This is a genomic window from Saccharothrix sp. NBAS 001 (assembly GCF_056640475.1).
This window is the reverse complement of the sequence record NZ_CM153251.1, coordinates 2,399,801-2,630,486: the sequence shown is the minus strand read 5'-3', so window position 1 is coordinate 2,630,486 and position 230,686 is coordinate 2,399,801. Positions and strand designations below refer to the sequence as shown.

The window sequence follows — 230,686 nt, the reverse complement described above, 5'->3', positions numbered from 1 at the left end:
GGCCAGGTGATCAGGGCCGAGCAGGATCGGATCCGATGTCTCCTCGACGTGGATCGCGACGCCTACGACCGCTTGCACGCCGCGGAGTACCGGTTGTGCAACCCGACCGGCACCGTGTGGACGAAGGCCGAGTACCTGGACCACCTCGCCACCGGGCGGGTCGCCTACCGGGAACTGCGGCTGACCGGCGACGTGGACGCCATCGTCGGCACCGACGTCGTCGTCCTCCGCTACCGGTGCGCTATCGAACTCACCGTCGACGGCGTGGACATCCCGAGGCACGACGCCTGGCACACCGACGTCTACACCAACACCGACGGCACGTGGCGCTGTGCCTGGTCGCAAGCCACCGGCATCCTGGACCTCCCGCCGGCCGCACCCTGACCCGGCCACGGGGAAGGCGCGGACCCGCCGGATTTCGAGCCGCCCCGCACGTGGCAGCCCGCCGTCCGCCGGCATGCCGGCAGGGACGCGCCGGCGGCGTGTGCGGGCCATGCCAGTGGGCCGCCGCAGTCTGCTGTCGAGGACGGAGCCGACAGGCCCCGTCCAGGACGGAAGGACAGCGGCATGAGCGATCCAGTGGTGCACGACGTGGTCGTCGTCGGTGCCGGCCCGGTCGGGCTCTTCCTGGCCGTCGAACTCCGGACGGCGGGGGTGGTGCCGCTCGTCCTGGACCGGCTCGCGCGGCCCGACCTCGGGATCAAGGCCGCCGGGATCGGCGCGGTGGGGGTCGAGGCGCTGGAGCGACGCGGGTTCGCGCGGGCGCTCGACGCGGAACAGGTGACGATGCCCGCGACGGAGGCGGCACGTGCCGGATCCGGGCCGGTGAGGACGCCGGGCGGCCACTTCTCCGCGTTGTTCGTGATCGATCAGGACCTCCAGCGCGACCCGGAGCGCCGCCACCGCATGGTGCCGCAGGAAGCGCTCGAACGGATCCTGGCCGCGCGGGCGGGCGAGTTGGGGATCGAGGTCCGGCGCGGCGTCGCGGCGGAGGGCTTCGAGCAGGACGACGACGGCGTGACCGTGCGGACCACCGCGGGTCCGCTGCGCGCGGCGTACCTGGTCGGCTGCGACGGCGGCCGCAGCGGGGTCCGCAAGCTCGCCGGTTTCGAGTTCCCCGGCACGGATCCGACCATCACCGGCTACCAGGCCCGGGTCGAGTTCGATGCGCCCGAGAAGCTCGCGAAGGGGTGGCGGCGAACGCCGCGCGGCCTCATCACGTCGATCCCGGGACGCGTCTTCACCGCCGAGTTCGACGGCCCGCCGCCACCTCGGGACGCGCCGGTCACGCGGGCCGAGGTGGAGGCGTCGATCCAGCGCGTGAGCGGCACCGACGTGCGGGTCCGGTCGATGGTGGAGGCGACGCGCTGGTCCGACAACGCGCGGCAGGCGACGACGTACCGGAGGGGCCGCGTCCTGCTCGCCGGCGACGCCGCGCACGTCCACTCGCCCTTCGGCGGCCAGGGCTTGAACCTCGGCCTGGTGGATGCCGCGAACCTCGGGTGGAAGCTCGCCACGGCGGTGCGGGGACGTGATCACCTCCTCGACTCCTACACCGCCGAGCGCCATCCGGTCGGGGCGCGGGTCCTGGAGAACACGCGCGCGCAAGTCGCGTTGGTGCGGCCCGATCCGCTCACGACCGCGCTGCGCTCCATCGTGAGCGAGCTGATCACGCTGCCCGAAGGCAACCGGCACGTCGGCGAGATGCTCTCGGGTGTGGCCATCCGCTACGACCTCGGTGACGACGACCCGTGCGTCGGCACGCTCGTGAAGGACCGGCTCCTCACGCTCGCCGACGGTGGCCAGGAGCGGCTCTACGCGCTGGCGGAGAAGGGCGGCGGGTTGTTCGTCTCGCCTTCGGAACGGTCGCTCCCGCAGGGCGTGCACCACGCGCACGTCAAGGAGGGGCCCGCGATGCTCCTCCGACCGGACGGCTGCGTCGCGTGGACGGAGGCGTCGTCCGAGTCGTTGGACGGCGTGCTCGCGCGCTGGTTCTGAACGAGGACTCCGATCCGCGACATGACGACGAGACCCTTTGCACCCCGGAGGTCGGCATCCGTGAACGAACTCGACGACACCACGACGAGCCCTGAGAACCACGAGACCTGGATCGCCACGTGGGGCACGGCGCAGCAACTGGCACGGCCCGCCGAGTCCGGTGGCGGGCCGCGGATGCCGGACCTGCCGGACGAATCGCCTGGTGCGCCGACGAAGGTGGGCGCGCAGACCGTGCGCATGGTGGCACGGGTGACCGTGGGCGGCACGGCCGTGCGCGTCGCGCTGTCGAACTCCTTCGGTCACGCGCCGGTGCGCATCGATGCGGCGTGGATCGCGCGGCACCAGCGCGGAGCGGCGATCCTGCCGGGCAGCGGGCGTGAACTGACCTTCGGCGGGCGCGCCGCGGTGGTGTTGCCGACGGGCGCGCACATCTACAGCGATCCCGTCGACTACGACGTGCCGGCGCGGTCGGACCTGGTCGTCTCGCTGCACGTCCCCGACGAGGACGTTGTTCCCACGGCGCACGAGGTCGGGCTGCGCACAGCGTGGCTCGCGCCCGGCGACCAGACCGCCGCGCGGGACCTGGGCGGTGCCACCGCGTTCCACTCGTACCTGTGGCTCACCGGTGTCGACGTGCGGGCACCGGTGACGGCCGCGACCATCGTGGCCTTCGGCGATTCCATCGTCGACGGGATGGAGACCACGCCCGACGCGGACGCGTCGTGGCCGTCGTCGCTGGCGCGCAGGCTGGCCGCGCGGGAGGACATGCCACCGCGCGCGGTGATCAACATGGGCATCTCGGGCAACCGCGTCCTGCGCGAGACCGAGGGCATGGGCGCCGGCGCGCTGGCGCGGTTCGACCGTGACGTGCTGGCCCGGCCCGGCGTGCGCTGGGTGGTGTTGTCCGAGGGGCTCAACGACATCTTCTTCGGCTCCATGCCCGGCGCACCGCCCGGCGAGCGGGCGACGGCGGAGGACGTCGTCGTCGGCTACCGGATGTTCATCGCCCGCGCGCACCAGCACGGCCTGCGGGTCATCGGCACCACGTTGCCGCCGATCGGCGGCACGTTCCTGTTCACCGAGGAACTGGGGCGCACCCACCGGGAGCTGAACCGCTGGATCCTCGGCAGCGGCGAGTTCGACGCGGTGGTCGACCTGGAGGCGGCCACCCGCGACCCGGAGCGACCGCTGAGGATGCGCGCCGAGTTCGTGTCCGACGACGGCGTCCACCCGAACGACGCGGGCCAGCGGGCCATCGCCGACGCCTTCGACCTGGAGCTGTTCCGGGAGTAGCGGTTCACGCCGGGCGGGCCGGTCCGCGGAGCCCGAGCGCCGCGGCGACCCGTAGCGCGGCCGTCTTCCCGTCCAGCAGCCAGCCCGCCCGGTAGGCCGAGGCGAAGGCGTCCTCGCCCAGCGCCTCGCGACCGCCGGCCGCCAGCGCCTGGACCACCCGGTCGCTGCGGTCGTGGGTGCCGCGCAGCCGGGACGCCGCGCCGAGCAGCAGGGCCACGTCCCGGTGCCGCCCCCGCAGCCCGGCCAGCTCGGCACCGGCCACCGCGACCAGGGCCACGACCGGCAGGTCCGCGCTCTCCAGGGCCGCCGCGCACGCGCGGGCGAGCGCCGCCTCGGCGCCCCCGGCATCGCCCCGCCGCACACACAGCGACGCCCGCACCGAGTCGACGATCGCCCGGCCGTGGTCGCCGCCGATCGGGGACCCTCCGGCCAGCCGCGCCTCGGCCGCCTCGATGCGGGCCTGCGCGCGGTCCGGGTCGCCGAGCCGCAGCCACGCGCCGGCCTCCAGCGCGGTGACGATGGCGGCCAGTTCCGGCGACGCCGACCGCCGCGCCCGCTCGCGCACGGCGTCGAGCGCCTCCTTCGCCGGCCCGTCCTCGCCGCTGCGCAGGTGCAGCTCGATCCGGCGCACGCCGAGGAAGATCTCGTCGGCCGAGCCCGGCGAGCCGAACTCGCGCGCCAGTGCCGTCGCCTCGCCCAGGTCCGCCGACGCCCCGTCGAGGTCGCCGTCGTACTGCCGCAGCAGCGCGCGCATCGGCAGCACGGAGGCCACGCCCCAGCGGTCGCCGGCCCGGCCGAAGGCGTCGAGCGCGCCGGCGACGTCGACGCGCACCTGGTCGAGGTCGCCCGCGCTCTCGGCGAACGACGCCCGGAACATCCGGGCCAGTCCGGACAGCCACACGTCGGGTCCGTCGACCAGGCGGTCGACCACGGCGAACGACGCCTCGTGCTCCTGCAGGAAGTGCAGCGCGATCGCGGCCAGCACCCCGGTGACCCCCGGCAGGGCGGGGTGCCCGAGCAGGCGGCCGGTCAGCGCCCGCAGCGCGGACTCGTTCTCGGACACGCCCTCGACGGTCACCGACGAGCGGTCGTTGATCCGGCTGAGCAGCAGCATCGCCTCGGCGGCGTCGCGGTCCAGCGCGTTGCCCACGGCGGGCAGGGCCAGCGCCTCCCCCTGCCAGTACGCCGTGTCAGCGTGCCTGCCGAGCATCTGCCAGTACCAGGACAGGTCCATGGCGAGCGCGAGGGCGGCGGTGGCGTCGCCGGAGTCGCACAGGTGGCGCAGGGCGGCCAGCGCGTTGTCGTACTCGGTGCCGATCACGCGCAGCGCGACGAGCTGGTCGGGGCCGCGCAGCAGGGGCTCCTCGCGGGCGATCAGGGCGGCCAGGTGGCGGGCGGCCAGATCCCGGACGGCGTCGAGCGCGCCCCGCTCGGCGAGGCGCTCGATGCCGTACTCGCGCAGGGTCTCCAGCATCCGGTGGCGGCCCGCTTCGGGTGCCGGGTGCAGCAACGACTTGTCGACCAGGGCGGCGAGCAGTTCGGGGATCTCGCCCGGGAGCACCTCGGTGCCCGCGCAGAGCGCGGCGGCCGACTCCGCCGTGACGCCACCGGGCAGGACCGAGACGCGCTCGGCCACCGTGCGCTCGTCCGCGCCGAGCAGGTCCCAGCTCCAGGCGATCACCGCGCGCAGCGTGCGGTGCCGGGGTGCGCCGGCGCGGCGGCCGGTGGTGAGCAGCCGGAACCGGTCGGAGAGCCCGGCGGCGAGTTCGGCCGGCGACAGCGTCCTCAGCCGGGCCGCCGCCAGCTCCAGCGCCAGCGGCAGACCGTCGAGGCCGCGCACCAGCCGGACCACGTCCGCGCTGGTCCGCCCGTCGACCTCGAAGCCCGGCCGCACGGCTGCGGCCCGTTCGGCGAACAGGCGGACCGACGCGCTGCGGCGGACGTCCGCGATGTCGTCGCCGGGGTCCGGCAGGGCCAGCGGGCCGAGCGGGACCAGCGCCTCGCCGTCGATCGCGAGCGGTTCGCGGCTGGTCGCCAGCACCCGCAGTCCGGCGCAGCGCGCCAGCAGTGCCGCGATCAGGTGCGCGACGGCGTCGACCAGGTGCTCGCAGTTGTCGACCACGAGCAGGCTCTCCCGGCCGGCGAGCCGGTCGGCGAGCACGTCCAGCTCGCCGGTGCCGGCGTGCGTCCGACCGGACTCGTAGAGCGCGGCACCGCGCAGCCCGATCGCGGCCAGCACCGCCGCGCCCGCCTTGGTGGGCTCGGTGACCGGGGCCAGGTCGACCAGCCACGTGCCGTCGCGGTACTCGTGGCGGCGGGCCGCCTCGACCGCGAGCCGGGTCTTGCCGGCCCCGCCCGGACCGACCACCGTGACCAGGCGCCCCCGGCCGAACAGGGCGTCGATCCGGGCGAGGTCGGCCTCACGCCCGATGAAGCTGGTCAGGGCGGCGGGCAGGTTGCCCACCGGCGACTCGCGCCGCGCCTCGGACGCGGGCGCGCGGAGCAGCCGCAGGTGGCGCTCGCGCAGGGCGGCCCCGGGGTCGGTGCCGAGCCGGTCGGCCAAGGTCTCGCGCACCCGCTCGTACAGGTCGAGGGCGTCGGCCTGGCGGCCCAGGGCGGCGAGCGCGTCCATCCGGAGGGCGGCCACCCGCTCGTCCGCCGGGTGCTCGGCGAGCAGGGCGTCCAGCCGGGTGGCGGCGTCGTCGGGACGGCCCAGCGCCAGTTCGGCCTCGGCCAGGTTCGTGCCCGCCTCGACCGCCGTGCGGGCCAGCCGCGTCGCGACCGCCGGGGCGACCTCGGCGATCACCGACGGTTCGCCGAACAGCGCGACCGCCTCGCCGAGCAGCTCGGCCGCCCGGGGATCGCCGGTGCGGAGCCGGTCGCGGCCGAGCGCGGCCAGCCGCTCGAAGCGCAGCGCGTCGACGTCGTCCTCCGCGACGTCGAGGCGGTAGCCACCCTCGGCCTGGGTGACCGCGGCGGCCTCGCCGAGCACCCGGCGCAGCCGGGAGACCAGCGACTGCAACGCGTTCACCGGGTCGGCCGGGAGTTCCCGCGACCACACCGCGTCGACCAGGGCGGACGGTTCGACCGGTCGGCCGCCGGCCAGCGCCAGCCGGGCGACCAGGCCACGCAGCCGCGCGCCGGGCACGGCCACCACCCCATCGCCGCGGCGCACCTCAAGGGTGCCGAGCAGCCTCACCCGCAGTCGCGTCCGCCCGCCCCCGTGCACCGCCCGATCCTCCCGCGTACCGCCGGCGAGCCCCGCTCCACCCCGGCGCACGGGCCGGGGCAGCCGTGCGTCGCGGTGTCAGAGCCGTCTCGTGGTGAACAGGTTGGCCGCGCGGGCCGCCTCCACCACTTCACGCCCGGCCTCGGTGAACCCGAGCTTGGCCAGCACGCGGCGTGAAGCGGTGTTCCACTCCCAGACCGCGGCCCACAGGCGTTCGTACCCGGACGCCCGCGCCCAGTCCAGGACCGCCCACGACGCCTCGGTCGCGTAGCCCTGACCCCAGACCCGGCGCAGCAGCTCGTACGCCAGTTCCGGTTCTCCTCCCCGGTCGCCCTCGATCAGCCCGCAGTAGCCGATGACGTCGCCGGTGGCCTTCCGCTCGACGGCGAGCAACCCGATCGTGGTGACCCGCTCGGCGCGGATCGACTCCTCGACCTCCGCGACGGTGGGACGTCCCTCCGCGTCGATCCGGCGGTGCGGCGGCACTCGTGGATCACGTTCGGTCCACAGCTCACGCCGGACGGCGGCCTCGGCCGCCCGCCAAGGTCTGAGCAGCAGCCGAGCCGTTTCGAGGACGACCTCGTGGCCCGGCGTCACGTCGGCTGTCACGACCGCAACTGTCCCACCCCGGCGCGGCGGCTCGCAGGGGGCGATCCCGGCCCGCCGGCGTGCGGCGGGCCGGGATCGGCTCAGGACACGACGTCGACGGCCGGGGTGATCTCGCGCTTGAGGATCTTGCCGGTGGGTCCCTTGGGCAGGGCGGCCACGATCTGCACCGCGCGCGGGTACTTGTACGGGGCCACCTGCGACTTGGCGAACTCGCGCAGTTCCTCCGCCGTGGCCCGCGCCCCCTCCTTCAACGCCACCACGGCCACGATCTCCTCGCCGTGCAGCGGGTGCGGCACGCCCACCACGGCGGCTTCGGCCACCGCCGGGTGCTCGTAGAGCAGCTCCTCGATCTCGCGCGGGTAGACGTTGAAGCCGCCCCGGATGATCAGGTCCTTCTTGCGGTCCACCACCCGGAAGTACCCGTCCTCGTCGCGCACGCCCAGGTCGCCGGTGCGCAGCCAGCCGTCCGGGATCGCCTCGGCGGTGGCCTCCGGGTTGCGCCAGTAGCCCTTCATCACGTTGTGGCCGCGCACCACGATCTCGCCGGTGTCGCCGTCGGGCACCTCCCGGCCGTCCTGGTCGACCACGCGCATCTCGACGCCGGCCACGGGCGTGCCGATGCTGCCCGCCTTGCGCGGCCGGTCGGGGTGGTTGAAGCACGCCACCGGAGACGTCTCGGACAGGCCGTAGCCCTCCAGCAGGGTGCAGCCGAACGCGTCCTCGAACGCCCGCAGCACCTCGACCGGCATCGCCGCGCCGCCCGACACGCACACCCGCAGCGACTCGCAGCCGCCGCGCTCGGGCACGGTCAGCATCGCGCTGTACATGGTCGGCACGCCCGCGAACACCGTCACGCCGTCCCGGCGGATGATCTCCACCGCCTTGGCCGGGTCGAACCTCGGCAGCAGGGTCAGGCACGCGCCGGCCGAGATCGCGCAGTTCAGGCCGACGACCTGGCCGAACGAGTGGAACAGCGGCAGCCCGCCGAAGATCACGTCCCGCTCGGTGAGGTGCACCAGCGTGGTCCGGGTGACCTCGGTGTTGCGGACGAGGTTGTCGTGGGTCAGCTCGGCGCCCTTGGGCCGGCCGGTGGTGCCCGAGGTGTAGAGGATGACCGCGGTGTCGGACGGCTCGCGCGGCTCGACCCGCGCCAGGGGCTCCTGCCCGGCCAACGACGCGGCGAACCCGGCGGGGTCGATCGGCACGAACCGCGCACCGGCCGCCGCCGCGCCCTTGGCCGCCTCCTGCTCGAACTGGTGCCACCCCAGCAGCAGCGCCGCGCCCGAGTCGGCCAGGTGGTACTCGATCTCCCGCGACTTGAGCAGCGGGTTCATCGGCACGACCACCGCGCCGGCGCGCAGGATCCCGTAGTAGAGGACCGCGAAGTGCGGCACGTTCGGCAGCAGCAGCCCCACCCGGTCGCCGGGCCGGACGCCGGCCTCGCGCAGCAGCGACGCGGTGCGGGCGCTCGCCGCGTCGAGTTCGGCGTAGGTGGACCCGGTGTCGTCGAGCTTGAGCGCCGGTCGATCGGGGAAGCGGGCCGCCGAGGCCACCAGGATCGAGGCGAGGTTCACGTCCGGACTGCTCATGCGAGGTCTCCTTCGACATCGCCGACACGCGGCTGAAGCGGTGCCAACCGATCGATTGGTTGGCTCATTTTTACGATAACATCCGTGTTCGACGCCACACCGCCGATCGAGCGATCGGTAGGTATCCGACCGAGGAGGACCCCGTGGACGATCCGGGTTGGCAGCCGCGCCGGGTCGCGGCGGTGGCCGTGGAGCTGCCCGAGGGCGTGACCCCGGCGGGCACCCGGGGCCGGATCCTGGAGGCCGCGCTCGCCCTCTACGCCGAGACCGGCTTCCACGGCACGTCGATCCGCCGGCTCGCCGAGCGGGTCGGCATCAACTCCGCCACGCTCTACTCGCACTACCCGTCCAAGGAGCACGTGCTCGCCGAGCTGGTGCTGATCGGCCACCGCGAGCTGCACACCCGGCTGACCGACGCGCTGCGCCGGTCCGAGGCGGGCCCGGCCGCGCAGCTGGCCGCGCTGGTGCGCGCGCACGTCCTGGCCCACGCCCGCTACCCGCTGCTGGCCGTGGTGACCAACAGCGAGCTGCACGCGCTGGCCCCGGCCCAGCTCGCGCCCTCGCTGGAGCTGCGCGAGGCGTGCCGCCGGCTGATGCACGACGTGATGGCGCAGGGCGTGGCCGACGGGACGTTCTCCGTCCCGGACCCCACGCTCGCCGCGATCGCGATCGGCGGCATGGACATGCAGGTCGCCCAGTGGTTCGGCCCGGACCAGCCCTACCCCGCCGACGTGGTCGCCGACCACTACGCGCGGTTCGCGCTGCGCATCGTCGGCCTCGACCGCTGATCCACCACCCGGCAGAAAGGCACCACGATGCGCACCGTCCAGACCAGCCACGGCCTCCTGCGCGGCACGACCACCGACGACGGCATCGCGGTGTTCAAGGGCGTGCCGTACGCCGCGCCGCCGTTCGGCCCGAACCGGTTCCGGCCGCCGCTCCCGGTCCGGCCGTGGGACGGCGTGCGCGACGCGCTCGACTACGGCCCGACCGCGCCGAAGGCCCCGTACACGCCGCCGTTCGACGTGCTCATCCCCGAGGTCGACATCCCCGGCGAGGACTGCCTGAACCTCAACGTGTGGACGCCCGACCCGGACGGCCGGCTGCCGGTCGCGGTGTGGGTGCACGGCGGCGCGTTCACCAACGGCTCGGGCTCGGTGCCGCTCTACGACGGTGCCCGGTTCGCCCGTGACGGCGTGGTCTGCGTGACGGTCAACTACCGGCTCGGCCCGGACGGCTTCCTCCACCTGGGCGGGGACGACCCGGCCAACCTCGGTCTGCTCGACCAGCTCGCCGCGCTCGCCTGGGTCCGGGACGAGGTCGCCGCGTTCGGCGGCGACCCGGACAACGTCACGGTGTTCGGCGAGTCGGCCGGCGCGATGAGCATCGGCGCGCTGCTGGCCGCGCCGCGCGCCGCCGGCCTGTTCCGCCGCGCGGTGCTCCAGAGCGGCGCGGCCCACCACGTGCTGGGCGTGGAGACCGCCCGCAAGGTCGGCCTCCGGCTGGCCGACCTGCTCGGCGTGCCCGCGACCCGGGAGGCGCTGGCCGCCGTGCCGGCGGACCGGCTCGCCGTCGCCGCGCGGGAGTTGCGGGCCGCGGTCACCCCGGACCCCGGGCAGTGGGGCGAGGTGGCGTTCAACGTGATGCCGTTCGAGCCGGTGGTGGACGGCGACCTGCTGCCCGTGCCGCCGATCGAGGCGATCGCGGCCGGCGCGGGCGCGGAGGTGGACGTCCTGGTGGGCACGAACCGCGACGAGTTCCGGTTCTTCACCGTCCCGACCGGCCTGCTGGACGTGATCGGCGAGCCGCTGGTGCGGGCCACCGCCGCCCGCTACGGGCTCGACCCGGACGCGGCCTGGACCGCCTACCGGGCGCAGGACCCGGGCGCCACGCCCGGCGAGGTCATGGCCGACATGTCGACGGACTGGTTCTACCGGGTTCCCGCGATCCGGCTGGCCGAGGCCCGCGCCGGCGGGCGGGCCGGCACGTACGTCTACGAGTTCGCCTGGCGGCCGCCCACGTTCGACGGCCGGCTGGGCGCGTGCCACAGCATCGAGATCCCGTTCGTGTTCGACAACCTCGACGACCCGGCCCTCGCACCGCTGCTGGGCGACCGGCCGCCACAGGACCTGGCCGACGCCGTGCACGCGGCCTGGGTGTCGTTCGTGACCACCGGCAAGCCCGGTTGGCCCGAGTACGACACCGCGCGCCGCGCCACGATGGTCTTCGACACCACGTCCGAGGTCGTGGACGACCCCCGTCCGCACGGCCGTGCGGTCTGGGAGGGCAAGCGCTAGTGCGATGCCGGCCCGTGCCGGCCGGGCTGCGGGTGTTGGCGACGAGGTACCCGGGGGTGGAGTCGATCGGGATCGACACCTGGGCGGTCGACTACGGCCTGCTCGACGCCGACGGCCGGGTGTTGGCCGAGCCGGTCTCCCACCGCGACGATCGCACGGCGGAGGCGGTGCGGCGGGTGCACCGGGTGGCGCACGTCGTGCTGCTGCCCGACCTGCCGGCGTACTGGCTGACCGGCGAGCTGCGCACCGAGGTGACCAGCGCGTCCACGACCGGGTTGCCGGACGTGCGCACGGGCTCGTGGTCCGCGCGGTTGGCGGCCCGGCTGGGCCTGCCGGACCTGCTGCCGCCGTTGCAGCGGCCGGGCCGGGTGCGCGGGCCGTTGCGCGCGGAGGTCGTTGCGGCGACGGGACTTCCGGGACCGCGGTGGTGACCTCGGTGGGGTCGCACGACACCGCGTCGGCGGTGGTGGCGGTGCCGGCGGACCGGCCGTTCGCCTACGTCTCCGGCGGCACGTGGTCGCCGGCCGGGGTGGCGCTGCCCCGGCCGGTGCTCACCGAGGACGCGCGGCGGGCGGGCTTCACCAACGAGGGCGGGGTGGACGTGGACGATCCGGCGTTCGTCCCGCCCGGCGACATGCCGCGCCGGATCGCCGACGCGGTGGCCGCCTCGGGCCGGGAGCGGCCGGTCTCGCGGGCCGCGCTCGCCCGCTGCGTGCTGGATTCGCCGGCCGGCGCGTGCGCGCGGACCGTGCGGCAGGCGGCCGGGCTGACCAGGGTGGACGTCGAGGTGGTGCACGTCGTGGGCGGCGGGTCGCGCAACGACCTGCTGCGCCGGCTTACCGCCGAGCTGTCCGGGCTGCCGGTGACGGCCGGGCCGGTGGAGGCGACCGCGCTGGGCAACGTGCTGGTGCAGGCCCGTGCGCACGGCGCGGTGCACGGTTTGTTGGAGGGCCTCCGCGCCCGGCCGGCCCGGACCGTCCGGCTCCGGCGGTTCCTGCCGTGACCGGCGCGGTTCAGGCCGGGCCCGCGTGCCGCGCCCACTCCCGGTAGAAGCCCTCGACGTGCCGGGTGACGCGTTTGGCCGCCGTGTCGCCGTCTCCGGCACGGATGGCCCGCAGCACTCCCCGGTGCTCGCGGCGCAGCCTTGCGGCGGTGCGGTTCCAGTCCGGGAGCGCGGCGACGGCGTCGAGCACGGTGGTGTGGATGGCGTCGCGCAGGCCGGCCATCACGGCGGTGTTCACCGCGTTGCCCGCCGCCGCGGTGAGCGCCACGTGGAAATCGGCGTCGAGCCGGTGGAACGCGACGGCGTCCAGGCCGGGGTCGTCCATCAGGTCGAGCAGCGCGGCGGCGCGGTCGAGGTCGGCGCGGTCCCGGACGTCGGCGGCGGCGCGCACCGAGTGGCTCTCGATCATCACCCGGGTGCCGACCAGGTCGGCCAGCGGCAGTCGGCGGGTGGCCAGGTGCAGCCGCAGCGCGGTGCCCAGGCCGCCCGCCGGGTCGGCGATCACAATGGTGCCCGCGTCCGGCCCCGAGCCGACGCCGCTGCGCACCACGCCCAGGGCCTGGAGCACCCGGATCGCCTCGCGCACGGTGGGCCGGCTGACCCCGAGTTCCCCGGCGAGCTGCCGTTCGGCGGGCAGCTGCCCGCCGACGCCCAGGCGTCCCGACGCCAGCTGCTCCTCCACGTGCCGCAGCACGGCCGCGTAGCCGTTCACCGACGCCTCCTCCGTGTGGTCCGACCACAGCGCTGGTGTGGTCGGACCACAGAGTCTAGTGTGGACCCGTGAGAGTCGCGCTGTTCGTCACCTGCCTCGTGGACGGCCTGTTCCCCGAGGTCGGCAAGGCCACCGTCGCGCTGCTGGAACGCCTGGGCCACGAGGTGGTCGTCCCGCGCGGGCAGACCTGCTGCGGCCAGATGCACGTCAACACCGGGTACGCCGGGCAGGCGCTGCCGATCGTGCGCAACCACGTCGAGGCGTTCGCGGACGCCGACGTCATCGTCGCGCCGTCCGGCTCCTGCGCCGGCTCGGTCCGCCACCAGCACGCCGAGGTCGCCCGCGCGCACGGCGAGGTCGGGCTGGGCGACGAGGCGGAGCGGGTGGCGGGGCGCACCTACGAGCTGTCGGAGTTCCTGGTCGACGTGCTCGGCGTGACCGACGTCGGCGCGTACTTCCCGCACCGGGTCACCTACCACCCCACCTGCCACTCGCTGCGCGTCCTGGGCGTGGGCGACCGGCCGCTGCGGCTGCTGCGCGAGGTGCGCGGCATCGACCTGGTCGAACTGCCGGCCGCGCAGACGTGCTGCGGGTTCGGCGGCACGTTCGCGATCAAGAACGCGGACACGTCCACCGCGATGCTGGCGGACAAGATGCGGGCCGTGCTCGACACCGGCGCCCGGGTGCTCACGGCGGGCGACTCGTCGTGCCTGATGCACATCGGCGGCGGGCTGAGCCGGCTGCGCGCCGGGGTCCGGCCGCTGCACCTGGCGCAGGTGCTGGCGAGCACCGCCGACCGGCCGGTGGAGGTGGCGCGGTGACGTTCCTCGGGATGCCGACGCTGAGCGGGCCGCCGTTCCCGGTCGCCGCGCGGGCCGGCCTCCAGGACGCGCAGATGCGGCGCAACCTGACCAAGGCCACCGGCACGATCCGCGCCAAGCGGGCCTCCGTCGTCGCGGAGCTGCCCGACTGGGCCGACCTGCGCGCCGCCGGGGCGGCGATCAAGGACTCGGTGCTGGCCGACCTGGGCACCCACCTGCTGCGGCTGGAGGCGAACCTCACCGAGCGCGGCACCACCGTGCACTGGGCGCGGGACGCCGCCGAGGCGAGCCGGATCGTGACCGACCTGGTGCGGGCGACCGGCAGCCGCGAGGTGATCAAGGTCAAGTCCATGGCCACCGCCGAGATCGGGCTCAACGAGACCCTCGCCGAGGCCGGCATCCGGGCGGTCGAGACCGACCTGGCCGAGCTGATCGTCCAGTTGGCCCACGACCGGCCCAGCCACATCCTGGTGCCCGCGATCCACAAGGGCCGCGCCGAGATCCGCGACCTGTTCCGGCGCGAGATGCCGGGCGTGGACCCCGGGCTGACCGACGACCCGCGCGCGCTGGCCGAGGCGGCGCGCAAGTACCTGCGGCACAAGTTCACCACCGTGGACGTGGCGGTGTCCGGCGCGAACTTCGCGGTGGCCGACAGCGGCGCGCTGGTCGTGGTCGAGTCCGAGGGCAACGGCCGGATGTGCCTGACCTTGCCGCGCACCCTGATCAGCGTGGTCGGCATCGAGAAGCTGGTGCCGACCTGGCAGGACCTGGAGGTGTTCCTGCAACTGCTCCCCCGGTCGTCCACGGGCGAGCGGATGAACCCCTACACGTCGGTGTGGACCGGGCCGACCGAGGGCCAGACCGGTCACGTCGTGCTGGTGGACAACGGCCGCGCGGCCACCCTGTCCGACCCGGGCGGCCGGGCGGCGCTGCGCTGCATCCGGTGCTCGGCGTGCCTGAACTCGTGCCCGGTCTACGAGCGGACCGGCGGTCACGCCTACGGGTCGGTCTACCCCGGCCCGATCGGCGCGGTGCTGTCGCCCCAGCTCACCGGCGTGGAGCACAACGCGACGCTGCCGTTCGCGTCGTCGCTGTGCGGTGTCTGCTACGACGTGTGCCCGGTCGCGATCGACATCCCGTCGATGCTGGTGCACCTGCGGGAGAAGGTCGCCGAGTCCAAGGGCGTGACCGCCGAGTCGGCGGCGATGCGCGCGGTGGCGTGGGCGATGTCGGACGCGACGCGGTGGCGGCGGGTGCTGCGCGCGGGCCGGCTCGGTCGGGTGCTGGGCCGCCGCCGCGACCGGATCGGCCGGCTGCCCCCGCCGCTGTCGGCGTGGACCGACGCGCGCGACCTGCCCCGGCCGCCGCGGCAGACGTTCAGCGACTGGTGGGAGTCCCGATGAGCAGCGCCCGCGCCGAGATCCTGGCCCGCGTCTCCCGCGCGCTCGCCGACCGCCCGGCCGTCCCCGTCGTGCCCCGCGGCTACCTGCGGGCCCGGGGGCCGGGCGAGGTCGACCTGTTCGCCGAACGGGTCCGCGACTACCGCGCCGAGGTGCTGGTGGTGCCCGCCGCCGAGGTGCCGGCGACGGTGGTCGCGGCGTTGCGCGCGCGTGGGGCGTCCGCCGTGGTGGCCCCGCCGGGCGTGCCGGGGCAGTGGGTGCCGGTGGAGGTCCGCACGTCGTCGGTGGCGGCGGCGGACGCCGTGGTCACCGGCTGCCACGTGGCGGTGGCCGCGACGGGCACGATCGTGCTGGACCACGACGCGCCCGACCAGGGCCCGCGCGCGCTGACCCTGCTGCCCGACTACCACCTGGTGGTCGTGCCGAGGGACCGGATCGTGGCCGACGTGCCGGGCGCGGTCGGCGTCACGGCCGGCGTGCGCACCCAGACGTGGATCAGCGGTCCGTCGGCCACCAGCGACATCGAGCTGGAACGGGTCGAGGGCGTGCACGGTCCCCGGACGCTGGTGGTCGTCGTCGCGCTGTGAGGCCCGCCGGGTCCGTCAGCCGGTGTAGCGGCAGAACTTGATGCGGTCGCCCCGGAAGTTCGCGGAGAAGCAGTCGGAGCCGACCGGGCGGAGGTCTTCGTAGACGCGGTCGGTGCTGCTCGCCAGGCGGCTCACGGTCAGGGTGTCGCCCTTGACCTTGTAGCGGTACCCGATGTTGACCGGTGCCGGCACGCCGTTGTTCAGGGGGTTGCGGACGCCGATGCCCTGGGGCCAGAAGTTCCAGGTCACGCCGTGCGTGTCGCCGTTGAAGTTCCACAGTTCCTCGCCGCCGCCGGGCTGCGGCGCGCGCCACAGGCCGGGCAGGACGCCGTCCCACGAGGGCGTCGAGCGGGACGAGGACCGGCTGGTCGTCTTCGTGGTCTTCGACGAACTTCGGCTGGACGACGGGGATTCCTCGCGGTCCGTCGTCTTCTTCGACTTCTTGGTGGTGGTCGTGGCCGTGGTCGTCTCGGGGGTCGTGGTCGTCGTCGTGGTGGAGGTCGACGTGGTCGTGGTCTGCGCCACGGCGGCGTCCTGGGTGGCCACCTCGTGACCACAGGCCCCGACGACGACCAACACCGGTAAGAGCAGCAGCACGCGCTTCATGGTCCGGACTTCGGAAACCCGACGACGGGTGTTACAAGGTTCAACGACCCGCCGGGAACCCGCGGCCCGAGGTGCGGACGGCCCGGAGGCGGGTCACCGTAGGACTGTGCTCCCGGCCACCGACCCTCGCGCACGCTTAGTCCGCGTCGTATAGTCCACGCGGAATAATCGAAGTGGGTTGGAAGGGACGGGCGGATGGCGGCCAAGTTGACGCCACTGGGGGTGGCGGTGCTGGAGCTGCTGCACGAAAAGCCCATGCACCCCTACGAGATGGCGCAGCTGATGCGCGAGCGCTACGTGGACACGCGGGTCAAGGTGCGCGCCGGCTCGCTCTACCACACCGTCGAACGGCTCCAGGCCAACGGCCACATCGAGGTGGTCGACACCCGCCGCGACGGCCGCCGGCCCGAGCGCACGGTGTACGCGATGACCGACAGCGGGCGGGACGCGTTCGAGCAGCGCGGCCGGGAACTGCTCGGCGACGTCGCGCAGGAGTTCCCGCTCTACCTGAGCGGACTGGCCGTCGTGGAAGAACTCGGCCGCGACATCGCGCTGGTCGAACTGGAGCACCGGGTGCTCAAGCTGCGCGCGATGCAGGCGTCCGACCAGACCGTCCTGGCCGGCCTGGAGAACGACGGCACGCCCCCGGTCTACTGGCTGGACTGGCGGTTCGCCACCGCGCAGCGCGCGTTCGAGCTCGCGTGGACCGAGCAGCTGATCGACGACCTGCGCACCGGCCGGATCCCGTTCCAGGAATGCAAGCCCACGCTCAGCCTCATCGCCAAGGAAAACCATGAACGCAAGACAAGCTAACCCGTGGGCCGCGCTCGGAGCGCTCTGCCTGGGCTTCTTCATGATCCTGCTGGACACCACCATCGTGTCCATCGCGGTCCCCGACATGCTGCGCGAGCTGAACACCGGGCTGAACTCCGTGGTGTGGGTGATCAGCGTCTACCTGCTGACCTACGCCGTGCCGATGCTGTTCACCAGTCGACTGGGCGACCGGTTCGGCCCCAAACGGGTGTTCCTGGCGGGTCTGGTCGTGTTCACCGCGTCGTCGCTGTGGTGCGGCCTGTCCGGTGACGTCGAGATGCTCATCGCCGCCCGCGCGGTGCAGGGCCTCGGCGCCGCGCTGATGACGCCGCAGACGCTGGCGTTCATCACGCACCTGTTCCCGCCCGCCAAGCGCGGCGCGGCGATGGGCATGTGGGGCGGCGTCGCGGGTCTGGCCACCATCACCGGCCCGCTGCTCGGCGGCGTGCTGGTGGACCACTTCGGCTGGGAGTGGATCTTCTTCGTCAACGTGCCGATCGGCGTGGTCGCGATCGTGCTGACCCTGCTGCTGGTGCCCGACTGGCAGCCGCGCCACTCGCACTCGTTCGACGTGCTGGGCATCGTGCTGTCGGCGGCGGGGCTGTTCTGCGTGGTGTTCGGGGTGCAGAACGGCGAGCACTACGACTGGGGCACGGTCTCCGGCGGGATCACCATCTTCGAGATCATCGGCGCGGGCGTGGTCCTGCTGGTGGCGTTCGTGCTGTGGCAGCGCTTCAACAAGCGCGAGCCGCTGATGCCGCTCGCGGTGTTCGGCAACCGGAACTTCTCCGCCGGCACCCTGACCGCGGCCACCGTCGGCTTCACCATGACCGGCATGTTCCTGCCGCTGATCATCTACATCCAGACCGTGCTCGGGCTCAGCCCGACCATGGCCGGCCTGCTCACCGCGCCGATGTCGCTGCTGTCCGGCGTGATCGCGCCGTTCGTCGGGCGGGCCTCGGACCGGGTGGACGGCCGGTACCTGGTGATGGGCGGCCTGGCGCTGCTCGCGGTGGGCATGGGGATCATCGCGTTGCAGGCCCGGCCGGACAGCAACCCGTGGACGTTCATCCCGGCGCTGCTGGTGTGCGGCGCGGGCATCGGCTGCATCTTCTCGCCGATGAGCAACCTGACGATGAACGGCGTGCAGCCGAAGCTGGCGGGCACCGCGTCCGGCATCTTCAACACCTCCCGGCAGGTCGGCGGCGTGCTGGGCAGCGCGGCGATCGGCGTGCTGCTCCAGGCCCGGATCAGCACGTCGATCGGCGACGAGGCGGCGACGGCGGCGGCGCAGCTGCCCGAGCAGTACCGGGCGCCGTTCGTCGAGGCGATCGCGAACGCGGCGGCGGGCGCGGGCGAGTTCGGCTCCGGCAGCGGGCAGGCCGCGATCCCCGGCCTGCCGCCGGACGTGGCGGCGCTGGCCGGGCGGCTCGCGTCGGGTGCCGTGCAGGCGGGGCTGACCGACGCCGCGCGGACCACGCTCATCCTGCCGATCGCGGTGCTGCTGCTGGGCATCGTCTCGGCGGCGATGCTGCGCCGGGTGACGCCCCGGGCCGAGGTCGAGGCCCGGACGTAGCCCCCGGGCGGGGTCCGGGGTCCCGTCGCGTCGCGGCGGGACCCCGGCTTGACCCCGCACGGGTGCGCACGTCGATCATGGGGGCATGACTTCGTCGTTCGACCCCCGCGCACTGCTCGCCGAGAGCCGTCTCGGCGTCCTCGCCACGATCAAGTCCGACGGCCGTCCGCAACTGTCACCCGTCACGCCCCACTACGACCGGGAGGCGGGCACCGTCCTGGTCTCGACCAGGGAGGGTCTGGCCAAGACGGCGAACCTGCGCCGCGACCCGCGCACGGCGCTGGAGGTCACCAGCGCCGACGGCCGCAGGTGGGCCACCGCCGAGGGCACCGCCACCCTGACCGGCCCGGCCACCGACCCGCACGGCCCCGAGGTCGAGGCCCTGGTCGCCTACTACCGCGCGGCCGGCGGCGAGCACCCGGACTGGGACGAGTACCGCGCGGTGATGGTCTCCGACCGCCGGGTGCTGATCACGATCGCCGTCGAGCACGTGTACGGCGCGGACATCGGCTGACCGGGGGCGGGCCGGCGCGCGGACGGCCCCTCAGGCGTACGCCCGCGCGCGGTCCGTGACCAGCACCACCCGGTCCCCCACCGAGACCCGCCCCGGCACCACCACCGTGCAGTACACGCCCAGGGTCATGTCGTGCTGGGTGGCGATCGCCCGCAGCACGGCGGGATCGCGCCGACCGGTGTCCGGGTCGACCGAGACCACGCCGCAGCGCCGGTCCTTCCGGTCCACCCGCAGCACGACCTCGCCGATCGCGACCGACCCGCCGACCCACGCGTCCTCGGGGAACTCCCCTTCGGCGTCGACCAGCACGTTCGGCCGGAACCTGCGCTCGTCGGCCGCGCCGACCGCCGCCGCGCTGCGCGCCGTGATCAGCGACACCGGGGCGGAGTCGAACGCGCCCCGGTCCAGCTTCATCGGCCGGCCGCCCAGCTCCTCGGCCAGCGCCGGGTCGGCCACGTCGTACTCGACGCCCGACGGCGTGCGCACGACCACCGTCCGGTCGGCCAGGCGCGGCCGGTAGCGCACGAGGTCCGGGCGTTGCCGCAGGGTCAGCCACGGGAAGCCGTTGCGGACCTGCCCGTCCCGGACGAACCCCCAGCGCCGGTCCTCCGCGAGCCCGTGCCACGCCACGTCGGCGTGCTCCAGCGGCTCGCCCGCCATCGACTTGACCGGGTACCGGTGCAGTGCCGCGACCCGGCCCACCACAGTGGACATGCGCGCCTCCTGTCGAACGGAGGCGCCCTTCACAGCCGGTGGTCGAGGTCGAGCGTGGCGGACCCCGGTCCGTCGCAGCGCCTCTCGACCCCTGGTCCGGATGCTGGCACAGGCCGGCGAAGCCGGTCAACCGCCATAGCACACAGCGTGGCCGGCCGACTCCGCTGCGAGGCGGTAATGTCGCACCCCGACACTCCACTGTGGATGATCCGCGTGGGCGAATTCCGCGCGGACAGCGAAAAATGAGGCGGCCTCCGTCACATTTCCCAACTACTGGGAGAAGGTCCGAACCAATGCCGAGCGACCTAAGGTGATCGGCACTCACCCGTTCCCGAAGTCAGGTTCACGTGCCCGAATCCCCCTCCGCCCCGGCGGTCCGCTCGTCCTGGTCCGCCGTCCGCTCGATGCTGCGCCGGGACCGCTGGGCGCTGGCCGGCGCGGTCACCATCGCGCTGCTGGCGCTGCTCGCCATCGGCGCGGACCTGTGGACCGCCATCGAGGGCCAGGACGCCTACACGTACCGCACCGAGGCGCTGGACCCCGCGACCGGCGCGCCCGCCGGCCCGCTGGGCGGCGTCAGCGCCGACCACTGGTTCGGCGTCGAGCCGCTGACCGGCCGCGACCTGTTCGCGATCGTCGCGCACGGCGCCCGCACGTCGTTCCTGATCGGCCTGGCCGCGACCGCGCTGTCGCTGCTGCTCGGCGTGCTGCTCGGCGCGACGGCCGGCTACCTCGGCGGCGCGCTGGACCGGGTGGTGATGTGGACCGCGGACGTCATCCTCGGCTTCCCCTACCTGGTCTTCATGATCGCGCTGGCCGCCGTGGTGCCCGGCGACGTGCCGCGCCCGCTGCTGCTGGTCGTGGTCATCGGGTTCTTCGGGTGGCCCTCGATCGCCCGGATCGTGCGCTCCCAGACGCTCACCCTGCGCACCCGCGGCTTCGTCTCGGCCGCGCGGTCGCTGGGCGCGGGACCGGCGCACGTGTTCCGGCACGAGCTGCTGCCCAACCTGTGGGGCCCGATCATCGTGATCTCCACGCTGTCCATCCCCGGCAAGATCGGCCTGGAGGCGGCGCTGTCGTTCCTCGGGCTCGGCATCCCGCCGCCCACGCCGAGCTGGGGCCGCGCGATCGCCGCCGCGATCGACTGGGTGGCCACCGACCCGATGTTCCTGGTCTTCCCCGGCGCGGCCCTGTTCCTGGCCACCTGGTCGTTCAACGTGCTGGGCGACGGCCTGCGCGACGCCCTCGACCCGCGGACGGCGGTGCTGCGCTGATGAGCACGGCGAAGTTCGTCGGATCCCGGCTGGCCGGGGCCGTGCTGGTGCTGTTCCTGGTGGCGCTGAGCACGTACGCGGTGTTCTACCTGGTGCCCGCCGACCCGGCGCTGCAAGCGTGCGGCCGGCCGTGCACGGACCAGAACCTGGCGCTGGCCCGCGAGTTCATGGGCTACGGCGACCCGTGGTGGCGGCAGTTCCTGGACTTCGTCGGCGGCCTGTTCACCGGCCGCACGTTCGGCACCGGGCCGACCGCGATCCGCTGCGACGCGCCGTGCTTCGGCTACTCGTTCGCGCAGAACACCGAGGTGCTGACGCTGATCGGCGAACGCCTGCCGGTGACCGTCTCGCTGGCGGTCGGCGCGGCGGTGCTGTGGCTGGTCACCGGGGTCGGCGCGGGTGTGGTCGCGGCGCTGCGCCGGGGCACCGCGTGGGACCGGATCGCGCTGGCGTCCTCGGTGACGGGCGTGTCCGCGCCGGTCTACCTGGTCGGCCTGCTGGGCATCCTGCTGTTCGGGTTCACCCTCGACGTGGTGCCGGTGGGCGGGTACGTGCCGTTCACCACCAGCCCGGTCGACTGGGCGTGGCGGCTCGCGCTGCCGTGGGCGGTGCTCGCGTTCTCGCACGCCGCCGTCTACACCCGGCTGACCCGCGCGCAGATGCTGGACACGCTCGGCGAGGACTACATCCGCACCGCGCGGGCCAAGGGCCTCACCGAGACCAAGGTGATCGGCAAGCACGCGCTGCGCAACGTCCTGCTGCCGGTCGTCACGGTGTTCGGCGTCGACCTCGGCGCGCTGCTCGGCGGCGCGGTGGTCACCGAGCGGGTGTTCGGCCTGCCGGGCCTGGGCGGGCTGCTGATCGACGCGGTCGGCCAGCGGGACCTGCCGCTGCTGCTGGGCTGCACGCTGTTCGCCGCCTTCCTCATCGTCACGGCCAACGTCGTGGTCGACCTCTGCTACGGCGCGCTCGACCCCCGGGCCCGCCTGTCCTGAACGACCCCGGCTCCACGAGAACCGGTGCGAAGAACACCCCGAGGAGAGACCAGAATGACCAGAAGTCGCCTGGCCGTGGCCGCCGCGTTGGCGGGGGCCCTGGCCGTGACCGCCTGCGGTGCCAACGAGCAGCCGCAGGGAGCCGGGCAGGCGGCCGCGACCCGCGGCGGCACCCTGCGCATCCTGTCCGAGGGGCAGACGGTCAACTTCGACCCCGCCAAGAGCGCGAACCTCGCGGTCACCTCGCTGGCCCTGGTGCACCGCCGGCTGACCGCGTGGCACAACAAGCCGGGCGAGCAGGCCAAGGTCGTGCCCGACCTGGCCGACGTCGGCAAGACCGAGGACGGCGGCAAGACCTGGACGTTCACCCTCCAGGAGGGCCTGAAGTTCAGCGACGGCACGCCGATCACCTCGGCGGACGTCAAGTGGGGCGTCGAGCGGTCGTTCTCGCCCTCGGTCTCCGGCGGCCTGGGCTACCACAAGCAGCTGCTCGAAGGCGGCGCGGACTACCGCGGCCCGTTCGAGGGCGCGGAGCTCAAGGGCGTCGAGACCCCGGACGCCAAGACCATCCGGTTCCACCTGGTCCGGCCGTACGGCGACTGGCCGTGGGTGGTCAGCACGCCCGCGTTCGCCCCGGTGCCCAAGGGCAAGGGCGCGGAGCCGGACTACGCCGAGCACCCGGTGGCCTCCGGGCCGTACCAGCTCGCCAAGTACCAGAAGGGCGTCGAGGCGAGGCTGACCCGCAACCCGAACTGGGACCAGAAGACCGACCAGGTGCGCGCGGGCCTGCCCGACGAGGTGGTGTTCCAGCTCGGCCAGGACGCGTCCGTGGTCTCCCAGCGGCTCACCGCCGACTCCGGCGACGACAAGTTCGCCTTCGGCGCGTCGTTCGTCTCCGCCGCCCAGCTCGCCCAGCTGACCGCCAACCCCTCCGCGAAGGACCGGGTGGTCACCTCGAAGTCCGGCGCACTGGCCTACCTGGCGCTGAACACCGAGAAGGCTCCGCTGGACAACCCGAAGGTGCGCGAGGCGTTCCAGTACGCGGTCGACAAGACCTCGTTCCAGATCGCGTCCTCGGGCAACGCCCAGCTCGCCGGTGACATCGCCACCACGCTGATCACCGAGGGCATCACCGGCCGGGAGAAGTTCGACCTGTTCCCGGCCCCGCCCGCCGGCGACCCGGAGAAGGCCAAGAAGCTGCTGGCCGAAGCGGGCTTCCCCAACGGCCTGCAGAACCTCGACTTCCTGGTGACCAAGACCAACAACGGCGCGGAGAAGGCGCAGGCGCTCCAGGCGTCGCTGGCCCGCGCGGGCATCCAGAGCAACATCCGCACCCTCGACGGCGACGCCTACACCGAGGAGACCAGCGTCTCGGCGACCCCGAAGTACGACCTGACGCTGGCCTCCTGGCAGCCCGACTTCCCCAGCGCCAACGCCAACCTCCAGCCGCTGTTCGCGTCCTCGGAGATCGGCAGCGGCGGGTACAACACGGCCCGCTACCGCAACGCCGAGGTCGACAAGCTGATCGACGCCGCGCAGGCCACCGTCGACCCGGTCGAGGCCGGCCGCAAGTGGGCCGCCATCGACAAGCGGGTGCTCCAGGACTCGCCGGTCGTGCCGCTGATCTACACCCGCAACTCGTTCCTGCGCGGGTCGAAGGTCACCAACCTCTACATCGCGGACTTCCCGGCCTACCCGAACTACCTCCAGGTCGGTCTGACCTCGTGAGCGAACCGCTGCTGGCTCTGCGCGACGTCACGGTGGAGTTCGGCGGCGGGAACCGGCCGGCGGTCAAGGGCGTCACGCTGTCCCTGACCGCCGGCGAGGTCCTCGCCGTGGTGGGCGAATCCGGCTCCGGCAAGACCGTGACGGCGATGTCGCTGCTGCGACTGCTGCCCGACACCGCCGTGCTGTCCGGGAGCGCCCTGCTGGCCGGGCAGGACCTCTACCGGATGAGCCCGGCCGAGCTGCGCGCCGTGCGCGGCGGCCGGGTCGGCGTGGTGTTCCAGGAACCCATGAGCGCGCTCAACCCGGTGTTCACCATCGGCGACCAGTTGGTGGAGGCGGTGCGCGCGCACCGGCCGTGGACCCGTTCGCGCGCCCGGCGACGCGCGGTGGAGCTGCTGGAGATGGTCGGCTTGCCCGACCCGGACAAGCGGCTGCGCGCCTACCCGCACGAACTGTCCGGCGGCCAGCTCCAGCGGGTGGTCATCGCGATGGCCGTGGCGTGCGAGCCCGCGCTGCTGATCGCCGACGAGCCGACCACCGCGCTGGACGTCACGGTGCAGGCCGAGATCATCGACCTGCTGCGCGACCTGCGCGACCGGCTGGACGTGGCGATCCTGCTGATCACCCACGACATGGGCGTGGTGGCGGGGCTGGCCGACCGGGTGGCCGTGATGAAGGACGGCGAGGTGGTCGAGCAGGGCGACGTGCTCGACCTGTTCGCCCGGCCGCAACACCCGTACACCAGGCAGTTGCTGTCCTCGGTGCTGTCGCTCACGCCGCAGGACGAGGCCGTGGTGTCCACGCTGCCCCCGGCCGTGCCCTCGGCGCGGGCCGCGCTGGTGGTGGACGACGTGACGGTGGTGTACGGCGGGCGCTTCGGGCTGTCCGAGGTGCGCGCGGTGGACCGGGTGAGCCTGCACATCGAGCCCGGCGAGGTGCTGGGGCTGGTCGGCGAGTCCGGCTCGGGCAAGAGCACGCTGGCGTCGGTGATCACCGGGCTGCGCTCCCCCACGTCCGGCCGCGTGGTCGTGGCGGGGCGGGACCTGTCGAAGTCGCGGCGCGCCGAGCGCCGGGCCGCGCGAGGCCGGGTCGGCGTGGTGTTCCAGGACCCGACGTCGTCGCTCAACCCCAGGGCGACGGTCGCCCGCACCATCGCCGAGCCGCTGCTGCTGCACCCCCGGGACGTGGACGCGGACCGGCGGGTGGACGAGCTGCTGGAACTGGTGCAGCTGGACGTGTCGCTGCGGTCGCGCTACCCGCACGAGCTGTCCGGCGGCCAGCGGCAACGGGTGGGTATCGCCCGCGCGCTGGTGCTGGAACCGGCGCTGCTGATCGCCGACGAGCCGACCAGCGCGCTGGACGTGTCGGTGCAGGCGCGGGTGCTGGACCTGTTCCGCTCGTTGCAGGAGCGGTTGGGGTTCGCGTGCCTGTTCATCAGCCACGACCTGGCGGTGGTGGAACGCCTCGCCGACCGCGTGGCGGTGCTGCGCGGCGGCGAGGTGGTGGAGCAGGGCCCGGCGGCCGACGTCCTCACCAGGCCACAACACCCTTACACGGCAAGGCTGATCGCCGCCGCACCGGTCGCCGACCCGGTCGTGCAACGGCAACGCCACGCCCGCTGGCGGGAGATCGCGGGCTGACGCCCGTCCGCACGGCGCACGTGGGGTGTTCGGTGCGGTCTTGTCGTGCCGACCGGTGCACAGCCGGTCCACAAAGGACAAGACCGCCCGAACCACCTCGACGCCGACCGCCACCGGACCGGGCGGGCCCGACGTCCGCCGCCCGGCCGGACGGTGTGGCGTCCTGGGATCCTCTTCGAGATCGCTTTCTGCTTCCGCTGCCCCGGCGCGCTCGTCCTGTCGGCGGTCGGGCAGGAGTGGAGAGGCGGGTTCGACCCCGGATCCCGGCCGGCGCGGTAACTGCTCGCCGAGTTCCGCTCGTTCGAGGCAGGTGCGGGGCTCAGCGGCGACCGGGCCTGACCGGCGGCACGTCGAGACGTCGTCAGCTCGCACGTGCCCGTCGAAAGAGGTCGGCGACCTCGGCGGTCACCCAGTAGCGCACGTTCTCGCCCTCGGGGTACTCCCAAGCCCACAGCCACGCGCGCCCGACCGCCTGGCAGTGCCGGCCCGGCCACCCGAGAATCCCGGCTACGCCGTGCTTGCCGTTGGGCAGGTCGAGCAGCAGGCCCAGTTCGTCGCCGCTGAACCTGGCCCCGGGCTCGTCGATCAGGATCGAGAACAGGGCCTTGGCCTTCTCGCTGAGCCTCCCCCAGACCACCTCGGCGAGTTCGCCGTCCGAGGGACTCCAGGCCGCCGGCCCGTCCGCCGACGAGCCGGCCGGCATCGCCGGTTCGGCCAGCCAGCGACCGTACATCGAGTAGAACTCGGCAACGCGGTCGTCGGGGACCTTGACCGTGATGTCGATCATGGGTGGCTCCTCGCCGGGTGAACGAAGTCGCGAGTCCGTCGACACGAAACCTAGCCATCTTGGAGATGTCCCACAAGGCTCTGGAGATATCTCAACGGCCTGTGAGAGGCCCCAGCGTCCGGTCAGACTTCCGGATAGTGCTCGACGTAGAGCGCCCGGGTGAACTCGACGCCGTCGTCCTGGCGGTGCGACCGGTAGTACGTGTGGTACCGCCCGTACGGGGCGGTGCGGACGCCTGCCGGATAGGGCTTCTTGTACTCCTCCACGACGTAAGGGGTCAGCGCTGCCGACCTGGTCCGGAGGTAGAACTCGGGTGGCGTGACGTGGTCCCACTCGGTGCCGACGTCCTCGGGCTCGGGGGCGCGCAGGCTCAGACCGCCCTCGTCGGCCAGTACCACGACGAACATCGCCATCGTCTCGGCGGCGAGCGGGCGACAGGCGACCACGAGTTCGTCGAACAGCCGGAACCCGACCTCCACGGCGGTCGACTCGCCGTAGTCCCCCACCAGGTCGTCCAGGTGCACCGAGTCGAACCCGAACTCCCGGTAGTGACGGCCCACGAGCGCGCGCTCGGCCCACTTCCCGATCACAGCGCCCACCCCGTCCGACTCGGCGACTTCCGTCCCGCGCCCCGGGGCGCGAGACATCTTCGCACCCCCACCGCTCCCGGAACGGGAATGCGGAGCCCGCCAGACCGGTTGCACTCGATCATGAGGGCTGTTGGCGTCCACGACTACGGTGGGCCGGAAGTGTTGCGCCTGCTGGACTTGCCGGAACCCCAGGCAGGTCCCGGCGAGGTCCGGATCCGGGTTCGAGCGGCGGCGGTGAACCCGACCGACGTCATGTTGCGCAACGGTGGTCACGCCGTGCGCATGGCCGACCGGCCACCTCCGTTCGTGCCCGGCATGGACGCCGCGGGGGTGATCGACCAGGTCGGGCCCGGCGTCGACGACCGGCTGGCACCGGGGCAGCGGGTGATCGCCATGGTGCGGTTCACCGACGCGCACGGCGGCGCGTACGCGGAGCAGGTCGTGGTCCCGGCGGCCTCGGTCGTGCCGGCGCCGGAGGGCGTGGACTTCGCCGCCGCGTCGACCCTGTTGATGAACGCCATGACCGCGCGGCTGGCCCTGGACGTGCTGGCCGTCCCGCCCGGCGGGGTCGTCGCGGTCACCGGGGCCGCAGGGGCGGTCGGCGGCTACGCGGTCGAGCTGGCCAAGGCGGACGGGCTGACCGTGATCGCGGACGCCGCACCGCACGACGTCGAACGGGTGCGCCGGTTCGGGGCCGACCACGTCGTCGAGCGCGGTGACGACGTCGCCGCGCGCATCCGCGCGCTGGTGCCCGCCGGTGTTCCCGGCCTCGTGGACGGCTCGGTGCAGACCACCGCGGTGGTGCCCGCCGTCGCGGACGGCGGGACGGTGGCCGAGTTGCGGGGGTGGCCCGGCCCGGCCGAGCGCGGTGTCCGCGTGCGCCCGGTGATGGTGAGCGACCGCATCACCGACACCGACCGGTTGGACGCGCTGCGCCGCCAGGTCGAGGAGGGCACGCTGACGTTGCACGTCGCGCGCGTGCTGCCGGCCGCCGATGCGGCCGAGGCGCACCGCCTGCTGGAGGCCGGCGGACTGCGCGGCCGGCTGGTGCTGGACTTCTCCTGACCCCGCCCGCGCAGGGCGGGCGGCCCCGGGGTGTCGCCCGGGACCGCCCGCCCTGCGCGGTCACCCGCCGGCGCTGCTCAGATGCACAGCGGCGTCGTCGGGCTCGACTCGTGGGCGGTCGCGTTGTAGACGACCCCCCGGTTGCAACCGCCACCCACCCACGTCGGCCACGTGTGGTAGTAGGTGTTGCCCGCCGACATCGTGATGTCCGGCGACCTGAACGTCTGGCCGGCCGGGTTCACCCACTCCAGGTGCCCGTAGAACGACCCACCCGACTTCTTCTGGTAGGTCACCCGCACGGAACCCTGCTGGTTCACCGGCGTGGTCGTGATGCACAGCCGCCCGTTCGCCAACGTCACGCAACCCGGGACTTCCTGCACGCCGACCTGGCCGGTCCCGGCCGCCTGCGCCATCCCGCCCGTGATCGCCATCATCACCAACGAGAACACCACCACCAGACTCTTCCTGCCCATCACCGCTACCCCCGCAGCCGCTTTGCCGTTTCCGGTCGACACCGTCGCGTCCCCCTCCTGGTCGAACCTCGCCCTAACGGGCAGCGACCATGCTGCTCGGGCGCGACCGCCCGGAACAGGTCGCGGACCGGCCATCGGTGACCGGTCCGGACTGGTACGAATGTCCCCATGGGGGAACAACTGGCCGGCACCCTGCGGCACTACCGCCGGCGCGCCGGGCTCACCCAGGAGCGGCTCGCCGAGCGGTCCGGGGTCTCGATCAGGACGATCCGGGGCATCGAGACCGGCGAGCGCGACAACCCGCAACTGGTCTCGGTCCGGCAGCTGGCCGCCGCGCTCGGCCTGGCACCCGACGAGCGGCACGCGCTGCTGTCCGCCGCGGCGGGCGCGTCGTCCGAGCCGTCGGCGGGTCCGCTGCCCCGCCAACTGCCTCCCGACCTCGTCGGCTTCGTCGGGCGCGCCGACGAGTCGGCCCGGCTCGACGCGCTGCTGTCCGGGGCCGGCGACGAGCCGTTCGCGGTGGTGGTCTCGGCGGTCTCCGGCACGGCGGGGGTCGGCAAGACCGCGTTGGCGGTGCACTGGGCGCACCAGGTGGCGCACCACTTCCCGGACGGGCAGCTCTACGCCGACCTGCGCGGTTTCGACGCGGGCGGCTCGGTGGTGGCGCCCGACGAGGCGCTGCGCGGTTTCCTCGACGCGCTCGGCGCGGCACCGCAGCGCATCCCGACCGGTCTCGACGCCCAGGTCGGCCTCTACCGCAGCCTGGTGGCGGGGCGGCGGCTGCTGGTCGTGCTGGACAACGCGCGCGACGCCGACCAGGTGCGCCCGCTGCTGCCCGGGACCGCCGGCTGCCTGGTGCTGGTCACCAGCCGCAACCAGCTGACGAGCCTGGTGGCCGGCAACAACGCCCACTCGCTCACGCTGGACCTGCTCGGCGCGGCCGAGGCGGAACAGCTGCTGGCCGCCCGGTTGGGCCGGGAGCGGACGGCGGACGAGCCGGCGGAGGTAGCCGAGATCATCGCCCGCTGCGCCGGCCTGCCGCTGGCGTTGGCGGTGGTGGCCGCGCGCGCCGCCACCAGGCCCGCGTTGCCGCTGCGCGCGGTGGTCGCGGAACTGCGCGAGGCCGACGGCGACCTGGACGGCCTGGCCGGCACGGAACCCGGCACCGACGTCCGCTCGGTGCTGTCGTGGTCCTACCGGGCGCTCGACCCTGACGCGGCCCGAGCGTTCGTCCGGCTGGGTCTGGCCCCGGCCGCCGACATCGGTCTCTCCGCCGCCGCGTGCCTCATCGGCGTGCCGGCGGCCGGAGCCCGCGCGCTGCTGCGGAAGCTGGAGGACGGGCACCTGGTCGAGCAGCACCGGCCCGACCGCTTCCGCATGCACGACCTCGTGCACGCCTACGCGGCCGAACTGGCCCGGGACGTCGCGGAAGCCTCCCGCCGCGCCGCGCTGCGCCGGCTGGTCGACATGTACCTGGTCGTCACCGGCCGGGCGCGTGACCTGGTGATGCACAGCCCCCGCATCGCGGAGGTCGTGGACCCGAACTCCGGCGACCCGGATTGGCCCGCCTTCGCCGACGAGACCGCCGCGCTCGACTGGGTGGAGGCCGAGCGCGGCCACCTGGTCGAGACCGTGCGGTGGCTCGCCGCGCACGGCTGGGACGACGACGTCTGGCGGTTGTCCTGGTTGCTCTACGGGTTCTTCCGGACCCGGCAGCGCAAGGCGGACTGGCTGGAGGTCGGCCGGCTCGGCGTGTCCTGCGCGCAGCGGCTCGGCGACCCGGTGGCCCGGTTCCACGCCGCGAACTGCCTGGGCGGTGCGTACCTGGCGGTCGACGACCTGGACCGGGCCCTGACCTCCTACCAGGACGCCCTGGCGGTCTGCCGCCCCGACCAGGACCCGGCCAAGGCGGCGGTGTGCCTGAACAACATCGGCCTCACGTTGGTCAACGGCGGCAACGCCGAGCAGGCGATCCCCTACCTGCGCCGGGCGCTGGCGCACGCCCGCACCGCCGGGAGCGCGGTCGACGTGGCCATGTACTCGCTCAACCTCGGCGACTGCTACCGGATGGCGGGCCGGCACCGGGAAGCCCTCACCCACGGCCGGGTCGCGCGCGAGCTGTTCCACTCGCTGGGCCGGCGCTACCACTGGGCGGTCGCGGTGGGCAACCTCGCCGAAGCCCGGTTCGGCCTGGGCGACCTGGCCGAGGCCGCGGGTCACGCCGAGGAGTCGCAGGCGGAGTTGCGCTCCGTGGACGCCCGGTTCGACGTCGCCAAGAACCTGCTGTTCCTGGGGCAGGTCCGCGCCGCCCAGCACCGGCCCGACCTCGCGCGCCGGGCGTGGGAGGAAGCCCTGGACACCTTCCGGGAACTGGACGACCCCCGGGCCGCCGTCGTGGAGGACCTGCTGCGGCGAGCGCCTGAGCGGTAGTCCGGCCACCGCGCGGCCGCGGGTGCCCGGTCAGCTCTCGGCGAGGCGGTGCAGCAGTTCGAGCACGGTCGCGTCCGACTGGCCGAGCAGGTCGCGCTCGACCTCCGCCACCTTCACCGCCAGCCGCTTGTGCTGCGCCCGGCCGCGCGGGCTCAGGTAGACGCGCACCCGACGCCGGTCCTCCGGGTCGACCTCGCGGTAGACCGCCGCGGTGCTGACCAGCTTGTCCACCACCCTGGTCACGGTGGGGCCGCTGGCCGGGGTGCGCGCGGTCAGCTCCGTCATGGTCAGGTTGGGCTCCTCGGCCAGCGCCGCGAGCACCAGCCACTGGTCGAGGGTGAGGCCCTCGGGGCGCAGCACCTGCTCGACGTGGCCGGTCACCGTGCGGACCGCCCTGGTGAGCGCTCTGGTCAGCGGCTCGCCCACGGACCCTCCCTCTTGCGGAACTTGCCACCGATTGTAAGACTTCCAGGTGAAAGTAATAGCCCAGGGTCGAGAGTTGTCCGGATGGCAGGAGTCGCCTCGCGAGCCCGCGCCGACTGGCGCGTCGCCCTGGTGATCCCCCTCCAGGGTCCGGCCGGTCTGTTCGGACCGTCCTGCGAGGCGATCGCCGACCTGGCCGCGCGCGAACTCAACGCCGAGGGCGGCCTGCTCGGCCGCGAGGTCTCGGTCGAGGTGGTCGACGGCGGCGACGCGCCCGATCGGGTGGCCTCGCGGGTGCGGGACCTCGTCGGCACCGGCCGGGTGGACGCGGTCAGCGGCTGGCACATCTCCTCGGTGCGCAACGCGGTCGCGCCGGTCGTGGCGGGGCGGGTGCCCTACATCTACACCTCGCTCTACGAGGGCGGCGAACGCCGGCCGGGCATCTTCTGCTGCGGCGAGACGCCCCGGCTGCAACTCGCGCCGGCGCTGGAGTGGTTGCGGGACAACGTGGGCGCGCGGAACTGGTTCGTGGTCGGCGACGACTACGTGTGGCCGCACACCTCCGCCGCGGCGGTGCGCCGGTACGCGCACGAACTCGACCTGCGGATCGCGGGCGAGGCGTTCGTGCGGCTGGGCACCGGCGACATGAGCCGGGTGATCGCGCAGGTGGAGCGGTCGCCGTGCGACGGCGTGCTGATGCTGCTGGTGGGCCAGGACGCGGTCGAGTTCAACCGGCGCTTCGCCGCGCGCGGCCTGCACGAGCGGCTGGTCCGGTTCAGCCCGCTGATGGAGGAGAACATGCTGCTGGCCAGCGGGTGCGACGCGACGCGCAACCTGTTCGTGTCGGCGGCGTACTTCCGGTCCATGGTGAACGCCGACGCGATGGACCTGCTCGGCCGCTACGTCGGCCTGCACGGCCCGACCGCGCCGGCCCTGAACAACGCGGCGGAGTCCTGCTACGAGGGGCTGCGCACGCTGGCGAGCCTGGTGCGGCGGGCGGGCACGGCCGGCCTGCCGGAGTTGAACGCCGCGATCGACGGCGTCGCCTACCACGGTCCACGCGGGACGGTCGAGTTCCACGGGCCGCAGGCCGAGCAGTACGTGCACCTGGCCGTCGCGGACGGCTACGACTTCGACGTGATCACCCGGCTGCACCCCGGCCGCTGAAACCCGAGGGCCCCTTGACGGGCTTCGCACGGCCATTTACCTTCACTTGAAAATATTACAAGTGGTGCTAATAGGGAGGCGCGATGGGCGACGTCGGCCTGCTCTACGTCGGTGCCGTGCTGCTGCTCAACGGTCTGGTGCTGCTCGGCCGGGTGCCCGCCCGCGCCGCCGCGCCGCTGAACCTGTTCGTCGGCGCGCTGCAGTGCGTCACCCCGACCGTGCTGATCATCCAGGCGGGCGGGAACGCGGACGCGGTGCTCGCCGCGTCCGGGCTCTACCTGTTCGGCTTCACCTACCTCTACGTGGGCATCGGCACCCTGGCCGGTCTCGAACCCGAGGGCATCGGCTGGTTCTCGCTGTTCGTGGCGGGCGCGGCGGTGGTGTACGCCGGGATCTCCCTGCTGCGCAACGGGGATCCGGTGTTCGCCGTCATCTGGCTGGCGTGGGCCCTGCTGTGGGCGTTGTTCTTCCTGGTGTTCGGTCTCGGCCGGGAGCGGCTGACCCGGTTCACCGGGTGGGTGGTGGTGCTGCTGAGCCAGCCGACCTGCACGCTGCCCGCGTTCCTCGCGATGACCGGTTCGCTGCGCTCGGACACCGGCACCGGAGTGCTCGCGGCCGTGCTCGCCGCGGCGCTGGTGGCGCTGGCCGCCGTGCTCGCGTCGCGCGCGTCGATCCTCCCCCAACCCGTTCTAGCCAAGGAGAGCTGATGCGACACGGTGACATCTCCGCCAGTCCCGACACCGTCGGCGTCGCGGTGGTGAACTACAAGATGCCCCGGCTGCACACCAGGGCCGAGGTGCTGGACAACGCGCGCAAGATCGCGGACATGGTGGTGGGCATGAAGACCGGCCTGCCCGGCATGGACCTGGTGGTGTTCCCGGAGTACTCGACCCAGGGCATCATGTACGACCCGGGCGAGATGTTCGAGACCGCCGCGTCCGTGCCCGGCGAGGAGACCGACATCTTCGCCGAGGCGTGCCGCCGAGCCGACACCTGGGGCGTCTTCTCCATCACCGGCGAGCGCCACGAGGACCACCCGCACAAGCCGCCGTACAACACCCTGGTGCTGATCAACAGCGCGGGCGAGATCGTGCAGAAGTACCGCAAGATCCTGCCGTGGTGCCCGATCGAAGGCTGGTACCCCGGCGACACCACCTACGTCACGGACGGCCCGAAGGGGCTCAAGGTCTCGCTGATCATCTGCGACGACGGGAACTACCCGGAGATCTGGCGGGACTGCGCGATGAAGGGCGCGGAACTCGTCGTGCGCTGCCAGGGCTACATGTACCCGGCCAAGGACCAGCAGGTGCTGATGGCCAAGGCCATGGCGTGGGCCAACAACTGCTACGTGGCGGTGGCCAACGCCGCCGGGTTCGACGGCGTGTACTCGTACTTCGGCCACTCGGCGATCATCGGCTTCGACGGCCGCACCCTCGGTGAGACCGGCGAGGAGGAGTACGGTATCCAGTACGCCCAGCTGTCGGTGTCCGCGATCCGCGACGCGCGCCACTTCGACCAGTCGCAGAACCACCTGTTCAAGCTCCTGCACCGGGGCTACACCGGCGTGCACGCCGCGGGCGACGGAGACAAGGGCGTCGCGGACTGCCCGTTCGACTTCTACAAGACCTGGGTCAACGACGCCACCAAGGCCCAGGAGAACGTCGAGGCGATCACCCGCGACACCGTGGGCGTGACCGACTGCCCGGTCGGCGACCTGCCCACCGCGACCACCTGACCCCTGTCCGCGCCGGGCCCGGCCGTCCACTTCGGACCGCCGGGCCCGCCGCGTCGGCCCCGTCCCCCGCAGGCCCCGTCCCCGCCGCCCGGTCACGCCAGGTCCCCGGCGGTGCGCCACATCGCGGCCCGCCAGTCCTCGGCGCGCCACGGCCGGGCACGCCCGCGCCCCGCCTTGCGGTGCAGCCACATCACCACGGCGGTCCACTGCGCCAGCGGCGCACCCGGCAGGCCCACCGCGTCCAGCGCCAGTTCCAGCACGTCGACCAGTGCCAGGCGCTCCCACCAGGACCGCTCGCCGCGCACCGGCCACAGCGCCACCACCACCGCGCGCACCAGAAGGCACACCACACCGAACTGCGCCAGCAGCAACTGCCAGCACACCACCGCGCACAGGTCCCACCGCCGCAGTACCCAGAGGTCGCACACCCACGCCGCCAGGTGTGCCGACCGACCAGAGTTCGCCATGATCACGACGGTGCCGCCGAGCGGCCCCGGCCAGTAGGTCACGTGACGCACAACGAGCGCATTCACCCGGACACCGATGCAACCACCCGGGGCACATCGGCGTAGAAGGTCCGACCGGACTGAGGGGACGAGGGGATGCGACGGGACGACGAGTTCTCCCGGTTCTTCGCGAGCCGCTTCGACCAGACCCGTCGCACGGCGAACGCCCTGTGCGGCGACTGGGTCGAGGCAGAGGAGATCGCGCAGCTGGCGTTCGTGCGGGTGTACGCGCGCTGGCCGGGGATCAGGCAGGACAGCGCCGACGCCTACCTGCGGACCGTGCTGACGAGGGTGTTCCTGGACTCCCGGCGGCGCGGTCGGCGCAGGGAGGAGGTCGTGGCGGCACCACCGGAGGGCTCCGTGCCACCGGACACCTCGTCGGCGGAGGACCGCCCGCCGCTGCTGGCCGCGCTCCAGCGGGTGCCGGCGCGGCAACGGGCCGTGCTGGTGCTGCGGTACCTGCACGACCTGTCGGTCGAGCAGGTGGCCGAGGCGATGAACTGCTCGACCGGCACCGTCAAGAGCCAGGCGGCGCGCGGGCTGGAGACGCTGCGCAACGCCTACCACGGGGCCACGACCCCAGGAGGTGCGTGATGTGGGACGACGAGGAGAGCCTGGGCAGGGCACTGCGGGCCGAGGTCGACGGCCCCGCACCCGGCGTGCGCACCGACCTGGCCGACGTGCTGCGCCGGGGTCGGCGTCGGGTGCTCGTGCGCCGCGCGGGGACGGTGGCGGGGGTGCTCGCCGTGGTCGGGGTGGTGGGCGGCACGGTGGCGCTGGGCGGTCTGGCCGCGCGGCCCGCCGAACCGGGCGGCGGCGGTCCGGCCGTGACCACGACCGGCCCGCCGCCGCCGTGGACGACGCTGGACGTGCCCGCGCGGCAGCCGTACGGCACGTTCAGCCCGGCGAACAGCGCCTCGCCGCCACCGGACCGGCAGGTCCGGCCGGTGCCGCTGTGCGGGATCGACCGGCCGGAGACGGAGGTCGCGTGGCAGTACCCCGCGCCGGTGCCGGCCGTGCAGACCGCCTGGTCGGCCGCCGTGGGCGAGGCCGCCGCGCCCGGCCGGGCGAGCGCGGTGCGCGCGCACGTGTTCCCGGCGAACCAGGCGAAGGTCCCCCCGACGGCGGAGGGCCACAACCGGTGGATCGACGTGACCGACGACCTCGGCACCGGCAGCGTGTGGCTGGACCGGGCCACGGCGACCGTCGCACCGCGGGCCGCCGCCGACGCCGACCTGTGGTCGGAGGGCAACTGCGCGCCGCCGCGCCGGATGGTCCGGCCGAACGGGGTGGTGCTCCAACTGTTCCCGCTGCGACCGGCCGAGCCGTTCCAGACGCTGGTGCAGGTGCTGCGGGTGTACGGGCCGTCCGGCGAGGTGTACTCGATCAAGCAGTACAACTTCGGGAGCGACGACTTCCGCGTGAGCGAGGACGGCCGGGCCTTCGACCGGACCGGCGCGGGCCGCGAGACCCTGCCGCTGTCGGAGGACGGGCTGACCGCGATCGGCGTGGCGGTGGCCGACGCGTTGTGACCGGCCACCCGGTCCGGGCACGGCCGGGACGACACCTGCGACAGAGCGTGTCCGCGCTGGGCCAAGTCGGGCAACCCGATGCCGGAACGCACTGACGTGCGCGCGGGTGCGGCACGATCACCGCGTGTCCACAGTCGATGCGCACGAGCCCGACGGGGTGCCGTCGGGCGGGCAGCACGCGTCCGGGTCCGGGACGGTCGTCCAGGCCGGGCGGGACGTGGTGCTGACCGTCGAGCAGCACGTCCACCCGGCGGGCTGGTCGGCGTCGACGTCGCGGCGTCGGCGGCGGGCGCGGCAGGCGTTCCTGGTCACGTCCGCGTTCCACCAGAAGTACTGGCTGGCGGAGTTGGTGCGGCGGCTGCACCGCACGCTCGACCGCGCCGGCATCGACCTGGTGCTCAAGCTGCCCGACCGGGACTTCGACGCGGCCGCCCAGGCGCACCTGCTGCGCCGGGTCCTGGCGGCGCGCGCGGACTACGTCGGCGGGTTCGTGGTGGCCACCGAAATCGACCGGCCGGGGACGGGCCTGGCCGAGTTCTGCGCGGAGCTGGGGCGGCCGGTGGTGTTCACCGACGTCGAGCCGTTCGGCTCGGACCACCACTACCCCGCCAACGCGGTGTTCGTCGGCTACTCCAGCGCCGAACTCGGCGCGCTCGCGGGCCACCGGCTCGCCGCCCACCTCGCGCGCGTCCGGCGGCCGCGCGTGCTGGTCGCCGCCGGCCGGGCGCACCCGGACCGGCAGGACCGCTGCGCGCTGGTGCTGCGGGAGTCGCTGCCGGACGTGGAGATCACCGTCGAGGACGGTTGCGCGTTCGACCGACTCCGCGCGTACGAGACCGTGCGCGCCCACCTCCGCACCGGACCCCGGTTCGACGCGGTGTTCTGCACCAACGACGAAATGGCGCTCGGCGCGGTCGACGCGCTGCGCACCGCCGACGCCGCCGACACGGTGGTGGTGGGCGTGGACGGGACGCCGGAGGCGCGGGCCCTGATCGACAGCGGCACCGGTCCGTTGCGCGCCACCGTGGTCCAGGACGCCCACCACCTCGCCGAATCCACCGTCCACGCCCTCGAACGCATGCGGGAGAGGCGCGACACCCCCAAGCGCACCTTCCTGCGGGCCGAGGTGTACCCGACCGTCAGGCCCTGAGCAGGTCCGCGACCTCGTCGTCACCGCACCACTGCACGGCCGTCCGGTGGCGCACGGGATCGCGCAGGTCCGGGTCCGCGCCGTGCCGCAGGAGCCGGCGCACGCTCGCCAGGCGGCGGTTCCCGGCGGCCACGTGCAGCGGCAGGCGTCCCCACCGGGCGTCCGGTTCGTTCACCGGCGTCCCGGCGGCGACCAGCGCGTCCAGCACGTCGAGCCGCTCGTGGTCGGCGGCGAACACCAGCGCCCGCAGCCTGCTCTGCCGGTCGGCCCGCACCGGGTCCCACCCGGCCAGGTCGCCCGCGGCGGCGGCCATCTCCAGGCTGTCCGGCCGCGCTCCGGCGGCCACCAGCACGTCCACCACCTCGGTCATGCCGAACACGGCGGCGTGCTCCAGCGCCGTGCCGCCGGGCACCCCGCCGGAGTCCGGCGCGGACACCGCGTCCACGTCGGCCCCGGCGTCGAGCAGCACGCGGGCCACCTCGGCGTCGCCGTAGCTCGCGGCGGTGATCAGCGGGGTCTCCGGGTCGCCGGGGTGGCCGTCGACGGGCGCGCCGGCGGCGATCAGCGCCCGCGCGAGCGCGCCCACCCCGGTCAGGTCGGGTCTGCCCCGGTCGAACCGGAGCATGGCCAGGTAGCCGAGCGGGTCCGCGCCCAGCCGGTGGTCACGCCACCGGCTCAGCCGCGTGGTGGCGGCCTCGGGGTGCTCGGCGAGCAGCGCGGACAGCCTGGCCACGTCGAGGCTGTCGAGCACCACGCGCCGCTCGACCTCGGCCTTGAGCGCGGCCCAGCCGGGGAAACCGTGCTCACGCGCCAGCGCGAGGTGGGCGGTGGCCAGGGTGACCCGGTCGGAGACCGCGCGCAGCCGTGCGGTCGCCGCCGGGTCGCCGGCGCGGGCGGCGCGCAGCAGGTCCTTGGCCTGGCGGCGCAACTGGTCGAGGTCCGGGTACGGCGGCAGGTCTGCCATGACGCCTCCTGCACGGCCTCGGGGTCCGCGTCCGGGCCGATGGGAGCGTCGGCGGGCCGGTCGGTGCGTGCGGAGGTGGACTCCGTCCTGCCCGCGGACCCGGCGGCACCCTCCAGCGCCGGGTCCGAGCCTAAACCCCCGGGCCGCCCGGCGGTCAGTCCACCCAGTGGCACGCCACCCGGTGCCCCGGCCGGACCTCGCGGACCACCGGGACCTCGGTGGCGCAGCGGGTCTCCCGGCGGACCGGGCACCGGGTGTGGAACGGGCAGCCCGGCGGCGGCGCGGTCGGGCTGGGCAGGTCGCCGGTCAGGATGATCCGCTCCCGGCGGGCCTCGGCCGCCGGGTCGGGCAGCGGCACGGCGGACATCAGCGACCGGGTGTAGGGGTGCAGCGGTTCGCGGTACAGCCGCGTCGACTCCGCCTCCTCCACCAGCCGGCCCAGGTACATCACGCCGACCGTGTCGCTCAGGTGCCGCACCACGGCCAGGTCGTGCGCGATGACCAGGGTGGTCAGCGACAGCGACCGCTTCACGTCCTCCAGCAGGTTCACGATCTGCGCCTGCACCGAGACGTCCAGCGCGGACACCGGCTCGTCGGCGATCACCAGGTCCGGTTCGAGGATGATGGCCCGCGCGATGCCCACCCGCTGCCGCTGCCCGCCGGAGAACTCGTGCGGGTAGCGGTGTTCGGCCGAGCGCGGCAGGCCGACCCGGTCGAGCGCGAGCAACACCTTGTCGTGCCACGCTTTGCGCCCGCCGGGGACCCGGTGCGCCCGCAGCGGCTGTTCGAGGATGCCGCCGACGGTCTGCCGCGCGTTCAGGCTCGCCATCGGGTCCTGGAAGACCATCTGCATCCGCCGCCGCAGCGGGCGCAGCGCGCGCTCCCCCACCGCCGCCAGGTCGGTCCCGTCGAACACCACCCGGCCGCCCGCGACCGGTTCCAGCCGCAGCACCGCGCGGCCCAGGCTGGACTTGCCGCAGCCCGATTCGCCGACCAGCCCGTAGGTCCCGCCGCGCGGCAGGTCGAGGCTGACCCCGTCGACCGCGCGCACGTACTCGGCCGGCCGGTTGGTGATCGCGGTCCGCCGCGCCGGGTAGCGCACCTGGAGGTCCTCGATGCGCACCAGCACCTCGGCCGCGGCCGGCACCGGGTCGGCCGCCGGGCGGTCCACCGGGTGCGTCAGGACCGCCGGCCGGTCGCCGGGGTGCACGCACCGCGCGCCGTGGCCGACCTCGTCCACGACCAGGGGCAGGTCGGCGACCAGGCACGCGGCGTCGGCGAACGCGCAGCGCGACGCGAACGAGCAGCCCTCGTCCCACGGCAGCCGGTCGAACGGCGAGCCGTCGACCGGGGTCAGCCGGGTGCCGCGCGGGGTGTCCAGGGTCGGGATGGACGCGAGCAGCCCCCGGGTGTAGCGGTGGCGCGGCCGGGCGAACAGCTCGGCGGTGGGCGCGGTCTCCACGACCCGCCCGCCGTACATCACCTCGACCCGGTCGGCGAGACCGGCGACCACGCCCAGGTCGTGCGTGATCATCAGCAGCGCCGCGCCCCGGCCGCGCGCGACCCGGGCCAGCAGGTCGAGCACCTGGGCCTGGATGGTGACGTCCAGCGCGGTGGTCGGCTCGTCGGCGATCAGCAGCCTGGGCTCGCAGGCCAGCGCGATCGCGATCATCACCCGCTGCCGCATCCCGCCGGAGAGCTGGTGCGGGTACTGGCGCAGCCGGCGCGCCGCGTCCGGGATGCCGACCTCGTCCAGCAGCCCGGCGGCCCGCTCCCGCGCGGCGGCCTTGGTCAGGTCGGTGTGCCGCAGCAGCACCTCGGTGATCTGCACGCCGATCGGCACGACGGGGTTCAGCGAGGTCATCGGGTCCTGGAACACCATGGCGATGTCCCGGCCGCGCCGCTGCTCCAGTTCGCGCCCGGTCAGCGGCACGCCGTCGAACCGGATGCTCCCGGCCACCGTCGCGGTGCGCGGCAGCAGGCCGAGCACAGCCAGCGCGGTGGCGGACTTGCCGCAGCCGGACTCGCCGACCACCGCGACCACCTCCCCCGCGCCGACGTCGAAGCCGACGCCGTCCACGGCGGGCGGACCGGTCGGGCCGAACCGCACCCGCAGGTCCCGGATCTCCAACAAGTTCGGCACGGTCACCTCGTCGTGTTCTTGGGGTCGAGGACCTCGCGCAGCGCCTCGCCGATCAGCGTGAATCCCAGCGCGGTCACGGCGATGCACACGCCGGGCAGCAGCGCCAGGTGCGGCGCGGTCTCCAGCCGCGCCTGGGCCTTGACCAGCATCCGGCCCCACTCGGCCACGGTCGGGTCGGCCTGGCCCAGGCCGAGGAAGGACAGCGCGGCCACCTCGATGGTCGCGGTCGCCAGCACCAGCGTGGCCTGCACGATCACCGGCCCGACCGAGTTGGGCAGCATCTCGGCGAGCACGATCCGGCGGCGGGACAGGCCCACCGACCGGGCCGCGAGCACGTAGTCCCGCCCGCGCTGGGCGAGCATCGAGCCGCGCAGCAGCCGGGCGAAGACGGGCACCTGCGCCGCCGCGATGGCGATCATCACGGCGAGCGGGCTGCGGCCCATCACCGCCGCCACGCTCACCGCGAGCAGCAGCGCCGGGATGGACAGCAGCACGTCGGTCACCCGCATCGCGACGGTGTCCACCCAGCCGCCCAGCCCGCCCGCGAGCAGGCCGAGCGCCGAACCGACCAGCAGGCCGAGCGCGGTCGCCGTGACGCCGATGGTCAGCGACTGCCGCGCGCCGTGGACGAGCTGGGTGAACAGGTCGGAGCCGAAGCTGTCCAGGCCCAGCAGGTGGTCGGGCCCGGGGCCGGGCACCGACGACGGCGTGATCAGCCCGGCCCACTCGGCGCTGCCCGGCTGGTAGGGGGTGAGCAGCGGGGCGAGCACGGCGACCGCGACGAACAGCGCCACGATCACCGCCCCGACCACCGCCGCCTTGTTCCGGACCAGCCGGCGCAGCGCGCTGCGGGCGGTGCCCGCCGAGGTGCCCGCCGACGCGGTCGAGGACGCGGTCATTGCAGCCTCGCTCTGGGGTCGATGATCGAGTACGAGACGTCGACCAGCAGGTTGACCACCGCGTAGATGACCGCGATGAACAGGATGAAGCCCTGGAGCACGGGGTAGTCGAGGTGGTTGATCGCGGTGAACAGGAATTCGCCGATCCCGTTGAGCGCGAACACCGTCTCGGTCAGCACCGCGCCCGCGAGCAGCGCCCCGGCCTGCAGGCCGATGGTGGTGGACACCGGCAGCATCGCGTTGCGCAGCACGTGCCGCCGCCGGATCACCCCCCGGGCCAGCCCCTTCGCCCGTGCGGTGCGGATGAAGTCCTCGTCGAGCACCTCCAGCACGGCCGCCCGGGTGATCCGGACGATGATCGCCAGCGGGATCGCGCCCAGCGCGAGCGCGGGCAGCACCAGGTGCAGCACCGCGTCCCAGGCCGCGTCCCACTCCCCCGTCAGCACGCCGTCGAGCACGAACAGGCCGGTCGGGTGGGTGGCGTCGAGCCGGACGTCCTGCCGCCCGGCGCTGGGCAGCCACCCGAGCTTGATGGCGAACACCCACTTGAGCAGGTAGGCCAGGAAGAACACCGGGACCACGACGCCGAGCAGCGAGGTGCCGACCGAGAGGTGGTCGAGCACGCTGCCCCGCCGGCGCGCGGCCAGGTAGCCCAGCGGGATGCCGAGCGCGATCGCGAACCCCAGCCCGGCGACCGCCAGCTCGACGGTCGCCGGGAACCGCTCCAGGAACCCGGCGGCCACGTCCTGGCCGGTGCGGATGGACGCGCCGAAGTCGCCGCGCACCAACCGGCCGAGGAACAGCGCGTACTGCCGGGGGATCGACTGGTCGAACCCGTAGAGCCGGTTGACCTGGTCGATGCCCTCCTGGGTGGCCCGCTCGCCGAGCAGTGCCCGCGCCGGGTCGCCGGGCAGCAGCCGCACCCAGACGAACAGCAGGACGCTCAGGCCGAACAGCACCGGCACGACCAGGGCGAGCCGCCGGGCGATGAACGCGATCACGTCGTCAGCCGCTCACCTGGACGGTGTTCCACACCTCGGCGGCCAGCGGGCTGGTCACGTAGCCCGAGACCTTCGGCGCGACCGCGAGCGAGGGCACCGGGTGCGCGACCGGGATGCCCGGCAGCAGCGCCATCACGTCCCGGTTGACCTGCGCGTAGGCGGTGCCCTGCTCGGTGAGGTTGCGCGCGCCGCGCGCGGCGGCGACCGAGGCGAACAGCTTCGCGTCGTCGAAGCCCCACTCGACGGTCTTGCGGCCGAAGAAGATGCCCAGGAACGTGTCGGCGCTGTTCATGATCCCGGTGCCGCCCAACAGGTACAGGCCGTGGCCGGGGTCGGACTTGATCCGCTGGAGGTACTCCGGGCTCCACTTCTCCGGCACGCCCTCGACCTTGAGCCCGACCGCCTCCAGCTGGGACCGGATGGCCACGAACGTGTCCTCCGGGCTGGGCATGTACGGCCGGGAGGTGCCGGTCGGGTAGTTGAACTTCACGGTCTTGCCGGTCGCGCCCGCCTCGGCCAGCAGCGCCTTGGCCTTGGCCGGGTCGTGGTCGTAGGCGGGCACGCCGTCGGCCGCGTGGCCGTTGACGGCGGGCGGGATGAACTGGTTCGCGACCTTGGTGCCGGCGGGCAGGGTCTGGGTGGTGATCGCCTGCTTGTCCAGCGCGTAGGCGATGGCCTGGCGCACCTTGAGGTCGGCCAGCAGCGGGTCGGCCTGGTTGAGGCCCAGGTACAGCACGTTGAACGGCTCGCGCGGCAGGACCTGGAACTTCGCCTCCGCCAGCTTGCCGACGTCGCCGGGCGCGACCAGGTCGTAGCCGTCGATCTCGCCGCTCTGCAACGCCTGCAGCCGCGCGGTGCCGTCCGGGATGATCCGCAGGATCACCTTGTCGACCTTGGCCTTCTCGCCCCAGTAGCCGGGGTTGGCCTTGAGGGTGACCCGCTGGCCCTTCTCCCAGGACTCGAACACGAACGGACCGGTGCCGGTCGGGTGCGCGGTGGAGTACTCGTTGCGCCGCACGTCGCCGCCCTGGCCGGGCTCGTCGGCCTTGAACCGGTTGAGCGCGGCGGGGCTCTGCATGGCGAACGAGGAAATGGCCAGCGCCGGGATGAAGCTGCCGTAGGGCCGGGTCAGGGTGATGGTGGCGGAGTCCTGGCCGGTCTGGCAGCCCCGGTAGAGGCCGTTGGTCAGCGACGGGTTGTCGCTGGTCTTGAACCCGGCGAAGACCAGTTGGTAGAGGTTGCTGATGTTCTCCGCCTGGAGCGGGCCGGTCCAGTTGTGCCAGCGCTCGAAGTTGAAGCACACCGCGTCGGCGTCGAACGGGGTCCCGTCGGAGAACTGGACGCCCTTGCGCAGCTGGAAGGTGTAGGTCAGGCCGTCGTCGCTCTGGGTCCACGAGGTGGCCAGGCCGGGCGCGGGTTCGGCGGTGCCCGGCTTGACCGTGACCAGGCCCTCGAAGATCTGGTTGGCGACCCGCGTGCTCTCGCCGTCGCTGATGAACGCCGGGTCGAGCGCGACGGGGTCGGACGCGGCGGCGAACACGAACGTGCCGGACGGTCCGCCGCCGGCGGCGCCCTTGTCGCGTTCGCTGGCGCACGACGTGACCGCCAGCGCGGCCACGGCGGCCACGGCGATCAGTCTTCGGGTGGTGGTTGGGCTCACGGGTCGTGCCTTTCTCCGGAAGGGTGGATCCCCTGGTCGTCCCCCAGTGGTGTGGTCAGCCGACGGCGGGTTGGCCGTCGAGCTGACCGACGGTGAGTTCGTCCGGGTTCTGCGGGAGGTCCGCGACGGCGGCCCGGATGCCGTCGGTGCCGACGCGGGCGAGCAGGTCGAGCGCACCGAGGTTGGCCTGGAGCTGGGCGGTGCTGCTCGTGCCGAACAGGACCGACGCGGTGCGCGGGTGGCTGAGCACGAACGCGATGGCCAGCTGCGCGGCGGTCGCCCCCAGCGATTCGGCGCGCTCGGCGAACAGCTCGCCGACGTGCTCGGCGTGCCGGGTCATGCCCGACGGTCCGAGCGGGCGTTCGCTGCGCTCGGCGCGGCGTCCGGCGAGCACGCCGACCGCGAGCACGTTGGTCGGCTGGAACACCAGGTCCCAGCGTCGCACGACCTCGGCGAGGACCGGGTCCTCGGCCATCTTGCGGGCGATCGCCGAGTAGGGCAGCTGGAGCACGCTGGGCCGGGGCAGGCCCTCGGCGTCGGCGTAGGCGCACGCCTGGTCGACCTCGGCCGGGGTGGCGTGGTTGATGCCCCAGTACCGGGTGAGGCCCGCCTCGACCAGGTCGGCCATCTCCCGCACGATCGCGGGCATGTCGACCGGGGTGTCGAAGTAGTAGGCGGTGTCGGGGTTGTAGATGACGCAGTCCGCGGCGTCCACACCGGACCGGGGCAGCGAGGCGGCGAGCTGGTCGCGGAAGGACGGTCGCGGGCCGCCGTACCAGAGCTTCTGGGTGTGGAAGTAGTCGTCGCGGGCGATGCCGGCGTCCTCCCGCGCGGCGGCGAACCGCAGGTCGGTCTCGGACACCGGGGCGTCCGGGCGGGCGGCGGAGGTGTAGTGGCCGACGTCGAACCAGGTGATGCCCGCGGCGCGGGCGGCGCGCAGGAGTTCGACGATCTCGTCGTGCGGCATCCGGTCGTAGGTGTGGTACGAGCCGATGCTCAGGGCGGACACCTTCGGGCCGTTGGTGCCCAGGGAGTGGTACCTCATCATGCGGCGGATCTCCGTGCTCTCGCGGTGGTGGCAACCGACGCGTCGACGGCTCTCGGGTCGACGGGGTGTGTCGCAACAGGCTCCGAGGCCGGTCCAGATTTGTCAATATGTTGACGGTCAATTTGTTGACGTTTACGGTGGTGGTTGAATGCCACCACCCCGTCCCGGTGCCGCACGGCGTCGGGCGCCCCTCCGACACGAGCTGGGTCGAGCCATTGCCGAGTGACGAACTGCCGAACGCGCGGGCCGTGCGGGACACCACGATGTGGTCGCTGATCGACGAGGCCGTCTCGGTCGTGCCCGCCCGCGTCGACGGCATCGACGACGAGGCCATGCGACTGTGCATGACCTTGCGCTGCGCCACGGACGTGGTCTTCTACGACCTGTACCGGACGCTGCGACAGGTCGACTCGGTCGCCGCCCCGTCGCTCAAGCTGCTGCTGATCCTGTTCATGTACGGCGAACTGGAGACCCGCGACCTGACCCGGCTGGCCGGGATGAGCCGCGCGGCGACCTCGGCGCTGCTGGACAAGATGGCCACCCAGGACCTGATCGACCGGGTGGAGTCCACCCGCGACCGGCGGACCCAGGTGGTGACCCTGTCGGAGACGGGCCGCGCGGAGTTCGTCGACGCGTTCACCGTCTACAACGAACGCGAGCGCTACTGGGCGGAGACGCTCACCGCCGACGAACGCCACCAACTCGTCGGCCTGCTCGGCAAGCTCGTCAACGCCCGCCTGGACGACGGCAACCTCCGCCGCCGCCAGTGACGGTCGGAGGGGGTCCGGCGCGCTGACGGTCTCCGGTCTGGAACCGTCCACACCGCCCGTCGAGCACACGCCGGACCGCGTCCACCACGATCGCCGTCCCGCGCCCGAACGTCCGAAAAGGACACCAGCGAGCACCGGACCGGGGGTGGACGTCACGGCGGCGGACGGAAGTCCGCGACACCGCCGACGTCATCGACGGCGGTACGGCCAGGCGATCGACGCGGGGTCCTCGGCGACGAGCGCGCACCGGACGCGGGCCGCGTCCTCGATCCGCTGCTGCGCCCGGTACAGCGCCAACGCCTCCTGCCACGCCTCGCGCGCTTCGGCCGGCCGCCCGAGGGCGGTCAGCACGTGGGCGGTGCGGTCGAGCGTGTCGGGGTCGTGGAAGACGTCGCCGAGTTCCCGGTACCCGGTCAGCGCGAGGCGGAAGTAGTGCAGGGCTTCACCCTGCCGGCCGGTGTGGTGGGCGATGTAGCCCAACGTGTCCAGCGCGTCCGCCGCGCCCGGCGGGTGCCGGCGCGTCAGCACCGGGAACGCCTCGACGCAGTGCCGGCGGGCTTCCTCGTAGTGGCCGAGCAGCGCGGCGCACCAGCCGACCGTGACCAGGGTGTCGGCTTCCCAGACCTGGTCGCCGGCCGCGCGGAAGCACTCCAGCGCCCAGGTCGCGTGGGCGTGCGCCGACGCGTTGTCGCCTTCTTGTTCGTGCAGCACCGAGAAGATCCGGTGGGTGCGTCCGCGCGCGCCGGGGTCGGGGGTCGCGTCCAGCGCCCGGCCGAGGTGGACCCGCGCCTCGCCGCACCGCCCGACGCGGACCAGCGCGTTCGCCAGGTGCCGGTGGACCAGGGCGCGCACGGCGGGATCGTCGCCGCAGGCGCGTTCGGCGACCGACCACGCCCGCAGGTCGTCGCGGAGCAGCCCGCGTAATCGGTGGAACGCCGTCGACGCCCATGCCAGCAGCCACGGCGGCCGCTCGGTGCCGACGGCGGCCAGCAGGCACGCGTGCTCGGCGGTGAACCAGTCCAACGCCTCGGCGTGACCGGCCAGGTGCAGCGGCCGGTGGTCCGACGCGGGCAGGTCGACGCGGGCGTCGTGCGGTTCGAGCAGGAGGTGGGCGGCGTGCGCGGTGTGGGCGTAGAACCCGATCACGCGGGACAGCGCCGACGTCCGGTCGCGCGGTGCGAGGTCGCGCTCGGCGTGCTCCCGCGCGCAGGCGCGGACCAGGTCGTGCATCCGGTACCGGGTGCCGTCGCGGACGAGCAGCGACGCCTGTTCCAGGGCGTTGAGCGCGGCCCGGGTGTCGCGGACCGGCAGCGCCGCGAGGCGGGACGCGGCCTCCACGCCGATGTCCGGGCCGGGTGCGACGCCCAGCAGCGCGAAGATCTCGGCGTGACGCGGCGGCAGCGCCCGGTAGGACCAGGAGAGCACGACCGGCACGCTCGCGGCGGGTTCGCCGTCGTCCAGGCCGTCGAGCCCGGCCTCGCGCAACTCGGCGGCCACGGCAGCCAGCGGCAACCCGGGGTGGGCGGCGGCCCGGCCGGCGACGATGCTGAGCGCGAGCGGGAATCCACCGCAGTCGGCGACCAGCCGGGCCACCGCACCGGGTTCGCGGGAGGTGCGGGCCGGGCCGAGCCGCCGGTCCAGCAGGGCCCGGGCGTCGCTCTCCGGCAGCACGTCCAGGGGCACCTGCCGCGCGCCGAACGCGCTGGTCAGACCCAGCAGCCTGCGGCGGCTGGTGACCAGCACGACGCACGTGGCCGAACCGGGCAGCAGCGGTTCGACCTGCGCGGAGTCGGCCGCGTTGTCCAGCAGGAGCAGCATCCGCCGGCCGCTGACCAGGGTCCGGAACAGCGCGGCCTGGGCGTGCTCGGCCACCGGGACGGCCGCCGGCGGCACGCCCAGCGCCCCGAGGAACCCGCGCACCGCGACGGCCGCGGGCACCGGCTCGTCGTCGGGGCTGAACCCGCGCAGGTCGACGTGCAGCACGCCGTCGGGGAACCGGTCGGCGTTGCGGTGCGCCCAGTGCAGCGCGAGCCACGTCTTGCCGATCCCGCCCGCGCCCGCGACGGCCGAGATCACCACCGTGCCGGTGGCCTCCCCGCCCAGCGCGAGGTCGAGGCGGGCCAGGTCGTCGTCACGTCCGGTGAAGTGCGCGGGCGGTGCCGGGAGTTGGCGCGGCACGGGGTGTTCGCCGGGTGTGGACAGGTGCAGGCCACCGTGCAGCACACCGACCTGGACGGCCGTGTCGACCGAGTCGGACGTCAGCTCGTTGCGGTGCCCTGCCGCGTGGTCCGCGTCCCGCCACCCCACCGGATCGATGTCCACGGGGTTCACCGTGGCGTGCTCCGGTGGGTGTGACAAGCGCGGTCGACGGGAATCCCGCCGGGTCACTCCGGGCCGAGCACGCCGTCCCACAGGACCCGTTCCGCTCCTCGCGGGTCCGGCACGACCCCGGACCCGGCTCCCTCCGGGTGGAAGACCATCACCGGCCGGTCGTCGTCGTACGCGCCCCACCCGGACAGCTCGCCCGTGCCCGCGAACTCGACCCACCGGCCGTGCACCTCGTCGGCCAGCTCGGCGGGCCCGTCCTCGACCAGCTCGGCGACGCCCGGCGCGTCGAGGGTGTGCCACACGAACGGCAGCTCCACCACGTGGCACGCGCCCAGCGGGCCGCCGTCGAGGGACGGTTTCGGGGTGCGCCAACCGAACTCGTAGACGTAGGTGGGCGCGTGCCCCTTGCGGGCCTCGGCCACCCGGAGGCTGGGGATCCGGAACAGCCGGTCGGTCATCACCGCCGAGAACACCTCCGCCGGGGTGTCGCGCTGGTAGTGCGCGGTGGTGCCCTCGGCGTAGCGGTCGTAGAGCCGGCCCGGGTCGGGGACGCCGTACACGGCGAGCCGCTCCACCCACGCCTCGGGCGGCGTGCCCTCCCAGTCCTGGGTCAGCACGAAGTACCGGTGCTCCTCGGTGGTGGTGCCGATGAGCAGCGGGACGTCCTGCCCGGCGCCGGCCGCGATGGCGTCGATCGGCCGGGCGCGCACCAGCTCGCCGTCGACCACCGGCACCAGCGACATGCCGCAGGTCTGGATGGTGCTCTCGCCGTACCGGGCGGCGTCGGCGGTGCCGACGACCAGGTTGTGCACGGTGGTCTGCGCCGCGATCAGGTCGGCGATGTCCACTCCGGACAGTCCGGCGGCCGTCGGCTCGACGCCGAGCTGCGCGGCGACCGCCCCGGTCACCAGGGCGGCGTCGGCGACGGTCTCCACCACGTGCGCGGTGCCGCTCTGCGCGATGGCCTTGTGGAACAGCCCCCGGTCGAGCGACAGCAGGGTCAGGATGCTCATCGCGCCGGCCGACTCGCCGAACACGGTCACGTTGCCCTGGTCGCCGCCGAACCGCGCGATGTTGTCGCGCACCCACTCCAGGGCCGCGACCTGGTCGAGCAGGCCGCGGTTGGCCGGGGTGGGCGCGTCGGCGATGTAGCCGAAGCCCTCGACGCCGAGCCGGTAGTTGAACGACACCAGGACCACGCCGGCCTTCGCGAACGCCGCGCCGTCGTACATCGTGCCGCCGGACGAGCCGCGCAGGAACGCGCCGCCGTGGATCCACACCAGGACCGGGGCCCGCCCGTGCACGTCCGGCGTCCACACGTTGAGGTTGAGCCACCCGTCCCCCGGCAGGGGGTCGCGGCCGCTGAGCATCTCGTCGAACGGTCCGCCGACGGGCCGGGGCGCGGGCGGGCCGAACCCGTGCGCCGGCAGCACGTCGGTCCACGGGCGCGGCGGGACGGGCGCGGCGAACCGGTTCTCCCCGGTCGGCGGCGCGGCGTACGGGATCCCCCGGAAGTGCGCGAAATCCGCCTCCACGAGTCCGGAAACCGGGCCGTGGGCGGTCTGGACCGTGATCGTCTCGTTGGGCACGACAGCCATCCTGGTGGGCGGCGCGGGGGTGTGTCTCTAGCTCAACCGGGTGTTCCGTCGGCCCGACCGGCCCGTGCCCCGAGGGGGCTGCGGGGCCACCCGGTGGCGCCGGGCGCGGAGTGGGAGCCCGGTGGACCGGATCCGCCGAACCCGGCTCGTGGAGGTCTGCTCACGTTCCTGCCGGGCGGGTGGCGGTGTCCGGGCGACCCGGGCGCGTGACCGCCGGTTCACGGTGAGTGCCGAACCCCTTGGCGCACAGGCGGATCGACCTCGGGCGGTCGATCCGCCGTGCCCGCCGCCGGATGCGACTAGTGTCGGCGGTGACACTCGACTGCGGGGAAAGGCACGATCATGACCACCCTGGACAAGCGGCCCAACACCGCGCTCGTCGTCATCGACGTGCAGAACGGCGTCATGGCGGGATCGCACGAGCGCGACTCGGTGGTGGGCAACATCGGGAGCCTGGTGGCGAAGGCGCGCCAGGAGGACGTTCCGGTGGTGTGGGTCCAGCACTCGTCCGACGAACTCCCGCAGGGCAGCGACCAGTGGCGGATCGTGCCGGAGCTGGAGCCCGACGCGGCCGAGCCGCTGGTGGCCAAGCGGTACGGCGACTCGTTCGAGGAGACCGCGCTGGAAGAGGTGCTGTCGGGACTCGCGGTCGGCCGGCTGGTCGTGGTCGGCGCGCAGACCGACGCGTGCGTGCGGTCCACTTTGCACGGTGCGTTCGTCCGGGGCTACGACGCCACCCTGGTCTCCGACGCGCACACCACCGAAGACCTGTCCGCGTGGGGCGCGCCGGCCCCTGACCAGGTCATCGCCCACACCAACCTGTACTGGTCGTTCCAGACCGCGCCGGGTCGCACGGCGGCCACCGTGAAGACCGGCGAGGTCGACTTCGCCGGCTGACCGGCCCCGGTGGTCACCGGGTCGTCGCCGCCGGCCGCGACCCGGTGACACCGCGTAGCGTCACGGGCATGACCAGCACCGTGCGCGCAGCCGTCGTCCAGGCCGGGGCCCGGCTGTTCGACACCGCCGACAACCTCGACCGGGCGCAGGAGTTCGTCCGCCGCGCGGCGGAGGACGGGGCCGAGGTGGTGGTCCTGCCGGAGGCGTTCCTCGGCGGCTACCCCAAGGGCCTGGACTTCGGCGTGACGGTCGGGGCCCGCACGGCCGAGGGCCGCGACCTGTTCCGCCGCTACCACGACTCGGCGATCGCCGTGCCCGGTCCCGAGACGCACCGGCTGGCCGCGCTCACCCGGGAGCTGGGCTGCCACGTCGTGGTCGGCGCGATCGAACGCCGGCGCGGCACGCTGTACTGCGTGGCGCTGTTCTTCGGCCCGGACGGCTACCTGGGCCTGCACCGCAAACTCGTGCCCACGGCCGCCGAGCGGTTCCTCTGGGGCCAGGGCGACGGCTCCACCCTCCCGGTCCTCGACACCGGCCGGGCACGGCTGGGCGCGGCGATCTGCTGGGAGAACTACATGCCGCTGCTGCGCACCGCGATGTACGCCAAGGGCGTCGACCTGTGGTGCGCACCGACCGTGGACGACCGCGACGAGTGGGGCGTCACCATGCGCCACGTGGCCCGCGAGGGTCGCTGCTTCGTGTTGAGCGCCAACCAGTACGTCACGCGGGCCGACCAGCCGGCCGACGTGCGCCCGGTGCAGGGCGACGACCCGGCGACCGTGCTGATCGCGGGCGGCAGCATGATCGTCTCGCCGCTGGGCGCGGTCCTGGCCGGGCCGCTGCGCGGCGGCGAGGGCGTGCTGACCGCCGACCTCGACCTCGACGACCTCGCCCGCGCCCGGTTCGACTTCGACCCGGTCGGCCACTACGCACGGCCGGACGTGTTCACGCTCGCCGTCGACGAGACACCCCGGCTGGTGTGACGTCGGCGCAGCGTGGTCCGGCGTGCCCTGGGAGGTCCGCATCTCGGGTCCGCCGACGTCGGTCCGGTGGACGCCTCACGCGCCGGTCGTCGCCATGATCGGTGTCTACAGTGCACGGTGTCCGGCACGGCACTCGACGCGACGGGGGCGACAGGTGATCAGCGTCCACCAGGTGACCACGCAGCGGCAGGTCGACGCACTGCACCGCGCCGACGTGCTCGGGTTCTGCCTGACCCGGACGGCGACGCCGGGCGGGTACGCGATCACCGTCGAGCAGTGGGAGGCGCTGGACGTCCCGGCGCACCAACGAGTCGCGCTGGCGTTCGACCGGACCTCGGCCTACGGGCCGGACGAGGTGCGGGCGCTGGTGGCGCGCACCGGGCCGGACTTCGTGGAACTCCCGCTCGGTCCGGACGACCGGGACGCCCGCCCGGACCTGCTGCCCGTCGCCGGTCGGCCGGTGATCGCGCACGGCCTGTTCGTACTGCCCGACGACCGCCACCTGCTCTCCCGGGAGGACCACCTGGCGGCGCTCGCCGCCGACGGGGTGGCCCTGTTCCGGGTGGAGATCGACTCGTGGCCGGACTTCCCGGCGGCCGGGCGGTCGGCGCTGGACGCGTTCCTCGGCCGCCACCCGTGCCTGGTCGTGGACCGCTTCACCGCGCTCGCCGACTACCCGGCCCGCAACGCGCGCGGGCTGAGCCTGACCCTCGCATCCGCCGAGGGCACCTACGACCGCTCGGACCACACCGTCGCGCTGTCCCGGGCGGCGCGGCTGCTCCGTGCATGATCAGGCCCCCGAGGTCGCCGGGAACCGCTCGAACCGGAACGGTGCCAGCGCGTCGCCCCGGTCCTCGCCCAGCACCTCGGCGGCGACCAGGTCGCCCGCGTGCACGCTCAGCGTCGCGCCGCTGTGCGAGACCGCGAAGTGGAAGTTCGGCAGCCCGACCACGCGGCCCAGCACCGGCAGGCCGTCACCGGGGATGGGCCGCTCCCCCACCCGGACGCTCTCCACGGTCGCCGACCGCAGGCCGGGGTACAGGGCGCGCCCGGCCGCCATCACGGCGTCGACGGCCGCCCGGTCGACGCGGGTGTCCCCGTTCGCCGAGACGCGCGCGGCACCGTCGATCTCGTGGCTGTGCAGCAGCAGCCGCCCGGCCCCGTCCGGGCGGAGGTGGACGTCCGGCGCGTGCACCACGCGGGACACCGCGACCGCGACCGGCGAGGTGTAGACGAGCACGCCGTGCGTGTTGCGCATCGGCAGCGTGAGCCCGGCCAGTTCGGCGATCCGGGCGGCCTGCGGGCCCGCGCAGTCGACCACCGCGTCCGCCGCCAGCCGCCGCCCGGACGCCAGCCGGACCGAGCGCACGGACCCGTCGGCCACGTCCAGGTCGGTGACGGCGTCGTCGCGCACGAGTTCCGCGCCCCGGCCGGCGGCCCGGGACAGCAGGTGGCCGATCAGCCGGGCCGGCTCGACCCAGCCCTCGCGCGGGAAGTAGGCGATGCCGTCGTCGGGCACGGACGCCGGGTCCAGGTCGGGTTCCAGGGCGAGCGCACCGGCCCGGTCCAGCCACCGCGCCTCGTACCCGTAGTCCTGCACGGCGGCCACCTTGCGGCGCAGCACCGCGCGGCCCGCCTCGTCGTCGGCCCACTCCAGGTTGCCGCCCTCGTGGTACCAGTCGCCCTCGACCCCGAGCCTGCGGTGCGCCTCCATGCCGGCCACGCTCAGGTCGTGGTAGGACCGGGGCTGCTTGCCGCAGGAGTTGGTCCACGAGAACGTCGCGCCGGACGTGCCGCCGGCGGGAGCGCCCGCGTCCACGACGGTCACCCGTGCGCCCCGGTCCGCCAACGACGCGGCCACCGCCGCGCCGTAGACGCCCGCGCCGACGACCACCACCTGTCCGACCACCATCACGGCCCACCCTTCTCGGCGTTCTCCGGTCCCCCCAGCCTCGCACCGGGGACCAGTGGCCGGGTCGCGGTCGGCGCGGTGTCCTGCCGGGGCGGTGCGGGCACGGCCAGCGCGCCCGCACCGCGGGCCCGACGCGGTTCGGACCCGCTCTCCGGCGGAGCCGGCCGTTCGGCGAAAGCCATTCGGCCGAACCCGTCGCGGAAACCGGTGAACCGATCCGGTGGACACCCGCCGGATCGGCGGCAATACCGAACCGAGGTCGATTTCGAGAACCCCCTCGACTCGTTCGGAGCAACCGCGAACAGAGCACTGGAATACGACAGTCGGCCAATTCGGACCGCAATCGGCGGTCTGGAATCGCTCCCGTCGTGAAGTTACTTGACCTGCAAAGACTCCCTCTGGACCGGATCATGCGGCCAGCCGTCCCAACTGGCCGCGAACATCCGCAGGCGACCTCGTCACCACTTCGGGTGAGGCAATTCCGCCGGCCGTTCGACCATTCAACCCCAAGACCGAAGGACCGCCCCCGAATTCGGTAACGGGCACTCCGGCCGAGCCGATTCCCGACGTGTGACCAGGGCCGTCAGGGCCCCGAGGGGAGAAACACATGTCATTGCCCGGTACCCGACACAGACCCGGCTGGGCGCGGCTGCTCGCGGCGGCGGTGTTCGCCGCCGTCGTGCCCGTCGTGACCATCACGCCGGCGGCGCAGGCCGCCCCGTCGATCGCGATCACCGACACACCGGCCGGAGCCACGGTCGGCACGCCTTACACGTTCGGCGGCACGGTGTCCGACGACGCCGGCATCGCCGGGGTCGAGGTGTCGTCGGACAACGGCGCCCACTGGCAGAACGCCACGTGGACGGTCGGCCAGACCACGTGGAGCGCCTCCTACACCCCTAAGGCGTCCGGCACCGCGCAGCTGTCCGCGCGCACGGTGGACGCCACGCACACCCAGACCAGCATCACCACCGCCGGTCCGACGGTCGCGCCGCGCGCGTGCCCGTGCAGCCTGTGGAACGACTCCGACGTCCCGGCCAACCCCGACGTCGCCGACTCCTCGGCGCTGGAGCTGGGCGTGAAGTGGCGTTCCGGCGCGGCCGGCTACGTGCGCGGCGTCAAGTTCTACAAGGGCTCGGGCAACACCGGCACCCACACCGGCTCGCTGTGGAACACCGCCGGGCAGCGGCTGGCGACCGGCACGTTCGCCAACGAGACCGCGACCGGCTGGCAGACGCTGATCTTCTCGTCCCCGGTGGCGGTCGCGGCGAACACCACCTACGTCGTCTCCTACCTGTCCCCGACCGGGCACTTCGCGCTCAACTCCGGCTACTTCGGCACGTCGGCGCGCTACCTGGAGCCGCTGACCGGCCTCCAGTCCGGCACCGAGGGCTTCAACGGCGTGTTCCGCGGCGGCGCGGGCTACCCGGACCTGAGCGCCAACGACGCCAACTACTGGGTCGACGTCGTGTGGGCGACCGAGGCGGGTCCCGACACCCACGCGCCCGACCAGCTGTCCACCGCTCCCCTGGCGGGCGCGGGCAGCGTGGGCCTGAGCCCGTCGATCACCGCCGCCTACGACGAGGTGCTCGACCCGACGGCGGTCGAGTTCACGCTGACCGGCCCGGGTGGCGCGGTCGCCGCGCAGACCTCGGTGGTCGGCAGCGGCACCACGGCGAAGCTGACCCCGAACGCCGCGCTCGCCGCCGGCACCACCTACACCGCGTCGGTGCGGGTGAAGGACGTGGCGGGCAACCAGACCACGGCGTACACGTGGACGTTCACCACGGGTGCGCAGCGCCCGGCGGACTGCCCGTGCACGATCTGGGACGACTTCGCCACGCCGACCCAGTCCAGCGCCAACGACTCCGGGGCCGTCGAACTCGGCACGAGGGTCCGCTTCACCGGCCGCGGCGAGGTGCTGGGCGTCCGCTTCTACAAGGGCGTCGGCAACACCGGCACCCACACGGGCACGTTGTGGTCGTCTTCCGGCACGCAGCTCGCGACCGGCACGTTCACCGGTGAGAGCACCGTCGGCTGGCAGACGTTGACGTTCTCCAGCCCCGTGGTGGTGCAGGCCAACACCGACTACGTCGTGTCGTACTACGCGCCCAACGGGCACTACGCGGCCGACCAGGGTGCCTTCAGCTCCACCACGCCGATCGGCTACGGCCAGATCCAGGCCGCGATCGACTCGATCGCGGTGCCCAACGGCGTGTACAAGTACGGCGGCGGGTTCCCGTCCACCGGTCACCTCGCGTCGAACTACTGGGTCGACGTCGTCTACCGCAACGGCACCAACGGCGACCACGTCCGCCCGACGCTGGACACCCGCGCGCCCGCGCCCAACGCCACCGACGTGGCCTTGGACGCCTCGGTCACCGCGGGCTTCAGCGAGGCGATCGACACGACCACGGCGCAGATCCGGGTGACCGACGACGGCGGCGCGTCGCTGTCGGGCACGACCGCGTGGTCCGGCGACCTGAAGTCGGCGACGTGGACGGCGAACGGCGCGTTCACGCCCGGCACGCACTACAACGTCTCGGTGAACGTGGCCGACGTCAACGGCAACGTGATCGCGGCCCCCGTGACGTGGTCGTTCACCACGCAGGCCGTGGAGCTGACCACGGCGTCGTTGTTCAGCACGGCGATCGTGCCGGAGGTGCAGTCCGGCAGCGTCCGCAACGCCCGCGAGCTGGGTGTGCGGTTCGGTTCGCCGTACAACGGCGTGGTGAGCGCGATCAAGTTCTACAAGGGTCCGGGCAACACCGGCACCCACACGGGCTCGATCTGGAACGACTCCGGCACCAAGCTGGCGACCGGGACGTTCACGAACGAGACCGCGACCGGCTGGCAGACGCTGACGCTCGACCCGCCGCTGGTGGTCAAGGCGAACACGATCTACGTCGCCTCCTACACCACGCCCGACGGCGTGTACTCCTACGACCCGGGCTACTTCGACCGGCGCAGCCCGGTCGTGTCGGGTCCGCTGTACACGGCGTCCGGCGCGTACGCGAACGGCCGGTACTCGACGACCACGGGTGCGTTCCCGACCGACTTCTACAGCGGCAACTTCTGGGTCGACGTGAACTTCACGCCCTACGCCGACCAGACGGCCCCGGTGAACACCGGCTACACGCCGTCGAACGACGCGACCGGCGTGGGGGTCGGCAGCACGGTCACCGCGACGTTCAACGAGGCGGTCAGCCTGACCGGCACGAAGTTCCGCGTCGAGACCCGTTGGGGTGTCCCGCTGCGCGGCAACCTGACGCTGGCCAACGACGACAAGACCCTCGTCTGGACGCCGGTAGCGCCCTTGTCCCGCAACAACAACTACCGCGTGTCGGTGGAGGCGTGGGACCCGAGCGCGAACACCGCGGCGACGTTGAACTGGTCGTTCACCACGGGTGACGCGGCGTGTCCGTGTTCGGTGTTCAGCACCGCGGAGACGCCGCAGATCTCGGAGACGGCGGACGGCAACCCGTACGAGCTGGGTCTGCGGTTCACGCCGGCGGTCGACGGCCAGGTGACCGGTGTGCGGTTCTACAAGGGTGCGGGCAACACCGGCACCCACACCGGTTCGCTGTGGACCACGACCGGCACGCAGCTCGCCACCGGCACGTTCTCCGGTGAATCGGCGAGCGGCTGGCAGACGTTGACGTTCGCCACGCCGATCTCGGTCACGGCGGGCACGAGCTACGTCGTGTCGTACTTCGCGCCCAACGGCCACTACTCGCACGACCCGTCGCTCTCCAGCCGCTGGCTGTTCCCGGTGAACACCCCGCAGTTGGGCGGTGTCGGGTCCGTGTACGGCAACGGCACGGGCTTCCCGACGATCGCGACCAACGGCAACTACGGCCCGAACTACTGGGTCGACGTCGTCTTCACCAACTAGGTCACGCCGGAACCCCGGCCGGGCACCGCGCCCGGCCGGGGTTCCGCCGCGTCGGCCGGAGGGGTGCCGACGCGGCGGACCGGTGCGGCCTCGCCGGGTCCGGTGCCCGGCGGTGCCGCCGTGACGGTGGGCCTGGTGCCGTTCGCCCAGTGGACGGGGAGCGCACCGGTCGGTCAGGACCGTTGTCCGGCAACGGGTTCCGGGGCGGTGGGCGTTGTCGGAGGTGGCGCGGTTGCCCGGCGCGGGCGACGACCCGTGGCGACGACTGTTTAAAGCAGTCGCTTGACTTAGCTCCGGTCCGCCGATTCACTGGGTGCCACGTGCACGTCCGACGCGGAGGAGTACGCCCGTGGGGTCCGACGAGGTGCTGAGCTACCCGATTCCCAACCCGACCGCGCTGGAGCCGCCCGAGATCTGGGCCGAGCTGCGGCGGGAGCGCCCGGCGGCTCCGGTGGCGCTGCCCAGCGGCGACCGCGCGGTGCTGATCACCCGCTACGACGACGTCAAGCAGGTGCTGGCCGATCCCCGGTTCTCCCGGCAGCTCACCGCGCCGGGGGCGGCGCGGATCACCGACAGCGCGAGCGGCGTGTTCAACAACGACTCGGGCTCGTCGATCCCGGCCACCGGGGAGGGGCACCGCCGCTGGCGGCAGGCGGTCGGCCGGTGGTTCACCGCCAAGCGGATGTCCGCGCTGCGCCCGGAGATCGAGGCCATGGGCGACCGGCTGGTGGACCGGATGGTGGCGGGCGGGCAGCCTGCCGACCTGAAGGCGGCGTTCGGCTTCCCGCTGCCGGTCTGGGTGATCTGCCGGCTGCTGGGCGTGCCGGACGCCGACCGGGACCGGTTCTCGCACTGGTCGGACGCGATGCTCAACCTCAGCCGCTACTCCGAGGCCGAGCTGGGCGCCGCGCGGGCCGAGTTCGTGCGGTACATGGGCGCGCACGTCGCGGCCAAGCGCGAGCGCCCGCGCGACGACCTGCTCAGCGCGTTGATCACCGAGGGCGCGATGACGGACGCGCAGCTCGTGGCGACCGGGCAGGGCCTGCTGGTGGCCGGGCACGAGACCACGGCGAACATGATCGGCAAGATGATCGGGATGCTGCTGTCCGACCGGTCCCGCTGGGAGCGGCTGCTGGCCGACCCGGCGCTGGTGCGCACGGCGGTCGAGGAGGCGCTGCGGTTCGACGCCAACCCCGGGATCGGCCTGCCGCGCTACCTCACCGAGGACACCGAGCTGTCCTCGGGCACGCTCCCGGCGGGCACGACCGTGATGTGCAGCATGGCCGCGGCCAACCGGGACGACGCGGCGTTCGACCGCTCGGGCGAGATGGACCTGGCGCGCACGCCCAACGCGCACCTGGCGTTCGGCGCGGGCGCGCACTCGTGCCTCGGGCAGGCGTTGGCGCGCACCGAGTTGCAGGTGGCGCTGGAGGTCCTGCTGCGCCGGCTGCCCGGTCTGGCGCTGGCCGTCGAGCCGGCCGAGCTGGCCCCGGTGGTGGGCCTGGTGGTCGGGGGGCTGAGCACCGTGCCGGTACGGTGGTGACCGTGGCGACCGACGTCGACAGGACACCGCGGGCGGAACAGGTCGACGCGACCCGCCGGCAGATCCTGGACACCGCCGAGCGGCTGTTCGCCGAGCAGGGCCTCTACGCGGTGTCCAACCGCCAGATCAGCACCGCCGCCGGGCAGGGCAACAACGCCGCCGTCGGCTACCACTTCGGCACGAAGGCCGACCTGGTGCGCGCGATCGTGCGGCGGCACGCGCTGCGCGTGGAGCAGCTGCGCGCGGCCCTCGTCGCGGACGCCGAGGTGTCGGCGGACCTGCGGACGTGGGTGGGCTGCCTGGTCCGGCCGGTCACCACGCACCTGGCGTCGCTGGGCGACCCGACGTGGTTCGCCCGGTTCGGCGCGCAGGTGGTGACCGATCCGGCGTTCCGGGACATCATGACCGAGGAGGCGCTGTCCACACCGGGCCTGCGCCGCGTGGTGGACCGGATGCACGGCTGCCTGCCGGGCCTGCCGGACGAGGTGCGCCGGGAGCGCGGCGAGATGGTGAGCGCGCTGATGGTGCACGTCTGCGCCGAGCGGGAACGGGCGCTCGCGGACGGCGGCATCACGCCCCGCCCGTCGTGGGAGGAGACGGCCACCGGGCTGGTCGACGCCATCACCGGGTTGCTGACCGCCCCGGTCGTCGGCCTGCCGTGACCGGTCCGCACTGACCGGCGGTCGCGTCCGTTTCGTCACCCGTGGGAACTGCGCGGTCACGCGCTGCCGACAAATCCTAAGTCAGTTGCTTGACTCAATTTCGGACTATCGGTTAGCTGGATCCACGGCACCGACTCCAGGAGGACGCAGTGGCACGCGTGGTGGACACCGGATCCGGCGGCCGGACACCGGGCGCCGGCTTACCCGGGCCGGTCGGCGGGCCGGTGCGCTGATGGCGACGGGGGTCGGGCGGGCGCCGGGGACCCGCGAGTCGATCCTGGTCGCGGCGGAGCGGCTGCTGGCCGAGCGCGGCCCGGCCGCCGTGCCCGCGCCGGCGGACCTGGTCCGCGCGATCGTGGGCCGGCACGAGGAGTCGGTGGAACCGGCCCGGCTGCGGATGCTGGCCGGGATCGGCGAGAGCCGCGAGGTGCGCGACTGGGTGGCGTGCCTGGTGCGGCCGTTCACCGAACACCTCGCCCACCTGGGCAGACCGGCCTGGTACGCGCGGTTCACCGCGCGCGTGCTGGCCGACCCGGACCTGCGGCGGGTGGTGCTGGAACGCGCGGTGGTCGCCGGATCGGTGCAGCGGGTGCTGGACGGCCTGAGCCGGTGCGTGCCCGCCTTGCCGCTGCCGGTGCACCTGGAGCGCGGCGCGATGACGCGCATACTGCTGGCGGAGACCTGCGCGCGGCGCGAGCGCGCGCTCGCCGAGGACGGCCTGCGCGGCAAGACCTGGGAGGACGTGGCCGGCGGCCTGGTGGACACGATCACCGGGCTGTGGCTGGCACCGGTCGCCGGTCGGTGACCGGGGGAAGCGAGGGGAATCCGTGAAGATCAGCGTGGACGAGGACAAGTGCTGCGGGGCCGGGTCGTGCGTGCTGCTCGCGCCGGAGGTGTTCGACCAGCGCGACGAGGACGGCGTGGTGGTGCTGCTGGAGCCGGAACCGGGTGAGCACCTGCACGCCGCCGTCCGCGAGGCCGCCAACGTGTGCCCGGCGTCGGCGATCGCGCTGGGGCGGGCGTGAGCCCGGGGTCGGTGCTGGTGGTCGGGTCGGGGGCGGCCGGCCTGGCGACGGTGGAGGCGTTGCGCCACCAGGGCTTCACCGGCGGGCTGACGGTGCTCGGCGACGAGTCGCACCCGCCCTACGACCGGCCCCCGCTGTCCAAGCAGGTGCTGTCGGGGGCGTGGCCGGTCGAGCGCGCCCACCTGCGCACGGCCGACGCGCTCGACGCGTTGGACGCGCGGTTCGTCGCCGGTGACGCCGCGGTCTCGCTGCACGTGCCGACACGCGCGGTGCGCACGGCGTCCGGGCTGACGTGGACGGCCGACGCCGTGGTGGTGGCGACCGGCGCGCGGCCCCGGCGGCTGCCGGGCGAGGACGGGCCGTGCCGGGTGCACGTGCTGCGCACGATCGCCGACGCGGTGGCGTTGCGCGCGGATCTGCTGGTGGCGCGGCGACTGGTCGTGGTCGGTGACGGCGTGCTGGGCGCGGAGGTGGCGGCGACGGCGCGCGGGCTGGGCGTGGACGTCACGCTCGTCGGTCCGCAGCCCGCTCCCCTGGCGCTGCAACTGGGTCCGCTCGCCGCCGGGGCGTTGGCGGAGCTGCACACGGGGCACGGGGTGCGGTTGCGGCTCGGGGTCGGGGTGGACCGGCTGGTCGGCGACGGCGTGCGGCTCGCGGACGGCGAAGTGCTGGCGGCGGACGTGGTCGTGGTCGCCGTGGGCGCGGTCCCGAACACGGAGTGGTTGTCCGACAGCGGTCTCACGCTCGGTGACGGCGTGGTGTGCGACGCGGGGTGCCGCGCCGCGCCGGGGGTCTACGCGGTCGGGGACGTGGCGCGGTGGGCGCACCCCGCGCTGGGCCCGCTGCGCCTGGAGAACCGGACGAACGCCACCGGGCAAGCCGTCGTGGTCGCGGACAACATCCTTGGCGGACAACGATCTTACGCACCGGTCCCGTACTTCTGGACCGACCAGTTCGACGCGCGGGTCCACGTGCACGGGCTCCCGGCGGCGGCCACCCGGGTGACCGTGGTGGAAGGCGATGTCGAGGCGCGCCGGTTCGTGGCACTGTACGAGAGGGACGGCGCGCCGGTCGCCGTCCTGGGCTGGAACATGCCGAAGCAGGCCCGTCAGCACCGCCGGCAACACCTGGAGGAACAGCCTGTCGCCGCCGGTCCGTAGCCGATCCGGAGGGAAGACATGACGAGCACGTCCGGAGTCCCGCCGTTCCCGATGCCCCGCGCGCAAGGCCGCCCGTTCGACCCGCCGCCCGCGCTGCGCGGCCTCCAGCAGGAGGCTCCGCTGGCGAAGGTGGAGCTGTGGGACGGCAGCACCCCTTGGCTGGTGACCCGTTACGCCGACCAGCGCGCGGTGCTCGGCGACGGGCGGGTCAGCGCCGACATGGCCGACCCGCGCTACCCGAGGCAGGGCCCCGGGATCGGCTCGGCGTTGAGCTTCGTCGGGATCGACGACCCCGAGCACTCCCGGCTGCGGCGGATGATCGGGGCGGTGTTCACCGTGCGCAACGTCGAGGCGATGCGGCCCGCCGTGCAGCGGATCGTCGACGACGCGGTGGACGCGCTGCTCGCCGGCCCGCGCCCGGTCGACCTGGTCGCGGAGTTCGCGCTGCCGGTGCCGTCGCTGGTGATCTGCGCCCTGCTCGACGTGCCGTACGCCGACCACGACCACTTCCAGCGCAACAGCCGCACGGTGGTGAACCGGGGTTCCACCGGCGAGCAGCGCGGCACGGCGATGCGCGCCCTGGCCGAGTACCTGGGCGGGCTGGTGGCCGCGAAGGTCGACGCCCCCGGCGACGACCTGCTGTCCCGGCTGGCGGTGCGGATCCGGGCCGGTGAGCTGACCGTGCGCCAGGCCACGGACATGGCGGTGCTGCTGCTGGTCGCGGGCCACGAGACGACCGCCAACATGATCGGCCTGAGCACCTTGTTACTGCTGCGCAACCCGGAGCAGTTGGCGTTGCTGCGCGACTCCGCCGACCCGGCGGTGGCGACCCGCGCGGTCGAGGAGATGTTGCGGTACCTCAACATCACCCACAGCGGGCGGCGGCGGTTCGCGACGCGCGACATCGAGGTGGCGGGCCAGGTGGTGCGCGCGGGCGAAGGACTGGTGATGCCCAACGACATCGCCAACCGCGACCCCGCCGCGTTCCCGGACCCGGACCGGCTCGACATCACCCGCGACGCCCGGCACCACATCGCGTTCGGGTTCGGCGTGCACCAGTGCCTGGGCCAGCCGCTGGCCCGCCTCGAACTGGAGGTCGTCTACCGGACGCTGTACCGGCGCGTGCCGGATCTGCGGCTGGCGGTGGATTTCGAGTCGATCCCGTTCAAGCACGACGGTCTGGTCTACGGGGTGTACGAGCTGCCGGTGACCTGGTGACCGGCGCGGACCGACCGTCGCCGCGCGTTCACCCGTCGTGACTTCGGGCACGCAAAGCGACCGCCCGATCACGCCTTCCGCGCCGCGCAGTCCACTGGGGAGCCACGGTGGAGTGATCAGAGTAGTTCTACCGAGGGCACGCCGCTCCCGCCGCCTCTAGCCTTCTGGCAAGGGAGGTGGCCCGAGTGGGGACACAACTTGCCGGAGTGGCGGTTCATCTGCCCGAGCAGCAGGTCAGCACGACCGAGGTGGAACGGCGGCTCGCCCCGTTCACGCCGCCGGCGGGACTCATCCACCGGTTGACCGGGGTCGAGTCGCGGCACGTCATGGGCGACCACGAGCAGGCGTCGGACCTGGCGGTCGCGGCGGCGCGGAAGTTGTTGGCGGAGACCGGGACCGCGGCGGGCGAGGTCGACCTGCTGCTGTTCGCCTCGGCCAGCCAGGACATGGTGGAGCCGGCGACGGCGCACATCGTGGCGGCGAAGCTGGAGCTGCGCTGCCCGGTGATGGACGTGAAGAACGCCTGCAACAGCGTGCTGAACGGGATCGAGGTCGCCGACGCGCTGATCGCCTCGGGCCGCTACGCGACGGTGCTGATCGCCAGCGGCGAAGCCCCGTCGCGGGCCGTGCGGTGGGAGGTCGGCGGGCTCACCGAGTTCCTGCGCGCCTTCCCCGGCTACACGCTGTCCGACGCGGGCGCGGCGCTGCTGCTGACACGAGGCGAAGAAGGCGTGCTGGGGTGCGGGTTCACCGCCGACTCGACGCAGTGGGACGTGGGCACCCTGCCCGGCGGCGGCTCGCGCTACCCGCGCGACCCCGAGCGCACCTACTTCGACATGGACGGGGCGCGCCTCAAGGACGCGTTCCTCGGCCTCGGCCGGGGAGTCCTGGACCGCACGCTGGACCGGCTGGGCCTGGGCTGGGACGATTTCGCGATGATCGGCGTGCACCAGGTCTCGCTGCCCTACCTGGACATCTTCGCCCGGCAGGTCGGCGTGCCGACCGACCGCCTGGTCGTCACGCTGCCCCGGCACGGCAACGTCGCCTCGGCGAGCCTGCCGCTGCAACTGGTCACCGCCCGGGAGCTGGGCCGGTGCGGGCCCGGCGACCTGGTGGCGCTGGTCGGGCTGGCCGGCGGCGTCAGCCTCGGCCTGGTGGTGATCCGGCTGTGAGCGCGCTCTGGGTCGTGGTGCCCGCCTACAACGAGGAACGCGGCATCACCGCCACGCTGGACGCCCTGGCCGCGCAGACCGACCGGGACTTCACGCTCGTCGTGGTGGACAACGCCTCCACCGATTCCACAGTGGACGTCGTCCGCGCCCACGCCGCCACCCACCCGGGGCTGCGGGTCGAGCTGGTGCGCGAGGAGCAGAAGGGCACCGGGGCGGCGGCCGACACCGGGATGCGGTACGCGATCGGGCGCGGCGCGCGGTGGCTGGCCCGCACCGACGCCGACTGCCTGCCCGCGCCGGACTGGACCGCGCGGGTCAAGGCCGCGTTCGACTCCGGCCTGCGCCTGGTGTCGGGGCAGTTGTTGCCGCGCCGGGACGAGGGCCTGTCCGCCGGCACCCGCTGGCTGCTGGTGGCGGCCGTCGAGGTAGCCGCGCTGTTCGGGAAGTTCCGGGCCGGCAACCGCGATCCGCGCTACCGCGGCCCGTACGTCATGGCGGCGGGGTGCAACATGGCGATCACCGCCGAGCTGTACACCCTGTCCGGCGGGTTCCCGCGCTCGAAGATCGAGGACCTGCACGAGGACCGCGCACTGGTCAACGCGGTGCGCCTGCACACCTACCGCTACGGGCTGCGCCGGGACGTGGTCGTGCGCGGCTCGTCGCGGCGCGCGCGGGCGTGGGGTCTGCGCCGCACGCTGGCCTGGTACGCCGACCACCGGTACCGGCCCGCCGTGGTGGACATCCGATGAACTGGGAGCGCAGGGTCCAGCTGGCCGCGCACCCCGTGGCGTACCCGCTGGTGCGCGGCGTGGGCCGGATCCGGCCGGTGGTGCGCGTCCCCGGGCTCGGTGTCGTGGTCAGCGATGCCGCCCTGGCCAAGGAAGTCCTCACCGACCCGCACCGGTTCACCAAGACCGGCCCCGGCTCGCCGGCGGACCTGTGGACGCCCGTGGTCGGCCCGACGGTGCTGTTGAACATGGAGGGCGACGCGCACACTACGTTGCGCCGCAAGCTTTCCGGGCTGTTCACCCCGCGCAGCGTGGCCGAGTTGTGCGCGCGGGTCGCACGGGAGCCGATGAAACGGCTGCGCGACGACCTGGCCGCCGGAAGACCGGTCGACCTCGTCGCGGTCGTGCGCCATCTGGTGGGCGCGGTGATCTGCGAGCTGGTCGGCCTCGACCCGGCCGAAGCGGCGCACGCGCACGAAGCCGGCGCGGCGATCACCTCGATGGTCCGCCTCGGCCGCCGCACGCTGACCCCGGGCCAGGTCCGGCACAGCCGAGCCGCCCTGGCCCGGCTGACCGGGCCGGCCGCCGCCGCGTACGCCGCCGGCGACCCGACCACCGTGCCGGGACGGATGCGCGAACTGGGCCTGACCGAGCGGGAAGCGCTCGGCGCGGTCGCGGCGTTCGTGCTGACCGGCACCGAGACGCTGGTCTCCTACGTGCCCCGGCTGGTCGCGCTGCTGCACGACACCGGGTGGCTGGACCGGCTCGCGGCGGACCGCGACCGGGCGGACGAGGTGGTCGCGGAGGCGCTGCGGGTCACCGTCCCCTCGCCGGTCATGCTGCGCAGCGCCGCCGCCGACGCGACCGTGGGCGGCCTGCGGGTGCGGGCCGGCGACCGGGTCGTGATCGCCACGATCTCCGCGGCCAGGGCCCACGGCCCGTTCGACCCCGACCGCCCGCACTCCCCCGCCGTGAGCCGGATCTGGTTCGGCGCGGGCCCCCACTTCTGCCTCGGGATGCCGTTGGCGAACGCGGAGATCCGCGCCGTGCTCGACGCCGTCCTCGACGCCACCCCGCTGTCCGTCGTGGACCGGAAAGCGGCCCGGCGGGTGCTGATCCCCGGTTACGAGAGGCTGGTGCTGCGCCGTGGCTGACGACCTGCTGCTCGAAGTCCTGCGCGCCGCGCGGGAGCACGGCCCGTCACCCGCGCTCACCGACGCGCGCGGTCGCACGCTGACCTACCGGCAACTGTCCGACAAAGTCCTGGGCACCGCGCACCGGCTGCGCGCCGAGGGCTTGCGCCCCGGCACCCGGATGCTGTTCTCGGTGCGCCCCGGCCCGGACGCGATCGTGCTGGCGCTGGGCACCGTGGCGGCCGGCGGCACCGTCGTGTTCATCGACCCCGGCGTCGGACCGGAACTGTTCGCCGGCCGGCTCGACCTGGCCGGACCGGGCTGGGCAGCGGCCGAATCGCTGCTGTACGCGGCCAGCGCGCCGGGCCCGCTGCGCGCACTGGCCCGCCGGCGTGGCGTGCTCCTGCCCGACTACGCCGCGCTCCCGTTGCGGCACATCAGGTCCGGGCCGTGGCTGCCCGGCGTCCCCCTGCGCGCGATCTCCACCCGACGCCTGTCCCGACCGGTACCGGGCACGACGCCACCGGACCCCGACCCCGACCAGGACGCGGTCGTGGTGTTCACCTCCGGCACGACCGCAGCGCCCAAAGCCGTCGTGCACACCAGGGGATCGCTCGGCGCGGCCCTGCGCACCCTGGCCACGCGCTGCGAACTGGGCCCGGACACCCGCGTGCACACCGACCAGATGATGCTCGGCCTGCCCGCCCTGGTCGCCGGCGCGCACTGGACCATGCCGCCCTACGGGTTCGCGCCCTCAGCCGACCCGGCCGCGCTCGCCGCCGGACTGGCGGGCGCGACGCACACGTTCCTGATCCCCGCCGACCTGGCGACCATCCTGGACAGCGGTGTCACGCTGCCCGGCTCGCTGCGGCAGGTGCTGCTCGGGTCCGCCCCGGTGCTGCCACCGCTGCTCAAGCGAGCGCAACGGGCCCTGCCGGACGTGGAGTTCCTGGCCGTGTACGGGATGACCGAGATCCTGCCCGTGGCGATCGCCACCGCCGACGAGAAGATCGTGCACGGCGGCGACCTGCTCGGCCGGCCCCTGCCGGGCGTGTCGGCGCGGATCGCACCCGACGGCGAACTGCTCGTCTCGGGCCCGAACCTGTGCCGGGGCTACCTCGGCCGGCCGCCGCTGACCGAGCACGCGACCGGCGACCTGGCCCGGTTCGACGGCGACCGCCTGGTGCTCACCGGCCGCAAGAAGGACATGATCATCCGGGGCAAGACCAACGTCTACCCCGGCCTCTACGAACCCGCGATCGCCGACCTGCCCGGCGTGGCGGCGGCGGTCCTGGTCGGCGTGCCCGACGAGATCGGCGACGAGCGGATCGTGCTCGCCCTGACCGCGCGCGCCGACGCCGGCCCCGACCTCGCCCACCGCGTGCGCACCGCGCTGCCGGGCCTGATCGACGCGAGCGCGCTGCCCGACGAAGTCGTCGTCGTGGACGAGATCCCGGTGTCCGGGCGGCTGCGCAAGGTGGACCGGTCCGCACTGCGCGAACGACTGGCCCGCTGATGCGCCTCGCGGTCACCGGCGCGACCGGGTTCGTCGGCGGCGCGGTCGCCCGCGCGGCACGCGCGCTGGGCTGGCAGGTGCACGGCTACGGGTCCCGCGACTGGGACATCGCCGTCGGCCCGCTGCCCGACCCGCCCGACGTCGACGCCGTGGTGCACGCCGCCGCCGCGGTCACCGACTGGGGCGACGGCGAACGGATCCGCCGCGTGTGCGTCGACGGCACCCGGCACGTCGCCGAGACCTTCCCCACCGCACGACTGGTGCACATCTCGTCCGCGAGCGTCTACGACCCGTTCGTGCCGACCGTCGACGCACCCGAATCCGCCGCACCCGTCACCCGCTACCTCACCGACTACGCCGCCGCCAAAGCCGACGCCGAACGCGTCCTCGCCGGCCGCCCGGACACCGTCGTGCTGCGACCGCACGCCGTCTACGGACCGGGCGACCCGACCCTGCTGCCCCGGGTGCTCGGCGCGATCCGGGGCCGCAGCCTGGTCGTCGTCGGCGACGGGCAGGCGTTGCAGTCCTTGACCTCCATCGACAACCTGGTCACCGCGACCCTCTCGGCGTGCACCGGCGAACCCGGCGTGTACAACATCGCCGACGCACAACCCGTTGTCCTGCAAGACGCCCTGCACGACCTGTTACGCGAGCGCGGGCTCGACGTCCGCGTCCGACACCTCCCGCTGCGCGCCGCCTGGCACGCCGCCGGACTGGCCGAACGCCTCTGGCGGCTCGCCGGGGCGAGCACCCCGCCCCGCCTGACCCGGTACGCGATCAGCCACCTGGCCCACGAACGCACCCTGGACATCACCGCGGCCCGCGCGGCGCTGGACTACTCCCCCACCGCCACGTCCTTCGCGGGCGCGGCGGACTGGTGACCGGCCAGCGCGTCGCAGATCCACCCCATCGCCGTGCCGATCGGCTCCCGGATCACCGCCGCCGCCACGTCGTCGTACGGCGTCGGGTCCCGGTTGACGACCACCAGGTCCGCACCCGCCCGCACCGCGATCGCGCACAGCGACGCGACCGGTTCGACCTGGAGCGACGTGCCGACCGCCAGGAACACCTCCGACGCCCCGGCGACGACCTGAGCCTGCCCGAGCACGTGCTCGTCGAGGTACTGGCCGAACAGCACCACGTCGGGCTTGAGGATGCCGCCGCACCGAGGACACGACGGCACGCCCTCGCCCCGGGCCAGCACCTGTTCGGTCGACGCGGCCTCACCGCACGCGGTGCACGTGGTGCCCCGCATCGACCCGTGCAGTTCGAGCACCTTCCCCGCCGGCACGCCCGCCCGCTGGTGCAACCCGTCGACGTTCTGGGTGAGCACCCGCAGCGCCACACCCGACCGGCTCAGCCGCGCCAGCGCGTGGTGGGCCGCGTTCGGCTCCGCCCGCCACGCCGCGTGCCCCCGGTAGGACGCCCACAACCCGGCCCGCGCCCGCGCCGACGACAGGAACCGATCGAGCGTGAACGCACCGACGGCCTCGGGGTTCTGCGTCCACACCCCGTTCGCGCCCCGGTAGTCGGGGATGCCGGAGTCCGTCGAGATCCCGGCTCCGGTGAGCACCGCGACGCGCTTGACCTTCCGGCTCCAGTCCACGCCCGGAGCCTAGGCAAGCGCCCCACCAGACCGCGAGCCGATTCCGGCGCGGTCGGCGTCACGGCCGAACCGCGCGACGCCAACGGGTCCGGCCGGGCAGCGCGGGCGTGACGCAGGTCGGCGGACGACGACGACCCCCGGCGGACGGCAGGTCCCGGACGGCGAGCGTCACCAAGTCGTTCGCGGGAGACCGTCCTCGCCTGGTCGGCCCCGACGGCATCGCGTTCGTCGTGGCGACGGCCAGGCCCCGCCCCGACCGGTCGCCGGCGACCCACCGACGACCGCACGGCATCCGCCACCTCCACGGCCGCCACCCCGACACCCTCACCGCCCAACACCGCGAACGAGCACGCACCCGCAGCGAACGCCACCAACGCCGGAGCCGACCCCATGCAGCCCGACCACCCCGACGAACCTGGGGGGTCAGCGCACTAGCCGGCCTGCGGCGCGGCCAGGAGGTCCGCGTGATCGGCCACGAACTGCTCGAACGTGCGGGGTTCGCGGCCGGTCACGTCCCGCACGGCGGTCGTCGTCTCGGCCTGCGCGCCCCGCCCCACCTCCGCGAACAACTCGGCGACGTCGACGGCGAACCCCTCGGGCACGCCCTGGGAGGTGAGCCGGGCCGCGAACTCCTCCGGCGGCAGGTCGACGTAGCGGACCGTCCGGCCGCGCGCGGCCGACAGCAGGCGCGCGATGTGGTGGTGGTCGATCGCCTCCGGCCCGGTCAGCACGAACGTCTCCCCCCACCGGGAGCCGGTGAGCAGTTCGGCGGCCACGGCGGCGATGTCGCGGCAGTCGACGTACGCCACGGGCGCGTCGCCGTAGGAGCCCAGGATGTCGCCGTCCTCGGTGGCCAACGCGGTACCGGTGACGAAGTTCTGCATGAACCCGCCCGGCTGGAGCACCGCCCAGTCCAGCCCGGAGGCCTTCAGGTGCCGTTCGGCCTCCCAGTGCGCGCCCTGCGCAAGCCTGCCGCCCTCGCGCGCCCCGATCACCGACACCTTCACCACGGCCGAGACCCCGGCCCGCACCGCCGCGTCGACCACCGCGCGCTGGTGCCGGGCGATCGGCTGCTCCGCCGGACCCGGCGTGGCACCCGTGCTGTTGAGCAGCAGCCGGTCCACGCCGGCCAGCGCGGCGGCGATCGAGTCCGGGTCGTCGAAGTCGCCCACCGCGTAGTCGCAGCCCAACGCCTCGCCCTTGGCCTCGCTGCGCACCAGGGCCTTGAACGCCACGCCGCGCCGCGCCAGCCCGCGCACCAGCGGCCGGCCGATCGAACCCGTGGCACCGGTTACCAGGATCATCCCCACCCACTCCAGCTAATATCGAGGCTGCCTCGACCTACTACATCGAGGGTGCCTCAACTTGGAGGGGACGTCAATGGCCGACAAGCGCCGCGCCGACGCGCGCCGCAACCGCGAACTGCTGCTGGCCGCCGCCGACGCGGCGTTCGACGAGCACGGCACCACGGCGTCGCTGGAGGCCGTCGCCCGCCGCGCCGGGGTCGCGATCGGCACCCTCTACAGCCACTTCCCCACCCGCCGGGCGCTGATCGGCGCGCTCCTGCACGACCGGCACGAAGCGTTGTTCGCCCTGGCCGGGCGGCTGCGCGAGACCACCCCGCCGACCGAGGCGCTGGAGCACTGGATCGGCGCGGTCGTCGCGCACGCCGCCACCTACCGGGGGCTGGCGACCGTCCTGGCGGGCGGCACCGACGACCCGGCCTCGGAACTCACCGAGGCGTGCCACCGGATGACCGACGCCGGCGACGCCTTCGTGGCGGCGGCCCGCGAGGCGGGGGCGATCCGCCCGGACGTGACCGGCGAGGATGTGTTCGCCCTGATCAATGCGGCGGCATGGCTGCGCGAGCACACGTCGGTCGAGCAGTCCGAGCGGCTGGTCCGCTTCGCGGTGGACGGCCTGGGGACCGGGACCACCGCTGATCTTTGATTCCAGTCAGCACTGACATTATTATGATCACCGCCGCCGACCGGCTCCGGACCGCGCATTCCGGAGTCGGCGGCGCGGACCCGGGTCAGCGGTCGAGGACCACGATCGGGATCAGGCGGTCGGTCTTCTTCTCGTAGTCGGCGAAGCCCGGCGCGTGCGCGACCATGCCCGCGTAGAGCCGGTCGCGCTCGGCGCGGTCCTGGACCACCGAGGCGGTGGCGTCGAACTTCTCCTCCCCCACCTCCACGGTCACCTTCGGGTCGCCGAGCAGGTTGTGGTACCAGCCCGGGTTCTTCGGCGCGCCGCCGTACGAGGCCGCGACCACCAGTCGGTCCCCGTCGCGGGTGTAGACCAGCGGGGTCACCCGCACCGCGCCGGACTTCGCGCCCACGGTGGTGAGCAGCAGCAGGTCACGCCCTTCGAACGGGCCGCCGACGACGCCCTTGTTGGCGCGGAACTCGGCGGCGATCTGGTCGTTGAAGTTGCGGCGTTCCTCGGTCATGCGGAGTTGTCCTCTCGTGGTGGTGTCGTGTGGCGCAGGCCGTCGCGGACGACGTCGATCAGTGGCTCCAGCGGCCCGTCCTCGCGCGCCATGCAGCCGCTCAGCAACGCCTTCACGTCGGCGTAGCAGACGTCCGGCCGGACCGCCCCGGCCTGCTGCGCACGGGCCAGCAGCGCGCGGGTCCGCCCTTGGACGTCGCCGTGCGCGGCGCACCCGTCCGCCAGTTCCCGCGCCAGCCCGCGGTGTGCCGCGCCCGCCCGCACCACGGCCCCGAGGAACGCGAAGAACGCGTCACCCGGGGCCTCGGTCGCGGCCAGGGCGTCGGCCTCGGCCACCAGGTCCGCCGTGAGGGTCAGCAGCACGGCGGCGACCAGGTCGTCCTTCGTGGGGAAGTGCCGGCTGACGGTCCCGGTGCCGACTCCCGCGCGGCGCGCGATCTCGTGCACCGGCACCGACAGGCCCTCGGTCGCGAACACGTGCGCCGCGACCTCCAGCACCCGAGCCCGGTTGCGCCGCGCGTCGGCGCGCAACGGTCGTTCCACCACGCCCTCCGACGGCTAACCGGGACACTCATCCCGATTATACCGAGGGATCCACACCTCTCCCCTGCCGGTCACCCGACCGGGTAGTGCTCGTCCAGCCACTCCGCGAACGACTCGCCGGCGATCACCGCGTCCGGCCCCGGCAGCAGCGCGCCGGAGGCCAGCAGCGCCCGGTCCGGGTCGTCGCCGGCGGGCGCCTGCTCGACCCGCACCGGCACGCCCCGCCGCCCGGCGTACACCCGCACCGCCTCGACCAGCCGGAACTCCTCCGGCCCGGCGATGTCCACCAGCGCCGGCGCGTCCTCGACCAGCGCCAGCTCCACCACCTTGGCGGCCACCGCACGCGCGGAGACCAGCTGCGTGCGCACGTCCGGCACGCGGGCCACCTCGCCGTCGGTGGTCCACTCCAGCACCATCCCGGGGAACTCGTGGAACTGCGCCGCGCGCACCACCCGCACCGGCACCGGCCCCTCGGCCAGCGCGCGCTCCTGCGCCACCTTCCCGGCGTAGTGGCCCGAGGTGAACGGGTCGATGCCGATGATCGAGACCACCACGATCCGCCGCACCCCGGCCACCGCGCCCTCCCGCTGGAGGTTGCGCGCCGACGTGCCGAAGAAGTCCACCAGCACGTCGGTGTCCTGCGAGGGCGCGTTCACCGCGTCCACCACGACCTCCACGCCCACCAGCGCGTCGGCGAGCCCTTCGCCGGTGTAGACGTCCACCCCGGCCGACCGCGTGATCCGCACGACGTCGTGGCCCCGGCCCTCCAGGACACCGACCACGACGCCGCCGATCCGCCCGTTCGCTCCCACAACCGCGACCCTCACCGCCACACCTCCGGATCTCGAAGCTCCCGGAACACGACGAAGCCGGCGGCCGCGGTGTGACAGCGGACCGGGGTGATCACGGTCACGCGCGGCGTGCGGGGACGACCGGCGGCGACGATTGCCCACAACCGAGAACGATCTGCTCGCCGAACGATGCCGACCCCGCCGGGACCTGTCAGCCTGGGCAGGTTCGTTTCCCTCCTCGTGCCCTGGAGGCCGCAGATGCGCGCAGGCGTCGTAGTCGCCGCGCGGCCGGGTGTGGAGGATCTCGCAGTACAGGCCGAGGGGTTGGGCCTGCACAGCTTCTGGCTCAACGACACCCCGATGGTCCACGGCGATCCCTTCATCGCCTTGAGCCTGTGCGCGAAGGCGACCCGTCGCATCAAGCTCGGCATCGGCGTGACCTCGCCGGCGCTGCGCTCGGCCCCGGCCGCCGCGAGCGGGTTCGCCGGACTCAACGCCTTGGCACCGGGCCGGATCATCTGCGGGGTCGGCACCGGGAACACCGCCCGACGCGCCCTGGGCATGCGGCCGACGACGGTGGCCGCGCTGGAGGAGTTCACCGGCGCGCTGCAAGACCTGTGCGCCGGACGCCCGACCGAGTACCGCGAAGGCGACCGGGTCCGCGACATCCGGTTCCTGCACGCCGGGGCGCACGTGAACACCACCGACCCGATCGAGTTCGTCGTGGCCGCGCTCGGGTCGGGAGCCGCCGCCGTCGCCGGTCGGCGCGGCACCGGCCTCATCTCGTTCGGCCTGCTGGATCCCACGGCCTGGCAAGCACTGCACCACGCTCGCCGGCACGCCGCCCGACGCACGCCCCACGACCCCGACTCCCGCACGGACTCCTACGTTGTCACCGCGCTGCACGTCCTCGGCGAGGGCGAAGACCCCCACGGCGACGCGGCCCGGGACGCGACCGGCCACCTCGCCCTGTCGCTGCTGACCTTCGCCGCCGACACCGCCGCCGACGCACCCGCTTTCGCCGACCGTCTCGGTTCCCGGGAACGCGAAGCGGTGCGCGAACTCCTCGACCGGCGCGGCACCACGGCCACCGCGCCGGACCGGCACACCAAGCTCTACCCCGGCTACCTCGGGCGCATCGCACCGCAGGACCGCGACCTGGTCCTGCCCTCGCTGATGGACGCGCTCGCCCTGGTCGGCACCCGTGCCGACCTCCGCGCCCGCATCGCCACCCTGGAACAGGCCGGCGTCCACGAACTCCTCGTCCAACCGGTGGTGGACCCACCCGCCGAGATGGCCCGGCTCGCCGAACTCCTGGCCTGACCGGGCCCGCCGAACAGCACGCACCCGGCCCCCGGGACGAAGGCGCGTGCACCCCCGCTAGAGTGACGAGGTCGGCACGCACCGGATCTGCCCGGTGACCGATCCCGACCGCGGTGTTCCCACCCGCATCCGCACCACCTCCCGGACACGTCGTCCGACCCTCGGAACCACCAGCGTCGAACCGCGGCCTTGCGCCGCCCACGCCCCTCGGACGTGGGCGCGCACAGGCTCGTCCGCCACACCGAGAAACGGAGCGAAAGCCCATGAGCACCACCAGAATCACCAACGGCACCGAACGAGCGCTGATCGAGAACGTGCTCGACCGCAACCGCGAAGCCCTGGTCGAGACCGTGCGCGGCCTCTCCGAAGCCGACGCCCGCCGTCGGCTCGTCGCTTCGCTGACCACACCGATCTCGGTGATCAAGCACGCCGCCGCCGAACGGATCTGGTTCCAACGGTTCTGGGCGGGCCTCGACCGATCCGAGTGCGACGGGTACTCCGAACGCGACGAGGGCACGTTCACCGTCACCGACGACGAGACCCTGGCCGACGTGATCGCCGAGTTCGAGCGCGCCGGCCGCCGGTCGCGCGAGATCGCCGCCCGCTTCGACCTGGACGACACCAAGGACAACCCCCGCGAAGGCACGGTCAGCATGCGGTGGACCCTGCTCGCCATGATCGAGGAGTTCGCGCGGCACGCGGGCCACTGCGACATCCTGCGCGAGCAGATCGACCAGGCCCCGCACCGGAAGGCGAACCCGTGAGCCCGCGCGCCGGGTTCCGGGCCGCCGGCGCGCCGCAACCAGTTCGCACTCCGATAGGTCACCCATTTGCAGGTTGACGCCGATCGGCCTGCCCGTGGGAATATCGTCCGGACGCAACAGCTCGGTATCCGATCCAATCCGGGTAAATCCGCGGGCGTGCGTGGGATCTTCGCCCGAACGCCCCTCCGCAAATGGGTGTGCGCGAAGTCCGGTAGGCACGCCATCGGCCTCCGAAACCATTCGTTCGTGGAGATCCAGTGAGCCATGAGAACTGAGGAGTTCGATTTCGACCCGACGTCCGGGACCATGCCGTCCGATCCCGCCGAATTGCGCGGCAGGAGTCGCGAGAGCGGCCGGATGGTCGTACTGGAACGCGCCACGGCGACGATCGGGCACACCGTGTTCGCGAAGATCTGCGACTACTTCCGGCCGGGTGACCTGCTGGTGCTGAACGACAGCTACATCCTGTCGAACACCTTGTCCTTCCAAGACGACCGGGACGACGGAGAGCACTTCGACCTCACCGTGCACGGCCACGAGCCCGACGGGACGAGCATCGTCCGGCTGGACGACCCCGGACGGCCGACGCCGGGTCGCACCGTGGCCGCGACCGACGACGGCGGACTCTCCTGCACCTTCGTGGAAATGCAGCCCGACGGGCTGTGGCGGGTCGAGTTCGACCCCGTGGACCGGCTCGTGCGCACGCTGGACGAGCACGGCCGCCGGGTGGACGAGACCCTCCACCTGGATCCGACGCACTGGCGAATCGCGCCGCACGCCTACCGCTCGGTCTACGCCACCAGGCCCGGCTCCCTGGAGATCCCGTCGGCAGGTCTGCACTTCTCCGGCGAGTCGCTGGCCCGCCTCGCCGACCTGGGCGTCGAATTCGCTTTCATCACGCTGCACGTGGGGGCCACCGAAACCCTGGCAGTGCGCCACATCAGCGCGGAGGAGATCGAACAGCACGAAGTGCGGTCCGAATTCTTCGAGGTCGGCACCACGGCCGCCGAGCAGGTCAACCGCGCGATGGCGGAAGGTCGGCGGGTCGTCGCCGTCGGCACGACGGTAATGCGCACGCTGGAGACGCTGGCGGTCCACAACGAACCCAAGGCCCCCATCGGTCCGCAACAGGCGTGGACCGACCTCTACATCTACCCCGGCTTCCGGTTCAAGGTGGTGGACGCGCTGTTGACGAACCTGCACCGGCCCCGGTCCAGCCACCTCGTGCTCACCGCCGCGTTCGCCGGCAAAGACCTCGTGATGAATTCCTACGCGGAAATCCTCGAACAGGGCTTCTACGAATTCGACATGTTCGGCGACAGCATGCTCATACTGTGAGGCGTGGACGAGGGAATGGAGGCGTCGACCCAGGTGGAACAGATCGACACCGTGGTGATCGGGGCCGGTCACGCGGGGCTGTGCATGAGTCACGTCCTCCAGCGCGAGGGCCGTGAGCACGTCGTGCTGGAAAAGGCGCGCGCCCTGGAGCAGTGGCGGTCCGCGCGCTGGGACTCGTTCATGATCAACACCCCGGCGGCCTACGCGCGGATGGCGGGGCAGGTCGACGGCCTGCCCGACACCGAGCGCGGCATCCCCCTGGGCGAGATGATCCGCGCCTGGGACGACTGCGTCGCGCGACAGCGCTTCCCGGTCCGGGAGCGCAGCGAAGTGCGGTCGGTCTCGCGGACCGGGGACGGGCGTTTCCTGGTCGAGGTCGGAGGTGTCGACGGCACGCGGCACTACGACGCGCTCAACGTCGTGGCCGCGCCGGGAAATCACCAGTTCCCCCGCATTCCGCGCTGCGCCGCGAATCTCGACCCCGGAGTTCTCCAGCTGCGCGTCGGCACGTACACCAACCCCGCAGCGATCCCGGCCGGCGCGATCCTGGTGGTGGGCGGCGGGCAGACCGGGATGCAGCTCGCCGAAGAACTGGCCGACGCCGGCCGCGACGTGCACCTGGCCACGTCCCGGGTCAAGGGGACGCCGCGCGACCACCGGGGCGAGGACGTCATGTTCTGGCTCGACCGGATCGGCCTGCTGGCGGCGGCGCGGGAGGAGTGCGGGTACCCCGACGAGCGCGACGGCCGGATGCCCATCGTCGGCCACGACCACGCGATCTCCCACCACTCGCTGGCCCGGCTCGGGGTGCGCCTGTGCGGCAGGCTCGCCGACATCGCCGACGACGGGGACACCGCGACCTTCCACGACGACCTCCACGCCAACATCGCTTTCGCCGAACAGGGCTACCGGCAGGTGATCCGCCGGATCGAGGAGTGGATCGCGAGCCGCACGCCCGCCGAGCGCTCCGCGTACCCGCCGCCGACCACCGAGACGACGTGGGAGCCCCACCTCCCGCTCCGGGAATCGACCGCACCCGGCACCCTGTCGCTGCGGGCGCACGGCATCCGCACCGTCGTGTGGGCCACCGGCTGGTCCACCGACCTCGGCTGGCTCAAGATCGACGGGGTCGGCGCGCCGGACGCCTGCGAGACCGCCGTCGACGGCTTCTTCTGGCTGGGTTTCGACGGACTCCGGACCTGCGCCTCGGGCACGGTCTCCGGCTTCCACTCCGACGCGACCCACATCGCCGCGAGGTTGCGCCGCCGCCAGGTGCCGGTCCACGAAGGACCGTCCGGAGTGGACGCCGGATCGGGACGCGGCGGCGGCGCTGCCCGTCCCCACTTCAACGTATAGCCGACCGGGGGCCTTGCGGCAAGCCCCGGTGGGTGCCCCAGAATAGCCCGCCTGAAGCCACGACCTGGGGAAATGGGGATTCGGACGTGCGTTTTCTGTTGACGACGTGGGGATCGCGCGGGGACGTCGAACCGCTGGCGGGGCTCGCCGCGGCGTTGCGCGGGCTCGGTGCGGAGGCGCTGGTCTGCGCGCCTCCGGACGACGATTTCGCGGAGCTGCTGGAACGGGCCGGCGTACCGCTGGTGCCGCTGGGCCCGAGCGTGCGCCCGGTGGTCGCCGGGCCGAAGCCGCCGAACGCCGAGGACGCGTTCCGGCTCGCCCCGGAGCTGGTGGCCGCGCGGTTCGCCGCGCTGGGCGCGGCCGTCGAGGGGTGCGCCGCGGTGTTGGCCACCGGCCTGATGCCGGCCGGTGCGCGGGAGGTGGCGGAGCAGGCGGGCATCCCGTACGTGTACGCGTGCTGCCACATCTTCGGGCTGCCGTCGCGGCTGTTCCCGCCGGGGGCGCGGCCGGGTGCGCCGTCCGCGCCGGACGAGACCGACCACCGGGTGCTGTGGCGGCAGGACGCCCAGCGCGTGAACGACCTGTACGGCCCGGCGCTCGACACCCACCGGGCGGCGATCGGCCTGCCGCCCGTGGACGACGTCCGGGGCCACGTCTTCACCGACCGGCCGTGGCTGGCGGCGGACCCGGCGCTGTGCCCGTCACGGGGCATGACGGACTTCGACCTGGTGCAGACCGGGGCGTGGGTGCTGCCCGACGACCGCCCGCTCCCGGCCGGGCTGGAGGCGTTCCTGGACGCCGGCGCGCCGCCGGTCCACGTGGGCTTCGGCAGCATGGCCGCGCACGCCCCGGAAGGCATCGTCCGGGTCGCCACCGAGGCGATCCGCGCGCTCGGCCGGCGGATCGTGCTGAGCCGGGGCTGGGCCGGCCTGTCCCCGCTCGACGACGCCGACGACTGCTTCGCGGTCGGCGAGGTCAACCAGCAGGCGCTGTTCGGCCGGGTGGCGGCGGTCGTGCACCACGGCGGCGCGGGCACCACGACGACGGCCGCCCGCGCCGGCGCGCCTCAGGTGGTGGTGCCCCGGATCGCGGACCAGCCGTACTGGGCGGCGCGGGTCGCCGAACTCGGCATCGGCGCGGCGCACGAGGCCACGACGCCGACCGTCGATTCGCTGACCGCCGCGCTCACCACGGCCCTGGCCCCCGGTACCCGCACCCGCGCCCAAGCCGTCGCCGGCACGATCGGGGCGGACGGGGCGGCGGTCGCCGCGAAGCTGCTGCTCGACCTGGTCGGGTCCGGGAAAGACCCGGCCTGACCCCGGCCGGCGGTCAGCGCGGCGGCACGTCGAACGCGCATTCCGGCCGTTCCCAGGTGACCTTCGGCGGGCGGGCCGGGACCACGCCGACCCGGCGGGCGCCCATCCGGAGGTAGAAGCGCTCGGCCGGCGGGTGCGACACGACCTTGATCGAGGCGATCCCCCTGGCACGGGCCTGGTCCAGCAGGTGGCCGACCAGCCGCGCGCCCAGGCCCGTGCCCTGCGCCCGGTCCGCGACGAACAGCAGGTCGAGTTCCGGCGGGTCGGTGAACAGGCTGTAGAACCCGAGCACCTCGTCCCCCGCCGCCGCCAGGAACGTCGGGTTCGCCTCGACGTACTCGGCGGTGACCGCGTACTCCCGCAGGATCGACGCGTACTCGCCCCGGTAGGCCGAGCTGTCGCGCATCAGCGCGGTCAGCGTCGCGGCGTGCTCCGGACCGGCCGGCACGATCTGGACGGTGCTCACGCGGCCAGCCTAGCCACGCACCCGACGGGGCCGAGGTCGTGCCGGCCACACCCCGGCCGCTTGCGTTGGACACCCGGGAATCGCCTGGTTAACCTGGCGAACCTGGGTTTCGAGAGACAGGCGAGCACGGTTTTGGGCGGGGAGAACGCGCGGGACGACCTGTCGGGTCGCATGCGGCATCGCCTGGGCGACGCGATCCGCGCGTGCGGCTACCTCCTGGTCGGTTTCGGCACCGCCGTGCTGTCGCTGTTCACCGTGACGCTGCTGCCCGCGCTGGCCATCGTGCTGAGCCTGCTGCTGGTCGGCGTGTTCGCGCTCCCCCGCCTGGCCGTCGCGCTGCGCCTGCTGGTGGGCTTCGAGCGCCGCCGGGTGGCGCGGTACCTCGGGGTCGACCTGCCCCCGCCGTACCGGCCGTTCGAGGGTGCCGCGTCGGTCCGGTTCGCGACGGTGCTCTCCGACCCGGCCAACCGCCGCGACCTCGCCTGGCTGGCGTGCCACGCGGTGCTCGGGATCCCGCTGGGCCTGATCGGGCTGACGCTCTCGCTGGGCGCGGTGATGGGGCTCACGATCCCGCTGTGGTGGTACCTGCTCCCGCCGGAGCTGCCGGTCAGCATGGTCTACCGGATCACGTCGTGGCCCACCGCGTTGAGCGCGTTCGGCCAGGGGATCGGGTACGTGGTGATCGCCGTGCTGATCGCGCCGCCGCTGGCGCGGTGGCACGCCGGGATCGGCCGGCGGCTGCTCTCGCCCGGACGGGGCGGCAAGGCCCGGCTCGCCGAGCAGGTCGCGCGGCTGTCGGTGAGCCGGGCCGCCGCGCTCGACGCGCACGGCATGGAGCTGCGGCGGATCGAGGGCGCGCTGCACGACGACACCCAGAACCGGATCGTCGCGGTGTCGATGCACCTGGGCATGGTCGAGCACGCGTTGCGCCGCGACCCGGCCGGCGCGCTGCCGCTCGTGCTGCGCGCGCAGAACGCCGCGACCGACGCGCTGGCCGGGCTGCGCGAGGTGGTGCGCGGCATCTACCCGCCGATCCTGGCCGACCGCGGGCTGTCCGGGGCGTTGACGTCGCTCGCGTCGCACTCGGGCGTGCCGTGCGAACTGGACGCGGTGGCCGTGCCGCGCGCGCCGATGGCGGTCGAGGCGGCGGCGTACTACGTGGTGTCCGAGGCGCTGACCAACGTGGCCAAGCACAGCGGCGCGAAATCGGTGCGGGTGCGGGTCGCGGGCGAGAAGGGGAACCTGCTGATCACCGTGACCGACGACGGCCTGGGCGGCGCGACCGAGGGCGGCGGCCGGGGCCTGACCGGCATGCGCCGCCGGGTCGAGGCGTTCTCCGGGACGATGTCGCTCACCAGCCCGACCGGCGGGCCGACCGTGCTGGACGTGGTGCTGCCGTACGCGTCCTGACGTCGAGGACGCGCACGTGCCCGGCGAGGCCGCCGGCACCCGGACCGGCCGGCGGCTCCTGCCTCGAAAGCCGTGGGACGTCAGCCCCGGGTCTTGCGCACCACGTCGGCCAGCGGCGTCGCGGGGTGGCCGGTGAGGCGTTCGACGTCGCCGGTCACCTCGGCCAGTTCGCCCTTGGCGATGGCGGTGTAGGTGGACACCCACGCGTCGAGCATCCAGTCCGGGGCCTTGTAGACCTCGCGCGACCGGTACGCCTCGTCGACGGTCTCCCGCTCGTAGACGGCCGGGCGCCCGGTCACCTCGGTGAGGATCGCGGTCACCTCGTCCAGGGTCAGCGCCTCGGGGCCGGTGAGGTTGTAGACCGCGCCCGCGTGCTCCGGCGCGGCCCGCAGCACGGCGACGGCGGCTTCGGCGATGTCGTCCAGCGCCACCACGGAGACCCGGCCGTCCTCGGCGGGACCCCGGATCACGCCGTCCTGGCCCGCCATCGACGGCATCAGGTCGGCGTACATGTTGTCCCGCAGGAAGGTGAAGCCCAGCCCGCTCGCCCGGATGTGCTGCTCGGTCGCGTAGTGGTCGCGCGCCAACGTGAACGTGGCGTCGGGCGACGCGCCGAAGAACGAGATGTAGACCAGGTGCCGCACACCGGCCTCGGCCGCCGCGTCCACGAACGCCCGGTGCAGGTCCACGCGGTCTTCGGTCTCCGGTGCCGACACCATCAGGACCCGCTCGACGCCCTCCAGCGCCGCGCGCACCGCAGCGCGGTCGCCGTAGTCGCCGGCGACGGCCGTCGCGCCCGGCAGTTCCGGCGCGCGGGAGGGGTCGCGCAGCACGAGCCGTTGCGGCACACCGGCATCGGCGAGCCGGCGGGCGACGCGGCCGCCCAGTCGTCCGGTCGCGCCGGTGACCGCGATGGTGGCGTCGGAACGGGTGGGCTGCTCGGTCATGCGGGCTCCCTACGGGTCGTGCGCGGCGGTGTGCCCGACCCGGCGGGCACACCGTGCAGGCTAGCCGCACCGCCCCGTTCCGGCAGGTCCGGTCCACGTGCCGCCATTCCGGCGTTGTGCGGGCCGTCCCGGGTGGAGAACGCTGGAGTGCTCCCCCTCGAACCCGCCGAGAGGAGCCGACGCCATGTCCCGATCAAGGCAGTCGACCGGAGCACTGCTGCTGACCGCCCTGCTCGCGCTGGGCGTGTCGGCGGGACCGGCCGCAGCCGAGAGCAGCGACCCGCCCGACACGTCCAGACCCGTGCCGACCGACACCGCCACCCCCGAACCGCCGACCCCGGAACCGCCCGCCCCCGAACCGGTTCCCGAGCCGCCCGCCCCGGAACCGACGCCCGCTCCCCCGGAACCGGCCCCGACCGCGCCCACCCCGCCCGGCCCCGTCGAGCCGCCGACGCCGGCGGCCCCGCAAGCGGGTGTCGACCTGCGGATCGCGGTGGTGTTCGACAAGCCCGCCTACTACGCCCACGAGCAGATCATCGCGCGGGCGACGGTCACCAACGTCGGCACGGCCACCGCGACCGGTGTGGTCGTCTCGTCGTCGGGCAACCTCGACAACGACTACTGGATCGGCCTGACCCCGCCCGGCGTCACCCTGGCACCCGGCGAATCCGCGGAGGGCCGGGTGGAGGGTTTCGCGAGGACGCCGCGCGGCGACGTGATCCGGCTCGTGGTGTCCACCACGTCGAACGAGCCCGAAGCCACCCCTGAGGACAACGGCCGCACCCTGAGCGCGCCCCTGAGCGTGCTGCGCGGCGACTACTCGGGCGTCGTCTACGGCGACCGCGACGGCAGCGGCGCGTTCGAGCCCGGCGAGGCGCTGGCCGGCTTGGAGATCACGCTGAGCGGCGGCGAGCCGTACAGCACGTACACCGTGACCACCGACCGGAACGGTCGCTTCGAGGCCCGCGGGCTGCCCGCCGGTTTCTACGCGGCGGATTTCGGCAGCGATGACTGGTGGTTCCCGCCCACCGGCTTCCGGATCGACGTGACGCCGCTCCCGGAGGTGCTGATCCGGGCCGCGCACAAGATCGCCGGGCAGCTGACCGCCACCGCCGTGTTCACCAGGCCCGCGTACGCCGTCGACGACGCCGCCGTCATGGCGGTGACGTTGACCAACAGCGGGGAGGCCGCGATCCCCGGGATCCGGGCGTACTGCGAGTCCCCGATGGGCGTGCCGGCCGGCACCGGCGAGCTGGGCGACGAGCCCGGGGCGACGCTGCCCGCCCGCACGACGCGGGTCTACGACATCGCCTACCGGGTGACCGCCTACGCCGAGCGGGCCGGGTACATGGAGGTCCGGTGCACGATCGGCGCGCCGCCGGTGGTCAACGGGTCGGTCCTGGCGCAGGCGGTGGCCCGGGTGCCCGGTGCGCACGCCGACCGCGCGGCCGGACTCCTGGTGCGGCTGCTGCCCCGCGACGACCAGTGCGGCCGGTGCCCGCCGCGGCGGGCACCGGTGCCCGGCGTGAAGGTGTACCTGCGCAGCCAGCTCACCGGACAGGTCGTGGCCCGCTCGGTGAGCGCGGCGGACGGCTACTTCGAGTTCCTGGACCTGCCCGCCGACCTGTACGACTTCGGTGTCGTGGGCCCGTGGAAGGCCCCGGCGACGTTCGGGGTGAGCGCGGGCGACAACGGCGCGTCCCCGGCCTACGTCCACGTCGAGGCCGGTCCGGACCAGCCCGATCCGGACGGCGGGTCCCCGCCGGGCGGTGCGCCCGCGCCGCCCGGTGACGGTCCGGGCACCTCGGGCGCGGCGGACGCGCTGGCCAGGACCGGGGTCGGGGTCGGCCGGCTCGCGCTGTCCGGGCTGCTCAGCCTGGTCGCGGGCGTCGCGCTGGTGATCCGGGCGGGCCGGCGCGCCTGACCGCGTCCCCACCCGGCCGACCGGGTCGGCCGGGCGGGGCGGTCAGCGCTGTGCGGCCAGGTCGGGTTCGGCCGGGGAATCCGCGCGGGGCAGCAGGAACGGGGTGGCCAGCAGGAGGATCCCGGCCAGGGCGATCGCCGGGCGCAGACCCACGACCGCCGCGAGCACGCCCCACAGCGCGGTCAGCGCCGCGATGGCCGCGCTGCTGGTCACGGTCCACGCGGTCAGCGTGCGGGCGACCCGGTCCGCGCCGGTCCGCTCCAGGCGACGGGTGGCCAGCACCGGGTTGAACACGCCCACGCAGGTGACCAGTCCGAACTGGACCACCAGGACGAGCACCAGCCCGGCCCAGCCCGGCCCGACGAACGCCAGGCCGAGCGACCAGCACGCGCGCAACGTCCCGGCGACCCGCAGCACGCGGTCCGCGCCGAACCGCGCCACCAGCGGCCGGGCCAGCCGGGCGCCGACCAGCCCGCCGACGCACGGCAGCCCGAACGCCAGCCCGTACTGCCACGCCGGGAACCCGAGCGGGCCGAGCATGAGCAGCGCGGTCGGCGGCGCGATGGCCATGATCAACCCGTTGACCAGCACGGTGTTGGCGAACAGCGGCCGCAGCTCCCGGTGCCGCAGGACGTGCCGCCAGCCTTCGAGCACGTCGCCCGCCCTCAGCCGGCCGCCGGGCCGCGCCGGGGGTGGCTCGTCGCCGCCGATCGCCCGGATGCCGAACGCCGAGAGCAGGTAGCTCACGGCGTTCGCGGCGACCGCGGCCACCGGCCCGAACACGCCGACGGCCAGCCCGCCCAGCGGCGGCCCGAGCGCGGTCGCCGTCCACGTGGTGGCCTCGAACCGGCCGTTCGCGGTGAGCAGGTCCGGGCCGCGCACCAACGCCTTGAGGTACGCGCCGCTCGCCGCCCGGAACGCGATGTCCGCCGCCGCGACCACCACGGACACCACCACCAACTGCCAGAAACCCAGCCACCCCAGCACGAACGCCACCGGCACGCTGGCCACCGCCGCGAACCGGACCAGGTCGGTGGCCACCATCACCGGCCGCTTGCGGCGGAACTCGACCCACGGGCCGAGCGGCACCGCCACGACCGCGCCCACCGCGCGCCCGACCGCTGCCAGCGCCGCGACCTCGGCCGGCCCGGAGTGCAGCGCGAGGACCGCGACCAGCGTGAACGCGTCGAACGCCAGTCCCGTGCCGATCGCGCTCACCGCGTAGGCCGCCCACAGCCACCCGAACCGCCGGTCCATCCCCCACCTCCGGGAGGGATCCAAGCGGCTCGGGCGGCCGGGGATCAAACAACCGGTCGGACACCCGGCCACAACCGGCGGTTGTGCGGCTAGGGTCCTGCGGCGTGGATCTCGATGCGGTGCGCACCTTCGTCGCCGTCACGGACGCGGGCCGGTTCCAGCAGGCCGCCGAGGACTTGTCGATCACCCAGCAGGCGGTGTCCAAGCGGATCGCGGCGCTGGAGAAGGACCTGGCCGTGCGGCTGTTCACCCGGACCGCGCAGGGCGCGCGGCTGACCGTGGACGGCGAGGCGTTCCTGCCGCACGCCCGCGACCTGCTCGACGCCGCGCGCCGGGCGGCGGCGTCGGTGCGGCCGGGCAGCCGGGCGCTGCGGGTCGACGTGATCGGCCGCAAGCTCGCCCCGGCCGACCTGCTGCGCGACTTCCACCGCGCGCACCCGGAGGTCGAGTTGCACGCGGTGACCCTCTTCGACGCCGACGCGGCGATCGCCGCCATCCGCGCCGGCACGGTCGACGTGTCCTTCCGCGCGGTGACCGCGCTGCCGCCGGGCGTCGAGGCGGTGCGGGTGCTCGACGAGCCGATCCAGCTGCTCACCGGCCCGCACCACCCGTTCGCCGAGGCCGGCGCGGTGACGCCGGCGGACCTCGCCGGGCACCGGATCTGGATGCCGGGCGTCGTCGCGGGCACCGAGTGGGGCGTGTTCTACGAGGAACTATCCGCCGCGTTCGGCTTCGCGCTCGACCCGATCGGCCCGCACTACGGCACCGAGCCGCTGCTGGACGTGATCGCGCGCTCGGCGGAGGTGGCCTCCTTCGTGGGCGACCAGACCCGGATGCTCTGGCCCGCCGAGTACGGCCTGCGGCGGGTCCACCTGCACCACCCGACGCCGGTCTACCCGCACTCGGTGCTGTGGCGGACCGACAACCCGCACCCGGCGCTCGCCGCGCTGCGCGGCTACCTGGGCTCCCGGCCCGCCCTGCCGGACACCTGGACGCCCGCCCGGCTCACCGGCGGCCGGCCGGGCCTGCCGCGCTGAGCCGCTCGCGGTGGGCGGCGACCGCCGCCCGGGTCTGCTCGCCGACCAGGTCGGCGTTGATCTGGGCGCCGGCCGCCGCACCCGCCGCGGCGGCCGCGCCGACCTGCGCGACCAGGTCCGTGGAGTTGCCCGCGACCCACACGCCGGGCACCTCGGTCCGGCCGGTCGGGTCGGCGGGCAGGTGCTCGCCCACCCCGGCCGGGTGCTCGACCGGGCGCAGCCCGATCCCGGCCAGGAAGTCGAGCCGGGCGACCAGGCGCGGCGCGACGGCCAGGGCGTCGCGGGCGACCACCGTGCCGTCGGCGAGCCGCACGCCGACGAGCTGGTCGTCCTTGGACTCCACGGCGGTCACCGCGTCGGCCACCACGCGGATCCCGCTCGCGGTCAGCTGCTCGGCGTCGTCGGCAGCGGGCTCCACCCCGTCGGCGAAGAACGTCACGTCGTCGCTGAGCTGCCGGAACATCAGCGCCTGGTGCACCGACACCGGCCCGCCCGCGAGCACGCCGATCGCCCGGTCGCGGACCTCGTAGCCGTGGCAGTACGGGCAGTGCAGCACGTCGCGCCCCCACCGCTCGCGCAGCCCCGGCACCTCCGGCAGTTCGTCGACCAGGCCGGTGGCCACCAGCAGTCGCCGCGCGCGGACCGCGCGCCCGTCCGCCAAGGTCGCCACGAACCCCCGCTCCGGCCGCCCGTCCTCGGCGAACGCCACCGCCTCGACCCGGCCGGGCACGACGTGGCCGCCGTAGGACCGGACCTCCTCGCGGCCACGCGCCAGCAGCTCGGCCGGCGGCGTCCCCTCCCGGCCCAGCAGCCCGTGCACGCCGTCGGCCGGGGCGTTGCGCGGCTCGCCCGCGTCGACCACCACCACCGAACGCCGTGACCGGGCCAGCATCAGTGCCCCGTTCAGACCGGCGGCCCCGCCGCCGACCACCACCACGTCGTAGCTGTCTCCCAGCTGATCGGTCATCACGACCACCTCCGCGACCACCATGCGGCGGCTTCTCGCGGACCCGCAAACTTTGTTGCCGATCCGGCAAGGCCGGGCGCGCGCTCAGAGGTCGGGCCAGCCCCGCCGGAGGTGGGCGAAGGCGGTGTCCAGCGCGGCCTTCGGGTCGGGTTCCAGGCCCGCGAGGTCCGGCACCTCCAGCACGTACCGGGCGAGCAGGCGCAGGGACAGCTCCGCCGCGTCGCGGCCGGTCTCCTCCGCGATCGCCCCGGCCAGCACCGCCTCGTTGTCGGTCCACAGCCGGCGGGCGTAGGCGCGCAGCGCGGGGGTGCCGACCACGAGCAGCGTGCGCTGCCGGTACTCGGCGGTCTGGTCGGACGCGAACGGCCCGCGAGTGGCCAGGAAATCGCGCAACGCCTCCAGCACCGACGTGCCCGGCGGCCGGTCGCGCACGGCCGCCGTCAACGCCGCCGCGCGCTCGCCGCCGTCACCGAGGACGAGGGCCTCCTTGCCGCCGGGGAAGTGCGCGAACAGCGTCGACACGGCGGTGTCCGCGGCGTCGGCGATCTCGGCGACGGTGACCTGGTCGAACCCGCGTTCCAGGAACAGCCGCAGCGCCGCGTCGGCCAGCGCCTGCCTGGTCGCCGCCTTCTTCCGCTCACGCCGGCCCGGGGCCGAGTTCTCCGCCACGCCGACCAGCCTAACAAAACCCCAAGCGAGTCTGAAGTCATCGTCATTGCGAAATCAGAATGACTCCGACTATCGTTCGTGGGGTGACCAGAGCAGACCCCCCGTGGGACGTCCACCGACTGCCCGCCGCGCCCGGCCGGACCTTCCTGGTGACCGGCGGCAACGCGGGCATCGGGTACTTCGTCGCCGAGCAGCTGGCCGGGACCGGGGCCGAGGTCGTGCTGGGCAGCCGGGACGCGGCCAAGGCCCGGGACGCGATGTCGGCGATCCGCTCGCAGGTCCCCGACGCGCGGCTGCGGCACCTCCCGCTCGACCTCGCCGACCTCCCGTCCGTCGCCGCCTCGGTGGCGGGCGGACCGGACCGGCTCGACGCGGTCGTGCTCAACGCCGGCGTGCTGTTCGACGACCCGCAGCGGCGCGAGACGCCCGACGGCCGCGAACTGATGTTCGCCACCAACCACCTCGGGCACTTCGCGCTGACCGCGCTGCTGGCCCCCGTGCTCGCGCCGGACGCGCGGATCGTCACCACCGGCAGCTTCACCGCGAAAACCGCCCACCTCGACCTCGCCGACCTCCAGAGCACGCGGGACTACCGCCCCAAGCCCGCCTACGCGCGCTCGAAGCTCGCGCAGATGCTCACCGGCTTCGAGCTGGACCGCCGGTTGCGCGCCGCCGGGTCCGCCGTGCGCAGCGTCGTGACCCACCCCGGCGGCGCGCTCGACGGGCTCACCCCGGCCCGGCCGCCCGTCCACGCGGGCCGCTCGCTGCGCACCCTGCCCGCCGGGGTGTTGTTGCACGGCAAGCACTCCGCCGCGTGGACCGCCGTCCGGGCCGTGCTGGACCCGACCGTCGACGGCGGCCAGCTCTGGGGTCCGGCGCTGGCGGGGCTGCGCGGCCGGCCCCGCCGCGAACCGGTGCGCGGCCCGTTCGCCGACCTCGACACCGCCGCCCGCCTGTGGGCCGTCAGCGCCGAGCTGACCGGCACCGACCCCGACTTCCCCGCTCGCACAGGAGAACCCCGATGACCCACCACACCGTCGCGATCGTCGGCGCCGGGCTCAGCGGCCTCACGCTCGCCCGCGTCCTGCACCGGCACGGCGTCGACGCCGTCGTCTGCGAACGGGAACCGTCGCGACACGCCCGAGTCCAAGGCGGGATGCTCGACATCCACGACGACGCCGGGGCCCTCGCCCTGCACGCCGCCGGCCTGCACGACGAGTTCCGCGCCCGGGTGCTGCCCGGCGGACAGGAAACCCGCGTGCTGGACCGGCACGGCGTGGTGCACCTCGCGGAGGAGGACGACGGCAGCGGCGGCCGTCCGGAGATCGACCGGGGGCACCTGCGCGACATCCTGCTGGACGCGCTGCCCGAGGGCGCGATCCGCTGGGGCGCGAAGGTCGCCGCCGCGCACCGCGTCGGCGACCGCCACGAGGTGACCCTGGCGGAGGGCACCCGGTTCACCGCGGACCTGCTGGTCGGCGCGGACGGCGCGTGGTCCCGGACCCGTCGGCTCGTCTCCCCCGCGACGCCCGCCTACACGGGCGTGTCGTTCGTCGAACTCGACCTGCCCGACGCCGACCGCCGCCACCCCGCCGCGGCGGCCCTGGTCGGCGGCGGCATGATGTTCGCGCTCGGCGCGGGCAAGGGCTTCCTGGCGCACCGCGAGTCCGACGGCAGCGTGCACGTCTACGCCGCGCTCACCGTCCCCGAGCACTGGACGGCCGGCGTCGACTTCACCGACGCGGACGCCGTCAAGGCCGTGCTGCTGGACTCGTTCGCCGACTGGGGCGCGGGTCTGCGCGCGCTGATCACCGACGCCGAGGGCGACCTGGTCCCCCGGCCGATCCACGCCCTGCCGGTCGGCCACCGCTGGGACCGCGTGCCCGGCGTGACGCTGCTCGGCGACGCCGCGCACCTGATGTCGCCGTTCGCGGGCGAGGGCGCGAACCTGGCGATGCTCGACGGCGCCGAACTCGGCCTCGCCCTCGCCGCCCACCCGCACGACGTGGAGCAGGCCGTCACCGCGTACGAGGAGGCGATGTTCCCGCGCGCCGAAGCGGCCGCCGCGGAGTCGGCCGCCAGTCTCGTCACCTGCTTCCGCGACGACGCCCCGCAGGGCCTGCTCGACCTGTTCAGCGCGCACCGCTGACCGCGGGCAGGTCGACCGCACCGTGAAAGCCGTGCGGCAGCACGGCGATCGCACCGTCCACATCGGCCCGCCACGCGGCGGGGTCGCGGCCGGGGTCAGACGCTGTCGTCCACGTGGCGCTCCAGCAGCGCGGCGAACCCCGGCGCTTCCTCGTGCACGCCACCGAACTCGTGGTCGTGCAGCCGCACCCGGCCGTCGGGGTCGATGGTGATCGGGTTGCCCGACAGGTCCATCGAGAACACCAGCGAGCGCTCGATCCCCTCGTGCCCGCCCTCGCGGAAACCCAGCGTCAGCTCGGTCACCGTCGTGTTGCCCAGCAACGAGGAGTTGCGGATCCCGTAGACCGACACGCCGACGTAGCAGCCCCCGAACCGGCCGACGAAATCCGCGTAGTCCGGGTCGACCACCAGGCCCAGCCGCGCACCCACCTCGGCCAGCTCGGCAGCGGTCACGGGCACCCCGCGCCCGTACCGCGCCACGGCCCGTTCGAGCCGTCGCACCAGCCCAGGTCCCAACGCCACGGAGCGAGTTTACGGCCCACCCGACCGGGTCGGCCGATCAGCCTTCCGATATCTGGCACCGCCGCCGATCGGGTGGCAGGTTCTCGCCATGGCACCTGGGAAAGCACTGCGCGAGGCCGTCGCGACCCCCGGCACGACTCCGGTGATCGGCGTGTTCGACCTGCTGTCCGCCTCGATCGCGGCCCGGCACTACGACGCGCTGTTCGTGTCGGGCTTCGGTTTCGCCGCGTCGCACTACGGCCTGCCGGACATCGGGTTCATCGCCTGGCCGGACGTGGTGGCGTTCGTGCAGCGGCTGCGCCTGGCCTTCCCGGACCACCACCTGCTGGTCGACATCGACGACGGGTACGTGGACGTCGCCGTGGCGCGGCACGTGGTGCGCGCGCTGGAGCAGGTCGGCGCGTCCGGTGTCGTGCTGGAGGACCAGCGGCGGCCCCGGCGCTGCGGGCACGTGGCGGGCAAGCAGGTGCTGCCGCTGCCCGACTACCTGGCGAAGCTGGAGGCGGTGCTGGAGACCCGGACCGACCTGGTCGTGGTGGCCCGCACCGACGCCACCGACGAACCGGAGATGGTCCGGCGGGCCACCGCGTTCGCCGCGACGGACGCGGACGCGGTGCTCGCCGACGGCATCCCGTCGACCGCCGCGATCCGCCGGGTCGCCGCCGCGGCCGGGCCCAAACCGCTGGTGTTCAACCAGATCGCCGGCGGCAAGTCGCCCGCGCTGTCGCTGTCCGACCTCACCGCGCTGGGCGTCGGCGTGGCGATCTACAGCACGCCGTGCCTGTTCGCCGCCCACCGGGCGGTGGACGAGGCGCTGACCCGGCTGCGCGCCGAGGACGGCCGGCTGCCCGTCGGCTCGATCGGCGTCGCGGAGTCGCAGGGACTGCTGGAGCGGAACCTGGGCCGGCGGCCGGCGCCCGTGCCCGTGCCACGCGGCGGGATCCGACTGTCCACACCTGATCGCGAGGTGCGCCGCAGCGCCACCTAACATCCGTGAGGTGACCTCGGAAACCTCGCCTGACCTGTCCGCCTTGTTCGCCGACCCGGCCGCCGCCCGGCCGTTGTCGACCCCGTTGCCGCCGGGCCGGCTCGTGACCGCCGACGAGGACGGCCAACCCGACCGGCCGCTGCTCTGGCTCAGCGACGACGCGCCCGCGTTCGGCCTGTGGGACAAGCTGCGCGCCGAGCACGCCGACACCGGGCTGTGGCCGCTGCTGCTGGAGCCGCTGGGCAGCGACGAGGACCGTCCCTGGGCGGCCGGCGAGCTGACGCCCAACGACCTCTCCTCGCCCGACGACCACGACGCGGAGGCCGTGCTGGCCGAGTGGTGGAGCTGGGACGAGGAGGACGACGACCACTTCCTCAAGCTGGTCGCGCCGTTCGGCCGCGAGTGGCCGGGTACCTCCCCGCACCTGCCCGCCAAGACCACCCCGGAGCAGGCGGCCCGCGAACTCGCCGACGTCCTGGCGTCGTTCAAGGACAACCTGCGCCTGGGCCTGGTGGCCAGCGGGCGCGGTGCGGACGCGCTGACGGCGGTCGGCTGGACCGGCCCGTTGAACCACGTCAACGACACCGCCGTGATCTCCGCCGTGCTGCGCGGCTGGGAGGACCGGTTCGGCGCTCGGGTCGTCGCGGTCGGTTTCGACACGCTGTACGTGAGCGTCGCGAACCCGCCGACCACCCTGGAGCAGGCGCAGCGGGTCGCCGCCGAGCACTACGCGTTCTGCCCGGACAACATCGACCAGGGCGAGGTCTCCACGCTGGACGAGTACGCGCAGCGGCTCGTCGACGCCGAGGTGTGGTCGTTCTGGTGGGACTAGGTCCCTTGTCGGACAACGGAAGGGGACGCGGGTGACGCGGGCCCGGTGGGACGAGGCGCGGACGGCCGGGGTGATGGCCGGGCTGCGGGCCGACCTCGCCCGCCGCAAGTCCAACCCCAAGGCGGCGTTCGAGCCGCCCGCGTCCCCGTTCGGGTCCACCCCGGACGGTCTGCTCGACTACCGGGGCCTGCGGCTGACCGAGCCGATCCGGCACGCGCGGGTCGCGGACGTGGACTTCGCGGCCGTGACGGTGGCCGAGGGCGGGCAGTTGGACGCCGATTTCACGTCCTGCGGGTTCGACCGAGCCGTGCTGCGCGGCACGTACGTGGGCCGGTCGTTCACGCGGTGTTCGTTCCGCAGGGCGAAGTTGGACCGCTGCCGGCTGCCCGCGACGTTCACCGACTGCACGTTCGCCGGGGCCCGGCTGCGCGGCGTCGTGGCGTCCGGCCGGACCTTCACCCGGTGCGACTTCACCGGAGCGGACCTCAACGGCAGCCACTTCGACCACTGCACGTTCGTGGACTGCGCGTTCGACGGGATCACGACCGGTTTCGCCTCGATGGCCGGCAGCACGTTCGTGGGGCGCGTCGACTTGGCCGTGTTCGCCGACACGGTCCTGGACCACGTCACCGTCCGGGAAGCCTGACGGCCCGGCCGCGCTTCCTCACCGCACCCTCTTCACGGCGCCCGGTCCACCACGGCCCGGTACGCGGCCTCCATCCGCGCCCGGACGGTCGGACCGTCCGGCGCGGGTGCGAGCCGGCTGCCCAGGTGGTCTTCCCGGAGTTCGTCCATGAAGACCTCCCACAGCGGCGGCCCGCCGGCCACGAGCACGCCCGTGCGCGCGGCGTACTCCTCGGCCGCCGGGAGGTGCTGCGCCCCCCAGGCGCTGAGCTGGGCGAAGACCGGCACCAGCTGGATCGCCCGCTCGGTCAGGGCGTAGACGACCTTCTGCCGGTGCGACGGGTCGCCGGACCTGGTCAGCAGGCCGTGCCCGACCAGCACGCCGAGCCGGTCGGCGAGGATGTTGGACGAGATCCGCTCGGGCCCGCCGAGCAGTTCGCGGAAGTGCCGCGCGCCGCCGAAGATCACGTCCCGGAGCACCAGCAGGGTCCAGCGGTCGCCGAAGACCTCCAGCGACAGGTTGACCGGGCACCCCGACCGCACGTCCGTCCGCACCGCTCCCGCCTCCGCACTGGTTGCGTTCCCGAACCAGTCTCCCCTACCGTGAGACCACTTGCAAAACGAGACCAGTTCGAGGAGGACCGATGTCCCTGCCCGACGTGGTGTCCCGGGACGAGTGGCTCGCCGCCCGCAAGGAGCTGCTGGCCCGGGAGAAGGAACTCACCAGGGCGCGCGACCGGCTCAGCGCCGACCGCCGCCGGTTGCCCATGGTCCGGGTCGACAAGCCCTACCGGTTCGTCGGCCCGGACGGCGAGGTCGGCCTGCCCGACCTGTTCGAGGGCCGCTCCCAGCTCGTGCTGCACCACTTCATGTGGACCTACGACATCGACGCCGACGGCCGCGAGCACCCGCGTGACGTCGCCTGCTCCAGCTGCTCCTCGGCCGCCGACGCCATCGCGGGCCTGACCCAGCTGCACGTCCGCGACACCACGCTGGTCGCGGTGTCACGCGGGCCCTACGACAAGATCGCCGCGTTCCGAGCGCGGATGGGGTGGACGTTCCCGTGGTACTCCTCGGCGGGCAGCGACTTCAACTACGACTTCCACGCCACGCTGGACGACCGGGTCGCGCCGGTCCTGGTCAACTACCGCGACGAAGCCGAGCTGGCGGCGGCCGGGCGGCCGTGGCAGCAGGCGTGGCGCGGCGACAACCCCGGCCTGAGCACCTTCCTGCGCGAGGGCGACACCGTCTACCACACGTACTCGACCTTCGCCCGGGGCATCGAGTGGTGCAGCAGCACGACCGGCTACCTCGACCTGACCGCGCTCGGCCGCCAGGAGTCGTGGGAGGAGCCGAAGGGACGCGCCGCCGACCTCGGCCTCCAGGCGGGCGGCCCGCAGATCCGGCTGCCCGACGAGTACGGCGCCTGAGCGGTCAGACGCGCTCGGCGGCCAGCAGCGCCGCCGACCAAGGCGTGGGCACGAACCCGCGCTTCAACGTCAGCAGCTGCACGTTCGCCGTCCACGCCTGGACGCCCTCCAGCCCGGCCAGCGTCTCGGTGGTGAAGCGCAGGACGTCCTCGTTGGTCTCCAGGATCACCTCGCACATCAGCGACTCCTGCCCCAGCATCGCCGTCACGTACCGGACGCCCCGGTGCGCGGCCAGCTCCTCGGCCACCGCCAGCAGCCGGGACGGGGTCACCGACAGCCAGTAGATGATCTCCGCCTCGAACCCCAGCGCCGCCGCCGGGACCAGCGTGATCACCTGCACGCAGCCGCGCTGGTAGGCCGCCTCGAACCGGCGGCGCACGGTGCTCTCGCTGACCCCCAGGCCACCGGCCACGGTCTGGAACGCGGCCCGCCCGTCGTCGCTGAGCGCGGCCAGGATCCGGTGGTCCAGCTCGTCGAGGTCGTCGGCCGCGCACACGTGCGGCTCGGGGCGCGGGAAATCGCCCTTGCCGAGCACGCCCCGGCTCCACTCGTGGTTGGACTTGTAGGTGTGCAGCTCCAGGTCGGCGACGCTGCGCTGGATGCCCGGCACGTTCTGCAGGCCGTTGACCAGCAGCGCCTGCAACGCCGTGCCCTTGGGCACCAAGACCTCGGCCATCAGGTCGTGCGAGCCGGTCACCAGGGCGACGAACCGCACCTCGGGCCGGGCCGCGATCGCCCGCGCCACCTGGATCTGGGTGCCCGCCGCGCACTGCAACCGCACGATCAGCAGGTCGGTCGCGCCGGACTGCTGCGGCACGACGGCGACCCGGACCAGGCCCCGGGCGAACATCTGCTGCGCGCGCCGGGCCACCGTGGTCACCGAGGTGTCCACCAGCGCGGCGATCTCCGTCCAGCTGGCCCGCCCGTTGACCTGCAACGCGGCCACGATCCGGCGGTCCAGCGAATCGAGTTCTTCCATGTCGCCGGACATCATGCCGCAGGCTTGCCCGCCCGCGACAGGAATCCCCGCACCACGGCCTGGAACTCGGCCGCCTGCTCGACCTGGGGCGAGTGGCCGGACTCCTCGAACACCACCAGTTCGGCGTCGGGCACCAGCTCGGCGATGGTCTCCGAGCACGCCGGCGGGGTGATCCAGTCGTGCCGGCCGACGGTGACCAGGGTGGGCGCGGTGATCGTCGGCAGCAGCGGCTTGATGTCGTAGCCCGGCTGGTTCACCGCGAACGCGTAGTTGTGCGTCCGGTACCGGTACGGGGTGCGCGCGACGATCGCGTCCACCTTCGCCCAGTCCAGCTCGTGGTCGTAGAGCGGCAGGATCTCCCGCCAGCAGTCCCGCAGGTCGTCGTCGTCGCGCACGGTCCCGGACATGATCCGGGCCAGCTTGTCTCGGTCGACCTCGACCCGCGAGGACTCCAGGGCGTTGCGGTTGGCGGCCTCCTGGTTCGCGCTGTCGGCCGAGGTGTCGCGCAGGACCAGCGCGGCGACCCGGTCCGGGTAGCGGATGGCGTACTCCATGGCGATGAACCCGCCGTACGAGCCGCCCGCCACCACCACGGTCTCCACGCCCAGCCACGCGCGCAGCCCGTCGACGTCGGCGGCCCACTGCTCGTGGGTGAACGGCGGGTTGCCCTCGCTCGCGCCCGACCCGCGCGCGTCGAACACCACCACGCGGTACTCGTCGGCGAACGGCCCGAACGACCCGCGCGGCTCGGCGAGCGACCCGAGGCCGGGCGCGCCGTGGTGCACGATCATGGTGGGCTTGCCGGGCCCGTCGCCGAGCACCTCGACGTTGAGCCGGTTGCCGTTGATCTCGACCAGCATGTCAGCGTCCAATCGTGATGTCGTCGATGTCGCGCGGGAACCCGGTGAGCCGGCGCGGACCGTCCTCGGTGACCAGCACGGTGTCGGAGATCCGGTAGCCGGCGTGGCCGGGCACGTAGACGCCGGGCTCGCTGGAGAGCACCATGCCCGGCTCCAGCACGGTGGCGTCGCCCTCGGACACCCACGGCGGCTCGTGGAAGCCCAGGCCGATGCCGTGGCCCTGCCGGTGCCGCAGGAACCCGCCCAGCCCGGCGGCCCGGATCACGTCCAGGCACCGGGTGTTCGCGTCCTCGCACCGCACGCCGGGCCGCAGCGCCTCGGTGCCGACGTGCTGCGCCTCGCGCACCACCTCGTAGTAGCGGCGCTGCTCGGGCGTCGGGTCGCCGAGCAGGAAGGTGCGCTCGCTCTCCACGAACCGGCCGCCGACCGCGCAGCCCAGCGACAGCATGAACGGCTCGCCGGCGCGCAGCCGGTCGCCGCCGGGCATCCGGTGCGGCTGCGCCGAGTTCGGCCCGCCGTAGACCAGGCCGCCGGTCAGCATCGGCACGACCACGACGTCCTCGTGCTCGGCGTACATCTTCGCCGCGCCGAACCGGGTCACGTGCCCGGCCAGCTCGGTCTCGGTCGGCAGCTCCCCGCTCTCGGCGACCAGCCGCGCCCCCTCGGCCAGCATCGCGTCGGCGATCCGCGCGGCCTCCTCGTGCAGGGCGACCTCCTCGGTCGTCTTCACCCGGCGCAACCGGTCCACGACGTCGGTCGCCGTCCACTGCGCACTGTCGAAGGTGGACGACAGCTCGGCCGCGCGGGCGACCGAGGTGGACGGCGCGTACCCGGCCCGGCGCAGCGGCCCGACCAGGTCGAGCAGGGCGGCGAACGGGGACCGCCGGCCGGGGAACTCCGGGTAGGCCACGATCTCCGCGCGCACGTCCTGGGCGTGCGCGTACTCCCGTTCCAGGTCCGGCACGAGCAGCAGCACCCCGCCCTCGCGCGGCACGTACGCGGCCACCGGGCGTTCGTTGGGGAAGTGCGAGAACCCGGTGACGTAGGCGACGTCGAGGGCGTCGTCCAGGATCACCGCGTCCAGGCCCGCGGCGTCGAGCCGCGCGCCGATCCGGTCGCGCAGGTCGGTGTGGAAACTCGCGGGCAGCCGTTGGGTGAAAGCCACCGGGTCACCTCGTCTTCGGGTTGCGGGCGTCGTTGTACGCGACCGAGAGCAGGGTTGTGGACACGACCAGCAGCAGGATCGCCAGGGACGGGAACAACGTGGTCCACCAGGCGGTGGTCAGCGAGCCGGACTGCTGGGCGTTGTGCAGGATCGCGCCCCACGACCAGCTGTTCGGGTCGCCCAGGCCGAGGAAGGACAGCCCCGCCTCGGACAGCACCGCGCGCGAGGTCGTCATCACCACCGACACCACGACCACCGGGGCCACGCCGGGCAGCACGTGCTTGCGGATGATCCAGCGGTGCGACCCGCCGATCACGTTGGCCGCCGCGATGAACTGCTGCGGCATCACGGTCATCGCCTGCGACCGGACCACCCGCGCCACCTCGGGCCAGCCGAACGCGGCGATCACGATCACCAGCGTGGTGGCGCTGGGGCCGACCAGGGCGGCGATCAGGATCATCAGCGGCAGCACGGGCAGCGACAGCGACAGGTCGACCAGCACGCCCAGCGCGGTGTCGAGCTTGCGGAAGTACGCCGCCGCGACACCGATCGCGGTGCCCGCCAGGATGGCCAGCACGCTGGCCGCGAAGCCGACCGTGATGCTCATCCGGGTGCCCCACACGACCTGGCCGAACACGTCCCGGCCGAGGTCGTCGGTGCCCAGCGGGTGCCCGCCGGAGGGCCCCAGCAGCACGTCGTCGCTGCTGCCGCTGGGGTACTCGGCGATCAGCGGCGCGGCGATCGCCACCAGCACCAGCACGAGCAGCACCAGCCCGCCCGCGACGCCCAGCGGGTTGCGCCGGAACGCCCGCCAGGTCTGCGCCGCCGTGCTCTCCGACGGCGGCAGCCCCGTCGCGGTCGCCGTCACGGTCCCCGTCGCGGTCTCGGCGGTCATGACGTCCTCACCCTCGGGTCCAGCACGCCGTAGGCGATGTCGGTGAGCAGGTTGGCGACGATCACGGTGCCGGCCAGCACCAGGAACGCCCCTTGGAGCACCGGGAAGTCCAGCCGGCCGACCGCCTCGAAGATGGCCCGGCCGACGCCCGGGTAGGCGTAGATGGTCTCGGTGAGCACCGCGCCGCCGACCAGCAGGCTGAACTGGAGGCCCATCAGCGTGGTGGTGGGCAGCAGCGCGTTGCGCAGGGCGTGCTTCCACACGACCTTGCGCGCCGGCACGCCCTTCGCCCGCGCCAGGGTCACGTAGTCCTCCCCCAGCGTCTCGATCAGCGTGGTCCGCAGGGTCAGCACGTAGGACCCGAGCTGGATGAGCACCAGCGACAGGCACGGCAGCACCAGGTGCGCGGCCACGCTGCCCACCGCGGCGAGCCCGGTGACGTCCTCGTCGATCGCGCCGCCGATGGGCAGCCAGCCCAGCGTGACGCCGAAGACGTAGAGCAGCAGCACGCCGACGCTGGGCACGAACATGGACTGCGCGGTGACGCCGCCCACCTGCACCGCGCGGTCCACCCACGTCCGGGCCCGGGTCGCGGCCAGCACCCCGAGCGGGATGCCGACCACGACCGTGACCACGACCGCGGACAGCGCCAGCAGCAGCGTCCACGGCAGTCGTTCCAGCAGCACGGTGGTCACCGGCTGGTTCTGCCGGAACGAGACGCCCAGGTCGCCCTGGACCAGGTGCACCAGGTACTCCCAGTACTGCACCAGGATCGGCCGGTCCAGGCCGTAGCCCGCGATCAGGTTGGCCCGCAGCTCCTCGGTCATGCCGGGGTCGGCGATGGCCAGCGCCGGGTCGCCGGGCAGCAGCCGGAGCAGGAAGAAGGTGACCGTCACCGCGAACCACATGGTGAGCAGCCCGCGCAGCACCCTGCGGGCGGCGAATCCGACTGCGGCAGTGGACATGGCGCTAGTTCGCCTTCGCCTTGGCCAGCGACTCGGGGTTGACGATCGAGAGCAGCTCGCTGGGCCGCTGCACGAACCCGGACCACTCGGCGCGGTGCGCGAAGGTGAACTTCTCCACGTACAGCACGTTGTCGTAGACCTTGTCGGAGATGATCCGGGCGGCCTGCTGGATCGGGGCCTTGGCCGCGGCCGGGTCGGTCTGCTCCTGGGCCTGCGAGATGAGCTTGTCCAGCTCGGGGTCGCACACGTTGGCGTAGTTGATGAACCCGCCGCACTTGAACGCCAGGCCGAGGTTCGCGGGCGGGTTGTCCATGATCGCCCACGAGCCCGCGTAGATGTCGAAGTCGCGGTTGGTGCCCTTGGCCACGTAGGTGTTGCGCTCCAGGCCCTCCAGCTTGATCTCGATGCCGGCCTCCTTCGCGCCGTCGCGGACCAGCTGCGCCCACTTGGCGATGTTCGGGTCGGCCTGGTCGTAGATCATGCTCAGCGACAGGCCGTTCGCGTGGCCCGCCTTGGCCAGCAGGTCCTTGGCCTTGGCGACGTCGTGCTTGTACTCCTGCGCCGAGGAGTCGGTCCACTGCTTGAGGGTGGGCGTGAGCACCGAGGAGTTGGACGACACGGCCGCGCCCTGCAAGGCGGACTTGCGGATGGCCTCGTAGTCGACGGCCGCCGCGAGCGCCTGGCGCACCTCGACCTTGTCCAGCGGCGCGCGCTGCACGTTGTACTGCATGTGCGCCCAGCCCAGCGACGGGATCTCCACGGTCTTGAGCTTGCCGTCGCCCTGCACGGACTTGGCCAGGGTCGGCGGCAGCGCGTTGGCCACCAGGTCGATCTCGCCGTTGCGCAGCGCCAGGACCTCGGTGTTGACGTCGCCGAAGACCCGGAAGACGACCTGCTCCAGGTTCGGGGTGTTGTTGTCCGCCAACGGGTACGGCGTGACGCGGTCGAGCACGTACCGCTGGCCGCGTTCCACCTTCGACAGCTTGTACGGCCCGGCGGAGACCCAGTCGGCGTCGTTGGCGAACTTCGCCACGCTGGGGGCCTTGCCGAACACGTGCGCGGGCACGACGGCCATCCAGAAGCCGACGTTGTCCAGGAACGTGCCGTCGGGGCGGGTCAGGGTGAACTCGACCTCGGTGGGCGAGACCGCCTTGGCCGAGCCGAACGAGGAGATCAGGCCGGCCACGACGCCGATCTTCTCCTTGGCCACCGCGTTGATGGTGAACACGACGTCGTCGGCGGAGACCGGCTTGCCGTCGGTCCACTTCATGTCGTCGCGCAGGGTGACCTTCGCGGTGGTGCCGCCGGGGCCGTACTCCCAGGAGGTGGCCAGGTGCGGCGTCCGCCTGCCCTCCATGTCCATCGACATGAGCTTGGGGTACATCAGGTTGGTCACCCACGAGTCGGTGCGGCTGTTGCCCACCAGCGGGTTGTAGTTCACCACGTCGGCGGTCGTGCCGATGACGATCCGGGTGGAGCCGGCCTTGCCGGCCGACCCGCCGCCCGACCCGCACGCCGCGGCCGTCACGACCAGGGCGAGCGCGCCGACTCCGGCGATGAGCTTGCGGAGCATCAGTACCAGACCTCCTCTAGGACCCGCATGATGTTGCCCCCCAGGACCTTGGTGATGTCGTCGTCGGAGTAGTCGTGCCGGACCAGCCAGGCGACGATGTTCCAGAAGCACTCCGCCGGGTTCTCCAGCCCCGCCACGTAGTCCACCCGGGGGTGGTCGACGTGCCCGTGCGCCTGCGCGATCGACAGGTGCTGCGCGAACGCGTCGTGCAGGCCGACGTGGTCGCCGAACAGGGTGTCCGGGCCGAAGGCCACGTGGTCGATGCCCACCAGGTCGACGCAGTAGGCGAAGTGGTCCATGACCGACTCGATGGAGTGGCTCGGGTGGTCCGGCGACAGCGTGGTGTGCGGCGCGGCCTCGATGCCGATGACCCCGCCCCGCTCGGCGCACGCGCGGATGACCTCGTCGGGCTTCATCCGGTTGGTCGGCCACACGCCGCGCGCGCCGGCGTGCGTGATGAAGATCGGCTTGGTGGAGTGCGCGATGACGTCCAGCGAGGTCTGGTCGCCGGAGTGGGACACGTCGATGGCGATGCCGAGCTTGTTCATCCGGCGCACGGCCTTCTCGCCGAAGTAGGTCAGGCCGCCGTCGCGCTTCTCCTTCAGGCCGCTGCCCAGCGTGTTGGACTCGCTGTAGGCGATGCCCATCTGCCGCACGCCGAAGCCGTAGAGGATGTCGAGCCGGTCCACCTCGTTCTCGATCATGGTGGCGGCCTCGGTGGAGACCACGAGCGCCATCCGGCCCTCGGCGTGCGCGGTGCGGATGTCGGCGACGTCGCGGGCCACCACCACGTAGTCCTGGTGCGCGAGGTCGGAGAGCCGGGTGCCGATGTCGGCGATGACGTCGGTCCACTTCCAGCCCATCTGGCTGGTGACGCAGCAGGTGCCGTCCATGAAGTTGTCGAACACCGCGGTCATGCCGGAGCGGGCCAGGCCCTCGAACCCGGTGTGCTGGCGGCCGGTGCGGTTGTAGTCGATGGTCTCGCCGATGTCCTCGGGGAAGACCGTCGGGTGGTCGTGCAGCGACACCACGATGTTGTCGGTGAGCAGGCGGGTCACCCGTTCGCGCTGCGCGTCGGACAGGTCGAGGCCGGCGTAGGCGGGCACCCGGTCCAGTTCCGGCGCGAACTTGAACTCGCGGTAGTCCACCCCCGCTTCCAGGTAGTCGTAGGACTGGTAGCCGGTGTAGCGCTGCGCTCGGTCGAGCACGGGATCACCCCTTCGCATCCCCTGGCGCACGGATCCGGCGGGATCGGGCGGCGGGGTGACTGTTGTCGGCAGGATTGACGGGAGATTGTCAAAATCCAGCGCAAGTGTCAACATGTGCCTACAACTTCGGCGCAGATCATCAATTCAGCGCACGAATCCGTCGCACCGAGGAGAGCCGTGTCCGTTCCAGATGCGTCCGCCCTGCGGGTCCGCGGGCTGAAGGTGACCTTCTCCACGCCGCGCGGCACCGTGCCCGCCGTCGCGGGGGTCGACCTCGACGTCGCGCCGGGCGAGGTGGTGGCCCTGCTCGGCGAGTCCGGCTCGGGCAAGTCGGTGACCGCGCGGGCGGTGATGGGCCTGCTCGGCCCGGCCGCCGAGGTCTCCGCCGACGAGCTGTCGCTCGCGGGCGCGGACCTGCTGACGATGCCCGCCGAACAGCTGCGCGCGCGGCGCGGCAAAGACCTGACCCTGGTGTTCCAGGACGCGCTGTCCGCGCTGAACCCCGTGCTGTCCATCGAGGACCAGCTCGGCGAGCTGTTCCGGGTGCACCGGGGGGCGTCCCGGCGGGCGGCCCGCGCCGAGTCCGTCGAGCTGCTCCGGCTGGTCGGCATCCCCGCGCCGGACAAGCGGGTCAAGGACTACCCGCACCAGTTCTCCGGCGGGATGCGGCAGCGCATCCTGATCGCCATGGCGGTCGCGCTCGGCCCCCGGCTGCTCATCGCCGACGAGCCGACCACCGCGCTGGACGTGACCGTGCAGGCCCAGATCCTGCGCCTGCTCGACCGGCTGCGCACCGAGCTGGGCATGGGCGTCCTGCTGATCACGCACGACCTGGGCGTGGCCGCCGAGATCGCCGACCGGATCGCGGTGATGTACGCCGGGCGGGTCGTGGAGACCGGCACCGCCGCCGACGTGCTCGACGCGCCGAACCACCCGTACACCGAGGCGCTGCTGGCCTCCGTCCCGGACGCCGAGGCCGTGGGCGGCGAGCTGCGGGCGATCCCCGGCGCGCCGCCCAACCTGCTCGCGCTGCCCTCCGGGTGCGCGTTCCACCCGCGCTGCGCCCGCGCCACCGACACCTGCCGGTCCGCGCGACCGCTGCCCCGGTCGTTCGCCGAGGGCCGCACCGCCGCCTGCCACCACGCCGAGGAGCTGCGCCGTGTCCGCCTCTGACGAGCCGATCCTGACCGCCACCGGGCTGCGCAAGACCTACCGGGCGGGCCGCGCGCGGGTCAGCGCCGTGGACGACGTCGCGCTGACCCTCGCGCGCGGCGAGACGCTCGGCGTGGTCGGCGAGTCCGGCTGCGGCAAGTCCACCCTGGCCCGGCTGCTGGTCGGGCTGGAACGCCCGGACAGCGGCGAGGTGCGGTTCGCGGGCCGGCCGCTGACCGGGCTGCGCGGCGCGGCCCGCCGGGCGCAGCGCCGCCAGGTGCAGATGGTCTTCCAGGACCCGCTGACCTCGCTGAACCCGAGGCTGCCAGTGCTCGACCTGGTCGCCGAACCGCTCGACGTGCACCGGCTGGCCAGGGGCGCGGCCCGCCGCGACCGCGTGGCCGAACTGCTCGACCTGGTCGGGCTGGCCCCGGAGATGATGAACCGGTACCCGCACGAGTTCTCCGGCGGGCAGCGGCAGCGCATCGGCATCGCGCGGGCGCTGGCCACCGAGCCGTCCGTGATCGTGTGCGACGAGCCGGTCTCGGCGCTGGACGTGTCGGTGCAGGCGCAGGTGGTGAACCTGTTGGCGGGCTTGCAGAAGCGGCTCGGCATCGGCCTGGTGTTCATCGCCCACGACCTGGCCGTGGTGCGGCACGTCTCGCACCGGGTCGCGGTGATGTACCTGGGCCGGCTGGCCGAGATGGGCGAGGTGTCGACGGTCTACGACCACCCGGCGCACCCGTACACCCGCGCCCTGCTGTCCGCCGCCCCGATCCGCCACCCGCGCGACCGCGACCGGGACCGCGAGGTGCTGGGCGGCGACCCGCCGAGCCCGGTCTCCCCGCCGTCGGGCTGCCGCTTCCACACCCGCTGCCCGCTCGCCCGGCCGTCGTGCGGGACGGACCTGCCGGTGCTGCGCGACCTCGGTGCCGACCGCGTGGCGGCGTGCCACTTCGCCGAACAGGTGCTCGCCGGCTGACCGCCCGCCCCCGCACCCGCCAGGGCCCGTCCTCGACAGCCGGATGGTGGGGGGTGGCGAGGTCGACGGTGCGGTCGAAGACCGGCGGGCGTCCGCCGTCGCGGCCCGTGCGCGAGCGGTCGGCCTTCCGGTCCCCGTGCAGGCCGTCACCCACGACCCGCACCGCTCCGGCAGATCCCGCCACGCCACAACGGTCTCCGTCTTGAACGGCATCCCGTCGACCACCCGACGGTCGTCCACCCCGAGGACTGCTTTCACCCCTGGGGACGGGAAGAAGCGACTCGACTAGCGCGGCGGCAGTTCGACCTCGGTCTCCTCGGGGCTCGCGGGATCCGGGCGGTAGGTGCACCGCAAGCCGTCGGTGAACACGTTGTAGGAACCCGCCACGGACGGCGCGGCGGTCGGGCCGCGGCCGGCGCACTCGTCGGCCGCGACGCGCCCCAGCGCGTACCAGGCCAGGAACCCGCTCACCAGCACGCCCACGAGCAGCGCGACCGCCGCCGCCCGGTACACCCGCGCCCACAGCACGGCGATCAGCACGGACAACGCCGCCACGAGCACCCACGCCCCGGCCATGACCAGTCGGAGCCCGGATTCCCGGTGCAGCACGGCGTAGAGGACGAACGCGGCCAACGCGTTCAACAACACCACGACCGCCACGATGTGCAGCGCCCTCGCCCGTCCGGTCAGCACGGCACGCAGGCTAACAGCGGACCGGTCGCGCTCCCCCGGCTTCGCGGACGTTGCGGGACCGCGACCACGCCGGATATACATGCAGACATAGCCATGTGTTGATGGGATTGGGGTCGGCGGGTGCGCACGATCGAACAGCGGGCAGCGGAATTCGAGCGGGTGTGCGGGCGCGGCGAGGTCGCCGGCGTCCGGTACTACACCGCCGGGCACGGGGACGCCGTCCTGCTGCTGCCCGGCGGCGCGGGGATCGGCATCGGCTGGCTCGACCTGCTCCCGGCGCTGAGCGGGGACCACCGGGTCGTCACCGTCGACTACCCCGGCACCCACACCACGCTGGGCGGGCTGGCCGACGCCGTCCGGGCCGTGCTGGACGCCGAGGGCGTCGACCGGGCGCACGTCGTCGGGCAGTCGGCGGGCGGGATGCTCGCCGAGGTGTTCACCCGGCGCGCGCCGGACCGGGTCGCCTCGCTGGTGTTCACCGGCACCGGGCTCTACGGCGCGCAGGACGTCGACCGGCTGGCCGGCAAGCTCGCCGCCATCCGGGACACCCCGTGGGAGCAGACCCTCGACGCCGCGCGCACCGCCCTGCGGTCGGCGTGGCGGGACTCCCCCGAGGCCGATTTCTGGACCGGGCGGGTGGAGGCCGCCTACCGCCGGGTCGGCCGCGACGGCCTGGCCAACTCCTACGCGATGCTGCTCGACCTCGCCCGGCACTCCGCCGCGCTGCGCCCCGGCTGGACCGGCCCGACGCTCGTGCTCGCCGCCGAGGACGATCCGCTGATCACCCCGGCCCACCGGCAGCGGCTACTCGACCTGCACCCCGGCGCACGGCTGCGCGTCTTCCCGGACGGCGGCCACTCGCTGCTGCTCACCCGACCGGACGAGTACCTCGCCGAGGTGACCCGGCACCTCCGTGACGCGCACTGAGCCTTACGGGTCAGCGGCACTGGGCCGGGCGGGGGACAACACCGTGGCATACGATGCGATCATCATCGGGCCGGACTCGCCGCCGGTGTGGCTCACACCGGCCCGCAGCAGCGACGCGGGGAGGTCGTCACGGCAGCCGTCGAGGCCCTGGAGGCGCCGCGCGCGCACCCGGCCCGCCACGCCCTGATCCGCTACCGCCGGTCGCTGAGCAGTGTCGGACTGGTGTTCGCCCTGGTGTTCTTCGCCTGGTCGATGACGCCGTCGCTGCTGCCCCGCGCGTGGTACCTCCAGGGCGTGGCCACCGGCATCTGCTCGGCCACCGGCTACCTGATCGGGGTGGGCGTGGCGAAGCTGGTCCGCCGGATCGGCTACCACCCGGACTGGTCGCCCCTGGTGCGGTACCGGGGCAACGTCGCGCTCGGCGCGGTGACCTGCGTCTACGTCCCGGTAGCGCTCGGCCTGGGCGCGCACTGGCAGGAGCAGGTCCGCGTGCTGGTCGACGTGCGGGCCGACGAGGACTACTACTACGGCCTCGTGCTGGCGATCGCGCTCCTGGTGGCGATGGCGCTGCGCGAGGTCGGCCGGTCGCTGCTGTTCGCGTCCCGGCGGGTCGGCGCGTGGGGCGCGCGGTACGTGCCGGTGCGCATCGCCCGGCTGGCCGGTGTCGTGGTGGTGGCCGTGATGACGGTGCTGGTCGTCAACGGCGGTCTGGTCAACGGCTTCCTCGCCGTGGTCAACACCATCGCCGCCCAGTCCGACCGGGGCGACTTCCCCGGCGTGGTCCAGCCGGTCGAGGCCGAGCGCTCGGGCGGACCGGGCTCGCTGGTGCGGTGGGAGACGCTGGGCAAGGAAGGCCGCGCGTTCGCCGCCGGCGGCCCTCGCGCGCAGCAGCTCGCGGCGTTCACCGGACGTCCCGCGCGCACGCCGGTCCGGGTGTACGGCGGGCTGTCGTCGGCCGGGTCGCTGCGCGAGGTCGCGACGCTGGTCGTGGCCGAGCTGGAGCGCACCGGGGCGTTCGACCGCGCGGTGCTGGCCGTGGCCACGACCACCGGCACCGGCTGGGTCGACCCGGCGATCGCCGAGGCGCTGGAGTACGTCGAGGGCGGCGACACCGCGATCGCCGCTCTCCAGTACTCGTACCTGCCCAGCTGGGCGGCGTTCGTGGCCGACCGCAACAGCCCGCGCGCGGCGGGCATGGAGCTGTTCGACCAGGTCTACGCGGCGTGGCAGCGCCGGCCCGCGGACCACCGGCCCCGGCTGGTGGCGTTCGGCGAGAGCCTGGGCTCCTTCGGCGGGCAGGCCGCGTTCAGCGGGTTGCAGGACATGATCACCCGGACGTCCGGCGCGCTGTGGGTGGGCACCCCGAACTCCACCGACGTGTGGCAGCAGCTCACCGAGGGGCGCACGCCGCCCTCGACCGAGCGGCTGCCCGTGGTGGACGGCGGGGCCGCCGTGCGGTTCGCCGCCCGGCCCGAGGACCTGGACCTGGGCACGCCGTGGGGTCCGAGCCGGGTGGTGTACCTGCAACACGCCACCGACCCGGTCGTCTGGTGGTCGACCGACCTGCTGACCAGGCCGCCGGACTGGCTGGAGGAGCCGCCCGGTCCCGACGTCAGCCCGGAGATGACCTGGCTGCCCGCCGTCACGTTCTGGCAGCTCACCATCGACATGGTGTTCGCGGCCGACGTGCCGCCGGGGTACGGCCACCACTACGGCCCGGCCGAGGTGGTCGGGGCGTGGGCGCAGATCCTCACCCCGGCGGACTGGACCACCGACGACACCGCCCGGTACCGGCACCTGGTCGAGGCCCGCTAGCTGTACTGCCCTGGGAGGTTGGGAACGCGGGTGGCGGGTGGTCGGCCGCCGAGTGCGGTGTGGCCGCGGTGGTGATCGTAGGTGTGCAGCCATCGTGGCAGTGCCTCGCGGCGTTGGGCTTCGGAGGTGTAGGGGCGGGTGCGTTCGTGGGTGATGCCGGCGGCGGCGAGGATGTCGCGCCACAGGTGCGAGCGGTAGCAGGAGCCGTCGTCGGTCAGTACCCGTTTGACGGTGGTCCCGTTGGCGTGGAAGAAGGTCTGCGCCCTGGTCCGGAACGCGACGGCGGATTCCCTGCTCTCGTCCGGGAGGATTTCGGTGTAGGCCGGGCGGGGTCGCGGTGGGCGGAGCTGTTGCGCCCGCCCGCCGCGCGTCCGCGCGTCCTGTGGCCGCCACCGTCGGGGATGTTGCCCGGCTTCTTGATGTCGACGTGGACCAGGTCGCCGGGCGCGGCGTGCTCGTAGCGGCGCACGACCCGGCCCGAGCAGCCCGGCGATGCGGGCGGGTCCCCACCGGCGCGGCACCCGCACCTTCACGATCCGTCGTTCGGTGCGGGTCGGGGTCCGGCCGGGACTGGTGCGCGGACGCGAGGACAGGTCGGCCATGCCCGCCGCCCTCTCACGGCGGTAGCGGTCGGCCCAGCGTTTCGCCGTGGACACCGAGACCTACCGCTCCGGCAGGTCCTACCAGGCGACGCCGGTCTTCGCCGTGAACAGCCCTTTCACGCGAACGGTTGTCCCGGGGATCCCTCATCAGGGGCGGGCTGCGGGGTCAGGGGCTGAAGCGGAGGATCGCGGCGACCTCGCCGCCGCCCGGGACGTCCTCCCGGCGCACGGCGAGCACGCGGCCGTCGGTGAGCCAGACCCGGCGGGCGATCTCGTCCAGCACGCCGTAGTCGGCGGCGTTCGACGTCTCCCGGAACTCGACCGCGCCGGTCTCCTCGTCCACGAAACCCGGGACCGTGGTGTCGATGTCCACGAACAGCGTGTCGACCGCGCCCATGGTCGCCAGCCGGGCCACGTCCGACACGTCGGTGGCGGTGCGGCCCTGCGACGTGCGCCGCTCGAACAGCTGTCGCAGCTCGTCGAGCTGCCCGGCGTGCAGGCCGTCCAGCACGGCCCGCGCGGCGGCCACCAGCTCGGTGTCGGCGGACGCCGTGCCGGGGTCGCCGACGCCGGCCGGGATGCCGGTCGGCGCGAGCGCCGGGTAGCTGCACACCGAGCGGAAGATGCTGTCCAGCGGTTCGGCCGAGGCGAGGATCAGGGGCACGTCCCGGCCCGCGAGCACCGGCCGCAGCGCGCGGTCGACCTGCCGGGCGTACTGCCGCATCCGGACCTTCTGCCCCTCGCCGCCCTGCACCCGGCCGACCGGCGCGCGGTCGGCGATGGAGGACTTGCCGACCGCGCTCGCCACGTCCGAGGGCATCCCGGGCACGGCGATCTCGGCGGGCAGCACGTCGGGCACCACCTCCAGCAGCCGCACCGACCCCTGGGTGAGCACCAGCAGGAACGCGGTCTGGGCGAACGTGATCGAGCGCAGCAGCGGCTTGACGTGGAAGCGGTCGGACACCTCCGCCGCCGGCGTCAGGTGGTTGGGCAGCCGGAAGGTCGTCAGCGACTCGGGCGTGACGAACACCGCCAGGCTGCGGGCCTGGTAGCGCCAGAACTCGTCGTCGTCCACCAGGTCGGCGAGCTGCTCCTCGACGGCGGCCAGCGCCCCCCGCTCCACACCGCTCGCGCGCAGCTGGTCGGCGGCCTCGCCGGCGAGGTTCTTCAGCTCGATCCGCTCGGCGTCGCCGGACGACTCGGGCCGGGTCGGCAGGTAGAGCGACACCCCGGCCGGCGTTCTGGTCGTGAGCAGGCGTTGCACCTGGGCGCGAGTCGGGATGTCGGTGTGCAGGCCGGTCACGTGACCTCCTCGGGAAGGGTCCGCAGTGGAGGCTAGCGGCGGTTTCGCGGCCCCGCCGTGCGGCGTTCGCCGGGCCGCGCGACCGCCCGGACCGGCGGGCCGGCCGCCGTGCGGGGCCGGACCAACCGTGGTACACCCCTTCGGAGCAGCGATGTGCGCCGAGCCCCCTCCGGGTCCGCACACCGGGGGTCGCGCGCACCTCCCGTTCGCCGGAAGTTCGCCGTCCGACCCCGTCCCGAAAGCTCGCCGATGTTGACATTTCGGCCGGCCGGGTAAGTCATTCGGGCGAAATTCGGGGTGTCGTGGTCGCGCTCCCGCGGAATCCGAGCGTTGCTCCGGCACTATTGAGGGCTGCCGCCGCCGGGAACCGGGCCGGGCGCGCCGTGCCATGACGGGCACCGCGCCGCCGCTCGCCGGGACCGCCGGCGGAGCACCGGGCGAGGAAGGGACTGGGACATGTCAGCGGGCGGGTACAGCGCGGTGCCGGAGGCGCTGCGGGCGCACGGGAGCCATCTGGACGGCTTGTCGGACCGGTTGGCGACCGCGGCGGACGCGGCGCGGATCGCCGGCATGTCGGGTGATTCCTACGGGCTGCTGTGCGCGTTCATGCCGCTGATCGTGAACCCGATGGAGGAGAAGGCGGCCGACGCGCTGGGCGCGGCGGTCGAGGGCGTTTCCGACATCGCGTCGAGCGTCCGCGACACCGCGACGGCCTACGACGACCAGGAGTCGGCGCACCGCGAGACGATGACCGCGCTGCGCACCCGGTCGCTGGGCGGTGCCTCGTGAACGCGCCGACCGGGTTCGGGGAGCCGACGCGCGACGCCGACGAGGCGGAGGCCCGGATGGCCACGTGGGCCCAGGGGTTCGCCGACAAGGCGGCCCGCTACCAGGAGGTCGGCCGGCGCACCGAGGAGCTGCGGCTGACCGCGTCCAGCCCGGACGGCGCGGTCCGGGTCACCGTCCGCGCCGACGGCGGGCTGGAGGACCTGGAGTTCGGCGACCGGGCGCGGACCGTCCCGCTGGAACGGCTGTCCGGGCTGGTGATGGCGACCGTCCGGCAGGCGCAGGCGGGCATCGCCGACCGGGTCGCCGAGGTGATGACCGAGGGCCTGGGCGACGAGGACGCGCAGACCCGCGCGCTGGTCCTGGACAACCTGCGCTCGCGCTTCCCCGACCCGCAGGCCGAGGACGACGAGGTCGAGGACGCCCTGCCCGCCCGGGGCACCGCGCCGCCGGCCGACGACGAGGAGGACCGGCCGTGGTGAACCCGCTGGTCGTCCAGACCCAGGACTCGACCAAGTCCTACACCGGCGCGACCATGGTCGAGTCCGCGATCGGCCTGCGCGAGGCCATCGAGCAGGGCGATTGGGCCTCGATCGCGATGGGCGCGGTGGACGTCGGGCTGACCGCGCTGGGCGCGGTGATGGACCCGGTCGGCGCGGTGTTCGCGGCCGGCGTGGGCTGGCTGATCGAGCACGTCGGCCCGCTGAAGGAGGGGCTCGACCAGCTCGCGGGCAACCCGGACGAGGTCAAGGCGCACGCCGACACGTGGAAGAACGTCGCCACCGAGCTGGCCGCGATCTCCGGCGACCTGACCGCGGCGGTCGCCGCCGACACCTCGGGCTGGGAGGGCGCGGCGGCCGACGCGTACCGCGGGCGCGCGGGCGACACGGCGAACCTGCTCACCGCCGCGAAGGAGGGCGCGGAGGGCGCGTCCAGCGGCGTGAAGACGGCGGGCGAGGTGGTCGGCGCGGTGCGCGGGCTGGTCCGCGACATCATCGCCGAGCTGGTCGGCCACCTGATCAGCTGGGCGTTGCAGGTCGTGGCGACGCTGGGCATCGGGCTGGCCTGGGTGGTGCCGCAGGTGGTCGCGGAGGTCGCCAAGGTCGCTTCGCTGATCGCCCGCTACACCACGCGGCTGGTGCGCGCGCTCAAGGCGTTGTCCCCGCTGCTCAAGCGCGCGGGCGACCTGTTCGACGACGCCGCGAAGTCGTTGCGCAACATCAAGTCCCCCTCGGGCTCCGCGCCGCCGCCGCCGACCAGGGGCGGTCCGCCGCCCGCGCACCACTCCGACGGCCCGTCCGGCGGCGGCAACACCACGACCTCCGGCGGCGACGGTCCTCCCCCACCGCCGAAGACCGACCCGCCGCCGCAGCCCAAGGGCGACGGCGGCAACACCTCCACGTCCGGTTCGGACGCCCCGCCACCGCCGCCGAAGGCCGATCCGCCCCCACCGCCCAAGGGTGACGGGGGTGGTGGCGGCACCACGACCTCCGGCGGCCCGCCGCCGCCCAAGGCCGAAGCGCCACCGCCCCCGAAGGGCAACGGCGGCAACACCTCCACCTCCGGGGCGGACGGTCCGCCACCGCCACCCAAGACCGAGGCCCCGCCGCCCCCGAAGGGCAACGGCGGCAACACCTCCACCTCCGGGGCGGACGGTCCGCCACCGCCACCCAAGACCGAGGCGCCACCGCCGCCGAAGACGGAAGCCCCGCCACCGCCCAAGACCGAGGGCCCGCCGCCCCCGAAGACCGAAGCTCCCCCGCCGCCCAAGACCGAGGGCCCGCCGAAGAACGACCGGGGCATCCGGGAGGACGCGACCCCGAAGGGCGCGCACGACAACCCGGTGGACAACCGGCCCACCTGCGGCGACCCGATCGACGTCGGCACCGGCTGGATGATCCTGCCGCAGACCGACGTCCACCTGGACTCGACGCTCCCGCTCGTGCTGTCCCGCACCCACCTGTCGAACTACCGGCTGGGCCGCTCGTTCGGCCGCTCCTGGGCGTCCACGGTGGACCAGCGGTTGGAGGTGGACGACGCCGGCGTGGCGTTCGCCGCCGAGGACGGCACGCTCCTGCTCTACCCGCACCCGGCCGAGGGGCAGGAGGTGCTGCCCGAGAACGGGCCGCGGTGGCCGCTCACCCGGACCGGGGCCGGCGGCTACGCGGTGCTGGTGACCGAGCAGGACCGGATCCTGCACTTCGCCGCGACCACCGGCCGGGAACGGCTGCTCAGCGCCGTCTCCGACGCGAACGGCCGGCGTGTCGAGTTCGGCCGCGACGGGCACGGCACCCTGGTCGAGGTGGTCCACTCCGGCGGCTACCGGGTGCGGGCGGACTCCCGGGCCGGCCTGATCACCGCGTTCTGGTTGGTGCGGCCGGAGAACGACGTGCTGCTGGCCGAGTTCCGGTACGACGACCGCCGGCTCACCGAGGTGGTCAACTCCAGCGGCACGCCGCTGAAGTTCGAGTACGACGAGCAGGAGCGGATCGTCCGCTGCGAGGACCGCAACGGCATGTGGTACCGCTACGACTACGACTCGGCGAACCGCTGCGTGCGCGCCGAGGGTGCCGGCGGCTACCTGGACTACGCGATGGAGTACGAGCCGGGCCTCACCCGGGCGACGAACTCCCTGGGCCACACCACCGCCTACCACCTGGACGAGCGCTTCCGGGTGGTGCGCGAGACCGACCCGCTGGGCAACGCGCACCTCACCGCGTGGAACGAGCACCACCAGCCCGTCTCCCGCACGGACCCGTTGGGCCGCAAGACTTCCTACGACTACGACGAGCGCGGCAACCTGGTCGCGGTGACCTACCCGGACGGCACCCGGTCGTTGGGCGAGTACAACGCGTTCGGCCGCCTGGTGTCGGCGGTGGACCCGGACGGCGCGGTGTGGCGGCGCGAGTACAGCGCGGCCGGCGCGCTGACCGCCCTGGTCGACCCGATGGGCGGGCGGACGGAGTACGGCTACGACGAGCTGGGCAACCTGCGCGCGGTCACCGACGCGGCCGGCGGCGTCACCACCTACGAGGTGAACCTGCTGGGCCTGGTGGTGTCGGCGACCGACCCGTCCGGCGCGACCACCCGCTACGCCTACGACGAGCTGGGCCGCAAGGCGCAGGTCGTGGACCGGCTGGGCGCGCGGACGCGGTTCACCTGGACGCCGGAGGGCAAGCCGGCGGGCCGGGTGGACCCGGACGGCGCGCACGTCGTGCTGCGGCACGACGGCGAGGGCAACCTGCGCGAGTCGCTGGACGCACTGGGCTCGGCGACCCGCGTCGAGATCGGCGTGTTCGACCTGCCGGTGGCCGAGGTGCGGCCGGACGGCTCGCGGCTGGAGTTCGCCTACGACACCGAGTTGCGGCCGACGTCGGTCACCAACGAGCACGGCCGGGTGTGGCGCTACACCTACGACCCGGCCGGGAACCTGCTGTCCGAACAGGACTTCGACGGGCGGCTGGTGCGCTACGCCTACGACGCCGCCGGGCAGGTCGTCGCGCGCACCAACGCGGCCGGCCAGACGGTCCGGTACACCCGGGACGCGCGCGGGCGCGTGGTGGCCCGCAACCACGCGGACGGCTCGGCCCGCCTCGCCTACGACGGCGTGGGCCGGGTCGTGCGCGCGACGACGGCGGACGCCGACCTCGTGATCACCTACGACGCCGCCGGGCGGGTGCTGGCGGAGGCGACCGGCGGGCGCGTGCTCTCCTCCCGCTACGACGCGCTGGGCCGCCGGGTCGGCAGGCGCACGCCGTCCGGCGCGCTGAGCGCGTGGGAGCACGACCCGGCGGGCCGGCCGACCGCGCTGCACACCGCCGGCCGCACCATCACCTTCGGCTACGACGCGGCCGGCCGCGAGGTCGAACGGCGGGTCGGCGGCCTGCTGGTGGCGCAGCGGTGGGACGCGGCGGACCGGCTCAGCGCGCAGACCGTGGTCGCGGGCCCGGCGACGCTGCAACGCCGGTCCTACCACTACCGGCCGGACGGCCGGTTGGTCGCGGTGGACGACCAGCTCACCGGCGGGCGGGCGTTCGACCTCGACCCGGCGGGCCGGGTGACCGCCGTGCGCGGCGCGCACGGCACCGAGTCCTACGGCTACGACCCGGCGGGCAACCTGGTGCACGCCCAGTCGCACCGGGGCGCGGACGGCCACGGGCCGCGTGAGTACCGGGGCACGCTGGTGCTGCGCGCCGGCAACGTCCGCTACGGCTACGACGCCGAGGGCCGGATGGTGCTGCGCGAGGTCGCCCGCCCCGGCGGGTGGGTCGAGACGTGGCGGTTCGGCTGGGACGCCGAGGACCGACTGGTGTGGACCGACACGCCCGGCGGCCGGTGGCGCTACGGCTACGACGCGCTGGGCCGGCGGGTGTGGAAGCACCGGGTGGCCCCGGACGGCTCGGTGCTGGAGCGCACCGACTTCACCTGGGACGGCACGGCGGTCGCCGAGCAGGTCCACGACGGCGTGGCGGCGCTGGTGTGGGACTGGACGCCGGGCAGCCACCGCGCGGTCGGCCAGACCCACCGCACGGCGACCGGCGCGCAGTGGGTGGACCAGCGGTTCCAGGCGATCGTCACGGACCTGGTCGGCACGCCGACGGAGCTGCTCGACCCGGACGGCGGGCTCGACTGGCACCAGGACACCACGCTGTGGGGCGGCGCGCCGAACCCGGCCGGGACGCCGCTGCGGTTCCCCGGCCAGTACCACGACGACGAGACCGGGCTGTACTACAACGTGCACCGGTACTACGACCCGCTGGTGGGCCGGTACGCCACGCACGACCCGCTGGGTCTGGCCCCGTCGGCCAACACGCGCGCCTACGCGGGCAACCCGACCTCCGCCGCGGACCCGCTGGGCCTGATGCCCACGCCGTGCCAGACGCTCAACAACCAGGGCCACTACCCGGGCGACAAGACCAACGCGTTCACCGGCTACAACCAGTACCAGAGCGGCTGGACGTCCCCGCCCGGCCGGTTCGACTCGGTGCCGCCGCAGACGATCATGAACAACTCGAACACGCCGTTCTCGCCGCACAACTTCGACGGCGGGGTGAACGGCCAGTACAACGCCTCGCACGCCGAGTTGCAGGCGTGGAACGGCCAACCGGGCAACCCGATCGTGGTGACCCGGCCGATGTGCACGTCGTGCCAGCCGCAGTTCCAGGGCATCGCCAACGCCCACGGGTCCAACGTCTACGTCGGCTCGCCGGACGGCATCCACACCTTCACGCCGGGCGGCACGCCGCAGACCAGCCTCGGGCACAACCCGGTGCAGGGCGTCGACGCGCAGGGCAACCCGTGGACGATGACCCACAACCAGGCGGACGGCTCCACCACGCTGGTCACCAACCGGCCCAACGGCCAGGTGACGGAGTCGGTGGTGCACGGGAACTACTCGGGCTCGCAGTGGTACCACGACCCCAACGGCAGCAGTTCCTACGCCGAGTACTACCCGAACCGCAACACCGAGGTGCTGACCGAGGACGCCAACCTCAACACGATCGGCGAGACGCACATCGGGCCGTCCAACGGCACGTACGACGTGATCGGCGGCAACCGCACGAACGTCCCGCCGGGCCAGCGCATGTAGTCCCGCAGGCCGCCCGCGCCCGACCCCCGCACCGGGGCCGGGCGCGGGCGGCCCACGTCGGCGAAGCCCAACGCCGGCAACGGTTCACGGGCTTGCGGCGGGCGCGGCCCGGAGGTCGGGGTCCCGCGCGAGTCCCGGGGCGTCGTGGGTCACGTTGCGCCCGTCGTCGAAGCGCGCTATGGTGTGGTTGTCCTGAAGTGGATGTTGGCCAACGCCTCCCACCGGGACTTCCTCCAAGGGTCCGGGTCCGGCCTCTCGCCGTACCGCCCCCTTCTCCTGCACGTTCCGCGTGGTCGCGGGGCGCTCCGGTCCGGAAAGGACACCCACACCATGACTGCCACCCTGCAACGGGAAACCACCACCACCACGACGACGCGCACCCCGGTCACCGGGATCCTCGACGTCGTCGGCGGCACCGCCTTCATCCGCACGTCGAGCTACCTGCCCGGCCCGAACGACGTCTTCGTCCCCCAGTCCACCCTCACCCGCCACGGCCTGCGGCGCGGCGACCTGGTGTCCGGCTCCGCCGGGCCCGGCACCGGCCGCCACCAGCGCCCGCAGCTGGTCGAGGTCGCGCGGGTCAACGGGCAGGAGGCCGGGAAAGCCCGGCACCGCCCCGAGTTCGCCGACCTGGTGCCGGTGCACCCGACCGAGCGGCTGCGGCTGGAGACCCGGCCCGAGGAGCTGACCACCCGGGTCGTGGACCTGGTGATGCCGGTCGGCAAGGGGCAGCGGGCGCTGATCGTCGCCCCGCCCAAGGCCGGCAAGACCTCCGTGCTCTGCTCGATCGCGCAGGGCATCAGCCGCAACAACCCCGAGTGCCACCTGATCGTCGTGCTGGTCGGCGAACGCCCCGAGGAGGTCACCGACCTGCGCCGGACGGTGCCCGGCGAGGTGGTCGCCTCCACCTTCGACCGCTCCCCCGCCGACCACATCGCGCTGGCCGAACTGGCCGTCGAACGCGCGAAGCGGCTGGTCGAGCAGGGCCGCGACGTCGTCGTGCTGCTCGACTCGCTGACCCGCCTCGGCCGGGCCTACAACCTGGCCGCGCCGGCGTCCGGCCGGACGCTGTCCGGCGGCGTCGACTCCGGCGCGCTGCTGCCGCCCAAGCGGTTCCTCGGCGCGGCGCGCAACATCGAGGACGGCGGCTCGCTGACCATCTTCGCCACCGCGCTGGTCGAGACCGGTTCCACCGGCGACACCCTGATCTTCGAGGAGTACAAGGCGACCGGCAACGCCGAACTCAAGCTGGACCGCAAGGTCGCCGCCAAGCGGGTGTTCCCGGCGGTGGACCTGGAGCAGTCCGGCACGCGGCGCGACGACCTGCTGCTCTCGCCCGAGGAACTGGCCGTCACCCAGACGTTGCGGCGCGCGCTCGAAGGCCGTGAGGTCGACGTGCTGCTGGACGGTTTGCGCAAGACCCGCACCAACTACGAGTTCCTCAGCCAGTTGACCCGCCCCGCGGCGGCGTGAGCCGGGCTCACGGGCCCGCTTGCGACCAGGCGACCAGGAACAGCACGACGGTGGCGATCACGCCGACGACTCCGAGCACGCCGCCGAGCACCAGCCCGAACCCGAACGACCGCCACCGCGCGTTCGGCAGGGCGCCGAGCACCGCGCCGACGACGACACCGGCCAGTGCGACACCGATGAACGCGTAGGCGTACTCGCCGCCACGCCAACCGATGCCCGCGAACGCGCCGGTGGCGAACGCGGCCACGACCGCCGCCAGCACGGCGACCGGCACCAGGACGCCCGCGAACACGACACCAGGCCGCCTGCCCCCGCTCATGCCGACGAGCCTGCCCGACGGCCGCCTGCCGGCGCATGAGTAGGACTACGCCTTCGCGTGCGGGTGCCAGGCGAACGGCGCGAGCTGCTCGTCCAGCGGTGCGCGGACGAGCCGGTTGGCCAAAGTGGACATCGTGTACGCGCCGATGCCCAGCACGACTTCCAGCGCGTTCTGCGCGGTGAACCCGTGCGACAGGAACGCCCGCAGCGCGTCGTCGTCCACCGCGCCGTTGGTGGCGAGGACTTCCAGGGTGAACGTCCGCACGGCCGCCAGCCGTTCGTCGGCCAAGGGTCGCTGCGCGCGCAGTGCCTCGATCAGGGCGCTGTCCGCGCCGAGTCGGGCCAGGGCGGAGGTGTGCATGGCCACGCACACCTCGCACCCGTTCCGGGTGGCGACGACCATGATGACGGTCTCGCGGGCGAGGCCGTCCAGCGTGGACGCCTCGAACAGGCCGCTGACCTTCAGGAACCCGTCGAGCAGGTGCGGTGAGCCGGCCAGCCGGGCGACCGGGGCGGGCAGGTATCCCAACCGGTCGGCGACGGCCGCCATCGTGCGGCGGGCGGCGGGTGGGGCGGTCTGCGGGGTGTGGTCGGGGAAGACGGAGGTGGGCACGGCGCTCCTCGGCGGGCAGGACGCCCGAACTAGTCAACTTGGTTGTCGAGAAGGTAAACTACGTTGTCCACTTTCGGCAAGCGGTTCGCCGCGCCACACCGTGAACATCTGCCCTGACCTGCGGCGACACGCCCGCCGGACATTGCCCGGCACGCGGTGTCGAAATAGCGTGCGGCCGTTCGACGCGGAGATGAAGGGCCGGCGATCGCCGCCGGCACCGGACGACACAGGGAGCAAGTCATGCGGTTTCTGCTGATGCACCGGCTCGACGAGAGCGCCCCCGAGGCGTGGAACCCCAGCCCGGAGTTCATCGAGCGGATGGGCGGGTTCGTCCAGGACTGGCTCGACCGGGGCGTCCTGATCACCGCCGAGGGCGTGCACCCGTCGGCGAAGGGCGCGCGGGTCCGCAAGGAGCGCGGCGCGGCGGTCTCCTCGACCGACGGGCCGTTCACCGAGGCCAAGGAGGTCATCGGCGGGTTCGCGCTGATCAACGCGGCGGACCGGGCCGAGGCCGTGGCCTACGCCGCGCAGTACGCGGACCTGTTCGACGAGGTCGAGGTGGAGGTGCGGCAGGTCGTCGAGTTCGAGGACCTGCCGTCCTGAGCGACCCGCCGGCCCGAGCGCGCACCGGAGCCGCCGGAACGACCCGTTCCGGCGGCGGCCGGTTGCTAGAGTCCCGGCGTGGCCGTGGAGATCTCCGACCTGGTGGTGGAGTGGGACGCGGCCACCGGTGACCGCGTGCCGGTCCGCCTGGCCGACGTGGTCGACCGGCTGCGCGCGGCCGGGGACGAGCGGGCCGTGCGGATCGTGCGGCGGCTGCCGGTGGTGGACGGGGTGCTCGACCCGGACGCGGTCGACCGGCTGCTGGTCCGGGCGCACACCGAGTTGCAGCGGCTCAACGAGGAACTGCACATGGCGCGCCGGTTCGCCGAACTCCTGGGGCCGGTGCTGGCCGCCGTCCGCGCGGACGGGACCCGGCCGCGCGTGGTCGACATCGGCTGCGGGCTCGGCTACCTGGTGCGCAGCCTCGCCACGACCGGCGAGCTGGGCGAGGTCGACCTGGTCGGCGTGGACTTCAACGGCGCGCTGGTGGCCGAGGCGGCCCGGTTGGCCCGGGACGAGGGGCTGCCCTGCCGGTTCGTGCGCGGGGACGCGTTCGCGCTCGCCGAGGACGCCACCGTCTACCTGTCCAGCGGGGTCCTGCACCACATCGCGGCCGACCGGCTGGCCGAGTTCTTCCGCGCCCAGGACCGGCCCGGCACGCGGGCGTTCGTGCACTACGACATCGCGGCGACCCCGTTGGCCCCGGCCGGGGCGTGGCTGTTCCACCGGGCCCGGATGCGCGAACCGCTCGGCCGCCACGACGGCGTCGCCTCCGCCCGGCGCGCCCACGGCGACCGGGTGCTGCTCGACGCCGCACGGCACGCGGGCATGGACACCTTCCTGTACGAACCGGTCCGGCACGCCAACCCGTTCTGCGCGGCGATGCGCCCGGTCGTGGGGCTGCGCGCCGACCTGACCGCCGACGTGCGCCGCGCGCTGGGCCGCCGGTCGCGCGGCCTGGTCGGGTCCGCCTGATGGCCGTGCTCGTCCCGGTGCTGCTGGTGGCGCTCGCGCTGCTGGACGCGTCGATGGCCGGGTTCCGCGCGTCGACCGGCCGCAACGCCCGCATCGGCAAGCGCGCCTACTACCGGCGGGCGGCGGGTCGGGGCGTGCTCGGCGGGCTGCTCGTGCTCCTTCCGGTCGCGCTGGTCGCGGCGGTGGGGCTGGGGTCGGCGGCCGATCCGGGCGCGCGCTACGCCGGGCTGCTCGACGCCGGCGCGCGGATGCTCCAGGTGCTCTCGCCGTTCGCCGCGCTGGTGCTGATCTCGCTGCCCGCGTACTGGCTGCTGCCGATGCGCGAGAGCACGTTCGTGATCCTGGTCGGGCTCGGGCCGTTCACCCTGGTCCGGCCGCTGGTCGTGCTCGCCGCGACGGCCTGGGCGGTGGCCGGGTCGGGTGACTGGCTGGTCTGGGTGGTGGCGGTCGGGGCCGCAGCCGGGGTGCTGGCCGTCGAACCCGCCGTGCACCGCCGCTGGTACCCGGAGCCGGTCTGAACCGTGCGCGCGGGGCACAGCAGCCGTCGCGCACGGACAATGACCGCCCGCCCCGCCGAACCTAGGTTCGACCACTACGCGGAGGGAAGGACGGACATGGCCGACGAGGGTGCCCGGACGCTGTCGGACTGGTCGGACCTCGCACCCGCCGAGCGCGACCGCCGGCGGGCCGAGGCGGTCGCGCGGGCCGCCGCCTCCACGCACGGCGACTGGATCGGCCCGGTCCGCGACGGGTCGCCGGGCGCGGGCGCGCTGGCCGGGGTGCCGTTCTCGGTCAAGGACAACGTCGACGTCCGGGGCGTGCCGACCACGGCCGGCAGCCCGCTGCTGGGCGACGCCCCCGCCGACGCCGACGCGAGCGTGGTCGGCGTGCTGCGCGACGCCGGGGCGGTCGTGATCGGCAAGACCAACCTGCACGAACTCGCGTTCGGGATCACCAGCAACAACAAGGCTTTCGGGCCGGTGCGCAACCCCGTGGACCCGGCCCGCAGCGCCGGCGGGTCCAGCGGCGGCAGCGCGGTGGGCGTCGCGCTCGGCGTGGTGCCGTTCGCGCTGGGCACGGACACCGGGGGCTCGGTCACCGTGCCCGCGTCGTTCTGCGGCGTGGTCGGGTTCCGCCCGTCCACCGGCCGCTACCCGGGCGACGGCGTGGTGAACCTGTCCACCAGCCGCGACACGATCGGCGTCCACGCCCGCGCGGTGCGCGACGTGCGGACCGTCGACCGGGTGGTCACCGGGGAGCCGGACGCGCCGCCGGTCCCGCTCGCCGGCCTGCGCGTCGGGTTGCCGCGCAGCCGTTTCCGGCACCTGGACGCCGAGGTCGCGGCCGTGGTCGACGAGGTGCTGTCCGCGCTGGAGCAGGCCGGTGCGCAGCTGGTCGAGGTGGACCTGGGCGACGACGTGCTGGTGGCCGAGGGCCCCGGCAACGACCTGGTGTTCCGCGAAGCACCCCGGCTGCTGGCCCGGCGGGTCGCGTCGCCGGTCGAGGACTGGCCGGACCGGATCGCCTCGCCCGACGTGCGCGCGCTCATCGGGCTGATCGCCGCCACCCCGGTCGACGCCGACGCCTACCAGGACGCGCGGGCCGCCCGGTGGCGGCTGCGCCGGACCTACGCCGAGGTGTTCGGGCGGGTCGACGTCGTGCTGGGGCCGACCGCGCCCGTCCTGCCGCCGCTGCTCGGCGAGGACGAGGTGATCACCCACAACGGGCGGGAGGTACCGGTGTTCCCGACCGTCACCCGCAACGTCGGGCCGGGCACGGTCGCCGGGGTGCCGATGATCTCGCTGCCGGCGGGGCACTCCCGCGACGGGCTGCCGGTCGGGGTGTGCCTGGAGGCGCACCCGTTCGGCGACACCCGGCTGCTGCGCGTCGCCGAGGCCGTGCAGGACGTGCTCGCGCCGCGCTGAACCGCGTCCCCCGACCGGGCGCGGGAGCACGTCCGGGATCGTGCGGAGCGTTGCGCACGTCGTGAGAAGACATCGGCGCGCCACCGGGGCATCGTCGGACTGGACAACCGCCTGCGGACTCCGCGTGGCCGGTGCGCTCCGGCCGGGTCCGAACGCATCCGGGCAAACTCGACCAGAGGACGTGCGCATGGACGTGATCACGGCGCTCCGGACCACCGGCGACGACTTCGACCGGATGGTCCTCACCCTCGACCACGCGAAGTGGTCGCTGCCCACGCCCGCACCGGGCTGGACGGTCAAACACCAGGTCGCGCACCTGACGTCGATCTTCGGCATGGCCGGCACGGCCGCCGCCGACCCCGACCGGTTCCGGGCGCTGCTGTCGACCCTGTCCGACGACTTCGACGCGAACGTCGACGCCGCCATGGCACCGCACCTCGCGCTGGAGACCGACGAACTCGTGCGGCGGTGGCAGCACACCAAGGCCGCCGCGATCGACGCGCTGGCCGCCGTGCCGGCCGACAGCGCGGTGCCGTGGCTGGTGAACCCGCTGCCGCCCGAGGTGCTGGCCAGTGCCGGGATGATGGAGCTGTTCGGGCACGGCCAGGACGTCGCGGACGCGCTGGGCGTGACCCGCGAGTGGGACGACCGGCTCGGCTTCCTGGTCGGGTTCGCGGTGCGCACCAAGGACTTCGGCTACCTGGCGCGCGGCGAGGCGCCGCCCGCCGACGAGTTCCGGTTCGAGATCACCGCGCCGTCCGGGCGGCGCTGGGACCACGGGCCGGCCGACGCCGCGCAGCGGGTGACCGGTTCGGCGGAGGACTTCTGCCTGCTGGTGACCCGTCGCCGGCACCCGGCGGACCTCGACCTGCGGGCCGAGGGCGAGGTGGCCGCGCGCTGGCTGGACCTCGCGCAGGCGTACCGGGGTCCGGCCGGGCCGGGCCGCGAACCCGCCGGGTCGGCGCTGTCCGCCGGACGCTGACCCCGTTGCCCGCCACCGGTCGCGCCGGGACGCCCCGGTGAGCCCGCGCCGCGCCGCCCCGCAGGCCCGGTCCGCCCTGGTGGACATCGCGGCCCGCCTGCTCGCCGAGGAAGGCCCGCCCGCGCTGTCCACCAGGCGGCTGGCCGCCGAGGCGGGCTCCTCGACGATGGCGGTCTACACCCACTTCGGCGGGATGAGCGGGCTCGTCCGGGAGATGGTGCACGAGGGTTTCGCGCGCCTGCACCACTTCCTGACCAGCGTCGCGGAGACCGCCGACCCGGTGGCCGACATGGCGCTGCTGGGCCGGGCGTACCGGGGCAACGCGCTGGCCAACACCCACCTGTACCCGGTGATGTTCGGCGGACTCTCGCTGGCCGGGTTCACGTTGAGCGACGAGGACCGCCACCACGGCCGCTACACGCTGGCCAACGTCGCCCGGTGCGCCGGCCGCTGCATCGAGGCGGGCCGGTTCGCGCCGGGCGACCCGGAGCTGGTGGCCCACCACATGTGGATCGCCACCCACGGCCTGGTGACGCTGGAGCTGGGCGAGTACCTGGTCGAGCCGTTCACCGCCGACGGCGTCTTCGAGTCGCAGCTGGTCGGCATGATGGTCAGCGCGGGCGACGACCCGGCGGCGGCGGAGCGCTCGGTCGCGGACTCGGCCGGGCGGCTGGCCGAGGTGGCCTGATCCTCCGGTCGCTGCCGCGGGTCCGAGATCCCCCTGCCGGCTACGCGCCCGCGAGGCCCGCCTGCCGGCGCGTGACGACGCCCGTTTCGGCCAGCCGGCGCACCGTTTCGGTGACGGTGTCGGCGAACGGACGGGGGCGCAGGCCCAGGGTGCTCGCCGCCGGGTCGACCCGGGTGGCCGCGCGGGCGGTCGCGATCGCGCCGTGCTCGGCCGGGATGTGCCAGGGCCAGCGCGGTTGCACCAGGTCGGCCAGCCGGCCCACCGGCAGCACCGCCCCGGCGGGCAGGAACACCGCGGGCAGCGCGCGGCCGGTCGCCTCCCGGACCGCCCGCACGTACTCGGCGGTGGTGAGGTAGCGGCCGGGTCCGAAGTGGCTCCCGGTCACGCCCGGCGCGAGCAGCGCGGCGTGCAGCGCCGCGGTGTCGCGGACGTCGCCCAGTTGCAGGCCGCCGGTCGGCCACAGCGGCATCAGGCCGCGCAGCAGGTCCCGCAGCCGGGCCGTCTGGTCGCCGATCTTCGGGTCGTGCGGCCCGAGCAGGACGGGCGGGTAGCTGATCACCACCGGGGCACCCCGCTCCCGGTGCCGCCGGGCGACCGCGTCGGACCCGGACTTCGTCGCGGCGTAGGGTTCGCGGCTGGTGCCGACCGGCGAGTCCGCTCCGATCACCCGGACGCCGGGGCCGAACAGCGCGGCGATGCTCGACACGTGCACCGCCCGCCCGACGCCCAGCCTGGCCGCGGCGTCGAGCACCACCTCGGTGCCCCGGACGTTGGTGCGCACCATCTCCGCGCGCCGCCGCCGGTCGAACGAGTACACCGAGGCGCAGTGCACCACGGCGTCCGCGCCGCGCACCGCCGCCGCCACGGCCCGTTCGTCGGTGACGTCCCCGACCGCCACGTCCACCGCCGGCGCCCCCAGCGGGCGCAGGGCAGCGTCCACTGCGGACGCCGAGCGGGCGAGCACGCGCACCCGGTGCCCGGCGCGGACGAGTTCCGCGACCGTGTGCGCGCCGACGAAACCGCTGCCTCCGGTGACCGTGACCAGCATGGCGTGCCCCTCCGGACGTCAGATCTGGTGGAAACCGCTGTCGTAGAACAACAACGCCCCGGTGTCGGGCCCGCGCCGGCAGCCGAGCACCCGGCCGAGGAAGATGGTGTGGTCGCCGCCCTCGTACCACCGCACCAGCTCGCACTCCAGCCACGCCAGCGCGCCGGACAGCAGCGGCGCGCCGGTGTGCGGTCCGGGCTGCCAGTCGACCACGTCGAACTGGGCCTGGCCGCGCGGGCGGCGCTTGTCGGCGAAGTACTTGGCGGTCCGCTCCTGGTCGCCGCCCATCACCGAGACCGCGAACCGCCCGGTGCTGCCGATGGCCGCGTGCATGGTCGCCCGGCGCGCCACGCAGCACAGCACCAGCGGCGGCTCCAGCGACACCGACGTGAACGCGTTCGCGGTCATGCCGTGCGCGTGCTCGCCGCCGACCGTGACCACGGCGACGCCGGTCGCGAACCGGGCCATGGCGTCGCGCAGCGTGGTCTCCTCCATCGTGGGGGCCGCCTCGTGCACGGTCATCACCCCAGCCCGGCCCGCACGAGTTCGGCGGTCTCGGTGTAGGGCGCCAGCGCCAGCCGCAACTCCTCCGGGACGCGCGCGGGAACCGTGTCGGTGTTGGGCCCGCGCATGCACGCCACGCGCTGCCTGCCCCGGGCCACCAGCACTTCCGGGCCGTCGTCGATCTTGACGTAGTCGAAGCTGAACTGGATCTGGGTCTGCGTCAGCTCGTCGAGCCGCATCCGCACCGACAGCTCGTCGAACGCGGTGATCTCGGCGAAGAACTCGCAGTCCACCTTGAGCGTGAACAGCTTCAGGTCCGCGCGGACCTCCGCCAGCACGCCGGGGGCCTTGTCGCGCAGGAACAGCTCCCGGCAGCGGCCCTGCCAGCGCAGGTAGTTCACGTAGTAGACGTTGCCGACGAGGTTGGTCTCCTCGAAGCCGACGGTGTGGCGGATCTCGTAGTACTCCGGCATGGTCAGTCCTCCTTCCCGACGAGCACCGCGAACACCACGGGTTCGGGGCGTCCGGTCACGGTGGTGGCCCAGGTGGCGACCTTCGCGTCACCGGCCGACAGCACGGCCCAGCCGTCGGGGCGCACCCGGTCGACGGTGAGCGCCCTGGTGGTGGACCCGTTCTTGCGCAGGCACTCCAGCGCGCTCCAGACCCGCGTGCCGGACACGTCCGCCGACTCGTCGGCCTCGGCCCGCAGCAGGTCCCGCACGGGCAGCAGGTCCGCGCCCAGCAGCCCGGCCCAGTCCGGCTCGGCGCGCGGCGCGGCGGGCTCCACGTCGCAGCCGGTGCGGCCGGGGCCCGCCACGGCCAGGGTGAGCCCCGCGCCGTGCGACGCGGACACCTCCGCGCCGTCGACCTCGGGCTTGCCGTCCGGCCGGTACCGCACCTCGACCCGCCGGTCCAGCGCCCGGCTCAGCGCCAGCGCCGTGCGCGCCCGCCGGTCGGTCGGGCCGTCGGCCGGGTCGGGTTCCACGACGACCGCGCCCGCGCCGCCCAGCACGCGCTCCAGCGAGCGCTCCAGGTACGGGCCGAGCATGGTCGGCGTCCACGGTCCCGCGCCGTCGCGCTTGTGCACCGCCCGCAGCACCAGGCCCTCCCAGCGCTCGACCAGCTTCCCGGCCGGGTCGCGGACGTCGACGTCGTAGGTGTAGCTGTCGCCGTCCTGCGCGCGTTCACGGGCGTCCACCACGACGAACTCGGCGGACTCGGCGGCGGGGTCGGCCGGGTGGAGCCGGGCCACGCGCTGCGGCAGCAGGGTCGCGTCCGGCACGCAGCACTGGATGGCGTGCATCACCACGTCCCGCGTGCCGGGGTCGGCGAGCACCCGCTCCTGCGGCAGGAAGGGCGCGAACCAGGACGCCACGGGCGTGGCCGCGACCTCCGCCACGGCGTGCCGGGCGGCGACCCGCCGGTAGCCCAGCAGCCGCTGGAACCTCTTGCCCTGGAACAGCACCCCGCCGTACAGCTCGCCCACCGGGTCGACCGGGACCGGCGGCAGGCCGGGGTCCTCGACCGGGTCGGCGGCGGGTACGGGGCGCGGGAAGCGCAGCCGGGCGCGGAAGTGGTCCGCGCCGAACCCGGTGTCCTCGGCCCGGATCACCACGTCGACCACACCGGGCGCGCGCACCTGGGCGGCCGTCCGCACGGTCAGCGCGCCGTCCGGCCGGACCACGATCGGTCGCGGGAACTCCAGGTCCTCCAGCAGCGGCGGTGCGACGGACCCGGTCAGCGCGCAGGCCACCTGGGTCATCGCCTCCATCCCGAGCACGGCCGGGAACAGCAGGTCGTCGGCCAGCCGGTGGTCGGCCAGGTACGGGTCGCCGCCCACCGACAGCTCGGCCTCGGTGACCAGCTCCACCCCCGGGTAGTGCACCAGGACGCGGTCCACGAACCGGGTCAGCGGCAGGTCGGGGCGGTCGAACTCCAGCGTGGGCAGCCCGGCCGCGCGCCCGCCGACCACCAGCACCGGGCCGGCGGCGGGGTCGGCCAGCACCTCGCGCAGCACGGCGACGCCCTCGTCCGCGGAGACGGGCGTGATGCCGTCGCGCACCAGGGCCTCGACCACGCCGAGGCGTTCGCCCATGCCCGCGCCGGACCACACCGACCACTCCAGGGCGAGCACGCGGGCCCCCGGGTGGTCGCGGCCGAACTCGACGGTCAGCTCGCTGAGCCAGTCGTTCGCGGTGGCGTAGTGGGCTTCGCCGCGCAGCCCGGCGCGGCCGATGATGCTGCCGAAGGTGACCAGCAGCTTGATCCGGTCGGGGTCGACCGCGCCGAGCACCGTCCGCATGCCCGCGACCTTGGGCGCGAGGGTCGCGGTGAAGTCGTCGTCGGTCAGGCCGGTCAGCGCGCGGGGTTCGTTGCGGCCCGCGCCGTGCAGCACGGCGGTGATCTCGCCGAGTTCGGCGCGGAACCGGCCGACCGCGTCGGCGACCCGCCGCGGCGAGGTCACGTCGGCGCGTTCGTAGTGGAACCGGACGCCGGCGGCGGTCATCCGCGCCAGGTTGGCCGACAGCTCGGCGTCCTCGGCCGGGTCGGCGCGGCCGAGCAGGGCCAGCGCCGCGCCGGAGTCCCGCGCCACGACCAGCGCGCACTCCGCCGTGATGCCCTTGCCGCCGCCGGTCACCAGCAGCACGTCCGACGCGTCGAGGGCGGGGCCGCCGGGCGTGCCGGTGACGGCGCGCAGCACCGGGGCGGTGCGGACGCCGCCGGTGTAGCGGACCTGGGTGAACCCGGTGGTGGCGGCGACGTCGGCGACGACGTCCTCGACGCGCGGATCGCCGTCGACCACGGTCACCGGCACGTGCGGGGCTTCCAGGTGCAGCGTGCGGGCCAGCCCGGACGCGCCCAGCCGCCCTTGCACGACGACGAACCGCGTCCCGGGGGGAGCCGCCAGCACGGCGCGGGCGGCGGCGAGGAACCGGCTCGGGTCGCCTTCCTCGGGCAGCAGCAGGACGCCGTCGCCGGGCAGCGCGGCGCGCAGCGGCTCGGCCAGCGGGTGGTCCGGGCGCGCGAAGACGGTCCACTCCCCCGGTTCGGCCGGTGCCACGTCGGCGCGCGGGCGCGGCACGTGCACGACCTCGAACGGCCGGACCCACGGCGCGACACCGGCCGGTTCGCCGGGGCGCTCCTCGTCGTGCGCGGTGGCGGCCAGCTCGTCGATCAGGTCGGCCAGCTCGCCCAGCCGCACGGTGGCGAAGTTGGGCGTGGCGGTCAGCGCGGGCCGGCCCAGGCCGCTGGTGACCCCGTTGACCAGCTGCCCCACCGTGATGGAACTCAGGTGCAGGTCGTCCAGCGGGTGGGTGTCCGGCCCGATCGCGTCCAGCGGCAGCTCGGCCCGTTCGGCGGCGAGCCGGCGCAGCAGGTCCAGGGTCGACCCGCCGGCCGAGGTCGGCACGGCGGCGGCGGCCGCTTCGGCGTCGGCCACGTCCACCTCCAGCGCGGGCGCGGTCTCACACGGGCTGGCCAGGAACGTCATCGCGCCGTCCAGCGGCAGCCCGCGCAGCGCGCGGCCGGTGAACAGCGCGTCCACCAGGACCGGCGCGCCGAGCGCGAAGGCCGCGCCGACGGCGGTCAGCAGCGGGGCCAGCGAGGCGTGGTCGGTGTCCAGCGCCAGGGCGGGCGTGCCCGGCGCGATCCCGGCCACCAGCCCGGTCAGCACCCGGCCGGGCCCGACCTCCAGCAGCAGGTCGGCGTCGGCCGCCGCCCCGGCCGCCGCCTCGTGGAAGCGCACCGGCTCCAGCACCTGGTCGCGCAGCAGGCGGCGCAGGTCCGTGCCGGGGTCGAGCAGGCCGCCGGTGACGGTGGAGCGCACCGGCCGGGTCGGCCGGGCGAAGTCGTAGTGCGCCAGCCGCTCGCCCATCGCCGCGGCGGCCGGCTCGACCAGCGCCGAGTGGAAGGCGTGGGAGACGTTGATCCGCGAGGCGTGCACGCCGGCCGCCTGCGCCGCAGCGCACACCCGGTCGACGGCCTCGGCCGGTCCGGACACGACGGTCTGCGCCGGGCCGTTGTACCCGGCGATCACCACGTCCTGCCCGGCGGCCAGCTCGCGGGCGCGCTGCGGCCCGGTCGCCAGCCCGGCCATCGCGCCGCCGCCCCGGCTCGCGGACGCCATCACCCGGCCGCGCTCGGCGGCGAGGTCGAGCACCCGGTCCGCGCTCAGCGCGCCGGCCCAGTGCACGGCGGTCAGCTCGCCCAGGCTGTGCCCCACGGCGGTGGTGGCGTCGATCCCCAGCCTGCGCAGCACCTCCAGCGCGGCCAGCGCGCCCGCGACGATCCGGGGCTGCGCGACCTCGGTGGCCACCTGGTCGCCGTCGGCCGGCAGGTCGAGCTTGGCGAACACCGCCTCGGCGGCGGCGAACCGGTGCCGGATCGCGCCGACCGCGCCGCGCCCGGAACCCTGGCCCGGGAACAGGAACGCGATGCGCGGCGGCACCGCCCGGTCGGCCCGGAAGATCCCGTCCGCCGGGTCGACCACCTCGCCCGCGCCGTCGCCGTCGAGCAGCCGGGCGAGCTTGCGCGCGGCCTCCTCCGGGTCGCGCGCGACGACCGCCGCCCGCACCCGCCCGCCGGTCAGCCGGCCCGCCAGCGCGCCCGCCAGGTCGGCGAGTTCGGCGTAGGCGAGCTTGGGCACCAGCGCGGCGGCCTCGGCCAGCCGCTGCCGCACCTCGGCCGCGTCCGCGCCGTCGAACAGCAGCAGCTCGGCGTCCTGGCGGCCGGTGACCAGCGCCCGGGTGCTCTCCTCCAGCGCCGTGCGGCGGGCCGTGCCGGGCGCCTGCTCCACGGTGATGTGGGTGTTGATGCCGCCGAACCCCATCGCCGAGACGCCGGCGCGCACCGGCCGGTCGGCGGGCCACAGCTGCGCCTCGCGCGGCACGTACACCGCCGCGTCGTCGGCGGTCAGCTTCGGGTGCGGGTCGTAGTGGCCGGTGGCGGGCGGGATGACCTGGTGGTGCACGGCGAGGGTCGCCTTGATCAGCCCGGCCACCCCCGCCGCCGCCTTGGTGTGCCCGAAGTTGCCCTTGACGCTGCTCAGCGCGGCCGGGCGGGCGGTCGGGTCGGCGTCGCGGCGGGCCGAGGACAGCGCGTCGATCTCGGTGGCGTCGCCCAGCGCGGTGCCGGTGCCGTGGCCCTCGAAGTAGGAGACGGACTCGACGCCGTAGCCGGCGCGCCGGTAGGCCCGCGTGATGGCCAGCCGGTGGCCGCTCGCCTCGGGCCGGGTGATGCCGCCCTTGCCGTCCGACGAGACGCCCCAGCCGGCGATCGTCGCGTACACGTCCAGGCCGCGCTCGGCGGCGTCGGCGGCGCGCATCAGCACCAGCGCGCCCGCGCCCTCGCCGGGCCAGAAACCGTTGGAGTCGCGGTCGTAGACCTTCATCACGCCGGTCGACAGCGCGCCGGTCTTGGCGAACCCGATGACCTCGAACGGGTCGATGGACAGGTCCACGCCGCCCGCGACGGCCACGTCCCACTCGCCGTCGGCCAGCGATTTCGCGGCGGTCGCGACGGACAGCAGCGAGGACGAGCAGGCACCGTCCACGGTGTACCCGCCGCCGCCGAGGTCGAAGTGGTTGCAGATGCGGCCGGCGATGGTGTTCGACAGGCCGCCCGCGAGCGAGTCCTCGTCGATGGCCGGGAACGGCGCTTTGTACTGCACCTCCAGGTCGCGCAGGAATCCCGCGGTCTCGTCGTCCGGCCAGCCCTTGGCGGTCAGCGCGGCGGCCACCGTGCGGCGCACGTACGGCCAGCGCAGCCGCAGCACGTTGGCGCGGGAGAACTCGCCGGTGAGGCTGTTGCCCAGCACGACGCCCGTGGTGCCGCGGGGCAGGCCCGCGCCGTCCGGGAAGCCCGCGTCGGCCAGGGCGTGCGCCGTGACGTCCAGGGCCAGCCAGTGCGTCAGGTCGGTCGAGCGGTACGTGCTGCCCGCGACCCGGTACCGGACCCGGTCGAACTCGAAGTCCCGCAGCACGGCGGCCTTGGCCGCGTAGAAGCGGTCCGGCGCGGCCGGGTCGGGCGAGTGGTAGTCGGCGTGGTTCATCCGCTCGTCCGGCAGCCGCCGGAACGCCCGGCGGCCCGCCAGCACGCTTTCCCACAGTTCTCCGGCAGAACCGGCATCGGGGTAGCGCAGCCCGATGCCGACAATCGCGATCCGTTCACTGCTCATGCTTTCACCGTCTCCGCGACTCGGTTCGGACCTCGACGGGAACGCCGCACCCGGATAATCGGCACGACACATCGAAGAATGCGAGCAACACCTATCGTGACCGAGCCGCGCGGCTGATCGCTACTCCGATCATGCCTTCCGACCTGGGCCTTTCCATAACGGCGTGATATTCGAAATCCCGGTGCCGCGCGGACACCTCCGGCCGCACCGCCGTGCGCCACCCGGAGCAGTCGGACCGCATCCTCGGAGAAGATTTCCCGCACGGACCGGGCGGATGCTGGGAACGCACCGGCGAGCCACCGGTCCGGCGCACGTCCAGGCGTCCGACGGCAATTCCGACGAGGAGGACCAGATGACGCGCACCGAGGCCGAGGTCCGGGAGAGCGCGGCCGGCGCACCGCCGCGCGGGCGGTGGCGGGTCGTCGCGCTCTCCGCGCTGGCCGGCTTCCTGCTCACGGTCGTGTGGTCGGCCGCGTTCGTGGATTCGACCATCGGCGACAACGTGGCCGACACGCTGCTCGGCCACGACGCCAAGGCCACGCCCATCACGGGCGTCGCGGCGGGCGTCGTGTTCGCGTTCGTCAGCGGGCTCGCCGGCACGTTCACCGCGTGCAACATCGCGGCGTTCGGGGCGGTCGCGCCGATGCTGGGCACGGCGGGCGGGCGGTGGGCGCGGCTGCGCGCGGCGCTGTCGCCGCTGGGCCTGCTGGCCGCCGGGATGATCCCGGTCGCCGCGCTCTACGGCGCGCTGGTCGGCGTGGTCGGCACCCGGATGCCGCAGTTCGACACCGCCCAGGCGCAGGCCGGCGCGCTCAACGGGCGCGCGGTCCAGTCGCTGGTGGTGTTCGGCGTCATCGGGTTGACCATGCTCTACCTCGGGCTCGCCGCGCTCGACCTGGTGCCCGACCCGGTGCGCCGCCGCCCCGCCGCCCGGATGGTGCTGCTGGGCGTGCTGATCGGCGGCTTCCTGATCGGCCGGCCGTTCCCGCTGTTCCGGCAGATGTTCCGGAACGCGGCGGAGAGCGGGAACCCGCTCTACGGCGCGACCGCGTTCGTCCTGCAGTCGGTGGGCAACATCGCGGTGATGGCCGTGCTGTTCCTGCTGCTGGGCACGCTCGCCGGCGGCCCGCTGCGCCGGTGGCTGGCCGCCAAGCCCTCGCGCACGGCCGTGCTCACCGCCGCCACGCTGATCGCGGCGGGCGTGTTCACCTTCCTGTACTGGGACGTCCGGCTGCTCGCGGGCCGCGGCGTGATCCCGTGGTACCCGATCGCCCCGTGGGTGGGCTGACCCGCGGCGCCGAACCCCCTGGGGGTGCTTCACATGTCGACCACGCTCGGCTCGCTGCGCCGGCTGGTGCTGGCCCCGTCGCTGGAGGAGGTCGCGTTCCGCGCGCGCGGCTTCCCCGGCGCGTCCTCGGTGTACGCCGACCGGCTGGAAGCCGTCCCGCAGTCCGTGGTCTGCGGCTTCGAGTGGGGCATCGACTCCCACGACCAGGAGGAGGTGGCGCGCCGACTGGGGTTCGTGGAGCCCGGCCTGCGCGGGTTCGCGCACGAGGGCGCGGTCATGGCCTTCACCATCCGGGACGTGATGGGGCGCGGCACGCGGGTGCGCGACCTGCTCGAAGGCGACGGCGCGGACCACCTCTTCGTGGCCTACATCGGCATCGGGTTCGCGATGGCCCGCCTGCCGCGCGGCCTGTGGCGCAAGGTGATGCCGGACCTGTCCGGCTCGCCGTACCACCCCACCGTGAGCTGGCTGGCCGTCGACGGCTACGGCTTCGACCTCGCCTACTTCCACACCCGCACGTGGGTGGACCGGCAGCGCGTGCCCGCGCCGTACCCGTGGCAGGGCGACGCCGAGTACTTCCCGCGCGCGGTCGACCAGGGCATCGGCCGGGCCTTGTGGTTCATCCACGGCGCGCGGTGCGCGGAGGTCGCGGCGGCCGTGCGGCGGTTCGCCCCGGCGCGGCAGGCGGACCTGTGGAGCGGCGTCGGCCTGGCCGCCACGTTCGCCGGCGGCGGCACGCCCGAAGAACTCGCCGGGCTGCCCCGCGCCGCCGGGGAGCACCGCGCCGAACTCGCCGTCGGCGCGGTTTTCGCGGCGAAGGCGCGAATTCACGCGGGATTCGTGCCGGAACACAGCACGATCGCGCTCGACGCGTTTACCGGGAACACCCCGGAAGCCGCCGCGGAACTCGTCGACGCGACCGCCGTCGAGCCCGACCGGAGCGGACCCGTGCCGCCGTACGAGAGCTGGCGCAGCGGGATCCGTGCGCATTTCGCGGCGACCCGGCGGAATGTGCTCTCCTGATGCGCATTCGAGCATAACCGGAGCGCACGCCAGGAGTAGACCCGACGTCCGGAGCACTGCGACGATTTCCCCAATCTGCTGTCCGGTCACCGGTTTTCCGGACAATGGGAGGGGACCGAGGTGAGTGCTCTGCGCGCCTTGCGGCGCCGAATGCTGACTCCCGACATCGCCGAGACCACGCTGGCCGTGCGCGGGTTCCGGGTGAAGGACGAGGCGTCCAGGGAACTGCTGGAGACGGTCGGTCGGATGTTCCTGACCGGGTACGCGTACGCCGTCGAGGCGCGCCGCCCGCAGGACGCCGAGGACCGGCTCGAAGGACTACCGGCCCGGTACCGGGGTTTCGCCTACGAGGGCGCCGGGATGGGCTTCGCGGTGCTCGACGGCCTGCCGTTCGGCCACGGCAGGCACGTCGAGGAGTTCCTCCGGGGACGCGCCGCCGACCACGTCTACATGGTCTACGTGGGGATCGGCTGGGGCATGGCCCGGCTGCCCCGCTTCCGCTGGCCCGCCGACGCGCGGACCGACCCGCTGCTGCGCTGGCTGGTGCTCGACGGCTACGGCTTCCACCAGGCGTACTTCAAGACCGAGCAGTACGTGCACCGGCAGTACGTCGACCCCCGGTTCCCGTGGCCGGCGGCCGGGCCGCGCGAGTACGCCGATCGAGCGCTCGACCAGGGCATCGGGCGGGCCATGTGGTTCGTCGGCGGCACGGACGCCCAGCACGTCGCCGACCTGATCGACCGGTTCCCCGAGCACCGCCACGAAGACCTCTACGCGGGCGCGGGCCTGGCCGCCACGTACGCGGGCGGGGTGTCGGAGGACGAACTGGTGCTGTTCCGGCACCGGGCGGGCCGGCACGCGCCGATGGTCGCCCAGGCGAGCGCGTTCGCCGCCGAGGCCCGGGTCAAGGCGGGCCTGCTGGTGCCGCACACGGGGCTCGCGACGCAGGTGTTCTGCGGGACCACGCCGGAGCGGGCGGCCCGGGTGACCCAGGAGGTCCGGCCCGAACCGCCCGTCGCGGACGGCGCGGTGCCCGCGTTCGAGACCTGGCGGCAGCGCACCGCCCGCCAGTTCGTCCACCAGGAAGGGGTCGGCACATGAGCACCGCCTCGGGCCGGCTGCGCCGCCAACTGCCGGGCATCATCGCGCTGGTGCTGGTCGCCGCCACGTTCCTGGTGGCCCGGCTGCCCCAGTCCTCGGCCGCCGAGAAGCGCGACATGGCCGCGCACTTCGGGTTCGCCGCCGAGTCGATCGCGCTGCCCGGCGGCTACACCCAGCAGTCCATCCGCAAGGTCAACCAGGACTACCGGCACATCGACGCGTGGATCTCGTCGGTCGGCTCGGCCATCGCGCTCAACGACCTCGACGGAGACGGGCTCTCGAACGACATCTGCTTCGTGGACGTCCGGATCGACCAGGTGATCGTCACGCCCGCGCCGGAGGCCGGCAAGAAGCCGCGCTACGAGCCGTTCGCGCTCAGCGCCGGTCCCCTGCCCACCAACGAGGTGATGGCCCCGATGGGGTGCGTGCCCGGCGACTTCAACGAGGACGGCCGGATGGACCTGCTGGTCTACCTGTGGGGCCGCACGCCGATCCTGCACCTGGCCAAGGAGGGCGCCAAGGGCCTCGCCGCCGACTCCTACACCCCCACCGAACTCGTGCCGGGCGCGACCGGCGGCCGGTACTCCGGTCCGCAGTGGAACACCAACTCGGCCACCGTGGCGGACTTCGACGGCGACGGCCACGACGACATCTACATCGGCAACTACTTCCCGCACGGCCCGGTCCTCGACCCCACCAAGGACGACGGCGTGCAGATGAACCACTCGATGTCGATGGCGCTCAACGGCGGCGAGGACTACGTGTTCCGCTGGACCGGCGCCACGTCCGGGGCGAACCCGTCCGCGAAGTTCGAGTGCGACGAGAAGGCGATCCCGGAGGACGCGTCCAAGGGCTGGGCGCTCGCGTCGAGTTCCAACGACGTCGACGGCGACCTGCTGCCGGAGCTGTACCTGGCGCACGACTTCGGCCCGGACCGGATGCTGCACAACCTGTCCACGCCCGGCCACTTCAAGTTCGCGCTCGTCGAAGGCGTGCGCGGGGCGATGGAACCCAAGTCCAAGAACGTCGGCAAGGACTCGTTCAAGGGCATGGGCGTCGACTTCGGCGACCTCAACGGCGACGGCGTCTACGACATGTACGTCAGCAACATCACCACGTCGTTCGGCATCGAGGAGAGCCACTTCGCGTGGATGAGCACGACCGGCGACCCCAAGGCGGTCAAGGAGGAGATGGACCAGGGCGTCGCGCCGTGGGAGGACCGCAGCGCGCCGCTGCAACTGGCGTGGTCGGGGTGGGGCTGGGACGTGAAGCTCGCCGACTTCGACAACAGCGGCGAACTGGAGGTCGCGCAGGCCACCGGGTTCGTCAAGGGCGACGTGAACCGCTGGCCGCAGCTCCAGGAACTGGCCACCGCCAACGACTCCCTGCTGTCCAACCCGCTGTGGTGGCCGTACATGACCGCCGGCGACGACGTGGCGGGCAACCAGCGGTTCCACTTCTTCGTGAAGAACCCGCAGGAGCGCTACACCGACCTCGCGCCGTCGCTGGGGCTCGACATCCCGGTGCCCACCCGGGGCATCGCGACCGGCGACGTGGACGGCGACGGCCGGCTGGACATGGCGGTCTCCCGGCAGTGGGCGGACCCGGTGTTCTACCACAACACCGGGGGCTCCGACCGGGGCTTCCTGGGCCTACGGCTGACCCACCCGGGCAGCGGGGACCGGCCCGGCTCGCCCGTGATCGGCGCGCAGGTGACCGTGACCACGCCGGACGGGCACCGCCAGGTCAACCGGGTCGACGGCGGCAGCGGCCACTCCGGCAAGCGCAGCCACGAAGTCCACTTCGGACTCGGCGACGCGACCGGGCCGGTCGACGTGCACGTCAAGTGGCGCGACCGCGACGGGACCGTGCACGAGCAGGACCAGACACTGTCCGCGGGCTGGCACGACATCCAGCTCGGCGACCACGCCGAGGAGAAGTGACATGGCCGAGACGAAACCGAGCCCGCCGCGCCACGACCCGAAGGTCGTCACCGCGCTCCGGCGGTTCGCGATGTCGATCACCGTCTTCAACGTCCTGGGCTACACCGTCCTCGGGTTCGAGCAGCCGTGGCTGTGGCCGTTCATCGCGCTCGCCACCGGCTACGCCGTGGAGATCTTCCTGGAGGTGGTCGCCGCGCGGCAGGAGGGCAGGCCGCCGAGGTTCGCGGGCAACGGGCCGCGCGGGGTGATGGAGTTCCTGTACCCGGCGCACATCACCAGCCTGGCCATGAACATGCTCATCTACGTCAACGACAACGTGTGGGCGATGATCTTCGGCGTCACCGTCGCGGTCGGCGCGAAGTGGGTGCTGCGGGCCCCGGTGCGCGGCCGGCTGCGGCACTTCATGAACCCGTCGAACTTCGGCATCACGGTGATCCTGCTGGTGTTCCCGTGGGCGTCGATCGCGCCGCCCTACCACTTCACCGAGCACGTGGGCACGTTCGTGGACTGGCTGATCCCGGTGATCATCGTCGCCGCGGGCACCATGCTCAACGGGATGCTGACCGGCCGGCTGTGGCTGATCATGGCGTGGCTGGTCGGGTTCGCGATCCAGGCGGTGGTCCGCGGCGTGCTGCTGGACGTGTCGATCCCGGCGGGGCTGGGCATGATGACCGGCGTCGCGTTCGTGCTGTTCACCAACTACATGGTGACCGACCCCGGCACCAGCCCGTCGCGCCCGGTGTCCCAGATCGCGTTCGGCGGCGGCGTGGCCACCGTGTACGGCGTGCTGATGGGCATGAGCATCCCGTACGGGATCTTCTTCGCCACGGCGATCGTGTGCCTGATCCGCGGCGGTTTCCTGTGGGCGCTGCACATCGTGGAACGCGCCCGCCTCGAACGCGAGGAGCAGCAGGAGGCGCGGGCCGCCGAGGCGCCGGTCACCGAAACGTCCACTGTGGACGTCTCGCGCAACGGGCTGCCGAAGGGGAGCGAGGTCGTGCGGACATGACGCGCAGCGCGACCTACGTCCGGCGGACGCCTCCCGGGCCCCCGCGCAGTGCCACGCTCGGCCTGCTCAAGCAGCTCGCCGGCGACCGGCTGACGTTGATGTCCTCCGCCGCGCGGCAGTACGGCGACGCCGTGCGGATGGCCATCGGGCCCAAGACGCTGTACTTCTTCAACCACCCCGAGCACGCCAAGCACGTGCTCGCCGACAACGCGGCCAACTACCACAAGGGGATCGGCCTGGTGCACGCCCGCCGCGCGATCGGCGACGGGCTGCTCACCAGCGAGGGCGAGCTGTGGCGCAAGCAGCGCCGGGCGACCCAGCCCGCGTTCGGGCACAAGCGGATCGCCCGGCAGGCCGGTGCGGTGGCCGAGTCGGCGGGCCGGCTGGTCGACCGGCTGCGGGCCGGGATCGGCGGGCCGCCGGTCAACCTGACCGAGGAGATGACCGGGCTCACCCTCGACGTGCTGGGGCGGACCCTGCTGTCGGAGGACCTGTCCCGGTTCGAGCACATCGGCCACTCGTTCGAGGCCGTGCAGGACCAGGCGATGTTCGAGATGGTCACGATGAGCGCGGTGCCGATGTGGGTGCCGCTGCCCCACCAGCTCCGCTTCCGCCGGGCCCGCCGGGAGCTGCGCCGCGTCGTGGAGGACCTGGCGGCGCGGCGGGTCGAGCACGGCGGGGCGGACGGCGACGACGTGCTGTCCCGGGTGCTCGCCTCGGTCGCCGAGGAGCAGGACGAGGCGGTCGGCGACCGGCGGCTGCACGACGAGCTGGTGACGCTGATGCTGGCCGGGCACGAGACCACGGCCAGCACGCTGGGGTGGGCGTTCCACCTGCTCGACCGGCACCCCGAGGTCGCGCAGCGGGTCCGGGCCGAGGCGCGGGCCGTGCTGGGCGACCGCGCGCCGACCTTCGAGGACCTGTCGGCGCTGCGCTACACCGCGATGGTGGTGGACGAGGTGGTGCGGCTGTTCCCGCCGGTCTGGATCCTGCCCCGGGCGGCGCAGGACGACGACCGGGTGGGCGACTGGTTCGTGCCGGCCGGTGCGGACGTGCTGATCTGCCCGTACACCCTGCACCGGCACCCGGAGTTCTGGGACCGGCCGGACCGGTTCGACCCGGACCGGTTCGACCCGGCGGCCGCGCCCGGCCGGCCCCGGTACGCGTACCTGCCGTTCGGGGCGGGCCCGAGGTTCTGCGTGGGCAGCCACCTCGGGATCATGGAGGCGGTGTTCACCCTGGCGATGGCCGTCCGGGAGCTGGACCTGCGGTCCGTGCCGGGGCGGCCGGTGGTGCCCGAGCCGATGCTGTCGCTGCGGATCCGCGGCGGCCTGTCGGTGACCGTGCACCCGGCACCCTGACACCGCGCCGGTTCGACGCGAATGGGGTTGTCCTCCCGTCTCCGGAGGACAACCCCATTCACGTCCGGTGGCCGCCGGCCGGTCAGCCACCCGCGTTCGCGCTCACGCCGAGCGCGTGCGTGCGCACGTCCAGCAGCGCCAGCAGGACCGGCGGGTCGAGGTTGCAGATCGGGCGCAGGGTGAGGTCCGCGTGCTCGACCGGGCGGCCCGGCCGGATGGTGACCGGGCCGTAGGACGCCACCGACAGCGCCAGGTCGTGCGCGAACGGACCGTCGCCCAGCATGGATTCGCGGCCCAGCGCCACGGATTGGGCCAGCAGGTGCCACGTGCCCGGCGGCACGCGGCTGAGCAGGTAGGCGCCGGGCCGGCGGAGCACGGCGCAGCGGATCGGCGCACCCTGCGGGATGCCGTCGGGGAACAGGCCGATGAACAGCAGCCCGGGAGGGCCCGCCGGCGCGGAGATCTCGCCCTGCACGACGGCCGTGCGCGCGTCCACGGCGCGCCGGGCCATCGGGATGTGCCGGGCGAAGCCCCCGGACTGCCGGAACGTCGTCGGCGACACCCCGACGCTGCTTCTGAAGCGGGAGCTGAAAGTGCCCACGCTGGTGTAGCCGACGCGGTGGCTGATATCCGTCACGGTCAGTGAGGTGGACACCAGCAGCCGCTTCGCCTCCTGCAACCGGATCGCCGCCAGGAACCGCCCCGGCGACACCCCGGTGACCCGCTGGAACGCGCGGGAGAAGTGGAACTTGCTGTAGTTGGCGGTACGCGCCATGTCGTCTATGGTGAATTGTTCACCGATGTTCTCGTGCATAAAATCGATCACTTGCCCTACGGCACGTTCGATAACCTGCACCACAAGTCGAACCCCAATTCCCAGTGTCTTCGAAGAGTTGTACCCGGAAAACCGACAGACCGATCCGCGCCACCCTGGGGCAGGCGCCCCGGCCACTGCCGCCGGCGCGATTTCGCGCACTCGGACCCGGTACTGCCCCCAGTTCCGTGAATCGCACTTCTTCGGAAGCTACCAGGGCCTTTCTACCTGCGCAAGCTGTGTGAACAGGCCTCGAACACGGCTCCCAAGATCACCTCGGAGCGGTGTACAGGATCTTCCAGAAGATGTTTAGGACGATCCGCGGCGGTCAATATAGAGGACCCCTCCGGGCCATTACCCGATCTCCCGCCGGCCGCTCCGGCACCATTCGACCGAGCACCCGCCTTACCGCCGTCGGCCGGAGTCGAATGCTGCATCCAGCGGCGTCCGAGGTGCCCCCGGCAGACCTTCGGGGGCCCGAACCCGGCCCGGCCCGCACATCACGGCACCCTCGGAGAAGCGCCGGACCGGCCGTCGGCGGGACGATGGGATGAACGCTCGGGCGATCATCACGAGTTATTTCGAAGACGCGCCGGACGAGATCTCCGGCGATCCCCGTGAGCATTCTCGCCCGCAGAAGGGAGCTGCCGTGAAATCGGACACCCCGCCGGACCGCGCCATCCGCACGATGACGCTGGAAGCGTTCGCGGACACCATCGTGCCGGGTGCGAAGAGGTCGCCGGAGGATCGCAGCGTGGCCGGGGCCGCGCCCGGCGGCGGTGCCGTGGCCGCGGGCGCGATCGCCTTGTTGGAAACACCGGCCGCCGGTCTGGTGGACGGGTTGGACAGCCTGGCCGCGATGCTCGACGGCCACGCGCGCGAGTACGCCGACCGGGCCGGGGTCGCGCTGGACGGGGACGTCCCGCCGTTCGTCGCGCTGCCGTTCGCGCTGCGCACCGGGCTCGTCGCGGAACTGGTCGCGCCGGGCCACCCGGAGAAGGACGGCTGGGTCGCCCTCGCGCTGTTCAGCAACATGGCCTTCGACACCGGGGCGCACCTGCACACCGCCGAGGCGATGGCGGCGGGCCACCCCGGGCTGCGCGCGATGCGGTTCGCCGAGCCGGACGCCGACCGCCTGTGGCGGTTCCCCGCCTTCTCCTACGGCAGGCCGCTGGCCCGGACCCACCCCGGCACGACGCCGGCCGGCGACCCGGCCTGACGATGGGAGTTTCGATGACGAGCACCGAGAGCACCGACGTGCTGATCGTCGGCAGCGGGTTCGGCGGCGCGATCGCCGCCTACCACCTCGCCGCCGGCGGCGCGAAGGTCGTCGTGCTGGAACGCGGGCCGTGGCTGGAGGGCGAGGACTTCGAGCACGACTTCCTGCTCGGCTCCTCCTACACCCGGATCTTCGACTTCGTGGTGGGCGACGGCATGAGCCTGCTCGGCGGCAACTGCGTGGGCGGTGGCAGCGTGGTCTACTTCGCCGCGATGCCGCGCGCGCCCCGGTTCGTGTTCGAGCGGCAGGGCGGCCTGGGCCGCCGGATGTGGCCCGAGGCGGTCACCCGCGACACCCTGGACCCCTGGTACGACAAGGTGTGCGAGGCCCTGCCGGTGACCCCGCAGACCTGGGACGACGTGACCTACGCGGGCGGGCTGTTCGCCGCCGCGTGCGACCACGCGGGCCGCACCGCCAACCCGGTGCCGGTCGCCATCGACGGCGACCGGTGCACCAACTGCAACTGGATGATGTCCGGCTGCCGGTTCGACGCCAAGCGGTCGCTGCTGCTCAACTACCTGCCGGCCGCCGTCGCGCACGGCGCGCGGATCCGGCCGCTGCACGAGGTGCAGCGGCTCTCGCGCACCGACGACGGCGGCTACCGGGTGGACTACAACGTCGTCCACGACGTCGACTACCGGATGAGCGTGGGCAGCGGCTCGATCGACGCCAAGGTGGTGGTGCTGGCGGCGGGCGCGGGCGCGACCCCGGTCATCCTCCAGCGCTCCGAGGAGACCCTGGGCCGGTTGCCGCACGCGGTCGGCCGGTACTTCTCCGGCAACGGCGAACGGCTCAACACCGCGATCATCGACGAGGACAAGGCCCGCGACCTGCTCGGCCTGCGCCGCGAGGACGGCCTGGCGTACGCGGCCAACCAGATCGGCAAGGGCCCGTGCGTGGCGAGCTGGGACGACCTCGACCCGTCGCGGCCGGAGTTCTCCCGGTTCTGCCTGGAGCAGCTGTACTTCCCGCCCGGCTTCGGCACCATCCTGGCGCAGGTCCCGGACGCGACCGGGCCGACGTGGTTCGGCCCGGAGAAGAAGCGGCTCGTCGAGCAGTGGCAGTCGTGGCTGACCATCTTCGCGATGACCGAGGACGACAACGAAGGTGTCTTCGGCCCGCCGCCGCCCACCGGCAACGCGGTGCGGATCTCGCAGCAGATGCTCGGGCGCGGGTCGATCTCCTACCGGCCCACCGAGAACACGCTGTCCGGGTGGCGGCGGTCGGACGCGGCGGTCAAGGACGTCCTGGAGCGCGACGGCCTGGCCAAGGTCATGCCGTGGACCAACGACGTGGTGGGCGCGTACACCGTGCACCCGCTGGCGTCGTGCCGCATCGGCGACGACCCGGAGACCTCCGCGCTGGACGACCGGCACGAGTTGCGCGGCCACCCGGGCATCTTCGTCACCGACGGCTCGGCCGTGCCGGGCGCGGTCACGGTGAACCCCGCGCTCACCATCGCCGCGCTGGCCGAGCGCGCGATCCCCGGCATCGTCCGGGCGCTGCGCGACCGGGGCGTGGACGTCACCTACGGCGCGCCGTCCCCGGACGGCGAGACCGCCGGGCGCCGCGCCGTGGCGCACCTGGTGCGGGACTGACGCCGGGCCGCCGCGCACCGGCCGTCGCCCAGGATTTTCCCGAGAAGAGCGACAGAGGAGAGGCATGACGACGTCCCACCGGACCACGACTGTCCACACCGGACCGACGAAGGCCGACCAGGCGGCGATCGCCGCGCTCCCGCAGCGCATGGTCGCGGGCTGGGCGGTGCACGACGCGGGGTCCATCGCCGACCTGTTCACCGACGACGGCGTGATGATCCTGCCGGGCCTGTACCGCAAGGGCCGCAACGAGATCCGCGAGTTCTTCGCGAGCGCGTTCGAGGGGCCGTTCCGCGGCACGAAGGTGACCGGTGCGCCGGTCGACCTGCGGCTGTTCGGCGCGGACTTCGCCGTCCTGGTGACGCAGGGCGGCGTGCTCGCGCCGAACGACACCGAGGTCGCCGACGAGCGCGCGATCCGCGCGTCCTGGGTGGCCGTCAAGCAGGACGGCGAGTGGCGGCTGGCCACCTACCAGAACAGTCCCGTCAACGCCTGAGACCGGGGACCGACCCGGCGCGGAAAGGCCGCCCACCGCTCCGGTGGGCGGCCTTTCCGCTGTGCGCAAGGCAGAGGATGCCGGCGGCCCCGGGCGGGTGTGACGATGGTCTCCGGGCGCGGCAACGGCCCGAGGAACGCCGACCGCAGAGGAGGCGCGGCACCGTGGACGAGCCGGGACGTGGTGGCGAATCGTGACGGCGACCATCGACGGCGCACCGGGAATCGGCCTGCCGGAAGCCGGCGCGGCGGAGGTGACGGCGCTGCGCGCGCACGCCGCCGCCGTGGTGCGGGCCGAGTTGCTGCGCCTGCGCGGGAAACTGCCCGCCGTGGACGGCGCGTTGCGCGCGGAGCTGGAGGTGACCGTGCTGCGGGTCGTGGACCACCTGCTGACCACACCGGAACAACGGGTGCGCGTGCCCGGCCGCACGGACCTCTCCGAGGCGCTGCGCGAACTGTTCGCCCTCGCGTGAAACCGGTCGTCTCCTGGGTTGCCGCAACGGGCGCAACGTCGGAGGTGCACGGCCGATCGCGCGGGTGTCAGGCTGGAACGGTCCGCCCGCGCGCCCGGCGGCTCCGCGACCGAAGTGGAGTTCCTGATGACCCTCGTCCCCGCCACCGGCCGCTCCGCGACGCGATCGGGCCGCGCCCCCGACACCGCCGAGCCCGACCCGGTGCAGCTGCTCACCCCCGCCGGCGAACGCGTCGAGCACCCGGACTTCCCCTTGGACATCACCGATTCCGCGATCGCCGACCTGTACCGGGACCTGGTGGTGGTGCGCCGGGTCGACACCCAGGCGCTGGCCCTGGCCCGCCAGGGCGAACTGGCGGTGTGGGCCTCGCTCGCCGGGCAGGAGGCGGCGCAGGTCGGTTCCGGCCGGGCGCTGGCACCGGGCGACATGGCCTTCCCGACCTACCGCGAGCACGGTGTGGCGTGGTGCCGCGGCGTCGACCTGGCCGAGGTGCTCGGCCACTTCCGCGGCGTCTACCACATGGGCTGGGACCCGCGTCGGCACAACTTCCACCTCTACACGATCGTCATCGGCGCACATGCCCTGCACGCCACCGGGTACGCGATGGGCGTGAACCGGGACAGCGGCCGGGACGCGGTGATCGCCTACTTCGGCGACGGCGCGATGAGCCAGGGTGACGTGAACGAGGCGTTCGTGTGGGCGAGCGCGCAGCACGCGCCGGTCGTGTTCTTCTGCCAGAACAACCAGTACGCGATCTCCGAGCACGTGCGCACGCAGTCCACGATCCCGTTGCGCCGCAGGGCGGACGGCTTCGGCTTCCCCGGCGTCCGGGTCGACGGCAACGACGTGCTGGCCTGCCTCGCGGTGACCCGGCAGGCGATGGACCGGGCGCGCGCGGGCGGCGGGCCGTCGCTGGTGGAGGCGTTCACCTACCGGATGGGCGGCCACACCACGACCGACGACCCGACCCGCTACCGGCCGTCGGCGGAAGTCGAGCAGTGGCGGCGGAAAGACCCGGTCGCACGGGTCCGCGCGTACCTGGTGGGCAACGACGCCGTCGACCGGGCGTTCCTCGACGCGGTCGACGCGGAGGCCGCCGACATCGCGGCCGACCTGCGCCGGCGGGTGCTCGCGATGCCGGACCCGGCCGTGGAGTCCATCTGGGACAACACCTACGCCGCCGGGCACCCGGGCGTCGCCGCCGAACGCGCCGGCCACCTGGCCTACCTGGACTCGTTCGAGGACGAGCGGTGACCGCCCTCGCGTTGGGCCGGGCCATCAACGAGGGGCTGCGCCGGGCGCTGGCCGACGACCCCTCGGTGCTGGTGATGGGCGAGGACGTGGGCGCGCTCGGCGGGGTCTTCCGGGTGACCGACGGGCTGCAACGCGAGTTCGGCCCGGACCGGGTGGTGGACACGCCGTTGGGCGAGTCCGGGATCGTCGGCACCGCGATCGGGTTGGCGCTGCGGGGTTTCCGGCCGGTGTGCGAGATCCAGTTCGACGGCTTCGTGTTCCCGGCGTTCAGCCAGATCACCTCCCAGCTGGCCAGGATGCGGTCGCGCTCGCGCGGGCGGCTGGAGCTGCCGGTGGTGATCCGCATCCCCTACGGCGGGGGCATCGGCGCCGCCGAGCACCACGGCGAATCGCCGGAGGCGTACTTCACGCACACCGGCGGGCTGCGGGTGGTGACGTGCGCCAACCCGGCCGACGCGTACGCCATGGTCCGGCGGGCCGTGCAGTGCCCGGACCCGGTGGTCTTCTTCGAGCCCAAGCGGCGGTACTGGGAGAAGGGTCCGGTCGCGCTGGACGAGCCGGTGGACGCCCGGATCGACCGGGCGGTCGTGGTGCGCGAGGGCACCGACGTGACCTTGTTGACCTACGGGCCGAGCGTGGCGACGTGCCTGCTGGCCGCCGAGGCGGACGACGAGCGGTCCGTCCAGGTGGTGGACCTGCGGTCGTTGAACCCGCTGGACGAGGAGACCGTGGTCGCGGCGGTGCGGTCCACCGGGCGTTGCGTGGTCGTGCACGAGGCCCCGGTGTTCGGCGGGTACGGGGCCGAGTTGGCGGCCCGCGTCACGGAGCGGTGCTTCGGCGTGCTGGCCGCCCCGGTGCTGCGGGTGGGCGGCTTCTCGGTGCCCTATCCCCCGTCCCGGTTGGAGGAGCACTACCTGCCCGATCTCGACCGGGTCCTGGACGCGGTCGACCGAACTTACCGGTGGTGACAGGTGGGCGAGCACAGGCAGTTCCGGCTCCCGGACGTCGGCGAGGGCCTCACCGAGGCCGTGGTGGTGGCGTGGCGGGTGAAACCGGGCGACGTGGTCGCGGTCGACCAGGTGGTGGTCGAGGTCGAGACGGCGAAGGCCCTGGTGGAACTGCCGTCGCCGTTCGAGGGCACGGTGGTGGACGTGCTGCACGAGGAGGGCGTCACCGTCGACGTCGGCGCGCCGCTGGTGACCGTCGACGTGGGCGGCGACCCGCTGCTGGTGGGGTACGGGGTGAAGCGGTCCCGGCCCGCGCGGCGTCGGCGCAAGGCCGTGGTGGACCCGGTCGCGGATGCCGGGGTGGACGCCGGGGTGGACGCCGGGGTGGACGAGGAGCGGGTGCGTGCGGGCGGGGTCCGGGCCCGGACGGCGGCGGCGATGGTGCGGTCGGCGTTCACCGCTCCGCACGTGACCACGTGGTTGCAGGTCGACGTGACACCGACCGTCGAGCGGGTGCGGGAGTTGCGGCAGCGGCCCGAGTACGCCGACGTCCGGGTGTCGCCGCTGCTGCTGGTGGCACGGGCCGTGGTGCGGGCCGTGGCGCAACACCGCGAGGTGAACGCGTCCTGGGACGACGAGACCGGCGAGATCGTGCTGAAACGCCGGGTGAACCTCGGGGTGGGCGTGGCGACCGGGCGCGGCCTGCTGGTGCCCAACGTGAAGGACGCGCACACCCTCTCGCTCCCCGAGCTGGCGGGTGCGCTGTCGGGTCTGGTGGAACGTGCGCGGGCGGGCGTCACGGAGCCGCACGAACTCGTCGGCGGCACGCTGACCATCAGCAACCCCGGCGTGTTCGGCACGGACGCCGGCACGCCGATCCTGGTGCCGGGCGAAACGGTGATCCTCGCGGTGGGCCGGATCGCGCAGCGCCCGTGGGCGCACGAAGGCCGGTTGGCACTGCGGCAGGTGGTCACGCTGGCCCTGTCGTTCGACCACCGGGTGATCGACGGCGAGACCGCGTCCCGGTTCCTCTCCGCTGTCGGCGCCGACCTGGAATCCCCGGCGGACCTGGGCTGATCCCGCGTCCCCCGACTGCTCCGAAACGGTGGCGATCCGTTTGTCAAACCACACGATCGCGTACGCCGACCCGGTGGGTGCTGCCATAGCGTTGATCGGCAACACCGTTCGTCCGGGGGGAGGAGCGAGGAGGAGACGCCCTGTGAAGGCTCCGGACCAGGCCACCTGCCCGATCCGCGACTACACGACCTTGCGCCCGCCGGCGCCCGCCATGACCGCTTTCGAGGAGATGGACGAGCACCGGGCGCACGCGCGTCCCGCCCTGCGCACCGAGGACGCGCAGGGCTACCGGGTGTTCACCGACCACGACGCCGTGACCGAGGGGCTGCGCCAGGCCGACCTGTGGTCCAGCGCGGTGGTGTTCCCGTTCGAGCCCGACCCGGACCGGGTGATGGTGCCCATCCAGCTCGACGGCGAGCGGCACACCACCTGGCGGCGGCTGCTGGCCGCGTGGTTCACGCCCGGCCGGGTGCGGGCCCTGCGCGAGGACCAGCGCCGCCTCGCCCGGTCCGTCGTGGACGGTGTGCGGCCGCGCGGCGAGTGCGATTTCGTCGCCGACGTGGCGAAGGTGTTCACCTCGGCGGCGTTCCTGCCGATCATGGGCGTGGCACCGCAGGACGCCGGCCGGTTCCTGGAGTGGACCGACGGCCTGCACTTCCGGGGCGACGACCCCGAGGAAGCCCTGCGGATGCAGCGGAAGGCCGCCGCCGAGATGACCGCCTACCTCGGCGAACTGCTCGACCGCAGCCGCCGGCACCCGGACCCGTCGCGGACCGACATCGTCGCCGCCGCCGCGGGGTGGCGGGTCGACGGCACGCCGCCCTCGACCGAGGACCTGGTGAACTGCCTGATGACGGTGCTGGGCGCGGCGCTGGAGACGACCGCCAGCCAGCTCACCTGGACGGTGTTCCACCTGGCGACCCACCCCGAGGACCGGCGCCGGCTGGTGCGGGACCCGTCGTCGGTGCCGGGGATGGTCGAGGAGAGCATGCGGGTCTACCCCATCGCCACACCGACCCGGCGGGCGACCCGGGACGCCGAGTTCCACGGCTGCCCGGTGCGCGCCGGCGACGTCGCGGTGTTCTCGCTGGCCGCCGCCGGGCGGGACGAACGGGCCTACCCCAAGGCCACCGAGGTCGACCTCGACCGCCGAGGCGCGCGGCACGTGTCGTTCGGCGCGGGCCGGCACACGTGCCTGGGCGCGCACCTGGCCCGGCAGGAGATGGCGCTGCTGCTCCAGGAGTGGCACCGGCTGATCCCCGACTACGAGCCGGCCGAAGCGCCGCGCGAGCGGGCCACGATGATCTGGTCGATCGACGAGTTGCGGCTGCGCTGGGGGTGAAACCCGTTGCGGGGAGCCGATCCCCGCACGCAGCGAGATGCGCGGGCGGCGGCGCGGGTGGGAAGGTCGGGAGGTCCTTCGGGCGGCTCGCGCCGGACCGGCCGCGGTCCCCCGTCTTGGCTCCCTGGGAGGAAATGGTGTTGACCAGCGAGATTCCGACGAAGGAGGACCTCGTCGGCCGTGCGGCGGACCTGGCCCCGCTGCTGCGGGCGAACGCCGCGTGGTCGGAGGAGAACCGGAGGCTGCACGACAAGTCGGTGGACGCCTTGGCCGACGCCGGCGTCTTCCGGCTGCGGGTGCCCCGGCGCTACGGCGGCTACGAGGCCGACACCCGCACCCTGGTCGACGTGGCCACCGAACTCGGCCGCGCGGACGGCTCGGCCGCGTGGACCGCGTCGGTGTACTGGATCCCCACGTGGATGACGTGCCTGTTCCCGGACGCGGTGCAGGACGAGGTGTTCGCCACCCCGGACGCGCGGGTCTGCGGCACGTTGAGCCCGACCGCGACGGCGACCCCGGCCGACGGCGGCGTGGTGGTCAGCGGCAAGTGGGGCTTCATCACCGGGGCGTGGCACAGCCAGTGGCAGGAGGTCATCGCGATCCTGCTGGACCCGGACGGCGAACCGGTTCCGATCATGGCGCTGGTGCCGATGTCGGACCTGACGATCGTGGACGACTGGCACACCGCCGGACTGAAGGGCACGGGCAGCGTCAGCACCGTCGCGGACAACGTCTTCGTGCCGCGCGAACGCGTCCTGCCGCTGGGCGCGGTGGTGCAGGGCGGCCACGCGTCCGCGACCAACGCGGACTCCCCCGTCTACCGCGCTCCCCTGCTGCCCGTCGCGGCCGCGTCGTCGGTCGGGACGGTCGTGGGGTTGGCGAAGGCCGCGCGGGACGCGTTCTTCGAGCGCCTGCCGGGCCGCAAGATCACCTACACCGACTACGACAACCAGAGCGACGCGCCCTTGACCCACCTCCAGGTCGCGGAGGCGACGATGAAGGTGGACGAGGCGCAGTTCCACGCGCACCGGCTCGCGGACCTGGTCGACGCCAAGGGTGTCGACGGGTCGCCGTGGTCGATCGAGGAACGCGCGCTGGCGCGCGCCGACCTGGGCGCGGTGTGCAAGCGCGCCAAGGAGGCGGTGGACATCTTCGCCACGGCCAGCGGCGGTTCGTCGATCTACCGCGACGTGCCGATCCAGCGCATCCACCGGGACGTCGAGGCGGTCAACCTGCACGCCCTGATGCACCCGGACACGAATTCCGAGCTGTACGGCCGCGTGCTGTGCGGTCTGCCGCCGAACACGCTCTACATCTGAGGTGGTCGCGGCGCGGTCCGGGCGGGTTCGCCGTCCGGACCGCGCCGCCGCCCGCTCCCGGGACGACGGGTCGCCCGCCCCGACGTGCGCGGCGGGCGACCCGGTGACGCGGGGTCAGCGCAGGGTGATCACCGTGGGCATCTTGCGGAAGCCCCGGACGGTGCTGCGGTGCACGCGCACCAGGCCGTCCGGGTCGAGGTCGTAGTCCGCCACCCGGTGCACCAGCTCCTCCAGCACGATCCGGCCCACCCGGCGGCCCATCAGGTTGCCCAGGCACAGGTGCGCGCCCCGGCTGAAGCTGAGCAGCTGGCTCGCGTCGCGGGTCAGGTCGAACTCGTCGGCGGCCGGGAACACCTCCGGGTCCCGGTTGGCCGCGCCCATCAGCATCAGCACCTGCGAACCGGCCGGGATCCCCACGCCGTGCAACTCCAGGTCCACTTTGGACTTGCGGATCACCATCTGCACCGGCGAGTCGTAGCGCAGGGTCTCCTCGACCCAGCCGTTGACGTCGCCGGCGAGGGCCGCCTGCTGCTGGTCGGGGTTGCGCCACGCCCAGTACCAGGCGTTGCCGACCAGGTCGACGGTGGTGACCGTGCTGGCCCCGCCGAGCAGGTGCAGGAACGCCAGGATGTCCTGGGTCTCCAGCGGCGCGCCGTCGATCTCGGCGGCGAGCAGGTCGGAGACGAGGTCTTCGGCGGGGTGCCGGCGGCGCTGCTCGACCAGCTCGGCGTAGTACCCGCTCAGCTCCTGGAACGCCTGCATCTGGGCCGGTCCGATGGTGGTGGCGCCGTCGTCGCGGTGCACGGTGCCCTCCAGCAGGCGCTGCACCAGCGGCCGGTCGGCCTTGGGCACGCCGACGATGATGCCCAGCGCGTCCATCGGGATCGGGTAGATCACGTCCTGCATGACGTCGAAGGTGCCGCGCTCGGCGGCGGCCGCCACGGCCTGCCGGGTGAGGTCGCGGACCTGCTCCTCCAGCCGGCCGATCGCGCGCGGCGAGAAGCTGCCGGAGATCAGCCGCCGCCACGGCGCGTGGTCGGGCGGGTCCATCGCGACGATGGAGTGGTGCCGGGCCGAGTCGGGCTTCCAGTACTCGCGCTCCATCAGCGGACCGTTCTCGTTGGAGAACCGGTCGGAGTCGCGCAGCGCGGCCGCGACGTCGGCGTGCCGGGACAGCGCGAAGAAGTCCAGCTTCTCGTTGTAGTACACCGGCGCTTCCGCCCGCAGCCGGGCGTAGTACGGGTAGGGGTCCTCCTGCACGTCATAGTCCAGGGGGTTGTACTCCAGGTCCATCGGGACTCCTTCGGTGCGTCTCGGATCCGCGCGACGTGGTTCCCTCCCGCCACCTTTCCGCGTCGCGCGCCGCGCGGCACCTCCGTGGTTGCGGTCCTGGGCCGGATTCCGCGCACGCTGGAAGATGCGCGGGGCACCGCGCCGCCGGCAGCATTCCGGAGGTGCGACGACACCCGGCAGGAGCAGCCGCCGCGGACCGCTGGGTCCGCAGTGGACGGTGCGACGCGGTCCGGGCGGGGCGCGGCGGGGAGCGGACATGAGCGAGCCGATCGCGGTGGTCGGTGTCGGGTGCCGCTTCCCGGGCGGCGCGGACACCCCCGAGGCGTTCTGGGACCTCGTCGTCGCGGGCCGGGACACGTCCGGACCCGCGCCCGCGCAGCGCTGGGACTGGTACCGGGATTTGAGCCCGGCGCACGAGTCGGCGGTGCGGCGCACCACCGCGCGCGGCAGCTTCCTGGACGACGTGGCCGGGTTCGACGCGGCGTTCTTCGGCCTGTCGGGCCGCGAAGCCGAGCTGATGGACCCGCAGCAGCGGTTGCTGCTGGAGACGGCCTGGGAGGCGCTGGAGCACGCGGGCGTCCCGCCGCACTCGCTGGCGGGCACCGACACCGGCGTCTACGTGGGGTTCTGCACCGCCGACTACGGCCGCCGGCTGCTGGAGGACCTGCCCGGCATCGAGGCGTGGACCGGGATCGGCGCGGCGGGCTGCGCGCTGGCCGACCGGATCGCGCACGCGCTGGACCTGCGCGGCCCGAGCCTGGCCGTGGACACCGCGTGCTCGGCGTCGCTGGTCTCGCTGCACCTGGCGTGCCAGGGTTTGCGGGCGGGCGACTGCTCGACCGCCTTGGCGGGCGGGGTGAACCTGGTGGTGTCGCCGGGCGAGACGCTGTCGTTGGACGCGGCGGGCGCGCTGTCCCCGGACGGCCGCAGCAAGCCGTTCGACGTCGACGCGGACGGCTACGGGCGCGGCGAGGGCTGCGGGGTGCTGGTGCTGCGGCGGCTGTCGGACGCGCGGCGCGCGGGTGACCGGGTGCTCGCGGTGGTCCGGGGCAGCGCGGTCCGCCAGGACGGCCGGACCGAGGGCATCATGGCCCCGTCCGGCGCGGCGCAGGAGCAGGTGATGCGGCGGGCGTGCGCGAACGCGGGCGTCGACCCGCTGACGGTGGGGTTCGTCGAGGCGCACGGCACCGGCACGCGACTGGGCGATCCCGCCGAGGTGGCGGCGTTGAGCGCGGTGTACGGCCGGGACGAGCCGTGCCCGATCGGTTCGGTGAAGGGCAACATCGGCCACCTGGAGGGCGCGGCCGGGGTGGCGAGCGTGGTCAAGGCGGTGCTCGCGCTGCGACGCGCGGTGGTGCCGCCGGGGCGGGTGCGGCGGCTCGACCCCGACATCGCCTGGGGCGCCAACGGGTTGCGCGTGGCGACGCGGGCCGAGCCGTGGACCGGAGGCCCGCGCCGCGCGGCGGTGTCGGGTTTCGGGTACGGCGGGGCGATCGCGCACGTGGTCCTGGAGCAGGCCCCCGACCGGGAGCCGGTCGTGGTCGATCCGGACGTGCCAGGGGTGTACCCGCTGTCGGCGAACTCGCCCGAAGCGCTCGCGGAGGCGGCGGGCCGGTTGGAACGGCGGCTGGCCGACGACGTGCCGCTGGCGTCGGTGGGGCACACGCTGGCGCTGCGCCGCTCGCACCTGGCGCACCGGGCGGTCGTGCCCGCGACCGGGCGGGAGGACCTGCGTGCGCGGCTGCGGGTGCTGGCCAACGGGCAGGCCGTGGACGGCGTGGTGACCGGACGTCCGGTGGACGGCCCCGGTCCGGTGTTCGTGTTCTCCGGCCACGGGGCGCAGTGGTCCGGGATGGGGCGCGGGCTGCTCGACGGCGAGCCCGCGTTCGGTGCGGCGCTGGACGAGATCGAGCCGGTGTACCGGCGGGAGATGGGGTTCTCGCCCCGGGAGGCGTTGCGGGACGGGGATCTCGGCGACGTGGCGCGCACCCAGGCGTTGATCTTCGCGGTGCAGCTGGGTCTCACGGCGGTGTGGCGGTCCTACGGCGTCACGCCCGCCGCGGTGATCGGGCATTCGGTCGGCGAGGTCGCGGCGGCGGTCGCGTGCGGCGGCCTGGACCCGGTCGACGCGGCCCGGCTGATCTGCCGCCGGTCGCAGTTGTTGCGGCGGGTCGCGGGCCGGGGCGCGATGGCGTTGGTGGGGTTGGATTCCGCCGAGGTCACGCGCCGGCTGGCGGGCCGTGGTGACGTGGTGGTCGCGATCATCCCGTCGCCGTCGTCCACGGTGGTGTCCGGCGAGCCGGCGGCCGTGGCGGAGTTCGTGGCGGGGTGCGGTGACGCCGTGGTGCGCGAGGTCGCGTCGGACGTGGCGTTCCACAGCCCGCACATGGAGCCCTTGTCGGCGGATCTCAGGGCGGTGGACGTGCTCCCCCGCGAGCCGGTGATCCCGTTGTACCGCACGGCGATCGCCGATCCGCGTTCGCGGGTGGCGTTGGACTCGGACTACTGGGCGCGGAACCTGCGCGACCCGGTGCGGTTGGGTTCGGCGGTGGTGGCTGCGGCAGAGGACGGGTACCGGGTCTTCCTGGAGGTCTCCGCGCACCCGGTCGTCGCGCATTCGGTCACCGAGTGCCTGGCCGGGGTGGACGAGGACACGGCGGTCGGCTGGACGTTGCGCCGCGACCGCCCGGACCACCGCGAGTTCTTGTCGGCGCTGGGCCAGGCGCACTGCCACGGCGTTGCGGTCGACTGGGCCCGGGTGCACCCGGCGGGCGAACTGGTGACGCTGCCGCCCGTGGCGTGGCAGCACCGGTCGCATTGGCGCACACCGGAACCCGTCACGGGGACGCGTGGCCACGACGTCGCCGCGCACACGTTGTTGGGTTCGCGGACCGCGGTGGCGGGCAGCGACGTGACGACGTGGCGGACCTGGCTCGACGACGCCAACCGGCCCTATCCCGGCAGTCACGCCGTGGGCGGCACGGAGGTGGTGCCGGCGGCGGTGCTGGCTCAGACCTTCCTGGACGCCTGCGGTGGCACCGCCCTCGCCGACGTGGTGCTGCGGCAGCCGTTGCTGACCGCGCAACGCCGTGAGCTGCAAGTGGTGCGCGACGGGCGGCGGCTGCGGCTGGCGTCCCGGACGGACGCGGACTGGACCGTGCACGCCGAAGCCGACGTGCCGACCGCACCGCCGGTACGACCGCTGCGGCCGGTGCCCTCCGGTTCGGGGCCGGCACCCGTGGACGTCGATCTCGTGCGGCGCAGGCTGGCCGCTGTCGGCGTGCCGTCCACCGGCTTCGACTGGACGATCGAGCGTTTGGCGGCGGGCGCGGGGCGGCTGCGCGCCGACGTGCGCACCGCTGCCGGTTCGACGTGGGCCCCGGTGTTGGACGCGGTGACGACCGTCGCGCCGGCGGCGTTCGAGGGTGAGCCCGAGTTGCGGATGGTGGTGCGCGCGGACCGCCTGGAGGTGGTCGGCGCGCCGCCGGAAGCGTTCACCGTGGAGGTGACGCCGGCCGGGCCGGACACCGTCGACGCGGTGGTGTCGGCGGACGGCGTGGTCGTGGCGGTGGCCGACGGGTTGCGCTACCCCGTGATCGGACGGGCGGGCCGGTCGGCGCACCGCCTGGTCTGGCAGCCGCTGGACCTGCCCGCACCTCGGGACGGCCACCGGGTCGTGCTGGTCGGGCCGCACTCGGACACCGTGCGGATCGGTCTGGACGCGGCCGGAATCCCGTGGCACGCCGTGGAAAGCCCGGCCGATCCGGGCACGCTCGACGGCGTCACGGATGTCGTGGTGGTACCCGACCCGGAGCGGCCCGCGCACACCGTCCTGGCCGATGTCGCGGCGGCGGCCAAGGGTGTCGCGCGGGTGTGGTGCGTGACGGAGGGCGTGCGGGAGTGCGCCGACGAGGCCCGCCTGGCGCAGACCCCGTTGTGGGGCTTGGCTCGCGCGCTGCGCGCCGAGCAGCCCGTGACGGTCCTCGACGTCGACCCGCACGGCCTGTGGACGGCGCTGTTGCCGTCGTTGCTGGGTGCCGACCTGCCGGAGCCCGTGGTGGCGCTTCGCGACGCGTCCGCCGCCGCGCCCCGGCTGGTTCCCGCGCCCGCCCGCGCGTCGACGCCGTGCCGGCCGGACGGCACGTACCTGGTCACGGGCGGTCTCGGCGACGTGGGCCTGGCCGCGACGCGGGAACTGGTGACGCGCGGCGCGCGGCGGATCGTGCTGGTGGACGACGACATCCTCCCGCCACGCCGGGAGTGGGACGACGTGGCGGGCGCCGCCGGCAAGCGGCCGGTCGACGTGATCCGGTGGTGCGAGGAGCGCGGCGTCACCGTTCGAGTGGCGGAAACCCCTGCGCCCGTTGACGATCTGCCGCCCGTTCGCGGTGTCGTCCACGTCGACGGGGACGCGCTGGGCCTGCACTCCCTGTTCCCGCCCGGTAGTCTGGACTTCCTGGTCCTGTGCACGCCCGGCAACGCGGTGCTCGCGCCCGGCCCGGTCGAGGCGGCCGTGACCGGTGCGGAGCACGAAGGGCTGGCGGCGCTCCGCGCGGGCGACACCACCGTGCTGACGTGGTCCGGTGTCACCGCCGAGGAGGCGCTGTCCGCCTGGGACGGGCCGGGTTTCACCGCCGTCGTGCCCGACGCGGAGGACGTTCCCGAGTGCTACCGCACGCCGGACGCCGCGGCGGACCGGGACGACCGGCACGCCGAGGTGGTGCCGGAGGAGTTGCGGGAGCACGTGCTCCGCGAGGTCGGCGTCCAGGTCGCCGCCGAGATGAGGCTCGCGGAGGACCGCCTCGACCACCGCAGACCGTTGGTGGAGCAGGGTCTGGACTCGGTGATGGGCGTGCTGGTCCGCCGCCGGCTGGAGCGGCGGTTCGGGCACGACCTGCCGGCGGTCCTGCTGTGGCGGCGGCCGACCGTCGCGGCCATCGCCGACCACCTGGTGGGCCTGTTGCGCACGGGTGGCGACGCGCCGCCGGACACCGCGGCGGGCGCGGCCTGACGCCGGTCCACCCTCGACCACGACACCCCGGGCGGGATCGATGAGACTGGAACTGACCATGACGGAGGCGTTGCACGACTACGTCACCGCGATATCGCCGCCGGAGCCCGAGCCGCTGCGCGCGGTGCGCGAGGAGGCCGGCTACCTCGGTGCCGGGATGATGCAGGTCCCGCCGCAGGAAGCCCGGTTCCTGACCACCCTGGTCAAGGCGGTGGGCGCGCGCCGGACGCTGGAGGTCGGCGTGTTCACCGGCTACAGCCTGCTGGCCACGGTGCTCGCGCTGCCGCCGGAGGGCCGGGTGGTCGCGCTGGACATCAGCGAGGAGTGGACGTCCCTGGCGATGGCGCACTGCCGGCGCGCGGGCGTGGCCCACCAGGTGGACCTGCGCATCGGCGACGCCCGCGAGACGTTGGCGGCGCTGGTCGCCGAGGACGGCGCGGCCGGGTCGTTCGACTTCGCGTTCATCGACGCGAACAAGGAAGGCTACGCCGACTACTTCGACGGCGCGCTGGCCCTGCTGCGGCCCGGTGGCGTGATCGTGGTCGACAACGTGCTGTGGCACGGCGCGGTGGCCGATCCGGGCGCGACGGACTCCGAGACGGTGGCCGTGCGGGACTTCAACGACCGGGTCCGGCGGGACGACCGCGTCGACTACGCCGTGCTGCCGGTGGCCGACGGGATGACCGTGGCGGTCAAGCGGTGAGCGCGCGACAGCGAGGAGAGGAGAGGGCATGACGTCGATCAAGGCGGTGACCCGCGAGGAGTGGGCCGCCGCGCGCAAGGAGCTGTACGACCGCGAGGCCGAGCTGATCCGGGTGCGGGACGAGGTGAGCGAGCAGCGCCGCGCCCTGCCCGGGGTGCTGGTGGAGCGGGACTACGCGTTCGCCTCCGAGGACGGGGAGCGGCGGCTGACCGATCTGTTCGACGGCCGCCGGCAGCTGATCGTCTACCACTACATGGTCCCGATGGAGACCGGGAAGTTCTGCACGTCCTGCGCGTTCTGGATCGACAACGTCGGCCACCTGGCGCACCTGTGGGCCCGCGACACCAGCTTCGTGGTGGACTGCCCGGTGCCGTTGGCGGAGGGCGTGGCGTTCAAGGACCGGATGGGCTGGCAGGTGCCGTGGGTGTCGTCCCACAGCACGTCGTTCTACCAGGACCACTTCGTGGACTTCGCGGACGGCGAGCGGATCCAGCCCGGCGTGAGCGTGTACGTCCGCGACGACGACGGCCGCGTGTACCGCACCTACTCGACGTTGATCACCGGCGGCGAGATGTTGAACTCCACCTACCACTACCTCGACCTGACCCCGTTGGGGCGGCAGGAGGAGGGCCTGGGGTTCAAGCACGACTGGGTGCGCTACCACGACGAGTACGACCGCTGAGCACCGCCACTGGGCACGCCAACTGTGCACAACCCACTGGCACACCCACTGGGCAAGCCAAGTGGGTACCACCGCCGGGCCTGGCCCGCGAGCCGGTGCCTCCCGGGGAAGGGATCGAGAGCTGTGGCCGAGCGACCAACGCGGCAGACCCGCCCGCTGACCGGCGAGGAGTACCTGGCCGGTCTGCGCGACGGCCGGGAGATCTACCTGTACGGCGACCGCGTCAAGGACGTCACCGAGCACGCGGCGTTCCGCAACCCGGCGCGGATGACCGCCCGGCTCTACGACGCCCTGCACGACCCGGCGCTCAAGGGCGTGCTGACCCGGCCCACCGACACCGGCAGCGACGGCTACACCCACCCGTTCTTCACCACCCCGCGCAGCGTGGACGACCTGGTCGCCGACCAGCGGGCGATCGCCGAGTGGGCCAGGATGAGCTACGGGTGGATGGGCCGCAGCCCGGACTACAAGGCGTCCTTCCTGGGCACGCTCGGCGCGAACGCCGAGTTCTACGCGCCGTTCGAGGACAACGCCCGGCGCTGGTACCGGGAGTCGCAGGAGAAGGTGCTGTTCTGGAACCACGCCATCGTGCACCCGCCGGTGGACCGCGACCGGCCCGCCGACGAGGTGTCGGACGTGTTCGTGCACGTCGAGCGGGAGACCGACGCCGGGCTGGTGGTCAGCGGCGCGAAGGTGGTCGCGACCGGGTCGGCGCTGACCCACTACAACTTCGTGGCGCACTGGGGCCTGCCGATCAAGGACAAGCGGTTCGCGCTGGTGGCCACGGTGCCGATGAACGCGCCGGGCGTGAAGCTGATCTGCCGCACCTCCTACAGCGCGAACGCGGCGGTGACCGGGCGGCCGTTCGACTACCCGCTGTCGTCCCGGCTGGACGAGAACGACACGATCCTGGTGCTGGACAAGGCGTTGATCCCGTGGGAGAACGTGTTCATCTACGGCAGCATCGGCAAGGTCCAGGCGTTCACCGGGCAGTCCGGGTTCAACGAGCGCACCACGTTCCACGGCTGCGTGCGGCTCGCGGTGAAGCTGGAGTTCATCGCCGGGCTGCTGGCGCGGGCGCTGGAGATCACCGGGGCGCGCGACTTCCGCGGCATCGAGACCCGGCTGGGCGAGGTGCTGGCGTGGCGCAACCTGTTCTGGGGGCTGTCCGACGCGTCCGCGCGCAACCCGTTGCCGTGGCGCGACGGCGCGTTGCTGCCCAACCCGGACTACGGCATGGCCTACCGGTGGTTCATGCAGCTCGGGTACTCGCGGGTGCGGGAGATCGTGCTCCAGGACGTGGCGAGCGGGCTGATCTACGTCAACTCCAGCGCGGACGACTTCAAGAACGAAGACCTGCGGCCGTACCTGGACAAGTACCTGCGCGGGTCCAACGGCGTCGAGGCCGTGGACCGCGCCAAGGTGATGAAGCTGTTGTGGGACACGGTCGGCACGGAGTTCGCCGGGCGGCACGAACTCTACGAGCGCAACTACTCCGGCAACCACGAGAACGTCCGGATCGAACTGCTCAACGCCCAGGTGTCGTCCGGGAAGCTGGCCGGCTACCAGGAGTTCGTCGACCAGTGCCTGTCCGAGTACGACCTGGACGGCTGGACGGTGCCGGACCTGACCTCGGTCGCCGACCTCTCCCACATCCGCGACGACATGGTCGACGGCTGACCACACACGACACGGGAGTGCCCCATGCACACAGTCACCTCCAAGGACGGGACGCCGATCAGCGTCGACCGGTTCGGCGAAGGGCCGCCGCTGGTCCTGATCGAGGGCGCGCTGAACGACCTGGCGACCACGCTGCCGGTCGGCGAGCTGCTCTCCTCGCGGTTCACCGTCTTCGCCTACGACCGGCGCGGGCGCGGCGCGAGCGGCGACGGCCGGCCGTACTCGGTGGACCGGGAGGTCGAGGACCTGGACGCGGTCCTCGCCGAGACCGGCGAACCGCCGTTCGTGTTCGGCAACTGCTCCGGCGGCGCGCTGGTGCTGGAAGCCGCGGCGCGCGGGCGTGAGTTCGCCGCGCTGGCCCTGTACGAGCCGCCCTACTCGCTGCCCGAGGACCGCACCCTGCCGGCGCGGTACTCGGCGCGGCTGGAGGCGTACATCGCCGAAGGGAGGCGGGGCGACGCGCTGGAGCTGTTCATGAAGGGGTGCGCGGACCTGACCGACGAGGCGGTCGCGCAGGTCCGGAGTTCGCCGATGTGGGCGGGTCTGGAAACGCTGGCCCCGACGCTGCGCTACGACGACGCGTTGATGGGCGACTGCTCGTTGCCGGTGGAGCGGCTGTCGGCGGTGCGGACGCCGACGCTGGTGATCGACGGCGGGGACAGCCTGCCGTGGGCGCGCAACGGCGTGCAGGCGCTGGCGGACGTGCTGCCCAACGGGCGTCGGCACTCCATGCCGGGGCACACCCACCTGCTGGTGCCCGACGCCGTCGCTCCCGTGCTGGTCGACTTCTTCACCGGCACGCGGGTTTAGCGATCGGTCCAGAACTAGTTGGCAGTCGGCATGCCGGTGGCACATGGTGTTCGATAGCGGTCGTGACAGAGTGATCAACGTCGTTCGCCGGCTGTGTCCGTTGTAGATCATGTGCGGTCGTGAGGAGAGGTGAGTCGCCGGGTCGGAAGCGGGTGCCCGATCGGCAGGTGCAGTGCGGGATCCTGTTCGTGCCGCACACCGGGACCAAGTGGGAGTCCCCGCCTCAGGGACTGGGCTCCGGCTCCGGAACGACCTGCCGGCGGCGGCTGTGCGACTGGAACGAGGCCGGTGTGGTCCCGACCGCACGAGGTGCTGCTCGTGGAACTGCGCTCGGCGGGCCAGCTGGACCGAGACCGCGCCGTCGTCGATTCCTCGCACGTCCAAGCCGCGCGACGCGGCCGAAAAGCGGTCCGAACCGTGCCCTGGGACGCGGGCGGACCACCGGGGCCGGTGGTCCGCCCGCGTGCCGGGTCAGCTGCGGAAGTCCGGTGCGGGCGGGCGCGGGTTCGGGGTCCGGTCGGCGGGTTCCTCCCAGTCCTCCTGACGGCCCAGGGCGGTCAGGTCGAGGAAGGCGTACGCGCCCAGGTTCATCTCGGTGCCCCGGCCGAACGCCGAGTAGGTGTGGAAGACCTCGTCGCCCACGCGCAGGAAGCAGCTCAGGCCGGGTTGCTCGGACGGTTGTGCGCCGACGAAGTAGTACCCGCTGCCCGCCGCGCGGTGCTCCGGGATGGTCCGGTAGTTGTACTCGGCGGGCAGCACCGAGTCGTCCATGGTGACGTGGAAGTCGTAGTTGAAATCGCTGCCGTAGGACGAGTACCACGGGAATTCCCAGCCCTTGCGGGCTTTGTACGCCTCCAGCTTCGCCAGTGGCGCGCGCGAGACGTAGGCGAAGGCCGTGTCGCGGACGCGCAGGTGCCGCAGCCTGCCGGGGGACATCTCGTCGGCCCCGGCCGAGCAGCTGGGGCAGCCCTCGTCCCAGTCCGGGTTGAACATGAAGTGGCCGACGATGAGTTGGCGGCTGCCGTCGAACAGGTCGAGCAGGGTGGCTTTCCCCTGCGGCCCTTGGAAGAGGTATTCCTCGTCGATCCGCACCATGGGCAGCCCGCGACGTTCGGCGTTGAGCGCGTCGTGGGCCTTGGTCAGCTCTTTCTCCTTGCGCAGCAACTCCTTGCGCGCGTCCACCCACTCCTCGCGGGACACCACGGGTGGGAGCACCATCACGTCACCTCCGTTGTCTCGAACTCCTGGCTGGATCCGACCCCGGTCCGGGTCGCGGCGCAACTCCCCGAATGCGCAGGCGACGCACGCCCGGAGATGCCCGCCGGTGCGCCCGCGCGGGAACGTGGCGGGAAGACGGCTACCCACCCGGTGATCCAGATTGGACCCACGTCATGGACTCCCCTTCCCTCCAGGCACGGTTCACCGCCCAGGCCGCCCGCACCCCGGACGCGCCGGCGCTGTCGCTCGACGGCGTGCGGACGAGCTACCGGGAGCTGGACGAGCGCTCCGACCGGTTGGCCCGCCGCCTGGTCGCGCTGGGCGCGGGCCCGGAACGGCCCGTGGTCGTCCTCGTGGAGCGGTCGCCGGACCTGGTGGTGGCGACGCTCGCGGTGGTGAAGGCGGGTTCGTTCTACGTGCCGCTGCACCACGCCTACCCGGCGCTCCGCCGACAGCAGGTGGTCGACCGGTTCGACCGCCCGCTGCTGCTGGTGGACGGGCCGTCGGCGCGCGGTGGTGTGCCGCAGCGCTGCCGGGTGGTCGTGGTGGGCGATCCCGCCCCCGACGATCCCGTCCCAGACGAGCGGGCCCCACACGGGCAGGCCCCGGACGAGCGGGCCGAGGCGGACCGGGTCGAACTGCCGGCGGGCGACCCGGACCGGGCCGCGTACGTGATGTTCACGTCCGGGTCGACCGGCGAGCCCAAGGGCGTCACCGTCACGCACCGGGGCGTGCTGGGGCTGGTGTCGGACCCGTTGTGGGACTCGGAGGTCTACCGGCGCACGCTCATGGTGTCGCCGTACGCGTTCAGCATGTCGACCTTCGAGCTGTGGGTGCCGCTGCTGCACGGCGGGGAGATCGTGCTCTACCCCGGTGCCGATCTCGACCTGGCCGCGCTGGGCGAGGTGATCGCCCGCGAGCGGGTCACCGCCGCGCACGTCACCGCCGGGCTGTTCCGGGTGCTGGCCGAAGAGTCGCCGCACCTGGTCGCGCCGCTGCGCGAGGTGATGACCGGTGGCGACGTGGTGTCGCCGACGGCCGTCGCCCGGGTGTTGGCGGCGTGCCCCGACCTGACCGTGCGGGTGATGTACGGGGCGACCGAGACGAGCCTGTTCGTGGCGAGCGCGCCGATCTCCGCGCCGTACGAGCCGGGCGCGGTCGTGCCGATCGGGTTTCCGTTGCGGGACAAGCGGGTGCACCTGCTCGACGAGGGGCTGCGGCCGGTCCAGCCCGGCGAGGTGGGCGAGATGTACGTGGCCGGCGGGCTGGCCCGGGGCTACCAGGGGCGGCCGGGCCTGACCGCGCGACGGTTCGTGCCGGACCCGTTCGCGGGCGACGGCGGGCGGCTGTACCGGACCGGCGACCTGGCGCGGCGCGCGCCCGACGGGCGGCTGGAGCTGCTCGGCCGCGCGGACGACCAGGTCAAGGTGCGCGGGTTCCGGGTCGAGCCGGGCGAGGTGGAGGCGCTGCTGGCGGCGCACCCGGCGGTCCGGCACGCGGCGGTCGTGGCCCGGCCGGTGGCCGACGACAAGCAGCTCGTCGCCTACGTCGTGCCGGTCGACGGGCTCGGCGAGGAGCCGACCGCCGCGCGGTTGCGCGCCCACGTGGCGGAACGCGCGCCGGACTACCTGGTGCCGGCGGCGGTCGTGCTGGTGCCGGAACTCCCGTTGAGCCCCAACGGGAAGCTCGACCGGGCCGCGCTGCCGGAACCGGCGGCGGCGGGCGGCGGGGACACCGCGGGCTCGGAGACCGAGGAGTACCTGCGGGCGGTGTTCGCGGAGACCCTCGGCCTGCGGGCGGTCGGCCTGGACGACGACTTCTTCGACCTGTCCGGGCAGTCCATGCAGGCCATCCGGCTGATCGCGCGCATCGAGCGCCGGACCGGGGTGTCGGTGACCATCGCGACCTTCTACGACAACCCGACCCCCGCGATGCTCGCCGAGCGGATCGACGAGGAGCGCGCCGCCGGTGTCCCGGTGTCCTGACCCGGGGTCCGCCGGTCGGTGGCCACCCGGAGAACCTTCGGCACAAGCCCGTCCAGCACAGGGAGGAGGGCCGGCATGAGCGCCTCGCCGGTCGAGCAGGAGACCGCCGCGCCGCTGTCGTTCACGCAGGACTTCCTGCGCATGTTCGGCACGGACGAGACCACCGGGCCGTTCGGGCCCCGCTACCACGCGGTGCGCGGCTGGCGGGTGCGCGGACGTCTCGACGTCGACGTGCTGCGCGCCGCGCTCCTCGACGTCGTGACCCGGCACGAGGCGCTGCGCACGGTGCTCGTCGCGGAAGACCCGCCACACCAGCGGATCCACCAGCCGACGCCGCCCGAGGTGCGCGTGGACGAACTCGGCGACGCGCCGGGGCCGGCCCGTGACGGGCTGGCCGAGGAGTTCCTCAACCGGCTGGAGGGCGAGGAGCTGCCGGTCCGTCGACTGCCGCACCTGCGGGTGGTGCTGGGCCGCTTCGACGGCGCGGACTGGGTGGTCGGGCTGATCGCCCACCACGTGGCCGTCGACGGCTGGTCCATGGAACTGCTGATGCGGGACGTGGTGGCGTGCTACCCGGCACGGGCTTCGGGCCGGGAGCCCGACCTGCCGCCGGTCCCGCAGTACCGCGAGCACGCGGCGTGGCACCGCGCGCACCTCACGCCCGCCGCGCTGGCGCGGGCGCGGGCCTACTGGCGCGCCAAGCTCGCCGGCGCGCGGATGCTGGGGCTGCCCTCGGACCGGCCCCGGCTGCCGGGCGCGAAGCGGGTCACCGCCGCGCACCGGTTCCACGTCGAGCCGGGGCTGGTGGCCGACGCGCTCGCCTTCGCCCGGACGAACCGCGCGTCGGCGTTCATCGTGACGATGACCGCGCAGAACCTGTTGGCGCACCGGCTGACCGGGCGCACCGACGTCGTGGTCCCGACCATCACCTTCGGCCGCGACCACCCCGACTACGAGCGCACGGTGGGGCCGTTCTTCAACTTCGTGCCCCTGCGCACGGACCTCGCCGGGTGCCGGACGCTGCGGGAGGTGTTCGACGCGACCCGGCGGACGTGCCTGGAGGCGCAGAGCCACGAGGTGCCGTTCGCCTTCGTGCTGGGCGAGGCGCCGGAGCTGATGGCGACCTTCGCCGACCCGGCCGTCTCGGTGTGCGCGTTCCAGGTCTTCCAGTACCCGCAGGCGAACGTCGGGCGGGCGGGCGACCTCGACTACGCCGAGATCCGGCACCGCACCCGTTCGCACGAGGTCGGCTCGGACATCCCGGACGGCACGCTCGCGACCGTGGAGATCGACCAGGAGGCGGGCGCGTTCGGCAACGTCCGCTACGACCCGGCGGAGTTCGACCCGGACACCCCGGAGCGGTGGGCGCAGCAGTGGCGCAGGCTGCTGCGGCTGGTGGTCACCGCCCCGGACACGGCGGTCGCCGAGGCGCTGCGGCAGGTGTGAGCACGGCGGTGCCCCCGACCGGCCGGTCGGGGGCACCGCCGTGTCGCGGGTCAGGCGTCGAACGGCGGGCCGGACTTGGCCACGTCGTGCTTGTACATGGACCCGTCGTTGATCTCCACCGAGGACTTGGGCGGCGGTGCGACGGACCGCCAGGCGTCCAGCTTCTCGGCCGACTCCCAGTGCTCGAAGATGTTCACCCGACCGGGGTCGAGCGGGTCCGGGGAGATCGACAGGTCCACGCAGCCGGGCGCCTTGCGGGACTCCTCCACGATGTGGCGGTGCCCCTCCAGGAAATCGTCCCGGTCTTCCGGGGCCATGGTCAGATGTCCAGCGACGATCACGGTCAAGGCGTTGTCCTCTCTGTTCCCCGGCGCGGTGCGGGCACCCCGCCGGTTCGTTCGCCGGAGGTTTCGCGACCTGGCGGATCGCATTCGACCGTACCAGTGGCGACCACCCCGCACAGGTCACGCGGCTGCGTATTCAACCGCGCCATTCACCGGTTTCCCGGTCCTTTTCCCGCCGAAACGGCTATTCGGCGCGACGGTCCGCGAGTTCGCGCTCCGACGGCTGTCCGGCGGGCCGTCCGCGCAGGAACGCCAGCGCCACGCCGGCCAGCACGACGAAGGTCGCGCCACCCACCGCCGCACCGACGTGGAGGGCGCTCATGAACGCCTGGTGCGCGGCGCGCAGCACCTCCTCGGCGACCCCGCCGGACAGGTCGTGCGCGACGGCGGTCGCCCCGGCCAGGCTCTCCCCCGCCGCCTCGCGCGCCTCGCCGGTCAGGTCTCCGGGCACGACCACCGCGCCGCGGTAGGCCGCCGTGCCGATCGCGCCGAACGCCGCGATGCCCAGCGCCACGCCGAGCTGGTTGCCCGTCTCCGACACCGACGCGGCGGCACCGGCCTTCTCCGGCGGCACCGACCCCACGACGGCGTTGGTGCCCAGCGCGATGGCCGGGCCGGCGCCGACGTAGAGGATCACGATGCCCGCGAGCAGCACCGGCAGCCCGGAGGACTCGCCGATCAGCACCAGCAGCACGAACCCGACGACCGACACCAGCAGACCGGCCGCGATGGCCACCCCCGGCCCGAACCGCTGCCCCAGCTTCGGTCCGACCATCGTGCCGACCGCGATGGACAGGCCGACCGGCATCAGCCACAGGCCCGCCTCGGCCGGCGACAGCGTCTCCACCAGCTGCACGTACTGGCTGACCAGCAGGAAGATGCCGCCGAGCGTGGCACCGGCGACCAGCAGCACGGCCAGCGCGGCGCTGAACGACCGGCTCGCGAACAGCCCGAGGTCGAGCAGCGGGTGCTCCAGGCGGCGCTGCCGCAGCCCGAACAGCCACCCGAACGCCACCCCGACCACCACCGCGACCAGCGGCACCACCTGCGGGCCGACCCGGGCGACCTCCTTGACGCCCCAGATCACCGGCAGGATCGCGGCCAGCGACAGCGCCACGCTGACCAGGTCGAGCCCGCCCGGCTCGGGGTTGCGGAACTCCGGCAGCACGAACGGCCCGGCGATCAGCAGCACGGCCAGCACCGGCACCGCCATCAGGAACACCGCGCCCCAGCCGAAGCCCTGCAACAGCAGCCCGCCGACCACCGGGCCCAGCGCGCCGCCCGCCATCATGCAGCTGGCCCACATCGCGATGGCCGAGCCGCGCTGCTTCGGGTCGTGGAACATGTTGCTGATCAGCGCCAGCGTGGACGGCATCAGCGTCGCCCCGGTGACGCCCATCAGCGCCCGGGTCGCGATCAGCATCTCCGCGCTGGTCGAGCACGCCGCGACGACCGAGGCCGCGGCGAACACCCCGGCGCCGATCAGCAGCAGCCTGCGCCGGCCGACCCGGTCCCCGAGGTTGCCCATGGTGACCAGGAACCCGGCGAGCAGGAACGAGTAGATGTCCAGGATCCACAGCTGCTGGGTGGCGCTCGCGCCCAGGTCCGCGCTCAGGTGCGGCAGGGCCAGGTACAGGACGCTGATGTCCATCGACAGCAGCAGGGTGGGCATCGCGAGCACCGCTAAACCGGCCCACTCCCGGCGCCCTGCCCGATTCGTTTCGTGCATGGGTGGTCCTCTCCAGTTGGACGGGCATCGCCATACCGACCACGCCCGCGCCGAAAAGTCGTCGCCGGACCGGGAGCTTTTTCCGACCGGCCCGGTCCTGCCTGGTCACCGGCTGCGGTGGCGGTGCGTGTCCGACCGCTGACACCCCGTCGGACTAGACTCGACGCGGGCGACGCAGGAGGGCCGCGATGACCACGGTGCACGGCGGCGCGACGGACGAGGACTTCTTCCGGCTCGCCGACCCGTACCGCCGGGAGCTGTTCACGCACTGCTACCGGATGCTGGGCTCGGTGCAGGACGCCGAAGACCTGGTGCAGGAGACCCTGCTGCGCGCGTGGCGGGCCTACGGGCGGTTCGAGCACCTGTCGTCGCTGCGCACCTGGCTCTACCGGATCGCCACCCGCACCTGCCTGACCGCCCTGCACACCCGCGCCCGCCGGCCGCTGCCGGTCGACCTCGGCGGCCCGGCCGCCGACCACGCCGACCCCGGCCCCGCCCGGCTCGACGTGCCGTGGCTGCACCCCCTGCCGGACGCGCCCGGCGGCACGGGCGACCCGGCCGGCATCGTGACCGCGCGCGAGGGCGTCCGGCTGGCGTTCGTGGCCGCCCTCCAGCACCTGCCGCCGCGCCCGCGCGCCGTGCTGATCCTGCGCGACGTCCTGGGCTGGCGCGCGGCCGAGGTCGCCGACGCCCTGGACACCACGCCCACCGCCGTCAACAGCTCGCTGCGCCGGGCCCGCGCCCAGGTCGCCGAGGTCGCGCCGCGCCGCGAGCAGACCGCCGAGCCGCCCGCCGCCGAGCAGCGCGAACTGCTCGACCGGTACGTCACCGCGTTCGAGAACCACGACGTCACCACCCTCGTGGAGCTGTTCACCGCGGACACCACCTGGCAGATGCCGCCGCAGCCCACCTGGTACCGGGGCGCGCGGGCCATCGGCGGCCACCTCGCCCGGTGGGCGGCGGCCGCGCCGGGCGACGTCCGGCTGGTGCCCACCCGGGCCAACGGCCAGCCCGCGTTCGCCACCTACCGCCGCACCGCGCCCGACGACCGGCACCGCATCACCTGCCTCCAGGTGCTGACCCTGTCCTCGACGCACATCACCCAGGTCGTCACGTTCGCCGACCCGTGCCTCTACGCGCCGTTCGGCCTGCCGGAGACCCTCCCGGAGACCGGACCCGCCTAACACCCGGGCGGGCAAACGCCCCCGACGGTAATCACCGATACGCCCGCGCCCACGTCCGCGCATCTCCGTCCGTGCTATTCCGCCCATTTTTCTCCGAATGTGCGCTGCGCCGCCGTGATCGCGTCCAGCGCACTCCGGGAGATGCGCCGGCCGTTTCCGCCGGCCGATGCTCGCCGTGCCGGGAATTCGCCGGAATCGCCGGGCCGCCGGACAGCGAGGATGCGATGAGGCCATTCAAGATCGACGTACCGCAGGAGGACCTGGACGACCTGCGCGACCGGCTCGCGCGCACCCGCTGGCCGGACCCGCCCGCCGACACCGGGTGGGCGCGCGGCGTGCCCCCGGCCGAGCTGCGCGCGCTGGCCGAGCACTGGCGCACCGGGTTCGACTGGCGGGCCGAGGAGGACCGGCTCAACGCCCTGCCCCAGTTCGTCACCGACCTCGACGGCGCGCCCGTGCACTTCCTGCACGTGCGCTCACCGCGCCCGGACGCGCTGCCGCTGCTGATCACCCACGGCTGGCCCGGCTCGGTGCGCGAGTTCACCGGCGTGGCCGGCCCCCTGGCCGACCCCGGCGCGCACGGCGGCGACCCGGCCGACGCCTTCCACCTGGTGATCCCGTCCATCCCCGGCTACGGCTTCTCCCGCCCGCTCACCGACACCGGCTGGGACGTGCCGCGCATCGCCCGCGCCTGGCACGACCTGATGACCCGCCTGGGCTACCGGCACTACGGCGTGCAGGGCGGCGACGCCGGCTCCCCGATCTCCCTCGCCCTCGGCGCCGGGTACCCCGACCACGTGGTCGGCGTGCACGTCAACATGCTGATGGCCTTCCCCTCCGGCGACCCCGCCGAACTCGCCGCGCTCGACGACGAGGACCGCCGCCGGCTCGGCCTGCTCCAGCGGTTCGACCTCGACCGCTCCGCCTACATGAAGCTCATGGCGACCCGCCCGCAGACCCTCGCCTACGCCCTCACCGACTCCCCCGTCGGCCAACTCGCCTGGATCGCCGAGAAGTTCCACGAGTGGACCGACACGCCGGTCGACCGCGACACCCTGCTGGCCGTCGTCTCCATCTACTGGCTGACCGGCACCGCGGGCTCCTCGGCCCAGTTCTACTACGAGGGCGCGGCGGCCGTGCGCGCCGCCGCCTCCGGCGCGCCGGCACCGCGCGTGCCCGTCCCGATCGGGGTCGCGGTGTTCCCGCACGACCTGTTCGTGCCGGTGCGCGCCTTCGCCGAGCGCGACCACCCGTCCATCACCCGGTGGACCGAGTTCGACCGCGGCGGCCACTTCGCCGCCCTGGAACAGCCCGACCTGTTCACCGACGACGTCCGCGCGTTCTTCCGGGAGGTCCGATGAAGATCACCGACGAGCAGACCGCCGGGGCCCGCCCCGCCCGCGCACCCGCCGCCACCGGCTGCCCCGTGCTCGACCCGACCGGCCGCGACCTGCACGGCTCCACCGACGAACTGCGCGCGCGAGGCCCCGCCGTCCGGGTCCTGCTGCCCGGCGGCGTCCACGCCTGGGCCGTCAACGAGCACCGCACCATCCGCCGGATCCTCACCGACCCCCGCGTCACCAAGAGCGCCCGCCACCACTGGCCCGACTTCATCGACGGGCGGATCCCGCCCGACTGGGAGATGATCAGCTGGATCGCCATGGACAACATGGTGACCGCGCACGGCCGGGAACACGTCCGGCTGCGCCGCCTGGTCGGCAAGGCGTTCACCGCCCGCCGCACCGAGGCCATCCGGCCGAGGATCGTCGCGCTCACCGACGAACTCGTCGACGCCCTCGACCGCACCCCGCCCGGCGACGTCGTGGACCTGCGCGAGCGCTTCGCCTACCCGCTGCCCGCCCGGCTCGTCGCCGACCTCGTCGGCATGTCCGAGCACGCCCGCGCCAAGACCGCCGAGGTCATCGACCTCATGGTGGACACCACCGTCACCCCCGAACAGGCGCAACGCGTGCTCAGCGGCTGGCGCGGCGCGATGGCCGACCTCATCGCCGAGAAGCGCCGCACCCCCGGCGAGGACATCACCAGCGACCTGGTGGCCGCCCGCGACGAGGACGGCTCGCGACTGTCCGAAGAGGAACTCACCGACACCATCTTCGCGATCCTCGGCGCCGGCTCGGAAACCACCATCAACTTCTTCGACAACGCCATCACCGCCCTGCTCACCCACCCCGACCAGCGCGCGCTGGTCGCCTCCGGCCAGGCGGGCTGGGACGACGTCATCGACGAGACCCTGCGCGTGCAGTCCCCGCTGGCGAACCTGCCGCTGCGCTACGCCGTCGAGGACGTCGAACTCGACGGCGTCACCATCCCCCGGGGCGACCCGATCCTGGTCAACTACAGCGCCTACGGCCGCGACCCCGGCCTGCACGGCGACCACGCCGACGAGTTCGACCTGACCCGCACCGACAAGGAGCACCTCTCCTTCGGCCTGGGCCCGCACTACTGCCTCGGCGCGGGCGTCGCCCGCTCGGTCGCCGGCATCGGCCTGTCCACCCTGTTCGACCGGTTCCCGCAGATGGCACTCGCCGTCGAACCGGCCGAACTCGCACCCCTGCCCACGTTCATCATGAACGGCCACCAGGCCCTGCCCGTCCGCCTGCGCCCGGCCCGGAACTGAGGAGACGCCGTGGTTCCCGCCAACCCGCGACGGGCGGTGGTGCTCGGCGGCAGCATGGCCGGCCTGCTCGCCGCCCGCGTCCTCGCCGACCACCACGACGAAGTCCTGGTGGTCGACCGCGACCACCTCACCGGGGTGACCACCGCCCGCCGGGGCGTCCCCCAGGGCCGCCACGTCCACGGCCTGCTCGCCCGGGGCCAGCAGATCCTCGACGAGCTGTTCCCCGGCTTCACCGCCGACGCCGTCGCCTCCGGCGTGCCCACCGGCGACCTCGGCGAGCTGCGCTGGTTCTTCGACGGCCGCCGACTCGCACCCGGCGCCACCGGCCTCACCTGCGTCTCCGCCGCCCGACCGGTGCTGGAGGACCTGGTGCGCCGACGACTCCTGGCCACCCCCAACGTCGTGCTCGCCGAAGACCACGACATCCTCGGCCTGACCACCACCCCCGACCGCGCCACCGTCGTCGGCGTGCGCATCGCCCCACGCCCACCGGCCGCCCCGGTGGAACGCGTCGTCGACGCCGCCCTCGTCGTGGACGCCACCGGACGCGGCACCCGCACCCCGCTGTGGCTGACCGAACTCGGCTACCGCCGCCCGCCCGAGGACCGCATCCGCATCGACCTCACCTACACCACCCGCCGCTACCGGCTGCCCGACGAGACCGTCCTCGACGGCGACCTGTCCATCAACCCGGTCGCCACCCCCGGCCACCCGCGCGGCGCGTTCTTCTCCCGCGTCGAGAACGGCGACAGCATGCTGTCGCTCACCGGGGTCCTCGGCGACAGCGCGCCCACCGACTCCGAGGGCTACCTGGCGTTCGTCCGCTCCCTCCCGGTCCCGGACATCCACGACGTCATCAAGGACGCCCGACCGCTGGACGACCCGGTGGCCTTCCGCTACCCCGCCAGCGTGCGCCGCCGCTTCGAAGCGCTCGACCGGCTGCCCCGGCACCTCGTCGTCCTCGGCGACGCCGCGTGCAGCTTCAACCCCGTCTACGGCCAGGGCATGACCGTCGCCGCCCTCGAAGCGCTGACCCTGCGCGAGCACCTCGCGCGCGGCGACACCCCCGACCCCCTCGCCTTCCAGCACGACATCGCCTCGGTGATCGACGTGCCCTGGGACATCTCCGCCGGCGGCGACCTCGGCTTCCCCGGCGTCGACGGCAAGCGCACCCTCGCCACCCGCCTCGGCAACGCCTACACCAGCCGGATGCAGGCCGCCGCCGTCCACGACAGCGAAGTCACCCGCACGTTCATGCGCGTCGCCGGACTCGTCGACCCCCCTGGCGCGCTCCTGCGCCCCAGGATGCTCCTGCGCGTCCTGGGCCGCTCCCGGCGCACCGCACCGGCCCGCGAACCCGCCGACCACCGGGTGGCCTGACCCCCACCGGTCCCGCACTCGCGGCCGGTCCGACGACCAGGCCGGACTCGTACCATGAGCCGGTGCGCAACCTCCTCCGCCCGGTGTGGCGGGAGCCCCGACCCGCCCCCGCACCGCCACTGCGGTGGTGGGACTGGGCGCTCGTGGGCGGGTTCGCCCTGGCCGCCGTGATCGAGGCGGCGAGCAGGCCACTGGCCGACCCGGTGCTGTCCGCCGCCGTCACCGCCGGGCTCACCCCCGTCCTGCTCTGGCGGCGGTCCAGGCCGCTGCCCGCCACCGCCGTCGCGTTCGGGCTCTGCGCCGCGCTGACCGTCGCACTGGGCCGGGAGTTCCCCGACCAGGGCGCGCTGGTCTACCTGCTCCTGCTGCCCTTCGCCCTGCTCCGCTGGGGCTCCGGCCGCGACGCCGTCCTCGGCACCGCCCTCGTGCTCGGCAAGGTCGGCCTCTCCGCCGCACTCGGCCACCTGCCGCCGGCCGACGCCCTCGCAGGCGTCGTCGTGCTCGCCCTCGCCCTCACCCTCGGCGCCGCCGTCCGCTACCGGTCCCGCGAACGCACCCGCGAACTCGACCAGGTCAAACTCCTCGAACGCGAACGGCTCGCCCGCGACCTGCACGACACCGTCGCCCACCACGTCTCCGCCATGGCCATCCGCGCCCAAGCCGGCATCGCCCTGGCCCCCACCGACCCGGGCGCCGCCGTCGACGCCCTGCGGGTCATCGACGCCGAAGCCGCCCGCGCCCTGGACGAGATGCGCGGCATGGTCCGGCTCCTGCGCCGCGAACGACCCGACCTCGCCCCCGGCCCGCGCGCCGCCGACCTCCACCGGCTCGCCTCCCGCACCCGGCCCCCGGTCGACGTGCACGTCGACGGCGACACCGACGACCTCCCCTCGCCGGTCGGCGCGGCGGTCTACCGGCTCGCCCAGGAAGCCGTCACCAACGCCCGGCGGCACGCCCGGCACGCCACCCGGATCGACGTCCGGGTCGAGATCGACGCCACCGCCGTCCGCCTGCGGGTCCACGACGACGGGCAGGCCCGCTCGGCCGGACCGCCGGGCTACGGCCTGACCGGCATGATCGAACGCGCCGACCTGCTCGGCGGCACCTGCGAAGCCGGCCCCGACGCCGAGCGCGGCTGGACGGTCACCGCCGTGCTGCCCCGGACGGCCGGGCCGCGATGACCACCCGGGTGCTGGTCGCCGACGACCAGGAGATCGTCCGCACCGGACTGGCCATGATCCTCGACGCCCAACCCGGCATCACCGTCGTCGGCACCGCCGAGGACGGGCGGCGCGCCGTCGACCTCGCCCGCCGGCTGCGCCCCGACGTGTGCCTGTTCGACATCCGGATGCCCGTCCTCGACGGCATCGAGGCCACCCGCCTGCTCGCCGGACCGGCCGTCGAGGACCCCCTGGCCGTCGTCGTGATCACCACCTTCGACCACGACGAGTACGTCTACGCCGCCCTGCGCGCCGGAGCCCGGGGGTTCCTGCTCAAGAACGCCGGGGCGCACCTGCTCGCCCAGGCCGTGCACGCCGCCGCCGACGGCGACGCCCTCATCGCCCCCAGCGTGACCGCCCGGCTGCTCGCGGACTTCGCCCAGCACGCCGCCGCGACGCCCCCGGTCCACCCCGTCGACCCGCTCACCGACCGCGAGGAACAGGTCCTGGTGGCCGTGGCGCGCGGGCGCACCAACAACGAGATCGCCGCCGAGTTCCACATCTCGCTGAGCACGGTCAAGTCCCACATCGCCAACCTGATGACCAAGCTCGGCGCGCGCAACCGGGTCGAGATCGCCATGTGGGCCTACGAGACCCGGCGGGTGCGCGCGGGCTCGCGCCCGGCCGGAAGTACGAGACCGGGACCGGACTTCCGGCCGGGGCGGTCGCGGCCCGAGGACCGATGACCGGCGTCGCGCCGGGCAGCACGATCGGTGCATGACAAGACGAACCCGGCAGTGGCCGGTGCCCGCCGGGCTGATCGCGCTGAGCCTCGTGCCCTCGGTGGCGGGCGGGGTCCGGCTCGCCGACCTGTCCGGCGGCGGGCCGGTCCACGCCGACAACGCCCGGTTCTTCGCGATGCCCGTGCCGGTGGTGCTGCACGTCGTGGGTGCCACGGTGTTCTGCGTGCTGGGCGCGTTCCAGTTCGTGCCGAGCCTGCGCCGGCGCAGGTGGCACCGGATCGCCGGGCGGGTGCTGGTCCCGTGTGGACTCGTCGCGGCGTTGTCCGGGCTGTGGATGACGGTGACCTACGCGCTGCCGCCGAGCGACGGCCCGTTGCTCTACGCGTTCCGGCTGCTGTTCGGCACGCTGATGGTGGTCTCGTTGGTGCTGGGTCTCCGCGCGGTCCGGCGGCGGGAGTTCGCCGCGCACAGCGCGTGGGTGATGCGGGCGTACGCGATCGGGATCGGCGCGGGCACGCAGGCCGTGGTGACGGCGGCGTGGTACCTCCCGTTCGGCGCGCCCGACGTGACCACCCGCGCCCTGCTGCTGGGTGCGGCGTGGGTGATCAACCTCGGGGTGGTCGAGTGGCGGATCCGCCGGACGCCCGCCCGCACCCCGGTCCGGAGTGCTGATCCTCAGTTTGCACTGAAGCAATAGGGGTCATTGCAGATTGCAATCCGGCGGATCCTCCGGGCGTGGTCGCGACGGGCTCAGGTCTGGGGCCACATGGAGTAGACGACGTCCGCCCCGTCCGTGCAGACGACCTGCGGCAGCGCCGGTTCCGGCACCTGGTTGCAGGTCATCCCGGCGACCACGAGCGGCGGCCGGCCGGCGGTCGGGTCGTGCCGCTCCGCGTAGTAGTCCACCAGCACCGCGCCGGCCTGGTCGCAGTTCAGCCGGCCGGACGGGGTCTCCACCACGGCGGCCAGCATCGGCTTGCCGAGCGCCCCGGTGAACGGCCGGTCGCAGAAGCGGGTGGGCGCCGACTCGTCGATCGGGGGCAGCGGCAACGGGCTGCCGGTGGTCTCCTCGGGGACCGACTCGGTCGTGGTGGGCCGGGCGGCCGTGGTCGCGGCGGTGGTGCCGGCGGTGGTGGTGGAGCCGCTGCTGCCGGAGACCGTGACGGAACAACCGGCGATCAGGACCAGTGCGGCGAAGAGGACGATTCTCACGCAGGTGGACTCGTTTCCGGCGGGTGATCCGTTAGCAGCGGCAGCCGGGCCACCAGCCGGGCGCCGGGCCCGCCGTCGGCGACCCGCAGCGTCCCGCCGTGCCGCTGCGCGATCTCCCGCGCGATGGCCAGCCCCAGCCCGGAACCGCCGGTGTCGCGGGCGCGGGCGTCGTCCAGCCTGGTGAACCGCTCGAAGACCCGTTCGCGGTCCTCCTCCGGGATGCCCGGACCGTCGTCCCGCACCTCCACCACGACCTCGGCGTCCTCGGTCGAGACCCGCACGGCCACCTCCGACCGCGCGTGCCGCTCGGCGTTGTCCAGGAGGTTGCGCAGCATCCGGTCGAGCCGGCCCGGACGTCCGCGCACGAACGCCGGTCCCCCGCCGGCGAACCGGACCAGCGCGCCGCGCCCGGCGGCCTGCTCGCGGGCCAGCGCCGCGAGGTCGACCGCGACCGGCGGCGACGGGTCGGCGGCCTCGGTCTCGGCCAGCAGCAACAGGTCCGCGGTGAGGTCCTGGAGGCGCTGGACGTCCGCCAGCGCCCGGCTCGCGGTGCGCGGCCAGTCGGCGCGGTCGGCGTGCACCAGCGCCACTTCGAGGCCGGCGCGCAGGTTGGCCAGCGGGCTGCGCAGCTCGTGGCCGGCATCGGCGACGAACCGCTGCTGGCGGCGCAGCGAACGCTCCAGCCGGTCGAGCGTGGCGTTGGTGGTGTCCGCCAAGCCGGACACCTCGTCCCGCGACTGCGGCACGGGCACCCGGCGGGCCAGGTCGTGCTCGCCGATCTCGGCCATCTCCCGCCGGATCGCCTCCACCGGCCGCAACGCCCGGCCGGTCGCCAGCCACGCGACCACCGCCACGAACAGCACCGCCAACGGGATCGCGTGCAGCAGCACCTGCCCGACCCCCCTGGTCGCCGACACCGCGCCCCACGGCAGCACGAACAGGTACGCGGTCAGCCGGTAGCGGTGGGTGCCGTCGGCGCCCGCGAGGTCCGCCCACGGGGTCGACCCGGACCGGCCCAGCGGCTCGACGGCGGCGGCGGGCACGTCCTGGGCCACCGCGCCCAGCACGGTGTAGGTCCGGTACTCCCGCCAGTCCGGGTGCTCGCCGGGCCGCAGGGTGTCGGTGGTGCGCGCCGTCCAGTCGGCCGGCGCGCCGGCGGGCGCCGGGGGCAGCGCGGCCCGGGCCGGGTCCAGCCGCTCCAGGTTGCCGCTGCGCACGACGACCTCGCCGGAGTCGGTGACGATCTCGAACATCGCGTCGCCGCTCAGCACGCCGTCGGCCGGTGTGCTCCGGGTGCCCGCCCGCAGCGAGTCGACCACCCGGTTGAGTTCGGCGCGGGTGGTGCTCTCCGCCGCCTGGAGCTGACCGTTGTAGACCACGGCCCGCATCGCCAGGCCGCCCAGGCCGAACACCCCGGCGCACGCCAGCCCGGCGGCCAGCGCCGCGCTCGCGCGCAGCGACACCGGCCACCACCTAGGCATCGGCGACCAGTCGGTAGCCCACGCCGCGCACGGTGCCGATCGTGCGGCGACCGAACGGCGCGTCCACCTTGCGGCGCAACGCGCTCACGTAGACCTCCACGATGTTCGGGTCGCCTTCGTAGGCCATGTCCCAGACCTGGTCGAGCACGTCGGTCTTGGACACCACCTGCCCGGACCGCCGCGCCAGGCACTCCAGCACGGCGAACTCCTTGGCGGTCAACGCGATCTCCGTCCCGGCCCGCCGGCAGGTCCGCCCGCCCGGGTCGACCACCAGGTCCCCGACCCGGATGACCGGCTCGCGCCCGGCGGGCCCCCGGCGCATCAGCGCGCGCAGCCGCGCGGTGAGCACCGGGTAGGAGAAGGGCTTGGCCAGGAAGTCGTCGGCCCCGGTGTCCAGCGCCTCGACCTCGTCGTACTCGCCGTTCTTGGCGGTGAGCACGAGGATCGGCGTGCTCACGCCGCGCCGCCGCAGTTCGGCGCACACCCGGTAGCCGTTGAGCACCGGGAGCATGATGTCCAGGACGATCGCCTGGTACGGGTGCTGCTCGGCGAGCAGCAGGCCCTCGCCGCCGTCGTGCGCGAGGTCCACGGCGTAGCCGTCCGCCTCCAGTCCCCATTGGAGCGTCTCGGCCAGCCGCCGCTCGTCCTCGACCACCAGTACCCGCACGCCCGCCATCCTCGCAGACCCGCGCGACCGGACCTGAAGCGATCTTCAGGTCGCTTCAGCGGGCGCTCAGCCGGTTGCTGCCACGGTGGGCGCGGGCCGGTGCCGCCGGCCCTCGGCGCACGCGTGGAGGAGCAGCACATGGTGGAACTGGTGTCGACACCCCGGCCGGCGGGCGTGCCCGCCGCCGTGGCCGCCCGGGACCTGGTGAAGGTGTACGGGAAGGGCGATGCCGAGGTCCGCGCGCTGGACGGGGTCGACGTGTCGTTCGCGGCCGGCCGGTTCACCGCGATCATGGGGCCGTCCGGCTCCGGCAAGTCCACCCTGATGCACTGCCTGGCCGGGCTGGACTCGGCCGACTCCGGTTCGGTCCACATCGGACGGACCGGGCTCGCCGGGCTGTCCGACCGGGAGCTGACCAGGCTGCGCCGCGACCGGGTCGGGTTCGTGTTCCAGTCGTTCAACCTGCTGCCCGCGCTGACCGCCGGGCAGAACATCGTGCTGGGCCTGGAACTGGCCGGGAGCGAGCCGGACCGGGCGTGGTTCGACACCGTGGTGGACGCGCTCGGCCTGCGCGACCGGTTGCGGCACAAGCCGGGCGAGCTGTCCGGCGGCCAGCAGCAGCGGGTGGCGTGCGCGCGGGCGCTGGTGGCCAGGCCGGACGTGGTCTTCGCCGACGAGCCGACCGGCAACCTCGACTCCCGCGCGGGCGCGGAGGTGCTGGCGTTCCTGCGCACGTCGGTGCGCGACCTCGGGCAGACGGTGATCATGGTGACCCACGACCCGGTGGCCGCCGCCTACGCCGACCACGTCGTCCTGCTCGCGGACGGCCGGCTCGCGGGCCGGGTCGACCGCCCGACCGCCGACTCCGTGCTGGACGCGCTCAAGCACCTCGGGGGTGCCTGATGCTGCGCACCGTCCTGGCCGGGCTGCGCGCCCGCGCCGCGCGCCTGCTGCTGTCCTCCACCGCGATCGTGCTGGGCGTCGCGTTCGTCACCGGCTCCCTGGTGCTGGCCGACGCGTCCCGGGCCGGGCTGCGCGACGCCTACGCGCGGATGGCCCGCAACGTCGACGTCTCGGTGACCGGCGCGCCCGGCGCGCACCGCCCGCTCGACCAAGCCGCGCTGGACGCGGTCCGGGCGGTGCCCGGCGTGGCGGCGGTCGAGGGGCGCGGATCGGCGGCCGTGCCGCTGGTCGACCCGAAGGGCAAGGCGGTCACGGCCCTGGTCTCGGCGCTGCCCTCGGACGAGCCGCTGCGGCCGTTCGACCGGGCCGAAGGGCGTTACCCGGCCACCGACGACGAGGTCGCGATGGACACCGGCACCGCCGCCGGGTACGCGCTCGGGCAGCGGGTCACGCTGCTCGGCGAAGCCGACCGGGAGCGGGCGTTCACCCTGGTCGGCACCTTCCGGCCGGCGGTGACCGGCGGCGAACTGGCCGGCGGCACCGAACTGGTCGTGCTGCCCGGCGCGCTGCGCGAGGTCGCGCCGGACCGGGGGTTCACCGAGATCGTGGCCCGCGCCGAGCCGGGCGTGGCGCAGGGCGCGCTCGCCGCCGCGGTCTCCGCCGCGCTCGACCGCCCGGACGTCACCGCGGTCACCGGGGACGAGGCCGTCGCGGCGCTGGTCCGGCAGACCGCGCCCGAGTCCGGGAGCTTCACCCGGTTCCTGACCACGTTCTCGGTGATCGCGCTGCTGGTGGCGGCGATGGTCATCGCCAACACGTTCACCATCCTGGTCTCCCAGCGGACCCGGGAGTCGGCGCTGCTGCGCTGCGTGGGCGCGGGGCGCGGGCAGGTGTTCGGCGGCGTGCTGGTCGAGGCCGGGGCGGTGGGGGTGGTCGGGTCCGCGCTCGGCCTGCTCGCCGGGCTGGGTGTCTCGGCGCTGCTCCAGGTCGCCATCGGCGCGCACGGTGCGGACGTCGCGATCTACACGCCGCTGTCGCTTCGCACGGTGGTCGTCGCGTTCGCGGTGGGCGTGCTGGTCACGCTGCTGGCGGCGGTGCTGCCAGCGCGCAGGGCGACCCGCGTGCCGCCGGTCGCGGCCCTGCGGGCGGCACCGGACGGAGTGGCGGCCCGGGTCGGCCGGGCCCGGGTCGTGATCGCGGCGGTGACGGCGGTGGCCGGCGTGGTCGCGGCGGTGGTCGGGGTGCGGACCGGCGAGGGCGCGGGCGCGGTGGCCGTCACGGTCGGCTCGGCCCTGCTGCTCGGCGCGGTGCTCGTGCTCGGGCCGCTGCTGGTCGGGCCGGCGACCGGGGCGCTCGGCGCGGTCCCGCGCGCCCTGTTCGGCGTGCCGGCGAAGCTCGCCGCGGCCAACGCGCGCCGCAACCCCCGGCGGACCGCCGCCACCACCGCCGCGCTGGTGGTCGGGGTGGCCGTGGTGACCCTGGTGACCAGCGTCGTGGCCGGTGCCGAAGCGAGCGCGAACCGCGTGCTGGACGACCGGTTCCCGGCCGACTACACGATCTCCACGGCCGTGCACGGCCGGCCGCTGACCGATCCGCTGGTCGACCGGCTGGCCGGGCTGCCGGAGGTGGCGGTGGCCGCGCCGCGCGACGTGCTCGGCGCCGACGTCGGCGGCACGCCCGCCCAGCTCACCGCCGTGCGCGGCGACGCGATCGGCACCGTGGTCCGGCCCGCCGTGCTCAGCGGGTCGCTCGACCGGCTGGCTCCCGGCGAACTCGCGCTGAGCCGGGGGCTCGCCGAGCAGACCGGGCTCGCGGTCGGCGACACCGCGCCGACCACCTCCTACGGCGACGAACGGGTCAAGCGCGACCTGAAGGTGGTCGCGGTGTACGAGGAGACCGACGCGCTCGACCTCGGGCTGGTCGAGCTGGACACCTGGCGGCAGCTGCGGCCCGGGGCCACCGGGTACGCCGACGTCCTGGTCAAGCTCAAGCCCGGGGTGTCCGCCGCCGAGGGCCGCGAGGCCGTGGACCGGGCCACCGCGTCGTCGCCGCTGGCGCAGGTGGAGAGTTCCGCCGAGGCCCGGGAGCGCAGCGGCGCGGCCACCCGGCGGATGTTGGGGTTCCTCTGGGCACTGGTGGGTTTGGCCGTGCTGATCGCGGTGTCCGGCATCGCCAACACGCTCTCGCTGTCCGTGCTGGAGCGCACCAGGGAGTCCGCGCTGCTGCGCGCGCTGGGGCTGACCAGGGGGCAGTTGCGGGGGATGCTCGTGGTCGAGTCGCTGCTGATGGCGTCGACGGCCGTGGTGGTCGGGCTGGTGGCCGGGGTCGGCTCGGCGTGGCTGCTCACCCTGGCGGTGTCCACGCCGACCCAGCCGCTGGACTTCACCGTGCCGGTCGGGCAGGTCGGCGCGGTGGTGCTCGCGGCCGTGGCGGCGGCGGTGCTCGCGGCGCTGGTGCCGGCCCGGCGGGCGGCGCGCACGGCGGTCGTCGCCGGGATGCGGGAGGTCTGACCCGGGCCGGGGGGTGCTTTGCCCAGGTGGTTGCCCGTCCGGACGTCGACCTGCGTCGTCGCGTCGGTCACGCTCGGGGGGACGCGGTGTCGGGGACGCGGTAGCGGAGGTGGCCCGTGCACGACCGACCGATCGACCGGACGCCGACCGCCCCGGCGCGCCCCGCGCAGCCCGCCCGGCCACGGGCGGGCGGCTCCAACCGGGTCCTCGACCTGCAACGCAGCGCCGGGAACCGGGCCGTCGCGGCGGTCGTCGCGCAGCGCGCGATCGTCCCCGAAGACCTGGCCGGCGGGCTGACCGGCACCAGGCTCTCGCTCACCCAGGACGTCACCGCCGGGTCGGCGACGCTGACGGCGGGCCAGCGGGTCGTGGTCGTCACCTGGGACAACGCCGCCGCGACGGTCCGCGTCCGGGTGCCCACCCCGTACGCCAACGCCGGTACGCAGGCGGACGTGCCGAAGAAGCTGCTGCGCTCGGCGAACGCGGCGGTGGCGGGCGTGGACCAGTACGGGGCCGGGGTCGACTCGGTCGTGCAGGACTTCGAGCGCGGCGAGCGGGCGCTGGCCGCTGAACGGGCCCGGGCGGACGGCGGGCGGGCCAAGGAGATCGCCCGCCTGGAGCTGTTGCAGGCCAACCGGCAGCGCCTGCTCAACCGGCGGCTGATCCAGAGCACCATGCTCAACCGCTTCGACCAGTCGATCAAGACCTGGGTGGACCACTACAACACGACGTTCAAGTTCACCGACGCGAAGGGGCCGCACCAGGCGCTGGACCCCAACCTGGTCAAGGCGATGATGTACCAGGAATCGCGGATGGGCACGGCCGGCGTGCACCTGGAGGACCCGGCCGAGTCCGCGCCGAAGGTCAAGACCCGGCAGAACATCGGCCAGATGATCGACTCGTCCGGCGCGGCGCTGCTGCTGGTCATCGGCGAGGAGAAGCCCGCGCTGCTGGCCAAGCACAAGATCGAGAAGCTGGCGGCCGACGCCAACCAGCCGGGCCGGGGCGAGAGCTTCATCTGGGGTACGCCGGGCTTCACCGCGGCCCTCACCGAGTACTTCGCCGACGTGGCACCGGGCGCGCCGGAGAAGAACGTCGACTACGACTTCTGGGTGCACGCCGCCGTGCGCTGGCTGTTCCACAAGCGCAAGTCGGTCAAGTCGTGGGAGGCCGCCGTACGCGCCTACAACGGGGGCGGGCCGCGCGCCGACCACTACCGCGACGCGGTGGTCAAGCGGGCCGGAGCGGCTGCGGGCAGCCGCTCCGGGACCCCGTTCGTGCCCGATTCCCTGTAGCCCGGGACCGGGCGGGCCGGGTCAGGACCGCTCGTGGGGGATCTTCTCCCCCGCCACGACGTCGAACGGCAGCCGGTTGCCCTCCGGCGGGAGCGGGCACGTCGCGTAGTCGGTGAACGCGCACGGCAGGTTCACCGCGCGGTTGAAGTCGAGCACGACCGTGCCGTCCGCGTCGGGCTCGGCCACGGCCAGCGACCGGTTCGCGGCGTAGGTGGTGACGCCGCTGGTGCCGTCGGTGAACAGGATGCTCAGCCCGCCGCCGGTCCCGTTGAACGCGGTCAGCACGTGCTCGTCCGCCCCGTGCCGGAACCGCACCACGCCGGGCGCGGTGTAGACGTGGCTGAGGCCCTCGACCACCGCGCCGACCGTCGTCGGGCGCGGTTCGTCGAACGGCTCGTAGGTGCCGGTGAGCACCCAGTCCGGCTGCGGCTCGTAGCTCGGCACGCCCCGGAACGCGTCCAGCACGGGTGCCGCCGGGTCGTGCACCCGGATCAGGTAGCCGCCCCGGCGGGCCACCTCGATCTCCACCTCCCCGGCCACGACCCGCGTCCCGGGACCGCTCTTGACCAGCTCGAACCGCAGCGGTCCGGTGACCGGCGCGCCCTCGTGCAGGACGTCCGCGCCCTGCGGGTCGAAGTGCGCCGCGTCCGCGTCCTGCCACCACACGCCGGGCAGGCCGGGGTACGCGCGGGGGGTGTCCGCCAACCAGTCCAGCGACACCAGCGCCAACCAGCCGTGCGGCTCGGCCAGCCGCTGCTCGCGCTCCGCCTTCCACTCCCGCCACTGCTCCGCGAACCCCTGAGCCTGTTCCTGGACCACGCCGCTCATCGCGCACCTCATTTCCGAAAAGGCCGTCACCGGTGCCAACAAGGGTGCCTCAGGACTATTCCGCGTCCCACCTGGCGGGATTCCCGGGGCACGCCGCGGTGCGGGATCGCCGAGGCCGCGATCCCGCACCGGGTTTCGTTGGGCGGGCTGCTTCGCAGAAGTGTCGGGGACCGCCGAATCAGACCGGGATGTCCCCGCCGACGCCCCACGTGGTGGTGAGGATGTTGCGGGCGTACCAGGTGCCGTTGCTCGGCCGCCACACCGTGTAGTCGGTCCGGTTGTCGCCGTTGAAATCACCGGAAACGGGGATGTCGCCGCCGACACCCCAACCCACCGTGGCGATGTTGCGCACGTACCAGGTGCCGTTGCTCGGCCGCCACACGGTGAAATCGGAGGTGTTGTCGCCGTTGAAATCGCCGGTCACCGGGATGTCGCCGCCCACGCCCCACGCCACGGTGGCGATGTTGCGCACGTACCAGGTCCCGTTGCTCGGCCGCCACACCGTGTAATCGGTCCGGTTGTCGCCGTTGTAGTCGCCCACGACCGGGATGTCCTCGCCGCTCCCCCACGCGACCGTGTCGATGCCACGCACGTACCAGGTGCCGTTGCTTGGCCGCCACACCGCGTAGTCGGCGCGGTTGTCGCCGTTGTAGTCGCCGACCACGGGGACGTCGCCACCGACGCCCCACGCCACGGTGGCGATGTTGCGCACGTACCAGGTGCCGTTGCTCGGTCGGTAGACCGCGATGTCGGTGACGTTGTCGCCGTTGTAATCGGCGGCCACCGGGATGTCGCCGCCGACACCCCATTGCACGGTGAACAAGCCCAGCACGTACCAGGTGCCGTTGCTCGGTCGCCAGACCGCGACATCATCCGTTCCGTCACCGTTGAAGTCACCCGCCACTCTTTGGGGTGACGAGTCGGCCGCGGTCGAGTAGTTCTGGATCTCGTCGTCTTGCGCGGCGGTCGCTTGTCCGGCGGGCAGGCCCAGGACAAGGGACGCGACGGCGGCAGCGGTGACCACGAGCTTTTTCGGTAAATTGGGCATGGCGACAGTCTGCAACCGCACAACAACCCCGAAAATCACCTGTTCCGCTCAGTGGACCGGAATGGAACTTCCGGTTGAATGGCGACCCGAGGGGGTGCGAAAGGACATGGGCGGGACGGAGTCGGAACGCGGTGTGCTCGGCCGGGCATTCACCCTTTTGGACGCACTGGTGATCCGTTCGGATGGCGTCGGGCTGACCTGGATCGCACATTATTGCGGAATACCCAAAGCGACCGCGCACCGGCTGCTGCACCAGCTCGAAGCGCTGGGCGTGGTGGAGCGCTCGGCCGGCCGGTACCGGCTGGGCTCGCAGGTGTTCCGGCTCGGCCAGGCGTGGGAGCCCTACCCGCACCTGCTGACCGCCGCGCGCCGCCCGCTGCACGACCTGGCCACCGCCACCAGGTCCAGCGCCGTGCTCACCGTCCGCTGCCGGCGGGAGGACCTGATCGCGGCGACCAGCCTGGCCAGGCCCGAGGACGTGCTGCTGCTGAGACCGGGCTGCACCGTGCCGCACGACCTGGACTTCATCACCACCCCGGTGTTCACGCCGACCGGGCAGCAGGTCGGCGCGGTCGGGGCCGCCGCGCCCGAACTCCGCCGGCGCGGTTTCTTCGGCGACGCCGTCCGGCACGCCGCGCGCGCCGTGAGCGCCGCGCTGGGCCGTTCCCGCGACCCCGTGGCCTGACCGACCGGGGGGGACCTCGTCGGCCCGGTCCCTCGACGGCGGACGACCACGCCCCCGGCACCGAACCCCGGCTACGGGCGTCGCCCGACAAGCTTTCCGCGCCCGGACCGCTTCCGACGCCGGTCGGCCGGCACGCCACGGCCACGCGCCCTACCCCGCGCTCGCCGGCACGGGCGTCCTGCCGCCGGCCTTACGCACTCCGAGCGGGGTGTGATCCGGCCGCTCCGCCGCAACACGACCAGCCGCCGCCGAGATCGAGCGGACACCCGACACCCGCCCTGCCGGAGATCGGCAACGCCTCGGGTTTCACGCCCTGCGGACATGCCGACAGCGACCCGCTCACCCGCAGCTTTGGCAGCGGCAAGGCGAGCATCGCCCGACCCGCCTCTCCCGACACCGCCGTGCCGTCCGGCCCGAACCCGCGCCGGCACCGACAACCACCGACACCTCCGCGCTACAGCTCGTCCAGCCGCACCAAGCCGTCCTGGATCGCGCGGGCGACCAGCGCGGCCTTCGTCGGCGCGGGACGGCCGGCGGTGGCGTACCGGATCCGGACGCGGTCGATGTAGCTGTTCACCGTCCGCACCGAGAGGCCGAGCTTGCGGGCGACCATCTCCTTGGACTCGCAGGCGAACCAGTTGACCAGCACGTCGGTCTCGCGCGGCGTCAGCCGGGGCCGGTCGGGGCGGTTGTCGGTGCTGATCGCCCGAGCCAGGGCGGGCGGCGTGTACGGCTGGTCGCGCCCGGCGGCCTGGATCGCCGGCACCAGGTGGCCGGGCCCCTCGGTCTTGGCCAGGTAGGCGAACGCGCCGAGGTCCAGGCACGCCAGGATGGTGTCGCGGTCCTCCCGCATGGTGTAGACGACCACCCGCCGCCCGGCGTCGACCAGCCGCCGCAGGTCCGCGTACGCCGGGACCTGCCCGGTCAGGTGCAGGTCGAACACGACCACGTCGGCGGACAGCCCCGGGTCGGTCCACGCGGCGGCCGGGGTCGCGCCGGAGTCGAGCACCCGGACCGGCGGGTCGGCGGCGGCGCACCACGCCTCCAGGCCGGACACGATGGCGGGGTGGTCGTCCACGACCACCACCGTGGTCAGTCCCGGATTCGCCACGTGGCCTCCACCCAGACTCCCGAACCGTCCACCAGCCGCGTCACGGTCACCCCGGCCGCGCCGGCCTCGTCCACCTCGACGCCGGGCGCGTCGGCCAGCACGCTCACCGCGACCCCGGTCGGCGACCCGAGCACGGTCACCCGGGCCCGCGACGCGGTCGCCATGATCCGCAGCGCGGGCTCGGTCAGCGCCCGGCGCGCCTCCACCGGCGGCGTCGGCCGCTCCCCGCACGTGCCCAGGTACACCGCGACCCCTTGGCGCTCGGCCAGCTCCACGCACGCCCGCAGCTCGTGCAGCAGCGGGTCGACGACGTCGTCGTACTCGGCGAACAGCCTCCGGTGCCGGGCCGCCGCCACGGCGTAGGCGGCGCGCACCCGCTCGTCGGCCAGGTCCGCCGCCCCGGTGGTCAGGTCGGTCAGCAGCGGCACGGTCGTGCCCGCGAGGTCGGCGTAGCGGGCCCGCCGGTCGGCGTGCAGGTGTTCGGCGATGGCGTCGGCGGTCCGCTCCCGCTCGGCACTGGCGGAAGCCGCCGCCGCCGTGGCCGCGAGGCCGCGCAACGCGAGCACCACCGCCAGCACCGGCAGCTGGCACCCGAGCACGACCGTCGTGACCACGACCAGGTCGGCCGCCTCGCCCGCCTGGCCGACCAGCAGGAGCTGCCCGAAGCTCACCGCCGTGTGGACGCCCAGGAACACCGCCGCCACCACCGCGCGGTCGATCAGCAGCACCAGCACGAACCAGCCGATCACACCGTAGGACCACTCGGCCTCCCACATCAGCCGCTCGGCCGGGATGCCGGTGGTGGCCAGCGCGGACGCCGTGAACACCACGGCCACCAGGACCCACCGGGACCGGCCGGGGAACCGGCGGCGCAGCACGTGCCACCCGGCCACCGGCAGGACGGCGGCCAGCAGCGCGAAGGCGACCACCTCCTGCGTCAGGCTGCGGTAGACCCCCGGGTTGGTCGCCAGCAGCGGCAGGGCGAAGCCGCCCATCGTGGCGACCGTGATGGCCAGCACCGCCGCCCGCAGCCCGTTCAGCAGCCGGTCGAACACGAGTTCGCGGTCACCCACGCGGCCACTCCAGGCGGACTCGCGTGCCGGTGCCGGGTCGGCTGGTCACGGTCGCCCGCCCGCCGATCCGGTCCATCCGCTGCCCGATGGAGCGCGCCAGCCCGTGCCGGTGCCCCGGCACCGCGTCCGGCGCGAACCCCCGCCCCCGGTCGACCACGTCCACGACCACCACCCCGTCGGTCCGGCGCAGCACCACTTCGGCCCGGTCCACCCCGGCGTGCCGCGCCACGTTCGTCAACGCCTCCCGCACCGCCGCGCTCACCGCGGCGGCGGGCAGCGCGGCCATCGGCACGGAGCCCGACGAGCGCGTGCGCACCGCCAGCGGCGCGTGCCGCGCCACCTGCTCCACCAGCCGCGCCAGGTCCACCTCGCCGTCCGGGAAGCCCGGTTGCGACGCGAGCACCTCCAGGTCCCGCACGGCCTGGTCGGCCAGCCACGGCTCGGCCGCGCCGACCATGCGCGACCCGACCGCCAGCAGCGTCGCCGCCGCCGTGTCGTGCAGCAGCGCGAGGTGTTCGCGCTCGTCGTCGCGCCGGGCCGCCGCGACCGCCGCGTCCCGGCGGACCCGCCCGCTCGCCGCGACCGCCTGGTCCGCCCGCCGGGAACCCTTGAGCACCAGCCTGAACAGCAGCCGGGACAGGCCCGCCTCGCCGAACGACCACAGCCCGATCGGCACGGAGTCGGCCCAGTCGTCCGGCGCGGCCAGGTAGTTCCCGGCCAGGTGCGCCACCACCACGACCGCCGTCAGCACCGCGCCCTCGACCTCGGAGGTCAGCCACTGCTGCGCGACGACCGTGCACGACACCACCGCGAACACCCAGTTCGTGCTGTCGGCCAACGAGTCCGGCGGCACGAGCCACCGCTGCGCGAAGCACAGGGCCACGACCACGGCCGTGTCCGCCACCAGCAGCCGCCGGCCGCCCGTCCGCACGTACAGCGCGCTCCACGCGCAGAGCCCGGCGACCACCGCCGCCACCGGGAGCCGCTGCGCGGGACCGGCCTGGAAGACCGCGGCGCCGCCGGCGCACAACAGCACGGCGGTCCGCATGAGCACGGCGTACCGGCGGCCTGCCCGGTGCAGTTCGGCCTCGGTCGCGGCGACTGGAGGTTCCATCGCTCCCCTCGGCCGGCTGCGGATCGCGGCGCCGAGTGTTGCTCACTTCCGCACCGCGCGTCGGGCCCTGCGGGTACGCCACCCGGACAGAGCAACGACACCTTGCCGGCACTCGGAGCAGCGCGACCCCGAAATGTGCGGGATCACGTCGGGAACCCGGAAGTTTCCACTGGTCCGAATGGTTGTCGCGGTCGCGAACCGCGCTCCGCGAGGGCCGGCGCTGCCTAATCTGCCACGGATGACCGCCCAGCAGCACCCACCGCCGCGCACCGGCCGGGAACCGTGGCGGGTCCGGATCCGCCGGGGCCGGTCGGGGCCGGTCCTGGGCGCGGGCGTGCTGGTCGACCGGACCCACGTGCTCACCTGCGCGCACGTCGTGACCGGGCACGAGGACCTGGTGGCCGACCTGGTCGAGGCCCCCGGCGCGCCGAGTTCGCCCGCGCACGTGATCAAGGGCCTGTTCGTGCCGCCGGGCGAGGACGGGCGCGGGGACGTCGCGCTGCTGCGCCTGGAGGTCCCGCAGCCGCCGGAGCACGTGGCCACGCTGCGCCGGGTCGCGTTGACCTTCGACCGGCAGGTGCACGTGTTCGGCCACCCCCGGGGCGTCGACGTGGGCGTGTGGACGAGGTTGACGCTGTTCGGGCACTCCGGCGCGGAGTGGCTCCAGATGAACCCGCGCTCGCCGACCGAGCAGCCGGTGCGGGTCGGGTTCAGCGGCGCGGGCGTCGCGGACTCGGCGACCGGCGACGTGCTGGGCATCGTGGTCGCCCGCTACGGCGGCGACGCGGCGGGCCTGTCCTGGATGATCCCGGTCGACGTGGTCGCCGGGCACCTGCCGCCGGTCGCCCGGTGGATCGTCGGCGACAGCGGGATCGACCCGCTGTTCACCGGGGTCCGGGGCGAACCCGCCGGCACCGTCGCGGAGCTGGCCCAGTGGCTGGGCCGGCGGCACCGGGGCGCGGCGGTGCTGGTCGTGCTGGGCGACGAGCTGGACGCGGTGCGGCAGGCGGTCGCGGTGTCCAGCGCGCGGACCGAGGCCGGTGACGCGCCGGGCGTCGACCTGGCGCTGGACGTCGGCGGGCGCACGGTGGACGAGGTGTCGGCGCGCATCGTGGGCCGCGCCGGGCTGGCCGTGCGGGCGGCGCAGAGCCCGGCCGAGCGGCTGCGCGCCGGGGCGCCGCCGATGACCATCGTGCTGGACGGCGTGGACGAGGCCGAGGAGCCCGAGGCGCTGGTGGACGAGGTGATCCGGCCGATCCTGCGGGCCGGCGGCCGGCTGGTGCTGGGGTTCCGGCGGGACGGCCCGGAGGGGCTCGCGGCGGCCCGGGGGCTGGTCGCGGAGTCCGTGGCGGCGGTGGTGGAGACCTTCGCCGACCGGGTCGCGGCGCTGCGCGACAACGCGGGCTGGCTGCTGCGGCTGGCCGCCCTGCGGCAGGCCGCCGCGCTCGACCCGGCGCTGGTCGCCGGGCGGCTGGGCGACTTCGAGCGCCGGCTGGCGCGGGCGGAGCTGCGGGAGCGGCGGGAGCGGGCGATCGCCGACGACCGGGGGCTGCTCGGCGTGCTGCTGACGATGGCGAACGAACACGGGCTGGCCGAGGACCTCGCACTCGGCGAGGCGTACCGGCGGGCCGAGGAGGCGCTCGACGGGTCGGCGGCGTCGGCGCACGCCGCCGTCCTGGCCTACGGGGACGCCGTGCGCCGGGCGATCAAGCAGGAGGGGACCACGTGACACGCTGCGCCAGGACCGGGTGCGCCGGCTCGATCGACGAGACCGGGTACTGCGACACCTGCGATCTGCCGCCGGAGGGCGCCACGCCGGGCGTGGCGGTGTCCACCACGACGTCGGTGTCCGCGCCGGGCCCCGGCGCCTCCCGGCCGAGCCGGGCGAGCGACCCGTTCGCGCTGCCGGTGTTCGACTTCCCGGACCCGTCCAGCCGGATCCTCACCGACTTCCGGGTGCCGGAGCGCAAACGGCGGTGCGCCAACGAGAAGTGCCCCGACCGCAACCGGCTGCCCGCCTCCGGCGCGGGCTACTGCCTGGCGTGCGGCAAGCCGTTCTCGTTCCTGCCGAGCCTGGAGCCGGGCGCGGTCGTGGAGCAGCGCTACGAGGTGCTCGGCTGCATCGACCGCGGCGGCCTGGGCTGGGTGTACCTGGCTCGGGACCGCAGGCTCAACGGCCGGTTGTGCGTCCTCAAAGGACTGATCGACACCGCGGACACCGCGCTGAGCCAGTCCGAGCTGTGGGCGCTGACCCAGATCGACCACCCGAACATCGTCGGGGTCTACAACTTCGTCGCGCACCCGGACGCGCACACCCGCGAGACGCGCGACTACATCGTGATGGAGTACGTGAGCGGCCTGCCGCTGAGCACGGTGGCGGCGCACGCGCAGCACGGGCAGGGCGTGCTCAGCGAACCGCTGCTGACCGAGCACGTGATCACCTGCGTGCTCCAGGTCCTGGCCGCGCTGGAGCACCTGCACGAGCGCGGCCTGCTGTACTGCGACCTCAAGCCGGACAACGTGATCATGCGGCCGGACGGCCAGGGCAGCCGCGCCAACCGGATCAAGCTGATCGACCTCGGCGGGGTGCGCCGGGCGGACGACCAGACCAGCCAGATCGTCGGCACCCCGCCGTTCCAGGTGCCCAAGGCCGAGATCCTCGACCGGGGGCTGACCGTCGGCTCGGAGATCCACACCGTCGGCGAGACCCTGCACCAGCTCTACCGGTCGACCTCCGACCACACCGGGCAGCACGTGCCCGCCGAACGGCACCTGCACGACCAGCAGCGGATCGCGGCGGGCATCGAGTCGTTCCGGCGGGTGTGCGCGCGGGCCAAGCACCCCGACCCGGACCGCCGGTTCGCCGGTGCCGCCGAGATGGCCGACCAGCTGCGCGGCGTGCAGCGGGAGATCGCCGCGCTGCGGGACGGCCGGGCGCGCCCGGAGCCCTCGGAGGTGTTCGACTCCAACGCGGTGCCGCTGGACGCCGGGCTGGGCGCGGTGCCGCCGCTGACCCGCTGGACCCGCCGGCCCGCCACCACCCCGCTCGCGGACCTGCCGCTGGACGTCGGCACGCCGTCGCCGCGCGCCGTCGCGACCGGGCTGCCCGCGCCCAGGGTGCCCGCCGACGACCCGGTCGCGGCGCTGCTCGCCGGGGCGGACGACGACGACGCGGTCCGGCTGCTCGCCCGGCTGGTGGAGGCCGACCTGCCGGCCGCCGAGGCCGCGTTCGCGCACTGCCGGGCCGCACTGGCCGCCGGCGACCTCGCCTCGGCCCGGACCGGCCTGGCCACGGCGCGCGAGCGGGTGGCGGGCGCGCCGGACTGGCGGCTGTGGTGGCACGAGGGGCTGCTGCTGCTCGCCGAGGCCGGCGACGACCCGGAGCCCGACCTCGCCTCGGCGCGCGCCCTGTTCGACGACGTCTACGGGGCGCTGCCGGGCGAGATCGTGCCGAGGCTGGCCCTGGCCTACTGCGCCGAGCGCGCCGGCGACCTGGCCGAGGCGGAGTCGCACTACCTCGCGGTGTGGCGGCGGGACCGCTCGGTGGCGGGCGCGGTGTTCGGGCTCGCCCGCGCGCGCCTGGCCCGGGGCGACCGCGCGGGCGCGGTGGAACTGCTGGACGAGACGCCCGCGATCTCCCGGCACCACGACGCGGCGCGGATCGCCGCGGTGCGGGTGCTCAGCGGGACGCTGCCGGACGGCGCCCGCCCCGACGCCGACGACCTGGCCGCCGCGACCACCCGGCTGGCCGCGCTGTACCTGGACGGCGGCGCGCCGGCCGGCGAGTCGCGCACCCGGCTGGAGGCGGTGGTGCACGAGGCCGAGTTCGGCCTGCGCCCGGCGCCCGGCGGGCCGGAGAACGCCCTGCGCGCCCTGCTGGAGAAGTGCTACCGGGCGCTGGCCCGGCAGGCCGAGGCGCGCGCCGACCGCTCGGACCTGGTCGACCTGGCCAACCAGCACCGCCCGTTCACGTTCAGCTGACCCGAGGAGGAGCCATGCCGGGCCGTCCCCAGTTCGACCTGCTCGTCAGCCAGAACCCCTACCTGGCCACCGCGGACGCCGAGATGCACGCCGCGCTGGTGGTGAAGTCCCGGACGCCGGCCGCGCCGGGTGCGCTGCCCGAGGTGGCGCAAGTGATCGCGATCGACTGCTCGGGCTCGATGTCCTACCCGGTGACCAAGATCGGCGCGGCCCGGCAGGCGACCCGGGCCGCGATCGACGCGCTGCGCGACGGCGCGCTGTTCGCCGTGGTCGCCGGGACCGAGCGCGCGCGGCAGGTCTACCCGGCGCGCGGCCTGGCCGTGGCGGGCGCGAAGACCCGCAAGGAAGCCAAGTCCGCGGTGAAGAACCTGTCCGCGTCGGGCGGCACGGCCATCGGCGCGTGGCTGACCATGGCGGGCCGGCTGCTGCGCGAGCACCCGACCGCCGTGCGGCACGTGATCCTGCTGACCGACGGGCAGAACGGCGAGTCGGCCGGCGAGCTGGACCGGGTGCTGGCCGAGTTCCGCGCGGACTTCTCCTGCGACGCCAGGGGGATCGGCACCGACTGGCTGCCCACCGAGCTGCTGCGCATCGCCGAGGCCCTGCACGGCACGGCCGACGCGATCCGCAAGCCCGAGGACCTCGCCGAGGACTTCGCCGCGATGACCCGCACCGCGATGGCGAAGTTCGTGCCGGAGCTGCGGATCGTGGTCCGCGCCGCAGCCGGGGCGCGGCTGGACTTCCTGCGCCAGACCCACCCGGTCGAGGCGGACCTGCCGGGCGTCGCGCTGGACGAGCACACCACCGCGTTCGGCACGGGTTCGTGGGGCGCGGAGACCCGCGAGTACCACCTGCGGCTCACCGTCGACCCGACCGGCCGGCCGCTGGGCACGAACTTCCGGGTGGCCCGGGTCGACCTGGAGATGCGCCCGCCCGAGCACACCGAGCACGTCAGAGCGGGCGAACCGCAGTCGGTGATCGCGCACTACACCGACGACCTGGCGGCCTCCAGCGTGATCGACCCGCGCATCGACCACTACGCCTTGCAGGCCGAGCTGAGCCTGGCGGTGCAGGACGGCGGCGCGGCCTACGGGCGCGGCGACCGGGCGGGCGCGGCGGTGGCGTGGGGCCGGGCCGTGGCGCTGGCCACCCGCCTGCGCAACGAGGAACTGCTGGACCGGCTGCTGCGGCTGGTCGACGTGGTCGGCGATCCCGCGGACGGCCGGGTCCGGGTCCGGGACGCCATCTCCACCGAGGACCTGCTGCGCCTGGCGGTGGGTTCCACGATGTCCAGCATGAGCCCGGACGGGTCGTCGGTGCTGGACGAACCGCAGGTCGCGCCGGCCGTGCCGCAGGGTCCGAAGGTGCGCTGCGGTTCGTGCGGCCGGGAGTGGGACGCGGGCTCGACGTTCTGCGGCGGGTGCGGCAACCCCCTCGGCGGCTGAACCCCCGGGCGACGCCCGCGCCCGAGCGGTCCGGTTGCCCTCGCGGACGGCCGGCGCTGCCCGCGCGGACGGCTGTTCGAACGGGCCCGTCCCGCGCTGCGGCCTTTACTTTGGGCAGCGTGAAGGCCGTGGGGGACGACCGGACCGCGGAGCCGCCGGTCGACCGCCGCGCGGCGTTACCGGTGGAGCAGGTCGCCGCGCCGGCCCGCGCAGGCCGGCCGTTGACCTCGGGCAGCGTGCAGCGGCTCCAGCGGACCGCCGGGAACCGGGCCGCGGCAGGGGTGTTGGGTGCCCGACGAGCCGTGAACGCGGTGCCCGTGCAGCGGCCGGCCACCGCCGCGCCGGAGGCTCCCGCGCGGGGCGGGGCGGAGTCCGACCCGAAGTTCGCCGCCCTCAAGTCCGACGTCGCCGGCAAGCGCAAGGCGCTCGGCAAGCACCCGCTCGCCGCCGCCGAGGCGTCGGCGGCGGCGAGCGCGGCCAGGCCCCCGCAGGACGACAAGTCGGCCCAGGGCAAGGCCGCCAACGCCGAGAAGATGAACGCCGCCGAGCCGGGCGGGTTCGACAAGGCGGCGTTCGTGCGCGCGGTCGAGGACGCGATCGCCGCACAGGCCCCGAAGAACCTCGACGAGGCCACGAAGTTCGGCGGCTCCGGGAAGGCCGACGCGGTCAAAGGGCAGGTGCAGGGCCAGGTCTCGGCCGGCCGGAAGGCGTCCGCCGGGCCGATCGAGACCACGGCGGCGGCCCCGCCGGACACCGCCGCCGCCAGGGAGAAGCCGGTCACGCCGTTGCGGCCGGACACCCCGCCGCCGACCCCGGCCGCGCCGGCCGCCGCGAACGCCGTGCCGGACAGGGCTCCCTCGGCGGCCACCGACTTCTCCGCCGGGCCCGCGCGGGTCGACCAGCAACTGGCCGACGCGCAGGTGACCGAGGAGCAGCTCGCGACGTCCAACGAACCGGAGTTCACCGGGGCGTTGCAGGAGAAGAAGGCCGCCGAGCAGCACGCCGCGACCGCGCCGGGCCGGGTGCGCGCCGCCGAGGCCGCGACGTTGGCCGGCGCACGCGGGCAGGCCGCGCGGGCGGGCACGGCGGCCATGGCGGCGATGGCGACCGACCGCCGGCAGGCCGGCGCGTCCGTGGCGGCGGGCAAGGAAGGCGCGAAGGGGCGGGACGAGGCGCAGCGGGCGCAGGTCACCGCCACGGTGCAGAAAGTCTTCGACGCCACCAAGAAGGACGTCGAGGACGTCCTGACCGGCCTGGACAAGAAGGTGGACGAGAAGTTCACCGCCGGGGAGAAGGCCGCGCGGGACGCGTTCACCGCCGAGCACACCCGCAGGATGGACGCCTACAAGGACGCGCGGTACTCCGGGATCACCGGGAAGCTGCGGTGGGTCAAGGACAAGTTCGCCGGGCTCCCGGAGGAGGCGAACCAGATCTTCGTGCAGGCGCGGCAGGGGTACGTGACCGGGATGCGGCGGGTGATCTCCGAGGTCGCCGACGTGATCGGCGGCGAACTCGCCCGCGCCAAGAAGCGCATCGCCACCGGGCGCGACGAGTTGCGGGCGGCGGTGGCCTCGCTCGCGCCGCAACTGCGCGCGATCGGCCGGGAGGCGGCGGGCGGGTTCGCCGGGAGGTTCGACGAGCTGACCGAGTCGGTCGACGCCAAGGGCAAGGAACTGGTCGACACCCTCGCCTCGAAGTACAACGAGGCGCTGCGGGCCGTGGACACCGAGATCGAGGCCGAGCAGCAGCAGAACAAGGGGTTCGTGGCCAAGGCCGTGGACGCGGTCAAGGGCGCGGTCGACACCATCCTCAAGCTCAAGGACCTGCTGCTCGGCGTGCTGGCCAAAGCCGCCTCGGCGGTGGCCGCGATCATCCGGGACCCGATCGGGTTCCTGGGCAGGCTCGTCTCGGCGGTCGGCGCGGGGCTGCGGGCGTTCCTGGCCGGCATCGGCGCGCACCTGAGGAAGGGCCTGATCGGGTGGCTCACCGGCGCGATGGCCGGGGCCGGGCTGGAGCTGCCCGCGAAGTTCGACCTGCGCGGCGTCCTGGGCGTGATCGGGTCCCTGCTCGGCCTGACCTGGTCGGCGATCCGGGGCCGGATCGTCGCGCGCGGTGTGCCGGAACCGGCGATGGGCGCGGTGGAGCGGTCCGTGCCGATCGCGCGCCGGCTGCGCGACGAGGGCGTCGGCGGGATCTGGGAGACGATCAAGGAGAAGGTCGGCGACCTCAAGGCGACGCTGTTCGCCAAGATCACCGAGTACCTGGTGCCGACGGTGCTGATCGCGGGCATCACCTGGATCATCAGCCTGCTCAACCCGGCGTCGGCGTTCGTCAAGGCCGTGAAGATGATCATCGACCTGGTCGCGTTCGTCGTCGAGCGCGGCGCGCAGATCATGGCCTTCGTCAACGCCGTGCTGGACGCGGTGATCAGCATCGCGACCGGCGGCACGGGCGGGGTGCCCGCGCTGATCGAGGCCGCCCTGGCCTCCGGCGTCCCGGTGCTGATCGGCGCGCTGGCCGCGATCCTCGGCATCGGCGGCATCGCGGAGAAGGTGAAGAAGATCTTCCAGTCGCTGGCCAAGCCGGTGCTCAAGGCCGTGGACCGGGTGGTCGACAAGATCGTCGCGTTCGGCCGGAAGATCTGGGGCAGGCTCAAGTCGGCCGGACAACGCGCCGAGGACCGGCTCGGCGGGCGCGGTCGGGGCGGCGAGCCCGGCGGTGCGGGCACCACCGGCAAGCAGGCCGCGCTGGACGCCGCGCTCGCCGAGTCGCAGGCTTTGCTGACCCGGGGCCGCAAGCGCGCCGAGATCGAGTCCGCGCTGCCCGCGATCCGGCAGCGGCACGGTCTGACCCACCTGGAACTCGTGGTCAAGCCGCACGGCGAGGTGAGCGACGCCTACGTCGAGGGCCGGATCAACCCCAAGGGCCGCACCCTGATCTTCCGGGTCGACCCCGACGACGGCGAGCCCGTCCAGCACCGGCACGTGAAGAACAAGCACGAGCAGTTGCTGATCCTGGTCGACGCGTCCCTCAAGGCGGCGCGGCAGCTGCCGGAGGCCGCGTCCGCGATCCCGAAGCTCACCGCCGTCCACCGGGCCGTGGACGACATCACCCCGCACACGCTGCGCACCGTGCCGGAGTTCAGGAACGCCTTCTCCCTGCTCAAACAACAGGAAGCCCGGTTGGCGGTGATCGGCCGCCAGTACGGCTTCTGGCCGTTGCACCAGCTCGCCGCCCACAAGTCGAAGGACGTCGCGGCCGGCGAGATCATGCAGCAGTTCCGAGGCTCGGGGCCGATCCGCGCGCGGTACTACAGGGGGTTCGACAGCTCGGTCCGCACCACGTGGAAACCCGCGCAGATGGCCCGGCTCAAGGTCGCCGCCGGCGCGCCCTCGCGCGCGGGCGACCCGCTGGTCGTCTCGTTCACCCGGCAGGGCAAGAGCCTCGCCGGTCTCTACCTGTGCGTGCACAAGGACCACGTGGTGGACGAGGCCGACCCCCTCACCGCGCCCGAGATCGACCACCGGGTGCCGGTGTCCCAGCACTGGAACACCGGCCACCACGGGAGCACCGGCAGCAACTGCGACCAGCGCACCAGGGTCGACTGGTATAGCCTGCTCGGCAACCTCCAGGTCCTCTGCGCCAGGTGCAACCAGGAGAAGAGCGGCGTCAGCTACACCGTCCGCGTCGGGCCCGACTTCCGCGGCCCGCTGGACTGACCCGGGCCGGCGAAAGGGGCAGGGCAGATGTCGGAGCGCGCCGTGCAGTACGCGTTGTGGCACCCGCGTTACGAGCTGGCCGACGACCGGCTGACGTGCCTGGTGGACGTCGCGCCGCTGACCGACGCCCTGCTGCACGACGGCGACGACGAGCTGTTCGGCCACTTCGCCGAGCAGCTCGGCCTCGGGTCCGACCGGGTGGTCGAGTGGTCGCTGGAGGCGTTCAACACGCCGTTCTACTCCTTCGACATCGACGCCGACGAGTTCGCCGACTGGATGACCCCCGCCTGGCGGCTGCGGCTCGTCGTGGACGGCTGGTCCCGGCCCGCTCCGCCCGAGCCGACCAGCCCCGTCCCGGCTTGGGGCTACGACAAGTCGTGGTTCCCGGACCGGCCGCCGTGGGACTGGAACGCGCACGACACGGTGGTGATCGCGGTCAACGGCCCGCAGCCGGACCTCGACTTCCTCAAGGAACTCGACCGCGCGCCCGACGTCGAGGTGGCGCTGTACCCGCGCCCGGAATTCGCCGTGGGCCAGGTGCGCATCGGGCTCGGCCGGCTGACCCTGCCCGAGCAGGGCGACGCCGTGTTCGACGTCGTCACCGCGTGCTTCCAGCAGGCGATGGCCGTGCACGCGGACGCGGCCCTCGGCCTCTTCGAGCAGTAGAACGTCCACAGTGGACCACCGGGGGGCGCGGACGTGGCGCGCCCGCCGGGTTCAGCCCGACTCGGCGGCGGCCCGGGCGGCGCGCGCCGCCCGCGCCCGCCGTTTGCGCAGGTACACCACCAGTCCCAGGACCAGGCCCGCGCCGGCCGCGATGGTGATCGGCAGGCCGATGGTGCCGAACGCGTCCGGGTCGCGCAGGTCCGGGGAACCGGCGACCTCGGCCGGCGGGACGCCCAGCGGGGGCGAGGAGGTCCGGGTCGAGGTCGGCTCGGCCGAGGGTGCGCGGTCCACCAGGCGCCCGACCGGTGGGGCCGAGGGCAGGGCGAAGCCGTAGTCCAGCAGCAGCGCGGCCTGTTCGGCGAGCCGCAACGGCTGGGGTTCGCCGCGCAGGAGCACCACGACCAGCCTGCGGGTGCCGCGCTGGGCCGCGCCGACGAAGGTGTGCCGGGCGTCGTCGGTGAAGCCGGTCTTGCCGCCCAGCGCGCCCTCGTAGTTGGCGAGCAGCCGGTTGTCGCTGCCCAGGGCCACCGTGCCGGAGCCGTCGGCGGCCGGGAAGTCGACGGTCTGGGTGGTCATCGCCTTCGCGATCCGGGGTCGCTTGAGCGCCGCCCGGAAGATCAGCGCCATGTCGTAGGCCGACGTGCTCATGCCGGGCGCGTCCAGGCCCGAGGGCGACGCCGCGCGGGTGTCCAGCGCGCCGATCCCGGCGGCCAGCGCGTTCATCTTGGCCAGCGCGGCGGGCACGCCGCCGAGCTTGCGCGCCAGCGCGTGGGCGACGTCGTTGCCGGAGACCATCACCAGCACCTGGAGCAGCTGGTCGACGGTGTACTCCGCGCCTTCGCGCAGGCCGACGCACGTGCACTCCTGCGCCAGGTCCTCGGCGGTCGCGACGACCTTGGCGTCGGCCGCCAGCTCCTCGACCACCACGGTCGCCAGCAGGACCTTGATCACCGACGCCGGGCGCTGCCGGCCGTGCGGGTCCTGCGCGGCGAGCACCGCGCCGGAGTCCAGGTCGGCCAGCACCCACCCGGCGGCGTTGAGGCCGTCGGGCAGCTTCGGCGCGTCGGCGGGCAGCACCGGGCCGCACCCGCCGAGCTTGGCCCCGCCGACCGGGTCGGAGGGCACCGCCAACGCGGTGGGCGGCGTGCCGCCGGGCGGTACCTGCTCGGAGGTGTCCACCGCCGGCGGCGGCGACACCCGGTCGCCGCAGGCGGGCTGGGCGAGCGCCGCCGCGACACCGGGGACGGCGGCGGCAGCCGGTGCACCGAGGGCGAACGCCAGGGCGAGGACCAGGGCGACGGGTCGACGGGACGCGGGGAAACGCACGCGCCACAGGCTAACGGCACCTCCCCCGCGACCGAAGGCGGCCGGTGGCCTGCGCCGGCGCGGCGGACCACGTGGCCGCGACGCCGCCGAGGGACAGCACCGCCGGCGGCGGCGTGCCGGTGGCAGGCACGACTCACGTGACCGCCGCCGCGACGAAGGCGAGGATCCCGCAGGTTGCCCGCCGTGCGGGGTCGCGAGCCGGGAGTGCAACCGCAGCAGGGTGCCGTGACGCAATCCCCACTCCGGCAGAGCACGACGCCGAGTCGGCCACGGGCGACGACGCCTGCGACGAACTCGTCGCGCACCTCAAGAAACGCCGCCGCTGACCACGAATCCCCCATCTGTCCACTGTGGACGGTCGAGAGGGGATCGCGGGACAGACTGCTCGGCGAAACGCGTTTTGTCGGAGTTCAAACCCCACTTCTGTCGCTTGTCGGGCGGTGCGCGACAGCGCTAGACATGGCCTGGGCGCAGGCCAATCCGAGGGGAATCGCACCATGCGCTTGACAGCGTTGACGGTCGCCGTGCTGCTCATGACGAGCGCGGCCACGCCGACCGGGGCCGCGCCACCGACCGCCGGACCGCCGCCTCCGGGGTGGGCGTTCGCCGGGACGGGACTGGTGTGGACCGCGCCCGGACCGGTCCCGGCCGGGGACGCGGCGATCGAGTTCTGGGACGGCGACCGGCTGCTCGGCCGGCCGCGCCCGTCCGCCGACCTGCGCACGTACACCTTGGACGCGACCTCGGTGCGGGACGTGCGGCAGCTCCAGGTCAAGGCTTCGGGGCGGCGGCTGGACGTCGCCGAACCGGTGCGCCCGACGGCCGCGCCGCCGCCCGCTCCCGCGCCGCGGCCGGCCGCACTGGTCGACCCCGGCACGCCCGGCCCGCACCCGACGCTCACCGGCGAGTACACCCTGGACCCGATCACCGTCCCGGGGTACCCGACGCCGATCGAGGTGCAGGCCGTGGTCGTGGCGCCGAAGGACCTGCCCGGCAGGCACCCGCTGGCGCTCTTCCTGCACGGCAGGCACTTCACCTGCTACGACCCGGCCCAACCGGGCCGGATCCTGCTCTCCTGGCCGTGCCCGGCGGGCGCGAAACCGGTGCCCAGCCACCGGGGCTACCTGCAGGCGCAGCAACTGCTCGCCTCGCAGGGCTACGTCACCGTGTCCGTCTCCGCCAACGGCATCAACGCCCAGGACGCGCTGGACCCCGAGTCCGGCGCGGGCGCGCGGTCGGCGCTGGTCCGGACGCACCTGGCGAAGTGGGCCGACTGGGCGGGCACCGGCCGCGACACGGCACCGGAGGTCGTGCGCGCGGCACCCGTCGCCGACCTGGCGAACGTGGTGCTGGTCGGGCACTCCCGGGGCGGCGAGGGCGTCAACCGCGCGGCCCTCGACAGCGCCACGCCGCCACCGCCGGGCAGCGGCCACGACGGGCCGGCGCGCTGGACCATCAAGGGAGACCTGCTGATCGGGCCGACGATCTTCGGGCACAACCCCGCGCCGGACGTGCCGTCGGTGACCGTCCTGCCCGGCTGCGACGGCGACATGAACGACCTGCAGGGACAGCTCTACCTGGACGCCACGCGCGGCGTCGGCCGGGGCACCGCCCTGCACAGCGCGCTGTACGTGGTCGGCGCGAACCACAACTTCTTCAACACCGAGTGGACGCCCGGCCAGGCGGAAGGCCCGGCCGACGACGACTTCTCGTCGCCGCCCGCCGACGCGGTGTGCTCGCCCGGCACGGCGACCCGGCTCACCCCGGCCCAGCAGCAGACGGCCGGCGCGACCTACGTCGCGGCGGCCGCCCGCCTGTTCGTCACCGGCGACCAGCGGGTGCTGCCCCTGCTCGACGGCTCGGGCGTGCGCGCCCCGTCCGCCGACCCGGCGCGCGTGCTCAGCCACGCGGTCGGCGGCGCGCGCACCCCGTTCGTGGTCCCCGACGACACGACCACGGCCACCGGCGGCGCGCGGCGGTGCGACCAGGTGACCAAGGACGCGACCACCTCGTGCCTCGACCCGGCCGACGGGCGCGGGTCGCCGCACTTCGGCCGGTTCCGGGGGATCGAGCCGGAGCCCGGCCGCTACGCCGTCGCGCTGGCGTGGTCGGCCGCCGGGCAGGCGGCGCTGGTGCGCCCGGGGCGGGACGTGTCGCTCGCCGGGTCGGCGGAGCTGGCGCTGCGGCTGATCGTGCCGCCGAACACCACCGGCACCCGGTTCGACGTGGCCGTCACCGACACCGCCGGCCGCCGCGCGGACCTGGGCCGGGTGTCGCTGGACGGACTGCCCGCCACCGCGCGGATGTCCGCCCGCTGGGCGCAGGAGGTCCGCGTCCCGCTGGTCGCGCACGGCGTCGACCTGCACCACGTGGCCGCGCTGGAACTCGTCCCCGGCACCGACGCCGGCCAGGCGTGGCTGGTGGACGCGCACGGCTGGGACCACGGCCTGCCCGCCCCCGGGACGGGCGCGCTGCCGAGGATCGACGTCGGCACGGTGTCGGTCGACGAGGGCGACTCCGGCACCCGGACCGTCCAGGTGCCGGTCACGGTCACCGGCGACGGCCCCGGCGCGGTGCGGCTGTTCGCCTACGACGAGGCGGCCCGCGCGTTCACCCAGCGGCTGGTCCCCGTCGAGCCGGGCCACCACCTGATCGAGGTGCCGATGCGGGTCACCGGCAACACCCGGTGGAGCCCGGACGCCCAGTACCCGCTGCTGGTGAAGGTGGTCCGGGGCGCGGTGGCCGGCCGGTACGCGGGCGGCCTGGCGGTGCGGGAGGACGACCCGGAGCCGACGCTCACCGTCACCCCGGTGGCGGACGAGGTCGCCGAGGGCGGCGTGCTGGCCTGGCGGGCGCGGCTGTCCGCGCCGGCCGACGTGGGCATCCTGTGGCAGGGCGTGCCGACCGCCCCGACCGGGGCGCCCGAGCTGTCCAGCACCGACGTCGACGCCGAGTGGTTCCGCCGGCAGTCGTACCTGGAGGACCCGCTGCCGTCCCGGCCGTTGTCGGCCACCGGGCTGCACGTGTCGCTGTACTTCCCGCCGGGCGAGGTGACGGCGGAGTTCACCGTCCCGACCGTGATCGACGCCGAGGCCGAACCGGACGAGCGGATCCGGCTGGCCTTCACCACCTACACGGCGGGCAGCCGGGAGGTGGTCGTCACCGGCACGGTCACCGGTCCGGCGCGCTGATCGGGCCGCCGACCCCGGAGGCGGGTGCCCGCGCCGCGTCCGACGCGGGCACCCGCCGGGACCTCGGTCAGACTCCCGAAGTGGACCGGATCCACGCCCGGACCGCCGGCACGCTGCTGTACTGCTGCGTCGAGGTGCCGTCCGCCGTGGAGGCGACGCCGACCTGGAGGCCGTTGTACATCTGCGGGCCGCCCGAGTCGCCGGACCACGCGTTGCCGTTGATCCGGCTGCTGCACAGCCCCTGGCCGCCGTAGTAGTCGCGGCAGATCGAGGTCAGCCGGACGTCGGCGGTCTTGAGCTGCGGCGACACCGGGCCGTTGCGGCTGGTGTAGCCCCACCCGTAGATCTGGTTGGTGCTGCCGGTGGGCGGGTTGGCGTCGGCCAGCTTCGAGTACTGGCTGGTCTGGATCGGCGTGGCCAGCTGGAGCAGGGACTGGTCGGCCTGCGCGTGGCTGACGTACCGGGTCACCGAGCTGGGGGTGCCCGAGGCCCGCTGGACGTTGCCGACCCGGACCGTCAGGCCCGTGCCGACGCAGTGCTTCGCGGTGAGCACCCACTGCGCCGAGATGATCGTGCCGGAGCAGGTGAAGGAGCCGTTGCGGTAGACCGCCGCCGACCACGGGGCCGACGACACCAGCGTGCCGCCGATGATCATCGGTGAGACCTCGCCGCTCGGCGCGGCGTTCGCCGGTACGGCGGTCACCGCGCACAGCAGAGCGCAGGCAAGGATGAAGGGACGCATGTAGATCTCCTCGTCCACTAGGCAGGGGGGACAAGCGAGGATCAGGATGATTGTCCGATTCCCCGGTCGGAAAGGGGGAATTCCCGCTCCCCGCGCAACCGGGCGGCCAACTGGGTGCGGTTGCGCACGTCGAGCTTGCGGTAGATCCGGGTCAGCGCGCCCTCGACCGTCTTGACGCTGATGTTGAGCCGGCCCGCCACCTCGGGGTTGCTCGCCCCCTCGATGACCTGGCGGGCGATCCGGGCCTCGAACCCGGCCAGCGCGGTGCCGTCCGGGGTGTCGCCGAGCAGCACCGCCGCCCGGCCGGCCCACCTGGGCGCGCCGCTGTCGGTGAACACCTCGCGGGCCTGCTCCAGCAGCCGGCGGGACGCGCCCCGGCGTTTGCGCCGGCGTTCGGCGATGCCGGCCGCGAGCAGGCTGCGGCCCAGCTGCAACGGCTGGCCCAGGTCCCGGTGCGCCTCGACGGCGGCCGCGAGCGACCGCTCGGCCGCGGCGTGGTCCCGGACCGCCAACCGGAGCAGGCCGTCGGCCCGGTCCAGGGAGGCGACCACGCCGCGCCTGCCCAGCCGCACCGCGTCCGCCCGCGCGCAGCCGACCACCCCGGCCGCCTCCTCCAGCCGGCCCACCGAGATCAGCGACTCGGCCAGGTCCGAGCGGCTCGCGAACACCGCCGGGTCGCCGAAACCCATGTCCAGCTCCAGCCGCACCGCGCGGCGCAGCGGACCGACCGCCGCCTCCGGGTTGCCCGCGCTCAACGCCGCCAGCCCCTGCGCGTGCAGGTTGCGCACCAGGAACGAGAGGTCGCCGTCCGCCTCGGCGCGCGCGGCACCGCGCCGGGCCAGGGCGTCGGCCACCGCCGGATCGCCGCCGTAGGCCTCCGCGAGCGCCGCCCCGTAGCAGGCCAGGGCGAGGTCGTAGCCCATGTCCTCGGCCAGGCGCAGGCACTCGGTGGCCCGGCGCAGCGCGCTGCCGCAGCGCCCCATCGCCACCCACACCTCGATCGCGGCCCAGGTCATGCCGATCACCTCGGACAGCACGCCGCGCTCGCCGGCGTGGTCGAGCAGGGCGGTGAGGTGGTCCGACGCCGCCTGGAGGCGGTCGGCGAACAGGTCCAGCCGGGCGGCGGCCCACCGCGTGCCGTCGTGGGTGACCACCATGCCCTCGGGCACGATCCGGCGGGCCAGGTCGAGCGTGCCGACGGCGGTGGCGTCGCCCAGCGCCATCTGGCACAGCGCGAGCGAGCACAGCGACCGGACCTCGGTGGGCACGTCCTTGGCGGTGCGGGCGAGCAGCACCGCGTCGGCCAGGTGCCGGGCCGCGCCGCGCAGGTCGCCGCCCACCGCCGAGTGCACCGCGAACCGGTACTCGGCGGGCGCCTCCAGCGCGGCGTCGCCCTTCGCGCCGGTCAACGCCTCCCCCACCATGCCGCCGGCCGCCGTGCGGGCGTAGCCCACCGCGTCGACCAGCACCAGCTGGGCGCGGACCCGCTGCCCCCTGGGCACGCCGGGCGAGCGCAGCACGGCGCGGGCCAGCGCGCTCGCCAGCTCGTGGCGGCCCGCGCCCAGCGCGTCGCCGGCGGCCCGCAGCCGGCGGGCGGCGGCACGTGCCGGGCTGTCCGGCGGGGTGCGTTCGGCGGCGAGCCCGCCCAGCTCGGCGGCCCGGTCGAGGGTGCCCCGGCGGCGTGCGGCAGCGGCGGCCTTGAGCAGCGCCACGGCCGTGGGCTCGTCGAACCCGGTCACCGCGTGGGCCAGGTGCCGGGCCCGCTGCACCGGGTCGGCCGCGACCCCGGCCAGCCGGGAGTGCGCCGCCCGGACCTCGTCGGGCGGCAGGACCAGCGGGATGGCGGCGGCCACCAGCGGGTCGCGGAACCGCACCTCGCCGTCCGGGCCGACCCGGACCAGCGGGCAGTCGCGCAGCTCGGCGGCGGCCCGCTCGCGTCCGCAGTGCACGATCAGGCGCAGGCTCGGCCGGTCCACCAGGCAGGCCACCAGCAGGGCGGCGCGGGTGCCGGCGGGCTGCGCGGCCAGCAGGTCCCGCACCACCTCGCGCAGCCGGGCCGGGATCGCACCGGCCGACCGGGCCAGCTCCACCGCGTAAAGCGGGTTCCCGCCGGTCAGCCGGACGTCGACGTGGCCGTGCCGGGCCATCAGCTCGGCGGTCGCCGCGACCGGCAGCGGCGGCACCTCGACCGCCGCGCCGCACCACCAGGCCAGCGGCCCCCGGGCCGCGACGACCGCCCTCGGCTCGGCCCTGGCCAGCGCGAACGCCAGCACGTCGGCCGTCGCGCCGTCCACCCACTGCGCGTTGTCGACCACGATCACCGGCTCGACCTCGCGCACCACCGCCAGCACGGCGTGCCGCAGCGCCAGCGGGTCCGGCTGCCCGGCCCGGCGGCGCAGCGCGCGGTCGAGCGCCTCCCGCTGCGGCGCGGGCAGGTCCACCCGGACGTCGGCGAGCAGGTCGGCCAGCACCAGGTGCGGGATGTCCCGGTCGGTCCGCGCCGGGCTGCTGCGCAGCACCACTCCGGCGGGCGGCACCACGTGCTCCAGCAGCGCGGTCTTCCCGATCCCCACCGGGCCGTGCAGCAGCACGCGGCCGCGCGCGAGCAGGGCCCGCACGCCGGTCAGCAGGTCGTCCCGCCCGATGAGATCCATGTCACGCGACCGTACCGCCGGCCGGCCCCACCCGACCACGGCCGACCGGTGGCCCGAGTGGACTTGCCGTAGGTTGGTCCGGTGCGGAACGAGCTGCCGATCGGGCGTCGCGGCGGCCCGAAGGCCGGGACGCGGACGTTGCTGGTGTTCACGGCCCTCGGCGCGCTGCTCGCGGCCGTCCTGCACGATCCCGGTCACCAGGTGGGCGGGCACCCCGTGGCCGCGCCCGCCGCCCCGACCTCCAGCTCCCGGGTGCCCGCGACGACCCGTGAAGCCTCGCCGTCACCGCCGCCGGACCCGTGCGTGCCGAAGGTGGCCGCGCTCACCCCGCGCCACCGCCTCGCGCAACTGCTGATGGTCGGGGTCGACCCGCGCGGCCCGGCCGACGCGCTGGGCCTGGTGCGCGGCGAGCAGGTCGGCGGCATCTTCATCGGCGGCGACGACACCGGGCTGCTCTCGGCCGGTCTGGACGCGGTGCGCGGCGCGGCGGAGCTGCCGTTGCAGGTCGCCGTGGACGACGAAGGCGGCCGGGTGCAGCGGGTCGACGTGCTCGACGGCTCGATCCCCAGCGCGCGCGAGATGGCCGCCGCCCTGTCGCCCGAGCAGGTGCGGGTGCTCGCCCGCGACCGGGCGGTCGCGCTGAGCAGGCGCGGGGTGAGCATGGACCTGGCCCCGGTGGTCGACACCAGCGGCCAGGCCGACGGCACGGTGATCGGCGACCGGTCGTTCAGCGCCGACCCGGCGGTGGCCGCCGAGTACGCCCGCGCGTTCGCCGACGGCCTGCACGAGGTCGGCACCACCCCCGTGCTCAAGCACTTCCCCGGCCACGGCAACACCAGCGGCGACTCGCACAAGGGCGCGGTGACCTCGCCGCCGCTGGACGTGCTGCGCAAGGCAGACCTGGTGCCCTACCGCGACATCGCCCGCTACGGCAAGGTCGTGGTGATGCTCGGCCACATCGAGGTGCCGGGGCTGACCGGCGGCCTGCCCGCGACGCTGAGCCCCGAGGCGTACGCGCTGCTGCGCGGCGAATTCGGCTTCACCGGGCCCGCGATGACCGACGACCTGGGCGCGATGCGCGCGGTGACCGACCGGGTGGACCTGCCCGAGGCGGTCCGCCAGGCGCTGGCCGCCGGTGCCGACATCGCGCTGTGGTCCAGCGGCGGCCGGACCGGCGAGGTGCTGGACCACCTGGAGGCCGCCGTCGCGGCCGGGACGCTCCCGCAGACCCGGGTGGACGAGGCCGCCCGCCGCGTGCTGGCCATGAAGAACGCCTGCTGACCGGGGCTCGACGCCGGGCCTTCATCACGTCGGTGGCGGTCGACGTGCGGACCGGCCGGAGTCGAGGGCGACGAAGGCCGGGCCCGGCTGCTCCCGCGGAGCAGCCGTCCGGGACGGGGAAGACCGCCCACCGCGTCTCCCCGCAGATCACGAGAACCTCGACGCGAGGAGCACGCCACCCATCGCCACGACGGCCGTCGAGGCGACCCGGCCGGCGCGTCACGAAGGGCAGCCGCTCACGCCGGGCGAGGCCCGACCACCGCGCCGTCGACCATCCTGATCTCCGCGCCCCGCCACCGGCCGCGCAGCCACCGGTCGTGGCTGGCGACGACGATCGCGCCGGGGCCCGCGCCCAGCGCCTCCTCCAGTTCGTCGCACAGGCCGGGGGCGAGGTGGTTGGTGGGCTCGTCGAGCAGCAGCAACTGCGGCGGGTCCGCGACCAGCAGCGCCAGCGCGAGCCGGCGGCGTTGGCCGGCGGACAGGCGTCCGACCTCGGTGTCGAGGTCCCGGTCCCCGAGCAGGCCCAACGAGGTCAGCGGCACGTCCTCGGCGCGTTCGACGCCCAGGACCCGTTCGTAGGTCTGGCGGGCGGTGCGGTCCGGGCGGGTGAACGCGGTGTCCTGCGCGAGCAGGCCCACGGTCAGCCCCTCCCGCCGGCGCACCTGTCCCCCGTGCCGCAGCGTCCCGGCCAGCACGGCCAGCAGGGTGGACTTGCCCGCGCCGTTCGCCCCGGTGACCAGCAGGCGGGCGTCCGGGGCGACGGCGAGGCGGTCGACGGCGAGCCGGCCGGGCACGTGGACGTCGTGCAGCGACAGCGGGTCCTCTTCGACCTCCCCGGTCGCCAGGCCCGCCGGGCGGAACTCCAGCGGTCGTGGCGGTTCGGGCACGCGGGTGCGTTCGAGGGTCTCCAGCCGGCGGGTGGCGTTGCGGACGCGGCGCGCGATCTGGTTCTGCACGCGTCCGCCGGCGTGGCCGTACCCCATCTTCTCGTTGTCGCGCTTCTCCCGGTCGGGCGCGACCTGGTGGGCGGTGCCGGCCACGGCCCGCCGCAGCGCGTCCACCTCTTCCTCCTCTTCGGCGAAGCGCCGCTGCCACCGCACCCGGTCGGCGCGCTTGCGGGCCACGTAGTCGGTGTAGCCGCCGCCGAAGCGGGTCGGGCCGCCCAACGCCGGGTCGAGGTCGACCAGGTCGGTGCAGACCGCGTCGAGGAACGCCCGGTCGTGACTGGCCACCACGACCACGCCGGGCAAGGCGCGCAGGTGCCCCTCCACGAACGCCATCGCCTCGTCGTCGAGGTGGTTGGTCGGCTCGTCCAGCAGCAGCGCCGACGGCTGCCGCACGAGCAGCGCGGCGAGCGCGAGCCGGCCGCGCTGCCCGCCGGACAGCGCGGCCAGCGGGCGGTCGGGCGGCAGCGCGCCGAGGCCGAGGCCGGCGAAGACGAACCCGGCGCGGCGGTCGGCGTCCCAGGCGTCGCGGTGCTGCGCCCGTTCGAGCCGGTCGGCGTAGCCGGCGAGCAGGTCCTCGTCGTCCGGGGCGTGGGCCAGCGCCTCGGCCAGGCGGTCGAGTTCGGCGAGGTCGTCCCGGGCGTCGCGGACCGCGTCGGCGAGCACGTCGGCGATGGTCGCGTCCGGGGCGAAGGGCAGTTCCTGGTGCAGGAAGCCGATGTCGTCGGGACGGGTGACGGTGCCCGCGTCGGGCCGGTCGACGCCGGCCAGCAGCCGCAGCAGGGTGGACTTGCCGACGCCGTTCTCCCCGATCAGGCCGATCCGGTGGCCGGGGGCGGCGGTGAGCGACACACCGTCGAGGACCCGGCGCGCGCCGAGCACGCGGACCAGGTCGTGGGCGAGCAGGGCGGGTCGGGACGTGGTGTGCGGTGGCATGGCGGAACCCCGGAGGTGGTCGGGACGGTCAGGGCGCGGTGGTGTCGAGCAACTGCCCGTCCACCAGCCGCAACCGGCGGCCGACACCGATCTCCGCCAGGAACCGCTCGTCGTGGCTGACCACCACGAACGCGCCCTGGTAGGCGTTCAACGCGCTCGCCAGCTGGCCGACGCTGACCAGGTCGAGGTTGTTCGTGGGCTCGTCCAGCAGCAGCAGCTGCGGCGCGGGCTCGGCGAACAGCACGCACGCCAGCGTGGCGCGCAGCCGTTCCCCGCCGGAGAGCACGCCCACCGGGAGCGCGCTGCGCGAACCCCGGAACAGGAAGCGGGCCAACAGGTTCATCCGCTGGGCGGGCGGCAGGGCGGGCGCGTACGCGGCCAGGTTGTCCGCCACGCTGCGCTCCAGGTCGAGCAGGTCCAGCCGCTGCGACAGGTACGCCACCCGGCCGGGGTGCCGGGTGACCCGGCCCTCGTCGGGCTCCAGGTCGCCGTCGACCAGCCGGAGCAGGGTGGACTTGCCGGAGCCGTTCGGGCCGGTCAACGCGATCCGCTCCGGGCCCCGGATGGCCAGGTCGACGCCCGCGTACAGGTCGCGGTCGCCGCGCCGGACCCGCAGGCCCTCGCCCAGGAACAGGGTGCGCCCGGCGGGCACGGCCGTGCCGGGCAGCTCCAGGACCAGCTTCCGGTCGTCGCGCAGGGCGCTCTCGGCCTCGTCCAGCCGGGCCTTCGCGGCGGACAGCCGCGCGGCGTGCACCTCGTTGGCCTTGCCCGCCGACTCCTGGGCGCTGCGCTTGAGGCCGCCCGCGACGATCCTCGCCAGGCCCGCGTTGCCCAGGTTGCGGGCGGCGTTGCCGGCCCGCCGCTGCGCGCGCTCCCGGGCCTGCTGCATCTCCCGCTTCTCGCGCTTGACCTCGCGCTCGGCGGCCCGGACCTGGTGGTCGGCCAGTTCCCGCTCGGCTTCCACGGCGGCCTCGTACTCGGTGAAGTTGCCGCCGTAGTAGCGGATCTCGCCGCGGTCCAGCTCGGCGATCCGGTCCATCCGGTCGAGCAGCTCCCGGTCGTGGCTGACCAGCAGCAGGCAGCCCGACCAGTCCTGGAGCACGTCGTGCAGCCGGTGCCGGGCGTCGAGGTCGAGGTTGTTGGTCGGCTCGTCCAGCAGCAGCACGTCGGGCCGGCGGAGCAGTTGCGCGGCCAGGCCGAGCGAGACCACCTGCCCGCCGCTGAGGGTGCCCAGGCGGCGGGCGAGGTCGAGCGCGCCGAGCCCGAGCCGGTCGAGCTGGGCCCGGGTCCGCTCCTCGACGTCCCAGTCCGCGCCGATGGTGGTGAAGTGCTCCTCGGCGGCGTCACCGGACTCGACGGCGGCGATCGCGGCGAGCACCGGGGCGATGCCCAGCACCTCGGCCACGGTGAGGTCGCCGGTCAGCGGCAGGGTCTGCGGCAGGTGGCCGAGCACCCCGTCCACCACGACGCTGCCGCCGGTCGGCCGCAGCTCGCCCGCGATCAGCTTGAGCAGGGTGGACTTCCCCGCGCCGTTCGGGGCGACCAGGCCGGTCCGGCCGCCCGGCACGGTGAAGGACAGGTCCTGGAACACGGGGGTGTCGTCCGGCCAGGAGAACGACAGGGACGAGCAGACGATGAACGCGTCGGACACGGAAGAGACCTCGGAGGTGACGAACGGGCGCACGAGAGCGACACCGCTGGTGGATGTGGGGGAACGACGACAGGACCACGACGGCGGCACGCCTACAGCGCGCACACCGGTGGGTCACCGGCTCCGGGTCTCACCCGGAGATGTCGTCTTCACCTGCCACGTCACCACTCCTGATCTCAGGACACCTGCGTTCCGACCGTAGCACAAGCCCGCGCCGCGCACCCGCCGATATCCCGCACGCCACTGTGGACAGTGGCACGACCGGGCGGGACGGCGGTCGCGGGCCGCCGACGCGCGATCAGGCCGTCCCGAGGAAGGCCCGCGCGGTGAAGTCGATCCACTCGGGCTGCTCCCAGGTGGGGCGGCCTTCCCGGGCGCTGCGCCCGACCGCCGCCGACACCTCCTCGAACGGCCTGCCCTCGGCGGTCAGGCGGGCGACCTCGCCCCGGACGTGGTCGAGGTAGTCGCGGACCTCGCCGATCAGCGCGCCGTCGCCGACCTCGCCGTGGCCGGGCACGACGACCTCCGGTTCGAGCGCGCGCAACCCGTCGAGCACGGCGATCCACCGGTCCGCGTCCGCGTCGACGTCGAACGGCGGGAAGTGCGGCACGATCGGGAACATCCGGGTCTCCACCAGGTCGCCGGTGAACAGCACGCGGTCGTCCACGAGCACGGTCTGGTCGCCCGCGCTGTGCGCCGGACCCCGGTGGTGCAGCACGGCCGTGCGCCCGCCCAGGTCGAGTTCCAGCCGGTCGCCGGCGTAGACGAGGTCGGGTCCGGTGAGCCGGACGTCGGCCAGTTCGGCGGCGACCTCCGGCCCGAGGCCCGCGAACATGTCGAGGTAGGCGGCCCCTTTCCGGCGCAGTTCGGCGCGCTGGGCGTGGTTGCAGAGGATGGTCGCGGCCCCGTCGAACGCCTGCGCGCCGAACCCGTGCTCCGGGTGGAAGTGCGTCGTCGTCAGGTAGAGCGGCCGGTCGCCGGCCAGCCGCCGGGCACGGTCCAGCACGTACGCGCCGCTGCGCGGCCCCAGGCCGGTGTCCACGACCAGGGCGGCGCGCTCGCCGACCACGATCCCCACGTTCGGGACGAGCGGCACGCGCCCGTCCGGGATCACGAACACCCCTTCGGCCACCTCGACCGGTTCCCCGTGCACGATCGGTGCACCGCCCACGTCCGACTCCCATCTGATCGGTGTTCAGATACCGCCGTTGAACCTAGCACGACATCTGAACACTGCTAAGATCGGTGCATGACCGGACGGCCCTACCACCACGGCGACCTGGCCGGCGCGCTGCTCGACGCGGCGGAAGCCCTGGTGCGCGAACGAGGTCTCGACGGCTGGTCGCTGCGCGAGGTCTCCAGCCGGGTCGGGGTCGGCCCGAGCGCCGCGTACCACCACTTCGCCTCGCGCGACGACCTGGTGCGCACCCTGGCCGGCCGGGTCCTCGCCCGGCTCGGCGAGCACCTGCGGCAGGCCGCCGCGCGGGCGCGCGGGCAGCGCGCCGACCCGTACCGGCGCCTGGTCGCCGTCGGACGGGGTTACGTGCGCTGGACGGTGGCCGACCCGGCGGTGGCCGGCCTGGCGTTCGGCGCGCACCACGACGAACCCGGAGCACCGCACCCCCACGACGTGCTGTCGGCCGAACTGGACCGGCTGGTGGCTGCCGGCGGCCTGTCCGAGGCGGCCCGGCCCGGTGCCGATTTCGCCTTCTGGGCGGCCGTGCACGGCCTGGCCACGCTGCTCCGCGACGGGCTCGTCCGGCTGGACGGACCCCGTGCCGTCGACCACGAGGCCGAACGGCTCGTCCGGGCGGTGCTGACCGGTCTGGCGGAAGCGCCGCACCCGTCCGGGGCGCGCTCCGCCCACACCGAACGCCGAGCCCTCAGCTGAGGACGCGGTCCTCGCGCGGGCCGGTGGCCGACGACGGCTCGTGGGAGTAGTACGAGTGCACCGCGGGCTGCCCGGTGTAGTTGGGGCCCGCCCGGTCGTCCGCGCCGAGGTACCCGAACGGCAGGTCCACCTCCCGCCGACCGACGCACCCGACCCGGCGGCGGCGCGGGTCGTAGTCGAGCCCGGCCGACCGCAGCGCGGCGCTCAGCCGCCGCCCCCACGCGACGCCCCGGTCGGACCGGATCGCGGTCAGGTCGAGGTTGGCGACCAGCACGCCGTCGTCGGCCAGCCAGGACGCCGCGCGCGCCAGCACCCCCAGCTTGTCGCCGACGTAGTGCAGGCCGTGCACGCAGGTGACGAGGTCGAACCGCCGGTCCGGCGTCCAGTCGGCGACCGAGGCGGTCACGAACTCCACGCCGGGGCCGGGCGGTCCGGCGAAGTGGTCCACCAGGTCGACCCCGGTGATCCGCAACCTCGGGTCGGCCACCGACGCGGCGCACTCCAGCAGCGCGGTGCCCGTGCCGCAGCACAGGTCCAGCCAGTCGACCGGGCCGCTCCCCCGGGCCAGCCGGCCGGCGAGGACGGCGGCCACGTCGACACCCAGTTCCCGGCCGTACCCGTTGGACCCGGCGAGCCCCCGGGCGCGGTTCATGTCACGGTTCGCGACGACCGACGACCGTTCCAGCTCCTCGTTGTCCAGCAACCGTTCCACGCCCCAGTCTAACCTCCGCGCACCGCGCCGGGCGGACCGCTGCCCGGCCCGGTCAGCGGGCGGTCCTCGCCTCCAGCGCGCCGCGCCGGGCGGTCACCTCGTCCGGGTCGTCGCCGAACACCAGCAGTTGCAGCGTGCTCTGCCGGACCGGGCTGTCGGTGCGGGTGGTGTCGTGGCCGGAGGTGATCAGCAGGCCACCCGCCGCCAGCGCCGGGCGCAGGTCGGCCAGCAGGTCGGCCATCGGCGCGGCGACGGTCAGCTTCAGCGATTCGGCGGGCCCGTCCAGCGCGTCCGGGCGGACCGATTCCAGCGCCAGCAACGGGATCGACCCGCCGGTGATCCGGAAGTTCAGGTCCAGCAGGACCAGCCGGCCGTCGCCGGTCTGGGCGCAGTCGAGGCTGCACAGGCCGCGGTACCCGACGTCGGCCGCGCGCTGGGTGGTGGCCAGGCACTCGGCGAGCAGCTCCGGCGGCGGCGGGGCGACCAGCCCGAACCGGGCGCCGACGTAGACCCCGATGCCGTCGATCCGCTGCTCGGTGACGGCGAGCAGCCGGGCCACCGCGTCCGGGCCGACGTAGAGCTGGATGCCCCAGTTCCGCCGGATCGGCAGGAACTCCTCCACCACGAACTCGCCCAGCACGTCGGTGAACGCGGGCAGGTCGATCGGCTCGCCCGCCTCGTGCAGGTACACGTCGAGGCTCGCGCCGTGCGCGTCGTTGGTCGCGGCCTTGAGCACCCAGGACTTCTCCGACGGGGTCGCGTCGGCCAGGTCGCCGCGCGGCACCACGCTGCGGCGGGCCTGGAAGCGCGGGTCGACCAGCGTGGTGATGCTCGCCTTGTTGTTCAGGTAGCCCACGAGCTGCGCGGTCTTGACCGCGCGCACGTCCGGGCACAGCGTGGTGGGCTGCGGGTACTCCATCGCGATCCGCAGGCCGTCGCTCATCGTCTCGGCCACGCGGGCGGCGAACCCGGCTTCGCTGCGGAACTCGCGCAGGTCGGTGCCGACCGGCAGGCCGCCCTCGCGCAGGTGGGCCAGCAGGACCGGGTCCGTGCCGCCGGTGCTGCACACCAGGGTGGTGTCGCCGGCGACCGCGATCGGCCGGGCGGACAGCGAGTCCCGGGTGGTGCGGTGCCTGCTGTCGGGCACGGCGGCTTCGAGGGCGGGCCGGGCCGCGACGGCCACGTCCGGGCCGTACACGTCGGCGAGCGTGCGCGGTGCGCCGGTGGTCGGCGGCACGAGTGCGGTAAGGCTGATGGGGTTCCCCCGTGAGGTGAGTCCGCCACGTCCGCCGGAGACGGGTGGGCGGAGCGCAGCGTGGACCGTGCAGTGCGGAATGCACCGGGAACGACGGAAAAATGGCGTCCACTGCCGGGCCCGGGTCTGGGGGCCGGATTCTGCGAACCGTGGGCGAACAGCCCGGAGTCGGGCCGTGTGCCTCCACACTCTCACGTTTCGCCGCGTCGCCCAACCGACCGCCCTCCGCGAGGCCGGCCGGCGGGGCGCGGGCGGGCTACTTCCGGGTCGCGGACAGCGAGGTGGCCACGCCCAGCGCGGTCAGCACGGCGAGCCCGAAGGTCATCAGGCGCGCCGCGTCGGCCGACACCGTCCCGCCGACGCTGAGCAGCGTGCCGGCGAGGGCCGACGTCACGGTGTAGGCGATCAGCTGGGTGGTGTTGAGCGCGGCGGCGGCCTTCGCGCCCTCCGCCGGGTCGTCGGTGCTGCTCATCGCGGCGACGCTCAGGTGCGGGAACGCCAGGCCGATCCCGGTGCCGGCGACGAACAGGGCGAGCGCCCAGGCGATCACCACCCCGGTCGGCGCGTGGTCGGCCGCGAGCAGGCCGTAGCCGACGAGTCCGGCGGTCAGCAGCAGCGGGGCGACCCGGATCGCCCGGCGGGCCGCGCCGGGCCCGAGGCCGACGCTGAACAGCTGGGCGACGACCCACCCGACGGACAGGGCCGCGCCGAGCAGGCCGGCCGCGAACGGCGGCAGCCCGCCGAGCTTCTGCCCGAACAGCGGGATGAAGTTCTCCGCCATCACGCCCGCGCACAGCGCCGCGACCGTGAGGTAGACCCACTTCAGCGTCGAGCCGCGCGCGTAGGTGAGCCGGGGCAGCACGCTCACCGCCCCCTTCGCCTCGACCACCAGGAACGCGACCAGCAGCGCCGCGCCCGCGCCGAGCGCGACGGCCGTCGGGACGCCCGGCGGGACCGTGGCGCTGAGGCTGAACGCGCTCGCCGCGAGGGTCAGCAGCACCAGCGAGAGCACCGGGACCGGGGTCCGGTCGGCCGCACCGCCGCCGCGCGGCAGTGCGCGGCGGGTCAGCGCCGCGAGCACCAGCGCGACGGCGACGAGCAGCCCGTAGGCCCACCGCCAAGCGCCGAACTCGGCGAACAGGCCGCCCAGGGCCGGGCCGACCAGCGTGCCGAAGCCCCACATCGCGGACACCAGCCCGGCCGCGCGCGCCCACAGGCGGGCCGGCAGCGCGGTCCGGATCATCGCGTAGCCCAGGCCCGCGAGCAGACCGCCGCCGAAGCCCTGCACGACCCGGCCGACGACGAGGACCTCCATGGTGGGGCTCAGCGCGGTGGCCGCCGCGCCGACCGCGAACACCAGGAAGCCGGTGAGGTAGGCGGCCGACCCGCCCCGGCGTCCGAGGATCCGGCTGACCAGCATGGACGCGATGACGGCGGCCATCAGGAAGCCGGTGGCGACCCAGGCGTAGTACCGCTCGCCGCCGATGTCGGCGACGATCGACGGCATCAGCGCGGCCGTGAAGTAGAGGTTCATGGCGTAGAGCGCGACGCCGCCGGCGAGGATCAGCGCGGTGGTGAGCCGACCTCCGGAGAACAGGTCGGACCAGCGCCCGGTGCCGTCGTCCGGTGTGGTCGGGGTGGTGCCGCGCGCTGTCGAGGGGCCGTTCGAGGTGGGTCCGGTCACGTCGCGCTACGGTAGAACTTCAAGTCCCCTTGAAGTCAACCGAGGCGTGAAGTCAAGTGAGGCTGCTGTGACCCAGACCCCCACCGACCTGCTGACCATCGGCGAACTCGCCCGCCGCGCGGGCGTGGCGACCTCCGCGGTGCGCTTCTACGAGGAGCAGGGCCTGATCTCGTCCGTGCGCACGGCGGGCAACCAGCGCCGCTACCCGCGCCACGTGCTGCGCCGGCTGTCGCTCGTGCTGTTCGCCAAACGGCTGGGCATCCCGCTGGCCGAGGTCGCCGGGGTGTTCGCCGACCTGCCCGGGGACCGGATGCCGGGCCAGAGCGACTGGGCGCGGATCGCCGGGCGGTGGCGCGACCACCTCGACGGCCGGCGGCGGGAGGTCGAGCAGCTGGAGCGCGAGCTGACCGGGTGCATCGGCTGCGGGTGCCTGTCCCTGCGGCGCTGCCGGGTGCTCAACCCCGAGGACAGCCTCGGCGAGCGCGGGGCCGGCCCGCAGTTGCTGCTGCACCCCGAGGCCGACCCGGTGGCCGCCGGGCTGCCGGCCGGGCCGCCGCCGTGGGCGCCCGACGAGCGCTTCGAGACCGTGAGCCTGGCCCTGCTGCCCGGACAGCGGGTCCGCGCCCGGGTCCTCGCGCACCACCCGTGGGGAGTGGCCGTCCGGATCGTCGGCCACGAGGAGGTCGGCGCGTCGGTCGACCTGATCGAGCAGTTCGGCGCGACCCACGACGACGACGCGCTCCAGGCCCTCTTCCCGGCGGTCGGCACCGGGATCGACGCCGTCGTCGACGCGGTCCGGCGGTGGTCGCCGCCCGCGTGGGTGCGGCTGAGCGTGCGCCCGGCCGACTTCGCGTCCTTCCGCCGCCCGTGCGACTTCTGCGCGCGACCCACGACGCTCAGCGCCGGCGGCGACGGTCTCGTGCTGGACACCCGCAGCCTCGACGGTCCGGGCAGCAGCACGGTGATCGCGCACCGGACGTGCCTGGCCGAGCGCATCAGGCCGGAGAACAGCGGCGAACGCGCACGGGCGCTGCGCATCGGGCGGGCGGCCCCGGACCAGGCACCCTGATCCGGCGAGGGACCGGACGGGCCCGACCGTCGCACTACCCTGTCGTGCCATGCACTCCGACGACTGGCTGGCGGACACCCGCACCTCGTACGACACCGTGGCGGACAGCTACTCGGCCCTCCTGCGCGACGGACTGACCGCCAAGCCCTACCTGCTCGCGATCCTGGCGCTGTTCGCCGACCTGGTCCGGGCCGGCGGCGGCGGTCCGGTGGCGGACGTCGGCTGCGGGCCCGGACACGTCACGGCCCACCTGCACGCGCTGGGCGTCGACGCGTTCGGGATCGACCTGTCCCCGGCGATGGTCGGCAACGCCCGGCGCGACCACCCCGGTCTCCGGTTCGAGGTCGGCTCGATGACCGACCTCGACCTCCCCGACGCCTCGGTGGCGGGGCTGCTCGCGTTCTGGTCGGTGATCCACGTCCCGGACGAGGTGGTGCCGACGGTGTTCGGGCACTTCCGGCGCGTGCTGCGGCCCGGCGCGCCGCTGCTGGTCGGGTTCCACGTCGGCGACGGCACGACGCTCAAGACCGAGGGCTACGGCGGGCACCCGATGAAGGTGCGCGTCCACCGGCGTCGCCCGGAGCGGGTCGCGGACCTGCTGCGCGCGGCCGGGTTCGCGGTCGAGGCCCACCTGCTGCTCGACCCGGACGAGAAATCCCCCGGCGGGGCCGTTTTCGCGCGTCGCCCGGCCTGACCCCGGCGGGCGGGCGCGCCGGCCGAGGTCGACACGGATGCGGCGGGCGCGGCCGCGTGATCCCCCCTCGACCTCCGGCGGCGACCTCTTCCAGATGGGCTCCTGCGTCCGGCACGGACTGGGGTGGGCCGATGAGAACACGATCCTCGCTCGTCGCGGGCTTCTGCGCGGCGGTCGCGGTGCTGTCGGGAGCGACGGGTTCGACCGCGCCGGCGTGCGCGGAGGGGACCTCGGTGCGGACGGCGGAGGGAGCGGTCTGCGGGGTGGTCGGCAACGGGGTGACGTCCTGGCTGGGCATCCGCTACGCCGCGCCGCCGGTCGAACCGTGGGCGGGCACGTCCACCGCCACCGAACCGGGCAACCGCTGCCGCAGCCCGCGAACGCGGGTTCGCCGCGCATCGCGGAGGACTGCCTGAACCTCGACGTCCGGGTGCCGCTGGACCCGGGCACCGGTCCGCTGCCGGTGGTGGTGCAGATCCACGGCGGCGGCTTCCTGCTGTTCGGCCCCACCGACGCGAGCCGACCGGCCGCGACCGGCCGGGTGATCAGCGTCGAGATCAACTACCGGCTGGGGTGCTGGGCTTCCTGGCCGCCGAGGAACTCGGCCCGTACTCCGGCAACCACGCGCTCCAAGACCAGCAGGCCGCGCTGCGCTGGGTGCGGCGCAACATCGCGGCGTTCGGCGGGGATCCCGGCAACGTGACCATCTACGGCGCGTCGGCCGGCGGGTCGAGCGCGTGCGCGCAACCGGTCTCCCCCGCCGCGCGCGGGCTGTTCCACAAGGGGATCGTGCAGAGCGGCCTGCACAACTCGTTGCTGGGCAAGGACACCTCGTGGCAGCCCCAGGACTGCAAGGTCCGGTGGCCCGCCGAGCGCGAAGCCCAGCGGGCCGGTGCCCGGTTCGCCGAGGCGTCGGGGTGCCCCGAGGACGTGGCCGCGTGCCTGCGCGCGCTGCCCGCCGACCGCCTGGTGGCGCAGGCAGGCGACGGCCTGGGCCCGGAAAGCGGCACCGTCGCGCCGGTCGTGGACGGGGTCACGATCCCGCTCTCCCCCGCGCGGGCGATCGAACGCGGCCGGCTCGACCCGGCGCGGGTGATGACCGGGGTGGCCCTTGACGAAGTGCAACTGGCACCCGCCGAGACACCCGAGCGGTACCGGGAACTGGTCCGGGAGCAGTACGGCGAACACGCCCCTCAGGTGTTCGCGCGGTACCCGCTGGAACGCTTCCCGGAACCGTCCGCGTTCCTGGCCTGCCGGACGCTCGTCGCCGACTCCGACTCGGTGTGCCCGTCGCTGCTCACCGCGCGGCGGCTGGCCCGGCACCTGACCGTCTACGCCTACCAGGTCGACAACCCGGACTCGCCACCGGCCGGGTGGCTGGACCAGACCAGGCCCAACGGCGCGTTCCACGTCTCGGAGAACAACTTCCTCCACCGGCAGCGACACGTGGAACGCCAACCAGAGCGCGTACGGCCGCCAGGTGGTCGCCCAGTGGACCGGTTTCGCCCGGACCGGCGACCCCACCGTGACCGGAACTCCGCTCTGGACCCGCTACACCCCCGACGACCCCCGCGCCATGTCGCTGCTGCCCGCCGGGGACAGCGCGATGACCGGTGAGATCGGCCGACAGCACCACTGCGACTTCTGGAACGACCTCGCCCCCGCGCCGGAGCGACCCGCCGACACCGTCCACAGTGGATCGTCGACGGCCGGGGGCGCACGGGACCGTTCCGGGTGTCCGGCCCGGTCGACCCGGACACCCGGAATGGAATTCGGCGCGTGGGTCATCGCGATGATCGTGGAGATGCGTTTCACGACCACGAAATTACGGAAGATCCGGTAACCGGTCGTCGCCCTGGGACGGCAGTTCCGAATACCACCACGGGGGTACCGGGCGATCCCCGGCGACCGCCGCGCCCGTCCGCCGTCGTCGCGAATCCGGACAAACCCGATCGGCTTTCCCGATATTCCACGGAACCGGTCGTGATTCACGTCGGGTGAACGCGCGGTGAATGTTCTCGGCGTAACACCCCGAACGCGCCGGTGGGCCGCGCGCGGGGCTGCTGCCACGAGGTTCCGGGCCGGTGGACCGGCGGTGAACGATCACACGGCCCCGCGCCGGGAGCCGTCGGCCGTTGTCCGGGAAAGGGCGGGGTGAGCACGGTGGTTTCCAGCCGGCCTGCCCGCGACGGGTGGCCGGTGCGGAATTCGGTTCCCATCCCTGCAAGGAGAATACTCGTGGATCGGAAAACCATCCGTCGGGGACTGCCCTGCCTGGTCCCCGTCGTCCTGGCCGTCACGGCGGTGCTCACGCCGCCCGCGACGGCGAGCACCGACCAGGACGTCCCGAACGGGCTGATCAGGACCCGGGAGCACACCCGGGTCCAGGAGGTCTCCCCGCCGGCGGCCCTGGCCGGCGTCACGCCGCAGGCCACCAAGAAGCTCAACTACACCCAGCAGGTGCAGCAGCAGGACCAGTGGTGCTGGGCCGCGACGGGCGCCAGCATCGAGCGGCTGCTCGGCGCCTCGACCAACCAGCAGGCGTTCTGCGCGGCGGGCAAGGGCACGTCCCAGGGCTACTGCCCGAACGAAGGGGCGGAGATCCCGGAGATCGTCGACGGCTTCCGCGGCACCGGCTTCAACGCCGAGGACGCCAACGGGACGATCAGCTACGCGTCCATCACCAAGCAGATCGACGCCGGCATCCCCAACCTCACCGGCATCTACTGGACCGCCGGCGGCGGGCACGCCGAGGTGATCTACGGCTACGACACCGCCAACCAGACCATCCTGGTCGGCGACCCGTGGCCCGCCTACCAGCGGTACCAGACCTGGTCCTACAGCCAGTACCAGCGCAACTCCCGCTTCACGTGGGGCGACACGATCGTCAACATCACCAAGACCCGCTAGCGCGGTCGTGGCCCGCCGGCCCACCACCGCCCCGCACACCGGTCGCACACGCGTCGGTGACGTCCCGCGTGTTGCGCGCCGGACGCCACCGGCGGCCGGTCCCGCGCGGCGCGGTGGCCCGGCGGGTCCACGCCGGCGGTCAGCAGAAGACCTCGGTGAGCAGCGGTGCGGTGGTCAGGAAGCCGCCGCGCGCCATGTTCGCGGACAGGGTGACGCGCTTGGCGCCGTCCTCGCTGACCCACATGTCGGTGAACCAGCCGAAGATCGAACCGTTGTGCCCCTGGATCGTCGTGCCGCACGGGAGCTTGAGCACCGCCGCGCCCAGCCCGTAGAACGTGCTGACCGGCGTGGTCCGGGTCAGCTCGGCGCGCTGCGCGGGCTTGAGCAGCCCGCCGGTGAACAGCTTGCGCGCGAACCGGTCGAGGTCGGCGGTCGTGGAGATCAGCGCGCCCGCCGCGCCCGCGACGGAGGTGTTGACCCGCGTCACCTCGTAGGGACCGCTGCCCAGGTCTTCGTAGGCGTAGGCGTGCGGTCCGGGCAGGTCCGGCCGGTCACCGGGCGTGCTGGTGTCGTCCAGGCCCGCCGGGCGCAGCACGCGCCGGGCCACCTCGTCCTCCCACGACCGGCCCGTGACGCTGTGGACCAGCATCCCGACGACCACGTAGTTGGTGTTCGAGTACTCCCAGCTCGTGCCGGGCTCGAACCTCAGCGGGTGCCGGGTGGCCAGCGCCAACGCCTCCGCCGGCTCCCAGTGCTTGAACCTCTTGCGGATGAAGTCGGCCGCCGACTCGTAGACGTCCAGCGTGTAGTTGTAGAGCCCGCTGGTGTGCTGGAGCAGGTGCCGCACGGTGATCCGGTCGCCGTCGGGCAGCACACCGGGCAGGTAGCGGGACACCGGCGCGTCCAGCACCACCCGGCCTTCGCCGACCAGTTGCAGCACCACCGTCGACACGAACGTCTTGGTCACGCTGCCCGCCCGGAACACGCCGCCCCGGGGCACCGGTTCCGGGCTGCCCGCCCGCGCGGTCCCGCTGCGGGCCTGCCACTCGCGGCCGTCCTCGGTGATGCGCACCTGCACGCCCTGCGCGACGGTGCCGGTCCAGTCGTCCAGGATCCGCTGGACCGCGGTCCGGTCGACCCCGCCGCCCGGCGCGGCGACCGCCGGCGCGGCCAGTCCCCCGATCCCCAGCGCGACCACCGCGACCAGGGCGATTCCCCTCGCCACCCTCATGGTTCCTCCCTTTCCGGCGCGATGCCGGTGGCGGTCCAGTCTGACGCGGTGGGCACGGCCGGGGCGTCCGCCGACCGGTGCGGGCAGGGGTCCACTTTCGTCCCGGACGGTGAGGTGCGCGGGATGCCCGTGTGATTCCGATCATCGATTTCCGGCCCGGGACCGGCCCCGGTGGGGCCCGAGTGTCCCGAGAACGCCGAGGCCCGTCGTCATCCCGGGGGGGTATGCGCGGATGCTTCCCCGGCACGACGACGCCACCGCCGGTTCGCCCGTAGGTTCGCCGGCGTGCGACGATTCCACCGCGACGCGGCGCCGCAGCCGCGAATGCCCCTTACGTCACCTCGAATTCACCGACTCGAAAGGTGACGACCACCTGATCGCCGGCTCGGCGCACGCGACGACGTGCGCCGGGGCACTGTCCCCTGTGGACGGTCCGCTCGCGCGGCCCGGACCCGCCGAGGGGGCGAGCCGGCCGAGTGACGGCGAGGGCGTGCCGGACGACGTCGGGCCGCTCGACCCACCCCGATCCCACCAGGCGGAGGTCGCGCGGACCAGGCGGGAGCACCGGCAGGACTTCCAGCAGAATGGGCCGCGCCGCGACGAGGGCGCGTCCGCACGGCGGGCGGGGGAGAGCCCTCCGCCCAGAAGAGGGGTCTGGTGTGACAACGACGACGTTCGGCGACTTCCTGCGCTTCTACCGGCTGCGGGCCGTGCTGACGCAGGAGGAGTTGGCCGAGCGGACGGGCGTCAGCGTCCGGGCGATCAGCGACATGGAACGCGGCCGGGCGCGCAACCCGCAGCGGCGGACGGTGGAGCTGCTGGTCGAGGGCCTGGCGCTGGCCGAGGACGACGCGGCGGAGCTGACCGGCCTGGCCCGCAGCGGCCGGCGGGTCCCCGAGCGGCCCGAACCCGAACCCGAGCCCGAGCCGGTCGCGTTCACCGGCGAGGTGTGCGCGGTGCCGCCGCTGCCGGTCGAGCCGATCGGCCGGGAGGCCGAGCAGCGGGCGCTGGACGGCTTCGCGCGCGACGCGGAGGCCTCGCCCCGGTCCCAGGTCACCCTGGTCTACGGCCCGCCCGGGGTGGGCAAGACCGCGCTCGCCGTGGACGCCGGGCACCGGCTGGGCCGCCGGTTCGCCAACGGCTGCCTGTACCTCGACCTGCGCGGCATGTCCGCCGAGCCGTTGAGCTGGGCGCAGGCCCTGCACCGGCTGCTGCGCGGGCTCGGGGTCGCCGAGCGCGCGATCCCCGCCGACGCGGACGACCGGGTCGCGCTGTACCGCTCGCAGATGCTGGAACGGGCCGTGCTGCTCATCCTGGACAACGCCGCGAACGAGGCGCAGGTGCGGCCGCTGCTGGCCACCAGTCCGGGCACGATGGTCCTGGTCACCAGCCGGATGACGCTGGCGGGCCTCGGTGCGCGGCACCGGCTGGCGCTGGGCCTGCTCGACCAGGAGGGCGCCGTGGCGCTGCTGGGCCGGTTCGCGGGCGCGGACCGGGTGGCGGCCGAGCCGGCGGCCGCGCACCGGGTGGCGATGCTGTGCGGTGGCATCCCGCTGGCGCTGCTGATCGCGGGCAACCGGATGGCCAGCCGGACCCGGTGGACCATCGCGCACTTCGCCGACCAGCTCGAAGGCCAGCGCCGCCGGCTGTCCGTGCTCACCGCCGGCGACCTCCAGGTGCGCACCGCGTTCGACCTGTCCTACCGGCTGCTCGCGCCGGAGGTCGCGCTGGTGTTCCGAAGACTCGCGCTGGTGCCCGGCACCGGGACGTCGGTCGAGTCGGCCGCCGTGGTGGCCGGGCGGTCGCCGGAGGTGGTCGAGGAGGCGCTGGAGGAACTCGCCGACGCGAGCCTGATCGAGGTCAGCGAGACCCCCGGCCGCTACACCTGCCACAGCCTGGTCCGCGAGTTCGCCCGGGAACTGCTGGACCGCGAGGAGTCCGCCGAGGACGTCGCGGCGGCCACCGCGCGGCTGCACGACTGGCTGCTGGCGGTGGCGACCAAGGCGGCGCTGCACTTCGACCACGACCGCGAGGAGGTCACCGCGACCGTCGCCGGGCCGGACCCGGTGCGCGACCGGGAGGCCGCGGGCCGGTGGCTGGCGGTCGAGGAACCGGCCTGGCTGGAGGCGCTGCGGTTCGCGGTGTCGCGCGACGCGCACCGCCGGGTGCTCGACCTCGCCCAGGCCGCGCACTGGTACTCCGACCTGCGCGGCACGGGCGAGCTGTGGCGCGAGGTGTTCCAGGCCGGGGCCGGGGCCGCGCTGGCGCTGGGCGACCCCCGGGACGAGGCCGAGCAGCTCAACTACCTGTCGTGGGCGCTGTACATCCTGTGCGGCCGACCGCACGAGGCGCTCGGGGTGAACCAGCGGGCGCTGGCGGCGGCGCTGGAGTGCGGCGACCCGCCGACCCGGGCGTGGACCTGGTACTACCGCGCGGGCATCGAGCGGCGGCTGTCCTCCCCGGCCGCCGCCGCGAAGCACGCCCGGCGGGCGGTCGCGCTGTTCGAGTCCGCCGAGCACCCCAACGGCCTGCACCTGGCGCTGTCGCTGCTCGGCGTGATGCTGCACGCGGCGGGCGACCACGACGAGGCGGTGGCCGTGCACCGGCGCACCGAGTCGTACTACCGCGAACTGGACGCGACGGGGCGGCCCGGCGACGCGGAACTGCTCTCGATGGTGCTGACCCGGCTCGCGGACAGCCTCTCGGCGTCCGGCGACGCGGCCGGCGCGCTGGCCCTGCTCGACGAGGCCGAGACCCGGTTCGCCCGGCACGGCGCGGAGTCCGGCGTGGCGAAGGTCCGCTACATGCGCGGGCTCGCGCTGGTGCGGGCGGGGCGGCGGCCGGAGGCGCGCGAGCAGCTGCTCCAGGCGCTGGACGAGACCCGGCTGTCGCACAACCGCGTGGAGATCTTCCGCAAGCTGGCCGACGTGTCCGACGACCCGGTGGAGGCGCGCGAGTTCCAGGTGCGGGCGCTGGCCGAGTGCTCCCGGTACGACACCCGCGCGGCGCGGGCGCACGCGGCGGAGCTGTCGGCCATCCTGGGCATCACGGCCCCCGGCGAACCGGGCGGACCCTGACCGGAAACCGGACAACCACAGCACTTCAGACGTAACAGGCGTCCGGCTAGCAGTGTGACGGCACGCCGTCGAGCGGCCGATCGAGTGATCATCGGACGACCTCGGACACATCGCGTCACCACGCCGCCCGGTGCTCGAACCGCGGCCCGCCCATGATTGATTGGACCCATGTCGACCACGGCCGGTACCGGGCCCCGGGAACCCTTCGACGCCCTGCTCAAGGGCTACCGCGTCCGCGCCGGCCTCACCCAGGAGGAGCTGGCGGAGGGGGCCGGCGTCAGCGTCCGGGCGATCAGCGACATGGAGCGCGGCATCGCCCGCAGCCCCCAGCGGCGCACGATCGCCGCGCTGGCCGGGCCGCTGGGCCTGTCCGACGCGGAACTGGCCACCGTGCAGGAGATCGCCAAACGCGGCCGCGCACGTCCCGCACCGGCCGCCGCGCCCCCGGTCGCCGCGCAGCCGGCGGGAGGCAGCCCGGTGCGCGGACCGGCGGGCGTGTTACCGCCCGACGTCGAGGACCTGGCCGGGCGCACGCCCGACCTCGCGGCGCTGCGCGCGTTCGCCGCCGACCTGGCCGACCCCCGGCGGCACGGCGGGAACGTCGCGGTGCTCTGCGGGCCGCCGGGCACCGGCAAGACCAGCGTCGCCGTCCGGGCCGCGCACGAACTCGCCGGGTACTTCCCCGACGGCCAGATCTTCCTGAAGCTGCGCGGGATGTCGGCCGACCCCGGCCGGCCCGCCGACCTGCTGCACCTGGTGCTGCGCTCGCTGGGCGTCGACGCCGTGCAGATCCCGGCCGACCCGGAGCAGCGGGCGGGCCTGTGCCGGTCGCTGCTGCGCGAACGCGCGGTGCTGCTCGTGCTGGACGACGCCGCCGACGAGGCGCAGGTGCGGCCGCTGCTGGTCGGCGGTCGGCGCTGCCTGACCCTGGTCACCAGCCGGCAACTGCTGGTCGGTTTGGAGGGGGTCGGCCGGTTCCCGCTGGGCGGGCTGGACCTCGACGCCGGGGTCGCGCTGCTGACCACGATCATCGGCCCGACCCGGGTCGCGCGCGAGCACGCGGTGGCGACCGAACTGGTCGAGCTGTGCGGGCGGCTGCCGCTGGCGCTGCGGGTCGCGGGCAACCGGCTGGCCAGCCGCCCGGTGTGGTCGATCGGCCGCCTGGTGGACCAGTTGCGCGACCGGGGCCGGCGGCTGTCCGCGCTGACCGCGGGCGACCTGGACGTCCGCAGCGTGTTCTCGTTGTCCTACAAGCAGCTCAGCCCCGACGCGGCCCGCACGTTCCGCCGGCTGGCGCTGGTGCCCGGCGCGGATTTCTCGGCGGGCGCGGCCCGTGCGCTCATCGACGTGCCCGACGAGGACGACGCGGCCGACTTCCTGGAGGAGCTGACCGACGCCAGCCTCCTGCAGCTCTCGCCCGAGGAGGGGCGCTACCAGTTCCACGACCTGCTGCGGGTGTTCGCCGCCGAACGCCTCGACCAGGACGAGGCCGCCGAGGACGTCGGCCCGGCCCGGGACCGGTTCACCCGCTGGCTGGTGGAGACCGCGACCTCGGCGGCCCGGTTCTTCCAGCCCTCCGGCGACCTGGCGCGGCCGCCCGCGCCCACGCCGTGGTTCGACGACCACGTCGGCGCCGCGCGCTGGCTGGACGCGGAGGCCGAGAACTGGCCCGCCGCGCTGCGCGGGACGGCCGCGCGCGACGACCACCGCGGCGTCCTGGACCTGTGCGAGGCCATGCACTGGTACTCGGAGTTCGGCGGTACGGCCACGCTGTGGCACGAGGTGTTCGGCCTCGGCGTGCAGTCCGCGATGGCGCTGGGCAGCAGGCGCGACGAGGCCGTCCAGCGCAACTACCAGTCCTGGGTGCTGGCCGTCCTGCTGGAGCGGTCGGCGGACGCGGTGCGGATGTGCCAACTCGCCTGGGACGCCGCCGTGGCGGCGGGCGACCTGCGGGAACAGGGCTGGGCCCGGACCTACCAGGCGAACTCCGAGACCCGCGCGGGCCGGCCCGAGGTGGCCATGCCGCTGCTGGAGGAGGCGGTGCGGCTGTTCGACCGGGCCGGCTACCGGCTCGGGTCCGCCGTGGCCCGCTCGATCCGGGCCGGCTGCCTGCACGCCGTCGCCCGGTTCCCGGAGGCCGCCGAGGAGTTCGCGAACTGCCTCGGGTTCTTCGCGCCGGCGGCGGACGGACCGCGCAACCCCGTGGACGACAACAACTACGCGTACTTGCTGCTGCGCTCGGCGGGCAACCTGGCCGCGTTGAGTTCGCTCGACGCGGCGCTGCGGCAGAGCGAGGAGGCGCTGCGGCTGTTCCGGGTGCACGGCGCCCTGATGGGCCAGGCCCGCGCGCTGCGGCTGGGCGGCACTTTCCTTCGTGGACAAGGCGACCTCCCCGCAGCACGCGCACACCTCGCCGAGGCGCTGGTCCTGTACGAACGCACCGGCCAGCTCACCGCCCACGCGGAGACCCTGCGCGAGCTGGCGTCGACGACCGACGAGTCCGGGACGCACCCGGCCTGATCACGTCCAGTCCACCAGCCCCGGCCCGGCGCGGCCAGGCAGGGTGGGCGGCAGGACGGTCCTGCCGGTGGCCCACCGGTCCGCCGGTTCGCGCCGGGAATCGGCAGAACCCCCGGCCGCGCGGGTTCTGCCGGTCTTTCCTCGTGGCCGCGCGGCCTCCTCACCGGTTCGATCACAACCGTGGCGAGGAGGTCTGACATGTCCCCAGCGGTGGTCGGTGTGCGGGTGGTGGCGGTGGCGAACGTCCGGCCCGGCACCGGGAAGTCGGCGGCGGCGCGGGCGCTCTACGACCGGCTGCGCGGGTGCGCGCCGGACGTGGCGCTGTGGGACTGCTCCGGCCGGGTCCCGCCGCCCCCGGTGCACACCATGCTGCCCGGCGGCGGGATCGTGGTCGTGGACACCGGTTCCGCGCCGCGCAGCGAGAGCTGGCGGTGGGCCGCCCGGGTGGCCGACCAGCTGGTGATCCCGGTGCCGGTGGACCGGGCCGCGGCGCGCGCGGCGGCGTGGATGTGCCAGTCGCTCGACGCCCAGGGCCACGGCGCGCTGGTGCGCTCGGCGATCACCGTCACCTCGGCCCACCACCGCCGCGATCGCGCGCTGGCCGGGCTGATCCGGTCGTATTTCGGGCGCTACACCTCCGGTGTCGTGGAGGTGCCGGAGACGTGGCCCGCCATCGCGGTGGAGGTGCGCCGGCGCTTGGCCGCCACACCGGCCCGCAACGCCCCCGCGCCGCTCGCGCACGTCTAGTTCTTCGAGAGGTGGACAGGTGCCTGGGGATCCGCACGGCCCGGTGATCTTCCGGGCCTTCGCCGAGGACCGGCCGGGCGACGGGTGGCGGGCCCACGTCCGCCGGCACTGGACGTCCCCGCCCCGGCCGGTGGACCCGACGACGGCGGCGTGGCGGGCGGCCGTGCTGGACCTGTCCGCGCCGATGCTGGCCCGGATGTGGGCGGAACTGGTCGACGCGGCGGACTGCGCGGACCCGGCGCTCGCCGCGTACCTCACCCACGTCGACCCGCCGCCGTCCGCGCTGCGCGGCGGTCTGGCGACCGCCGGGCGGACGCTGGTCCGCAACCTCGACTTCGCGGTGGACCGGCACGAGGCCACGCTGTGGCGCAGCGGCCTGGGTGCGCGCCGGGTGCTGGGCATGACCGCCGGGCTGTGGGGTCTGCACGACGGGATGAACGAGGACGGTCTGGCCGTGGCGCTGACCGCCGGCGGCGATCAGGGCCACGGCGGCGGGCTCGGCGGCCCGATCCTGGTGCGGTACCTGCTGGAGCGGTGCGCGACCGTGGCCGAGGTGGACGCCGCGCTGCCCGGCTGGCGCTCGGCGTCGGCGCACGACCTGACCGTGCTGGACGCCTCCGGTGCGCGCGCCGCGTACCGGCTCAGCCCCGGCTCCCCCACCCGGCGCGGGCGCACGCAGCACTGGGACGACCCGGACGAGGCGCTCTCGGCGATGCTGGGGCCGCCCCGGTTCCGCGCCGACCACCCGCTGGGCGCGGGCACCCTCTACACCGCCGCGTACCGCCCGGCCGAGGGCTCGGTGACGCTGCACTGGCAGGACCGGGAGTGGACGCGGAGCTTCGACCACTTCGAACCGGCCGAGGTCGCCGTCCGCTACACCGTCGGCCGGCCCTGGTAGGCAGGGGGTGGGCCCGCCGACGTGCTGCGGTACTACCGGTCCGAGGCCGGGCTGCCGCAGCCGTGGCAGCGCACGGTCCGTGCGCTCACGGACGTCCTCGGGCCGAACGGCGAGCGGCTGGACCGGTTCCGGCAGAACTCCCGCGCGGTGCCGGACCGCCGGTCCGGTCAGCGCGGGCAGGTCGCCGGCACCGGGCCGTGGGAGCCGACGACCGGGCTGGTCGGGCGCGCCGAACCGGCCGGCGCGGTGGTTGGCGGTGCGGTAGTGGTACTGCGCGGTGCCGACCACCCGCCGATCGTGCGGCTCGATGGGTTGGGGGTGCCGCCGGAGCACCGGCCGCACCGGGTCGGGGCTGCGGCCGAGGTGTGCCGGTCGCTGCTGCGAGACCGGCGTGGTCGAGCAGGGGCCAGCGGGATGCCGTTGCCGCTGCGGGTCGTCGGTCGACGGCCTGTCGGACGTCCGCAGTGGACCCTCGCGGGACCGTCCGGCCGTTCGCGCTGGACCGCCGCCGGGCCGAGGACGACCCGGAATCGTGCGGGCGGCGGACGGCCGCGCGGTGGCGCGAGGCGTGCGGCGCGTTCCACGAGTCGCGGTCGGCGAACCTGGGGGTCGACGCGGCGTGGGCGTTGCTGCGGCTGGGCCGCCGGTCGGACGCGGAGGCGCGGTTGCGGGAGCTGGACGCGTTCCTCCAGGGCCACCGGCCGCCGGTGCCGGCCGGCTCGGTAGGCCCGCGCTTCCAGCCTCACACCACCGCCGAACCGCCCGCCCGGCGAGACTGAGCGGCCGGACCGCCGGTCACCAGCCGCCTGCGGTCACCCCGCGGCACGCCAGCACTTCCGCGATCGCGATGGTCGCGTGGTGCACGCGGGACTTCACCGTGCCCACCGGCACGCCGATCGCGACCGCCGCGCGCCGCCGCGTCTGGTCCAGGTGGTAGACCTGCCGCAGGGCTTGGCGCTGCATCGGGGTCAGCCGGGCCAGCCCCTGGTCGACCACGCACCGCTGCACCACCTCGTCGGCGAAGTCGGTGGCCCCGGGCAGCAGGTCGAAGTCCTCGTCGCCGAACTCGACGGGCCGGGCGTTGTCGCGCCGCACCCAGTCCACGACCAGGTTGCGCGCCACGGTGAACAGCCACGACCGCACCGAACTCCGTTGTGCGGAAAGGGTGTGCTGGTTGCGCCACGCCCGCAGGAAGCACTCCTGCACGACGTCCTCGGCGCGGTGCGGGTCGCCCGGCAGCATCCGGCGGACGAACCGCAGCAGCACGGCCGAGTGCTCGGCGTACACCGCCGCCAGGAACTCGTCCCCCGACGACGGCAGCCGTCGGGGCAGCCGGGCGGCCGGTTCAGCGGTCGTGCTCTGGGAAACCACGGTGACCTCGCAAGTGACGGCAGCAGCCGGGCGGACCCCACCAGTTCAGCGGTCCACACCCTTGTTCTGCCACGCGGAAACACCGGCAGAAACCCCGACCAGGCCCGGTTCTGCCGGTTGTTGCGCGCGGTCGGCCGGGCCGCCGGCGGGCAGGTCGTCCCAGGTGATCCGACCGGCCAGCAGGTCCTCGATGGAGTGCACGGGCGCGGGCGCGGCGGCGGCGCGCTCGGCGGCGGCGCGTTCGACGTCGGCCAGTTCGGCGGCCACCACGGGCGAGCTGAGGATGGCCTGCCCGATCCGCAGGCCGAGTTCGTCCACGTCCAGCCGCAGCAGGTCGGCGACCGGGAGCCCGAGCGTGAGCAGGCACTCGTCGGTGCGGACGGACATGTGGCGGACGGTCGGGTCGATGCGACCACCGGCGTGGCACAGCGGGGCGTCCATGGCAACTCCTTCGATCGGCGTGGATTGCGTGCTGTCTCAAGTACACGCACGACCGACCTCCGCCACCACGCGGAAAGACCGGCAGAACCTCCCGCCGCACCAACAGAATCGCCCGGACATCGCGAAACCCGAACAGTCCACTGTGGACAGAGCGCCGAATGCGGCGCGGGGCGGTGCGTGCGGTGCAGGCTCCGGGCAACCACTGCCCGGCCTGCACCGCACGCACCGCCCCGCGCGGGATCTCAGGTGGTGGTCAGGCCGGTCCGCCCGCGCGCCACGCCGGCTCCGGCGCGCCGCCCTCCGGGTTCAGCACGAACCCGACCACCCGCCGGAAGGTCTCCGGGTCGACCGGCCCGGCGGTCGGGCCGCGTTCGC

Annotated in this window: 192 protein-coding genes and 5 pseudogenes (2 of these 197 cut by a window edge); 123 read left to right on the top strand and 74 right to left on the bottom strand. The window is 74.1% G+C overall.

Features of this window, described 5'->3' with window-relative positions; genetic code table 11:
• From AC0HI0_RS10935 to AC0HI0_RS10925, 3 genes are all read left to right on the top strand, one after another.
• On the top strand, positions 1 to 384 hold the 3' portion of the coding sequence (locus AC0HI0_RS10935; protein ID WP_480932191.1) for a nuclear transport factor 2 family protein. 18 nt of this gene lie to the left of the window's left edge; 384 of the gene's 402 nt are visible here — the last part of the coding sequence; the start codon falls outside the window, past its left edge; the stop codon is at positions 382 to 384.
• A gap of 183 nt (positions 385 to 567) precedes the next feature.
• The gene (locus tag AC0HI0_RS10930) at positions 568 to 1,998 is read left to right on the top strand and encodes an FAD-dependent monooxygenase (RefSeq protein WP_480932190.1); all 1,431 of its coding nucleotides are present in this window, start codon (positions 568 to 570) and stop codon (positions 1,996 to 1,998) included.
• Positions 1,999 to 2,058: 60 nt separating this feature from the next.
• Positions 2,059 to 3,291 (top strand): SGNH/GDSL hydrolase family protein, encoded by a 1,233-nt coding sequence (locus tag AC0HI0_RS10925; protein ID WP_480932189.1) that lies wholly within the window; start codon positions 2,059 to 2,061, stop codon positions 3,289 to 3,291.
• A gap of 4 nt (positions 3,292 to 3,295) precedes the next feature.
• Here AC0HI0_RS10925 and AC0HI0_RS10920 read toward each other — a convergent pair whose 3' ends face one another.
• From AC0HI0_RS10920 to AC0HI0_RS10910, 3 genes are all read right to left on the bottom strand, one after another.
• Positions 3,296 to 6,490: an ATP-binding protein gene (locus tag AC0HI0_RS10920; RefSeq protein WP_480932188.1), complete on the bottom strand. Its 3,195-nt coding sequence runs from the start codon at positions 6,488 to 6,490 to the stop codon at positions 3,296 to 3,298.
• Positions 6,491 to 6,598: 108 nt separating this feature from the next.
• Entirely contained in the window at positions 6,599 to 7,129 is a 531-nt protein-coding gene (locus AC0HI0_RS10915) for a GNAT family N-acetyltransferase (protein WP_480932187.1), read from the bottom strand.
• Between the two features lie 80 nt (positions 7,130 to 7,209).
• Positions 7,210 to 8,718: a long-chain-fatty-acid--CoA ligase gene (locus AC0HI0_RS10910; RefSeq protein WP_480932186.1), complete on the bottom strand. Its 1,509-nt coding sequence runs from the start codon at positions 8,716 to 8,718 to the stop codon at positions 7,210 to 7,212.
• Between the two features lie 143 nt (positions 8,719 to 8,861).
• Between AC0HI0_RS10910 and AC0HI0_RS10905 the strand changes: the two genes are divergently transcribed.
• The 4 genes from AC0HI0_RS10905 to AC0HI0_RS10890 are packed head-to-tail and all read left to right on the top strand — an operon-like array spanning position 8,862 to position 12,018.
• Complete coding sequence (locus tag AC0HI0_RS10905; protein WP_480932185.1) at positions 8,862 to 9,506, top strand: TetR/AcrR family transcriptional regulator; 645 nt, start codon at positions 8,862 to 8,864, stop codon at positions 9,504 to 9,506.
• A 27-nt stretch (positions 9,507 to 9,533) separates the two neighbouring features.
• Positions 9,534 to 11,015, top strand: coding sequence for a carboxylesterase/lipase family protein (locus tag AC0HI0_RS10900; RefSeq protein WP_480932184.1), 1,482 nt, complete (start codon positions 9,534 to 9,536; stop codon positions 11,013 to 11,015).
• 56 nt (positions 11,016 to 11,071) lie between these two features.
• A complete protein-coding gene (locus AC0HI0_RS10895; protein ID WP_480932183.1) occupies positions 11,072 to 11,446 on the top strand; it encodes an FGGY family carbohydrate kinase in 375 nt (124 codons plus the stop codon).
• A gap of 5 nt (positions 11,447 to 11,451) precedes the next feature.
• On the top strand, positions 11,452 to 12,018 hold the full coding sequence (locus AC0HI0_RS10890; RefSeq protein ID WP_480932182.1) for an FGGY-family carbohydrate kinase: 567 nt from the start codon (positions 11,452 to 11,454) through the stop codon (positions 12,016 to 12,018).
• Between the two features lie 10 nt (positions 12,019 to 12,028).
• On the opposite strand, the gene AC0HI0_RS10885 is transcribed toward AC0HI0_RS10890, so the two are convergent.
• Complete coding sequence (locus AC0HI0_RS10885; protein WP_480932181.1) at positions 12,029 to 12,730, bottom strand: FadR/GntR family transcriptional regulator; 702 nt, start codon at positions 12,728 to 12,730, stop codon at positions 12,029 to 12,031.
• Positions 12,731 to 12,798: 68 nt separating this feature from the next.
• On the opposite strand from AC0HI0_RS10885, the gene AC0HI0_RS10880 reads away from it, so the two are divergent.
• Genes AC0HI0_RS10880 through AC0HI0_RS10870 form a run of 3 tightly spaced genes read left to right on the top strand, consistent with a single transcriptional unit; the run spans position 12,799 to position 15,538 of the window.
• On the top strand, positions 12,799 to 13,551 hold the full coding sequence (locus AC0HI0_RS10880; RefSeq protein WP_480932180.1) for a (Fe-S)-binding protein: 753 nt from the start codon (positions 12,799 to 12,801) through the stop codon (positions 13,549 to 13,551).
• 11 nt (positions 13,552 to 13,562) lie between these two features.
• Positions 13,563 to 14,954 carry a LutB/LldF family L-lactate oxidation iron-sulfur protein gene (locus tag AC0HI0_RS10875; protein ID WP_480934281.1) on the top strand — a complete coding sequence of 464 codons (1,392 nt, stop codon included), beginning with the start codon at positions 13,563 to 13,565 and terminating at the stop codon, positions 14,952 to 14,954.
• Positions 14,951 to 15,538 carry a LutC/YkgG family protein gene (locus AC0HI0_RS10870; RefSeq protein WP_480932179.1) on the top strand — a complete coding sequence of 196 codons (588 nt, stop codon included), beginning with the start codon at positions 14,951 to 14,953 and terminating at the stop codon, positions 15,536 to 15,538. The genes AC0HI0_RS10875 and AC0HI0_RS10870 overlap by 4 nt, the downstream gene beginning before the upstream one ends.
• Positions 15,539 to 15,553: 15 nt before the next feature.
• Here the strand turns inward: AC0HI0_RS10870 and AC0HI0_RS10865 are convergent, their stop codons facing one another.
• Positions 15,554 to 16,135 carry a hypothetical protein gene (locus tag AC0HI0_RS10865; RefSeq protein ID WP_480932178.1) on the bottom strand — a complete coding sequence of 194 codons (582 nt, stop codon included), beginning with the start codon at positions 16,133 to 16,135 and terminating at the stop codon, positions 15,554 to 15,556.
• A 204-nt stretch (positions 16,136 to 16,339) separates the two neighbouring features.
• Here AC0HI0_RS10865 and AC0HI0_RS10860 point away from each other — a divergent pair, with 204 nt between their 5' ends.
• The 3 genes from AC0HI0_RS10860 to AC0HI0_RS10850 all read left to right on the top strand — a co-directional run bounded on the left by AC0HI0_RS10860 (position 16,340) and on the right by AC0HI0_RS10850 (position 19,047).
• Positions 16,340 to 16,957 carry a PadR family transcriptional regulator gene (locus AC0HI0_RS10860; RefSeq protein WP_480932177.1) on the top strand — a complete coding sequence of 206 codons (618 nt, stop codon included), beginning with the start codon at positions 16,340 to 16,342 and terminating at the stop codon, positions 16,955 to 16,957.
• Complete coding sequence (locus AC0HI0_RS10855; RefSeq protein WP_480932176.1) at positions 16,938 to 18,533, top strand: DHA2 family efflux MFS transporter permease subunit; 1,596 nt, start codon at positions 16,938 to 16,940, stop codon at positions 18,531 to 18,533. The genes AC0HI0_RS10860 and AC0HI0_RS10855 overlap by 20 nt, the downstream gene beginning before the upstream one ends.
• A gap of 85 nt (positions 18,534 to 18,618) precedes the next feature.
• On the top strand, positions 18,619 to 19,047 hold the full coding sequence (locus AC0HI0_RS10850; protein ID WP_480932175.1) for a PPOX class F420-dependent oxidoreductase: 429 nt from the start codon (positions 18,619 to 18,621) through the stop codon (positions 19,045 to 19,047).
• A gap of 30 nt (positions 19,048 to 19,077) precedes the next feature.
• Here the strand turns inward: AC0HI0_RS10850 and AC0HI0_RS10845 are convergent, their stop codons facing one another.
• Positions 19,078 to 19,761: an MOSC domain-containing protein gene (locus tag AC0HI0_RS10845; RefSeq protein WP_480932174.1), complete on the bottom strand. Its 684-nt coding sequence runs from the start codon at positions 19,759 to 19,761 to the stop codon at positions 19,078 to 19,080.
• 404 nt (positions 19,762 to 20,165) lie between these two features.
• Between AC0HI0_RS10845 and AC0HI0_RS10840 the strand changes: the two genes are divergently transcribed.
• Genes AC0HI0_RS10840 through AC0HI0_RS10825 form a run of 4 tightly spaced genes read left to right on the top strand, consistent with a single transcriptional unit; the run spans position 20,166 to position 25,398 of the window.
• Positions 20,166 to 21,035: an ABC transporter permease gene (locus tag AC0HI0_RS10840; RefSeq protein WP_480934280.1), complete on the top strand. Its 870-nt coding sequence runs from the start codon at positions 20,166 to 20,168 to the stop codon at positions 21,033 to 21,035.
• Entirely contained in the window at positions 21,035 to 22,030 is a 996-nt protein-coding gene (locus AC0HI0_RS10835) for an ABC transporter permease (RefSeq protein ID WP_480932173.1), read from the top strand. Before AC0HI0_RS10840 ends, AC0HI0_RS10835 begins: the two co-directional genes overlap by 1 nt.
• A gap of 54 nt (positions 22,031 to 22,084) precedes the next feature.
• Positions 22,085 to 23,758 carry an ABC transporter substrate-binding protein gene (locus AC0HI0_RS10830; protein ID WP_480932172.1) on the top strand — a complete coding sequence of 558 codons (1,674 nt, stop codon included), beginning with the start codon at positions 22,085 to 22,087 and terminating at the stop codon, positions 23,756 to 23,758.
• Positions 23,755 to 25,398 (top strand): dipeptide ABC transporter ATP-binding protein, encoded by a 1,644-nt coding sequence (locus tag AC0HI0_RS10825; protein ID WP_480932171.1) that lies wholly within the window; start codon positions 23,755 to 23,757, stop codon positions 25,396 to 25,398. Before AC0HI0_RS10830 ends, AC0HI0_RS10825 begins: the two co-directional genes overlap by 4 nt.
• Positions 25,399 to 25,759: 361 nt before the next feature.
• On the opposite strand, the gene AC0HI0_RS10820 is transcribed toward AC0HI0_RS10825, so the two are convergent.
• Both AC0HI0_RS10820 and AC0HI0_RS10815 read right to left on the bottom strand, forming a co-directional pair.
• Entirely contained in the window at positions 25,760 to 26,185 is a 426-nt protein-coding gene (locus AC0HI0_RS10820) for a DUF6416 domain-containing protein (protein ID WP_480932170.1), read from the bottom strand.
• Between the two features lie 122 nt (positions 26,186 to 26,307).
• The gene (locus AC0HI0_RS10815; protein WP_480932169.1) at positions 26,308 to 26,775 is read right to left on the bottom strand and encodes a hypothetical protein; all 468 of its coding nucleotides are present in this window, start codon (positions 26,773 to 26,775) and stop codon (positions 26,308 to 26,310) included.
• A 159-nt stretch (positions 26,776 to 26,934) separates the two neighbouring features.
• On the opposite strand from AC0HI0_RS10815, the gene AC0HI0_RS10810 reads away from it, so the two are divergent.
• Positions 26,935 to 27,840, top strand: coding sequence for an alcohol dehydrogenase catalytic domain-containing protein (locus AC0HI0_RS10810; RefSeq protein ID WP_480932168.1), 906 nt, complete (start codon positions 26,935 to 26,937; stop codon positions 27,838 to 27,840).
• A gap of 77 nt (positions 27,841 to 27,917) precedes the next feature.
• Here AC0HI0_RS10810 and AC0HI0_RS10805 read toward each other — a convergent pair whose 3' ends face one another.
• The gene (locus AC0HI0_RS10805) at positions 27,918 to 28,313 is read right to left on the bottom strand and encodes a hypothetical protein (protein ID WP_480932167.1); all 396 of its coding nucleotides are present in this window, start codon (positions 28,311 to 28,313) and stop codon (positions 27,918 to 27,920) included.
• A 168-nt stretch (positions 28,314 to 28,481) separates the two neighbouring features.
• Here AC0HI0_RS10805 and AC0HI0_RS10800 point away from each other — a divergent pair, with 168 nt between their 5' ends.
• A complete protein-coding gene (locus tag AC0HI0_RS10800; RefSeq protein WP_480932166.1) occupies positions 28,482 to 30,743 on the top strand; it encodes an ATP-binding protein in 2,262 nt (753 codons plus the stop codon).
• A 30-nt stretch (positions 30,744 to 30,773) separates the two neighbouring features.
• Here AC0HI0_RS10800 and AC0HI0_RS10795 read toward each other — a convergent pair whose 3' ends face one another.
• Positions 30,774 to 31,169, bottom strand: coding sequence for a MarR family winged helix-turn-helix transcriptional regulator (locus AC0HI0_RS10795; protein ID WP_480932165.1), 396 nt, complete (start codon positions 31,167 to 31,169; stop codon positions 30,774 to 30,776).
• Between the two features lie 81 nt (positions 31,170 to 31,250).
• Between AC0HI0_RS10795 and AC0HI0_RS10790 the strand changes: the two genes are divergently transcribed.
• The 3 genes from AC0HI0_RS10790 (at position 31,251) to AC0HI0_RS10780 (ending at position 34,068) form a co-directional block, all read left to right on the top strand.
• Positions 31,251 to 32,333 carry a substrate-binding domain-containing protein gene (locus AC0HI0_RS10790; RefSeq protein ID WP_480932164.1) on the top strand — a complete coding sequence of 361 codons (1,083 nt, stop codon included), beginning with the start codon at positions 31,251 to 31,253 and terminating at the stop codon, positions 32,331 to 32,333.
• An 83-nt stretch (positions 32,334 to 32,416) separates the two neighbouring features.
• Complete coding sequence (locus tag AC0HI0_RS10785; RefSeq protein ID WP_480932163.1) at positions 32,417 to 33,040, top strand: AmiS/UreI family transporter; 624 nt, start codon at positions 32,417 to 32,419, stop codon at positions 33,038 to 33,040.
• The gene (locus AC0HI0_RS10780) at positions 33,040 to 34,068 is read left to right on the top strand and encodes an aliphatic amidase (protein WP_480932162.1); all 1,029 of its coding nucleotides are present in this window, start codon (positions 33,040 to 33,042) and stop codon (positions 34,066 to 34,068) included. Before AC0HI0_RS10785 ends, AC0HI0_RS10780 begins: the two co-directional genes overlap by 1 nt.
• Before the next feature lie 92 nt (positions 34,069 to 34,160).
• Here AC0HI0_RS10780 and AC0HI0_RS10775 read toward each other — a convergent pair whose 3' ends face one another.
• Positions 34,161 to 34,577, bottom strand: a complete 417-nt coding sequence (locus AC0HI0_RS10775; RefSeq protein ID WP_480932161.1) for a hypothetical protein — start codon at positions 34,575 to 34,577, stop codon at positions 34,161 to 34,163.
• A 93-nt stretch (positions 34,578 to 34,670) separates the two neighbouring features.
• Between AC0HI0_RS10775 and AC0HI0_RS10770 the strand changes: the two genes are divergently transcribed.
• The 3 genes from AC0HI0_RS10770 to AC0HI0_RS10760 all read left to right on the top strand — a co-directional run bounded on the left by AC0HI0_RS10770 (position 34,671) and on the right by AC0HI0_RS10760 (position 37,256).
• A complete protein-coding gene (locus AC0HI0_RS10770; RefSeq protein ID WP_480932160.1) occupies positions 34,671 to 35,168 on the top strand; it encodes a SigE family RNA polymerase sigma factor in 498 nt (165 codons plus the stop codon).
• The gene (locus AC0HI0_RS10765; protein ID WP_480932159.1) at positions 35,168 to 36,106 is read left to right on the top strand and encodes a hypothetical protein; all 939 of its coding nucleotides are present in this window, start codon (positions 35,168 to 35,170) and stop codon (positions 36,104 to 36,106) included. Before AC0HI0_RS10770 ends, AC0HI0_RS10765 begins: the two co-directional genes overlap by 1 nt.
• A 124-nt stretch (positions 36,107 to 36,230) precedes the next feature.
• Positions 36,231 to 37,256 carry a sugar ABC transporter substrate-binding protein gene (locus AC0HI0_RS10760; protein WP_480932158.1) on the top strand — a complete coding sequence of 342 codons (1,026 nt, stop codon included), beginning with the start codon at positions 36,231 to 36,233 and terminating at the stop codon, positions 37,254 to 37,256.
• Here AC0HI0_RS10760 and AC0HI0_RS10755 read toward each other — a convergent pair.
• The 6 genes from AC0HI0_RS10755 to AC0HI0_RS10730 all read right to left on the bottom strand — a co-directional run bounded on the left by AC0HI0_RS10755 (position 37,246) and on the right by AC0HI0_RS10730 (position 44,971).
• Positions 37,246 to 38,220, bottom strand: a complete 975-nt coding sequence (locus AC0HI0_RS10755) for an ankyrin repeat domain-containing protein (RefSeq protein ID WP_480932157.1) — start codon at positions 38,218 to 38,220, stop codon at positions 37,246 to 37,248. The genes AC0HI0_RS10760 and AC0HI0_RS10755 overlap by 11 nt on opposite strands.
• Before the next feature lie 154 nt (positions 38,221 to 38,374).
• Entirely contained in the window at positions 38,375 to 40,363 is a 1,989-nt protein-coding gene (locus AC0HI0_RS10750) for an ABC transporter ATP-binding protein (protein WP_480932156.1), read from the bottom strand.
• Positions 40,364 to 40,365: 2 nt separating this feature from the next.
• Positions 40,366 to 41,262, bottom strand: a complete 897-nt coding sequence (locus tag AC0HI0_RS10745) for an ABC transporter permease (protein ID WP_480932155.1) — start codon at positions 41,260 to 41,262, stop codon at positions 40,366 to 40,368.
• On the bottom strand, positions 41,259 to 42,263 hold the full coding sequence (locus AC0HI0_RS10740) for an ABC transporter permease (RefSeq protein ID WP_480932154.1): 1,005 nt from the start codon (positions 42,261 to 42,263) through the stop codon (positions 41,259 to 41,261). Before AC0HI0_RS10740 ends, AC0HI0_RS10745 begins: the two co-directional genes overlap by 4 nt.
• Before the next feature lie 4 nt (positions 42,264 to 42,267).
• The gene (locus AC0HI0_RS10735) at positions 42,268 to 43,923 is read right to left on the bottom strand and encodes an ABC transporter substrate-binding protein (protein WP_480932153.1); all 1,656 of its coding nucleotides are present in this window, start codon (positions 43,921 to 43,923) and stop codon (positions 42,268 to 42,270) included.
• 55 nt (positions 43,924 to 43,978) lie between these two features.
• Positions 43,979 to 44,971 carry an aldo/keto reductase gene (locus tag AC0HI0_RS10730; RefSeq protein WP_480932152.1) on the bottom strand — a complete coding sequence of 331 codons (993 nt, stop codon included), beginning with the start codon at positions 44,969 to 44,971 and terminating at the stop codon, positions 43,979 to 43,981.
• A gap of 215 nt (positions 44,972 to 45,186) precedes the next feature.
• Here AC0HI0_RS10730 and AC0HI0_RS10725 point away from each other — a divergent pair, with 215 nt between their 5' ends.
• Entirely contained in the window at positions 45,187 to 45,741 is a 555-nt protein-coding gene (locus AC0HI0_RS10725) for a MarR family winged helix-turn-helix transcriptional regulator (RefSeq protein WP_480932151.1), read from the top strand.
• Positions 45,742 to 45,930: 189 nt separating this feature from the next.
• On the opposite strand, the gene AC0HI0_RS10720 is transcribed toward AC0HI0_RS10725, so the two are convergent.
• Both AC0HI0_RS10720 and AC0HI0_RS10715 read right to left on the bottom strand, forming a co-directional pair.
• Positions 45,931 to 48,063, bottom strand: a complete 2,133-nt coding sequence (locus tag AC0HI0_RS10720) for an ATP-binding protein (protein WP_480932150.1) — start codon at positions 48,061 to 48,063, stop codon at positions 45,931 to 45,933.
• A 62-nt stretch (positions 48,064 to 48,125) separates the two neighbouring features.
• The gene (locus AC0HI0_RS10715; protein WP_480932149.1) at positions 48,126 to 49,667 is read right to left on the bottom strand and encodes a carboxylesterase/lipase family protein; all 1,542 of its coding nucleotides are present in this window, start codon (positions 49,665 to 49,667) and stop codon (positions 48,126 to 48,128) included.
• A gap of 342 nt (positions 49,668 to 50,009) precedes the next feature.
• On the opposite strand from AC0HI0_RS10715, the gene AC0HI0_RS10710 reads away from it, so the two are divergent.
• From AC0HI0_RS10710 to AC0HI0_RS10700, 3 genes are all read left to right on the top strand, one after another.
• Positions 50,010 to 50,564 (top strand): cysteine hydrolase family protein, encoded by a 555-nt coding sequence (locus tag AC0HI0_RS10710; protein WP_480932148.1) that lies wholly within the window; start codon positions 50,010 to 50,012, stop codon positions 50,562 to 50,564.
• A gap of 68 nt (positions 50,565 to 50,632) precedes the next feature.
• Positions 50,633 to 51,547, top strand: a complete 915-nt coding sequence (locus tag AC0HI0_RS10705) for a nitrilase-related carbon-nitrogen hydrolase (protein WP_480932147.1) — start codon at positions 50,633 to 50,635, stop codon at positions 51,545 to 51,547.
• Positions 51,548 to 51,719: 172 nt separating this feature from the next.
• Positions 51,720 to 52,337 (top strand): hypothetical protein, encoded by a 618-nt coding sequence (locus AC0HI0_RS10700; protein WP_480932146.1) that lies wholly within the window; start codon positions 51,720 to 51,722, stop codon positions 52,335 to 52,337.
• Here AC0HI0_RS10700 and AC0HI0_RS10695 read toward each other — a convergent pair whose 3' ends face one another.
• Entirely contained in the window at positions 52,338 to 53,459 is a 1,122-nt protein-coding gene (locus AC0HI0_RS10695; protein WP_480932145.1) for an NAD(P)/FAD-dependent oxidoreductase, read from the bottom strand.
• Between the two features lie 607 nt (positions 53,460 to 54,066).
• Between AC0HI0_RS10695 and AC0HI0_RS10690 the strand changes: the two genes are divergently transcribed.
• The 12 genes from AC0HI0_RS10690 (at position 54,067) to AC0HI0_RS10635 (ending at position 68,392) form a co-directional block, all read left to right on the top strand.
• Positions 54,067 to 57,354 carry a DUF4082 domain-containing protein gene (locus tag AC0HI0_RS10690; RefSeq protein WP_480932144.1) on the top strand — a complete coding sequence of 1,096 codons (3,288 nt, stop codon included), beginning with the start codon at positions 54,067 to 54,069 and terminating at the stop codon, positions 57,352 to 57,354.
• Between the two features lie 349 nt (positions 57,355 to 57,703).
• Positions 57,704 to 58,897, top strand: a complete 1,194-nt coding sequence (locus AC0HI0_RS10685) for a cytochrome P450 (protein ID WP_480932143.1) — start codon at positions 57,704 to 57,706, stop codon at positions 58,895 to 58,897.
• Positions 58,891 to 59,559, top strand: a complete 669-nt coding sequence (locus AC0HI0_RS10680) for a TetR/AcrR family transcriptional regulator (RefSeq protein WP_480932142.1) — start codon at positions 58,891 to 58,893, stop codon at positions 59,557 to 59,559. Before AC0HI0_RS10685 ends, AC0HI0_RS10680 begins: the two co-directional genes overlap by 7 nt.
• 232 nt (positions 59,560 to 59,791) lie before the next feature.
• The gene (locus AC0HI0_RS10675) at positions 59,792 to 60,364 is read left to right on the top strand and encodes a TetR family transcriptional regulator (RefSeq protein ID WP_480932141.1); all 573 of its coding nucleotides are present in this window, start codon (positions 59,792 to 59,794) and stop codon (positions 60,362 to 60,364) included.
• Positions 60,365 to 60,386: 22 nt separating this feature from the next.
• Positions 60,387 to 60,584, top strand: coding sequence for a ferredoxin (locus tag AC0HI0_RS10670; protein ID WP_480932140.1), 198 nt, complete (start codon positions 60,387 to 60,389; stop codon positions 60,582 to 60,584).
• Positions 60,581 to 61,744, top strand: a complete 1,164-nt coding sequence (locus tag AC0HI0_RS10665) for an NAD(P)/FAD-dependent oxidoreductase (protein WP_480932139.1) — start codon at positions 60,581 to 60,583, stop codon at positions 61,742 to 61,744. Before AC0HI0_RS10670 ends, AC0HI0_RS10665 begins: the two co-directional genes overlap by 4 nt.
• An 18-nt stretch (positions 61,745 to 61,762) precedes the next feature.
• On the top strand, positions 61,763 to 62,962 hold the full coding sequence (locus AC0HI0_RS10660; protein WP_480932138.1) for a cytochrome P450: 1,200 nt from the start codon (positions 61,763 to 61,765) through the stop codon (positions 62,960 to 62,962).
• A gap of 206 nt (positions 62,963 to 63,168) precedes the next feature.
• The gene (locus AC0HI0_RS10655) at positions 63,169 to 64,134 is read left to right on the top strand and encodes a 3-oxoacyl-ACP synthase III family protein (protein WP_480932137.1); all 966 of its coding nucleotides are present in this window, start codon (positions 63,169 to 63,171) and stop codon (positions 64,132 to 64,134) included.
• Complete coding sequence (locus AC0HI0_RS10650) at positions 64,131 to 64,883, top strand: glycosyltransferase (RefSeq protein WP_480932136.1); 753 nt, start codon at positions 64,131 to 64,133, stop codon at positions 64,881 to 64,883. The genes AC0HI0_RS10655 and AC0HI0_RS10650 overlap by 4 nt, the downstream gene beginning before the upstream one ends.
• Positions 64,880 to 66,016, top strand: coding sequence for a cytochrome P450 (locus AC0HI0_RS10645; RefSeq protein ID WP_480932135.1), 1,137 nt, complete (start codon positions 64,880 to 64,882; stop codon positions 66,014 to 66,016). The genes AC0HI0_RS10650 and AC0HI0_RS10645 overlap by 4 nt, the downstream gene beginning before the upstream one ends.
• Complete coding sequence (locus AC0HI0_RS10640) at positions 66,009 to 67,511, top strand: class I adenylate-forming enzyme family protein (protein WP_480932134.1); 1,503 nt, start codon at positions 66,009 to 66,011, stop codon at positions 67,509 to 67,511. Before AC0HI0_RS10645 ends, AC0HI0_RS10640 begins: the two co-directional genes overlap by 8 nt.
• Complete coding sequence (locus tag AC0HI0_RS10635) at positions 67,511 to 68,392, top strand: NAD-dependent epimerase/dehydratase family protein (protein WP_480932133.1); 882 nt, start codon at positions 67,511 to 67,513, stop codon at positions 68,390 to 68,392. The genes AC0HI0_RS10640 and AC0HI0_RS10635 overlap by 1 nt, the downstream gene beginning before the upstream one ends.
• On the opposite strand, the gene AC0HI0_RS10630 is transcribed toward AC0HI0_RS10635, so the two are convergent.
• Both AC0HI0_RS10630 and AC0HI0_RS10625 read right to left on the bottom strand, forming a co-directional pair.
• Complete coding sequence (locus tag AC0HI0_RS10630) at positions 68,347 to 69,117, bottom strand: SIR2 family NAD-dependent protein deacylase (RefSeq protein WP_480932132.1); 771 nt, start codon at positions 69,115 to 69,117, stop codon at positions 68,347 to 68,349. The two genes, AC0HI0_RS10635 and AC0HI0_RS10630, sit on opposite strands and share 46 nt — an antisense overlap.
• Positions 69,118 to 69,548: 431 nt before the next feature.
• Positions 69,549 to 70,421, bottom strand: a complete 873-nt coding sequence (locus AC0HI0_RS10625) for an SDR family oxidoreductase (protein ID WP_480932131.1) — start codon at positions 70,419 to 70,421, stop codon at positions 69,549 to 69,551.
• 76 nt (positions 70,422 to 70,497) lie between these two features.
• On the opposite strand from AC0HI0_RS10625, the gene AC0HI0_RS10620 reads away from it, so the two are divergent.
• Positions 70,498 to 71,067, top strand: coding sequence for a TetR/AcrR family transcriptional regulator (locus AC0HI0_RS10620; RefSeq protein WP_480932130.1), 570 nt, complete (start codon positions 70,498 to 70,500; stop codon positions 71,065 to 71,067).
• 85 nt (positions 71,068 to 71,152) lie between these two features.
• Here the strand turns inward: AC0HI0_RS10620 and AC0HI0_RS10615 are convergent, their stop codons facing one another.
• The 3 genes from AC0HI0_RS10615 to AC0HI0_RS10605 form a co-directional block, all read right to left on the bottom strand.
• The gene (locus tag AC0HI0_RS10615; RefSeq protein ID WP_480932129.1) at positions 71,153 to 71,569 is read right to left on the bottom strand and encodes a nitroreductase family deazaflavin-dependent oxidoreductase; all 417 of its coding nucleotides are present in this window, start codon (positions 71,567 to 71,569) and stop codon (positions 71,153 to 71,155) included.
• Entirely contained in the window at positions 71,566 to 72,111 is a 546-nt protein-coding gene (locus AC0HI0_RS10610; protein ID WP_480932128.1) for a TetR/AcrR family transcriptional regulator, read from the bottom strand. Before AC0HI0_RS10610 ends, AC0HI0_RS10615 begins: the two co-directional genes overlap by 4 nt.
• Positions 72,112 to 72,182: 71 nt before the next feature.
• On the bottom strand, positions 72,183 to 72,938 hold the full coding sequence (locus AC0HI0_RS10605) for an SDR family oxidoreductase (RefSeq protein ID WP_480932127.1): 756 nt from the start codon (positions 72,936 to 72,938) through the stop codon (positions 72,183 to 72,185).
• 222 nt (positions 72,939 to 73,160) lie between these two features.
• On the opposite strand from AC0HI0_RS10605, the gene AC0HI0_RS10600 reads away from it, so the two are divergent.
• From AC0HI0_RS10600 to AC0HI0_RS10580, 5 genes are all read left to right on the top strand, one after another.
• A complete protein-coding gene (locus AC0HI0_RS10600) occupies positions 73,161 to 74,225 on the top strand; it encodes an LLM class flavin-dependent oxidoreductase (protein ID WP_480932126.1) in 1,065 nt (354 codons plus the stop codon).
• Between the two features lie 263 nt (positions 74,226 to 74,488).
• Positions 74,489 to 74,989 (top strand): DinB family protein, encoded by a 501-nt coding sequence (locus AC0HI0_RS10595; protein WP_480932125.1) that lies wholly within the window; start codon positions 74,489 to 74,491, stop codon positions 74,987 to 74,989.
• Positions 74,990 to 75,253: 264 nt separating this feature from the next.
• The gene (locus AC0HI0_RS10590) at positions 75,254 to 76,327 is read left to right on the top strand and encodes an S-adenosylmethionine:tRNA ribosyltransferase-isomerase (protein WP_480932124.1); all 1,074 of its coding nucleotides are present in this window, start codon (positions 75,254 to 75,256) and stop codon (positions 76,325 to 76,327) included.
• Between the two features lie 3 nt (positions 76,328 to 76,330).
• A complete protein-coding gene (locus AC0HI0_RS10585; protein WP_480932123.1) occupies positions 76,331 to 77,683 on the top strand; it encodes an NAD(P)-binding domain-containing protein in 1,353 nt (450 codons plus the stop codon).
• Between the two features lie 86 nt (positions 77,684 to 77,769).
• Positions 77,770 to 78,999, top strand: coding sequence for a glycosyltransferase (locus AC0HI0_RS10580; protein ID WP_480932122.1), 1,230 nt, complete (start codon positions 77,770 to 77,772; stop codon positions 78,997 to 78,999).
• Positions 79,000 to 79,012: 13 nt separating this feature from the next.
• Here AC0HI0_RS10580 and AC0HI0_RS10575 read toward each other — a convergent pair whose 3' ends face one another.
• The gene (locus AC0HI0_RS10575) at positions 79,013 to 79,465 is read right to left on the bottom strand and encodes an N-acetyltransferase family protein (RefSeq protein WP_480932121.1); all 453 of its coding nucleotides are present in this window, start codon (positions 79,463 to 79,465) and stop codon (positions 79,013 to 79,015) included.
• Positions 79,466 to 79,636: 171 nt separating this feature from the next.
• Between AC0HI0_RS10575 and AC0HI0_RS10570 the strand changes: the two genes are divergently transcribed.
• Positions 79,637 to 80,875, top strand: a complete 1,239-nt coding sequence (locus AC0HI0_RS10570) for a sensor histidine kinase (protein WP_480932120.1) — start codon at positions 79,637 to 79,639, stop codon at positions 80,873 to 80,875.
• Between the two features lie 80 nt (positions 80,876 to 80,955).
• Here AC0HI0_RS10570 and AC0HI0_RS10565 read toward each other — a convergent pair whose 3' ends face one another.
• On the bottom strand, positions 80,956 to 81,822 hold the full coding sequence (locus AC0HI0_RS10565) for an SDR family oxidoreductase (protein WP_480932119.1): 867 nt from the start codon (positions 81,820 to 81,822) through the stop codon (positions 80,956 to 80,958).
• A gap of 184 nt (positions 81,823 to 82,006) precedes the next feature.
• Here AC0HI0_RS10565 and AC0HI0_RS10560 point away from each other — a divergent pair, with 184 nt between their 5' ends.
• On the top strand, positions 82,007 to 83,746 hold the full coding sequence (locus tag AC0HI0_RS10560; RefSeq protein WP_480932118.1) for a hypothetical protein: 1,740 nt from the start codon (positions 82,007 to 82,009) through the stop codon (positions 83,744 to 83,746).
• Positions 83,747 to 83,788: 42 nt separating this feature from the next.
• Here the strand turns inward: AC0HI0_RS10560 and AC0HI0_RS10555 are convergent, their stop codons facing one another.
• Positions 83,789 to 85,003 carry an MFS transporter gene (locus tag AC0HI0_RS10555; protein ID WP_480932117.1) on the bottom strand — a complete coding sequence of 405 codons (1,215 nt, stop codon included), beginning with the start codon at positions 85,001 to 85,003 and terminating at the stop codon, positions 83,789 to 83,791.
• 104 nt (positions 85,004 to 85,107) lie between these two features.
• Between AC0HI0_RS10555 and AC0HI0_RS10550 the strand changes: the two genes are divergently transcribed.
• Entirely contained in the window at positions 85,108 to 86,040 is a 933-nt protein-coding gene (locus AC0HI0_RS10550; RefSeq protein ID WP_480932116.1) for a LysR family transcriptional regulator, read from the top strand.
• Here the strand turns inward: AC0HI0_RS10550 and AC0HI0_RS10545 are convergent.
• Together AC0HI0_RS10545 and AC0HI0_RS10540 are read right to left on the bottom strand one after the other, a co-directional pair.
• Positions 86,009 to 87,007 (bottom strand): NAD(P)/FAD-dependent oxidoreductase, encoded by a 999-nt coding sequence (locus tag AC0HI0_RS10545; RefSeq protein WP_480932115.1) that lies wholly within the window; start codon positions 87,005 to 87,007, stop codon positions 86,009 to 86,011. The genes AC0HI0_RS10550 and AC0HI0_RS10545 overlap by 32 nt on opposite strands.
• Positions 87,008 to 87,091: 84 nt before the next feature.
• Positions 87,092 to 87,676: a TetR/AcrR family transcriptional regulator gene (locus AC0HI0_RS10540; protein ID WP_480932114.1), complete on the bottom strand. Its 585-nt coding sequence runs from the start codon at positions 87,674 to 87,676 to the stop codon at positions 87,092 to 87,094.
• Positions 87,677 to 87,735: 59 nt separating this feature from the next.
• Between AC0HI0_RS10540 and AC0HI0_RS10535 the strand changes: the two genes are divergently transcribed.
• On the top strand, positions 87,736 to 88,701 hold the full coding sequence (locus tag AC0HI0_RS10535) for an SDR family NAD(P)-dependent oxidoreductase (protein ID WP_480932113.1): 966 nt from the start codon (positions 87,736 to 87,738) through the stop codon (positions 88,699 to 88,701).
• The gene (locus AC0HI0_RS10530; RefSeq protein WP_480932112.1) at positions 88,698 to 89,825 is read left to right on the top strand and encodes an FAD-dependent oxidoreductase; all 1,128 of its coding nucleotides are present in this window, start codon (positions 88,698 to 88,700) and stop codon (positions 89,823 to 89,825) included. Before AC0HI0_RS10535 ends, AC0HI0_RS10530 begins: the two co-directional genes overlap by 4 nt.
• A 95-nt stretch (positions 89,826 to 89,920) precedes the next feature.
• Here AC0HI0_RS10530 and AC0HI0_RS10525 read toward each other — a convergent pair whose 3' ends face one another.
• The gene (locus tag AC0HI0_RS10525; protein ID WP_480932111.1) at positions 89,921 to 90,346 is read right to left on the bottom strand and encodes an SMI1/KNR4 family protein; all 426 of its coding nucleotides are present in this window, start codon (positions 90,344 to 90,346) and stop codon (positions 89,921 to 89,923) included.
• A gap of 88 nt (positions 90,347 to 90,434) precedes the next feature.
• On the opposite strand from AC0HI0_RS10525, the gene AC0HI0_RS10520 reads away from it, so the two are divergent.
• Genes AC0HI0_RS10520 through AC0HI0_RS10510 form a run of 3 tightly spaced genes read left to right on the top strand, consistent with a single transcriptional unit; the run spans position 90,435 to position 92,812 of the window.
• Positions 90,435 to 91,334 (top strand): isocitrate lyase/PEP mutase family protein, encoded by a 900-nt coding sequence (locus AC0HI0_RS10520; protein ID WP_480932110.1) that lies wholly within the window; start codon positions 90,435 to 90,437, stop codon positions 91,332 to 91,334.
• Between the two features lie 10 nt (positions 91,335 to 91,344).
• Entirely contained in the window at positions 91,345 to 92,166 is an 822-nt protein-coding gene (locus AC0HI0_RS10515) for a DUF4253 domain-containing protein (protein WP_480932109.1), read from the top strand.
• A 31-nt stretch (positions 92,167 to 92,197) separates the two neighbouring features.
• Entirely contained in the window at positions 92,198 to 92,812 is a 615-nt protein-coding gene (locus AC0HI0_RS10510; protein WP_480932108.1) for a pentapeptide repeat-containing protein, read from the top strand.
• Positions 92,813 to 92,844: 32 nt separating this feature from the next.
• Here AC0HI0_RS10510 and AC0HI0_RS10505 read toward each other — a convergent pair whose 3' ends face one another.
• On the bottom strand, positions 92,845 to 93,345 hold the full coding sequence (locus AC0HI0_RS10505; protein ID WP_480932107.1) for a winged helix-turn-helix transcriptional regulator: 501 nt from the start codon (positions 93,343 to 93,345) through the stop codon (positions 92,845 to 92,847).
• Positions 93,346 to 93,434: 89 nt separating this feature from the next.
• On the opposite strand from AC0HI0_RS10505, the gene AC0HI0_RS10500 reads away from it, so the two are divergent.
• Positions 93,435 to 94,220 (top strand): DUF899 domain-containing protein, encoded by a 786-nt coding sequence (locus tag AC0HI0_RS10500; RefSeq protein WP_480932106.1) that lies wholly within the window; start codon positions 93,435 to 93,437, stop codon positions 94,218 to 94,220.
• Between the two features lie 4 nt (positions 94,221 to 94,224).
• On the opposite strand, the gene AC0HI0_RS10495 is transcribed toward AC0HI0_RS10500, so the two are convergent.
• From AC0HI0_RS10495 to AC0HI0_RS10465, 7 genes are read right to left on the bottom strand one after another with little or no spacing between them, the layout of a single operon-like run.
• Positions 94,225 to 95,199, bottom strand: a complete 975-nt coding sequence (locus AC0HI0_RS10495; protein ID WP_480932105.1) for an Lrp/AsnC family transcriptional regulator — start codon at positions 95,197 to 95,199, stop codon at positions 94,225 to 94,227.
• Positions 95,200 to 95,210: 11 nt separating this feature from the next.
• Positions 95,211 to 96,059 carry an alpha/beta fold hydrolase gene (locus AC0HI0_RS10490; RefSeq protein WP_480932104.1) on the bottom strand — a complete coding sequence of 283 codons (849 nt, stop codon included), beginning with the start codon at positions 96,057 to 96,059 and terminating at the stop codon, positions 95,211 to 95,213.
• Between the two features lies 1 nt (position 96,060).
• Positions 96,061 to 97,224: a M24 family metallopeptidase gene (locus AC0HI0_RS10485; RefSeq protein WP_480932103.1), complete on the bottom strand. Its 1,164-nt coding sequence runs from the start codon at positions 97,222 to 97,224 to the stop codon at positions 96,061 to 96,063.
• Positions 97,225 to 97,228: 4 nt separating this feature from the next.
• Positions 97,229 to 98,119 (bottom strand): ABC transporter permease, encoded by an 891-nt coding sequence (locus AC0HI0_RS10480; protein ID WP_480932102.1) that lies wholly within the window; start codon positions 98,117 to 98,119, stop codon positions 97,229 to 97,231.
• Complete coding sequence (locus AC0HI0_RS10475; protein ID WP_480932101.1) at positions 98,116 to 99,084, bottom strand: ABC transporter permease; 969 nt, start codon at positions 99,082 to 99,084, stop codon at positions 98,116 to 98,118. Before AC0HI0_RS10475 ends, AC0HI0_RS10480 begins: the two co-directional genes overlap by 4 nt.
• A 4-nt stretch (positions 99,085 to 99,088) precedes the next feature.
• Positions 99,089 to 100,657 carry an ABC transporter substrate-binding protein gene (locus AC0HI0_RS10470; protein WP_480932100.1) on the bottom strand — a complete coding sequence of 523 codons (1,569 nt, stop codon included), beginning with the start codon at positions 100,655 to 100,657 and terminating at the stop codon, positions 99,089 to 99,091.
• Positions 100,657 to 101,865 (bottom strand): dipeptidase, encoded by a 1,209-nt coding sequence (locus tag AC0HI0_RS10465; RefSeq protein ID WP_480932099.1) that lies wholly within the window; start codon positions 101,863 to 101,865, stop codon positions 100,657 to 100,659. The genes AC0HI0_RS10470 and AC0HI0_RS10465 overlap by 1 nt, the downstream gene beginning before the upstream one ends.
• Before the next feature lie 177 nt (positions 101,866 to 102,042).
• On the opposite strand from AC0HI0_RS10465, the gene AC0HI0_RS10460 reads away from it, so the two are divergent.
• Entirely contained in the window at positions 102,043 to 103,038 is a 996-nt protein-coding gene (locus tag AC0HI0_RS10460) for an ABC transporter ATP-binding protein (RefSeq protein WP_480932098.1), read from the top strand.
• Complete coding sequence (locus AC0HI0_RS10455; RefSeq protein ID WP_480932097.1) at positions 103,025 to 103,999, top strand: ABC transporter ATP-binding protein; 975 nt, start codon at positions 103,025 to 103,027, stop codon at positions 103,997 to 103,999. The genes AC0HI0_RS10460 and AC0HI0_RS10455 overlap by 14 nt, the downstream gene beginning before the upstream one ends.
• Positions 104,000 to 104,284: 285 nt before the next feature.
• On the opposite strand, the gene AC0HI0_RS10450 is transcribed toward AC0HI0_RS10455, so the two are convergent.
• A complete protein-coding gene (locus AC0HI0_RS10450) occupies positions 104,285 to 104,692 on the bottom strand; it encodes a hypothetical protein (protein WP_480932096.1) in 408 nt (135 codons plus the stop codon).
• 120 nt (positions 104,693 to 104,812) lie between these two features.
• Here AC0HI0_RS10450 and AC0HI0_RS10445 point away from each other — a divergent pair, with 120 nt between their 5' ends.
• Positions 104,813 to 105,619 (top strand): alpha/beta fold hydrolase, encoded by an 807-nt coding sequence (locus AC0HI0_RS10445; RefSeq protein WP_480932095.1) that lies wholly within the window; start codon positions 104,813 to 104,815, stop codon positions 105,617 to 105,619.
• 87 nt (positions 105,620 to 105,706) lie between these two features.
• Entirely contained in the window at positions 105,707 to 107,434 is a 1,728-nt protein-coding gene (locus AC0HI0_RS10440) for an alpha/beta hydrolase (protein WP_480932094.1), read from the top strand.
• Here the strand turns inward: AC0HI0_RS10440 and AC0HI0_RS10435 are convergent.
• Both AC0HI0_RS10435 and AC0HI0_RS10430 read right to left on the bottom strand, forming a co-directional pair.
• Positions 107,431 to 108,030, bottom strand: a pseudogene (locus tag AC0HI0_RS10435) (transposase family protein); the annotation flags it as partial. The gene AC0HI0_RS10440 and the pseudogene AC0HI0_RS10435 sit on opposite strands and share 4 nt — an antisense overlap.
• A gap of 172 nt (positions 108,031 to 108,202) precedes the next feature.
• A complete protein-coding gene (locus tag AC0HI0_RS10430; protein WP_480932093.1) occupies positions 108,203 to 109,339 on the bottom strand; it encodes a baeRF11 domain-containing protein in 1,137 nt (378 codons plus the stop codon).
• A 456-nt stretch (positions 109,340 to 109,795) separates the two neighbouring features.
• Here AC0HI0_RS10430 and AC0HI0_RS10425 point away from each other — a divergent pair, with 456 nt between their 5' ends.
• From AC0HI0_RS10425 to rho, 4 genes and pseudogenes are all read left to right on the top strand, one after another.
• On the top strand, positions 109,796 to 110,128 hold the full coding sequence (locus AC0HI0_RS10425) for a type VII secretion target (protein WP_480932092.1): 333 nt from the start codon (positions 109,796 to 109,798) through the stop codon (positions 110,126 to 110,128).
• The gene (locus tag AC0HI0_RS10420; protein WP_480932091.1) at positions 110,125 to 110,607 is read left to right on the top strand and encodes a YbaB/EbfC family nucleoid-associated protein; all 483 of its coding nucleotides are present in this window, start codon (positions 110,125 to 110,127) and stop codon (positions 110,605 to 110,607) included. The genes AC0HI0_RS10425 and AC0HI0_RS10420 overlap by 4 nt, the downstream gene beginning before the upstream one ends.
• Entirely contained in the window at positions 110,601 to 115,715 is a 5,115-nt protein-coding gene (locus tag AC0HI0_RS10415) for an RHS repeat-associated core domain-containing protein (protein WP_480932090.1), read from the top strand. Before AC0HI0_RS10420 ends, AC0HI0_RS10415 begins: the two co-directional genes overlap by 7 nt.
• A 288-nt stretch (positions 115,716 to 116,003) precedes the next feature.
• Positions 116,004 to 117,188: pseudogene (gene rho / locus AC0HI0_RS10410) on the top strand (transcription termination factor Rho); the annotation flags it as partial.
• 7 nt (positions 117,189 to 117,195) lie between these two features.
• Here rho and AC0HI0_RS10405 read toward each other — a convergent pair.
• Together AC0HI0_RS10405 and AC0HI0_RS10400 are read right to left on the bottom strand one after the other, a co-directional pair.
• Positions 117,196 to 117,507, bottom strand: coding sequence for a hypothetical protein (locus AC0HI0_RS10405; RefSeq protein ID WP_480932089.1), 312 nt, complete (start codon positions 117,505 to 117,507; stop codon positions 117,196 to 117,198).
• A 45-nt stretch (positions 117,508 to 117,552) separates the two neighbouring features.
• Complete coding sequence (locus tag AC0HI0_RS10400) at positions 117,553 to 118,056, bottom strand: carboxymuconolactone decarboxylase family protein (protein ID WP_480934279.1); 504 nt, start codon at positions 118,054 to 118,056, stop codon at positions 117,553 to 117,555.
• 303 nt (positions 118,057 to 118,359) lie between these two features.
• Here AC0HI0_RS10400 and AC0HI0_RS10395 point away from each other — a divergent pair, with 303 nt between their 5' ends.
• The 6 genes from AC0HI0_RS10395 (at position 118,360) to AC0HI0_RS10370 (ending at position 123,292) form a co-directional block, all read left to right on the top strand.
• Positions 118,360 to 118,722 (top strand): YciI family protein, encoded by a 363-nt coding sequence (locus AC0HI0_RS10395; RefSeq protein WP_480932088.1) that lies wholly within the window; start codon positions 118,360 to 118,362, stop codon positions 118,720 to 118,722.
• Positions 118,723 to 118,800: 78 nt separating this feature from the next.
• Complete coding sequence (locus AC0HI0_RS10390) at positions 118,801 to 119,697, top strand: class I SAM-dependent methyltransferase (protein WP_480932087.1); 897 nt, start codon at positions 118,801 to 118,803, stop codon at positions 119,695 to 119,697.
• Positions 119,697 to 120,215, top strand: coding sequence for an oxidoreductase (locus AC0HI0_RS10385; protein WP_480932086.1), 519 nt, complete (start codon positions 119,697 to 119,699; stop codon positions 120,213 to 120,215). The genes AC0HI0_RS10390 and AC0HI0_RS10385 overlap by 1 nt, the downstream gene beginning before the upstream one ends.
• Before the next feature lie 96 nt (positions 120,216 to 120,311).
• Positions 120,312 to 121,622, top strand: coding sequence for an amidase family protein (locus AC0HI0_RS10380; RefSeq protein ID WP_480932085.1), 1,311 nt, complete (start codon positions 120,312 to 120,314; stop codon positions 121,620 to 121,622).
• A 187-nt stretch (positions 121,623 to 121,809) separates the two neighbouring features.
• On the top strand, positions 121,810 to 122,604 hold the full coding sequence (locus AC0HI0_RS10375) for a TIGR03084 family metal-binding protein (RefSeq protein ID WP_480932084.1): 795 nt from the start codon (positions 121,810 to 121,812) through the stop codon (positions 122,602 to 122,604).
• A 37-nt stretch (positions 122,605 to 122,641) separates the two neighbouring features.
• Positions 122,642 to 123,292, top strand: coding sequence for a TetR/AcrR family transcriptional regulator (locus AC0HI0_RS10370; RefSeq protein ID WP_480932083.1), 651 nt, complete (start codon positions 122,642 to 122,644; stop codon positions 123,290 to 123,292).
• 40 nt (positions 123,293 to 123,332) lie between these two features.
• Here AC0HI0_RS10370 and AC0HI0_RS10365 read toward each other — a convergent pair whose 3' ends face one another.
• Genes AC0HI0_RS10365 through AC0HI0_RS10350 form a run of 4 tightly spaced genes read right to left on the bottom strand, consistent with a single transcriptional unit; the run spans position 123,333 to position 131,019 of the window.
• Positions 123,333 to 124,340, bottom strand: coding sequence for an SDR family NAD(P)-dependent oxidoreductase (locus tag AC0HI0_RS10365; RefSeq protein WP_480932082.1), 1,008 nt, complete (start codon positions 124,338 to 124,340; stop codon positions 123,333 to 123,335).
• Positions 124,341 to 124,358: 18 nt separating this feature from the next.
• A complete protein-coding gene (locus AC0HI0_RS10360) occupies positions 124,359 to 124,862 on the bottom strand; it encodes a flavin reductase family protein (RefSeq protein ID WP_480932081.1) in 504 nt (167 codons plus the stop codon).
• Positions 124,862 to 125,317 (bottom strand): acyl-CoA thioesterase, encoded by a 456-nt coding sequence (locus tag AC0HI0_RS10355; protein WP_480932080.1) that lies wholly within the window; start codon positions 125,315 to 125,317, stop codon positions 124,862 to 124,864. The genes AC0HI0_RS10360 and AC0HI0_RS10355 overlap by 1 nt, the downstream gene beginning before the upstream one ends.
• 2 nt (positions 125,318 to 125,319) lie before the next feature.
• The gene (locus tag AC0HI0_RS10350; protein ID WP_480932079.1) at positions 125,320 to 131,019 is read right to left on the bottom strand and encodes a type I polyketide synthase; all 5,700 of its coding nucleotides are present in this window, start codon (positions 131,017 to 131,019) and stop codon (positions 125,320 to 125,322) included.
• 352 nt (positions 131,020 to 131,371) lie between these two features.
• Between AC0HI0_RS10350 and AC0HI0_RS10345 the strand changes: the two genes are divergently transcribed.
• The 6 genes from AC0HI0_RS10345 to AC0HI0_RS10320 all read left to right on the top strand — a co-directional run bounded on the left by AC0HI0_RS10345 (position 131,372) and on the right by AC0HI0_RS10320 (position 138,744).
• Positions 131,372 to 132,307 (top strand): hypothetical protein, encoded by a 936-nt coding sequence (locus tag AC0HI0_RS10345; protein WP_480932078.1) that lies wholly within the window; start codon positions 131,372 to 131,374, stop codon positions 132,305 to 132,307.
• A gap of 33 nt (positions 132,308 to 132,340) precedes the next feature.
• Positions 132,341 to 133,330: a DUF1702 family protein gene (locus tag AC0HI0_RS10340; protein WP_480932077.1), complete on the top strand. Its 990-nt coding sequence runs from the start codon at positions 132,341 to 132,343 to the stop codon at positions 133,328 to 133,330.
• A 150-nt stretch (positions 133,331 to 133,480) separates the two neighbouring features.
• Positions 133,481 to 134,431 carry a DUF1702 family protein gene (locus AC0HI0_RS10335; RefSeq protein ID WP_480932076.1) on the top strand — a complete coding sequence of 317 codons (951 nt, stop codon included), beginning with the start codon at positions 133,481 to 133,483 and terminating at the stop codon, positions 134,429 to 134,431.
• Complete coding sequence (locus AC0HI0_RS10330; protein WP_480932075.1) at positions 134,428 to 136,374, top strand: CRTAC1 family protein; 1,947 nt, start codon at positions 134,428 to 134,430, stop codon at positions 136,372 to 136,374. Before AC0HI0_RS10335 ends, AC0HI0_RS10330 begins: the two co-directional genes overlap by 4 nt.
• A gap of 1 nt (position 136,375) precedes the next feature.
• Complete coding sequence (locus tag AC0HI0_RS10325) at positions 136,376 to 137,383, top strand: enediyne biosynthesis protein (protein WP_480932074.1); 1,008 nt, start codon at positions 136,376 to 136,378, stop codon at positions 137,381 to 137,383.
• A complete protein-coding gene (locus AC0HI0_RS10320) occupies positions 137,380 to 138,744 on the top strand; it encodes a cytochrome P450 (protein WP_480932073.1) in 1,365 nt (454 codons plus the stop codon). Before AC0HI0_RS10325 ends, AC0HI0_RS10320 begins: the two co-directional genes overlap by 4 nt.
• Before the next feature lie 82 nt (positions 138,745 to 138,826).
• On the opposite strand, the gene AC0HI0_RS10315 is transcribed toward AC0HI0_RS10320, so the two are convergent.
• Entirely contained in the window at positions 138,827 to 139,558 is a 732-nt protein-coding gene (locus AC0HI0_RS10315) for a helix-turn-helix domain-containing protein (protein ID WP_480932072.1), read from the bottom strand.
• Positions 139,559 to 140,246: 688 nt separating this feature from the next.
• On the opposite strand from AC0HI0_RS10315, the gene AC0HI0_RS10310 reads away from it, so the two are divergent.
• The 9 genes from AC0HI0_RS10310 (at position 140,247) to AC0HI0_RS10270 (ending at position 149,342) form a co-directional block, all read left to right on the top strand.
• Positions 140,247 to 140,777: a DUF5987 family protein gene (locus AC0HI0_RS10310; RefSeq protein ID WP_480934278.1), complete on the top strand. Its 531-nt coding sequence runs from the start codon at positions 140,247 to 140,249 to the stop codon at positions 140,775 to 140,777.
• A 14-nt stretch (positions 140,778 to 140,791) separates the two neighbouring features.
• Entirely contained in the window at positions 140,792 to 142,435 is a 1,644-nt protein-coding gene (locus AC0HI0_RS10305; protein WP_480932071.1) for an FAD-dependent oxidoreductase, read from the top strand.
• 64 nt (positions 142,436 to 142,499) lie between these two features.
• Positions 142,500 to 142,931, top strand: a complete 432-nt coding sequence (locus tag AC0HI0_RS10300) for an SgcJ/EcaC family oxidoreductase (protein WP_480932070.1) — start codon at positions 142,500 to 142,502, stop codon at positions 142,929 to 142,931.
• 193 nt (positions 142,932 to 143,124) lie between these two features.
• Positions 143,125 to 143,403 (top strand): hypothetical protein, encoded by a 279-nt coding sequence (locus AC0HI0_RS10295; RefSeq protein WP_480932069.1) that lies wholly within the window; start codon positions 143,125 to 143,127, stop codon positions 143,401 to 143,403.
• A gap of 126 nt (positions 143,404 to 143,529) precedes the next feature.
• Positions 143,530 to 144,657 carry a thiamine pyrophosphate-dependent enzyme gene (locus AC0HI0_RS10290; RefSeq protein WP_480932068.1) on the top strand — a complete coding sequence of 376 codons (1,128 nt, stop codon included), beginning with the start codon at positions 143,530 to 143,532 and terminating at the stop codon, positions 144,655 to 144,657.
• Positions 144,654 to 145,625 carry an alpha-ketoacid dehydrogenase subunit beta gene (locus AC0HI0_RS10285; RefSeq protein WP_480932067.1) on the top strand — a complete coding sequence of 324 codons (972 nt, stop codon included), beginning with the start codon at positions 144,654 to 144,656 and terminating at the stop codon, positions 145,623 to 145,625. The genes AC0HI0_RS10290 and AC0HI0_RS10285 overlap by 4 nt, the downstream gene beginning before the upstream one ends.
• 3 nt (positions 145,626 to 145,628) lie before the next feature.
• Positions 145,629 to 146,681 carry a dihydrolipoamide acetyltransferase family protein gene (locus AC0HI0_RS10280; RefSeq protein ID WP_480932066.1) on the top strand — a complete coding sequence of 351 codons (1,053 nt, stop codon included), beginning with the start codon at positions 145,629 to 145,631 and terminating at the stop codon, positions 146,679 to 146,681.
• A gap of 142 nt (positions 146,682 to 146,823) precedes the next feature.
• On the top strand, positions 146,824 to 148,023 hold the full coding sequence (locus AC0HI0_RS10275; protein WP_480932065.1) for a cytochrome P450: 1,200 nt from the start codon (positions 146,824 to 146,826) through the stop codon (positions 148,021 to 148,023).
• A gap of 134 nt (positions 148,024 to 148,157) precedes the next feature.
• The gene (locus AC0HI0_RS10270) at positions 148,158 to 149,342 is read left to right on the top strand and encodes an acyl-CoA dehydrogenase family protein (RefSeq protein ID WP_480932064.1); all 1,185 of its coding nucleotides are present in this window, start codon (positions 148,158 to 148,160) and stop codon (positions 149,340 to 149,342) included.
• Positions 149,343 to 149,456: 114 nt separating this feature from the next.
• Here AC0HI0_RS10270 and AC0HI0_RS10265 read toward each other — a convergent pair whose 3' ends face one another.
• Positions 149,457 to 150,635 (bottom strand): cytochrome P450, encoded by a 1,179-nt coding sequence (locus AC0HI0_RS10265; protein WP_480932063.1) that lies wholly within the window; start codon positions 150,633 to 150,635, stop codon positions 149,457 to 149,459.
• Positions 150,636 to 150,891: 256 nt separating this feature from the next.
• Between AC0HI0_RS10265 and AC0HI0_RS10260 the strand changes: the two genes are divergently transcribed.
• The 6 genes and pseudogenes from AC0HI0_RS10260 to AC0HI0_RS10235 all read left to right on the top strand — a co-directional run.
• Complete coding sequence (locus AC0HI0_RS10260) at positions 150,892 to 155,646, top strand: type I polyketide synthase (protein ID WP_480932062.1); 4,755 nt, start codon at positions 150,892 to 150,894, stop codon at positions 155,644 to 155,646.
• 40 nt (positions 155,647 to 155,686) lie between these two features.
• Positions 155,687 to 156,349, top strand: coding sequence for an O-methyltransferase (locus AC0HI0_RS10255; protein ID WP_480932061.1), 663 nt, complete (start codon positions 155,687 to 155,689; stop codon positions 156,347 to 156,349).
• Between the two features lie 28 nt (positions 156,350 to 156,377).
• Positions 156,378 to 157,031, top strand: coding sequence for a DUF899 domain-containing protein (locus AC0HI0_RS10250; protein WP_480932060.1), 654 nt, complete (start codon positions 156,378 to 156,380; stop codon positions 157,029 to 157,031).
• Between the two features lie 123 nt (positions 157,032 to 157,154).
• Complete coding sequence (locus AC0HI0_RS10245; RefSeq protein ID WP_480932059.1) at positions 157,155 to 158,711, top strand: 4-hydroxyphenylacetate 3-hydroxylase N-terminal domain-containing protein; 1,557 nt, start codon at positions 157,155 to 157,157, stop codon at positions 158,709 to 158,711.
• 24 nt (positions 158,712 to 158,735) lie between these two features.
• Positions 158,736 to 159,521 carry an alpha/beta fold hydrolase gene (locus AC0HI0_RS10240; RefSeq protein ID WP_480932058.1) on the top strand — a complete coding sequence of 262 codons (786 nt, stop codon included), beginning with the start codon at positions 158,736 to 158,738 and terminating at the stop codon, positions 159,519 to 159,521.
• A gap of 119 nt (positions 159,522 to 159,640) precedes the next feature.
• Positions 159,641 to 159,805 (top strand): annotated as a pseudogene (locus tag AC0HI0_RS10235) (transposase); the annotation flags it as partial.
• Between the two features lie 187 nt (positions 159,806 to 159,992).
• On the opposite strand, the gene AC0HI0_RS10230 reads toward AC0HI0_RS10235, so the two are convergent.
• Positions 159,993 to 160,739, bottom strand: a complete 747-nt coding sequence (locus AC0HI0_RS10230; protein ID WP_480932057.1) for a DUF899 domain-containing protein — start codon at positions 160,737 to 160,739, stop codon at positions 159,993 to 159,995.
• A gap of 173 nt (positions 160,740 to 160,912) precedes the next feature.
• Between AC0HI0_RS10230 and AC0HI0_RS10225 the strand changes: the two genes are divergently transcribed.
• Entirely contained in the window at positions 160,913 to 162,724 is a 1,812-nt protein-coding gene (locus AC0HI0_RS10225) for an amino acid adenylation domain-containing protein (RefSeq protein ID WP_480932056.1), read from the top strand.
• Positions 162,725 to 162,799: 75 nt separating this feature from the next.
• Entirely contained in the window at positions 162,800 to 164,170 is a 1,371-nt protein-coding gene (locus AC0HI0_RS10220) for a condensation domain-containing protein (protein WP_480932055.1), read from the top strand.
• A 50-nt stretch (positions 164,171 to 164,220) separates the two neighbouring features.
• On the opposite strand, the gene AC0HI0_RS10215 is transcribed toward AC0HI0_RS10220, so the two are convergent.
• Together AC0HI0_RS10215 and AC0HI0_RS10210 are read right to left on the bottom strand one after the other, a co-directional pair.
• Positions 164,221 to 164,511, bottom strand: coding sequence for a putative quinol monooxygenase (locus AC0HI0_RS10215; RefSeq protein ID WP_480934277.1), 291 nt, complete (start codon positions 164,509 to 164,511; stop codon positions 164,221 to 164,223).
• Positions 164,512 to 164,698: 187 nt separating this feature from the next.
• Positions 164,699 to 166,186: an MFS transporter gene (locus AC0HI0_RS10210; RefSeq protein ID WP_480932054.1), complete on the bottom strand. Its 1,488-nt coding sequence runs from the start codon at positions 166,184 to 166,186 to the stop codon at positions 164,699 to 164,701.
• Positions 166,187 to 166,431: 245 nt separating this feature from the next.
• Here AC0HI0_RS10210 and AC0HI0_RS10205 point away from each other — a divergent pair, with 245 nt between their 5' ends.
• From AC0HI0_RS10205 to AC0HI0_RS10175, 7 genes are all read left to right on the top strand, one after another.
• Complete coding sequence (locus tag AC0HI0_RS10205) at positions 166,432 to 167,427, top strand: sigma-70 family RNA polymerase sigma factor (RefSeq protein WP_480932053.1); 996 nt, start codon at positions 166,432 to 166,434, stop codon at positions 167,425 to 167,427.
• 224 nt (positions 167,428 to 167,651) lie between these two features.
• The gene (locus AC0HI0_RS10200) at positions 167,652 to 168,788 is read left to right on the top strand and encodes an epoxide hydrolase family protein (RefSeq protein WP_480932052.1); all 1,137 of its coding nucleotides are present in this window, start codon (positions 167,652 to 167,654) and stop codon (positions 168,786 to 168,788) included.
• Positions 168,785 to 170,065 carry a cytochrome P450 family protein gene (locus AC0HI0_RS10195; RefSeq protein WP_480932051.1) on the top strand — a complete coding sequence of 427 codons (1,281 nt, stop codon included), beginning with the start codon at positions 168,785 to 168,787 and terminating at the stop codon, positions 170,063 to 170,065. Before AC0HI0_RS10200 ends, AC0HI0_RS10195 begins: the two co-directional genes overlap by 4 nt.
• Before the next feature lie 9 nt (positions 170,066 to 170,074).
• Entirely contained in the window at positions 170,075 to 171,445 is a 1,371-nt protein-coding gene (locus AC0HI0_RS10190) for an FAD-dependent oxidoreductase (RefSeq protein WP_480932050.1), read from the top strand.
• A gap of 62 nt (positions 171,446 to 171,507) precedes the next feature.
• The gene (locus tag AC0HI0_RS10185; RefSeq protein ID WP_480932049.1) at positions 171,508 to 172,626 is read left to right on the top strand and encodes a sensor histidine kinase; all 1,119 of its coding nucleotides are present in this window, start codon (positions 171,508 to 171,510) and stop codon (positions 172,624 to 172,626) included.
• Positions 172,623 to 173,351 carry a response regulator gene (locus AC0HI0_RS10180; protein WP_480932048.1) on the top strand — a complete coding sequence of 243 codons (729 nt, stop codon included), beginning with the start codon at positions 172,623 to 172,625 and terminating at the stop codon, positions 173,349 to 173,351. Before AC0HI0_RS10185 ends, AC0HI0_RS10180 begins: the two co-directional genes overlap by 4 nt.
• 31 nt (positions 173,352 to 173,382) lie before the next feature.
• On the top strand, positions 173,383 to 174,045 hold the full coding sequence (locus tag AC0HI0_RS10175; RefSeq protein ID WP_480932047.1) for a DUF2306 domain-containing protein: 663 nt from the start codon (positions 173,383 to 173,385) through the stop codon (positions 174,043 to 174,045).
• Positions 174,046 to 174,098: 53 nt separating this feature from the next.
• On the opposite strand, the gene AC0HI0_RS10170 is transcribed toward AC0HI0_RS10175, so the two are convergent.
• Genes AC0HI0_RS10170 through AC0HI0_RS10160 form a run of 3 tightly spaced genes read right to left on the bottom strand, consistent with a single transcriptional unit; the run spans position 174,099 to position 176,708 of the window.
• Positions 174,099 to 174,560 carry a hypothetical protein gene (locus AC0HI0_RS10170; RefSeq protein ID WP_480932046.1) on the bottom strand — a complete coding sequence of 154 codons (462 nt, stop codon included), beginning with the start codon at positions 174,558 to 174,560 and terminating at the stop codon, positions 174,099 to 174,101.
• The gene (locus AC0HI0_RS10165; RefSeq protein WP_480932045.1) at positions 174,557 to 176,023 is read right to left on the bottom strand and encodes a sensor histidine kinase; all 1,467 of its coding nucleotides are present in this window, start codon (positions 176,021 to 176,023) and stop codon (positions 174,557 to 174,559) included. Before AC0HI0_RS10165 ends, AC0HI0_RS10170 begins: the two co-directional genes overlap by 4 nt.
• A gap of 10 nt (positions 176,024 to 176,033) precedes the next feature.
• On the bottom strand, positions 176,034 to 176,708 hold the full coding sequence (locus AC0HI0_RS10160) for a response regulator transcription factor (RefSeq protein WP_480932044.1): 675 nt from the start codon (positions 176,706 to 176,708) through the stop codon (positions 176,034 to 176,036).
• Positions 176,709 to 176,846: 138 nt separating this feature from the next.
• Here AC0HI0_RS10160 and AC0HI0_RS10155 point away from each other — a divergent pair, with 138 nt between their 5' ends.
• The 3 genes from AC0HI0_RS10155 (at position 176,847) to AC0HI0_RS10145 (ending at position 181,416) form a co-directional block, all read left to right on the top strand.
• Positions 176,847 to 177,611 carry an ABC transporter ATP-binding protein gene (locus AC0HI0_RS10155; protein WP_480932043.1) on the top strand — a complete coding sequence of 255 codons (765 nt, stop codon included), beginning with the start codon at positions 176,847 to 176,849 and terminating at the stop codon, positions 177,609 to 177,611.
• Positions 177,611 to 180,121, top strand: a complete 2,511-nt coding sequence (locus AC0HI0_RS10150; protein WP_480932042.1) for an FtsX-like permease family protein — start codon at positions 177,611 to 177,613, stop codon at positions 180,119 to 180,121. Before AC0HI0_RS10155 ends, AC0HI0_RS10150 begins: the two co-directional genes overlap by 1 nt.
• Positions 180,122 to 180,237: 116 nt before the next feature.
• Positions 180,238 to 181,416: a hypothetical protein gene (locus tag AC0HI0_RS10145; RefSeq protein ID WP_480932041.1), complete on the top strand. Its 1,179-nt coding sequence runs from the start codon at positions 180,238 to 180,240 to the stop codon at positions 181,414 to 181,416.
• A gap of 21 nt (positions 181,417 to 181,437) precedes the next feature.
• Here AC0HI0_RS10145 and AC0HI0_RS10140 read toward each other — a convergent pair whose 3' ends face one another.
• Both AC0HI0_RS10140 and AC0HI0_RS10135 read right to left on the bottom strand, forming a co-directional pair.
• Positions 181,438 to 182,244 carry a DUF1684 domain-containing protein gene (locus tag AC0HI0_RS10140; RefSeq protein WP_480932040.1) on the bottom strand — a complete coding sequence of 269 codons (807 nt, stop codon included), beginning with the start codon at positions 182,242 to 182,244 and terminating at the stop codon, positions 181,438 to 181,440.
• Positions 182,245 to 182,422: 178 nt separating this feature from the next.
• On the bottom strand, positions 182,423 to 183,331 hold the full coding sequence (locus AC0HI0_RS10135; protein WP_480932039.1) for a VCBS repeat-containing protein: 909 nt from the start codon (positions 183,329 to 183,331) through the stop codon (positions 182,423 to 182,425).
• On the opposite strand from AC0HI0_RS10135, the pseudogene AC0HI0_RS10130 reads away from it, so the two are divergent.
• Both AC0HI0_RS10130 and AC0HI0_RS10125 read left to right on the top strand, forming a co-directional pair.
• Positions 183,291 to 183,563, top strand: a pseudogene (locus AC0HI0_RS10130) (helix-turn-helix domain-containing protein); the annotation flags it as partial. The gene AC0HI0_RS10135 and the pseudogene AC0HI0_RS10130 sit on opposite strands and share 41 nt — an antisense overlap.
• Positions 183,564 to 183,977 carry an IclR family transcriptional regulator gene (locus AC0HI0_RS10125; RefSeq protein ID WP_480934567.1) on the top strand — a complete coding sequence of 138 codons (414 nt, stop codon included), beginning with the start codon at positions 183,564 to 183,566 and terminating at the stop codon, positions 183,975 to 183,977. It begins immediately after the preceding pseudogene.
• Between the two features lie 454 nt (positions 183,978 to 184,431).
• Here the strand turns inward: AC0HI0_RS10125 and AC0HI0_RS10120 are convergent, their stop codons facing one another.
• From AC0HI0_RS10120 to AC0HI0_RS10110, 3 genes are read right to left on the bottom strand one after another with little or no spacing between them, the layout of a single operon-like run.
• On the bottom strand, positions 184,432 to 185,088 hold the full coding sequence (locus tag AC0HI0_RS10120; protein ID WP_480932038.1) for a response regulator: 657 nt from the start codon (positions 185,086 to 185,088) through the stop codon (positions 184,432 to 184,434).
• Complete coding sequence (locus tag AC0HI0_RS10115) at positions 185,070 to 186,161, bottom strand: histidine kinase (RefSeq protein WP_480932037.1); 1,092 nt, start codon at positions 186,159 to 186,161, stop codon at positions 185,070 to 185,072. Before AC0HI0_RS10115 ends, AC0HI0_RS10120 begins: the two co-directional genes overlap by 19 nt.
• A complete protein-coding gene (locus AC0HI0_RS10110) occupies positions 186,154 to 187,275 on the bottom strand; it encodes an ATP-binding protein (protein ID WP_480932036.1) in 1,122 nt (373 codons plus the stop codon). The genes AC0HI0_RS10115 and AC0HI0_RS10110 overlap by 8 nt, the downstream gene beginning before the upstream one ends.
• A gap of 238 nt (positions 187,276 to 187,513) precedes the next feature.
• Here AC0HI0_RS10110 and AC0HI0_RS10105 point away from each other — a divergent pair, with 238 nt between their 5' ends.
• The 5 genes from AC0HI0_RS10105 (at position 187,514) to AC0HI0_RS10085 (ending at position 197,086) form a co-directional block, all read left to right on the top strand.
• Positions 187,514 to 189,004, top strand: coding sequence for a S1 family peptidase (locus AC0HI0_RS10105; RefSeq protein ID WP_480932035.1), 1,491 nt, complete (start codon positions 187,514 to 187,516; stop codon positions 189,002 to 189,004).
• On the top strand, positions 189,001 to 191,256 hold the full coding sequence (locus tag AC0HI0_RS10100) for a tetratricopeptide repeat protein (RefSeq protein WP_480932034.1): 2,256 nt from the start codon (positions 189,001 to 189,003) through the stop codon (positions 191,254 to 191,256). Before AC0HI0_RS10105 ends, AC0HI0_RS10100 begins: the two co-directional genes overlap by 4 nt.
• Positions 191,257 to 191,270: 14 nt before the next feature.
• Complete coding sequence (locus AC0HI0_RS10095; RefSeq protein ID WP_480932033.1) at positions 191,271 to 192,701, top strand: vWA domain-containing protein; 1,431 nt, start codon at positions 191,271 to 191,273, stop codon at positions 192,699 to 192,701.
• A 119-nt stretch (positions 192,702 to 192,820) separates the two neighbouring features.
• Positions 192,821 to 196,420 carry a hypothetical protein gene (locus tag AC0HI0_RS10090; protein ID WP_480932032.1) on the top strand — a complete coding sequence of 1,200 codons (3,600 nt, stop codon included), beginning with the start codon at positions 192,821 to 192,823 and terminating at the stop codon, positions 196,418 to 196,420.
• Positions 196,421 to 196,447: 27 nt separating this feature from the next.
• Positions 196,448 to 197,086 carry a hypothetical protein gene (locus tag AC0HI0_RS10085; protein ID WP_480932031.1) on the top strand — a complete coding sequence of 213 codons (639 nt, stop codon included), beginning with the start codon at positions 196,448 to 196,450 and terminating at the stop codon, positions 197,084 to 197,086.
• Positions 197,087 to 197,137: 51 nt separating this feature from the next.
• On the opposite strand, the gene AC0HI0_RS10080 is transcribed toward AC0HI0_RS10085, so the two are convergent.
• Entirely contained in the window at positions 197,138 to 198,412 is a 1,275-nt protein-coding gene (locus AC0HI0_RS10080) for a D-alanyl-D-alanine carboxypeptidase family protein (RefSeq protein ID WP_480932030.1), read from the bottom strand.
• A 497-nt stretch (positions 198,413 to 198,909) separates the two neighbouring features.
• Here AC0HI0_RS10080 and AC0HI0_RS10075 point away from each other — a divergent pair, with 497 nt between their 5' ends.
• Complete coding sequence (locus AC0HI0_RS10075; protein WP_480932029.1) at positions 198,910 to 201,603, top strand: hypothetical protein; 2,694 nt, start codon at positions 198,910 to 198,912, stop codon at positions 201,601 to 201,603.
• Positions 201,604 to 201,670: 67 nt separating this feature from the next.
• Here AC0HI0_RS10075 and AC0HI0_RS10070 read toward each other — a convergent pair whose 3' ends face one another.
• Positions 201,671 to 202,345, bottom strand: a complete 675-nt coding sequence (locus AC0HI0_RS10070; RefSeq protein ID WP_480932028.1) for a S1 family peptidase — start codon at positions 202,343 to 202,345, stop codon at positions 201,671 to 201,673.
• A gap of 41 nt (positions 202,346 to 202,386) precedes the next feature.
• Positions 202,387 to 204,999, bottom strand: coding sequence for a helix-turn-helix transcriptional regulator (locus AC0HI0_RS10065; RefSeq protein WP_480932027.1), 2,613 nt, complete (start codon positions 204,997 to 204,999; stop codon positions 202,387 to 202,389).
• A gap of 81 nt (positions 205,000 to 205,080) precedes the next feature.
• Between AC0HI0_RS10065 and AC0HI0_RS10060 the strand changes: the two genes are divergently transcribed.
• On the top strand, positions 205,081 to 206,280 hold the full coding sequence (locus AC0HI0_RS10060) for a glycoside hydrolase family 3 N-terminal domain-containing protein (protein WP_480932026.1): 1,200 nt from the start codon (positions 205,081 to 205,083) through the stop codon (positions 206,278 to 206,280).
• A gap of 236 nt (positions 206,281 to 206,516) precedes the next feature.
• Here AC0HI0_RS10060 and AC0HI0_RS10055 read toward each other — a convergent pair whose 3' ends face one another.
• From AC0HI0_RS10055 to AC0HI0_RS10045, 3 genes are all read right to left on the bottom strand, one after another.
• Positions 206,517 to 208,160: an ABC-F family ATP-binding cassette domain-containing protein gene (locus AC0HI0_RS10055; protein ID WP_480932025.1), complete on the bottom strand. Its 1,644-nt coding sequence runs from the start codon at positions 208,158 to 208,160 to the stop codon at positions 206,517 to 206,519.
• Positions 208,161 to 208,188: 28 nt separating this feature from the next.
• Complete coding sequence (abc-f, locus tag AC0HI0_RS10050; protein ID WP_480932024.1) at positions 208,189 to 209,811, bottom strand: ribosomal protection-like ABC-F family protein; 1,623 nt, start codon at positions 209,809 to 209,811, stop codon at positions 208,189 to 208,191.
• A 298-nt stretch (positions 209,812 to 210,109) separates the two neighbouring features.
• On the bottom strand, positions 210,110 to 210,982 hold the full coding sequence (locus AC0HI0_RS10045; RefSeq protein WP_480932023.1) for an MBL fold metallo-hydrolase: 873 nt from the start codon (positions 210,980 to 210,982) through the stop codon (positions 210,110 to 210,112).
• Positions 210,983 to 211,060: 78 nt separating this feature from the next.
• Here AC0HI0_RS10045 and AC0HI0_RS10040 point away from each other — a divergent pair, with 78 nt between their 5' ends.
• Entirely contained in the window at positions 211,061 to 211,702 is a 642-nt protein-coding gene (locus tag AC0HI0_RS10040; RefSeq protein ID WP_480932022.1) for a TetR/AcrR family transcriptional regulator, read from the top strand.
• On the opposite strand, the gene AC0HI0_RS10035 is transcribed toward AC0HI0_RS10040, so the two are convergent.
• The 3 genes from AC0HI0_RS10035 to AC0HI0_RS10025 all read right to left on the bottom strand — a co-directional run bounded on the left by AC0HI0_RS10035 (position 211,695) and on the right by AC0HI0_RS10025 (position 215,353).
• On the bottom strand, positions 211,695 to 212,414 hold the full coding sequence (locus tag AC0HI0_RS10035; RefSeq protein WP_480932021.1) for a class I SAM-dependent methyltransferase: 720 nt from the start codon (positions 212,412 to 212,414) through the stop codon (positions 211,695 to 211,697). The two genes, AC0HI0_RS10040 and AC0HI0_RS10035, sit on opposite strands and share 8 nt — an antisense overlap.
• Before the next feature lie 52 nt (positions 212,415 to 212,466).
• Complete coding sequence (locus AC0HI0_RS10030; protein ID WP_480932020.1) at positions 212,467 to 213,651, bottom strand: hypothetical protein; 1,185 nt, start codon at positions 213,649 to 213,651, stop codon at positions 212,467 to 212,469.
• A 274-nt stretch (positions 213,652 to 213,925) separates the two neighbouring features.
• Complete coding sequence (locus AC0HI0_RS10025) at positions 213,926 to 215,353, bottom strand: MFS transporter (protein WP_480932019.1); 1,428 nt, start codon at positions 215,351 to 215,353, stop codon at positions 213,926 to 213,928.
• Between the two features lie 67 nt (positions 215,354 to 215,420).
• On the opposite strand from AC0HI0_RS10025, the gene soxR reads away from it, so the two are divergent.
• The 5 genes and pseudogenes from soxR to AC0HI0_RS10000 all read left to right on the top strand — a co-directional run bounded on the left by soxR (position 215,421) and on the right by AC0HI0_RS10000 (position 220,026).
• Positions 215,421 to 216,422: a redox-sensitive transcriptional activator SoxR gene (gene soxR / locus AC0HI0_RS10020; RefSeq protein WP_480932018.1), complete on the top strand. Its 1,002-nt coding sequence runs from the start codon at positions 215,421 to 215,423 to the stop codon at positions 216,420 to 216,422.
• Between the two features lie 49 nt (positions 216,423 to 216,471).
• Positions 216,472 to 217,116, top strand: a complete 645-nt coding sequence (locus tag AC0HI0_RS10015) for a class I SAM-dependent DNA methyltransferase (RefSeq protein WP_480932017.1) — start codon at positions 216,472 to 216,474, stop codon at positions 217,114 to 217,116.
• A gap of 131 nt (positions 217,117 to 217,247) precedes the next feature.
• Positions 217,248 to 217,532 (top strand): hypothetical protein, encoded by a 285-nt coding sequence (locus AC0HI0_RS10010; RefSeq protein ID WP_480932016.1) that lies wholly within the window; start codon positions 217,248 to 217,250, stop codon positions 217,530 to 217,532.
• Positions 217,442 to 218,733, top strand: a pseudogene (locus tag AC0HI0_RS10005) (carboxylesterase family protein). Before AC0HI0_RS10010 ends, AC0HI0_RS10005 begins: the two are co-directional and overlap by 91 nt.
• Positions 218,734 to 219,354: 621 nt before the next feature.
• Positions 219,355 to 220,026: a papain-like cysteine protease family protein gene (locus AC0HI0_RS10000; protein WP_480932015.1), complete on the top strand. Its 672-nt coding sequence runs from the start codon at positions 219,355 to 219,357 to the stop codon at positions 220,024 to 220,026.
• Positions 220,027 to 220,165: 139 nt separating this feature from the next.
• Here the strand turns inward: AC0HI0_RS10000 and AC0HI0_RS09995 are convergent, their stop codons facing one another.
• Positions 220,166 to 221,257 (bottom strand): serine hydrolase domain-containing protein, encoded by a 1,092-nt coding sequence (locus tag AC0HI0_RS09995; protein WP_480932014.1) that lies wholly within the window; start codon positions 221,255 to 221,257, stop codon positions 220,166 to 220,168.
• A gap of 659 nt (positions 221,258 to 221,916) precedes the next feature.
• Between AC0HI0_RS09995 and AC0HI0_RS09990 the strand changes: the two genes are divergently transcribed.
• From AC0HI0_RS09990 to AC0HI0_RS09970, 5 genes are all read left to right on the top strand, one after another.
• Positions 221,917 to 224,334, top strand: a complete 2,418-nt coding sequence (locus AC0HI0_RS09990; protein ID WP_480932013.1) for an ATP-binding protein — start codon at positions 221,917 to 221,919, stop codon at positions 224,332 to 224,334.
• A gap of 168 nt (positions 224,335 to 224,502) precedes the next feature.
• Positions 224,503 to 226,854: an ATP-binding protein gene (locus tag AC0HI0_RS09985; protein WP_480932012.1), complete on the top strand. Its 2,352-nt coding sequence runs from the start codon at positions 224,503 to 224,505 to the stop codon at positions 226,852 to 226,854.
• Between the two features lie 198 nt (positions 226,855 to 227,052).
• Entirely contained in the window at positions 227,053 to 227,601 is a 549-nt protein-coding gene (locus AC0HI0_RS09980) for a hypothetical protein (protein WP_480932011.1), read from the top strand.
• 19 nt (positions 227,602 to 227,620) lie between these two features.
• Positions 227,621 to 228,499: a carcinine hydrolase/isopenicillin-N N-acyltransferase family protein gene (locus AC0HI0_RS09975; RefSeq protein ID WP_480932010.1), complete on the top strand. Its 879-nt coding sequence runs from the start codon at positions 227,621 to 227,623 to the stop codon at positions 228,497 to 228,499.
• 464 nt (positions 228,500 to 228,963) lie between these two features.
• Positions 228,964 to 229,278, top strand: a complete 315-nt coding sequence (locus AC0HI0_RS09970; protein WP_480932009.1) for a hypothetical protein — start codon at positions 228,964 to 228,966, stop codon at positions 229,276 to 229,278.
• 16 nt (positions 229,279 to 229,294) lie between these two features.
• On the opposite strand, the gene AC0HI0_RS09965 is transcribed toward AC0HI0_RS09970, so the two are convergent.
• From AC0HI0_RS09965 to AC0HI0_RS09955, 3 genes are all read right to left on the bottom strand, one after another.
• A complete protein-coding gene (locus AC0HI0_RS09965; protein ID WP_480932008.1) occupies positions 229,295 to 229,870 on the bottom strand; it encodes a sigma-70 family RNA polymerase sigma factor in 576 nt (191 codons plus the stop codon).
• A gap of 45 nt (positions 229,871 to 229,915) precedes the next feature.
• A complete protein-coding gene (locus AC0HI0_RS09960; protein WP_480932007.1) occupies positions 229,916 to 230,311 on the bottom strand; it encodes a hypothetical protein in 396 nt (131 codons plus the stop codon).
• A gap of 253 nt (positions 230,312 to 230,564) precedes the next feature.
• On the bottom strand, positions 230,565 to 230,686 hold the 3' portion of the coding sequence (locus AC0HI0_RS09955; RefSeq protein WP_480932006.1) for a hypothetical protein. The gene runs 334 nt beyond the window's last position; 122 of the gene's 456 nt are visible here — the last part of the coding sequence; the start codon falls outside the window, past its right edge — the gene reads right to left on this strand; its stop codon occupies positions 230,565 to 230,567.

Coding starts and splice junctions, on each gene's coding strand:
- AC0HI0_RS10930 (WP_480932190.1), top strand. CDS start 568: ATGAGCGATCCAGTGGTGCACGACGTGGTCGTCGTCGGTGCCGGCCCG.
- AC0HI0_RS10910 (WP_480932186.1), bottom strand. CDS start 8,718: ATGAGCAGTCCGGACGTGAACCTCGCCTCGATCCTGGTGGCCTCGGCG.
- AC0HI0_RS10900 (WP_480932184.1), top strand. CDS start 9,534: ATGCGCACCGTCCAGACCAGCCACGGCCTCCTGCGCGGCACGACCACC.
- AC0HI0_RS10875 (WP_480934281.1), top strand. CDS start 13,563: ATGCCGACGCTGAGCGGGCCGCCGTTCCCGGTCGCCGCGCGGGCCGGC.
- AC0HI0_RS10870 (WP_480932179.1), top strand. CDS start 14,951: ATGAGCAGCGCCCGCGCCGAGATCCTGGCCCGCGTCTCCCGCGCGCTC.
- AC0HI0_RS10860 (WP_480932177.1), top strand. CDS start 16,340: ATGGCGGCCAAGTTGACGCCACTGGGGGTGGCGGTGCTGGAGCTGCTG.
- AC0HI0_RS10855 (WP_480932176.1), top strand. CDS start 16,938: ATGAACGCAAGACAAGCTAACCCGTGGGCCGCGCTCGGAGCGCTCTGC.
- AC0HI0_RS10850 (WP_480932175.1), top strand. CDS start 18,619: ATGACTTCGTCGTTCGACCCCCGCGCACTGCTCGCCGAGAGCCGTCTC.
- AC0HI0_RS10845 (WP_480932174.1), bottom strand. CDS start 19,761: ATGTCCACTGTGGTGGGCCGGGTCGCGGCACTGCACCGGTACCCGGTC.
- AC0HI0_RS10840 (WP_480934280.1), top strand. CDS start 20,166: ATGCTGCGCCGGGACCGCTGGGCGCTGGCCGGCGCGGTCACCATCGCG.
- AC0HI0_RS10835 (WP_480932173.1), top strand. CDS start 21,035: ATGAGCACGGCGAAGTTCGTCGGATCCCGGCTGGCCGGGGCCGTGCTG.
- AC0HI0_RS10830 (WP_480932172.1), top strand. CDS start 22,085: ATGACCAGAAGTCGCCTGGCCGTGGCCGCCGCGTTGGCGGGGGCCCTG.
- AC0HI0_RS10820 (WP_480932170.1), bottom strand. CDS start 26,185: ATGATCGACATCACGGTCAAGGTCCCCGACGACCGCGTTGCCGAGTTC.
- AC0HI0_RS10805 (WP_480932167.1), bottom strand. CDS start 28,313: ATGGGCAGGAAGAGTCTGGTGGTGGTGTTCTCGTTGGTGATGATGGCG.
- AC0HI0_RS10800 (WP_480932166.1), top strand. CDS start 28,482: ATGGGGGAACAACTGGCCGGCACCCTGCGGCACTACCGCCGGCGCGCC.
- AC0HI0_RS10790 (WP_480932164.1), top strand. CDS start 31,251: ATGGCAGGAGTCGCCTCGCGAGCCCGCGCCGACTGGCGCGTCGCCCTG.
- AC0HI0_RS10785 (WP_480932163.1), top strand. CDS start 32,417: ATGGGCGACGTCGGCCTGCTCTACGTCGGTGCCGTGCTGCTGCTCAAC.
- AC0HI0_RS10780 (WP_480932162.1), top strand. CDS start 33,040: ATGCGACACGGTGACATCTCCGCCAGTCCCGACACCGTCGGCGTCGCG.
- AC0HI0_RS10770 (WP_480932160.1), top strand. CDS start 34,671: ATGCGACGGGACGACGAGTTCTCCCGGTTCTTCGCGAGCCGCTTCGAC.
- AC0HI0_RS10765 (WP_480932159.1), top strand. CDS start 35,168: ATGTGGGACGACGAGGAGAGCCTGGGCAGGGCACTGCGGGCCGAGGTC.
- AC0HI0_RS10755 (WP_480932157.1), bottom strand. CDS start 38,220: ATGGCAGACCTGCCGCCGTACCCGGACCTCGACCAGTTGCGCCGCCAG.
- AC0HI0_RS10745 (WP_480932155.1), bottom strand. CDS start 41,262: ATGACCGCGTCCTCGACCGCGTCGGCGGGCACCTCGGCGGGCACCGCC.
- AC0HI0_RS10730 (WP_480932152.1), bottom strand. CDS start 44,971: ATGATGAGGTACCACTCCCTGGGCACCAACGGCCCGAAGGTGTCCGCC.
- AC0HI0_RS10715 (WP_480932149.1), bottom strand. CDS start 49,667: ATGGCTGTCGTGCCCAACGAGACGATCACGGTCCAGACCGCCCACGGC.
- AC0HI0_RS10710 (WP_480932148.1), top strand. CDS start 50,010: ATGACCACCCTGGACAAGCGGCCCAACACCGCGCTCGTCGTCATCGAC.
- AC0HI0_RS10705 (WP_480932147.1), top strand. CDS start 50,633: ATGACCAGCACCGTGCGCGCAGCCGTCGTCCAGGCCGGGGCCCGGCTG.
- AC0HI0_RS10695 (WP_480932145.1), bottom strand. CDS start 53,459: ATGGTGGTCGGACAGGTGGTGGTCGTCGGCGCGGGCGTCTACGGCGCG.
- AC0HI0_RS10690 (WP_480932144.1), top strand. CDS start 54,067: ATGTCATTGCCCGGTACCCGACACAGACCCGGCTGGGCGCGGCTGCTC.
- AC0HI0_RS10675 (WP_480932141.1), top strand. CDS start 59,792: ATGGCGACGGGGGTCGGGCGGGCGCCGGGGACCCGCGAGTCGATCCTG.
- AC0HI0_RS10660 (WP_480932138.1), top strand. CDS start 61,763: ATGACGAGCACGTCCGGAGTCCCGCCGTTCCCGATGCCCCGCGCGCAA.
- AC0HI0_RS10645 (WP_480932135.1), top strand. CDS start 64,880: ATGAACTGGGAGCGCAGGGTCCAGCTGGCCGCGCACCCCGTGGCGTAC.
- AC0HI0_RS10635 (WP_480932133.1), top strand. CDS start 67,511: ATGCGCCTCGCGGTCACCGGCGCGACCGGGTTCGTCGGCGGCGCGGTC.
- AC0HI0_RS10625 (WP_480932131.1), bottom strand. CDS start 70,421: ATGATCCTGGTAACCGGTGCCACGGGTTCGATCGGCCGGCCGCTGGTG.
- AC0HI0_RS10620 (WP_480932130.1), top strand. CDS start 70,498: ATGGCCGACAAGCGCCGCGCCGACGCGCGCCGCAACCGCGAACTGCTG.
- AC0HI0_RS10615 (WP_480932129.1), bottom strand. CDS start 71,569: ATGACCGAGGAACGCCGCAACTTCAACGACCAGATCGCCGCCGAGTTC.
- AC0HI0_RS10600 (WP_480932126.1), top strand. CDS start 73,161: ATGCGCGCAGGCGTCGTAGTCGCCGCGCGGCCGGGTGTGGAGGATCTC.
- AC0HI0_RS10595 (WP_480932125.1), top strand. CDS start 74,489: ATGAGCACCACCAGAATCACCAACGGCACCGAACGAGCGCTGATCGAG.
- AC0HI0_RS10590 (WP_480932124.1), top strand. CDS start 75,254: ATGAGAACTGAGGAGTTCGATTTCGACCCGACGTCCGGGACCATGCCG.
- AC0HI0_RS10570 (WP_480932120.1), top strand. CDS start 79,637: ATGCGGCATCGCCTGGGCGACGCGATCCGCGCGTGCGGCTACCTCCTG.
- AC0HI0_RS10565 (WP_480932119.1), bottom strand. CDS start 81,822: ATGACCGAGCAGCCCACCCGTTCCGACGCCACCATCGCGGTCACCGGC.
- AC0HI0_RS10560 (WP_480932118.1), top strand. CDS start 82,007: ATGTCCCGATCAAGGCAGTCGACCGGAGCACTGCTGCTGACCGCCCTG.
- AC0HI0_RS10555 (WP_480932117.1), bottom strand. CDS start 85,003: ATGGACCGGCGGTTCGGGTGGCTGTGGGCGGCCTACGCGGTGAGCGCG.
- AC0HI0_RS10545 (WP_480932115.1), bottom strand. CDS start 87,007: ATGACCGATCAGCTGGGAGACAGCTACGACGTGGTGGTGGTCGGCGGC.
- AC0HI0_RS10535 (WP_480932113.1), top strand. CDS start 87,736: ATGACTCCGACTATCGTTCGTGGGGTGACCAGAGCAGACCCCCCGTGG.
- AC0HI0_RS10530 (WP_480932112.1), top strand. CDS start 88,698: ATGACCCACCACACCGTCGCGATCGTCGGCGCCGGGCTCAGCGGCCTC.
- AC0HI0_RS10520 (WP_480932110.1), top strand. CDS start 90,435: ATGGCACCTGGGAAAGCACTGCGCGAGGCCGTCGCGACCCCCGGCACG.
- AC0HI0_RS10500 (WP_480932106.1), top strand. CDS start 93,435: ATGTCCCTGCCCGACGTGGTGTCCCGGGACGAGTGGCTCGCCGCCCGC.
- AC0HI0_RS10495 (WP_480932105.1), bottom strand. CDS start 95,199: ATGGAAGAACTCGATTCGCTGGACCGCCGGATCGTGGCCGCGTTGCAG.
- AC0HI0_RS10490 (WP_480932104.1), bottom strand. CDS start 96,059: ATGCTGGTCGAGATCAACGGCAACCGGCTCAACGTCGAGGTGCTCGGC.
- AC0HI0_RS10480 (WP_480932102.1), bottom strand. CDS start 98,119: ATGACCGCCGAGACCGCGACGGGGACCGTGACGGCGACCGCGACGGGG.
- AC0HI0_RS10475 (WP_480932101.1), bottom strand. CDS start 99,084: ATGTCCACTGCCGCAGTCGGATTCGCCGCCCGCAGGGTGCTGCGCGGG.
- AC0HI0_RS10470 (WP_480932100.1), bottom strand. CDS start 100,657: ATGCTCCGCAAGCTCATCGCCGGAGTCGGCGCGCTCGCCCTGGTCGTG.
- AC0HI0_RS10425 (WP_480932092.1), top strand. CDS start 109,796: ATGTCAGCGGGCGGGTACAGCGCGGTGCCGGAGGCGCTGCGGGCGCAC.
- AC0HI0_RS10405 (WP_480932089.1), bottom strand. CDS start 117,507: ATGAGCGGGGGCAGGCGGCCTGGTGTCGTGTTCGCGGGCGTCCTGGTG.
- AC0HI0_RS10400 (WP_480934279.1), bottom strand. CDS start 118,056: ATGGCGGCCGTCGCCGACCGGTTGGGATACCTGCCCGCCCCGGTCGCC.
- AC0HI0_RS10395 (WP_480932088.1), top strand. CDS start 118,360: ATGCGGTTTCTGCTGATGCACCGGCTCGACGAGAGCGCCCCCGAGGCG.
- AC0HI0_RS10385 (WP_480932086.1), top strand. CDS start 119,697: ATGGCCGTGCTCGTCCCGGTGCTGCTGGTGGCGCTCGCGCTGCTGGAC.
- AC0HI0_RS10380 (WP_480932085.1), top strand. CDS start 120,312: ATGGCCGACGAGGGTGCCCGGACGCTGTCGGACTGGTCGGACCTCGCA.
- AC0HI0_RS10375 (WP_480932084.1), top strand. CDS start 121,810: ATGGACGTGATCACGGCGCTCCGGACCACCGGCGACGACTTCGACCGG.
- AC0HI0_RS10365 (WP_480932082.1), bottom strand. CDS start 124,340: ATGCTGGTCACGGTCACCGGAGGCAGCGGTTTCGTCGGCGCGCACACG.
- AC0HI0_RS10360 (WP_480932081.1), bottom strand. CDS start 124,862: ATGACCGTGCACGAGGCGGCCCCCACGATGGAGGAGACCACGCTGCGC.
- AC0HI0_RS10355 (WP_480932080.1), bottom strand. CDS start 125,317: ATGCCGGAGTACTACGAGATCCGCCACACCGTCGGCTTCGAGGAGACC.
- AC0HI0_RS10350 (WP_480932079.1), bottom strand. CDS start 131,019: ATGAGCAGTGAACGGATCGCGATTGTCGGCATCGGGCTGCGCTACCCC.
- AC0HI0_RS10345 (WP_480932078.1), top strand. CDS start 131,372: ATGACGCGCACCGAGGCCGAGGTCCGGGAGAGCGCGGCCGGCGCACCG.
- AC0HI0_RS10340 (WP_480932077.1), top strand. CDS start 132,341: ATGTCGACCACGCTCGGCTCGCTGCGCCGGCTGGTGCTGGCCCCGTCG.
- AC0HI0_RS10335 (WP_480932076.1), top strand. CDS start 133,481: ATGCTGACTCCCGACATCGCCGAGACCACGCTGGCCGTGCGCGGGTTC.
- AC0HI0_RS10330 (WP_480932075.1), top strand. CDS start 134,428: ATGAGCACCGCCTCGGGCCGGCTGCGCCGCCAACTGCCGGGCATCATC.
- AC0HI0_RS10325 (WP_480932074.1), top strand. CDS start 136,376: ATGGCCGAGACGAAACCGAGCCCGCCGCGCCACGACCCGAAGGTCGTC.
- AC0HI0_RS10320 (WP_480932073.1), top strand. CDS start 137,380: ATGACGCGCAGCGCGACCTACGTCCGGCGGACGCCTCCCGGGCCCCCG.
- AC0HI0_RS10315 (WP_480932072.1), bottom strand. CDS start 139,558: ATGCACGAGAACATCGGTGAACAATTCACCATAGACGACATGGCGCGT.
- AC0HI0_RS10310 (WP_480934278.1), top strand. CDS start 140,247: ATGACGCTGGAAGCGTTCGCGGACACCATCGTGCCGGGTGCGAAGAGG.
- AC0HI0_RS10305 (WP_480932071.1), top strand. CDS start 140,792: ATGACGAGCACCGAGAGCACCGACGTGCTGATCGTCGGCAGCGGGTTC.
- AC0HI0_RS10300 (WP_480932070.1), top strand. CDS start 142,500: ATGACGACGTCCCACCGGACCACGACTGTCCACACCGGACCGACGAAG.
- AC0HI0_RS10290 (WP_480932068.1), top strand. CDS start 143,530: ATGACCCTCGTCCCCGCCACCGGCCGCTCCGCGACGCGATCGGGCCGC.
- AC0HI0_RS10270 (WP_480932064.1), top strand. CDS start 148,158: ATGGTGTTGACCAGCGAGATTCCGACGAAGGAGGACCTCGTCGGCCGT.
- AC0HI0_RS10265 (WP_480932063.1), bottom strand. CDS start 150,635: ATGGACCTGGAGTACAACCCCCTGGACTATGACGTGCAGGAGGACCCC.
- AC0HI0_RS10260 (WP_480932062.1), top strand. CDS start 150,892: ATGAGCGAGCCGATCGCGGTGGTCGGTGTCGGGTGCCGCTTCCCGGGC.
- AC0HI0_RS10255 (WP_480932061.1), top strand. CDS start 155,687: ATGAGACTGGAACTGACCATGACGGAGGCGTTGCACGACTACGTCACC.
- AC0HI0_RS10250 (WP_480932060.1), top strand. CDS start 156,378: ATGACGTCGATCAAGGCGGTGACCCGCGAGGAGTGGGCCGCCGCGCGC.
- AC0HI0_RS10240 (WP_480932058.1), top strand. CDS start 158,736: ATGCACACAGTCACCTCCAAGGACGGGACGCCGATCAGCGTCGACCGG.
- AC0HI0_RS10230 (WP_480932057.1), bottom strand. CDS start 160,739: ATGGTGCTCCCACCCGTGGTGTCCCGCGAGGAGTGGGTGGACGCGCGC.
- AC0HI0_RS10225 (WP_480932056.1), top strand. CDS start 160,913: ATGGACTCCCCTTCCCTCCAGGCACGGTTCACCGCCCAGGCCGCCCGC.
- AC0HI0_RS10220 (WP_480932055.1), top strand. CDS start 162,800: ATGAGCGCCTCGCCGGTCGAGCAGGAGACCGCCGCGCCGCTGTCGTTC.
- AC0HI0_RS10210 (WP_480932054.1), bottom strand. CDS start 166,186: ATGCCCACCCTGCTGCTGTCGATGGACATCAGCGTCCTGTACCTGGCC.
- AC0HI0_RS10205 (WP_480932053.1), top strand. CDS start 166,432: ATGACCACGGTGCACGGCGGCGCGACGGACGAGGACTTCTTCCGGCTC.
- AC0HI0_RS10200 (WP_480932052.1), top strand. CDS start 167,652: ATGAGGCCATTCAAGATCGACGTACCGCAGGAGGACCTGGACGACCTG.
- AC0HI0_RS10195 (WP_480932051.1), top strand. CDS start 168,785: ATGAAGATCACCGACGAGCAGACCGCCGGGGCCCGCCCCGCCCGCGCA.
- AC0HI0_RS10180 (WP_480932048.1), top strand. CDS start 172,623: ATGACCACCCGGGTGCTGGTCGCCGACGACCAGGAGATCGTCCGCACC.
- AC0HI0_RS10175 (WP_480932047.1), top strand. CDS start 173,383: ATGACAAGACGAACCCGGCAGTGGCCGGTGCCCGCCGGGCTGATCGCG.
- AC0HI0_RS10155 (WP_480932043.1), top strand. CDS start 176,847: ATGGTGGAACTGGTGTCGACACCCCGGCCGGCGGGCGTGCCCGCCGCC.
- AC0HI0_RS10150 (WP_480932042.1), top strand. CDS start 177,611: ATGCTGCGCACCGTCCTGGCCGGGCTGCGCGCCCGCGCCGCGCGCCTG.
- AC0HI0_RS10140 (WP_480932040.1), bottom strand. CDS start 182,244: ATGAGCGGCGTGGTCCAGGAACAGGCTCAGGGGTTCGCGGAGCAGTGG.
- AC0HI0_RS10110 (WP_480932036.1), bottom strand. CDS start 187,275: ATGGAACCTCCAGTCGCCGCGACCGAGGCCGAACTGCACCGGGCAGGC.
- AC0HI0_RS10105 (WP_480932035.1), top strand. CDS start 187,514: ATGACCGCCCAGCAGCACCCACCGCCGCGCACCGGCCGGGAACCGTGG.
- AC0HI0_RS10095 (WP_480932033.1), top strand. CDS start 191,271: ATGCCGGGCCGTCCCCAGTTCGACCTGCTCGTCAGCCAGAACCCCTAC.
- AC0HI0_RS10085 (WP_480932031.1), top strand. CDS start 196,448: ATGTCGGAGCGCGCCGTGCAGTACGCGTTGTGGCACCCGCGTTACGAG.
- AC0HI0_RS10075 (WP_480932029.1), top strand. CDS start 198,910: ATGCGCTTGACAGCGTTGACGGTCGCCGTGCTGCTCATGACGAGCGCG.
- AC0HI0_RS10070 (WP_480932028.1), bottom strand. CDS start 202,345: ATGCGTCCCTTCATCCTTGCCTGCGCTCTGCTGTGCGCGGTGACCGCC.
- AC0HI0_RS10065 (WP_480932027.1), bottom strand. CDS start 204,999: ATGGATCTCATCGGGCGGGACGACCTGCTGACCGGCGTGCGGGCCCTG.
- AC0HI0_RS10055 (WP_480932025.1), bottom strand. CDS start 208,160: ATGCCACCGCACACCACGTCCCGACCCGCCCTGCTCGCCCACGACCTG.
- AC0HI0_RS10040 (WP_480932022.1), top strand. CDS start 211,061: ATGACCGGACGGCCCTACCACCACGGCGACCTGGCCGGCGCGCTGCTC.
- AC0HI0_RS10015 (WP_480932017.1), top strand. CDS start 216,472: ATGCACTCCGACGACTGGCTGGCGGACACCCGCACCTCGTACGACACC.
- AC0HI0_RS10010 (WP_480932016.1), top strand. CDS start 217,248: ATGAGAACACGATCCTCGCTCGTCGCGGGCTTCTGCGCGGCGGTCGCG.
- AC0HI0_RS09995 (WP_480932014.1), bottom strand. CDS start 221,257: ATGAGGGTGGCGAGGGGAATCGCCCTGGTCGCGGTGGTCGCGCTGGGG.
- AC0HI0_RS09985 (WP_480932012.1), top strand. CDS start 224,503: ATGTCGACCACGGCCGGTACCGGGCCCCGGGAACCCTTCGACGCCCTG.
- AC0HI0_RS09980 (WP_480932011.1), top strand. CDS start 227,053: ATGTCCCCAGCGGTGGTCGGTGTGCGGGTGGTGGCGGTGGCGAACGTC.
- AC0HI0_RS09960 (WP_480932007.1), bottom strand. CDS start 230,311: ATGGACGCCCCGCTGTGCCACGCCGGTGGTCGCATCGACCCGACCGTC.